General features: G+C 72.8%; 188 protein-coding genes, 8 tRNA genes, 4 pseudogenes and 1 riboswitch (1 of these 201 cut by a window edge). Of the genes and pseudogenes, 109 read left to right on the top strand and 91 right to left on the bottom strand.

Annotated features, from left to right (window positions below; genetic code table 11):
* Positions 1–1,284: 1,284 nt before the first annotated feature.
* From CXR04_RS15950 to CXR04_RS15940, 3 genes are all read right to left on the bottom strand, one after another.
* Positions 1,285–2,223 carry an ABC transporter substrate-binding protein gene (locus CXR04_RS15950; protein ID WP_101426401.1) on the bottom strand — a complete coding sequence of 313 codons (939 nt, stop codon included), beginning with the start codon at positions 2,221–2,223 and terminating at the stop codon, positions 1,285–1,287.
* A 205-nt stretch (positions 2,224–2,428) separates the two neighbouring features.
* Positions 2,429–3,208: an ABC transporter permease gene (locus CXR04_RS15945; RefSeq protein WP_101422965.1), complete on the bottom strand. Its 780-nt coding sequence runs from the start codon at positions 3,206–3,208 to the stop codon at positions 2,429–2,431.
* Positions 3,208–3,942 carry an ABC transporter permease gene (locus CXR04_RS15940; protein WP_101422963.1) on the bottom strand — a complete coding sequence of 245 codons (735 nt, stop codon included), beginning with the start codon at positions 3,940–3,942 and terminating at the stop codon, positions 3,208–3,210. Before CXR04_RS15940 ends, CXR04_RS15945 begins: the two co-directional genes overlap by 1 nt.
* An 84-nt stretch (positions 3,943–4,026) precedes the next feature.
* Here CXR04_RS15940 and CXR04_RS15935 point away from each other — a divergent pair, with 84 nt between their 5' ends.
* Positions 4,027–5,190 (top strand): ABC transporter ATP-binding protein, encoded by a 1,164-nt coding sequence (locus tag CXR04_RS15935; RefSeq protein WP_101422961.1) that lies wholly within the window; start codon positions 4,027–4,029, stop codon positions 5,188–5,190.
* Between the two features lie 116 nt (positions 5,191–5,306).
* On the opposite strand, the gene CXR04_RS15925 is transcribed toward CXR04_RS15935, so the two are convergent.
* Entirely contained in the window at positions 5,307–6,551 is a 1,245-nt protein-coding gene (locus tag CXR04_RS15925) for an SAM-dependent methyltransferase (RefSeq protein WP_442802459.1), read from the bottom strand.
* Positions 6,552–6,645: 94 nt separating this feature from the next.
* Between CXR04_RS15925 and CXR04_RS15920 the strand changes: the two genes are divergently transcribed.
* Together CXR04_RS15920 and CXR04_RS15915 are read left to right on the top strand one after the other, a co-directional pair.
* Complete coding sequence (locus tag CXR04_RS15920) at positions 6,646–7,875, top strand: sensor histidine kinase (RefSeq protein WP_101426400.1); 1,230 nt, start codon at positions 6,646–6,648, stop codon at positions 7,873–7,875.
* A gap of 105 nt (positions 7,876–7,980) precedes the next feature.
* Positions 7,981–8,655 carry a response regulator gene (locus tag CXR04_RS15915; protein WP_101422959.1) on the top strand — a complete coding sequence of 225 codons (675 nt, stop codon included), beginning with the start codon at positions 7,981–7,983 and terminating at the stop codon, positions 8,653–8,655.
* Between the two features lie 216 nt (positions 8,656–8,871).
* Here CXR04_RS15915 and CXR04_RS15910 read toward each other — a convergent pair whose 3' ends face one another.
* On the bottom strand, positions 8,872–9,960 hold the full coding sequence (locus CXR04_RS15910; protein ID WP_101422957.1) for a DUF5937 family protein: 1,089 nt from the start codon (positions 9,958–9,960) through the stop codon (positions 8,872–8,874).
* Between the two features lie 106 nt (positions 9,961–10,066).
* Entirely contained in the window at positions 10,067–11,326 is a 1,260-nt protein-coding gene (locus tag CXR04_RS15905; protein WP_101422955.1) for a threonine aldolase family protein, read from the bottom strand.
* Between the two features lie 238 nt (positions 11,327–11,564).
* Here CXR04_RS15905 and CXR04_RS15900 point away from each other — a divergent pair, with 238 nt between their 5' ends.
* The 10 genes from CXR04_RS15900 to CXR04_RS15860 all read left to right on the top strand — a co-directional run bounded on the left by CXR04_RS15900 (position 11,565) and on the right by CXR04_RS15860 (position 19,823).
* Positions 11,565–12,473, top strand: coding sequence for a Rossmann-like and DUF2520 domain-containing protein (locus CXR04_RS15900; protein ID WP_101422953.1), 909 nt, complete (start codon positions 11,565–11,567; stop codon positions 12,471–12,473).
* Between the two features lie 12 nt (positions 12,474–12,485).
* Positions 12,486–13,436: a pantoate--beta-alanine ligase gene (panC, locus tag CXR04_RS15895; protein ID WP_199850469.1), complete on the top strand. Its 951-nt coding sequence runs from the start codon at positions 12,486–12,488 to the stop codon at positions 13,434–13,436.
* A complete protein-coding gene (locus CXR04_RS15890; protein WP_101422950.1) occupies positions 13,433–15,154 on the top strand; it encodes an L-aspartate oxidase in 1,722 nt (573 codons plus the stop codon). Before panC ends, CXR04_RS15890 begins: the two co-directional genes overlap by 4 nt.
* Positions 15,155–15,186: 32 nt before the next feature.
* On the top strand, positions 15,187–16,209 hold the full coding sequence (nadC, locus tag CXR04_RS15885; RefSeq protein WP_101422947.1) for a carboxylating nicotinate-nucleotide diphosphorylase: 1,023 nt from the start codon (positions 15,187–15,189) through the stop codon (positions 16,207–16,209).
* Positions 16,210–17,007, top strand: a complete 798-nt coding sequence (locus tag CXR04_RS15880) for a type III pantothenate kinase (RefSeq protein WP_101422945.1) — start codon at positions 16,210–16,212, stop codon at positions 17,005–17,007.
* 89 nt (positions 17,008–17,096) lie between these two features.
* Positions 17,097–17,948, top strand: a complete 852-nt coding sequence (locus tag CXR04_RS15875; protein WP_234380256.1) for a hypothetical protein — start codon at positions 17,097–17,099, stop codon at positions 17,946–17,948.
* Positions 17,949–18,144: 196 nt separating this feature from the next.
* A complete protein-coding gene (locus CXR04_RS35250) occupies positions 18,145–18,315 on the top strand; it encodes a hypothetical protein (RefSeq protein WP_164716039.1) in 171 nt (56 codons plus the stop codon).
* A 122-nt stretch (positions 18,316–18,437) separates the two neighbouring features.
* Positions 18,438–18,842 (top strand): BlaI/MecI/CopY family transcriptional regulator, encoded by a 405-nt coding sequence (locus tag CXR04_RS15870; RefSeq protein ID WP_101422940.1) that lies wholly within the window; start codon positions 18,438–18,440, stop codon positions 18,840–18,842.
* Between the two features lie 15 nt (positions 18,843–18,857).
* Complete coding sequence (locus CXR04_RS15865) at positions 18,858–19,376, top strand: amino-acid N-acetyltransferase (protein ID WP_047017129.1); 519 nt, start codon at positions 18,858–18,860, stop codon at positions 19,374–19,376.
* Positions 19,377–19,496: 120 nt separating this feature from the next.
* A complete protein-coding gene (locus CXR04_RS15860) occupies positions 19,497–19,823 on the top strand; it encodes a histone-like nucleoid-structuring protein Lsr2 (protein WP_018839280.1) in 327 nt (108 codons plus the stop codon).
* Here CXR04_RS15860 and CXR04_RS35245 read toward each other — a convergent pair.
* On the bottom strand, positions 19,762–20,499 hold the full coding sequence (locus CXR04_RS35245) for a hypothetical protein (protein WP_199850468.1): 738 nt from the start codon (positions 20,497–20,499) through the stop codon (positions 19,762–19,764). The two genes, CXR04_RS15860 and CXR04_RS35245, sit on opposite strands and share 62 nt — an antisense overlap.
* A gap of 452 nt (positions 20,500–20,951) precedes the next feature.
* Between CXR04_RS35245 and CXR04_RS15845 the strand changes: the two genes are divergently transcribed.
* On the top strand, positions 20,952–23,480 hold the full coding sequence (locus tag CXR04_RS15845; RefSeq protein ID WP_018839279.1) for an ATP-dependent Clp protease ATP-binding subunit: 2,529 nt from the start codon (positions 20,952–20,954) through the stop codon (positions 23,478–23,480).
* Positions 23,481–23,635: 155 nt separating this feature from the next.
* Here CXR04_RS15845 and CXR04_RS15840 read toward each other — a convergent pair whose 3' ends face one another.
* The gene (locus CXR04_RS15840; RefSeq protein ID WP_101422938.1) at positions 23,636–24,196 is read right to left on the bottom strand and encodes a TetR/AcrR family transcriptional regulator; all 561 of its coding nucleotides are present in this window, start codon (positions 24,194–24,196) and stop codon (positions 23,636–23,638) included.
* A 102-nt stretch (positions 24,197–24,298) separates the two neighbouring features.
* On the opposite strand from CXR04_RS15840, the gene CXR04_RS15835 reads away from it, so the two are divergent.
* From CXR04_RS15835 to CXR04_RS15825, 3 genes are all read left to right on the top strand, one after another.
* Positions 24,299–25,891, top strand: a complete 1,593-nt coding sequence (locus CXR04_RS15835; protein ID WP_101422935.1) for an MDR family MFS transporter — start codon at positions 24,299–24,301, stop codon at positions 25,889–25,891.
* A gap of 197 nt (positions 25,892–26,088) precedes the next feature.
* On the top strand, positions 26,089–26,520 hold the full coding sequence (locus CXR04_RS15830) for a helix-turn-helix transcriptional regulator (RefSeq protein ID WP_324841951.1): 432 nt from the start codon (positions 26,089–26,091) through the stop codon (positions 26,518–26,520).
* Between the two features lie 59 nt (positions 26,521–26,579).
* On the top strand, positions 26,580–27,020 hold the full coding sequence (locus CXR04_RS15825) for a VOC family protein (protein ID WP_101426398.1): 441 nt from the start codon (positions 26,580–26,582) through the stop codon (positions 27,018–27,020).
* A gap of 201 nt (positions 27,021–27,221) precedes the next feature.
* Here the strand turns inward: CXR04_RS15825 and CXR04_RS15820 are convergent, their stop codons facing one another.
* The 9 genes from CXR04_RS15820 to CXR04_RS15780 form a co-directional block, all read right to left on the bottom strand.
* Positions 27,222–28,163 (bottom strand): A/G-specific adenine glycosylase, encoded by a 942-nt coding sequence (locus tag CXR04_RS15820; RefSeq protein ID WP_101422929.1) that lies wholly within the window; start codon positions 28,161–28,163, stop codon positions 27,222–27,224.
* A gap of 107 nt (positions 28,164–28,270) precedes the next feature.
* A tRNA-Gly gene (locus tag CXR04_RS15815) sits at positions 28,271–28,343 on the bottom strand.
* 330 nt (positions 28,344–28,673) lie between these two features.
* Complete coding sequence (locus CXR04_RS15810; protein ID WP_101422926.1) at positions 28,674–29,279, bottom strand: response regulator transcription factor; 606 nt, start codon at positions 29,277–29,279, stop codon at positions 28,674–28,676.
* Entirely contained in the window at positions 29,276–30,754 is a 1,479-nt protein-coding gene (locus CXR04_RS15805) for a sensor histidine kinase (protein WP_101422923.1), read from the bottom strand. The genes CXR04_RS15810 and CXR04_RS15805 overlap by 4 nt, the downstream gene beginning before the upstream one ends.
* Positions 30,694–31,515, bottom strand: a complete 822-nt coding sequence (locus tag CXR04_RS15800) for an ABC transporter permease (RefSeq protein WP_101422921.1) — start codon at positions 31,513–31,515, stop codon at positions 30,694–30,696. The genes CXR04_RS15805 and CXR04_RS15800 overlap by 61 nt, the downstream gene beginning before the upstream one ends.
* Positions 31,512–32,516, bottom strand: coding sequence for an ABC transporter ATP-binding protein (locus CXR04_RS15795; RefSeq protein ID WP_101422918.1), 1,005 nt, complete (start codon positions 32,514–32,516; stop codon positions 31,512–31,514). Before CXR04_RS15795 ends, CXR04_RS15800 begins: the two co-directional genes overlap by 4 nt.
* Before the next feature lie 155 nt (positions 32,517–32,671).
* Positions 32,672–32,744 (bottom strand) — tRNA-Gly (locus CXR04_RS15790).
* Positions 32,745–32,817: 73 nt separating this feature from the next.
* Positions 32,818–32,889: transfer RNA gene (locus CXR04_RS15785), tRNA-Gly, on the bottom strand.
* Between the two features lie 209 nt (positions 32,890–33,098).
* The gene (locus tag CXR04_RS15780) at positions 33,099–33,416 is read right to left on the bottom strand and encodes a histone-like nucleoid-structuring protein Lsr2 (protein ID WP_027745315.1); all 318 of its coding nucleotides are present in this window, start codon (positions 33,414–33,416) and stop codon (positions 33,099–33,101) included.
* A gap of 323 nt (positions 33,417–33,739) precedes the next feature.
* Here CXR04_RS15780 and purS point away from each other — a divergent pair, with 323 nt between their 5' ends.
* The 3 genes from purS (at position 33,740) to purL (ending at position 37,054) form a co-directional block, all read left to right on the top strand.
* Entirely contained in the window at positions 33,740–34,009 is a 270-nt protein-coding gene (gene purS / locus CXR04_RS15775; protein ID WP_101422916.1) for a phosphoribosylformylglycinamidine synthase subunit PurS, read from the top strand.
* Positions 34,006–34,686 carry a phosphoribosylformylglycinamidine synthase subunit PurQ gene (purQ, locus tag CXR04_RS15770; RefSeq protein ID WP_101422913.1) on the top strand — a complete coding sequence of 227 codons (681 nt, stop codon included), beginning with the start codon at positions 34,006–34,008 and terminating at the stop codon, positions 34,684–34,686. Before purS ends, purQ begins: the two co-directional genes overlap by 4 nt.
* Positions 34,687–34,780: 94 nt before the next feature.
* Positions 34,781–37,054 carry a phosphoribosylformylglycinamidine synthase subunit PurL gene (gene purL, locus CXR04_RS15765; RefSeq protein ID WP_101422910.1) on the top strand — a complete coding sequence of 758 codons (2,274 nt, stop codon included), beginning with the start codon at positions 34,781–34,783 and terminating at the stop codon, positions 37,052–37,054.
* Positions 37,055–37,081: 27 nt separating this feature from the next.
* Here purL and CXR04_RS15760 read toward each other — a convergent pair whose 3' ends face one another.
* Positions 37,082–37,594 (bottom strand): PH domain-containing protein, encoded by a 513-nt coding sequence (locus CXR04_RS15760; protein ID WP_234380254.1) that lies wholly within the window; start codon positions 37,592–37,594, stop codon positions 37,082–37,084.
* Positions 37,595–37,648: 54 nt separating this feature from the next.
* Here CXR04_RS15760 and CXR04_RS15755 point away from each other — a divergent pair, with 54 nt between their 5' ends.
* Together CXR04_RS15755 and CXR04_RS15750 are read left to right on the top strand one after the other, a co-directional pair.
* Positions 37,649–38,488: a sterol carrier family protein gene (locus CXR04_RS15755; protein ID WP_101422905.1), complete on the top strand. Its 840-nt coding sequence runs from the start codon at positions 37,649–37,651 to the stop codon at positions 38,486–38,488.
* An 82-nt stretch (positions 38,489–38,570) separates the two neighbouring features.
* Positions 38,571–39,122 carry a YciI family protein gene (locus tag CXR04_RS15750; RefSeq protein ID WP_101422903.1) on the top strand — a complete coding sequence of 184 codons (552 nt, stop codon included), beginning with the start codon at positions 38,571–38,573 and terminating at the stop codon, positions 39,120–39,122.
* Positions 39,123–39,153: 31 nt separating this feature from the next.
* On the opposite strand, the gene CXR04_RS15745 is transcribed toward CXR04_RS15750, so the two are convergent.
* Complete coding sequence (locus tag CXR04_RS15745) at positions 39,154–39,579, bottom strand: DMT family transporter (protein WP_199850467.1); 426 nt, start codon at positions 39,577–39,579, stop codon at positions 39,154–39,156.
* On the bottom strand, positions 39,576–39,896 hold the full coding sequence (locus CXR04_RS15740; protein ID WP_101422900.1) for a DMT family transporter: 321 nt from the start codon (positions 39,894–39,896) through the stop codon (positions 39,576–39,578). The genes CXR04_RS15745 and CXR04_RS15740 overlap by 4 nt, the downstream gene beginning before the upstream one ends.
* A gap of 110 nt (positions 39,897–40,006) precedes the next feature.
* Here CXR04_RS15740 and CXR04_RS15735 point away from each other — a divergent pair, with 110 nt between their 5' ends.
* Positions 40,007–40,366 carry a MerR family transcriptional regulator gene (locus tag CXR04_RS15735; protein ID WP_101422897.1) on the top strand — a complete coding sequence of 120 codons (360 nt, stop codon included), beginning with the start codon at positions 40,007–40,009 and terminating at the stop codon, positions 40,364–40,366.
* A gap of 60 nt (positions 40,367–40,426) precedes the next feature.
* On the opposite strand, the gene CXR04_RS15730 is transcribed toward CXR04_RS15735, so the two are convergent.
* Positions 40,427–40,831: a tautomerase family protein gene (locus tag CXR04_RS15730; RefSeq protein WP_101422894.1), complete on the bottom strand. Its 405-nt coding sequence runs from the start codon at positions 40,829–40,831 to the stop codon at positions 40,427–40,429.
* 75 nt (positions 40,832–40,906) lie between these two features.
* On the opposite strand from CXR04_RS15730, the gene CXR04_RS35240 reads away from it, so the two are divergent.
* Complete coding sequence (locus CXR04_RS35240) at positions 40,907–41,530, top strand: winged helix-turn-helix transcriptional regulator (protein ID WP_199850466.1); 624 nt, start codon at positions 40,907–40,909, stop codon at positions 41,528–41,530.
* A gap of 256 nt (positions 41,531–41,786) precedes the next feature.
* On the opposite strand, the gene CXR04_RS15720 is transcribed toward CXR04_RS35240, so the two are convergent.
* Positions 41,787–42,146 carry an ATP-binding protein gene (locus tag CXR04_RS15720; protein ID WP_101426397.1) on the bottom strand — a complete coding sequence of 120 codons (360 nt, stop codon included), beginning with the start codon at positions 42,144–42,146 and terminating at the stop codon, positions 41,787–41,789.
* A gap of 142 nt (positions 42,147–42,288) precedes the next feature.
* Here CXR04_RS15720 and CXR04_RS36435 point away from each other — a divergent pair, with 142 nt between their 5' ends.
* The 3 genes from CXR04_RS36435 (at position 42,289) to purM (ending at position 45,837) form a co-directional block, all read left to right on the top strand.
* Positions 42,289–42,891: a hypothetical protein gene (locus tag CXR04_RS36435; protein WP_267898189.1), complete on the top strand. Its 603-nt coding sequence runs from the start codon at positions 42,289–42,291 to the stop codon at positions 42,889–42,891.
* 267 nt (positions 42,892–43,158) lie between these two features.
* Complete coding sequence (gene purF / locus CXR04_RS15710) at positions 43,159–44,679, top strand: amidophosphoribosyltransferase (RefSeq protein WP_101422891.1); 1,521 nt, start codon at positions 43,159–43,161, stop codon at positions 44,677–44,679.
* Positions 44,680–44,736: 57 nt separating this feature from the next.
* On the top strand, positions 44,737–45,837 hold the full coding sequence (purM, locus tag CXR04_RS15705) for a phosphoribosylformylglycinamidine cyclo-ligase (protein ID WP_101426396.1): 1,101 nt from the start codon (positions 44,737–44,739) through the stop codon (positions 45,835–45,837).
* A gap of 191 nt (positions 45,838–46,028) precedes the next feature.
* On the opposite strand, the gene CXR04_RS15700 is transcribed toward purM, so the two are convergent.
* Together CXR04_RS15700 and CXR04_RS15695 are read right to left on the bottom strand one after the other, a co-directional pair.
* Positions 46,029–46,310 (bottom strand): DUF3073 domain-containing protein, encoded by a 282-nt coding sequence (locus CXR04_RS15700; protein ID WP_101422888.1) that lies wholly within the window; start codon positions 46,308–46,310, stop codon positions 46,029–46,031.
* Between the two features lie 348 nt (positions 46,311–46,658).
* Positions 46,659–47,741, bottom strand: a complete 1,083-nt coding sequence (locus tag CXR04_RS15695; RefSeq protein WP_101422886.1) for a Leu/Phe/Val dehydrogenase — start codon at positions 47,739–47,741, stop codon at positions 46,659–46,661.
* 194 nt (positions 47,742–47,935) lie between these two features.
* Between CXR04_RS15695 and CXR04_RS15690 the strand changes: the two genes are divergently transcribed.
* A complete protein-coding gene (locus CXR04_RS15690; protein ID WP_101422883.1) occupies positions 47,936–48,769 on the top strand; it encodes a hypothetical protein in 834 nt (277 codons plus the stop codon).
* A gap of 624 nt (positions 48,770–49,393) precedes the next feature.
* Complete coding sequence (gene bldC / locus CXR04_RS15685) at positions 49,394–49,600, top strand: developmental transcriptional regulator BldC (protein ID WP_003949541.1); 207 nt, start codon at positions 49,394–49,396, stop codon at positions 49,598–49,600.
* 354 nt (positions 49,601–49,954) lie between these two features.
* On the opposite strand, the gene CXR04_RS15680 is transcribed toward bldC, so the two are convergent.
* The 3 genes from CXR04_RS15680 to hrpA form a co-directional block, all read right to left on the bottom strand.
* Positions 49,955–50,179 (bottom strand): DUF6274 family protein, encoded by a 225-nt coding sequence (locus tag CXR04_RS15680; protein ID WP_101422880.1) that lies wholly within the window; start codon positions 50,177–50,179, stop codon positions 49,955–49,957.
* Between the two features lie 244 nt (positions 50,180–50,423).
* Positions 50,424–50,498, bottom strand: a tRNA-Asp gene (locus tag CXR04_RS15675).
* Positions 50,499–50,567: 69 nt separating this feature from the next.
* Positions 50,568–54,578: an ATP-dependent RNA helicase HrpA gene (gene hrpA / locus CXR04_RS15670; protein WP_101422878.1), complete on the bottom strand. Its 4,011-nt coding sequence runs from the start codon at positions 54,576–54,578 to the stop codon at positions 50,568–50,570.
* A gap of 321 nt (positions 54,579–54,899) precedes the next feature.
* Here hrpA and CXR04_RS15665 point away from each other — a divergent pair, with 321 nt between their 5' ends.
* Entirely contained in the window at positions 54,900–55,892 is a 993-nt protein-coding gene (locus CXR04_RS15665; RefSeq protein ID WP_101426395.1) for a hypothetical protein, read from the top strand.
* Positions 55,893–55,902: 10 nt separating this feature from the next.
* Positions 55,903–56,619, top strand: coding sequence for a GNAT family N-acetyltransferase (locus CXR04_RS15660; protein WP_101422875.1), 717 nt, complete (start codon positions 55,903–55,905; stop codon positions 56,617–56,619).
* Positions 56,620–56,964: 345 nt separating this feature from the next.
* Here CXR04_RS15660 and CXR04_RS15655 read toward each other — a convergent pair.
* The 3 genes from CXR04_RS15655 to CXR04_RS15645 all read right to left on the bottom strand — a co-directional run bounded on the left by CXR04_RS15655 (position 56,965) and on the right by CXR04_RS15645 (position 58,199).
* Positions 56,965–57,038, bottom strand: a tRNA-Phe gene (locus CXR04_RS15655).
* 55 nt (positions 57,039–57,093) lie between these two features.
* A tRNA-Asp gene (locus tag CXR04_RS15650) sits at positions 57,094–57,171 on the bottom strand.
* Positions 57,172–57,290: 119 nt separating this feature from the next.
* The gene (locus CXR04_RS15645) at positions 57,291–58,199 is read right to left on the bottom strand and encodes an amidohydrolase family protein (RefSeq protein ID WP_101422873.1); all 909 of its coding nucleotides are present in this window, start codon (positions 58,197–58,199) and stop codon (positions 57,291–57,293) included.
* Positions 58,200–58,437: 238 nt separating this feature from the next.
* Between CXR04_RS15645 and CXR04_RS15640 the strand changes: the two genes are divergently transcribed.
* Together CXR04_RS15640 and CXR04_RS15635 are read left to right on the top strand one after the other, a co-directional pair.
* Complete coding sequence (locus tag CXR04_RS15640) at positions 58,438–60,519, top strand: ATP-binding SpoIIE family protein phosphatase (RefSeq protein WP_101422870.1); 2,082 nt, start codon at positions 58,438–58,440, stop codon at positions 60,517–60,519.
* A gap of 228 nt (positions 60,520–60,747) precedes the next feature.
* Positions 60,748–64,095, top strand: coding sequence for a S8 family peptidase (locus CXR04_RS15635; RefSeq protein WP_101422867.1), 3,348 nt, complete (start codon positions 60,748–60,750; stop codon positions 64,093–64,095).
* Positions 64,096–64,248: 153 nt separating this feature from the next.
* Here CXR04_RS15635 and CXR04_RS15630 read toward each other — a convergent pair whose 3' ends face one another.
* Both CXR04_RS15630 and CXR04_RS15625 read right to left on the bottom strand, forming a co-directional pair.
* Positions 64,249–65,445 carry a glycosyltransferase family 4 protein gene (locus CXR04_RS15630; protein WP_101422864.1) on the bottom strand — a complete coding sequence of 399 codons (1,197 nt, stop codon included), beginning with the start codon at positions 65,443–65,445 and terminating at the stop codon, positions 64,249–64,251.
* Complete coding sequence (locus tag CXR04_RS15625; RefSeq protein ID WP_234380253.1) at positions 65,442–66,779, bottom strand: sulfotransferase family protein; 1,338 nt, start codon at positions 66,777–66,779, stop codon at positions 65,442–65,444. Before CXR04_RS15625 ends, CXR04_RS15630 begins: the two co-directional genes overlap by 4 nt.
* A 556-nt stretch (positions 66,780–67,335) precedes the next feature.
* On the opposite strand from CXR04_RS15625, the gene CXR04_RS15620 reads away from it, so the two are divergent.
* Positions 67,336–69,375 carry a glycoside hydrolase family 6 protein gene (locus CXR04_RS15620; protein WP_101422860.1) on the top strand — a complete coding sequence of 680 codons (2,040 nt, stop codon included), beginning with the start codon at positions 67,336–67,338 and terminating at the stop codon, positions 69,373–69,375.
* 408 nt (positions 69,376–69,783) lie between these two features.
* Positions 69,784–71,214: a M20/M25/M40 family metallo-hydrolase gene (locus CXR04_RS15615; protein WP_101422858.1), complete on the top strand. Its 1,431-nt coding sequence runs from the start codon at positions 69,784–69,786 to the stop codon at positions 71,212–71,214.
* 42 nt (positions 71,215–71,256) lie between these two features.
* On the opposite strand, the gene sigJ is transcribed toward CXR04_RS15615, so the two are convergent.
* Entirely contained in the window at positions 71,257–72,195 is a 939-nt protein-coding gene (gene sigJ / locus CXR04_RS15610) for an RNA polymerase sigma factor SigJ (protein WP_101422856.1), read from the bottom strand.
* 209 nt (positions 72,196–72,404) lie between these two features.
* Between sigJ and CXR04_RS15605 the strand changes: the two genes are divergently transcribed.
* Complete coding sequence (locus CXR04_RS15605) at positions 72,405–74,525, top strand: MMPL family transporter (protein WP_101422854.1); 2,121 nt, start codon at positions 72,405–72,407, stop codon at positions 74,523–74,525.
* Positions 74,526–74,669: 144 nt separating this feature from the next.
* Here the strand turns inward: CXR04_RS15605 and CXR04_RS15600 are convergent, their stop codons facing one another.
* Positions 74,670–75,446 (bottom strand): FadR/GntR family transcriptional regulator, encoded by a 777-nt coding sequence (locus tag CXR04_RS15600; RefSeq protein WP_199850464.1) that lies wholly within the window; start codon positions 75,444–75,446, stop codon positions 74,670–74,672.
* 172 nt (positions 75,447–75,618) lie between these two features.
* On the opposite strand from CXR04_RS15600, the gene CXR04_RS15595 reads away from it, so the two are divergent.
* The 3 genes from CXR04_RS15595 (at position 75,619) to CXR04_RS15585 (ending at position 77,867) form a co-directional block, all read left to right on the top strand.
* Positions 75,619–76,119: a gluconokinase gene (locus CXR04_RS15595; RefSeq protein WP_199850637.1), complete on the top strand. Its 501-nt coding sequence runs from the start codon at positions 75,619–75,621 to the stop codon at positions 76,117–76,119.
* Positions 76,120–76,237: 118 nt separating this feature from the next.
* The gene (locus CXR04_RS15590; RefSeq protein ID WP_101422850.1) at positions 76,238–77,644 is read left to right on the top strand and encodes a GntP family permease; all 1,407 of its coding nucleotides are present in this window, start codon (positions 76,238–76,240) and stop codon (positions 77,642–77,644) included.
* 150 nt (positions 77,645–77,794) lie between these two features.
* Positions 77,795–77,867, top strand: a tRNA-Glu gene (locus CXR04_RS15585).
* A 112-nt stretch (positions 77,868–77,979) separates the two neighbouring features.
* Here the strand turns inward: CXR04_RS15585 and CXR04_RS15580 are convergent.
* From CXR04_RS15580 to CXR04_RS15565, 3 genes are all read right to left on the bottom strand, one after another.
* Positions 77,980–78,537 (bottom strand): GNAT family N-acetyltransferase, encoded by a 558-nt coding sequence (locus CXR04_RS15580; RefSeq protein ID WP_101422847.1) that lies wholly within the window; start codon positions 78,535–78,537, stop codon positions 77,980–77,982.
* Between the two features lie 10 nt (positions 78,538–78,547).
* Positions 78,548–79,618 carry a hypothetical protein gene (locus CXR04_RS15575; protein WP_234380252.1) on the bottom strand — a complete coding sequence of 357 codons (1,071 nt, stop codon included), beginning with the start codon at positions 79,616–79,618 and terminating at the stop codon, positions 78,548–78,550.
* Between the two features lie 767 nt (positions 79,619–80,385).
* On the bottom strand, positions 80,386–81,738 hold the full coding sequence (locus CXR04_RS15565) for a cytochrome P450 (RefSeq protein WP_101422841.1): 1,353 nt from the start codon (positions 81,736–81,738) through the stop codon (positions 80,386–80,388).
* A 113-nt stretch (positions 81,739–81,851) separates the two neighbouring features.
* Between CXR04_RS15565 and CXR04_RS15560 the strand changes: the two genes are divergently transcribed.
* The 6 genes and pseudogenes from CXR04_RS15560 (at position 81,852) to CXR04_RS15535 (ending at position 85,999) form a co-directional block, all read left to right on the top strand.
* The gene (locus tag CXR04_RS15560) at positions 81,852–82,646 is read left to right on the top strand and encodes an SAM-dependent methyltransferase (protein WP_101422839.1); all 795 of its coding nucleotides are present in this window, start codon (positions 81,852–81,854) and stop codon (positions 82,644–82,646) included.
* A gap of 45 nt (positions 82,647–82,691) precedes the next feature.
* Positions 82,692–83,369: a class I SAM-dependent methyltransferase gene (locus CXR04_RS15555; RefSeq protein WP_101422837.1), complete on the top strand. Its 678-nt coding sequence runs from the start codon at positions 82,692–82,694 to the stop codon at positions 83,367–83,369.
* A 93-nt stretch (positions 83,370–83,462) separates the two neighbouring features.
* Positions 83,463–83,672, top strand: a pseudogene (locus tag CXR04_RS15550) (mycothiol transferase); the annotation flags it as partial.
* Between the two features lie 125 nt (positions 83,673–83,797).
* Positions 83,798–84,523, top strand: coding sequence for a hypothetical protein (locus tag CXR04_RS15545; protein ID WP_101422835.1), 726 nt, complete (start codon positions 83,798–83,800; stop codon positions 84,521–84,523).
* Between the two features lie 69 nt (positions 84,524–84,592).
* Complete coding sequence (locus CXR04_RS15540; RefSeq protein ID WP_234380251.1) at positions 84,593–85,279, top strand: hypothetical protein; 687 nt, start codon at positions 84,593–84,595, stop codon at positions 85,277–85,279.
* 126 nt (positions 85,280–85,405) lie between these two features.
* On the top strand, positions 85,406–85,999 hold the full coding sequence (locus tag CXR04_RS15535) for a hypothetical protein (RefSeq protein WP_101422831.1): 594 nt from the start codon (positions 85,406–85,408) through the stop codon (positions 85,997–85,999).
* Positions 86,000–86,133: 134 nt separating this feature from the next.
* On the opposite strand, the gene CXR04_RS35900 is transcribed toward CXR04_RS15535, so the two are convergent.
* Positions 86,134–88,143, bottom strand: a complete 2,010-nt coding sequence (locus CXR04_RS35900; protein WP_101422829.1) for a 4-hydroxy-3-methylbut-2-enyl diphosphate reductase — start codon at positions 88,141–88,143, stop codon at positions 86,134–86,136.
* 397 nt (positions 88,144–88,540) lie between these two features.
* Here CXR04_RS35900 and CXR04_RS15525 point away from each other — a divergent pair, with 397 nt between their 5' ends.
* Both CXR04_RS15525 and CXR04_RS15520 read left to right on the top strand, forming a co-directional pair.
* Positions 88,541–89,455: an aromatic prenyltransferase gene (locus CXR04_RS15525; RefSeq protein WP_159072327.1), complete on the top strand. Its 915-nt coding sequence runs from the start codon at positions 88,541–88,543 to the stop codon at positions 89,453–89,455.
* Positions 89,456–89,570: 115 nt separating this feature from the next.
* Positions 89,571–89,957, top strand: a complete 387-nt coding sequence (locus CXR04_RS15520) for a peptidase inhibitor family I36 protein (protein WP_101422825.1) — start codon at positions 89,571–89,573, stop codon at positions 89,955–89,957.
* A gap of 87 nt (positions 89,958–90,044) precedes the next feature.
* Here CXR04_RS15520 and CXR04_RS15515 read toward each other — a convergent pair whose 3' ends face one another.
* Positions 90,045–91,079 (bottom strand): LacI family DNA-binding transcriptional regulator, encoded by a 1,035-nt coding sequence (locus tag CXR04_RS15515; RefSeq protein WP_101422823.1) that lies wholly within the window; start codon positions 91,077–91,079, stop codon positions 90,045–90,047.
* A gap of 136 nt (positions 91,080–91,215) precedes the next feature.
* On the opposite strand from CXR04_RS15515, the gene CXR04_RS15510 reads away from it, so the two are divergent.
* Positions 91,216–92,043: an endo alpha-1,4 polygalactosaminidase gene (locus CXR04_RS15510; protein ID WP_101422820.1), complete on the top strand. Its 828-nt coding sequence runs from the start codon at positions 91,216–91,218 to the stop codon at positions 92,041–92,043.
* On the opposite strand, the gene CXR04_RS15505 is transcribed toward CXR04_RS15510, so the two are convergent.
* A complete protein-coding gene (locus CXR04_RS15505) occupies positions 92,022–93,539 on the bottom strand; it encodes an MFS transporter (RefSeq protein WP_442802380.1) in 1,518 nt (505 codons plus the stop codon). The genes CXR04_RS15510 and CXR04_RS15505 overlap by 22 nt on opposite strands.
* A 71-nt stretch (positions 93,540–93,610) precedes the next feature.
* Between CXR04_RS15505 and CXR04_RS15500 the strand changes: the two genes are divergently transcribed.
* Both CXR04_RS15500 and CXR04_RS15495 read left to right on the top strand, forming a co-directional pair.
* Positions 93,611–94,396: a TetR/AcrR family transcriptional regulator C-terminal domain-containing protein gene (locus tag CXR04_RS15500; protein ID WP_101422816.1), complete on the top strand. Its 786-nt coding sequence runs from the start codon at positions 93,611–93,613 to the stop codon at positions 94,394–94,396.
* A gap of 84 nt (positions 94,397–94,480) precedes the next feature.
* The gene (locus CXR04_RS15495; RefSeq protein WP_101422814.1) at positions 94,481–95,494 is read left to right on the top strand and encodes an NAD-dependent epimerase/dehydratase family protein; all 1,014 of its coding nucleotides are present in this window, start codon (positions 94,481–94,483) and stop codon (positions 95,492–95,494) included.
* 331 nt (positions 95,495–95,825) lie between these two features.
* Here the strand turns inward: CXR04_RS15495 and CXR04_RS15490 are convergent, their stop codons facing one another.
* From CXR04_RS15490 to CXR04_RS15470, 5 genes are all read right to left on the bottom strand, one after another.
* Entirely contained in the window at positions 95,826–98,297 is a 2,472-nt protein-coding gene (locus CXR04_RS15490; protein ID WP_442802379.1) for a PQQ-dependent sugar dehydrogenase, read from the bottom strand.
* A gap of 119 nt (positions 98,298–98,416) precedes the next feature.
* Positions 98,417–100,855 (bottom strand): ROK family protein, encoded by a 2,439-nt coding sequence (locus tag CXR04_RS15485; protein ID WP_101422811.1) that lies wholly within the window; start codon positions 100,853–100,855, stop codon positions 98,417–98,419.
* Between the two features lie 227 nt (positions 100,856–101,082).
* Complete coding sequence (locus tag CXR04_RS15480) at positions 101,083–103,431, bottom strand: glycoside hydrolase family 95 protein (RefSeq protein ID WP_101422809.1); 2,349 nt, start codon at positions 103,429–103,431, stop codon at positions 101,083–101,085.
* Positions 103,432–103,631: 200 nt separating this feature from the next.
* The gene (locus tag CXR04_RS15475; protein WP_234380250.1) at positions 103,632–104,915 is read right to left on the bottom strand and encodes a glycoside hydrolase family 71/99-like protein; all 1,284 of its coding nucleotides are present in this window, start codon (positions 104,913–104,915) and stop codon (positions 103,632–103,634) included.
* Positions 104,916–105,107: 192 nt separating this feature from the next.
* On the bottom strand, positions 105,108–105,566 hold the full coding sequence (locus tag CXR04_RS15470) for an Lrp/AsnC family transcriptional regulator (protein WP_101422807.1): 459 nt from the start codon (positions 105,564–105,566) through the stop codon (positions 105,108–105,110).
* 62 nt (positions 105,567–105,628) lie between these two features.
* On the opposite strand from CXR04_RS15470, the gene CXR04_RS15465 reads away from it, so the two are divergent.
* Positions 105,629–106,330: an AzlC family ABC transporter permease gene (locus CXR04_RS15465; RefSeq protein ID WP_101422805.1), complete on the top strand. Its 702-nt coding sequence runs from the start codon at positions 105,629–105,631 to the stop codon at positions 106,328–106,330.
* Complete coding sequence (locus tag CXR04_RS15460) at positions 106,323–106,658, top strand: branched-chain amino acid transporter permease (protein WP_101422804.1); 336 nt, start codon at positions 106,323–106,325, stop codon at positions 106,656–106,658. Before CXR04_RS15465 ends, CXR04_RS15460 begins: the two co-directional genes overlap by 8 nt.
* Positions 106,659–106,816: 158 nt before the next feature.
* On the opposite strand, the gene CXR04_RS15455 is transcribed toward CXR04_RS15460, so the two are convergent.
* Together CXR04_RS15455 and CXR04_RS15450 are read right to left on the bottom strand one after the other, a co-directional pair.
* The gene (locus CXR04_RS15455) at positions 106,817–109,561 is read right to left on the bottom strand and encodes a glycoside hydrolase family 97 catalytic domain-containing protein (protein ID WP_101422802.1); all 2,745 of its coding nucleotides are present in this window, start codon (positions 109,559–109,561) and stop codon (positions 106,817–106,819) included.
* A gap of 103 nt (positions 109,562–109,664) precedes the next feature.
* Positions 109,665–111,305, bottom strand: coding sequence for a metallophosphoesterase family protein (locus CXR04_RS15450; RefSeq protein ID WP_101422800.1), 1,641 nt, complete (start codon positions 111,303–111,305; stop codon positions 109,665–109,667).
* Positions 111,306–111,365: 60 nt separating this feature from the next.
* Here CXR04_RS15450 and CXR04_RS15445 point away from each other — a divergent pair, with 60 nt between their 5' ends.
* A complete protein-coding gene (locus CXR04_RS15445) occupies positions 111,366–111,716 on the top strand; it encodes a metallopeptidase family protein (RefSeq protein ID WP_186462007.1) in 351 nt (116 codons plus the stop codon).
* Positions 111,717–112,092: 376 nt separating this feature from the next.
* Here CXR04_RS15445 and CXR04_RS15440 read toward each other — a convergent pair whose 3' ends face one another.
* Positions 112,093–112,641, bottom strand: coding sequence for a hypothetical protein (locus tag CXR04_RS15440; protein WP_234380249.1), 549 nt, complete (start codon positions 112,639–112,641; stop codon positions 112,093–112,095).
* A 334-nt stretch (positions 112,642–112,975) separates the two neighbouring features.
* Here CXR04_RS15440 and CXR04_RS15435 point away from each other — a divergent pair, with 334 nt between their 5' ends.
* The 4 genes from CXR04_RS15435 (at position 112,976) to CXR04_RS15420 (ending at position 118,278) form a co-directional block, all read left to right on the top strand.
* Positions 112,976–115,153, top strand: coding sequence for a DEAD/DEAH box helicase (locus tag CXR04_RS15435; RefSeq protein WP_234380248.1), 2,178 nt, complete (start codon positions 112,976–112,978; stop codon positions 115,151–115,153).
* Between the two features lie 182 nt (positions 115,154–115,335).
* Entirely contained in the window at positions 115,336–117,402 is a 2,067-nt protein-coding gene (locus CXR04_RS15430) for a LamG domain-containing protein (RefSeq protein ID WP_101422794.1), read from the top strand.
* A gap of 106 nt (positions 117,403–117,508) precedes the next feature.
* A tRNA-Lys gene (locus CXR04_RS15425) sits at positions 117,509–117,581 on the top strand.
* A gap of 448 nt (positions 117,582–118,029) precedes the next feature.
* Positions 118,030–118,278, top strand: a complete 249-nt coding sequence (locus CXR04_RS15420) for a hypothetical protein (protein ID WP_101422793.1) — start codon at positions 118,030–118,032, stop codon at positions 118,276–118,278.
* A 262-nt stretch (positions 118,279–118,540) separates the two neighbouring features.
* Here CXR04_RS15420 and CXR04_RS36430 read toward each other — a convergent pair whose 3' ends face one another.
* Complete coding sequence (locus CXR04_RS36430) at positions 118,541–118,753, bottom strand: hypothetical protein (RefSeq protein WP_101422791.1); 213 nt, start codon at positions 118,751–118,753, stop codon at positions 118,541–118,543.
* A gap of 163 nt (positions 118,754–118,916) precedes the next feature.
* On the opposite strand from CXR04_RS36430, the gene CXR04_RS15405 reads away from it, so the two are divergent.
* Complete coding sequence (locus CXR04_RS15405; RefSeq protein WP_234380247.1) at positions 118,917–121,859, top strand: NACHT domain-containing protein; 2,943 nt, start codon at positions 118,917–118,919, stop codon at positions 121,857–121,859.
* Positions 121,860–122,295: 436 nt separating this feature from the next.
* Positions 122,296–123,099 carry a hypothetical protein gene (locus CXR04_RS15400; protein ID WP_234380246.1) on the top strand — a complete coding sequence of 268 codons (804 nt, stop codon included), beginning with the start codon at positions 122,296–122,298 and terminating at the stop codon, positions 123,097–123,099.
* 578 nt (positions 123,100–123,677) lie between these two features.
* Here the strand turns inward: CXR04_RS15400 and CXR04_RS15395 are convergent.
* The gene (locus CXR04_RS15395) at positions 123,678–126,866 is read right to left on the bottom strand and encodes an AfsR/SARP family transcriptional regulator (RefSeq protein ID WP_234380245.1); all 3,189 of its coding nucleotides are present in this window, start codon (positions 126,864–126,866) and stop codon (positions 123,678–123,680) included.
* A 526-nt stretch (positions 126,867–127,392) separates the two neighbouring features.
* Here CXR04_RS15395 and CXR04_RS15390 point away from each other — a divergent pair.
* Positions 127,393–129,483, top strand: a complete 2,091-nt coding sequence (locus CXR04_RS15390) for a tetratricopeptide repeat protein (protein ID WP_101426389.1) — start codon at positions 127,393–127,395, stop codon at positions 129,481–129,483.
* A gap of 540 nt (positions 129,484–130,023) precedes the next feature.
* Here the strand turns inward: CXR04_RS15390 and CXR04_RS15385 are convergent.
* The 7 genes from CXR04_RS15385 to CXR04_RS15355 all read right to left on the bottom strand — a co-directional run bounded on the left by CXR04_RS15385 (position 130,024) and on the right by CXR04_RS15355 (position 138,418).
* Positions 130,024–131,253, bottom strand: coding sequence for a hypothetical protein (locus CXR04_RS15385; RefSeq protein ID WP_234380243.1), 1,230 nt, complete (start codon positions 131,251–131,253; stop codon positions 130,024–130,026).
* Positions 131,254–131,547: 294 nt separating this feature from the next.
* Entirely contained in the window at positions 131,548–131,811 is a 264-nt protein-coding gene (locus CXR04_RS34850) for a hypothetical protein (protein WP_159072326.1), read from the bottom strand.
* Between the two features lie 83 nt (positions 131,812–131,894).
* Positions 131,895–132,779, bottom strand: a complete 885-nt coding sequence (locus tag CXR04_RS15375; RefSeq protein WP_234380242.1) for a hypothetical protein — start codon at positions 132,777–132,779, stop codon at positions 131,895–131,897.
* Between the two features lie 209 nt (positions 132,780–132,988).
* Complete coding sequence (locus tag CXR04_RS15370; RefSeq protein ID WP_101422787.1) at positions 132,989–135,490, bottom strand: Hsp70 family protein; 2,502 nt, start codon at positions 135,488–135,490, stop codon at positions 132,989–132,991.
* Entirely contained in the window at positions 135,487–136,095 is a 609-nt protein-coding gene (locus CXR04_RS15365; protein ID WP_101422786.1) for a hypothetical protein, read from the bottom strand. The genes CXR04_RS15370 and CXR04_RS15365 overlap by 4 nt, the downstream gene beginning before the upstream one ends.
* Positions 136,096–136,124: 29 nt before the next feature.
* A complete protein-coding gene (locus CXR04_RS15360) occupies positions 136,125–137,318 on the bottom strand; it encodes a hypothetical protein (protein ID WP_101422784.1) in 1,194 nt (397 codons plus the stop codon).
* Positions 137,315–138,418, bottom strand: coding sequence for a serine/threonine-protein kinase (locus tag CXR04_RS15355; RefSeq protein ID WP_159072325.1), 1,104 nt, complete (start codon positions 138,416–138,418; stop codon positions 137,315–137,317). The genes CXR04_RS15360 and CXR04_RS15355 overlap by 4 nt, the downstream gene beginning before the upstream one ends.
* A 448-nt stretch (positions 138,419–138,866) precedes the next feature.
* On the opposite strand from CXR04_RS15355, the gene CXR04_RS15350 reads away from it, so the two are divergent.
* The 10 genes from CXR04_RS15350 to CXR04_RS15305 are packed head-to-tail and all read left to right on the top strand — an operon-like array spanning position 138,867 to position 155,900.
* Entirely contained in the window at positions 138,867–140,924 is a 2,058-nt protein-coding gene (locus CXR04_RS15350; RefSeq protein ID WP_101422780.1) for a BTAD domain-containing putative transcriptional regulator, read from the top strand.
* Between the two features lie 5 nt (positions 140,925–140,929).
* A complete protein-coding gene (locus tag CXR04_RS15345) occupies positions 140,930–143,098 on the top strand; it encodes a TOMM precursor leader peptide-binding protein (protein ID WP_101422778.1) in 2,169 nt (722 codons plus the stop codon).
* The gene (locus CXR04_RS15340; protein WP_234380241.1) at positions 143,085–145,424 is read left to right on the top strand and encodes a TOMM precursor leader peptide-binding protein; all 2,340 of its coding nucleotides are present in this window, start codon (positions 143,085–143,087) and stop codon (positions 145,422–145,424) included. The genes CXR04_RS15345 and CXR04_RS15340 overlap by 14 nt, the downstream gene beginning before the upstream one ends.
* A 56-nt stretch (positions 145,425–145,480) precedes the next feature.
* Positions 145,481–147,112, top strand: a complete 1,632-nt coding sequence (locus tag CXR04_RS15335) for a nitroreductase family protein (RefSeq protein WP_101422776.1) — start codon at positions 145,481–145,483, stop codon at positions 147,110–147,112.
* Between the two features lie 10 nt (positions 147,113–147,122).
* Complete coding sequence (locus tag CXR04_RS15330) at positions 147,123–149,924, top strand: lantibiotic dehydratase (protein WP_101422775.1); 2,802 nt, start codon at positions 147,123–147,125, stop codon at positions 149,922–149,924.
* Entirely contained in the window at positions 149,921–151,033 is a 1,113-nt protein-coding gene (locus CXR04_RS15325) for a lantibiotic dehydratase C-terminal domain-containing protein (protein ID WP_234380240.1), read from the top strand. The genes CXR04_RS15330 and CXR04_RS15325 overlap by 4 nt, the downstream gene beginning before the upstream one ends.
* Positions 151,030–152,139: a metalloprotease gene (locus tag CXR04_RS15320; protein ID WP_101422773.1), complete on the top strand. Its 1,110-nt coding sequence runs from the start codon at positions 151,030–151,032 to the stop codon at positions 152,137–152,139. The genes CXR04_RS15325 and CXR04_RS15320 overlap by 4 nt, the downstream gene beginning before the upstream one ends.
* Positions 152,140–152,185: 46 nt before the next feature.
* Positions 152,186–153,109, top strand: a complete 924-nt coding sequence (locus tag CXR04_RS15315; RefSeq protein WP_101422771.1) for an ABC transporter ATP-binding protein — start codon at positions 152,186–152,188, stop codon at positions 153,107–153,109.
* Between the two features lie 50 nt (positions 153,110–153,159).
* Positions 153,160–153,915 carry an ABC transporter permease gene (locus CXR04_RS15310; RefSeq protein ID WP_101422769.1) on the top strand — a complete coding sequence of 252 codons (756 nt, stop codon included), beginning with the start codon at positions 153,160–153,162 and terminating at the stop codon, positions 153,913–153,915.
* Positions 153,912–155,900, top strand: a complete 1,989-nt coding sequence (locus CXR04_RS15305) for a TOMM precursor leader peptide-binding protein (protein WP_101422767.1) — start codon at positions 153,912–153,914, stop codon at positions 155,898–155,900. Before CXR04_RS15310 ends, CXR04_RS15305 begins: the two co-directional genes overlap by 4 nt.
* 93 nt (positions 155,901–155,993) lie before the next feature.
* Here the strand turns inward: CXR04_RS15305 and CXR04_RS15300 are convergent, their stop codons facing one another.
* Positions 155,994–156,167, bottom strand: a complete 174-nt coding sequence (locus CXR04_RS15300) for a thiazolylpeptide-type bacteriocin (RefSeq protein WP_018840305.1) — start codon at positions 156,165–156,167, stop codon at positions 155,994–155,996.
* A gap of 205 nt (positions 156,168–156,372) precedes the next feature.
* Here CXR04_RS15300 and CXR04_RS15295 point away from each other — a divergent pair, with 205 nt between their 5' ends.
* Together CXR04_RS15295 and CXR04_RS15290 are read left to right on the top strand one after the other, a co-directional pair.
* Entirely contained in the window at positions 156,373–157,737 is a 1,365-nt protein-coding gene (locus CXR04_RS15295) for an amidohydrolase (protein WP_101422765.1), read from the top strand.
* Positions 157,734–157,970, top strand: a complete 237-nt coding sequence (locus CXR04_RS15290) for a hypothetical protein (protein ID WP_101422763.1) — start codon at positions 157,734–157,736, stop codon at positions 157,968–157,970. Before CXR04_RS15295 ends, CXR04_RS15290 begins: the two co-directional genes overlap by 4 nt.
* Before the next feature lie 6 nt (positions 157,971–157,976).
* Here CXR04_RS15290 and CXR04_RS15285 read toward each other — a convergent pair whose 3' ends face one another.
* Positions 157,977–158,999, bottom strand: coding sequence for a helix-turn-helix transcriptional regulator (locus tag CXR04_RS15285; protein ID WP_234380239.1), 1,023 nt, complete (start codon positions 158,997–158,999; stop codon positions 157,977–157,979).
* Positions 159,000–159,314: 315 nt separating this feature from the next.
* Between CXR04_RS15285 and CXR04_RS15280 the strand changes: the two genes are divergently transcribed.
* Complete coding sequence (locus CXR04_RS15280) at positions 159,315–160,094, top strand: class I SAM-dependent methyltransferase (protein WP_101422759.1); 780 nt, start codon at positions 159,315–159,317, stop codon at positions 160,092–160,094.
* 62 nt (positions 160,095–160,156) lie between these two features.
* On the opposite strand, the gene CXR04_RS15275 is transcribed toward CXR04_RS15280, so the two are convergent.
* Positions 160,157–160,699 carry a GNAT family N-acetyltransferase gene (locus CXR04_RS15275; RefSeq protein ID WP_101426386.1) on the bottom strand — a complete coding sequence of 181 codons (543 nt, stop codon included), beginning with the start codon at positions 160,697–160,699 and terminating at the stop codon, positions 160,157–160,159.
* A gap of 170 nt (positions 160,700–160,869) precedes the next feature.
* A pseudogene (locus tag CXR04_RS15270) lies at positions 160,870–161,448 on the bottom strand (hypothetical protein); the annotation flags it as partial.
* 77 nt (positions 161,449–161,525) lie between these two features.
* Here CXR04_RS15270 and CXR04_RS15265 point away from each other — a divergent pair.
* Positions 161,526–162,023: a GNAT family N-acetyltransferase gene (locus CXR04_RS15265; protein WP_101426385.1), complete on the top strand. Its 498-nt coding sequence runs from the start codon at positions 161,526–161,528 to the stop codon at positions 162,021–162,023.
* Positions 162,024–162,330: 307 nt separating this feature from the next.
* Here CXR04_RS15265 and CXR04_RS15260 read toward each other — a convergent pair whose 3' ends face one another.
* Genes CXR04_RS15260 through CXR04_RS15250 form a run of 3 tightly spaced genes read right to left on the bottom strand, consistent with a single transcriptional unit; the run spans position 162,331 to position 164,947 of the window.
* On the bottom strand, positions 162,331–163,089 hold the full coding sequence (locus CXR04_RS15260; RefSeq protein ID WP_101422757.1) for an amidohydrolase family protein: 759 nt from the start codon (positions 163,087–163,089) through the stop codon (positions 162,331–162,333).
* Positions 163,089–163,829: a hypothetical protein gene (locus tag CXR04_RS15255; RefSeq protein WP_101422755.1), complete on the bottom strand. Its 741-nt coding sequence runs from the start codon at positions 163,827–163,829 to the stop codon at positions 163,089–163,091. The genes CXR04_RS15260 and CXR04_RS15255 overlap by 1 nt, the downstream gene beginning before the upstream one ends.
* Complete coding sequence (locus CXR04_RS15250) at positions 163,826–164,947, bottom strand: DegT/DnrJ/EryC1/StrS family aminotransferase (RefSeq protein ID WP_101422753.1); 1,122 nt, start codon at positions 164,945–164,947, stop codon at positions 163,826–163,828. The genes CXR04_RS15255 and CXR04_RS15250 overlap by 4 nt, the downstream gene beginning before the upstream one ends.
* A gap of 136 nt (positions 164,948–165,083) precedes the next feature.
* Between CXR04_RS15250 and CXR04_RS15245 the strand changes: the two genes are divergently transcribed.
* Together CXR04_RS15245 and CXR04_RS15240 are read left to right on the top strand one after the other, a co-directional pair.
* Entirely contained in the window at positions 165,084–166,370 is a 1,287-nt protein-coding gene (locus CXR04_RS15245; protein WP_234380238.1) for a hypothetical protein, read from the top strand.
* 158 nt (positions 166,371–166,528) lie between these two features.
* On the top strand, positions 166,529–167,605 hold the full coding sequence (locus CXR04_RS15240) for a mandelate racemase/muconate lactonizing enzyme family protein (RefSeq protein ID WP_101422749.1): 1,077 nt from the start codon (positions 166,529–166,531) through the stop codon (positions 167,603–167,605).
* A 208-nt stretch (positions 167,606–167,813) separates the two neighbouring features.
* Here CXR04_RS15240 and CXR04_RS15235 read toward each other — a convergent pair whose 3' ends face one another.
* The 4 genes from CXR04_RS15235 to CXR04_RS15220 form a co-directional block, all read right to left on the bottom strand.
* The gene (locus CXR04_RS15235) at positions 167,814–168,512 is read right to left on the bottom strand and encodes a lytic polysaccharide monooxygenase (RefSeq protein ID WP_101422747.1); all 699 of its coding nucleotides are present in this window, start codon (positions 168,510–168,512) and stop codon (positions 167,814–167,816) included.
* Positions 168,513–168,721: 209 nt separating this feature from the next.
* Complete coding sequence (locus tag CXR04_RS15230; RefSeq protein WP_234380237.1) at positions 168,722–170,416, bottom strand: PH domain-containing protein; 1,695 nt, start codon at positions 170,414–170,416, stop codon at positions 168,722–168,724.
* A complete protein-coding gene (locus CXR04_RS15225) occupies positions 170,413–170,946 on the bottom strand; it encodes a PH domain-containing protein (protein ID WP_101422745.1) in 534 nt (177 codons plus the stop codon). The genes CXR04_RS15230 and CXR04_RS15225 overlap by 4 nt, the downstream gene beginning before the upstream one ends.
* Before the next feature lie 22 nt (positions 170,947–170,968).
* Entirely contained in the window at positions 170,969–172,222 is a 1,254-nt protein-coding gene (locus tag CXR04_RS15220; RefSeq protein ID WP_101422743.1) for a helix-turn-helix domain-containing protein, read from the bottom strand.
* A gap of 100 nt (positions 172,223–172,322) precedes the next feature.
* Between CXR04_RS15220 and CXR04_RS15215 the strand changes: the two genes are divergently transcribed.
* On the top strand, positions 172,323–173,951 hold the full coding sequence (locus tag CXR04_RS15215; RefSeq protein WP_234380236.1) for an FAD-binding oxidoreductase: 1,629 nt from the start codon (positions 172,323–172,325) through the stop codon (positions 173,949–173,951).
* Positions 173,952–174,017: 66 nt separating this feature from the next.
* Here CXR04_RS15215 and CXR04_RS15210 read toward each other — a convergent pair whose 3' ends face one another.
* Both CXR04_RS15210 and CXR04_RS15205 read right to left on the bottom strand, forming a co-directional pair.
* The gene (locus CXR04_RS15210) at positions 174,018–175,007 is read right to left on the bottom strand and encodes a zinc-binding dehydrogenase (RefSeq protein ID WP_101422741.1); all 990 of its coding nucleotides are present in this window, start codon (positions 175,005–175,007) and stop codon (positions 174,018–174,020) included.
* Between the two features lie 87 nt (positions 175,008–175,094).
* Positions 175,095–176,246, bottom strand: a complete 1,152-nt coding sequence (locus tag CXR04_RS15205) for an FAD-dependent oxidoreductase (RefSeq protein WP_101422739.1) — start codon at positions 176,244–176,246, stop codon at positions 175,095–175,097.
* A 107-nt stretch (positions 176,247–176,353) separates the two neighbouring features.
* Here CXR04_RS15205 and CXR04_RS15200 point away from each other — a divergent pair, with 107 nt between their 5' ends.
* The gene (locus CXR04_RS15200; protein ID WP_234380235.1) at positions 176,354–177,079 is read left to right on the top strand and encodes a pentapeptide repeat-containing protein; all 726 of its coding nucleotides are present in this window, start codon (positions 176,354–176,356) and stop codon (positions 177,077–177,079) included.
* An 85-nt stretch (positions 177,080–177,164) separates the two neighbouring features.
* Positions 177,165–177,743 (top strand): Uma2 family endonuclease, encoded by a 579-nt coding sequence (locus tag CXR04_RS15195; RefSeq protein WP_101422735.1) that lies wholly within the window; start codon positions 177,165–177,167, stop codon positions 177,741–177,743.
* Between the two features lie 79 nt (positions 177,744–177,822).
* On the opposite strand, the gene CXR04_RS15190 is transcribed toward CXR04_RS15195, so the two are convergent.
* A complete protein-coding gene (locus CXR04_RS15190) occupies positions 177,823–178,398 on the bottom strand; it encodes a TerD family protein (protein WP_101422734.1) in 576 nt (191 codons plus the stop codon).
* A 170-nt stretch (positions 178,399–178,568) separates the two neighbouring features.
* On the opposite strand from CXR04_RS15190, the gene arfB reads away from it, so the two are divergent.
* Complete coding sequence (gene arfB / locus CXR04_RS15185) at positions 178,569–179,000, top strand: alternative ribosome rescue aminoacyl-tRNA hydrolase ArfB (protein WP_101422732.1); 432 nt, start codon at positions 178,569–178,571, stop codon at positions 178,998–179,000.
* A 44-nt stretch (positions 179,001–179,044) separates the two neighbouring features.
* Here the strand turns inward: arfB and CXR04_RS15180 are convergent, their stop codons facing one another.
* Positions 179,045–179,584, bottom strand: coding sequence for a flavin reductase family protein (locus tag CXR04_RS15180; protein ID WP_234380234.1), 540 nt, complete (start codon positions 179,582–179,584; stop codon positions 179,045–179,047).
* Positions 179,585–179,923: 339 nt separating this feature from the next.
* Between CXR04_RS15180 and cdgB the strand changes: the two genes are divergently transcribed.
* Complete coding sequence (cdgB, locus tag CXR04_RS15175; RefSeq protein WP_101422730.1) at positions 179,924–181,615, top strand: diguanylate cyclase CdgB; 1,692 nt, start codon at positions 179,924–179,926, stop codon at positions 181,613–181,615.
* A gap of 184 nt (positions 181,616–181,799) precedes the next feature.
* Positions 181,800–182,777 carry a CBM35 domain-containing protein gene (locus tag CXR04_RS15170; protein WP_101422728.1) on the top strand — a complete coding sequence of 326 codons (978 nt, stop codon included), beginning with the start codon at positions 181,800–181,802 and terminating at the stop codon, positions 182,775–182,777.
* A 75-nt stretch (positions 182,778–182,852) separates the two neighbouring features.
* Here CXR04_RS15170 and CXR04_RS15165 read toward each other — a convergent pair whose 3' ends face one another.
* From CXR04_RS15165 to CXR04_RS15145, 5 genes are all read right to left on the bottom strand, one after another.
* Complete coding sequence (locus CXR04_RS15165; protein ID WP_101422726.1) at positions 182,853–183,704, bottom strand: class II fructose-bisphosphate aldolase; 852 nt, start codon at positions 183,702–183,704, stop codon at positions 182,853–182,855.
* A gap of 2 nt (positions 183,705–183,706) precedes the next feature.
* Entirely contained in the window at positions 183,707–184,702 is a 996-nt protein-coding gene (locus tag CXR04_RS15160) for a 1-phosphofructokinase family hexose kinase (protein WP_101422724.1), read from the bottom strand.
* A gap of 65 nt (positions 184,703–184,767) precedes the next feature.
* Positions 184,768–185,985 carry an N-acetylglucosamine-6-phosphate deacetylase gene (gene nagA / locus CXR04_RS15155; protein WP_101422722.1) on the bottom strand — a complete coding sequence of 406 codons (1,218 nt, stop codon included), beginning with the start codon at positions 185,983–185,985 and terminating at the stop codon, positions 184,768–184,770.
* The gene (locus CXR04_RS15150; protein ID WP_101422720.1) at positions 185,985–186,914 is read right to left on the bottom strand and encodes an ROK family protein; all 930 of its coding nucleotides are present in this window, start codon (positions 186,912–186,914) and stop codon (positions 185,985–185,987) included. The genes nagA and CXR04_RS15150 overlap by 1 nt, the downstream gene beginning before the upstream one ends.
* A 155-nt stretch (positions 186,915–187,069) precedes the next feature.
* Positions 187,070–188,008: an SIS domain-containing protein gene (locus CXR04_RS15145; protein ID WP_101426382.1), complete on the bottom strand. Its 939-nt coding sequence runs from the start codon at positions 188,006–188,008 to the stop codon at positions 187,070–187,072.
* A gap of 254 nt (positions 188,009–188,262) precedes the next feature.
* Between CXR04_RS15145 and CXR04_RS15140 the strand changes: the two genes are divergently transcribed.
* On the top strand, positions 188,263–189,543 hold the full coding sequence (locus tag CXR04_RS15140) for an ABC transporter substrate-binding protein (protein WP_101422718.1): 1,281 nt from the start codon (positions 188,263–188,265) through the stop codon (positions 189,541–189,543).
* 74 nt (positions 189,544–189,617) lie between these two features.
* Here the strand turns inward: CXR04_RS15140 and CXR04_RS15135 are convergent, their stop codons facing one another.
* The gene (locus tag CXR04_RS15135; protein ID WP_101422716.1) at positions 189,618–189,863 is read right to left on the bottom strand and encodes a DUF3263 domain-containing protein; all 246 of its coding nucleotides are present in this window, start codon (positions 189,861–189,863) and stop codon (positions 189,618–189,620) included.
* A gap of 37 nt (positions 189,864–189,900) precedes the next feature.
* Here CXR04_RS15135 and otsB point away from each other — a divergent pair, with 37 nt between their 5' ends.
* A complete protein-coding gene (gene otsB, locus CXR04_RS15130; protein ID WP_101422714.1) occupies positions 189,901–190,761 on the top strand; it encodes a trehalose-phosphatase in 861 nt (286 codons plus the stop codon).
* 172 nt (positions 190,762–190,933) lie between these two features.
* On the opposite strand, the gene CXR04_RS15125 is transcribed toward otsB, so the two are convergent.
* Positions 190,934–191,794 carry an alpha/beta fold hydrolase gene (locus CXR04_RS15125; RefSeq protein ID WP_101422712.1) on the bottom strand — a complete coding sequence of 287 codons (861 nt, stop codon included), beginning with the start codon at positions 191,792–191,794 and terminating at the stop codon, positions 190,934–190,936.
* A 103-nt stretch (positions 191,795–191,897) separates the two neighbouring features.
* On the opposite strand from CXR04_RS15125, the gene CXR04_RS15120 reads away from it, so the two are divergent.
* Positions 191,898–192,419, top strand: a complete 522-nt coding sequence (locus CXR04_RS15120; RefSeq protein WP_101422711.1) for a CGNR zinc finger domain-containing protein — start codon at positions 191,898–191,900, stop codon at positions 192,417–192,419.
* Positions 192,420–192,474: 55 nt separating this feature from the next.
* Here the strand turns inward: CXR04_RS15120 and CXR04_RS15115 are convergent, their stop codons facing one another.
* Both CXR04_RS15115 and CXR04_RS15110 read right to left on the bottom strand, forming a co-directional pair.
* The gene (locus CXR04_RS15115) at positions 192,475–193,902 is read right to left on the bottom strand and encodes an alpha,alpha-trehalose-phosphate synthase (UDP-forming) (protein ID WP_101422710.1); all 1,428 of its coding nucleotides are present in this window, start codon (positions 193,900–193,902) and stop codon (positions 192,475–192,477) included.
* A 462-nt stretch (positions 193,903–194,364) separates the two neighbouring features.
* A complete protein-coding gene (locus tag CXR04_RS15110) occupies positions 194,365–195,327 on the bottom strand; it encodes a glucosyl-3-phosphoglycerate synthase (RefSeq protein WP_101422709.1) in 963 nt (320 codons plus the stop codon).
* Between the two features lie 181 nt (positions 195,328–195,508).
* Positions 195,509–195,648, top strand: a riboswitch (SAM riboswitch).
* Positions 195,649–195,665: 17 nt separating this feature from the next.
* On the opposite strand from CXR04_RS15110, the gene thrC reads away from it, so the two are divergent.
* From thrC to groL, 4 genes are all read left to right on the top strand, one after another.
* Positions 195,666–196,970: a threonine synthase gene (thrC, locus tag CXR04_RS15105; protein ID WP_199850463.1), complete on the top strand. Its 1,305-nt coding sequence runs from the start codon at positions 195,666–195,668 to the stop codon at positions 196,968–196,970.
* Positions 196,967–197,245, top strand: coding sequence for a MoaD/ThiS family protein (locus tag CXR04_RS15100; protein WP_047017340.1), 279 nt, complete (start codon positions 196,967–196,969; stop codon positions 197,243–197,245). The genes thrC and CXR04_RS15100 overlap by 4 nt, the downstream gene beginning before the upstream one ends.
* A gap of 396 nt (positions 197,246–197,641) precedes the next feature.
* Complete coding sequence (locus CXR04_RS15095) at positions 197,642–197,845, top strand: cold-shock protein (RefSeq protein ID WP_018839739.1); 204 nt, start codon at positions 197,642–197,644, stop codon at positions 197,843–197,845.
* A 385-nt stretch (positions 197,846–198,230) separates the two neighbouring features.
* Complete coding sequence (gene groL, locus CXR04_RS15090) at positions 198,231–199,853, top strand: chaperonin GroEL (protein WP_101422708.1); 1,623 nt, start codon at positions 198,231–198,233, stop codon at positions 199,851–199,853.
* 232 nt (positions 199,854–200,085) lie between these two features.
* Here groL and murQ read toward each other — a convergent pair whose 3' ends face one another.
* Together murQ and CXR04_RS15080 are read right to left on the bottom strand one after the other, a co-directional pair.
* Entirely contained in the window at positions 200,086–201,021 is a 936-nt protein-coding gene (gene murQ, locus CXR04_RS15085; RefSeq protein ID WP_101422706.1) for an N-acetylmuramic acid 6-phosphate etherase, read from the bottom strand.
* Between the two features lie 631 nt (positions 201,022–201,652).
* Complete coding sequence (locus tag CXR04_RS15080; protein ID WP_018839736.1) at positions 201,653–202,591, bottom strand: MurR/RpiR family transcriptional regulator; 939 nt, start codon at positions 202,589–202,591, stop codon at positions 201,653–201,655.
* A 139-nt stretch (positions 202,592–202,730) separates the two neighbouring features.
* Between CXR04_RS15080 and CXR04_RS15075 the strand changes: the two genes are divergently transcribed.
* The 5 genes from CXR04_RS15075 to CXR04_RS35885 all read left to right on the top strand — a co-directional run bounded on the left by CXR04_RS15075 (position 202,731) and on the right by CXR04_RS35885 (position 205,872).
* Positions 202,731–203,108: a hypothetical protein gene (locus CXR04_RS15075; RefSeq protein WP_101422703.1), complete on the top strand. Its 378-nt coding sequence runs from the start codon at positions 202,731–202,733 to the stop codon at positions 203,106–203,108.
* Positions 203,105–203,377: a DUF4031 domain-containing protein gene (locus CXR04_RS15070; RefSeq protein ID WP_101422701.1), complete on the top strand. Its 273-nt coding sequence runs from the start codon at positions 203,105–203,107 to the stop codon at positions 203,375–203,377. The genes CXR04_RS15075 and CXR04_RS15070 overlap by 4 nt, the downstream gene beginning before the upstream one ends.
* A gap of 56 nt (positions 203,378–203,433) precedes the next feature.
* Positions 203,434–204,675: a Cmx/CmrA family chloramphenicol efflux MFS transporter gene (locus CXR04_RS15065; RefSeq protein ID WP_101422699.1), complete on the top strand. Its 1,242-nt coding sequence runs from the start codon at positions 203,434–203,436 to the stop codon at positions 204,673–204,675.
* A 67-nt stretch (positions 204,676–204,742) separates the two neighbouring features.
* On the top strand, positions 204,743–205,690 hold the full coding sequence (locus tag CXR04_RS15060) for an NACHT N-terminal Helical domain 1-containing protein (protein WP_234380233.1): 948 nt from the start codon (positions 204,743–204,745) through the stop codon (positions 205,688–205,690).
* Between the two features lie 5 nt (positions 205,691–205,695).
* Positions 205,696–205,872, top strand: a complete 177-nt coding sequence (locus CXR04_RS35885) for a hypothetical protein (protein ID WP_234380232.1) — start codon at positions 205,696–205,698, stop codon at positions 205,870–205,872.
* A gap of 15 nt (positions 205,873–205,887) precedes the next feature.
* Here the strand turns inward: CXR04_RS35885 and CXR04_RS15055 are convergent, their stop codons facing one another.
* Positions 205,888–206,583, bottom strand: coding sequence for an HD domain-containing protein (locus CXR04_RS15055; protein ID WP_101422697.1), 696 nt, complete (start codon positions 206,581–206,583; stop codon positions 205,888–205,890).
* Between the two features lie 27 nt (positions 206,584–206,610).
* On the opposite strand from CXR04_RS15055, the gene CXR04_RS15050 reads away from it, so the two are divergent.
* Positions 206,611–207,309: a copper homeostasis protein CutC gene (locus tag CXR04_RS15050; protein WP_234380231.1), complete on the top strand. Its 699-nt coding sequence runs from the start codon at positions 206,611–206,613 to the stop codon at positions 207,307–207,309.
* 254 nt (positions 207,310–207,563) lie between these two features.
* Here the strand turns inward: CXR04_RS15050 and CXR04_RS15045 are convergent, their stop codons facing one another.
* Entirely contained in the window at positions 207,564–208,586 is a 1,023-nt protein-coding gene (locus CXR04_RS15045; RefSeq protein WP_101422693.1) for a LacI family DNA-binding transcriptional regulator, read from the bottom strand.
* Between the two features lie 385 nt (positions 208,587–208,971).
* On the opposite strand from CXR04_RS15045, the gene CXR04_RS15040 reads away from it, so the two are divergent.
* Positions 208,972–210,075 carry a glycoside hydrolase family 172 protein gene (locus CXR04_RS15040; protein WP_101422691.1) on the top strand — a complete coding sequence of 368 codons (1,104 nt, stop codon included), beginning with the start codon at positions 208,972–208,974 and terminating at the stop codon, positions 210,073–210,075.
* Between the two features lie 59 nt (positions 210,076–210,134).
* Positions 210,135–211,541: an ABC transporter substrate-binding protein gene (locus tag CXR04_RS15035; RefSeq protein ID WP_101422689.1), complete on the top strand. Its 1,407-nt coding sequence runs from the start codon at positions 210,135–210,137 to the stop codon at positions 211,539–211,541.
* A 159-nt stretch (positions 211,542–211,700) separates the two neighbouring features.
* Here CXR04_RS15035 and CXR04_RS15030 read toward each other — a convergent pair.
* A pseudogene (locus CXR04_RS15030) lies at positions 211,701–212,801 on the bottom strand (RNA-guided endonuclease InsQ/TnpB family protein); the annotation flags it as partial.
* A gap of 135 nt (positions 212,802–212,936) precedes the next feature.
* On the opposite strand from CXR04_RS15030, the gene CXR04_RS15025 reads away from it, so the two are divergent.
* On the top strand, positions 212,937–213,899 hold the full coding sequence (locus CXR04_RS15025) for a carbohydrate ABC transporter permease (protein WP_101422687.1): 963 nt from the start codon (positions 212,937–212,939) through the stop codon (positions 213,897–213,899).
* On the opposite strand, the pseudogene CXR04_RS15020 reads toward CXR04_RS15025, so the two are convergent.
* Positions 213,859–214,470 (bottom strand): annotated as a pseudogene (locus tag CXR04_RS15020) (RNA-guided endonuclease InsQ/TnpB family protein); the annotation flags it as partial. The gene CXR04_RS15025 and the pseudogene CXR04_RS15020 overlap by 41 nt on opposite strands.
* A gap of 205 nt (positions 214,471–214,675) precedes the next feature.
* On the opposite strand from CXR04_RS15020, the gene CXR04_RS15015 reads away from it, so the two are divergent.
* The 9 genes from CXR04_RS15015 (at position 214,676) to CXR04_RS14975 (ending at position 224,876) form a co-directional block, all read left to right on the top strand.
* Entirely contained in the window at positions 214,676–215,551 is an 876-nt protein-coding gene (locus tag CXR04_RS15015) for a carbohydrate ABC transporter permease (RefSeq protein WP_101422685.1), read from the top strand.
* Positions 215,552–215,639: 88 nt separating this feature from the next.
* Complete coding sequence (locus CXR04_RS15010; RefSeq protein WP_101422683.1) at positions 215,640–217,058, top strand: L-fucose/L-arabinose isomerase family protein; 1,419 nt, start codon at positions 215,640–215,642, stop codon at positions 217,056–217,058.
* 104 nt (positions 217,059–217,162) lie between these two features.
* The gene (locus CXR04_RS15005; protein ID WP_101422682.1) at positions 217,163–218,740 is read left to right on the top strand and encodes a sugar ABC transporter ATP-binding protein; all 1,578 of its coding nucleotides are present in this window, start codon (positions 217,163–217,165) and stop codon (positions 218,738–218,740) included.
* Positions 218,741–218,747: 7 nt separating this feature from the next.
* Positions 218,748–219,935 carry an ABC transporter permease gene (locus CXR04_RS15000; protein WP_101422680.1) on the top strand — a complete coding sequence of 396 codons (1,188 nt, stop codon included), beginning with the start codon at positions 218,748–218,750 and terminating at the stop codon, positions 219,933–219,935.
* Entirely contained in the window at positions 219,932–220,939 is a 1,008-nt protein-coding gene (locus CXR04_RS14995) for a substrate-binding domain-containing protein (protein ID WP_101422678.1), read from the top strand. The genes CXR04_RS15000 and CXR04_RS14995 overlap by 4 nt, the downstream gene beginning before the upstream one ends.
* A 5-nt stretch (positions 220,940–220,944) precedes the next feature.
* A complete protein-coding gene (locus tag CXR04_RS14990; protein WP_101422677.1) occupies positions 220,945–222,429 on the top strand; it encodes an FGGY-family carbohydrate kinase in 1,485 nt (494 codons plus the stop codon).
* A 148-nt stretch (positions 222,430–222,577) separates the two neighbouring features.
* Positions 222,578–223,228 carry a hypothetical protein gene (locus CXR04_RS14985; protein WP_101422675.1) on the top strand — a complete coding sequence of 217 codons (651 nt, stop codon included), beginning with the start codon at positions 222,578–222,580 and terminating at the stop codon, positions 223,226–223,228.
* Positions 223,210–224,205 carry a hypothetical protein gene (locus tag CXR04_RS14980; RefSeq protein ID WP_101422673.1) on the top strand — a complete coding sequence of 332 codons (996 nt, stop codon included), beginning with the start codon at positions 223,210–223,212 and terminating at the stop codon, positions 224,203–224,205. Before CXR04_RS14985 ends, CXR04_RS14980 begins: the two co-directional genes overlap by 19 nt.
* Positions 224,206–224,288: 83 nt before the next feature.
* Positions 224,289–224,876, top strand: a complete 588-nt coding sequence (locus CXR04_RS14975; protein WP_101422672.1) for a dihydrofolate reductase family protein — start codon at positions 224,289–224,291, stop codon at positions 224,874–224,876.
* Between the two features lie 97 nt (positions 224,877–224,973).
* Here the strand turns inward: CXR04_RS14975 and CXR04_RS14970 are convergent, their stop codons facing one another.
* From CXR04_RS14970 to CXR04_RS14955, 4 genes are all read right to left on the bottom strand, one after another.
* Positions 224,974–225,369 carry a peptidase inhibitor family I36 protein gene (locus CXR04_RS14970; RefSeq protein ID WP_101422670.1) on the bottom strand — a complete coding sequence of 132 codons (396 nt, stop codon included), beginning with the start codon at positions 225,367–225,369 and terminating at the stop codon, positions 224,974–224,976.
* Positions 225,366–225,914 carry a hypothetical protein gene (locus CXR04_RS14965; RefSeq protein ID WP_101422669.1) on the bottom strand — a complete coding sequence of 183 codons (549 nt, stop codon included), beginning with the start codon at positions 225,912–225,914 and terminating at the stop codon, positions 225,366–225,368. The genes CXR04_RS14970 and CXR04_RS14965 overlap by 4 nt, the downstream gene beginning before the upstream one ends.
* 25 nt (positions 225,915–225,939) lie before the next feature.
* Positions 225,940–226,308, bottom strand: a complete 369-nt coding sequence (locus CXR04_RS14960; protein ID WP_101422667.1) for a hypothetical protein — start codon at positions 226,306–226,308, stop codon at positions 225,940–225,942.
* 90 nt (positions 226,309–226,398) lie between these two features.
* Positions 226,399–227,610 carry a PP2C family protein-serine/threonine phosphatase gene (locus CXR04_RS14955; protein ID WP_442802378.1) on the bottom strand — a complete coding sequence of 404 codons (1,212 nt, stop codon included), beginning with the start codon at positions 227,608–227,610 and terminating at the stop codon, positions 226,399–226,401.
* 194 nt (positions 227,611–227,804) lie between these two features.
* On the opposite strand from CXR04_RS14955, the gene CXR04_RS14950 reads away from it, so the two are divergent.
* Together CXR04_RS14950 and CXR04_RS14945 are read left to right on the top strand one after the other, a co-directional pair.
* Complete coding sequence (locus CXR04_RS14950; RefSeq protein WP_101422665.1) at positions 227,805–228,887, top strand: methyltransferase domain-containing protein; 1,083 nt, start codon at positions 227,805–227,807, stop codon at positions 228,885–228,887.
* A 69-nt stretch (positions 228,888–228,956) separates the two neighbouring features.
* Positions 228,957–230,686, top strand: the 5' portion of a protein-coding gene (locus tag CXR04_RS14945; RefSeq protein WP_101422663.1) for a serine/threonine-protein kinase. 106 nt of this gene lie beyond the right edge of the window; only the first 1,730 of its 1,836 coding nucleotides appear in the window; the start codon lies at positions 228,957–228,959; its stop codon lies beyond the right edge, outside the window.

The raw sequence follows: 230,686 nt of genomic DNA, 5'->3' as shown, positions 1-230,686 counted from the left end.
AATCGTTTCCCGCCGGTTACGTCCCAGCCACCGCACCACCCCGCCCCGGCCGGCACCGGGGCGGGTCCCGCCCCGCCGATCAACACGCCCCGCCCGCGAGAGGCGCCAATGGAATTCCATAATCGACGGTGGTGCAGCGAGGACTGCCTCAACGCAGGTTCATCGGCCGGTTCCGCGGGGGTGCGTCCGGAATTTCGAGTCGGCGACGCTGCAAGGTAATGGGGTCGGAAATATGGTGGGTGGGACGGCCGGTATTGCCTCAATAGGCAGTACCCGGCGGGGATTCGGGGTGGTGCGGCCACGACGCCCTTCGCCAGCGTCGCACCGGACGGACCACTTCCGCGGCCGGTTACGCCGCCGGCCCATCGGAAGCGCCGTTCCCCGGTGCGTCGGATGACGAGAAGGCGTCCGACGCGCAGAAGAAGCAGCAGGACAAGCGCGAGCAGGCCGCCGAGGAGGCCGGTGACGCGCATTGTGCGTTCAACGTCGGTGCCGTGGAGAGCCGGGATCCGTCCGCCGAGGCCGCCGCCACCGGGGTGCGGGAAGTGCTCGTACGGGATTCGATGAACGACGTACGGTGGCTCGACCTGCCCTGCGGGCCCGCCGTTTCCTGTGTGACGTTACGGGGAGTTCACCGTGCCCGCGGAGCTTGCGGCCGACGGGCAGGAGACCAAGCTGCGCGCCGGGCAGATCCACGTCGGCCGCGTTGTTTTCACGGTGACCATGAAGTTGCTGCTGCTCCCGTTCATCATCATCCTCGACGTTCCCGGTAATTCCCCGGTGTCCACGGAAAGACGGGGGGAAGCTGGAGGAGCGGGAGAACGAGATCGACGACTTCCCCGTGATGTGGGCGGGCGTCGGCGAGGCAGCCCGTACGCTCCCCTGGCAGCTCGACCCCTCGCGGGCGGCCCGGGGAAACCCGCATCCAGATCGAGCCGGCCGAGTCTGCCGAACTCGTACACATCACGTCGCACGAGGTCGCGTTGCAGGGCCGCGAGATCATCACGGTTCCCGGATCCGAGGCGGTCCTCTGGACGTCGTCCCGTGCGGACATCGCCGGTGCGGCGGTCAAGACGTTCAGCGTGGGCCGGGTCGACTTCACGATCTCTTTCCGGGACGGGTCGTGGGCCCGGCTGGCGGCGGATTCGTCGGTCGGTGCGCGCAGGATCGTGGACATTCTGAACGGCGTGCGGCTCGACGGGAGAGATCAAGCCGACGCCGAACCCCCTGCTCCGCCGAAGCGAGCCGGTGGGGCAGGGGGTGTCGGGAGGTGCCTGACTGAGGTCAGGAGCCGAGGAGGTTCTTGGCTTCCAGGTACTCCTTTGCCGCGTCGGCCGGCTTCACCCGCTCCGCGTCCACCTTGCGGTTCAGCTCGATCAGGTCCTCCGTCGTGAGTACCTTCGTGAGCTTGTCCAGCGTGGCGGCGATCTCCTTCGAGCCCGCCTCCTTGGCGTTGACGACCGGGAGGATGTTGTCCGCGTTCTGCAGGCCCTTGTCGTCCTCCAGAAGCACCAGGTCGAAGTCGTCCAGGGTCGCGTCCGTGGTGGTCGTCAGGACGAGCTGGTTGGTGCCGTCCTGGACCGACTGCTTGGCCGCCGGGGTGCCGACGCCCAGGGGGTCGATCTTGGTGACGTCGATGTCGTACGTCTTCTCCAGGCCCGGCTCGCAGAACGGGCGCTCCGGGCATTCGTCGCCCGCCGCGAGGCGGATGCCGTCGCCGGTCTTGCCGAGGTCGCCGAGGGTCTTGAGGTCGTTCTCCGCGGCGAAGTCCTTGGATACGGCGAAGGCGTTCTGGTCGACGGCGTCGCCGGCGTCGAGCACCTTGAGGCCGCGGGGCTCGGCGAGCGCGCGCAGGGCGGTCACCGTTTCGTCGATGTCGTTCGACGCGACGGGGTTCTTCTCGGGAGCCTCTACGCCGTTCTCCTTCGCGTTCAGGAACTCGGCGAGGGTCGCGGCGTACTCCGGGAAGACGTCGATGCTGCCCTTCTCCAGCTCCGGCTCGTAGAGCTCGCGGTTCTCCAGCTTCTTTATCGTGACGTCGTAGCCGGCGTCCTTCAGCATCGCCGAGTACAGCTCGGCGGTCACCGTCGATACCGTGAACCCGGCCTGGCCCACCACCAGGGATGACTTGTCGTCGTCCGTGGAGTCCGTGCCGCCCTTTTCCTCCAGGCTGTCGCCGCCGCAGGCCGCGAGGCCCGCGGTGAGGGCGGCGGCGGCCAGCACCGAGGCGGCGGCGCGGGCGCGAACGCGGTTGGTGATCAAGGGATTCTCCATCCGTTGGGAGTCGATATTCGTAGCATCGCTATGCGAGAGGGGTGTTGGATTACGTGTGATTCGGTTGATTCTTTCCGGAGGAGAATGCCGGCGTTATCCGCACGCCGGCGTCACGTGACACGGCGCTGCGCTGCGCACGACGTGACGCCGAACCTTACAGCGAGGCCGGCGCGGGCTTCTGTTCCCCCGGCGGTACGTCCGCCCCTTCCGTTCCCGGCGCTGCCAGGTCGTCCCCCGGCGTCCGCCGCCCGCGGCCGCGGCGGCCGTCGTGGCGGCCGCGCATCGGGTCCAGCAGCCGCCCGGCGACGGCGAGCACGACCTCCAGCACCAGGGCCAGCACCGCCACCAGGAAGGCGCCGGCCACCACCATCGGGGTGTTGTACGTCCGGAAGCCCGCGGTGATGATCCGGCCGAGGCCGCCGCCGCCCGCGATGGCCGCCAGCGTGGCGGTCGCGACGACCTGCACCGTCGCCGACCGCAGGCCGGTCATCACCAGCGGATAGCCCAGCGGCAGCTCGACCCGGCCCAGCAACTGCGGTCCGGACATGCCCATGCCCCGCGCCGCCTCCACCACGTCCCGGTCGGCCTCGCGGATGCCCACGTACGCGTTCGTCAGCAGCGGCGGCACCGCGAAGAGCACCAGGGCGATGACCGTCGGCCAGTCGCCGTGCATCCGCAGCGGCGTGAGCATGAGCAGGCCGAGCACCGCGAGCGTGGGCACGGCACGGCCGACGTTCGAGATGTTGATCGCGAGGGTGCCGCCCTTGCCGATGTGGCCCAGCCAGAACGCGATCGGCAGCGCGATGGCGCAGGCGATGGCCAGGGACATGCCCGTCAGGTAGAGATGCTCGCTCAGCCGTACGCCGATGCCGGTCGGACCGGACCAGTTCGACCCCGTGGTCAGCCACGTCCACGCGTCCGCAATGGTGCCCATCAGGCCGTCTCCTTCTGCCGCCCGGCGGTCCTCGCGCGGGACCTGCCGCCGCCGCCACCGCTTCGCCGCTGCGCCCGCGTCCACGGCGTCAGCAGCCGCTGCAGGCCCAGGATCAGCAGGTCCGCCAGCACGGCGAGCAGTACGCACAGCACCGACGCGGTCAGCACCTGCGCCTTGAACAGGGTGCGCATGCCGTCGACGATCAGGTTGCCCAGGCCGCCGTAGCCGATGATGCCGCCGACCGTCGTCATCGCGATCGTCGACACCGTCGCCATCCGCAGCCCGGCCATGACGGCGGGCAGCGCGAGCGGCAGCTCGACGGCGAACAGCAGGCGCGTCTGCCCGTACCCCATCCCGCGGGCCGCCTCCCGCGTCTCCGCCGGCACGGAATCGAGGCCGGCCAGCAGATTGCGGATGAGGATCGTCAGCGAATAGAGCACGAGGCCGGTGACGACCACGGATGCCGAGATGCCCATGATCGGGACCAGCAGGGAGAACATCGCGAGCGACGGAATCGTGTAGAGCACCGTCGTCAAGCCGAGCACGGGGCCCGTGAGCACCCGCCAGCGGCGGGCGATCAGGGCCAGCGGGAAGGAAACCAGCAGGCCGATGCCCACCGACGCCAGCGTGATCCAGACGTGCTGGACCGTGGCGTCGACGAGCTCGTCGCTGCGGCTGCGGACGTATTCACCGCAGATCCACTCGTTCGCTGCCAGGCAGCCGGAGGCTTTCACGCCACCGCTCCTTCCCGTAGGCAGCTCTATTAGACCCCCCGCCACTGACACCGGAAGCGGGAGGGCGGGGCAGAATGAGGAAACATGATCCGATTCGAGCACGTGACCAAGCGGTACCCCGATGGGATTACCGCGGTGGACGACTTGTCGTTCGACGTCGCCGAGGGCGAGCTGGTGACGCTTGTCGGCCCGTCCGGCTGCGGCAAAACCACCACTCTGAAGATGGTCAACCGGCTCATCGAGCCCACCAGCGGCCGTATCGAGGTCGACGGGCAGGACGTCATGGCCACCGACCCCGTCGAACTGCGCCGCCACATCGGCTACTGCATCCAGAACGTCGGCCTTTTCCCGCACAGGAACGTCCTCGACAACACGGCCACCGTGCCGCATTTGCTGGGCACGCCGCGGGACAAGCGGCGGAAGCGGGCGGCCGAACTGCTGGAGCTGGTCGGCCTCGACCCGCACGAGCACGGCCGCCGCTATCCCGACCAGCTCTCCGGCGGCCAGCGCCAGCGCGTCGGCGTGGCGCGGGCGCTGGCGGCGGACCCGCCGGTGCTGCTGATGGACGAGCCGTTCGGGGCGGTGGACCCGGTGGTGCGCGAGCACCTGCAGAACGAGTTCCTCAAGCTGCAGGCCCGGATGCGGAAGACCGTGCTTTTCGTCACACACGACATCGAGGAGGCGGTACGGCTCGGCGACCGCATCGCGGTCTTCGGCGACGGGAAGATCGAGCAGCTCGACTCGCCTGCTGTGGTCCTGGGCGCGCCCGCGACCCCGTACGTGGCCGACTTCGTCGGCGCCGACCGGGGCCTGAAGCGGCTGTCGGTGACCGAGATAGAACTCGGCGACCTGGAGCAGCCGCCTGTGGTCCGGCTCGACGACGACGCCCGCATCGCCGCGGCGGCGCTACGGGACGGGGGCGCGCGCTGGGCGGTCGTGCTGGACGGCGAGGGCGAGCTGCACGGGTGGGTCGCGGCCGACGAGATCGCTAAGGGCGGCGCGGTGTCCGACTACGCGCGGCGGATGGACGCCTGGCTGCCGCTGGGGGCGAGCCTGAAGAAGGCGTTCGCGACGATGCTGCAGTACGACGCCGGGTGGATCGCGGTGGTGGACGACGAGGAGACGGGGCGCTTCGCGGGCGTCCTGACGCCTGCGAGCCTGCACGAGGCGCTGCGGCGGTCGATCGACGCGGACGCGCGCGCGGTCGCGCGGGCGGAGGTGGAGCTGGACTCGCTGCCGCAGCTCTGAGGCGCGACGGCGGGGGAGCGGACGTAAGCGTACGGGCATCGCGGGGCTCGCAGTCCGTACGGTACGGGCATGGGGCCGCGGAGCGGCGTCGGGCGGCCCGTACAGGGCCCGCGGCGTCAGGGGATGACCGGGGCGATGCCGACGTGGTGGGCCAGCCACGTGAAGCCCCCGAGCCCCGCGGGGTCGAGGAGCTCGGCCGCCTGCCCCGCGGTGGCGAGCCGCCGCAGGTAGCCGGCCGGGTCGGTCGACGCCAGGGCCAGCGGCGGCCGGCTCCCGTCGAGCCCGAGTCCCCGCAACGCCTCCCGCTGTGACATCAGCAACGGCGGCCTGCCCCGCTCCGGCGCTGCGCGGGACGGCGGGGCGTGGGGTGAGCCACCATCCGTCTCTGCGGGGTGCCGATCTGCGGGGTGCCGGGTAGGCCGCTCGCCGGGCCCGTCGCCGTCCTCCGGCTGCCCTGTGCCGCCCTTCCGGACCAGGCCGGCGGCCACCGCGTCCAGCGCCACGTGCGCCGTCACGTCGCAGCTTCCGTCCGGGACCGGCCTCACCTCCTGGCCGTCGCGGAACGCCGTCAGCGTGCCGTACGGCGGGCGGGTGGCCCGGGTGTGGGCGTAGTCCGCGGTCAGCGCCAAGCCGGCGGTCAGCGTCGTGACCGCCGCCGACCACACCGCGTCGCGCGGGGCGCCGATCTCCGCACGGCTGCCCGGCGGCGCACCCGCCAGCGGCCACCAGCGGCGCAGCCACTCCGCGTCCGCGCCGCCGACCTCCGCGCCCAGCCGCTCCGTGCCGTCCGCCGCGACCTCCACGTACCGCGGCGCACCCCCCTCGTCCGTCTCCGCGACCTCCACCGGCACGTTGTCCAGCCACTCGTTGGCGAACAGCAGCCCCCGCACCCCCTCCGGCGGCTGCGCCAGCCATGTGATCCGCGCGTCCAGCCCCCCCGGCCGCGGGCCGACCTCCACCGCGTACGGCCGCAGCCGCCCCGGTCCCTCGTACGCCGCCAGCACCCCCGTCAGCAGCTCTCCCCGCCCCGCCCCGACGTCCACCACGTCCAGCTCCGCCGGCCGTCCCAGTGCGATTGCCACCCGCCGCGCCAGCTCCGCCACCGCCGCCGCGAACAGCGGCGACGCGTGCACCGAGGTACGGAAGTGCGCCGCCGCCCCGGTGCCGGGCCCGCCCCGGCGGTAGAAGCCCTCCGGTCCGTACAGCGCCCGCCGCATCGCCTCCCGCCAGCGCAGCCGACCACCCGAGCCCCCGCCCGAGGCCGCCTCCCAGCCTCCGCCGGAGGCCGCCTCCCAGCCCGCCACAGGCCGAGCGCCCGGCTTCGCGCCCGCGGCCCACCCGCCCGTCCCACCGTTCTCCACAAGCGCATCCTCCACCCTGCGGAGTAGATGCATCAGCCAGGGATCGCCCCGCGGACTGACTCCCGCTTACGCGCGCGTGCCTACGCTGGGTGACGTGCAACGTGTCTACGATTTCCTCCGCCGTCATCCGACGCTGGTCGACAGCTTCTGGGCTGTCTGCCTCGTCCTGATGACCGGTGCCTGGCTGATCGCCGTGGACACGACCAATTCCGACGACAACCCGCACGCCCCCCTCAGCGACATCGCGAAGACGATCGCGCTGGTCATCGGCATCGGCTACGCCGCCGTCGTCGCCCTGCGCCGCCGCTATCCCGAGCGCATGCTGCTCGTCGCCGGAGCGCTCGGCGTCGTGCAGGTCGTGGTGGATTCGAGTCCCGGCCCGGCGAACTTCGCCATGCTCGTCGTCATCTTCACCGTCGCCGCAGGCGACGTGCCCTGGGCGTCGCGGCTGGCGCTCATCGGCGCCGCCGTCGCGCCCGTGGTCAACCAACTGCGGTGGCCGGCCGCCAGTGAGAACGTCTTCGAGCAGGCCGTCGGCCTCGCCTTCCTGACCGTCCCGTTCCTGCTCGCCTGGGTGCTCGGCGACTCGCTGCGCACCCGCCGCGCCTACTACGCGCAGCTTGAGGAACGGGCCGCCCGTCTGGAGCGGGAGCGGGAGACGCAGTCGCGGATCGCGGTCGCGGCGGAGCGCGCGCGGATAGCCCGCGAGCTGCACGACGTGGTGGCGCACAACGTCTCCGTCATGGTCGTGCAGGCGGACGGCGCCGCGTACGTGCTGGACAGCGCGCCGCAGCAGGCCAAGGAGGCGCTCACGACGATCTCCGGCACCGGCCGGCAGGCGCTGGCGGAGATGCGCCGGCTGCTCGGCGTGCTGCGCACCGGCGACCCGGGCGCGGGCGGCGAGTACGTGCCGCAGCCCGGTGTGGAGCAACTGGCGGAGCTGGTCGAGCAGGTGCGAGGGGCGGGGCTCACGGTCTCGTTCGAGGTGGCCGGCTCGCCGCGGGAGCTGCCGAGCAGCATCGAGCTCGCGGCGTACCGCATCGTGCAGGAGGCGCTGACCAACACCCGCAAGCACGGCGGCCCCGAGGCGGGCGCCGCGGTGCGGCTGACATACGCCGACGGCGAACTGCAGGTGCTGATCGAGGACGACGGCCGCGGTTCGCTGCCCGAGCTGTACGAGGAGGGCGGCGCCGACGGCCAGGGTCACGGGCTCATCGGCATGCGCGAGCGCGTGGGGATGACCGGCGGCGAGCTGGACGCGGGGCCGCGGCCCGGCGGCGGCTTCCGGGTACGTGCGGTGCTGCCGCTGAAGACGGCCGCCTGACCGGCCGCGCGACGGACTGCCCGGCGGGCGGCTTACCGTCGGACGCGTAAAGAGGCGGGAATCCGGGGCGGCCCACGCCGCCCCGATGAGAGAGAAGGGACTCACGTGACGATCCGGGTCATGCTCGTGGACGACCAGGCGCTGCTGCGCACCGGCTTCCGGATGGTGCTGGCGGCCCAGCCCGACATGGACGTCGTCGCGGAGGCCGGGGACGGTGACGAGGCGGTGCAGCTCCTCGCCGTCACGAAGGTGGACGTCGTGCTCATGGACGTACGCATGCCGCGCCTCGACGGCGTCGGGGCGACGCGGCGCATCTGCGCGGACAAGCCGGCGGAGGCGCCGCCGAAGGTGCTGATCCTGACCACCTTCGACCTCGACGAGTACGCCTTCTCCGCGCTGCAGGCGGGGGCGTCGGGCTTCATGCTCAAGGACGTGCCGCCCGGCGACCTGCTGAGCGCCATCCGGGCCGTGCACAGCGGCGACGCGGTCGTCGCCCCGAGCACGACGCGGCGGCTCATCGACCGGTTCACGGCCGTGATGCCCGCGCCGGCGGGGGAGCGGGCGCACCCGGAGCTGAAGCGGCTGACGGACCGGGAGCGCGAGGTGCTGCTGCTGATCGCGCAGGGGCTGTCGAACGGGGAGATCGCGGCGCAACTGGTGCTGTCGGAGGCGACGGTGAAGACACATGTGGGGCGGATCCTCACGAAGTTGGAGCTGCGGGACAGGGTGCAGGCGGTGGTCCTGGCATACGAGACGGGTCTGGTACGGGCCGGAGGCTGACGGGCGCACCGAAGCCGCCCGGGACGAGCCGGGGCCGGGTTCGGGTCCGAGTCCGGCGGGGTCGGGGCGGCTGACGGGCGTACGGGCACGAGGGCGACGGGCGCGACGGGCGCGGGCGTACGGGCATGCCGCAGGCACCGCCGGTCTCGCCGGCACCGGGACCCGCGTCCCGGAGCCGTCCGGCGCGCGGCGGACCGTGCGCGTCGCGGCGGCGACTCAGCGCAGCAGGCCCTCCAGCAGCGACCCGCCCAGGCGGGCGACCGCCGGCAGCGACAGCTCGTACTGCACGTACCGCCCACGGCGCCGCGTGACGACCAGCCCGGCCTTCTTCAGCACCGCCAGGTGCCGGGAGACCTCCGGCGCCGTCAACTGATGCACGGCGGCCAGCTCGCCCGTCGTCGTCGGCGTCCGCGAGATCGTGCGGCACAGCCGGAGCCGCACCGGGTGCGCGAGCGCTTCGAGCCGCAGTTGCAGCGTCTCCAGCGTCGGCGCCCGGGGCAGGTCCGGCGAGGGTATGGGGTACTGGATCACCGGCTGCCAGCCGGGCGCGTACACCACCAGCACGTGCGGCCAGCCGAACGCCGTCGGCAGGAAGGTCACGCTCTCGCTCGCGACCGCGCCGCCGCTGCTCAGCTTGTCCGCGACGATCCGGACCGAGCCGTCCTCGCCCTCGTCGAGCCGCAGGGCGCTCGACACGTCCGCCAGCGTCACGGCCAGGCCCTTGCGCCGCAGCAGGTCCGTCTTGTGCCGGGCGTCCGCCGCCAGCGAGTGGCGCACCTGCTCCCACGTCTCGTCGAAGAACGCCTGCGCGCAGTCCTCGAACAGCCGCCGCAGCCACACCCGCAGCCCGTCGGGGTCGGCGAGCATCCGCTCGACGAACGCCGCCTGCCGCGGCCCGCGGGCGGCCGCCCGCTCGACGGCGATCCGGCGGGTGGCCGGGTCGGTGAGCGGCGACGGGCTGCCGTACTGGTACGCCGGGTTGCAGACGATCTCGAACGCGGCGGTGACGAACCTTTCGTCCGGTATCCGGTCGAGCGCGTCCAACTCATCGGCGAGGGTCGCTCCCGGCACGGCGGGCAGCAGGATGTCGGCCCGCCCGGCGCTCCACAGGAACTCACCCTCGCTCAGCCGGTCCGCGAGCCCGGGGTCGAGTGCCGCGGCGGTCGCGGTCGTCCACTCGGCCGCCCCGGGGTGGTGCCCGGGCGCGGCGAGCGCGTGCAGCGCGGCGCCCAGCTCGGCGAGCGGGGAGGGCGTGAAGCCGATGCGCTCGACGGCCAGGCCGGTGATGTCGAGGGTGACGCTCATGAATCCATGGTCGGGTACGGGACTGACAGCGCCAGGGTCCTCGGGCCCTCATCCACGGCCGGGCAGTTGGACGGAGCCCGAGCGCCGGGCCCACATTCACTTGCGGTCAGTTGGACACCTCCGGGCCGGCGGGCTCCGGGCCGGAGGCCGCGGCCTCCGCGCCGGCACCTTCCGTCCCCGCAGCCCCTGCAGCCCCCGCAGCCTCTGGAGCCCCCGCGGTCCCAGCAGCCTCCACCCGCCGCGCCCGCTCCACCAGCGCGCCCGCCTCCCGCGCCACATCCTCTGCCGACCACGCCAGCCCCGGCTCCGTCACCGTGACCTCCGTCACCGACAGCCCCGGCGGGTCGCCCGGTTCCGTCCACATCCGGAACAGGCACGTCCCCGTCTCCTCCGCCAGCGCCGTCCCCGCGTCCATCAGCGCCTCCGCCCCGTACGGCAGCCAGACCTGGAACTGGTGCGTGTGCGGCACCCCGGGATGCACGCGGAAGAAGGGCACCCCCGCCGCCGCGAACCCCTCCCGCAGCGCCTCCGCGACGACCCGCGCATGCTCCACGTACGACGGCAGCCGCGGCAGCTCCCGCTGCAGTCCCTCCAGCGCGGTCAGCGCCGCCGGCCACTGCTGGAACACCTGGCCGCCGTACCGGTGCCGCCACGCCCGCGCCTCCTCCACGAACTCCGCGGGACCGGCCAGCGCCGCGCCGGACAGCCCGCCCAGCGACTTGTAGAACGAGACGTACACGCTGTCCGCGAGCCCAGCGATCTCCGCCAGCCCGCGCCCGAAGTGCGTCGTGCACTCCCACAGCCGGGCGCCGTCGAAGTGGACGACCGCCTCCCGCTCCCGCGCCGCCTCGACGACCTCCGCCAGCTCCTCCCACTCCGGCAGCACGAACCCCGGCTCGCGCATCGGCAGCTCCACCATCAGCGTGCCGAAGGGCTCGCCCAGCGCCCGTACCTCCGCCGCCGTCGCGGCCCGGGGGGCGCGCGTGGGGTGGACGGTGCGCAGCCCGGTGACCACCGCGTACGCCGACCGCTCGTGCACCTCCAGGTGGGCCAGCGGGTGCGAGGCGACGACGCGGCTGCCGGTGCGCTCCGCCCAGCAGCGCAGCGCGACCTGCTGCGCCATGGTGCCGGTGGGGAAGAACGCCGCGTCCTCGCAGCCGAGCAGCTCGGCGGTGCGCTCCTCCAGCTCGCCGACGATTCCGCCGGCGTAGACGTCGACCTGCTGGCCGAGGTCGACGCCGCCGGGCCGGGCGGTGGCGAGGCGGGCCAGGCGTGCGGAGATGGTGGGGAGGGAGGCCGAGAGGGTGTGCTCGGCCGCCGCCCACGTCGCGCGCCTACGGGTCATGAGGTCGTCCGCGTCCGTCATGGGCCCAGATCATGCCCGCAGCAGCACCCCCGCCACACCGGGTTTACGCACCGGCCGCCCCATCCGTGCGGGGCGGCACGCGCGCGCAGGGTCACGGGCCGCCCCGCCGAGCGCGTACGCGCGTAGGACGCATTCGTGCCCGTACACCGTGCTCAGACACACACCGGCGGCCGCCCCGGCCGCAAGTACCATGAACCCGTACGTCCGGTACCCGAAGCGGACTGGAACGGAAGGCGACGTGAACCCCAGCCCCACCCCCGAGCCGCAGGAGAAGCCTGCCCGGCTCGCCGTCGGCGTGGTCGGCGCCGGCCGGGTCGGCCCGCCGCTGGCCGCCGCGCTCGCGCTCGCGGGCCACCGCCCCGTCGCCGTGCACGCCGTCTCCGACGGCGCCCGCAGGCGGGCCGACGAGCTGCTGCCCGACGTGCCCGTCACCGGGCCCGCCGAGGTGCTGGCCCGCGCCGACCTCGTGCTGCTCACCGTGCCCGACGACGTGCTGCCCGGTCTCGTCGAGGGCCTGGCGAGCACCGGCGCCGTACGCCCCGGGCAACTGCTCGTGCACACCTCGGGACGGTACGGGGCCGCGGTGCTGGAGCCCGCCACGCGGGCGGGCGGGCTGCCGCTCGCGCTGCACCCCGCGATGACGTTCACCGGCACCGCCGTCGACGTCCAGCGCCTCGCCGGCTGCTCCTTCGGCGTCACCGCGCCGGGGGCGCTGCGGATGGCGGCGGAGGCCCTCGTCGTGGAGATGGGCGGGGAGCCGGAGTGGGTGGAGGAGGCGGCGAGGCCGCTGTACCACGCGGCGCTCGCCATCGGCGCCAACCACCTCGTCACGCTGGTCGCGCAGTCGATGGAGCTGCTGACCAAGGCAGGCGTCGGCGCCCCCGACCGGATGCTGGGCCCGCTGCTCGGCGCCGCCCTCGACAACGCGCTGCGCAGCGGCGACGCCGCGCTCACCGGGCCGGTCGCGCGCGGCGACGCGGGCACCGTGGCGGCGCACATCGCGGAGCTGCGCGTGCACGCCCCGCAGGCCGTGCCGGCGTACGTCGCGATGGCCCGGGCGACGGCGGACCGTGCGCTGGCGGGCGGGCTGCTCAAGCCGGAGCTGGCCGAGGACCTGCTCGGGGTCCTCGCCGACGGAGGACGCTGAGGGACGGCGACGATGACCGCTCTACTCGTACACCAGGCCGCGGATCTGCCGGAGCCGCCGGGGGCGCATGAGCCCCCGGAAGCGCCCGGTGCCGCGCCCGAACGCCCGGCGCGCGCCGTGGTGATGACCATGGGCGCGCTGCATGAGGGCCACTCCGCCCTCGTCCGCGCCGCCCGCGCCGAAGTCGGCCCGCACGGGCAGGTCGTGGTCACCGTCTTCGTCAACCCACTGCAGTTCGGCCCCGGCGAGGACCTGGACCGCTACCCCCGCACCCTCGACGCCGACGTCCTCCTCGCGGGCAAGGAGGGCGCGGACGTCGTCTACGCCCCGTCCGCCGACGAGGTCTATCCGGGCGGCGAGCCGCACGTGCGCGTCAGCGCCGGGCCGATGGGGGAGCGGCTGGAGGGCGCGTTCCGCCCGGGGCACTTCGACGGCGTGCTGACCGTCGTCGCCAAACTGCTGCATCTCACGCGGCCGGACGTGGCGCTGTACGGGCAGAAGGACGCCCAGCAACTCGCCCTGATCACGCGGATGGTGCGCGACCTGAACTTCCCGGTACGGATCCTCGGCGTGCCGACCGTACGCGAGCCGGACGGGCTGGCCCTGTCCAGCCGCAACGTGTACCTCTCCGCGCCGGAGCGCAGCACCGCGCTCGCGCTGTCCCGCGCGCTGTTCGCGGCGCGCGCCGCGGCGGGCGCTGCGGGCACCCCGCGGGAAGCGCTGACCGCGGCACAGACCGTGCTGCACGACGCGGGGGCGCTGACGCCCCCGCTGGAGCTGGACTACGCCGCCCTGGTGGACCCCGCGGACTTCACCCCCGTCACGGACGCCATGGCAGAGGGCGGGACCGCTGCGCCACAGAAAGACGGCACCGCCCACGAGGCCATCCTCGCCGTCGCCGCCAAGGTCGGTGCCACCCGCCTCATCGACAACATCCGCCTCACCTTCGGAGGTGCCAGATGACCGCGATACGGCTCGGCGCCCCGGCCCCCGGCTGGGTGCTGGACACCGACGTCGTCGTGGTCGGCTCCGGCGTCGCCGGCCTCACCGCCGCGCTGCGCTGCGCCGAGGCGGGCCTGCGGGTCGCCGTCGTCACCAAGGCCAACCTCGACGACGGCTCCACCCGCTGGGCCCAGGGCGGCATCGCCGCCGCCCTCGGCGACGGCGACAGCCCCGAGCAGCACCTCGCCGACACCCTCGTCGCCGGCGCCGGGCTGTGCGACGAGGACGCCGTACGCACCCTCGTCACCGAGGGTCCCGCCGCCGTACGCCGCCTCATCGCCACCGGCGCCGCCTTCGACACCGACCCCGTCACCGGCGCCATCGAGCTGACCCGCGAGGGCGGCCACCACCGCCGCCGCATCGCCCATGCAGGCGGCGACGCGACCGGCGCGGAGGTCTCCCGCGCGCTGGTCGAGGCGGTGCGCGAGGCGGGCATCGAGACCGTCGAGCACGCGCTCGTACTCGACCTGATCAAGGACGCGGAAGGACGCGCCGCCGGCGTCACGTTGCACGTCATGGGCGAGGGCGCGCGCGACGGCGTGGGCGCCGTGCACGCCCCCGCCGTGGTGCTCGCCACCGGCGGCATGGGCCAGGTCTTCTCCGCGACCACCAACCCGGCGGTCTCCACCGGCGACGGCGTCGCGCTCGCGCTCCGCGCCGGCGCCGAGGTGTCGGACCTGGAGTTCGTGCAGTTCCACCCGACGGTGATGTTCCTGGGCCCGGACGCCGCGGGCCAGCAGCCGCTGGTCTCCGAGGCGGTACGGGGCGAGGGCGCCCACCTCGTCGACGCCGACGGCGTGCGGTTCATGGTGGGGCAGCACGAGCTGGCGGAGCTGGCCCCGCGCGACATCGTGGCCAAGGGCATCACGCGGCGCATGCGCGAGCAGGGCGCCGACCACATGTACCTCGACGGGCGGCACTTCGGCGCAGAGATGTGGAAGACGCGCTTCCCGACGATCTTCGCGGCCTGCCGCGCCCACGGCTTCGACCCCGTCCACGGCCTGGTCCCCGTCGCCCCCGCGGCCCACTACGCCTCCGGCGGCGTCGTCACGGACCTGCGCGGCCACACGAGCGTCCCGGGCCTGTACGCGTGCGGTGAGGTGGCCTGCACCGGCGTGCACGGCGCGAACCGGCTGGCGTCCAACTCCCTTCTGGAGGGCCTGGTCTTCGCCGAGCGCATCGCGGCGGACGTCGCGGCCGCGCTCGTACGGGCGGAACCGGCCGCGCCGGAGGAGAAGAGCCCACCCCGGGAGATCCCCCTCCTGCCCCAGGACGCGCGGACGGACATCCAGCGCGTCATGACCGCGGGCGCCGGAGTCCTGCGCTCCGCCGCCAGCCTGGACCAGGCCGCATCCGCCCTGCGCGCGATACGCGACACCGCGCGCCCCGCGCCCGCGGCGCCGTGCGTGGAGACCTGGGAGGCGACCAACCTGCTGCTCGTCGCGCAGGTCCTCGTCGAGTGCGCCAGGCGCCGCGCCGAGACCCGCGGCTCGCACTGGCGCGAGGACCACGCGGACCGCGACGACGCCCGCTGGGCCCGTCACTTCCTCGTCACCCTCACCTCCGATCCCGTACGCCCCGGCAGCCCTGCGGACCCCGTACGCCCCGAAGACCCCGCACACCCCGCACTCGCCGTCCGGACCACGGCCGGCACCGCCTTCCACCGGGAGACCCCGTGAGCAGCACCCCTGAGCCCCACCGACCCCAGCCCGTGGAGCTGACGCTCCTGCCCCTCGGCGGCCCGGACACCGGCGCCGGCGCAGGGGGCTGCGGCGACGCCTGCGGCTGCGGGGCAGGCGACGGTGCTGCCGAAGCGGAGTACGGCCACGACCCCCTGGAGTGCGGCCTCGACCCGGGTCTCGCCCAGCTCCTCCTCGACGGGGGCCTCGACCCCGTCTACGTCGAGGACGTCGCCCACCTCGCCGTCGAGGAGGACCTCGACCACGGCGTGGACGTGACGACCGTCGCCACCGTCCCCGAAGACGCCGTGGCCACCGGCGACTTCACCGCCCGCGAGGCCGGCGTCGTCGCCGGCCTGCGCGTCACCGAGGCGGTGCTGTCCGTCGTCTGCACCGACGACATGGAAGTCGAACGGCACGCGGAGGACGGCGACCTCGTCGCGGCCGGACAGCCGCTGCTGACGGTCCGTACCCGCACCCGCGACCTCCTTACCGCCGAACGCAGCGCGCTCAACCTCCTTTGCCGCATGTCCGGAATCGCCACCTCCACCCGCGCCTGGGCCGACGCCCTGGAGGGCACAAAGGCGAAGGTCCGCGACACCCGCAAGACGACGCCGGGACTCCGCGCGCTGGAGAAGTACGCGGTGCGTTGCGGCGGCGGTGTCAACCACCGCATGTCCCTGTCGGACGCGGCGCTGGTCAAGGACAACCACGTCGTGGCGGCGGGCGGCCTGGCCGAGGCGTTCCGGCTGGTCCGGGCCGAGTTCCCCGACCTGGACGTGGAGGTGGAGGCGGACACCCTGCACCAGGTGCGCGAGGCCGTCGACGCGGGCGCCGACCTCATCCTGCTGGACAACTTCACGCCCGTGGAGACCGAGGAGGCCGTCGCGCTGGTCGCCGGCCGCGCCCGGCTGGAGTCCTCCGGGCGGCTCACGCTCGACAACGCGCGCGCGTACGCGGAGACGGGCGTCGACTACCTGGCCGTAGGGGCGCTCACCCACTCCACCCCCATCCTCGACATCGGCCTCGACCTGCGCGAGGAGGGCGACGGCTAGATGCTCCTCACCATCGACGTCGGGAACACCCACACCGTCCTCGGCCTCTTCGACGGCGAGGAGATCGTCGAGCACTGGCGCATCTCCACCGACGCGCGCCGCACCGCCGACGAACTCGCGGTGCTGCTCCAGGGTCTGATGGGGATGCACCCGCTGCTCGGCGAGGAGCTGGGCGACGGCATCCACGGCATCGCCATCTGCTCGACCGTCCCCTCGGTGCTGCACGAACTGCGCGAGGTCACCCGCCGCTACTACGGCGACGTCCCCTCCGTGCTCGTCGAGCCGGGGGTGAAGACGGGCGTCCCCGTCCTGATGGACAACCCCAAGGAAGTCGGCGCCGACCGCATCATCAACGCCCTGGCGGCGGCCGAGCTGTACGGCGGCCCGGCCATCGTCGTCGACTTCGGCACGGCGACGACGTTCGACGCGGTCAGCGAGCGCGGCGAGTACGTCGGCGGGGTCATCGCGCCGGGCATCGAGATCTCGACGGAGGCGCTGGGCGTACGCGGCGCGCAGTTGCGCAAGATCGAACTGGCCCGGCCGCGTTCGGTGATCGGCAAGAACACGGTCGAGGCGATGCAGTCCGGCATCCTCTACGGGTTCGCGGGACAGGTCGACGGCGTGGTCAACCGGATGGCGGCGGAGCTGGCCGACGACCCGGACGAGGTCACCGTCATCGCGACCGGCGGGCTGGCGCCGATGATGCTCGCCGACTCCTCGGTGATCGACGAGCACGAGCCGTGGCTGACGCTGATCGGCCTCCGCCTGGTCTACGAGCGGAACGTCTCGACCACCTGACGGGTGCGCGGCGGCGGCCCGCCCCGTGGCGAGAGCCCGTTCCGCGCGCCTTCGCGGCATGAGCCCCATTCAGGGCCTAAAGTCGGATTATGCCTACGCCATACGGTTCCCGAGGCGGTGTGGCGCTCAGCGCCGACGAGCTCCGCGTCGTGCGTGACGCGCTGGCCATCGCCATCGAGTCGAGTTGGGGCCTGCCCAGGCCCGCCAGGGGTGACGGAACGGAGCCGGCCGCTGCGCGGGCGGTCCCGCGCGGTGCCGTCGTACGGGACTGCACGGAGCTGGCCGCGGCGTTGGACGAGGCGGCGGCCGAGGCGGACCGGATGCGCCTGTTCCGTAACGCCGACCTGGCCCGCTACCGCGCCGCGCTCCCCGGCAGCGCCTCCGGCTACGCGGAGCTGCTGCACGACGCGCTGGCCGCCGGCTACGTACCCGGGCAGGCCGACATCGCCGCGCTGCGCGCCCTGTGCGACGAGCCGGCGGACTCGGGCGTGGCGGAGCGCCGGTGGCGGCTGCTGCGGCGCTGCGCGGCGCTGACGGCCGCCCAGGTGCCGCCCCGCCGCCGCCCGGAGGAGCCGGCCACTCAGGTGCCGACGGCCACGGCCACCACGGCTACGACCGTGACGGCCCCGGCAGCCCCCTCGGTGCCGGAGCCCCCGCCCATGCGCTCCCCGCTCCTCCCGCGCCCCGCGCTGCGCGCCCTGCCCGGCGGCAGGGCACCCCGGGCGGCGCAGGGCTCCGAGGAGTCGGAGCCCGCCCCGGCCCGGCAGCCGCGCAAGCCCGGCGAGCAGCCGCAGCGCCCGCCCCGCGAGAACCCCCCGGACCGGCAGCCCGCGACCCCGAACCGGCCGGTGCCCACCCCCGCCGAGGTCTTCCCGCCCCGCCGCCGCCCCGCCCGCCCCCCGGAGCACCTGCTACGCCCGCACGCGGCCCGTACGGCCTGACCCCCGCCCGTACGGCCTGCGTCCCCGTAGCGCCCGACCTCCGCCCCTGTACGCCCTGACCTCCGTCCCCGCACGCCCCGGCCCCCGGCGCACCTCCACCCCTCCCGCAAGCCCGCCGCCCCCGCCGGGCTACGCTGGAGGCCGCGGCACCTCCGCGGCGCCCGCGCCCAGTAGCCCGCAACGATGGATGGCTCTCATGGATTACCTCTCCGCGCTGCTTCCGTCGACCGTCATGGCCATCGCCTTCACCGTGATGATCGTGACGATCGTCAAGAACCAGGGCGGCCCCAACAAGGCCAAGGAAGACGCCGCCGTCGACGCCGCATTCGCGCAGGCGGAAGCGGCGAAGCAGAAGTCGGCCGAGTAACGCGGCGCAGCCCCCTAACGCCGGCGGCGGGCGCGCCTCCGCCGCCCGAATCGCCACGCCCGCCGCTCCCTTCCGCGTCCCAATCGCCCCATTGTTCACGCTCCTGCGGGTATTGTGCTGGCGTGGTCCGGCCATTGGGAGAGCTCGAAGACGCGGTCATGACCCGGGTGTGGGAGTGGAACCGCCCGGTCACGGTCAGGGAAGTGCTGGAAGACCTCCAGCAGCAACGCTCTCTCGCGTACACCACCGTCATGACCGTAATGGACAACCTCCACCAGAAGGGCTGGCTGCGGCGCGCCCCCGAAGGCCGCGCCTATCGATATGAAGCGGTCTCCACCCGGGCCGCCTACTCCGCCGCACTCATGAACGAGGCGTGGGCCGCCAGCGACAATCCAGCGGCCGCCCTTGTCGCGTTCTTCGGCATGATGTCGCCGGGCCAGGTCGACGCCCTGCGCGATGCGCTACGCGTCGTGTCGCTGGACTCACCCGGTGACACCGAAGCCGCTGACGGCGAAGCAAGCGCGTGACGATAGCGTCATGCCATGCCCAGCGATTCTTACGGGGTCACGATCCGGCGTGCCCGCACCTCGGATGTGCGGGCCATCCGGCGGCTGCTCGACCCCTACGTGCACCGTGACATCCTTCTCGACAAAGCCACCGTGACGCTTTACGAGGACATCCAGGAGTTCTGGGTCGCCGAGCGGGACACGGACGCCGCCGTGGTCGGCTGCGGGGCGCTGCACGTGATGTGGGAGGACCTCGCCGAGGTGCGTACGCTGGCCGTGGATCCGGCCCGCAAGGGCACCGGCATCGGCCACCAACTCCTCGACAAGTTGTTGCACACCGCCCGCTGGCTCGGTGTCAGCCGTATTTTCTGCCTCACGTTCGAAGTCGACTTCTTCGCCAAGCACGGCTTCGTCGAGATCGGTGAGACTCCGGTGGACCAGGACGTCTACAGTGAGCTACTGCGCTCGTATGACGAGGGCGTTGCCGAGTTCCTGGACCTGGAGCGGGTGAAGCCCAACACCCTCGGCAACAGCAGGATGCTGCTGCATCTGTGACGGCGCTATGTCCGAATCGCGCGGATATTGTTGAGCGAGTTCTCCGGCAGGGTTTGAGTTTTTCGCTGAAAAGCGGTTTGCTTTCGCCAGCACACATTGTTCCGATGAAAGGGAAGCCCGGTGGCTCAGAAGGTACAGGTCCTTCTCGTCGATGATCTCGATGGCGGTGAGGCCGACGAGACCGTGACGTTCGCTCTTGACGGCAAGTCCTACGAGATCGACCTCACGACTGCCAACGCGGAAAAGCTGCGCACCGCTCTGGAGCAGTACGTGAAGAGCGGCCGCAGGACCGGGGGCCGCGCCACGAAGCGTTCTCGCGGCGGGGCGTCCGGCAGCCAGGACACGGCGAAGATCCGCGCGTGGGCGAAGGAGCAGGGTTACGAGGTCAGCGAGCGTGGCCGTGTTCCGGCGAACATCCGCGAGGCATACGAAAAGGCGAACGGCTGACGTCCAGGGCGAGGCGGTGGCAGGCCGTCGCCGCCGCGCTCACCAGCCGTACCAGATCCGGCCGGTCCGCAACCCGGTTCCGTGCCGTCACGGCATCGCCGTCCGCGTAACCCCTGTCCCCATCCATTTCGACAGCATCGCGGCCGGCTTCTTCGACGCCATCGGCGTCATCTCCTACGCCATCCCCATCCACGACTCCGCCCCCGCGGCCGGCGCCCGTGCCCACGGGCAGCCGCACCGCGGGGAGCCGCGCCAGCGCCGCCCGGCCGGGCGGGCGCAGCCACAGCGTCGGCGGCCAGTTCCTTACCGCCGCCGGCGCCGCGCTCAGATCCAGTGGGATGCCGCCCCACTCCAGCCAGTCCAGCAGGCCCGGCAGCTCCGCCGCGCCGCCCTCGGCGATCAGGAAGCGCATCCGGCCGCCGGCCAGCCCCACGGGCCCCGTGGCCGGCCGCCGGCGCAGCACGGCCCAGCCGGCCTCCGAGGGCATCTCCAGTACGTCGCAGCGCAGCGCCCCGGCCGGCAGCACACCGGCTGAAGGAGCCTGCCCGGCCGCCTCGCCGACCCCTTCCCCGGCCGTCTCCGCGCCCGGTCCTTTCCGGCCGCGGACGCCGCTTCCGCCCACCGGGGCGGGCCTGCCCTGCGGGCCGGTCTGGCGCGGGATCACGGGGCCGGTCACACCGTGAGCAACGGGGTCGCACCCGCGTTGGTTACGACATGTGTCATCCCGGTCGCATAGCGCGCTTCTTCTTCCCCCGCACCAGCGTCCACAGACGTTCCACCGTGTTCGCCGTCAGCGCAGTGAAGAGGCCGGAAAATCTGATGGCACGGCCCATGGCGCGGGTAAGACTTGGCTAGTGGTGCTGGTGAGAGCGGTGGCTTCGGCAGGGTTCGGCGGCGGCGTTCGCCATGGGCGTAGCGGCATTGAGAGTATTCGCCTGGCCTGCGGGAACATCGTCTCGCACCATCGGGTTGGAGCAGTAGCCGGATGCCCGGTGCAGGAGACTGACGGAGTCAGCGTCCGGGTGTCGGCAGTTGGAATGAGCGGTCCCCGCTTGCGGGACTAAGCTGCGGAAGGACAGGGAGGGGAACGTCCCCGATCTGCCTGACCGCTCTGAGGAGCGATTAACGATGTTCGAGAGGTTCACCGACCGCGCGCGGCGGGTTGTCGTCCTGGCTCAGGAAGAAGCCCGGATGCTCAACCACAACTACATCGGCACCGAGCACATCCTCCTGGGCCTGATCCACGAGGGTGAGGGTGTCGCCGCAAAGGCCCTGGAGAGCCTCGGGATCTCGCTCGAGGCGGTCCGCCAGCAGGTGGAGGAGATCATCGGCCAGGGCCAGCAGGCCCCGTCCGGCCACATCCCCTTCACCCCCCGGGCGAAGAAGGTCCTGGAGCTGTCGCTCCGCGAGGCCCTTCAGCTCGGGCACAACTACATCGGTACGGAGCACATCCTGCTCGGCCTCATCCGCGAGGGCGAGGGCGTCGCCGCCCAGGTCCTCGTGAAGTTGGGCGCCGACCTGAACCGGGTGCGGCAGCAGGTCATCCAGTTGCTCTCCGGCTACCAGGGCGGCAAGGAGACCGCCACGGCCGGCGGCCCCGCCGAGGGCACGCCGTCGACGTCCCTGGTGCTCGACCAGTTCGGCCGGAACCTCACGCAGGCCGCCCGCGAGTCCAAGCTCGACCCGGTCATCGGGCGCGAGAAGGAGATCGAGCGGGTCATGCAGGTGCTGTCCCGCCGGACGAAGAACAACCCCGTCCTCATCGGCGAGCCCGGCGTCGGCAAGACCGCCGTCGTCGAGGGCCTGGCGCAGGCCATCGTCAAGGGCGAGGTGCCCGAGACGCTGAAGGACAAGCACCTCTACACCCTGGACCTCGGCGCCCTGGTCGCGGGCTCCCGCTACCGCGGTGACTTCGAGGAGCGCCTGAAGAAGGTGCTCAAGGAGATCCGCACCCGCGGCGACATCATCCTGTTCATCGACGAGCTGCACACCCTGGTGGGCGCGGGGGCCGCCGAGGGCGCGATCGACGCGGCGAGCATCCTCAAGCCGATGCTGGCCCGCGGCGAGCTGCAGACCATCGGCGCCACCACGCTCGACGAGTACCGCAAGCACCTGGAGAAGGACGCGGCCCTGGAGCGCCGCTTCCAGCCGATCCAGGTCGCGGAGCCGTCGCTGCAGCACACCATCGAGATCCTCAAGGGTCTGCGCGACCGGTACGAGGCGCACCACCGGGTGTCCATCACGGACGCCGCGCTGGTCGCCGCGGCCCAGCTCGCCGACCGGTACATCTCCGACCGCTTCCTGCCGGACAAGGCGATCGACCTGATCGACGAGGCGGGCTCGCGGATGCGCATCCGCCGGATGACCGCGCCGCCGGACCTGCGGGAGTTCGACGAGAAGATCGCCGACGTGCGGCGCGAGAAGGAGTCCGCGATCGACTCGCAGGACTTCGAGCTGGCCGCCGGGCTGCGCGACAAGGAGAAGCAGCTCCTGGCGCAGAAGGCGCAGCGGGAGAAGGAGTGGAAGGCCGGCGACATGGACGTCGTGGCCGAGGTGGACGAGGAGCTCATCGCCGAGGTCCTGGCCACCGCCACCGGCATCCCGGTCTTCAAGCTGACCGAGGAGGAGTCCTCGCGGCTGCTGCGCATGGAGGACGAGCTGCACAAGCGCGTCATCGGGCAGGAGGACGCCATCAAGGCGCTCTCCCAGGCCATCCGGCGTACGCGGGCGGGCCTCAAGGACCCGAAGCGCCCCGGCGGTTCGTTCATCTTCGCCGGCCCGTCCGGCGTCGGTAAGACGGAGCTGTCGAAGACGCTGGCGGAGTTCCTCTTCGGTGACGAGGACGCGCTCATCCAGCTCGACATGTCGGAGTTCAGCGAGAAGCACACCGTCTCGCGGCTGTTCGGCTCCCCGCCCGGCTACGTCGGGTACGAGGAGGGCGGTCAGCTCACCGAGAAGGTGCGCCGGAAGCCGTTCTCCGTCGTCCTCTTCGACGAGGTCGAGAAGGCCCACCCGGACATCTTCAACTCGCTGCTGCAGATCCTGGAGGACGGTCGCCTGACCGACTCCCAGGGCCGGGTCGTGGACTTCAAGAACACGATCATCATCATGACGACCAACCTCGGCACCAAGGACATCTCCAAGGGCTTCGGCCTGGGGTTCGCCGCCGGGGGCGACGTCAAGACCGGCTACGAGCGGATGAAGTCCAAGGTCAGCGAGGAGCTCAAGCAGCACTTCCGGCCCGAGTTCCTCAACCGTGTGGACGACATCGTGGTCTTCCACCAGCTCACCAGGGACGACATCATCGAGATCGTCGACCTGCGGCTGGCCGAGCTGGACAACCGGCTCAAGGACCGCGACATGGCCATCGAGCTCTCCACCGAGGCCAAGGATCTGCTGTCCAAGCGGGGCTTCGACCCGGTGCTGGGCGCCCGGCCGCTGCGCCGCGCGATCCAGCGGGAGATCGAGGACGTGCTCTCGGAGAAGATCCTCTTCGGCGAGCTGCGCCCGGGCCACATCGTGGTGGTCGACACCGAGGGCGAGGGTGACGACGCGACGTTCACCTTCCGCGGCGAGGAGAAGTCGGCGCTGCCCGACGCCCCGCCGGTCGACGCCGCCGCAGGCGGCGCGGGCCCGAACCTGAGCAAGGAGGCGTGAGCCCGTAGCGGCTCGGCTTCCGACGCACGACACGGAGCCGCCCCGGACCGAGTGGTCCGGGGCGGCTCTGCGTGTACGTGCGGGGTGCGCCCGGGTGCGTACGGGAAGGAGGCGGCGAGACGGCGCGTACAAGCGCGTTAGAGACGTCCCCGCGGTCAGCCCTTGTACGCGGACGTCACCAGCTCCTGCGCGACCTCCAGGCAGGCGAGCCGCTTCTCCTCCGGGTCGCCCTTCGCGTCGTCCAGGGCGAACATCCCGGCGTGCATGGTGAAGATCGCGGCGATGCTGCGGGCCTGGTCCCTCAGGTCGGCGTCCTTGTCGCGCAGCATCCCGATGATGTCGCCCATCCGCGCCTTGAAGGTCTCGCCGAGGCTCAGCTCGCGGATGCTCGCCTGGTTCTCCTGCATGAACCGGAAGAGCGTGTCCCCGCCCGCGAGCAGCGCGCTGTAGCGCGCCAGCAGCTCCAGCCGGGTCTCCAGCGTGGCCGGCTGGGACTGCCCCCAGGCGATCAGCTCGTCGACCCGCCCGAAGTGGTCCTCGACCAGGCTGACGAGGATGTCTTCCTTCGTCCTGAAGTGGTAGTACAGCGCGGCCTTGGTGACGTCGAGCCGTTCGGCGATCTCGCGCAGGGAGGTCTTGTCGTAGCCCTTGTCGGCGAAGAGCTCCAGCGCCACGTCCTGAATGCGCTGGCGGGTGTCGCTCCTGGTCGTGCCCATGATCCCTGCTTCCGTCAGATACTTACTTGACGCCCGGCAAGTAGCGGCGTACGTTCACATGGTACCCACTAGCCGGGCGGCAAGTAAGTAGGGAGAGGGGTCATGGCGGACAAGGATCAGGAGGCGGTCCCAGCACCGCCGCGGAACATCAGGGTGATCATGCTCGGCCTGATGATCACCATGATGCTCGCGATGCTCGACAACCTGATCGTGGGCACCGCGATGCCCACGATCGTCGGCGAGCTCGGCGGCCTGAACCACCTCGCCTGGGTGGTCACCGCGTACACCCTGGCCATCGCCGTCTCCACGCCACTGTGGGGCAAGTTCGGCGACCTCTATGGCCGCAAGGGCATCTTCATGTCCTCGATCGTCCTCTTCCTGATCGGCTCCGCCCTCTCCGGCATGGCCCAGGACATGGGCCAGCTCATCGCCTTCCGCGCGGTCCAGGGCCTGGGCGGCGGCGGTCTCATCGTCGGCGTGATGGCGATCATCGGCGACCTCGTACCGCCCCGCGAACGCGGCAGGTACCAGGGCATGATGGCCGCCGTCATGGGCATCGCCACCATCGGCGGCCCGCTGGTCGGCGGGACGATCACCGACCACCTCGGCTGGCGCTGGGCCTTCTACATCAACCTGCCGCTCGGCGCCGTCTCCCTCTTCGTCATCTCCGCCGTGCTGCACCTGCCGAAGAAGCGCATCAAGGCGCGCGTGGACTACACCGGTGCCGCCCTGCTCTCCATCGGGCTGACGGCACTGGTGCTGGTGACCTCCTGGGGCGGTACGGAGTACGACTGGGGCTCGGCGCAGATCATCGGCCTGGCCGTGCTCGGCACCGGCGCGCTGGCCGCCTTCGGCTGGGCCGAGACCCGCGCCGCCGAGCCGATCATCCCGCTGCGCATCTTCCGCAACGCCAACTTCACGCTGATGAACGTCATCGGCTTCATCGTCGGCTTCGTGATGTTCGGCGGCGTGACCTTCCTGCCGCTGTTCCAGCAGAGCGTCCAAGGCGCCTCGGCCACCAACTCCGGCCTGCTGCTCCTGCCGATGATGCTGCCCGTCATGATCGTCTCGCTCTTCGTCGGCCGGGCCACGACCAAGACCGGCCGCTACAAGATCTACCCGATCATCGGCGGCGCCGCCCTGATCGCGGGGATGTACCTGCTGTCCACGATGGATACCGGCACCTCCCGGCTGACCTCCGGGCTCTACATGGCGGTGATGGGCGCCGGCCTGGGCTTCATGATCCAGATGTCGATGCTCGTCGGGCAGAACAGCCTGGAGATGCGCGACATGGGCGCCGGCAGCTCCACCATCACCCTGACCCGCACGATCGGCGGCTCCTTCGGCGTCGCGCTGATGGGCGCCATCTTCAGCAGCCGGGTCGCCGACACGATGGCCGAGGAGGCGGGTCCCGCGGGCGAGAAGGCGGCGGGCAGTGGCGGGCAGTTGACCCCGGAGCGGATCGAGCAACTGCCGGCGCAGATCAAGGAGGCGTACCTCAGCGCCGTCTCGAACGGCACCCACCAGGTCTTCCTCTGGGGCGCGGCGATCGCGGCACTCGCGTTCCTCGCCTCGTGGTTCGTCAAGGAGGTCCCGCTGCGCGGGGCAGGCCCGGCGAAGGATGACGCCGGATCGGCCGGGGACGCCGGTCCGGACTCCGCGCAAGCGGAGGCGGAGGCCCCGGCGAAGGTCTGAGCGGACCCGGGGCCCCGATGACGGGCCGCGCGCCTCCCGCAGTAGCGGGCCGGGGGCGCGCGGCCCTTCTTTGTGCGTACGGGCCGGAAGGCCGGCGTCGTACGGGGCCGGGGGCGGCGGGCCGTCGGGGGCACGAGCCGGCAAGCAGCGGCTCGTGCGGCGGGCCGGCTGTCAGTGGGGCGTGCCATGCTCGAAGAGTGCTTCGCCCCGATCTGCGCGCTCTTCGCAGCGCCAAGGACGCCATGGACCGCGACTGGGCCGACCCGGCCCTCGACCTGGACGCGGTGGCGAGGCACGCCGGTTACTCCCGGTTCCACTTCATCCGCGCCTTCAAGGCCGCCTACGGCGAGACCCCCGGGCAGTATCTGACGCGCCGCCGCCTGGAGCGCGCCGAGCACCTGCTGCGTACGTGCAACCTCTCCGTCACCGAGGTCTGCCACCTGGTCGGCTTCTCCGCCCTCGGCACGTTCTCCGCCAGCTTCAAGCGGCGTACGGGGCTCTCCCCGACCGCGTACCGCGACGCCCACGTGGGCCGCGGGACCGCGCTCATACCCGGCTGCTTCGCGCTGCTCTGGGCCGGCGGGTTCGACCCGCGGATCAGGGAGCGCAACTCTGAGGAAGCGGGCTGAGGCCGCCCCTGCCTACGGTGGCCGCAGTACGGAAGCACCACCCCACCAGGGAGAACGCCATGATCACGAACCTGGCCATCACCACCGTCTGGACCACCGACCAGGAGCGCAGCCGCGACTTCTTCGCCGACAGGCTCGGCTTCGAGATCCGCGACGACATCGAGATGGGCGAGGGCATGCGCTGGATCACGGTCGGGGTCCCCGGCCAGCCGGACGTCATGCTGGCCCTCATGCGGACCACGGGACCCGGCCTCGACCCGGAGTCGGCGGAGGCGCTGACGACCCTCGTCAGCAAGGGCGTGCTGGGCGCGGGCGCGTTCCACACGGACGACTGCCGGGCGACGTACGAGAAGCTGCGCGCCCGGGGCGTGGACTTCGTCCAGGAGCCGCAGGAGCGGCCGTACGGGATCGAGGCGATCTTCCGTGACGACAGCGGCAACTGGTACTCGCTGACGCAGCGCCAGGAGGGCGGCCTCGACCACAGCAAGCCCTGGGCCTGACGCCACGGGGCCGCCTCCGGCTCGGGAACGCGGCGGGTGGTACGTGCTGGTAGGACGGGGGTCGGCGCACCACGGGCCGGCCGGGAGGCAGGTCGTGCCGATGGCGGTACCGGTCGGGGCGTCCCCGGCCGGGCCGGTGCCAGGGCGCCGGGCGGTGGGGCCGCTGCCCGGGTGGGCGGCGGCCGCCCGGCGGCCCGGGCGTCAGCCCTGCGGCAGCCGGTACAGCCCGTCCGCCAGCGGCTCCACCAGTCCGTCCGACACCAGGCTGTCCAGCGCCCGCGCCCGCTGCACCGGCTCGTGCCACACGGCGTCCAGCCGCTGCTGCGGCACCGGCCCGTCCGCGTCCCGCAGCACGGCCAGCAGCCGGCCGCGCACCTGGCGGTCCGTGCCGGCGTACGTCTGCGTACGGCGCGGCGGGCCCGCGTGCGCCGGGTGCCCGGCGAGCCGCCAGGCGCAGAGCGTCGCCACCGGGCAGTTGCCGCACTCGGGCTTGCGGGCCGTACAGACGAGCGCGCCCAGCTCCATCGTCGCGGCGCCCCAGCGGGCCGCCTCGGCGTCCTCGTCCGGCAGCAGCTCGCGCGCGACGCGGCGCTCCACGGCGGTCGTCGCGCCGGGCGGGAACTCGGTGCCGCCGACCAGCCGGGCGTAGACCCGGCGGACGTTGGTGTCGAGCACGGCGTGCCGCTGCCCGTACGCGAAGGAGGCCACGGCGGCGGCCGTGTACTCGCCGATGCCGGGCAGCGCGAGGAGCTGCGCGTGCCGCTTGGGTACGTCGCCGTTGTGCCGTTCCTTTATCGCGGTGGCGGCGGCGTGCAGCCGCAGCGCGCGGCGCGGGTAGCCGAGCCGGCCCCAGGCGCGGACGGCCTCACCGGGCGCCTCGGCGGCCAGGTCGGCGGGGCGGGGCCAGCGCTTCAGCCACTGCGTGTAGACGGGGAGCACGCGGCTCACCGGCGTCTGCTGCAGCATGAACTCGCTGACCATGACGCCCCAGGGGCCGGCTTCCGGCCGGCGCCACGGCAGGTCGCGAGCGTGCTCGTGGAACCACTGGAGGACTGGCCCGTGCAGCGCCGCGGGCTCGGGCGCAGACGCGGGCGCGGCGCCGGAGGCGGGCGCGGATGCGGTACTTGCTGTGGTCGCAGTCATGGCACCCCTGATCCTGGCACAGAAAGGGGCGGGGCCCCGGGCAGCGCCGGGGGCCTTGCGTGTTGTGCCGCCGGAAGGCGCGGAGAGGCCGGTGCGGTGGTGCGCGGAGCGGACGACGAGACTCGAACTCGCGACCCCCACCTTGGCAAGGTGGTGCTCTACCAACTGAGCTACGTCCGCGCGCCCATGGGGCGGCAGCCCACTATACCCGCGCACGCGCGCCGCGGACCGGCCGCGGAGTGGAGGGGATCCGGCGGGCCGTGGGCAGGCCGCGGGGCGGGCGTACGGGGCGCGGGGCGGCGGGAGCGGCGGGATGCGTACGGGCGGCCGGTGGCGGCGGCCGGGTCGGCCCGCGCGGTGGTCCGCCGGTGCGCGGGCTTGAGCGCCCGGCGTTCGCGCGTGCGGGGGAGCGGTGCCCCCCGCGGAGCTGAGGAGCCGCCCGTACGCGAGTCGCGGCGCATCACCCGGACCGCCGCGCGCTACCCGGACCGCCCGGATCCGGCCGCCCCCTCACAGCCAGCCGCGCTCCCGCGCCACGCGCGCCGCCGCGTGGCGGTTCTCCGCGTTGAGCTTCGTCATCGCCGACGACAGGTAGTTCCGTACCGTCCCCGGTGTCAGCGACGCGCGGCGGGCGATGTCAGAGACCGGGGCGCCGTCCGCCGCCAGCTCCAGGACCTCCGCCTCCCGCGGCGTCAGCGGGGAGTCGCCCGCCGCGATGGCGTCCGCCGCCAGCTCCGGGTCGACGTACCGGCCGCCCGCGTGCACCGTGCGGATCACCTCAGCCAGCCGCTGCGCCGAGACCGTCTTGGGCACGAAGCCCCGCACCCCTGCGGACAGCGCCTGCTTCAGCGCGCCCGGGCGGCCGTGGCTGGTGACGATCATCGCCGCGGTGCCGGGTGCCGCCGTACGCAGCGAGGCCGCCACGGCGACGCCGTCGAGCCCCGGCATCTGCAGGTCCAGTACCGCGACGTCCGGCCGGTGGGCGCGGGCCATGGCCAGCGCCTCGTCGCCGCCCGCGGCCTCGGCGACGACCGTCAGGTCGTCCTCCAGCGCCAGCAGCGCGGCCAGCGCGCCGCGGATCAGGTGCTCGTCGTCGGCGAGCAGGACTCGGATCACGACGCCTCCAGGTCGATACGCGCGGCCAGCCGGAACCGCCCGCCGGTCCTGCGCTGTGCGCTCAGCGTGCCGCCGACGGCCGCCAGCCGCTCGCGCAGCCCGGTGAGCCCGGCGCCGTCGGCGGGGGTGCCGGGTTCGGTGCCGGCGGCGCCGTCGTTGTCCATGACGAGTTCCGCGACGCCGTCCGCGACCCGCAGCGACACCGTGCACATACGGGCGTCCGCGTGCCGCAGCACGTTCGTCGTCCCCTCGCGGACCACCCACGCCAGCGCCGACTGCACCCGCTCCGGCACCTCTCCGCGCCGGCCCGGAGCCGTCAGGTCCGCGTCGTCCACCTCGCAGTCGACCCCGGCCGCGCGCAGCACGGCGCGGGCGCCGGCCAGCTCGGCGTGCAGGTCGGCGGCGCGGTAGCCGCGTACGACCGCGCGGATCTCGCGCTGCGACTCCTGCGCCACGCGCTGCACCTCCGCCATCTGGTCGGCGGCCTCGGGCCGGCCGCGCTGCGCCAGTTGGACGGCCAGCTCGCTCTTGAGCGCCATGACGGCGAGGTTGCGCCCCAGTACGTCGTGCAGGTCGCGGCCGAAGCGCAGCCGCTCCTCGGCGACGGCCAGCCGGGCCTGCACGGCGCGGGCGGCGTCGAGTTCGTCGACGAGCTTCACGCCCCACGCCGAGGCGCGGTACGTGACCCCGATGAACGGCGCGCCCAGCGCCGTGGTGATCGCGGTGGTCAGCAGCCAGTCCTCGCGCGGGCCGACCACCGTCGCGGCCAGCAGCGTCACGGCGCACAGCGCCCCGACGACCACCCCGCCGCGGCGCAGCGGCAGCGCCAGCACCAGGGGTCCGGCGGCGAACATCAGCACCCACACCAGGAACGGCCCCAGCTCCGCCGGATCCAGCCGGTCCGCCGCGCGCAGCGCGAGGGCGGCGGCCAGCAGCGCCGAGACGACGGCGAGGTGCAGGGCGACCAGCCGTGCGGTGGGTCCCGCAGCGCCGAGGAACTGCGCGCTCAGGGAGAGCTTGATCTGCATCGTGAGGTGCCCGAGAAGCAGCACGACGACGATGGCGAACGGCAGGGTGCCCATGTCGTCGCGGGTGTTGTCGAGCCATACACCGATCAGCACGGCCTCGAAGAGCGCGAGGAAGTACATGGTGGAGACGGTGTAGCGGCGCCAGCGCTCGGGCCCGCTCATGCGCCGGGCGCGGTGCAGCCAGCGGAGCACGCCGCTTCCCGCGCCCTGCCCACGGTCCGGGTCCGCGTCCGGGACCGGATCAGGGCCGGGGATCCCGTCCGTGTCCGGCTCGGTCATCTCGTACGTCCCCTCCGCACCTGCTGCCCCGCTCGGCGTGATGGCCGCGTACGGCCGTACCGTACGCCCACCACCCCCCGGTGGCCGTACGGCCGCCCGCACCCCCCTCACCCGCGCGGCTCCCACCGGAACCACCGCCGCACCGCCCACGACCCCGCCGCGATCCACGCCACCGCCACCGCGAGCGCCCCGGCGACCGCGCCGCCGCCCAGCTCCCCGGTCCAGCCGCCGCGCACCAGCTCCACCACCGGCGACAGCGGCAGCCGCTGCGCCACCTCCGCGACCGAGTCCGGCAGCACCTCGAACGGCACGAACAGCCCCGAGCCGAACATCGACACCAGCAGCAGCGGCATGCTCGTCAACTGCGCGCTCTCCGCCGACTTCGTCACCGCCGCGGTCGCCGCGGCCAGCACCGTCAGCATCGCCATCCCCAGGAGCACCCCCAGCACCGCCAGATGCGGCGCCTCGGGCGCCGGCGAGTCCATCGCCAGGCTGACGGCGACGGCCAGCACCAGGCACTGAGCCATCGCCACGCACAGGGCGGGCAGCGCGGCGCCGGCGAGCAGCTCGCGGTCGGTGAGCAGGCCGGTGCGCAGCCGCTTGAGCACGAGTTCCTCGCGGCGGGCGACGTAGACGATGACGAGGTTCGCGTACACGACGAAGATCAGCGCGAAGACGACGGCGCTCGGCAGCACGACGGTGGCCGCGGTCAGGCCGGTGTCGGAGAGGTCCATCTCCTCGACCGCGGACCGGGTGGCGAACGCGAAGCCCGCCGGGGTGACCAGGGCGCCGAAGAGGACGAGCTTGCTGCGCCACATCAGCGTCAGCTCGGCGCGGCCGATCGCGGCCAGCCGGGCGAGCGGTCCCGGGACGTCGGCGGCGCGGTCGTCGAGGTGCGCCGGCGGGGTGGCGGCGGTGGTGGCGGTCATCGGGCGTTCCCCTCGTCGATACGGACCACGTCGGCGGTGCGCTTCGCGGACGGGGCGCTCTTGCCCTGCCGCCGGTCGTCCACCGCGGCGCTCGCGATCTTCAGGAACGCCTCCTCCAGCGACGCCGACCTGGCGTCAAGACCCGCCAGCTCCACGCCGTTGTCCTGGGCCCACATCAGCAGCCCCGTCAGCGTCCGCTGCAGCGCACCCGTACGCAGCCGCACGCTCGCCCCCGCCAGCTCGTGCCCCGTCACGCCCAGCGCAGGCAGCGGCGGCAGGTCGCCCGGCAGCCAGCCGGTGGGCAGCCGGAACGAGACGGTCGCCGGGTGCGCGCCGACGATCTCCTCGACGGTGCCGGACGCGGCGATCCGGCCGCCCGCCATGATCGCCAGCCGGTCCGCCAGTTCCTCGGCCTCCTCCAGGTAGTGGGTGGTGAGCAGCACCGTCGTCCCCCCGGCCCGCAGTTCGCGCACCAGCTCCCACGTCGCGTGCCGCCCCTCGGCGTCGAGCCCGGTGGTCGGTTCGTCGAGGAACAGCACGTCGGGCCGGCCGAGCAGCGCGAGTGCCAGGTCGAGCCGGCGCTTCTCGCCGCCGGAGAGCTGCGCCACCCGGACGTCCCTGCGGCCGGCGAGCCCGACCAGCTCCAGCGCCTCCGCGGTGGGCCGCGGCCGCGCCGTGCAGCCGGCCCACATCCGTACCGTCTCCGCGACCGTGAGCTGCGAGGGCATCCCGCCCTCCTGGAGCATCACGCCGGTGTACGGGCGCACCCGCCCGCGCTCGCGGTACGGGTCACGCCCCAGCACCCGCACCTTGCCCCCGCTGGGCTCCGCCAGCCCTTCCAGCAGCTCCACGGTGGAGGTCTTGCCGGCGCCGTTGGTACCCAGCAGGGCGAACAACTCGCCCCGGCGGACGGCGAAGTCGACGCCGCGCACCGCCTCGAAGTCTCCGTACGTGCGCCGCAGCCCCGTGGCGCTGATCACGTTCTCCTGTGCACTGGCCATGTCTTCAGACTTCCGCCGCCGCGGGCGCCGGTGCAGTGCACGCTGTCATCGGACGCGATGACAGATGTCATGGCCGCCCGCATCCTGGCTGCCGGCTTCCCGGAAGACTTCCGCGCACACGAAAAGAGCCCCGGCCGAAGCCGGGGCTCTCACTGAGCGGACGACGAGATTCGAACTCGCGACCCTCACCTTGGCAAGGTGATGCTCTACCAACTGAGCCACGTCCGCGTGCATCCGAACAGCTCTCACCGTCCGGCGCGTGCTCCACTCTACCCCACGACTAACAGGGCTTCTGTGGCGGAGCGGGTGACAGGAATCGCACACTGCGCCTCCCTCTTGGAAAGAGGGCGCTCTACTACTGAGCTACACCCGCGTGGCCTCGGGGGGTCTCCCCTTGGCGCGTGTCCAGACTCTATCCGATCCCCGGGGGCAGATGGCAAGCCGGGCCGGTGAAGGGGCGTCAAGACGGCCCGGCGGACGGCCGGATGAGGGATCTGCCGGACGGCGCAGGCGGAAGCCGGCAGGCCGATCGGAAGAGCCGGAAGGGAGGACCGGAAGAGGGCCGCGGTGTCGGCGGGCGGCTCAGTGGGCGGCTTCGAACGCCTCGTAGACCTTCTTCGGGATACGGCCTCTGGCCGGCACCTCCATGCCCTGCGACCCGGCCCAGGCGCGTACGGTGGCGGGGTTGGGCGCGATGTCGGTGCGGGTGAACGCCCGTCCCGACGCGGCCTGCTTCCGCCCGGCCCGCAGGAAGGGCGCCAGCGTGCTGCGCAGTTTCTTGGCGTTCGAGGCATTGAGATCGATCTCGTACGACTTCCCGTCGAGTCCGAAGTTGACCGTCTCGGTCGCTTCTCCGCCGTCGATGTCGTCGAAGAGGCTGACCACTACGCGCTGCGCCACGAAACCGGTCCTTCCGTCGGTCGCGCCTGCCGCTTTCCTCGCCCGCCGCGCGACCTGCGCGGAAGACCGGGGCTGCGGGAGCGCCGGCTCATTTGATCAGTGCTTTCCCTTTGTATCGCGACGGATTCTGTTGCGGAAGTCGAGCAATTGGGCCCGCGTGTCACGTCGCAATGCGGACCCTACTTTTATTGGGCCCTTTCCCCAAGTGGATATCACGGGCGATGCGGAACCGTAACCGGCCCGACCCATATCTACCCGGGTAGATTTGTCCGCAAGGTACGCTGTCGTCACCGCTTCTTCACAACCCTTCCCGGGAGTAGCCAGTGGCCCGCGTCGTAGTCGACGTCATGCTCAAGCCGGAGATCCTCGACCCGCAGGGGCAGGCGGTGCAGCGCGCGCTGCCGCGTCTCGGCTTCGCCGGGATCGCCGATGTCCGCCAGGGCAAGCGCTTCGAGCTCGAAGTGGAGGGACCGGTCGACGACGCCACCCTCGCGCAGATCAACACGATGGCCGAGACGTTCCTTGCGAACACCGTGATCGAGGACTTCACCGTACGTGTCGAGGAAGTCGCGCACCGGGGAGAGGCGAAGTGACCGCTCGTATCGGCGTCGTCACCTTTCCGGGATCTCTCGACGACCGCGACGCGCTGCGGGCCGTTCGGCTGGCGGGCGCCGAGCCGGTCTCGCTCTGGCACCGGGACAAGGATCTGCGGCAGGTCGACGCGGTCGTGCTCCCCGGCGGTTTCAGTTACGGCGACTATCTGCGGGCCGGCGCCATTTCGCGCTTTGCGCCCGTGATGGATACGGTCGTCGAGCAGGCCAGGTCCGGTATGCCGGTCCTCGGCATCTGCAACGGCTTCCAGGTGCTGACAGAAACTCATCTCCTGCCCGGCGCGATGTTGCGCAACAACCACCTGCACTTCATCTGCCGGGACCAGAAGCTACGGGTGGAGAACGCCGGCACCGTCTGGACCGCCGACTACGCCGCGGGCCAGGACATCCACATTCCGTTGAAGAACATCGACGGCCGTTACACCGCGGACGACCGTACGCTCGACGAGCTGGAGGCCACCGGCCGCGTCGTCTTCCGCTATCTGGACGGCAACCCCAACGGCTCGCTGCGCGACATCGCCGGCATCGCCAACGAGGCGGGCAACGTCGTCGGCCTCATGCCCCACCCCGAGCACGCCGTCGAGCCCCTCGTCGGTACCGGCCGCACCGACGGCCTCGGTTTCTTCACCTCGATCCTCAAGAGGCTGGTCCACGCATGACGCGCACCCCGCTGGACACCGGAACGGCGAGGGAGCGAGTTCGCGCCCTGGGCCACGACCGTCTGGACCTCCGCGTGCGAAGGAGCGAGCGAGCGTGACCCTCGACACCGTCAAGCACGCCTCCGGCAGCCCCGGCACCGAGCAGCCCTGGGCCGAACTCGGCCTGAAGCGGAACGAGTACGAGCAGATCCGCGAGATCCTCGGCCGCCGCCCGACGGGTGCGGAACTGGCCATGTACTCCGTCATGTGGTCGGAACACTGCTCGTACAAATCGAGCAAGGTGCACCTCAAGCAGTTCGGCGACAAGGCCCCGCCCTCCGACGCCCTTCTCGTCGGCATCGGCGAGCAGGCGGGCGTCGTGGATGTCGGCCAGGGCTACGCCGTCACGTTCAAGGTCGAGTCGCACAACCACCCCTCGTACGTGGAGCCTTACCAGGGCGCCGCCACCGGCATCGGCGGCATCGTCCGCGACATCATCGCCATGGGCGCCCGCCCGGTCGCCGTGATGGACCCGCTGCGCTTCGGCGCCGCCGACCACCCCGACACCAAGCGCGTGCTCCCCGGCGTCGTCGCCGGCATCGGCGGCTACGGCAACTGCCTCGGCCTGCCCAACATCGGCGGCGAGGTCGTCTTCGACCCCTGCTACCAGGGCAATCCGCTCGTCAACGCCCTCTGCGTCGGCGTCATGCGGCACGAGGACATCCACCTCGCCAAGGCCGCGGGCGTCGGCAACAAGGTGATCCTCTACGGCGCCCGTACCGGCGGCGACGGCATCGGCGGCGCCTCGATCCTGGCCTCCGAGACCTTCGACACCGCGTCTGACAGTGCCTCCGGCACGGGCAAGCCCAGCAAGCGCCCCAGCGTGCAGGTCGGCGACCCCTTCCAGGAGAAGCTGCTCATCGAGTGCACCCTGGAGGCGTTCCACGAGGACCTCGTCGTCGGCATCCAGGACCTCGGCGCGGCCGGGCTCTCCTGCGCCACCTCCGAGCTGGCCTCCAACGGCACCGGCGGCATGCGCGTCGAACTCGACGTCGTACCGCTGCGCGACGCGACGCTCTCGCCCGAGGAGATCCTCATGAGCGAGTCGCAGGAGCGGATGTGCGCGGTGGTCGAGCCCGCGAAGGTCGACCGCTTCCTCGCCATCTGCGAGAAGTGGGACGTCACCGCGACCGTCATCGGCGAGGTCACCGACGGCGACCGGCTGGAGATCTACTGGCACGGCGAGCAGATCGTCGACGTACCGCCGCGCACCGTCGCCCACGACGGCCCGGTCTACGAGCGGCCGATGGCCCGCCCCGGCTGGCTCGACGCCCTCCAGGCCGACGACGCGGCGAAGCTCCCGCGGCCGGCGGACGCCGCGGAGCTGCGCGCGCAGGTGCTGCGGCTCGTCGGCTCGCCGAACCAGGCCGACAAGTCGTGGATCACCTCGCAGTACGACCGCTTCGTCCTCGGCAATACGATCCTGGCGCAGCCCGAGGACTCCGGCATGATCCGGATCGACGAGGAGACCGGCCTCGGCGTCGCGCTGGCCACCGACGGCAACGGCCGGTACGCCAAGCTCGACCCGTACGCGGGCGCGCAACTGGCGCTGGCGGAGTCGTACCGCAACGTCGCCGCCACCGGCGCCCGCCCGCTCGCCGTCACCGACTGCCTCAACTTCCCCTCGCCGGAGGACCCGGCGGGCATGTGGCAGTTCGCCGAGGCGTGCCGCGGCCTGGCCGACGCCTGCCGCACCCTGGGCACCCCGGTCACCGGCGGCAACGTCTCCCTCTACAACCAGACCGGCGACCAGCCGATCCACCCGACGCCGGTCGTCGGCGTGCTCGGCGTGATCGACGACGTGGCGCGGCGCACCCCGATGGCGTTCGCCCAGGAGGGCCAACTGCTGTACCTCCTCGGCGAGACGAAGGAGGAGCTGGGCGGCTCGGCCTGGTCGCAGGTGGTCCACGACCACCTCGGCGGGCTGCCGCCGGCGGTCGATCTGGAGCGGGAGCGGCTGCTCGCCGAGATCCTGATCTCCGCGTCGCGCGACGGGATGATCGACGCGGCGCACGACCTGTCGGACGGCGGGCTGGTCCAGGCGGTGGTCGAGTCCTGCCTGAAGGGCGGCCACGGCGCGCGGCTGGTGGTCCCGGAGGGGCTGGATCCCGCGGTGTTCCTGTTCTCCGAGTCGCAGGGCCGCGCGGTGGTGGCGGTGCCGCGGAGCGAGGAGATGCGGTTCACCGACATGTGCGGCGCGCGCGGGCTGCCCGCGACCCGGATCGGCGTGGTCGACGGGGACGCGGTGGAGCTGCAGGGCCAGTTCACGCTGCCGCTGGCGGAGCTGCGGGAGACGTACGAGCGGACGATCCCGGAGCTGTTCGCCTGAGACCGGGTTTCCGCTACGGGGGCGGGGTCAGCGCACCGGCTCCGACCCGCCCCCGAGCGCGTCCACGGCACGGTAGATCTCGGCCTTCAGCCCCTCCGGGTCCGGTACGTGGCGGAGCGTCATCACACCCTGCTCGGACGCGGACTGCACGTTGAGGGTCCCGTAGCGCATGATCCGTTCCCACAGGTTGGCCCGGAACGACACGTCGTTCACGCGCGACAGGGGGATGCTGCGGCCGGACTTGGACAGGAAGCCGCTGCGCTTGTGCAGGCGCTTGGTGGTGAGGATGTACATCGTGCTGCGCCACTGCAGCAGCGGGACGAGCCAGAAGTAGCAGGCGAAGATCGCCGCCACCGCCAGCACCCCGAAGCTCGTGTACTTCCCCCAGTCCTCGTCCGTCGGCAGCCACCAGACGAGCGCCCCGGCGGCCACCGCGATGACGCAGAGCGCGAGGAACTCGTTGACCAGCGTGGTCCAGTGCTGGCGGGTCACGTACACCAGCGACTCGTCTTCTGCGAGGTAGCGGTCGGCGATAGGCATGCGCGCATGGTGGCACACGACCGGGTTGTCACACATCGGTCGTACGCTCCTGTCATGCCGACCGCCAAACGCAGCGGCGCCCGCAGGGCGCGTACCTACGACCCGGACAAGACCTGGACGGCGCTCACCGCGCAGGTGCGCGCGCTGAGCGCCGCGGCGCACGCGCTGGACGAGCGCCGGCTCGCGCTGCCGTCGGGCCTGCCGGGCTGGGACGTACGGCTGCTGCTGGCGCATGTCGTCGGCGAGATCGAGACCGTGCCGCGGCTGCTCACCGAGCCCCCGCCGCGGGCGGTGCGGGCGGCGGTCGACCTGCCGGGGTGGGCGGTGTCGACGGCGGGCGCCGCGGACGACCTGGCGGCGGGCGTCGTACGGGACGCGGAGCGCATCTCCGCCGCGTACGGGGAGGGGCCGGCGGCGCTCGCCTCGGCGCTGGATGCGGCGGCGGAGCTGCTGGCGGCGGCAGCGCCGGAGGCGGTACGGACCGACAGGCTGCTGCCGCTCCGCTTCGGCCCGATGGCCGCACTCGACGTGACGGTCACCCGCCTCGTCGAACTCGTTGTGCACAGCGACGACCTGACCCGCGCCACCGGCGCCGACGTCCCGCTGGACCGGGGCGCGGTCGCCGCCACGGTCCGCGTCCTGGCGGACGCCCTGGCGGCGAAGTCCCCGGGCGCCGCGGTGGAGGTCCGCATCCCGCCGTACGCGGCGATCCAGTGCATCGAGGGCCCCCGCCACACCCGGGGCACGCCGCCGAACGTGGTGGAGACGGACCCGCTGACGTGGATCCGGCTGGCGACGGGGCGCACGGAGTGGGCGACGGCGCTGGCGGAGGGTTCGGTGGCGGCGAGCGGCGAGCGCGCGGACCTGACGGAGGTGCTCCCGGTCCTCGCCTGAGCCTCCGGCCTGGGGCTCCGGCCCGGTCGGGATCCCCGGCCCCGCCGCACTGACGGCCCTCGGCGGTGGTCAGACTGGGGGGATGGAGTTCTTCTGCTACCACCGGGACCGGCCCGGCTCCTTGGAGCTGCGCTATGAACTGCTCGAAGAGCACTGGTCCTACATGGACCGGTACCAGGCGGAGATGATCGCGCGCGGTCCGACCATGACCGACGACGGCGAGGTGCCGACCGGCAGCGTGCACATCCTCGATCTGCCGGACGTGCCCACCGCCCGCGCGTTCGCCTTCGACGAGCCCGGCTGGCAGGCGGGTGCGTACCGCGACGTGCTGCTGAGGCGCTGGCGCAACACGCTGGGCCGCACGATGTGGGACTTCCCCGGCGGCCCCACGGCCGGAAACCGCTACCTCGTGCTGGGTCTCGGCGCCGGTGAGGCCGCCGACCTGGATCTGCCGCGGGAGCGGGACGAGTTGATCGCGTACGGGCCGCTGCTGTCGGACGAGGGGGACAGGTGGCTGGGCACCGCCGCGCTGCTGCGGGCCCCGGACGCGGCCGCGGCGCGGGCGGTCCTCACGGCGGACGCGTACGCCGCGGTCGAGGTGCACGACTGGTATGCCGGCGGCCGGCCGGAGTGAGGCCGGCCGGCCGCCGATCGCACCGAGGCCGTCACGCGGGGGCGGGCCGCTCGGGCAGCGCGGTCGTCTCGGGCTGCTGGTTCGTCGCCGGTTGCCGGGACTCCTCGGGGCGTTCGGTCTTCCCGGGTCCGTCCGCGAGCTTGAGCCAGACGACCCCCGCGATGATCACCGTGAGCCACAGGGCCTTGGCGGGGGTGAGCGACTCGTCGAAGAAGACCGGGCTGAGCAGAGCGGCCCCGACGGCGCCGATCCCCGCCCACACCGCGTAGCCGATGCCGACGTCGACTGTGCGCAGGGCGACGCTCAGGGCGTAGAGCGTCAGCAGGAAGAAGACGACGGCGACGAGCGACCACGACAGCACGGTGAAGCCTTCGCTGCCGCCCACGGACAGGGCGTAGCCGACCTCGAAGACGCCGGCGAGCAGGAGTACGAGCCACGCTCGCGCGCGGGCGCTCATGCCGCACCGCTGAGCTGGAGGCCGACGACTCCGGCGATGACGGCGGCGATGCCGAGGAGCTTGCGCCAGCCGAGGCGCTGGCCGAAGAGGAGGACGCCGAGGACGACGATCCCGACGCCGGCGACGGAGGTCCAGATCGCGTAGCCGGCGCCGACGTCGAAGGTCAGCAGCGCCCGGCTGAGGAGGTAGGTGGCGACGCCGCCGCTGATCAGCGTGGCGGCGGTCCAGGCGGGCCGGGTGAAGCCCTGCGCCTTGCCCGCGGACAGGGCGACGGCGATTTCGAAGACGACGGCGAGGCCGAGATGGAGCCAGTGCATGGCGGGTGTCCTTCGTGGCGATGAGTGACGAGGTCGGCATCCGATCGTCGGACTTCACACCGGTGTCAAGTGCAAGAATGGACACCCGGCGGACGGCCTCGGGAGGACTCATGCGCATCGGCGAACTGGGTGCCGCGAGCGGCGTCAGCACCCGTTCCCTGCGGTATTACGAGGAGCAGGGCCTCATCCGCTCCCGGCGTACCACCGGCGGGTGGCGGGACTTCGACGGCTCCATGGTCGAGCGGGTGGTCCTGATCCAGCACCTGTTCGCCGCGGGCCTGTCCAGCGCCACGATCCACGAAGTGCTGCCGTGCCTGGAGGCCCCGCCCGAGGAGCGTACGGGCGTGATGGAACAGTTGCTCGCCCAGGAAGTCGAGCGGCTTGAGGCCAAGCGGCGGGACATCGACCGCGAACTCGACACCCTGCGGGCGCTCCGCGCCGAGACCGCCCTGGCCGCAGAGGCCCCCTGACCGCACATCCCCTTCTCCGCCGGGCCCTGGCGAAGAAGGGGCAGTCGGCCGGGCGCGGTCTCAGCCGGCGAGCTGCCGGGCGAGTTCGACCATCTCCGGTACGTCCGACTGCATGCGGCCGGCGAATCCGACCTGCGTCAGCGGATACCCGTTGAGGAACACCATGTTGCTGCCGGTGTCTGCGTGGCCGTCGTAGGCCGCGGTCAGGGCGGCGTCGATGCGCGCGACCAGTCTGCGTTTGGTCTCGATGCTCGACAGCTCGGGGGCCTCCAGGGTCGCGATCGGCCGGACCTGGGCGCCCAGGACGCCGTCCTGGGCGTAGTCGGCGGCCGGCGTTTCGCGTAGCCAGATCCGTACGTCGGGAACGTGGTACGCCTCGTCGGCCGCCCGCGTCACCTCCTGGACCAGCTCTTTCTTGGCGCTCTGCGACAAGCCCGGCGGGCCGTCGATGTAGATGATCGGCATGTTGTGCCTCTTTCTCTCGACTGCCGAAACCGTAGCTCTGAAGCTTGAGAAAATAAAGCAAGTAAGCTTGAGGATATGAAATCGTACGGGCAGTACTGCGCACTGGCACGCGGGCTCGACGCCATCGGCGACCGCTGGCTGCTGCTGATCGTCCGCGAACTCCTGGGCGGCCCCCGCCGCTACGGCGAACTACTCAACGGCCTGCCGGGCGTGGCCACGAACCTGCTCTCGGACCGGCTGCGGACCATGGAGGCCAACGGGCTCGTGGCCAAGGCCGACGACCGCTACCGGCTGACCCCGCGGGGCGAGGAGCTGCGCGAAGTGGTCTCCGTCATCGGCCGGTGGGCGGGCCCGCTGATGGAGCGGATGACGGAGGACGACGCGTTCCGCGGCCACTGGCTGGTGCATCCCGTCGCCGATCTCTTCCCGGGCCTGGACACCGGCCGCCCGGAGCTGACCGTCGAGGTGCGGTGCGACGACGAGCCCATGACGCTCCGCTCGGCCGCGGGCCGGGTCACGATGGCCCCCGGCCGGGCCGCCGCCCCCGACCTCGTCCTCACCGGCCCGCCCGACACGGCCCTGGCCCTCCTCGCGGGCCGCATCACCCCCGCGGACGCCAAGACCCACGGCCTGGCCATCACAGGCGACCCGTCCCCCCTGCCCACCCTCCGCCCGCACGGCGGCGGGGCCGGGACGTGATCCGGGCCACGCTCCGGCCGCGCGGGGCCGCGGTGCTCAGGTACGGATGAGGTCGATACCGAATGAGGACTTGGACAGTTCGGCGCCGGTGTCTGTCACGACCTGTGGGCAGAAGAGGCGGGCAGGAAGCCCCTGCGGGGCGAGGCCGACAGCCTGTAGGGCGCTTCTTGTGGTACCGGCAGGCGGCCCCAGCCGTGCCCTACAGGCGACGGGGTGGGGCGGCCCGCTCCGGGCTGCCCTCCGCCCCGCGCCGAGGTCAACACGGTGTCTTCGCGGCGGCCCGCGCCTTGAACTCGGCCCAGACCATTTTTCCGACGCCGTCGCGCCCGGACACGCCCCAGTCGTCGGCGAGGGCCGCGACCACCAACAGCCCGCGCCCGCGGGTGTCGTCGCAGGTGGGTGCGCATACGCGGGGAGCGCCGTCACCTGCGTCGTGCACCTCGACCCGTACGGTGCCGTCACGGGTGGTGACCCGCACGAGGAAGTCGCGCCCGCGGGGCCCGTACCGAACGGCGTTGGTGGCCAGTTCGGAGACGCACACCCGGATGTCGTCGGCGACCCCGGCGTCGACCGCTGGGGTGAGTAGATCTTCGATGAAGTCCCGAGCGCGGGACACCGCCCTGGCCCCGCGGGCGAACTGCCGCTTACCCGAGAGCCTGTCGATGCTGTCTGCGCCGGGTGGATCCGCGGCCCGACCCGGGTAGGTGATCAAGGCGCGGTGATCCAGGCTTGCGCCCCGGGTTTCGCGGGGTAAGGGCGTGACGGACGCCTGGCGCGTGCTCACCGCGGGGGACTACGGCCGGGCTCTCGAACTGTCCCGCGCGGCGCAGGCCCTGGCCCCGGCAGGTACCTCGGCGCTGATCCAGGCGACGGCGCAGGAGGGGCGGGCGCTGGCGCGGCTGGGGGAAGTGCGGGAGACGTATGCGGCGGTCGAGCGCGTGCAGCAGATGTCCGCGGCAGTGGCGTTGCCGGAACGCCCGAAGGAGCACCACTACCAGTACGACCCGGCGAAGGCGCTCGCCTACACGGCGACGACGCTCGCGTGGCTCGGCGACAGCGGTGCGGAACCGTACGCGCGCGAGGTGATCGCCCGGCTGAGCCCGTCCGACGACGTGCAGAAGTGGCCGCGCCGGGTGGCCTCCGCCAACATCGACCTTGCGTTGGTGCTGCTCGCCGACGGTCGGCTCGACGAAGCGTGCGAGGCCGCCCGGCTGGCCATGCTCAGCGGGCGGGTCGTGCCCTCGAACCACTGGCGCGCGCTGGAGATCGTGAACGCGGCGGAATCGCGGACGCTGCCGGAAGCGGCCGACCTGCGTGAGGCGTACGAGGGGATGAAGACGCTGTCGAACCCGGCGGGGTGAGCGGGGCCAGCAGAACCGCGCCCCACCCGTCCGCTGCGGAATCGGACAGCCACATCCTGAAGCGCAGCCCGGGAACGTCCACGAAGGCGGAGACGGATTCCCCGCACGGATAGTCGCGCACAGCGCGTACCACGGCGGACGTCGAGGCGTTACGGAACGTGTACGAACCGTTGCGGGCATCCGCCGCCCCGGCCGGAGGCCGGGACGTGATCCGGGCCACGCTCCGGCCGTGCGGGTGTCGGGGCAACCTGCCTTAGACTCGAATACGTGCCACGTGGTGACGGACGACTCAGCCACGACCTGCTTCCCGGCGAGAAGGGCCCTCAGGACGCCTGCGGCGTCTTCGGCGTCTGGGCCCCGGGCGAGGAGGTCGCCAAGCTCACCTACTTCGGACTGTATGCACTGCAGCACCGGGGACAGGAGTCCGCGGGTATCGCGGTGAGCAACGGTTCGCAGATCCTCGTCTTCAAGGACATGGGCCTGGTCTCGCAGGTCTTCGACGAGACATCCCTCGGCTCCCTCCAGGGCCACATCGCCGTGGGTCACGCGCGCTACTCGACCACCGGTGCCTCCGTGTGGGAGAACGCGCAGCCCACCTTCCGGGCCACCCCCCACGGGTCGCTCGCGCTCGGCCACAACGGCAACCTCGTCAACACCGCCGAGCTGTCCGAGATGGTCGCCGCGCTGCCCCCGGAGGGCGGCTCGCGCAGCGGCAGGGCGGCGGCGACCAACGACACCGACCTCGTGACCGCGCTCCTCGCCGGCCAGGTCGACGACGACGGCAAGCCGCTGACCGTGGAGGAGGCCGCGCCGCTGGTGCTGCGGCGGGCCAAGGGCGCTTTCAGCCTCGTCTTCATGGACGAGCAGACGCTCTACGCCGCCCGCGACCCCCAGGGCATCCGGCCACTCGTGCTCGGGCGCCTCGACCGCGGCTGGGTGGTGGCGTCGGAGAGCGCCGGGCTCGACATCGTCGGGGCCAGCTTCATCCGCGAGGTGGAGCCGGGCGAGCTGATCGCGATCGACGAGAACGGGCTGCGCGCCAGCCGCTTTGCCGAGGCAAAGCCCAAGGGGTGTGTCTTCGAGTACGTGTACCTCGCCCGGCCCGACACCGAGATCGCCGGCCGGAACGTCTACCTCTCCCGCGTCGAGATGGGCCGCCAGCTCGCCGCGGAGGCCCCCGCCGACGCCGATCTGGTGATACCGACGCCCGAGTCCGGCACCCCCGCCGCCATCGGGTACGCGGAGGCCAGCGGCATTCCGTACGGGGCCGGGCTGGTCAAGAACAGCTACGTGGGCCGGACCTTCATCCAGCCTTCCCAGACCATCCGGCAGCTCGGCATCCGGCTGAAGCTGAACCCGCTCAAGGAGGTCATCGGCGGCAAGCGCCTCGTCGTCGTCGACGACTCCATCGTCCGCGGCAACACGCAGCGCGCGCTGGTACGGATGCTCCGCGAGGCCGGCGCCGCCGAGGTGCACGTGCGCATCTCGTCGCCCCCGATCAAGTGGCCGTGCTTCTTCGGCATCGACTTCGCCACCCGCGCCGAGCTGATCGCCAACGGCATGTCGGTCGAGGAGATCTGCCAGTCGCTGGGCGCGGACTCGCTCGCGTACATCTCCACCGACCGGATGATCGAGGCCACCGGCATCCCCAAGAACGACCTCTGCCGCGCCTGCTTCGACGGCGAGTACCCGATGGACCTGCCCGACCCGGAGCTGCTGGGCAAGCACCTGCTGGAGAACGAGGTCGCCGGCGGGCGCGACGCCGCCGACGCCCTGCGCCGCCCGTAGCGCCGGCGCCCAGGCCCCATCCGATCCCAGGTGAACGACCCGGAGGACTCCAACGCCATGTCTGGTGCCAGCCAGCCCCCCGCCCCCGCCGCTGCCCCCGCCGCCGGCTCCTACGCGGCGGCGGGCGTCGACATCGAGGCCGGTGACCGCGCCGTCGAGCTGATGAAGGAGTGGGTGAAGAAGACCCGGCGGCCGGAGTCGGTCGGCGCGCTCGGCGGCTTCGCCGGCCTCTTCGACGCCTCCGCGCTCAAGCGCTACGAGCGCCCGCTGCTCGCCTCCGCGACCGACGGCGTGGGCACGAAGGTCGCGATCGCGCAGCGCATGGACGTGCACGACACGATCGGGCACGACCTGGTCGCCATGGTCGTCGACGACCTGGTGGTCACGGGCGCAGAGCCGCTGTTCATGACGGACTACATCTGCGTCGGCAAGGTCGTGCCGGAACGGGTCGCGGCGATCGTCAAGGGCATCGCCGAGGGCTGCGTGCTGGCCGGCTGCGCGCTGGTCGGCGGCGAGACGGCGGAGCACCCGGGGCTGCTGGGCCCCGACGAGTACGACGTGGCGGGCGCCGGCACCGGCGTCGTCGAGGCGGACGCGGTGCTGGGCGCCGATCGTATCCGTACGGGTGACGCGGTCGTCGCGATGGCCTCCTCGGGCCTTCACTCCAACGGGTACTCGCTGGTACGCCACGTCCTGCTGGACCGCGCGGGCTGGGCGCTGGACCGGGCGGTGCCGGAGTTCGGCCGCACGCTCGGCGAGGAGCTGCTGGCGCCCACGAAGATCTACTCGCTGGACTGCCTCGCGCTGCTGCGCGCCACCGAGGTGCACGCCTTCTCGCACGTCACGGGCGGCGGCCTCGCCAGCAACCTGGCCCGGGTGGTGCCCGAAGGACTGCGGGTCGTCATCGACCGCGGGACGTGGGCGCCGGGCGCCGTCTTCGACGTGGTCGGGGAGGTGGGCCGGGTCGAGCGGGCGGAGCTGGAGCGGACGCTGAACATGGGCGTCGGCATGGTCGCCGTCGTGCCGCAGGCGTCGGTGGACGTCACGCTGACGCTGCTCGCGGACCGCGGGGTCGACGCCTGGGTCGCCGGCGAGGTGCGCGGCCAGGAGGAGACGGGGGCGGGTGGTGTCGAGCTTACGGGGGGCTATGCCCGCTGAGGCCGCCGCAGGCGACGCGTACGACGCGTACCGGGCGTACGGCGCGTACGGCGTCCCCGGAGCGTGCGGGGAGCGTGCCTACGGGCCCGTACTCCACGCGTGTGCATCCGGCAGCGGCAGCAGATTCACGGCAGCAAAAAGGGCCCGTCCGGGGGTGTCCCCGAGCCGAGCTCCGATTTGCTGCCTGCGGTTCAAGCCCCGCGACGCCGCTCCGACGAGCCGGCCGAGTCCTCGCCGTCGTCGTCGTCCTCGTCCTCGTACAGCTCCGCATAGCGTGCGTACAGGTCGTCGTCGGGAGACTCTTCCTCGACTTGCTGCTGTTGCTGTTGCTGTTGCTGTTGACCGTTCGACGGCGGCTTCGTCGTCGATGCGCCCAGCTCTTCGGCAAGGCGTGAGAGGTCAGTCCCACCGCTGCTGTACTTCAGCTGGCGGGCGACCTTCGTCTGCTTGGCCTTGGCCCGGCCGCGCCCCATGGGTCGACCCCCTCAAACGACGGGGCTCGATGGCCCCAGAGTCTGACACGCGTTCATGATCGGAAGCGGACTCTCGTTAAGAGAGACCGTCCATCGGGGTTCAACGGTACCTGTTTCTGCATCCTGACGGTACGTCGCTGGCAGCACGGGCCCCGCCGCCGATCCCGGTGGAGCCCGCGTCCCCGCTGGTCAAGACCCGATTCTATCGTCTGACGAGGAGCGACCCGCCGCGCGGTGGTGAGATGCGTTACGTGACGTCGCTACTTTGCCTTAGCGAATGTGCACATCCGCCTCGCCCGCCCCGCCGGGCGCGGGGCGGGCCGACGGGCGGCCGGGGGCGTACGGCGCTCAGCCGCGTCGCCTGGCCTCCGCCATGCGCTGCTCCGCGATCCGGTCCGCCGCCACCGCCGGGGGTACGCCGTCGGACGCCGCCCGGTGGAATATCTCCACCGTCGTGTCGAAGATCCGCGCGGCCTTCGCCCGCGCCCGGTCCATGTCGAAGCCGTGCAGCTCGTCGGCGACCTGGATGACGCCGCCCGCGTTGACCACGTAGTCCGGGGCGTAGAGGATCCCGCGATCGGCGAGGTCCTTCTCCACGCCCGGGTGGGCGAGCTGGTTGTTCGCCGCGCCGCAGACGGCCTTCGCGGCGAGGACGGGCACCGTCGCGTCGCTGAGCGCCCCGCCCAGCGCGCACGGGGCGTACACGTCCAGCGGCTCGCGGATCAGCGCATCCGTGTCCGCCACGACCGCCACACCGGGGTGCGCGGCCCGTACCCGCGCCACCGACTCCTCCCGTACGTCGGTGACCACGACCTCCGCGCCGTCCGCCACCAGGTGGTCCACCAGGATGTGCCCCACCTTGCCGACCCCTGCGATGCCGACCCGCCGGCCGCGCAGCGACGGCGTGCCCCACAGGTGCTCGGCCACCGCGCGCATGCCCTGGAAGACGCCGAAGGACGTCAGCACGGAGGAGTCGCCGCAGCCGCCGTTCTCGGGCGAGCGGCCGGTGGTCCACCTGTTCGTACGGGCGACCACGTCCATGTCCTCGACGTACGTGCCGACGTCGCACGCCGTGACGTAGCGCCCGCCGAGCGAGGCGACGAAGCGGCCGTAGGCCAGCAGGAGCTCCTCGGTCTTCGCCCGGTCGGGGTCGCCGATGATCACGGCCTTGCCGCCGCCGTGGTCGAGGCCGGCCATCGCGTTCTTGTAGGACATGCCGCGGGAGAGGTTCAGCGCGTCCAGGACCGCGGCCTGCTCGGGATCGTCCGACGAGGCGTAGGAGTGGAAGCGGGTGCCGCCGAGGGCCGGGCCCAGGGCGGTGGAGTGCAGGGCGATGACCGCCTTGAGGCCGGTCTCGCGGTCCTGGCAGAGGACAACCTGTTCATGTCCGCCCTGGTCGGTGCGGAAGAGTGTGGAGAGAACGTCGGTCACGGTGGTGACTCCGGTTTGGTCGCGGGCTGCTGCCCTCCAGGGGTGGGGAGGGCAGGTAGTGGCTCAAGCGTAGAGCGGCGCCGCCCTCCGGGACCCCCGGCGGGATCTCGGGTCCCCAGGAGGCGTCCCCCCGGAGGACTCAGCACCATAGTCTGCGGGAGACTCGGATACGTACGTGGGCGAGGGGAGAGGGTGTGGCCGTGATGTCGTCACTGGTGATCCCGTACGCGACGTATCTGCGCGTGTACGAGCCGCTGGCCGCCTTCCCCGAACCCGAACGCACCCACTGGTACCGCTACGCCGCCCGCGAAGCCGCCCCGACCAGCCAGGACGAGCTGCTGCGGGCGCTCGCCGGGCTGGCCGGCACCCCGCCGACGGCGGCCCCGGCGCACGAGAGCGGCGACGCCTTCGTCGCCGACGTGGACGGCGTGACGTGCGTCTGTCCCTGGCGCACCCGGCTGCGGAGCTGGCTGGCGCTGGACGAGCTGGTCGAGGAGCTGCCCAAGCCGGTGCTGGAGGCGGCGCTGCCCGAGGTCGTACGGGAACAGGCGCTCGCCGATCACGCGCGCTGGCGGGTGGACAACCCGGACGCCCGGCCGTGGATCAGGTCCGCGGTGTGGACGGTGCCGATGCGCTGGTTCGTGCTCTTCTCCGACGAGGAGCGGGAGTACGAGACGGGCGAGCGCACCCTGCTGCGCTACCGCACGCCCATGGTGCAGGCCAGGCGCCGGGTGGCGCGCGGGCTGAAGGCGCTGCGCGACGCGGTGGGGCAGGCGCCGCTGGTCGAGGGTCTGGTGGACGTCGGAAAGTGGCTGGAAGAGTTCCATCCGCGGTCGCTGGTGGAGCTGGACTACGGCGGCCTCGTGCACGTACTGCCGAAGGAGCACCTGGCGGAGGACCGGTCCGCGGCGGAGGTCGCGGAGGGCATCGCGGCGCTGGCGGCGGGGGACGAGGAGCGGGCCGGGCGGGCGTACCAGCGGCTGACGGACCGCTGGGGCGTGGTGCGCGAGCGGCAGTTCGCCAGCTAGGGCACGCCCGGGCCGCACGGGCGGGGCGCCGGGTGCCGTTGGACGGGGTGCCGGCGCGGGTTCTGGCAAGGGGTCGGACAAGTGCTCACTAGTGCGACGAACAAATCCGGACTAGTGTCCCGCCATGCCTCGGTACGGAAGGGGCCGTTCGGTCCCTGCCCATGGGGACCTTGGTCCCGGACGAAGGTCCCGAACCAGGCTATTTGGTCAAGCGTGATGGAAAGCACGTACCTGGGTCTTGCCGTCACCGCGTAGCCTGGGTGACGATATAGGGCAAGGAGTCCAGATGGGGTATGTTCCGTCCAACTTAGGGTGGAATGCCGAGCATTGATCCTCTCGTGGGAGACCTTGTGGCCCCTGGGGGTGCTGTGACTGATCGTCACGAAGGTGTGACTGTCCGCTATGGCACGGTCCAGCGGGATCCGTCGAGGTTGAACACCTCAGAGGGCAATTCCATCGGTTTGGCCGACGCCGCTGGACAGATGGTGTAGTTGTAGTGCCGAGGACAAGACGTTCGTCCTATTACCGACTCGACCCCCGTTGGCCATATCGGTCAACGAGGGTCAAGGTGCAGAATTTAGAGGAAAGAACCGAGAAGGTTCGGTTCTCCCGAGGAGGCCGCTCATGACCGCTCGCACCCCTGACGCCGAGCCGCTGCTGACCCCCGCCGAGGTAGCCACGATGTTCCGCGTTGACCCGAAGACGGTCACGCGCTGGGCGAAGGCCGGCAAGCTCACGTCTATCCGCACGCTCGGCGGGCATCGCCGCTACCGCGAGGCGGAGGTCCGCGCACTGCTGGCGGGCATTCCGCAGCAGCGCAGCGAGGCCTGACTTACCCGCGTCGCCGGGGCCGGCCGGGACCCCCTAGCCCGGCTCACGCCCCTCGCACCACACGCGACGCAGCGTCATCGATCGCGCTGGACTCCGCCGGGTCCAGCGCGATTTGCCGATCGGCCCCCAGTGGCCGCCCTCCCCGGGCGGCTGCCGGGGGCCGTTCGCGTACGCGACGTCCGGACGTGTCGGTGCCCGTCCGGGCATGGGTGCAATGGCATATACAAAATTGACCTGACCTAAGGGGGACGTAAATCCGCCTGTTTCGAAACCGGATGAGTGATCCCCGTCACAGTCGTGTCGGCTTGCGGCCTCGGTGACCGCTGCGATATTGACCCCCCGTCAACTCCTGCCCTACGCCGGGAGCGTTGCCCCGCCCGGCTCGGCCGGGTCCGCCGCGTCGTTCGCCATTGCCGCGGCGTTCGCGTCCGCGATCTCCGGCGGCGGGCCCGACTCCATCGCCAGCCGCAGCAGCCGGCTGCAGACGGCGCAGTGGGGGGTGAGATGCCCGTAGGACGAGGCGGCGGAGAGATGGGCGCGCAGAAGGGCCTTGGTCTCGTGCCGCACCGTCGTCGTCATAGCCGTTGAGTACCCGGTGGCCGTACGCCCGTCAAGGAAACGGGCAGCCGGTCTAGACCGCGTACGACGCGGATGTGGCGGGAGGTGATACGTGGGACGGGAGAGCGTACGTACGCGAACGGCCCCGGCCGAAAACGGGCCGGGGCCGGATGAGAGTCACACCGTGCGGTCCTGACGGGATTTGCTGCGTCTGTCTGCGGCTTCGCCGCGGGCGCGGCCTCGGACAGAGCCTACGGGGGCTGTGCGGTCCTGACGGGATTTGAACCCGCGGCCTCCACCTTGACAGGGTGGCGAGCACTCCAAACTGCTCCACAGGACCTTGCTTGCGCGAACGCGCGTGCCCGACTCTACAGCAGCTCAGGCCGCCGGTCGAACCGGTTCCCGCGGCTCACCTCGTCGGCGGCACCAGCGCGTCGACGGCCTTCACGATCCGCTTGTCGGAGATCGGATACGCCGTCCCCAGCGCGTGCGCGAAGTAGCTGACCCGCAGCTCCTCGATCATCCACCGCACGTCCAGCACCGCCTTCGGCACCGGCCGCCCCCGCGGCTGCTGCTCCAGCAGCCACGCGTACTCGTCCTGCATCTCCTTGACCTTCGCCATCCGCGCCCGGTCGCGCTCCGCGTGCGCCGGGAGCTGCTGCAGCCGGCGGTCCGCCGCGACGAGGTAGCGCAGCAGGTCCGGCAGCCGGCCGGCGCCGTGCCCGGTCACGAAGCCCGGCTTGACCAGCCACGCCAACTGCTCGCGCACGTCCGCCGCGGACTCGGCCAGCACGGGGCTCTTGACGGCCCGCAGCCGCCCCTCGCAGGCGTGCCAGGCGGCCAGTACCTCCTGCACCTGCCGGATGGTCTGCATCGTCGCGTCGACGATGTCGGCCCGTACGGAGTCGAAGAGCTTGCGGAAGCCCTCCTCGTCCCACGCGGGCCCGCCGCGGGCCGCGATGAGCCGGTCCGCGGAGGCCGTCACGCAGTCCTCGAAGAGGGCCTGTACGCCGCCGTGGGGGGTGCGGGAGAGGGCGAGCTTCGCCTGGTTGGACAGCGTGCTGTTGGCGAACTTCGCGGGGTTGGAGGGGAGTTGGAGCAGGAGCAGCCGGCGGGTGCCGGTCCACATGGCGGCGGCCTGCTCCGCCTCCGTGTCGTAGAGCCGCACGGCGACCGTCTCGCCCTCGTCCACCAGCGCCGGGTACGCCTTGACGGTGTGGCCGCCGCGGCGGGTCTCGAAGGTGCGGGGGAGGGTGCCGACGGTCCAGGAGGTGAGGCCGGTGCGCCGGTCCAGCGCGGGCCCGCCGGCGCCGCTCTCCGCCTCGGCGCCACGAGCGCCGCGCGCGCCCTTCCCGCCGCCCGCCGCCTCGTCGAACGCCCGGGTGATCGCCGCCTGCGTCTTGGGCTTCAGCTTCAGCCGCAGCTCCTCCAGGTCCTTCGACTCCGCAAGCTGCCGCCGCCGTTCGTCGGTCACGCGGAACGTGACCCTCAGATGGTCGGGCACCTTGGCCCAGTCGAAGTCCTCCGCCGCGACCGGCACCCCCACCATCCGCTGCAACTCCCGCGCCAGCGCCGACGTCAGCGGCTCCTGTACGGGCACGGCGCGCTCCAGGAACGCCTTGGCGTAGTTCGGCGCCGGCACGTAGTTGCGCCGGATCGGCTTCGGCAGCGAGCGGATCAGCTCGGTGACCACGTCCTCGCGCAGCCCCGGGATCTGCCAGTCGAAGCCCTCCGGGACCACCTGGTTGAGGATCTGCAGCGGTACGTGCACGGTGACGCCGTCCGCGTCCGTGCCCGGCTCGAACTGGTACGTCACCCGCAGCTTCAGCTTGCCCTGCCACCAGGAGTCGGGGTAGTCGTCCTTGGTGACGCCCTCCGCCTGCTCGTTGATGAGCATCGACTTCTCGAAGTTGAGCAGTTCCGGCTCTTCGCGCTGCTTCTTCTTCCACCAGGAGTCGAAGTGCGCTCCCGACACGACGTCCGCGGGGACGCGCTGGTCGTAGAAGTCGAAGAGGGTCTCGTCGTCCACGAGGATGTCGCGGCGGCGGGCCCGGTGCTCCAGCTCCTCGACCTCGGTGAGGAGGCGGCGGTTGGCGGCGAAGAACTTGTGGTGCGTCCGCCAGTCGCCCTCGACCAGCGCGTGCCGGATGAACAGGTCGCGGCAGGTCTCGGGGTCGAAACGGCCGTAGTTGACCGAGCGGCGGGCCACCAGCGGCACGCCGTACAGGGTGACGCGCTCGTACGCCATGACCGCGGCCTGGTCCTTCTCCCAGTGCGGCTCGCTGTACGTGCGCTTGACCAGGTGCTGCGCCAGCGGCTCGACCCAGTCGGGCTCGACCTTCGCGTTGACCCGCGCCCACAGCCGGGAGGTCTCGACCAGCTCGGCTGACATGACCCAGCGCGGCGGCTTCTTGAAGAGCGCGGAGCCGGGGAAGACGGCGAACTTCGCGCTGCGCGCGCCCAGATACTCGTTCTTCGCGTCGGTGTCCTTCAGCCCGATGTGGCTGAGGAGCCCGGCCAGCAGCGACTGGTGGACCAGGTCGGGCGCGGCGTCCTGGTCGGACGGGTGGATGTCCATGCCGCGGGCGATCGTGCGCAGTTGGGAGTAGATGTCCTGCCACTCGCGTATACGCAGGTAGTTGAGGAACTCGCGCTTGCACATGCGCCGGAACGCGGACGAGGACAGCGCCTTCTGCTGCTCGCGCACGTACGTCCACAGGTTGAGGAACGTCACGAAGTCGCTGGACTCGTCGCGGAAGCGGGCGTGGTGCTGGTCGGCCTGCTGCTGCTTGTCGACGGGGCGCTCGCGCGGGTCCTGGATGGACAGCGCGGAGGCGATGACCATGACCTCGCGTACGCAGCCGTTGCGCTCGGCCTCCAGCACCATGCGGGCCAGCCGCGGGTCGACGGGCAACTGGGCGAGCTTGCGGCCGGTCTGGGTGAGCCTCTGCCCCTTGCTCCCTCCGGGGGCTTTCTGCGCGGTGTCGAGCGCGTGCAGCTCTTCCAGGAGTTGGACGCCCGCCTTGATGTTGCGGCTGTCCGGCGGGTCGATGAAGGGGAACTTCTCGATGTCGCCGAGGCCGGCGGCGGTCATCTGGAGGATGACGGACGCCAGGTTCGTACGGAGGATCTCGGCGTCGGTGAACTCGGGGCGGGCGAGGAAGTCCTCCTCCGCGTACAGCCGGATGCAGATGCCGTCGGCGAGCCGGCCGCAGCGGCCCTTGCGCTGGTTGGCGCTGGCCTGCGAGATGGGCTCGATGGGCAGGCGCTGGACCTTGGTGCGGTGGCTGTAGCGGGAGATGCGGGCGAAGCCGGTGTCGATCACGTACCGGATGCCGGGGACGGTCAGCGAGGTCTCGGCGACGTTCGTGGCGAGCACGACCCGTCTGTTGCCGTGGCGCTGGAAGACGCGGTGCTGCTCGGCGTGCGAGAGGCGCGCGTAGAGGGGGAGGACCTCGGTGTTGCGGAGCTTCTGCTTCGCGAGCGCGTCCGCGGTGTCGCGGATCTCGCGCTCGCCGGAGAGGAAGACGAGGATGTCGCCGGAGCCGTCGCCCTCGGCCTGGAGTTCGTCGACGGCGTCGCAGATGGCGGTGATCTGGTCCCGGTCGCTGTCTTCCGCGCCCTCTTCGAGGAGCGGGCGGTAGCGCACCTCGACCGGGTACGTGCGGCCGCTGACCTCGACGATCGGGGCGTCGCCGAAGTGCCGGGAGAAGCGCTCCGGGTCGATGGTCGCGGAGGTGATGACGACCTTGAGGTCGGGGCGGCGGGGGAGGAGCCGGGCGAGGTAGCCGAGCAGGAAGTCGATGTTCAGGCTGCGCTCGTGCGCCTCGTCGATGATGATCGTGTCGTACTGGCGCAGCTCGCGGTCCGTCTGGATCTCGGCGAGCAGGATGCCGTCGGTCATGAGCTTGACGAGGGTGTCGCCACCGACCTGGTCGGTGAAGCGGACCTTCCATCCGACGGCCTCGCCGAGCGGGGTGCGCAGCTCCTCGGCGACGCGCTCGGCCACCGTGCGGGCGGCGATGCGCCGGGGCTGCGTATGGCCGATGAGCCCGCGGACGCCGCGGCCCAGCTCCAGGCAGATCTTGGGGATCTGGGTCGTCTTGCCGGACCCGGTCTCGCCCGCGACGATCACGACCTGGTGGTCGCGTATGGCCGCGAGGATGTCGTCCTTCTTCTGGCTGACCGGCAGCTCCTGCGGATACGACACGGAGGGCACCGCGGCGCGGCGGCGCTCGGCGGTCAGCTCCGCGGCGTCGACCGCGGCGGCGATCTCGGCGAGCACGGCGGCCCGCGCCTCGGGCTTGCGGACGCGGCGGGCGCCGTCGAGGCGGCGGCCGAGCCGCTGCTCGTCGCGGAGCGTGAGGGCGGACAGGCGGGCGCCGAGGTCGGCGAGGCTGGAGGTGGCGGAAGTGGACATACGGAGTCAAGGATCTCACCCGGGCGGGGGCGACGGCGAGCTATTTCGGCGGGGGTTCGGATGGGGCGAAAGCCGTAAATCACACTAAGCTGGTCGTCTGTGACGGAGGACGAGGGGCGCCGAGGGGGCGGTACGGGGAGGTCACTCCCGGTCCGGCGGCGGCACCCGGTCCGGCGGTCGCGCTCCCGGCGGCGGGTGCTGCCGGCGCACGTACGCCCGCGGCCCCGGCTGCGCCGCTCCCGGGGCGCGCGCGGGCGAGCGGCCCGGTGGCCCTTCCCGCGCGCCTTCCCGCGGGCCCGCCCGCGGCCCGTACCCGAGCAGATCCGGGCGTTCCGCGCCGGGCCGTTCCTGACGCCGGTGGTGCTGGTGCTGCTCCTGGCCGCCGTCGCGGGGCTCTTCGCCGGTTCGTACACCGCCGCGATGGCGAACCCGACGCCGCACAACCTGCCGGTCGCGGTCGTCGGCGACGTGGCCGCCGAGCCGGGCGCGCGGGCGTTCGTCAGGGGACTGGAGGAGGCGCTGGAGGCATCGGTGGAGCTGCGCCCGTACGGGACGTACGCGCAGGCCAGGGACGCGGTGGAGGAGCAGCGGGTGTTCGCCGTGCTGCGCGTGGGGCAGGACCGGATGCGGGTGGACCTGTCGGGCGCGGCGGGCGCGTCGGTGGCGCGGCTGCTGATGGAGGACGCGCCGCGGGTGGCGAAGCGGGTGGGGGTGCCGGTGACGGTACGGGACATCAAGCCGATGCAGTCCGGCGACCCGCAGGGGCTCGCGCTCTTCTACATCTCGCTCGCGGCGGTGATCGTCGGCTTCATGGGCGCGATCCAGTTGAGCGTGCACGCGCACGCGCTGAACCCGGCGGAGCGGATCGCGTTCACGGCCGCGTACGCGCTGCTCGGCGGGTTCACCATCTACGCGGTCGTGGACCTGCTGCTGGGGGTGGTGCGGCTGCCGTTCCCGCAGTCGTGGCTGACGCTGGCGCTGACGATGTTCACGTCGGGGATGGTCTTCACGATGTTCAACACCCTGATGGGGCGGTGGGCGATCCTGCCGACGTGGGTGGTGATGGTCCTCGTCGGCAACCCGTCGTCGGGCGGGGCGGTCTCGTGGCCGCTGCTGCCGTCGCCGCTGGGGGAGATCGGCCGCTGGCTGCCGCCGGGCGCGTCGGTCAACGCCCAGCACACGGCGGTGTACTTCGCGGGGCACCAGCACCCGTTCCCGTACCTGGTGCTGGCGGGGTGGGCGATCGCCGGGACGGCGGTCTTCTGGACCTGGCGCCACCGGCACCCGGGCGGGCGGGAGCGGGTCGCGCCGTAGGGTTGCGGGGATGGAGCGGGACGAGGGGCGGTTGCTGGCGCTGCAGGTGTCGGGCGTGCACGGGCTGGCGCGGGGGAGTGCCGGGGGGCTGCCGACGGTCAGCGCGCCGGCCGGCGTACGGGCGGTGTGGGCGTGGTCGCCGGTTGCACGGCTGGTGGCGGTGGCGGAGGACCTGGCGGGTACGGAGCACGAGCGCGCCCTGTCGTCGGATTCGCCTCCGTACGCGGCGGAACGGGCCCCGCGCGCGATGGAGGCCCTGGCCCGCACCCTCGACGGCACCCTGGAGGGCGGCCCCAGCTACGTCTTCCCCCCGGCCCTCCCACCGCTGCCCCCGGCCCCGCTCCCGCTCCTGGTGTCGGACGCCGCGGGCCTGCGCCGCGCGCGGAGCCTGCGGCGGCCGGCCAACTGGGAACCGGGGGAGTGGGCCGAGCTGACGACGGGCACGCTGGGCCCGTGGGCGATGGCCGTCCACGACGACACCCCGGTCTCGATCTGCCACACCCCGGCGTCGACCCCGACCTCGGCAGAAGCCGGTGCCTGGACCCACCCGGCGCACCGCGGCCGGGGCCTGGCCCCGCACACGGTCGCGGCGTGGGCGGACCTCCAACGCGCCCGCGTGGAAGCCCTCTTCTACAGCACGACGACCGAGAACCACGCCTCCCGAGCGGTGGCCCGCACCCTGAACCTTACGCCGCTGGGCTGGCTGTGGACGGTGACTCATTCGTAAATGGTCGCGGCCCCAAGGGTGTTGGCGAAGAAGGTCCGGTCCCCGCCCCCCGGGATCTCCTGCCCGGTGTTCGCCATGGGCATCATCGGGGCTCCATGACCCGGCAAACTATCCCGTGAGAGCCGAATAGGCGGCCTCTGCCTGGCGCGCCGGAGCCACGTCACTCGGAGCGTGCGCCAGGAAGGCACTCGTCGGACCCTCGAAGAGGAAGCTCCCGGACCTGTCCGCCGCTCAGCCGGTTCATCTTCGTATTCTCTTGCTCTGCATGAAGAGAAGCGGAACACTCCCCCCGCCCCGTGCCGTAGGCGGGCATGAAAATGCCCCCTCCGAAGAGGGGGCCTCTTGTGGCTGGGGCCGGGGTCGAACCGGCGACCTTCCGCTTTTCAGGCGGACGCTCGTACCAACTGAGCTACCCAGCCCGATGGCTGGGGACCGGGGTCCCCAGTCGGGTGGCCCTCAGGCGGTGCCTGAGGGTGGCGGTCCTGACGGGATTTGAACCCGCGGCCTCCACCTTGACAGGGTGGCGAGCACTCCAAACTGCTCCACAGGACCAGGCTTGCGCGAGCCCTAGTCTCGCACAGTGTGATGCGTGATCCCTACCGGGATTCTCCGTCGTCGGCTACGGGCCGTGACGTCGCTGGATCAGCGTAGCAGAAGCCCCGCCTGGTCCCCTAAACGAAGCCGCGGGGCTCCTCCAGCCCGAAGAGGCGGGCCGCGTTGTCGTGGCAGACGGCGCGGAGCCAGTCGTCGTCCTGGTCCTGGGTGGTCAGCGCTTCCAGCGCCGCCGCGTAGGGGTACGGGGTGTTGGGGAAGTCCGTGCCCAGGAGGATGCGGTCCCGCAGGGCGGCCAGGCGGGGGCGGGCGTGGGGCGGGAAGGGGGCGGCGGACTCGGAGAAGGCGGTGAACGCCATCGTCGTGTCGAGCATGACGTCCTCGTGGCGCTCCGCGAGCGTCAGGAAGTCCTCGTACTCCGGCATCCCCAGGTGCGCCACGATCAGCCGCAGCCGCGGGTGCCGCTTCAGCAGCGCCGCGATCGGCCCCGGGCCGGTGTACGGGCCCGGGACCGGGCCGGAGCCGCAGTGGGTGACGACCGGGAGGCCCATGTCGGCGAGGAGTGACCAGACCTCGTCGAGCACGGGGTCGTTCGGGTCGTACGCGCCGACCTGGAGGTGGCACTTGAACACCCGCGCCCCCTGCCCCACCGCCCGCCGTACGTCGTCCGCCGCGCCCGGCTCGGCGAAGAACGTCGCCGTGTGCAGGCAGTCCCGCGTACGGGCGGCGAAGTCGGCGGACCAGTCGTTGAGCCACCGCGCCATGCCGGGCTTGTGCGGGTACAGCATCGACGTGAACGCGCGCACCCCGAAGCCGCGCAGCAGCGCCACCCGCCCGGCCTCCTCCTGCCGGTACATGATCGGCCAGGGCCGGCCGACCAGCGGGCCGGCGGCGTCGAAGTACGCCCACACCTTCGCCAGCACCCGCTGCGGCATGAAGTGGGTGTGTACGTCGATCAGATGCTCCAGGCCGAGCGCGCGGCGGAACGCCGCCACCCGGTCACGTTCGGCATCGTCAGCGCAGGTCACAGGGCTCTTCTCCCGTTCGGCTCGGGTAGGCGTCGAAAGCGTGCCTTCGTCGATCGTCCCCCGGTCGGGATGCGGTCCGTAAGCCGTCCCGGTGAGGAGAGACGGATGACTCAATCGGCGTACGTCCCCCCGCCGGTGCCCGGCATGTCGCACGGCCGCCGCCCGCCCGCGCCTCGCCCGAATGGGAAGAATGCCGTAAAGCGGCCCACTTTGCTTGCTGAAGCATAAAATGTGGACAATGCGCACCGAAGAGGTCCTATCCGGCCTGGGTACGGGCGTCTGGCGCTGGGCGGCGCACACCGACCGGGTCGTGCTGGATCCGCAGGCCGCCCGGCTGCTCGGGCTGCCGCCCGCGCTGGTCACCGTGCACGCCTCCGCGGTACGCGCCCGGCTGCACGGCGTCGACTTCATCGAGCTCAACGGCATCCTCGACCTCGCCCTCGCCGAGGGCACCCTCGCCGAGGGCCGGCTGCGGGTCGTCGACACCGACGGGGACGTCGTACGGGTGGTGCGCTGCCGGATGCGGGCGCTGGAGTCGGCGCCGGGGGAGCAGACCGACATCGTCGGCACCATCCAGGAAGTCATCGACGCGCCCGCAGGACCCGGCGACGGGCCGCCGGGGACCAGCGACTGGCGGCTGTCCCGCGAGGCGTTCCTGCTCTCCGCCGGCCGTGCGCTCGCCGAGGCGCGCTCGACCGACCAGGTGCTGCGGGTGGCGGCGTCGCTGTCGATGCCGGGGTTCTCGCCGGACGGCATGGGGGTCTTCGCGGTGGAGGGCGACGACCTGGTCCTCATCGGCCAGCACGGCTACAGGCCCGAGGAGACCGAGCCCTTCCGCACCATCCCCATGGACTCCTCCTTCCCCTCCGCGGAGGCGGCCCGCACTTCCCGCGCCGTGTACATCGCGGGACGCGAGGAGTACCAGCGCCGCTTCCCCGAGGCGTGGGAGTACGCCCGGGCCGTACCGCGCGGGTCGTGGGCGTTCCTGCCGCTGATCGCGGAGGGACGGACGGTCGGGGCGTGGATGGCGGCGTTCGAGGACGTGGTGCCGTTCACGCCGGACGAGCGGTCGGTGCTGACGACGGTGGCGCGGATGCTGGGGCAGGCGCTGTCGGACGCGCACGTGCACGAGTCGGAGCGGGAGCTGGCGGACGGGCTGCAGCGCAGCATGATGCCTGCGGTCGCCCGCGTTCCCGGCTTCGACGTGGCGGCGCGGTACGTTCCCTCCGGCGGCGGGCTGCAGATCGGCGGCGACTGGTACGACGTCTTCGGCCTGCCCTCCGGGCAGACGGCCCTGGTCATCGGGGACGTCCAGGGGCACGACGTACGGGCCGCGGGCCTGATGAGCCAGCTCCGTATCGCCATCCGCGCGTACGCCTCCGAGGGCCACCGCCCGGACGCGGTGCTGACCCGGGCCTCCGCCTTCCTCGCCCGGCTCAACGAGCGGCAGATCGACGACCCCGCCGACGCCCGCTTCGCCACCTGCCTGTACCTCCAGGCCGACCCGGTGACCGGCACGCTGACGGTGGCCCGCGCCGGCCACCTCGACCCGGCGGTGGCGCTGCCCGACGGCACGATGATCATCCACCCCAGCGACGGCGGCCTGCCGCTCGGCATCGAGGCCGACCCGGTGTACCCGCTCTCCGAGCACAAGATCGACCCGGACGAGACCATGCTCCTGTGCACCGACGGCTTGGTGGAGACCGGCGGCCACGACCTGTACAGCGGGCAGGCCCGGCTCGGCGCCGCGTTCGGGGCGACGCTCGGCGCGGATCTGGAGACGGTGGCGGACGCCATCGTGGACACGGTCACGGGGCCCGGTTCGTACGCCACCCGCGGGCCGCACTCCGGGCGCAGCCAGGACGACATCGCGTTCGTCCTGCTCCGCACCGCGGGCGCGACCCGGCTGGCGCACCCGGAGTCGGAGCGGCACATGTACCTGGCGGTGCCGCAGTCCGAGCAGCAGCGCATCTCCGACGCCCGGCACCAACTGCGCGGCCTGCTCTACGACTGGGCGACGGCGGACCAGATCGACGCGGCGGAGCTGGCGCTCTCCGAGATGATCGCGAACGTCATGATGCACACCGACAGCACCGCCAACGTCCTCGCGGACCTCACCGGACCGCCGGGACGGCGCGTGCTGCGGATGACGATCGCCGACGCGGACGGGAACCTTCCGCACCGCCGGCACCCGGGGGAGATGGCGTCGTCGGGCCGCGGGGTGCTGCTGTTGCAGCAGCTCTGCGACAACTGGGGCGTCGAGCCGCAGGGGGACGGCAAGGCGATCTGGGCGGAGTTCCGCGAGCAGGACCAGCAGTGAGCTGTACGGCGGGTAACGCCCGTGCGAACAGCAGCACTTGTTGCCGCTGAACAAAACGGCCCGCTGAACAACTCCCCACAGCACCCCTCTGAGCTGCACTCCCCTCCCTCTGCCCGGCGAAACCGTTAAACGGAGGGGGGCACTCCGTGCGGTTTGTCGGATCATTGTGCGAATGAGGGGCGGGGGCGCCAGTGACTCCTGACCTCTTGAGGCAATGGGAGGGGTTCAGTGCGCAGACATATCAAGAGGGCGGGGGCCGCCGCCTTAGCGGCCGCCGCGGCGACGGCGCTCACGGCGGGCCTCACGGCCGCGCCCGGGGCGTCCGCCTCGCCGGCTGCCGGCTCCGCCGGGGGGAACGGCTCGGCGCAGTACGCGAAGCAGGGTGGCACCTGGGTCACGCTGATCACCGGTGACCGGGTACGGGTCGACGCCGGGGGCAAGGCCGTCGCGATCGACCGCGGGCCGGGCCGCAAGGGGATACCTGTACGCACCTTCGAGCGCGACGACCACACCTACGTCGTCCCGCTCGACGCCACCGCGCTCGTCGCCGACGGCACGCTGGACCGCCGCCTGTTCGACGTCACGCTCCAGGCCCGCCCCGAGTACGTACGCCAGCAGCGCGCCGGCCTGAAGCTCATCGTCGACTACCGCGGCGAGAGCCCCGCGGCGCAGAACCGGCTGCACGCCGCCGACGGCACCGACGTCGAGCACCGCTTCCCGCGGCTCAACGCCGAGGCGGTCACCACCGCCAAGGGCGAGGCCGCCGCCGCCTGGAAGGCGCTGACCCGCGACCAGCGCGGCGCCGCCGCCGCGCCGCTGGCCGCCGAGTCCGGCGTCAAGCGGGTCTGGCTGGACGGCGTACGCCGCGCCAGCCTGGACGTCAGCGTGCCGCAGATCGGCGCCCCGGCCGCCTGGACCGCCGGCTACAAGGGCGACGGCGTGAAGATCGCCGTGCTCGACACCGGCGTCGACGAGACCCACCCGGACCTCGCGGGACAGGTCCTCGCCAGCGAGAACTTCACCCCCGCCCCCGACGACGAGGACCGCTACGGCCACGGCACCCACGTCGCCTCCATCGCGGCGGGCACCGGCGCCAAGTCGGACGGCAAGTTCACCGGCGTCGCGCCGAAGGCGAAGCTGCTCGCGGGCAAGGTGCTCGACGACGACGGCTTCGGCGACGACTCCGGCATCCTCGCCGGCTTCGAGTGGGCCGTCGCCCAGGACGCCGACATCGTCAACCTCAGCCTCGGCGGCGGCGACACCCCCGGGGTCGACCCGCTGGAGGAGGCCGTCAACCGGATCTCCGCCGACGAAGGCGTGCTCTTCGCCATCGCCGCGGGCAACGAGGGCTCCGGCAGCCACACGATCTCCTCGCCCGGCTCCGCCGACGCCGCGCTCACCGTGGGCGCGGTCGGTGCGAACGGCGGGCTGGCGGGCTTCTCGTCCCGCGGCCCGCGGATCGGCGACAGCGCGGTCAAGCCCGACGTCACCGCCCCCGGCGTGGCGATCACGGCGGCCGCCGCGCCCGGCAGCGTCATCGACCAGGAGGTCGGGCAGAACCCGCCCGGGTATCTGACGATCGACGGTACGTCCATGGCGACCCCGCACGTCGCGGGCGCCGCCGCGCTGCTCGCGCAGCAGCACCCGGACTGGACGGGACAGCAGCTCAAGGCCGCGCTGTCGGCGTCCGCCAAGCCCGCCGCCAAGCGCGGCGCGTTCGGCCAGGGCGCCGGGCTCATCGCGTCGGACCAGGCGGTGGGGCAGTCGGTGGTGAGTGAGCCGGCGTCGCTGAGCTTCGGCAAGCAGGAGTGGCCGCACCAGGACGACGAGCCGGTGACGAAGAACATCACGTACCGGAACCTGGGCACCGAGGACGTCACGCTGTCGCTGACCGCGTCCACCGTGCAGCCGGGCGGCGCCGCCGCGCCCTCGGGGATGTTCAGCATGGGCACCGACGTGATCACCGTCCCGGGCGGCGGCACCGCCGAGCTGCCGGTGACCGTCGACACCCGCCGCGGCGGGGACGTCAACGGCGCGTACTCGGTGTACGTCACGGCGACAGGCGACGGCCAGCGCGTCGTCACCCCGGGCGGCGTGGAGCGCGAGGGCGAGGCGTACGACGTCACCCTCAAGTTCCTCGGCCGCGACGGGCAGCCGACCGCGGAGTCCTCCGCGGTGCTGGCGGGCATGGAGGAGGCCAACTGGGACGTCTGGACGGACATCGCGGGCGAGAGCACCGCCACCGTGCGCGTGCCCAAGGGCCGTTACGTGGTCAACGGTGACGTCTGGGCGTACGAGGGCGAGGACATCACCGAGTACGACTGGATCAACCAGCCGCGCCTGGACGTCACCGGGGACACCACCGTCACCGTGGACGCCAGGACCGCCAAGCCGGTGAACGTGACCGTCCCCGACGCGGACGCCGAGCGCGCCGTCGTCGACCTCGCGGTGAGTGTCTCCGCGCCCGACGCGGGCATGGAGATCACCAGCGGCGTGCCCGGCGACGCCGATGTGCGCACCGCGCACCTCGGCCCTCAGACCGCGCCCGGTGAGCTGTCCCAGCAGGTGTACGTGCACTTCGCGAACGCCGCGGCGCGCACCGAGTACGCCACCGTCTACAGCCAGCCCGACCGCACCACCATGTGGAACGGCCTCAACCGGGCCACACCGCAGAGTGAGCTCGCGGCGATCGACCTCACGCTCGGCACCTCGGCGGAAGACCGGCGTGCCGAACTGTGGCTGCTGCCGTTGATCAGCGGGATCGTGTCCACCACGCCCACCGAGCGGGACATCCCGTACGCGGGCAAGATGTACGTGCGCGGTGGCGACAGCATCGACTGGTCCATGGAGTACTACCAGCTCGCCGGGGACGACGCCGAGATCGGCTACTTCACACCCGAGCGCACCTACGCCCCGGGCAGCACGACCAAGGAGTCGTTCAACGCCACCGTCGTCGGCCCGATCCTCGCCAGCGACGTCGGCGTCTACCGCGACGGCAACACGATCGACGCCCTGATCCCGATCTACCTCGACAACCCCGCCCACTACGGCTACTCGGCCTACGAGAACGCCGACACCACCCTCTACCGCAACGGCACGAAGCTGGGGTCGGTGGCCGACCTCCCGATCGGCACGCAGTTCACGGTGCCGTCGGGCAGCGCCGACTACCAGCTCACCACCAGCTCCACCCGCCCGGCCACGGTGGCGCAGACGTCCACGAAGGTGACCGCCACCTGGACGTTCTCCTCCGCCAGGACCGACAGCCCGAAGAGGCTGCCGTTCTCCGTGGTGCGCTACTCGCCGACGCTGTCGGCGGCGAGCAGCTCCAACGCGGGCGCGACGAAGTCGGTGCCGGTCAAGGTGCTGGGCTCGGCGGCGGGCAGCAACCTCAAGTCGCTGACCGTGTGGGCCTCCACCGACCGGGGCGCGACCTGGAAGGAGCTGCCGGTGCGGGACGGCAAGGTGACCGTGGTCAACCCGGCCGCGGGCAAGACCGTGTCGTTCAAGGCGAAGGCCGTGGACAAGCAGGGCAACAGCGTCCAGCAGCGGATCTTCGACGCCTACCGGGCGCGCTGACCGCGGGCGCTCCATGCCGGACCTGCCGTACGTGAAGGGTCGCTGACCGGCCCGTACGGGAGCAACGGCAGGACGGCAGGACAGCAGCACGGCAGCACGGCAGCACGGCCCTTGGTCCGGAGACGGATCAAGGGCCGTGCGCCGTACGGGCCCTCAGGCCGCCGTCCGTACCAGCTTCCGCCGCGGCGCCGCCCGCTCCGCCGCCAGCGACGCGAACAGCTCCTCCCACCGCGGATGCACCGCCTCCGGCGCGTACATCCGCGACTTGGCGAGCGCCGCCGTGCCCATGTCCGCGCGCATGCCCTCGTCGTCCATCATCTGCCCCATGGCCGCCGCGAGCGCGTCGACGTTCTTCGGCGGCACGAGCAGCCCCTCGCGGCCGTCGGTGAGGACGTCCGCCGGTCCCGTCGGGCAGTCGTAGCTGACCACCGGAAGGCCGTGCGTCATCGACTCGATCATCACCATCGGCAGGCCCTCGAAGCGCGAACTCAGCACGAACATCGACGCCTTCGCCAGCTCGTCGTCGAGCCGCGCCGTGAAGCCCATGAGGAAGGCGTGGTTGTACACGTGGTGCTGCTCGATGAGCCGGCGGAGCTGCGGTTCCTTGTCGCCGGTGCCGAAGATGCGCAACTGCCAGTCCGGGCGGGTGGCGACGGCCTGCGCGAACGCCGGGATGAGGAAGTCGAAGCCCTTCTGGTTCTTCAGCCGGCCGGCCGCGATCGCGATGCGGTTCGCGTACGTCGACTGCCGCTTCGCGCCCGTGTGGACGGCGTTGGGGATGCACACGACGCGGGTGCCGGGCAGCAGCCGCGCGTACTCCTCGCGGTCCCGCTCGGTGAGCACGGCGACCGCGTCGAAGCGCGAGTAGAGCCGGGTGATGGCGGCGCGCACGTCGGGGTGGTGGGTGGCCAGGTTCATGTGCTCCTGGCCGACCCGGACCACGTCGGTGCTGGCGTGCTGCGCGGCGAGGATGTTGAGCGACGGGCGGGTGGTGACGAGTGCCCCGCCGCGCAGCCGCGCCATCCAGCGGATCACCCGGGTCTCCACGTCCCGGGTGAAGTGCTCGCGCGAGACCTCGCCGTTCGGTACGAACCTGGAGGGCCGGCCGTGGTTGCTGAACCGGGCGGTCCACGCCCGCGGTTCGGGGACGGCGGGGGCGCCGTAGGAGTCGACGATCGCGGTCACCCGCACCCGCCGGTCCAGCGGGAACCACGGCGACTCGCGGCGGCGCAGGACGCTGATCACCTCGACGTCGTGGCCCGCGGCGGCCATGGAGCCGGCCTGGTTGAAGACCGTGCGGATGGTGCCGCCCTTGCCGTACGCGTTCAGGAGCAGATAGCGGATCTTCACGAGAGCGTCCGGGAGAGGTCGTCGCGGAGCTGGCACGCGATGGAGAGGTTGTCGCGGACGGTGTAGTAGGGCTTCACCTGGATCGTGTCGGCGTCGGACGACACGGACTGGGCGGGGAACACCATGATGTTCTTCTTCTGCTCGATGTCGTCCAGGATCCGGGTGGCCCGCAGCCGGACCTCCCGGGCGCCCGCGCCCGCGGTGAGGTGGAGGTCCCACTTCGCGGGCAGCGCGATCCCTGAGGGCGCGAGGTCGGCGACGGGCACGCTGACCTCGAACGTCTCGCCGTGCAGCGTCGCGGGGTAGTCGAGGCGGCGCTCGGGCGACCCGGTCAGCGTGACGGCCAGCCGCCAGCGCGGCGCGGGCTCCCCGGCCGCAGGGACGCCGTCGAGGCGGCCGACGATGCGGATGAGGCCGTCGCGCGGCCAGACCTCGGTGACCTCGGCGCAGGGGTCGTCGGCCGCCGCGTCCGCGGCCGCTCCCGCGGGGTCCCTGAGGTAGCCCCACGCGGTGCTGATCTCGCGCAGCGGCTCGGGCACCTCGGCGGGCTCGGGCAGCGCGCGGCCCTGCTGGACGCGGCCGCTGCGGATCTTCTCCTTCCAGTCGCCGAGCCCCTTCGGCAGCTCGCCCTCCTCGCGGGTGCCGTAGTCGAGCATCTCCGGCTCGTACGGGATGCCGAGGAAGCCGCAGATGCTGCGCAGCACGCTCTCGGGGTCGGTGGTGAGGTCCTCGTAGCGCACGAGGTGTCCCGGCAGCTCCTGGCGGGCGCGCTCGGTGGCGCGGGTGTAGTGCAGGGCCTGGAGCGCGGCCTGTTCTGGGGTGCGCTTGGAGGGGTCGGCCTCGTACCAGGACTGCGCGATGGAGGCCGGGTGGCGCAGCAGGAAGACGAAGCGGGCGTCGGGCCAGCAGGCGGCGATGCGCTGGTACGCGAAGGCGTTGTTCGGCGTCTTCTCGACCAGGACGTCCTTGCCGGAGCGGACCAGCTCGCGGTGGAGCACGCGGTCCCAGAGCAGGTGCTCCAGGTCGGTGCGCTGGAGGTCCAGCTCGTTCATCGCCTCGACGGCCAGCTCGGTGCCGGCGGTGACCTCCAGCCGGCGCACGTGCAGCTCGTGCGGCGCGTGCAGGCGGGAGTGGCCGCCGAGGAGCATGCGCAGCAGGGTGGCGCCGGAACGTACCGGGGTGATGATGAAGACGGGCTGCTTGATCAGCCGGTCGACCTGTGGGTTCCGGGGCGGGCGGTAGTCGGGCCGGCGGCCGGGGCGCACGGCGGGGGCGGCGGCCTTCGTCTTCTTCCGGTGCGGCCTGGGCGCGCGCCGGATCTGGAGGCCGGTCAACCGGCTCAGTGCTCTGTTCAGTTGCCGCAGCATTGTCCACCCGTCCGTGCGAGAGGTGTTTCCGGCCCGGAAAACGACGCGGCGGCCGAAGGGTTGCGCTTCGGCGGATTCTTCAGACTTCCGTACGGGGGAACGCGCCGGTGAGACGGGGGGCGCGGGAACGGGTTCGTGCGCGGGGGGTTGACAGCCCCGCGGGCTTGCCCGACGGTGGGAGCGCTCCCATAGCTTCAAGCCTTGCACGCAGTACGCACGTTGCACGTACGTCGCAGGCCATGCGCCGCGCATGTGCTCTGCACGTCGATCCGAGGGCACTCCCCCACGTGCCGCGCACGCACGCAAAGCCCCGGTGGCGGGAGAGCCTTCCCGCTGCGTCCCGCCACCGGTCCCGCTATCCGAGAGGAGCACGAGAGCCGCGATGACAGCGCGAAGAAGCAGCAGTGGCAGCAGCCCCGGACGAAGTGGCGGCGGACCACGCCCCAGCACCCGTGCCCGTACGCGACGCAGACCCTGGCGCCCCGCGGCGATCCTCGCCGCACTCGCCGTCGGTGCCGCATGGGTGCTCACCGGCACCGCGGCGCCCGCCGCAGGCGCGGCCGCCCGCGTGGACAACCCGTACGCCGGCGCCACCCCGTATGTGAACCCCCAGTGGTCCGCGAGGGCCACGGCCGACGGCGGCGCCGCCGTCGCCGACCAGCCCACCTTCGTCTGGATGGACCGCAGGGCCGCCATCGGCGGCGTCGGCGACGCCTGGGGTCTCGAACGGCACCTGGACGAGGCGCTGGACCAGGGCGCCGACCTGTTCCAGGTCGTCATCTACAACCTGCCGGGCCGCGACTGCGCCGCGCTCGCCTCCAACGGCGAGCTGAAGCCCGAGGAACTCGACGTCTACAAGTCCCAGTACATCGATCCGATCGCGGACATCCTGGCCGATCCCGAGTACGCGAGCCTGCGTATCGTCACGCTCATCGAGCCCGACTCGCTGCCCAACATGGTCACCAACGCCGGCGGCACCGACGGCTCCACGGACGCCTGCGTGCGGATGAAGCAGCTCGGCAACTACGAGAAGGGCGTCGGCTACGCGCTGAGCACGCTGGCCGACATCCCCAACGTCTACAACTACGTCGACGCCGCCCACCACGGCTGGCTCGGCTGGGACTCCAACCTGGCGCCCGCCGTGGACGAATTCAAGAAGGCCGCCACCTCCGAGGGCGCCACCGTCGGGGACGTGCACGGCTTCATCGTCAACACGGCCAACTACTCCGCCCTGCACGAGCCGTACTTCGAGGTGGGCGGCAACGTGGGCGGCACCCCGGTGCGGCAGGCGAAGTGGGTCGACTGGAACCAGTACGTCGACGAGCTGTCCTTCGCCCAGGCGCTGCGCGGCCTGCTCGTCTCCCGCGGCGGCTTCGACCCGGGCATCGGCATGCTGATCGACACCTCCCGCAACGGCTGGGGCGGCGCCGCCCGGCCCACCGGGCCGGGGCCGACCACCTCCGTGGACGAGTTCGTCAACGGCGGCCGCGTCGACCGGCGCATCCACGCCGGCAACTGGTGCAACCAGTCCGGCGCGGGCCTGGGCGAACGGCCCGCCGCCGCACCCGAGTCGGGGATCGACGCGTACGTCTGGGCCAAGCCCCCGGGCGAGTCGGACGGCTCCAGCCGGGCGATCGACAACGACGAGGGCAAGGGCTTCGACCGGATGTGCGACCCCACCTACGAGGGCAACCCGCGCAACGGCAACAGCCCGACCGGCGCCCTGGCCGACTCGCCGCTGTCGGGCCACTGGTTCTCCGCGCAGTTCCGCCAGCTCGTCGCGAACGCCTACCCGCCGGTCGACGGCGGCCCGGGCCCCGGCGACGACACCCAGGCGCCGACCGTGCCCACCGGGCTCCGGGTGACCGGGACGACGGGCGCCAGCGCCTCCCTGTCGTGGACGGCGTCGAGCGACAACGTCGGCGTCACCGCGTACGACGTCTTCCGCGACGGCACGCAGGTCGGCTCGACGGCCGGCACCTCGTTCACGGACAGTGGGCTGCGGGCGAGCACCTCGTACGCCTACGCCGTCCGCGCCCGCGACGCGGCGGGCAACGCCTCGGCGCGTACGCCCACGGTGACCGCCACCACCGGCAGCGACGGCGGCGGGGGCGGCGCGGTGAAGGCGCAGTACAAGAACACCGACACGGCCGCGGCCGACAACCAGATCCGGATGGGCCTCCAGCTCGTCAACACCGGCAGCACGCCGGTGAACCTGGCCACGGTCAAGGTCCGCTACTGGTTCAGCGGCGACTCCGGCGCGACGTCGTTCGCCACCTGGTGCGACTGGGCCGTCGTGGGCTGCGGGAGCGTCACGCACGGCGTGAGCGCGTCCGGATCCTCCGCACCCGGCGCGGACCGGTACCTGGAGGTGGGCTTCGGCTCCGGCACGCTGGCGCCGGGCGCGTCGACGGGTGAGATCCAGGTGCGGCTGGCGAAGAGCGACTGGTCGAACTTCGACGAGTCGGACGACTACAGCCGCGCGACGAACACCGGCTACGCGGACAACCCGCGGGTCGGCGTCTACACCTCCGGCACGCTCACCTGGGGCACCGCCCCCTGACCGGCCGGGCGGACCCTCCCCCGCCCGCCGCCCCGGACCACCCCGTCCGGGCCCGACGCCCCCACCCGGCCCACCACCGGCGTGGGGGCGTCTCGCACGGGATCGGCTCCCGCCTGCGGGCTGCGGGTGGTACGGGAACAGGAGCTCGGGCACCGTCCGGAGGCGGCGGCGCCGGCGTCCGCGTCGGGGGTGTGGCCGGCCGCGGGGTGCTGTCTCCCGCCAGGTGCCGCCCCGTCTCCGCCCCTCTCCGCTCCGGCCTCCGCCCGGCCCCGCACGCGCCTCCCCGGTCGCGACGCGGGGTCGTGGCGCGGTGGCGTGGCGCGGGGTTGTCAGGTGCCTTGGCGTCAACGAGCATGGCAGCGCCCGTAATTGACATGGCCACTGCCAGTTTTACGGAGGGGAGACCCCGTGTCGCCGCAACCGCGAGGTACGAACCGGAGGACCGTCCTGGCGGCCGGTGCCGCCGCCACCGCCGCCGCCGGGGTCACGGCCGGGCCGGCCGCCGCGAGCGGCCCCGCCGCGCCCGCGGACCAGGGCTCCGGCCGCCCGCCCGCCACCGTCCAGCGGCCAGGACGGGAGCTGCGGGCCCTGCTCGCCGAGGTGGACGCGGGACGGATCGAGGCCGACGTACGCCGCCTCGCCGCCTTCGGCACCCGGCACACCCTCTCCACCCAGGACGACCCCGACCGCGGCATCGGCGCCGCCCGCGACTGGATCCACCGCCGGATGCGTCAGCACGCCGCCGCCTCCGGCGGCCGGATGACCGTCGAGCTGCAGTCGTACGTCCAGCAGCCCGCCAACCGCATCCCCGTCCCCACCCGCATCACCAACGTCCTCGCCACCCTGCGCGGAGACACCGACCCCGACCGCGTCTACGTCGTCTCCGGCCACTACGACTCCCGCGCCAGCGACGTCATGGACGCCACCTCCGACGCCCCCGGCGCCGACGACGACGCCTCCGGCGTCGCCGTCGCCATGGAGCTGGCCCGGGTGCTGGCCACCCGCCGCACCGCCGCGACGATCGTGCTGGCCGCGGTGGCGGGGGAGGAGCAGGGGCTGTACGGGGCCGCGCACATGGCGGAGCAGTTCCGGATCAGGGGCACCCGGGTCCAGGGCATGTTCACCAACGACATCGTGGGCAGCTCCACCGCCGACGACGGCACCCGCGACCCGCGTACCGTACGGCTCTTCGCCGAGGGCGTCCCCACCGCCGAGACCCCCGCCGAGGCCAACACCCGCCGCTCCGTCGGCGGCGAGAACGACTCCCCGGCGCGGCAGCTCGCCCGGTTCGTACGCGACGTGGCGGACAACGACGCCACCGGGACGGGCGTCCGCGTGATCTACCGCCGCGACCGCTACCTCCGCGGCGGCGACCACATCCCGTTCCTCGAACGCCGCTTCCCCGCCGCCCGCTTCACCGAGCCCGCAGAGGACTACGCGCACCAGCACCAGGACGTCCGCGTGGAGGACGGCAAGCAGTACGGCGACCTGCCCGAGTTCTGCGACTTCGGCTACATCGCGCGCGTCGCGCGGGTCAACCTCGCCGCCGTCTGGACCCTCGCCCAGGCCCCGGGCACGCCGACGGGCGTGGGCATCGTCACCTCCGCGCTGACCAACGACACGGAGCTGATCTGGGACCGCGGTACGGAGCCGGACCTCGCCGGGTACGAGGTGGTGCGGCGGGAGACGACGGCGCCGGAGTGGACGCAGGTCGAGCCGGTCGGCGACGTGACCCGGCACACCGTGCGGGCGTCGAAGGACAATGTCTTCTTCGGCCTACGGGCCGTGAACCGCGCCGGGCAGCGCAGCCCGGTGGCCTTCCCGGTGCCGCGGAGCTGAGCGCAAGGTGCCACGGGGGCCGCCGCGGCGGGTGGCCCCCGGTCAGTCCAGGTCGGGGACCCTCGCCAGCTTGTCGGGGTTGCGCATGATGTCGATCGCCGTGATCCGCCCCGCGTCCACCGTGAACGACAGCACCGACAGGTGCCCGTCGTTGCCCCGCATCGCCAGCCCTGCCGTGCCGTTGACCTCGATCGGGCGGATGTGCAACGGGCCCACGTAGCCCGCGTACGCGACGATCATCTGTGCCACCCGGCCCGACTTGCGCTCGGTGCGCTGGAGCGTGACGGCCTTGCCGCCGCCGTCGCCCCGCAGCACCACGTCCGGGTCGAGCAGCGCGATGAGGCCCGGCAGGTCGCCGTCCTGGCACGCCGCGGTGAACGCCGCCACCAGCTCCCGCTGCTGCGTCTCCGTCGCCGGCGTCCGCGGCCTGCCGTCCTCCACCTGCCGCCGCGCCCGCGACGCCAACTGCCGCACGGCCGCCGGCGAGCGGCCGACGACCTCGGCGATCTCGGGGAACGGCACGCTGAAGACGTCGTGCAGCACGAACGCGGTGCGCTCGGCAGGCGACAGCCGCTCCAGCACCACCAGCAGCGCCATGCTCACCGACTCGTCCAGCGTCACCCGGTCGGCCGGGTCGTCGTCGGAGCGGCCCGCGACCAGCGGCTCGGGCAGCCACGTGCCCACGTACTGCTCGCGCCGCGCCCGCGCGCTGCTCAGCGCGTCCAGCGCCAGCCGGCTGACCGTCGTCGTCAGCCAGGCGCCCAGGTCGCGGACATAGCCGGGGTCGTCCAGCCGCCGCAGCCGCAGCCACGCCTCCTGCACGCAGTCCTCGGCCTCCACCAGGGAGCCGGTCATCGTGTACGCCACACGCAGCAGCCGCGGCCTGCTGGCCTCGAAAGACCGTGCGAGCATTTCCTCCGTGTCCCGCGGGGCGCCCTGTCTGGTGTCCGGTGCGGCGTCCTGCGCGTCCCGATTCGTCATTCCCCTGTCCCGTTCAGCCGAAGGGCCGGTCACATGGTGACACGGCCCGGTTCCGACGAGTGTCCATGTCACACCTCGAAGGGCTACGTCGTCAACAGGCTACGGAAGCCCGGGGCCACCCCGGGGACGCTTGACGACCCTCCGGGGAAGAGACCATGACGATTACCGATAATCGAGAAGAAACCGCGGAACCGCCCCTGCAAAAGGGGGTGTTCGTCCGGGTCGGGGGTTTCGCCTACCGACGCAAATGGCTCGCCGTGATCCTGTGGGTGGTGGTCCTGTTCGGCGTGTACGGCGTTGCCACCGCCGTGGGCGACACCTACAAGGACGACATGTCCCTCCCCGGCACCGAGGCGCAGGCCGCCTCCGACCTGCTGAAGGATCACGGCGCGGAGCGCGCCGGGGACACCGTCGACATCGTCCTGCACGACGAGGGCGGGCTCGCCCAGGTGCAGCAGCGCGTCGATCCGATGCTCGCGGAGGTCGCGAAGCTGCCCAACGTCGGGGGCGTCCAGAGCGTCTACGAGAACCCGAACGCCATCTCCGAGGACGGCACGATCGGCTACGCCACCGTGCAGCTTGAGGTGGCATCGGTGGACATGCCGGTGGAGGACACCGAGCGCATCCTCGACGCCGCGCAGGAGATCGAGGGCGAGGGACTCCAGGTCGAGCTGGGCGGTGAAGCCGTCCGGGCGCTGGCGGAGGGCGAGACCGGCGTCGGTGAGATGGTGGGCCTCGTCGCCGCGCTGGTCATCCTGGTGCTGATGTTCGGCACCTTCATCGCGGCCGGCCTGCCCATCGTGATCGCACTCTTCGCGGTCGGCTCGACGGTCGGCGTCATCATCCTGGCGTCGCACCTCTTCACCATCGCGTCCTGGACGCCACCGGTCATGTTCCTCGTCGGCCTCGGCGTCGGCATCGACTACGCGCTGCTGATCTTCGCGCGCTACCGGACCGAACTCGTGAAGGGCGTGGAGCCGGAACGGGCCACCATCACGGCCATGGACTCCGCGGGCCGGTCGGTGTTCTTCGCCGGCTGCACGGTCCTCCTGGCGCTGCTCGGCCTCACCGCTCTCGGGCTCGGCTCGATCCAGGGCATGGCGCTGTCCGTGGCGCTGACCGTGCTGATGACGATGATCGCCTCGCTGACGCTGCTGCCCGCGCTCCTCAGCATCTTCGGCAAGCGCTTCGCCCGCCAGTTCCTCGCGCGGGCCGAGAAGCGCAAGGCCAAGGGCAAGTCCCAGGACGGCGAGCGCTGGCGGAAGCTCGCGACGGCGGTGCAGAAGCGCCCGCTCGCCGCCCTGCTGACGGCGGCGGTGCTCCTCGGCGCCCTCGCCTTCCCGGCACTGAGCATCCGCCTCGGCTTCAACGACGCGGGCAACGACCCGAGCGACACCACCAGCCGCCAGGCATACGACCTGCTCTCCGACGGGTTCGGCCCCGGCTTCAACGGCCCGCTGCTGGTCGTGACCGACGGCGGCGACGGCGGCGCCACGGAGGCCGCCACGGCGGCGGCGCAGACGCTCCGCGAGACCGAGGGCGTCGCGGCCGCCGCAGACCCGATGCCCACGCCGGACGGCGAGGCCGCGACGGTCCTCGTCTTCCCCGTCACCTCGCCGCAGGACGAGGAGACCACGGAGCTGGTCGGCACCCTGCGCGACGACGTGCTGCCGGGGCTGACGGCGGACAACGGCGCGGAGTATCTCGTCGGCGGAGGCACGGCGGCGTCCGAGGACTACGCCGGCAAGCTCGCCGACCGGATGCCACTGTTCATGATCATCGTCGTGGGGCTCGCGATCGTCCTGCTGATGGCGGTCTTCCGGTCGATTCTCATCCCCCTGAAGGCCGCGTTCCTGAACCTCCTCAGCATCGGCGCCGCGCTGGGCGTGATGAAGCTGGTCTTCCAGGACGGGCGGTTCGGCTTCGAGGGCGGACCGATCGAGGCGTACGTGCCGGTGATGATCTTCGCGATCGTCTTCGGCCTCTCGATGGACTACGAGATCTTCCTGATCTCCCGGATGCACGAGGAATGGGTCAACTCCAAGGACGGCGACCCCTCGCGCGCCGTACGGGAGGGCCTGGCCCACACCGGCTCGGTGATCACGGCGGCGGGCTCGATCATGATCGTGATCTTCGCGGCCTTCATCCTCAGCCCGACACGGATGTTGCAACAGTCGGGCCTGGCCTTCGCGGTGGCGATCTTCGTCGACGCGGTCATCATCCGATGCATGATCGTGCCTGCGGCGATGGAGCTGATGGGCAAGCGCGCCTGGTGGCTGCCGGCGCCGCTCGCGAAGATCCTGCCGAAGGTGGAGCTGGAGAAGCACTGACGGCTGCCGGCTCGGAGGAGCCGGACAGCCGAGGGGCCCCGCCGGTCGTCGAAGGACGACGGGCGGGGCCCGTTGCCGTACGGGGACGGGCGTACGGGACGCAGGCGCGCGTCCCCGGTGAGCGTGACGGGCCCGTACGCGCGCTCACCCCCTGCGCGTACGCGGCTCCCACAGCGGCAGCATCGCGTGCCGCACCTCCGCCAGCAGCTCCCGCATCCCGGTCTCCGCGTCCCGCGGCCGGCCGCCCGCGACCGCGTCGGCGACGGCCTCGTGCAGGTCGAGGGCCGCGGGCTCGGGGTGGTGGGGCATGAGGCCGAGCTGGGTACGGCCCTGGAGGACGACGGCGACGACGTCGGCGAGCGCGCCGAACATCTCGTTGCCGCTGGCCTGGAGCAGCAGGGTGTGGAAGGCGATGTCCGCCTCCAGGAAGCGGTCGAGGTCGCCGGCCTCGCCGAGGGTGCGGAGGGTCGCGGCGATCTCGGTGGCCCGTTCGCGCTCCGCGGCGGAGGCACTGCGGGCGGCGGCACCGGCGGCGAGCGGCTCGACGGCGATGCGGAGTTCGGTCAGCGAGCGGAGCTGCGCGTTGCGGCCGGGCCCGGAGAGGCGCCACCAGATGACGCGGGGGTCGTAGACGTTCCACGAGGCGCGGGGCTGGACGGTGATGCCGACCCGGCGGCGGGAGCGGACCAGGCCCATCGACTCCAGGATCCGCATGGTCTCGCGGGCGACGGTGCGGGAGACGCCGAAGCGCTCGCGGATCTGCTCCAGCGTGAGCACGTGGCCCTCGGGGAGGGCGTCGCCGGTGATCTCCTCGCCGATGGTGTCGAGGACGGAGCTGTGCAGGACGGCGGCGTCGGCGGCGGGGGGCGGCGGGGACGTCTCGTTCTCCCGCTTCCCATGGCCAACGCCCCGTAGCTCCACCGCTGAAGAGTATCCCGGGCAGGGCCCTTCCCCGTTCTCGCACGTTGGTGCTACCTTTCCCGGCGATTGGTAACACCATTCCAGGGAGGTCTTGATGTCCCTGCCTTCCGCGCACGGGCCGACCGACCCGACCACTCCGGGCACCCCGGGCACCCACACCGGGCTCGTGGTCATGGGCGTCTCCGGCGCCGGCAAGAGCACCGTCGCCCGGCTCCTCGCCGACCGGCTCGGCTGGGCGCTCGCGGAGGCCGACGACTTCCACCCCCGTACGAACATCGAGAAGATGCGCGCCGGCACCCCCCTCACCGACGCCGACCGCGAGCCGTGGCTGCGGGCGATCGCCGCGTGGCTGGCGGGGTGGGCGGACGCCGGCGAGAACGCGATCGTCACCTGCTCCGCCCTCAAGCGCGCCTACCGCGACATCCTCCGCGAGGCCGGCCCCCGCGTCCGCTTCGTCCACCTGCACGGCGACCACGACACGCTTGCCCGCCGACTGGGCGGCAGGTCTGGCCACTTCATGCCGCCGGCGCTGCTGGATTCGCAGTTGGCGGACCTGGAGCCGCTGACGGCGGACGAGGACGGGGTGGCGGTGGAGATCGGGGGGACGCCGGAGGAGGTGGCGGAGGAGGCGCTACGCCGCCTGGCCCTGCCGCAGCCCCCACCGCACAGGTAACGCCCCCGTTCCTCCTGACCCACAGCCCGCTCGACTCGCTCAACCCACCCGACCCGCTCGACCGACCCGTCCCTCCTCACCCCCGTCCCCGTACCCGAGAAGCGATGGAGCTTTTCCGATGACGACGGTGCATCTGGCCCAAGAGGTCGAAGACTGGACCCAGACGATGTCCGCGGGCCCGCTGCTCGCGATAGCCGGCGCGGCCGTGGCCGTGCTCCTGTTCATGGTGATCTACCTGCGCGTGCACGCCTTCCTCGCGCTGGTCACCGTCAGCATCCTCACCGCCTTCGCCGCCGGCATCCCGGCCGCCCAGGTGGTCCCCGTGGCGACCGACGGCTTCGGCACGACGCTGGGCAGCGTCGCGCTGCTCGTCGGCCTCGGCGCGATGCTGGGCCGGCTGGTGGAGGTCAGCGGCGGCGCGCAGAGCCTCGCGGACGCCATGATCCGGAAGTTCGGCGAGGACCGCGCCCCGTTCGCACTCGGCGTCGCGTCGCTGATCTTCGGCTTCCCGATCTTCTTCGACGCCGGCCTCGTCGTGATGCTGCCCATCGTCTTCACCGTCGCCCGCCGCCTCGGCGGCGGCGTCCTGCGCTACGGGCTGCCCGCCGCCGGCGCGTTCTCCGTCATGCACGTCTTCGTGCCGCCGCACCCGGGCCCGGTCGCCGCCACCGAACTGCTTGGCGCGGACGTGGGTCTGGTCGTGGCGATCGGCGTGGTCATGGCCATCCCGATCTGGTACGTCACCAGCTACCTCTACGGCCTGTGGATCGGCGAGAAGATCGTCCTCCAGGTGCCGGACATCCTCACCGGCGGCCCGCAGGAGGAGAAGGACACCGACCCGCCGAGCGCGGCCACCGTCATCGGCCTGCTCATGCTCCCGCTGGTGCTGATCTTCGCCAACACCGGCCTGGACACCGCCCGCGCGGCGGGCTGGGTGGAGGACACGGAGTCCTGGTACAACGTCGCCCGCGCCCTCGGCTCGACGCCGGTGGCGCTGCTGCTGACGGTCTTCGTCGCGTCGTACGTCCTGGGCACGCGGCGCGGTAAGGGCCTGGAGATGATCGAGAAGCTCGTCGACTCCGCGCTCGGCCCGGTCTGCGCGATCATCCTCATCACCGGCGCCGGCGGCATGTTCGGCGGCGTCCTGCGCGCCAGCGGCATCGGCGACGCCCTCGCCGACGCGATGAGCGACCTGGGCCTGCCGGTCATCGTCGTCGCCTACGTCGTCGCCACCGCACTCCGCATCGCGCAGGGCTCCGCGACGGTCGCCCTGACGACGGCCGCGGGACTGATCCAGCCGGTCGTGCTGGACGCGGACTACAACGCGGTGCAGCTCGCGGCGATCGTGCTGGCCACGGCGGCGGGGTCGGTCACGGCCAGCCATGTGAACGACTCGGGGTTCTGGCTGGTGGGGAGGTTCTTCAACATGGACGTGAAGACGACGCTGAAGACCTGGACGGTGATGGAGACGACGATCGGCCTCTCGGCCTTCGGCCTCGCCTCCCTCCTCTTCGTCATCGCCTGACCCCTCCCGGGTTCCCCGGGCCCCTCAGTCCCACGGCCCGCCGGATGCGCGCGAGGGCCGGGCAGGAATCGTTTTGGCGATCTCCCCCGCCATCCCATATCCTGCTGGAGCCCCCGAGCGCGGCTCAGCCAGCGCCCCGGCGGGCCGTCGGCCCTCATCGTCTAGTGGCCCAGGACGCCGCCCTTTCAAGGCGGTAGCACGGGTTCGAATCCCGTTGGGGGCACCCACACACCAAGGCCCTGACCAGCAGGCATGCGGTCGGGGCCTGGTCGTGTCCAGATTTTGGGGGCCCCACGGGAACAGGACTGCGCAGTGGTGCGCAGTTCGTGCCCACCTCAAGAGGGGCGCAGTTGCAGAACCATCGCTTCGTACACCGGGGCGGTGGTTGCTGGCTGTGACTTGCCGAGCTTCCGGTACCCCCACGACCCGTACGCGGCTTGCGCCGGCGCCGCCTCGGGCTCCGGCCGCACCGTGAGCGTCACCCTCTCCACCGCCAGGCCGTCGAGGAGCGCGGCGTGCAGCCGGCGTGCAACTCCCTGCCGCCGCCAGGGCTTGCGCACGGCCAGCTCGATCACGGCGAAGGTGCGCTGCCCGTCCTCGGCGGTGAATTCGGCCGGCGGGGGCCGGAGGAGGTTGCGCCACCAACCGGTGTCCGGCGGCAGGCGGAAGCCGTAGGCGAAGCCGACGACCTCCTCGCGGCCGTCGACGGCCAGCGCCACACGGAAGCCGGGCCGCCCGGACTGGATGGCGAACAACTCGGCGAAGCCGGCGACGTCCTCCGGGCCCTCGCAGTACGGCGGCTCGGCGTAGACCTCCCGGTACGCGGGCAGGAACGTCTCAAGCTTCTCCGCGGCCGCGGCCCCGTCGTAGCACTGCACCGTCACCTCAGCCATACGGCCCTCCTCACCGGACATATGCGGCCAGCGCCTCGGATGTCTCGCGGGCGACGGTGGTATAAGCCGCATCGAGGAGGTTCCGCACTTCCACGACGCGGCGGTTCACCCGCTGAGATTCGACCTCTGCCAGTTGCTCAAGCGCACCCATCGCCTCCGCGGCACCTTCGTCGACCTCGCGGGCTTTGATGAGGCCGCGGGCGAGCGTGAGTCGGTACAGGGCCCGGTTGCGGCCGTACGCGCGGTCCTGGTGGGCCAGGGCGGCGCGCAGGAACGGCACCGCGGCCGTGTGCCGGTCCTCGTCGGCGTACATGAGGCCGTGTGCGTACTCCAGCTCGGCCGGGCCATGGAAGGCTGCCCACTCCGGCGGAGGCCGGCCCCGGTCGGCGCGTTCGACCATGCGCATTGCCTGCGAGAGCCCTTGCCGGGCGGCCCGGCCCTCGCGCATCACCGCCAGCGCGCGGGCTTCTCTCGCAGCGATGAGGGACAACAGCACCGGCGATGCCATGCCCTCGGCGCGCTGCCGCGCCGCGCGGGCGAGGTTGTAGCCGTCCCGCGGACGTTCCTCGTAAGTGGCCTGCATGGACAGGGACGCCAGCACCAGCACCTCCAGCGACGCGTCCCGGAGCATGGTGGCGGTGGTCAGCGCCTCGCCCCAGTAGCGACGGGCCGACGTCTGATCGTCGGCGTCGTAGTAGAGCCACGCGCATTGCTCGGCGGTTTCACCGGCGAGCAGTTCGAGTTGGCGGCCGATGCTCACTGGATAGCTGCCGGTGTTGATCACGCGGCGGATGCGGCGAAGGTGCCGGGCCGCTAGCGAACGTACGTCCTCGCCGCCGTAGGCGTCATCGAGGGCGTACAGCGACCGCAGACCTTCGCGTAGCTCTTCCACGTGAGCGGTGCCTACGGCGTCCGGAGTGGACGTGACGAGCGCAAGGCCGGCCGCAGCGCCGAGGGTGTCGGCGACGAAGCCGCGGCGGGCGACACCCGCCGCACGGCTGTGCTCCCCGGCTGTGGTGTCCGCCGCGTCGGTCGGCGCCGGACCGGGGAAGCCCAGCGCGAGAGGGCTGATGCCGAACATCGCGTGGAGCACTCGCCAGGCACGGGATCGTGGGCGCGGAGGGTGGGGCTCCCGCCACCGGCGCAGTTGCCGGTCTGTGATCGTCACCGGCTCCCCGATCAGAGCCGCGGTCTCCGCGAACACCCGTAAGAAGCGGCCGGGCGTCGCCCAGCCCCGTTCCGCACACGCCTGTTGAAAGTCCGTCTGCTCAGTCATATAGCGCCCCTGGCCGTGCTGCTGGCACCACACCGTAGTAGCGGACGTTCCCGGTGAACGTCCGGTACGAACGCGAAAGTCCGGCCCGGGGTCCGCCCCTGTGTCCACCGCGCAGCCGCATGCGGCGATTACCTGGGCCCATGACCGTCAAGCACAAGGCGCCGTCGGCGCCTGAACGCCCTCTGATGACGCTGCGTGTGTCCCACGACAGCGGAAGGACATGGGAGCCTGAAAAGCGCTTCTACGCACGCGACTGCGAGCCTCCCCTGCTCAGCATCACCATGCCGCCGTGCCGCTGCCGCCGCTGCCGTGGGGGGCGGTGACCATGTCCGCTCCCGGGGACCGCATCTCTATGAGCGACCCGGTCTACCTGCCGGGTATATGGCCCATCCCAGACGCCACCCCGGTCCCCGGCTGCGTCCGGTGCGCCGAGTTGGCCGCCGCGCGCGCAGCGGCCCGCGCGGTGGGGGACCTGTCGGCCGTCAGCGACGGCAACGTTCTCATTCGCAGGCACCCCCACTGAACGCCGATGAACCCCAGGGCCCTCGGAGAACATGCACCGTGCGCTGCGGTCAGCGGGGGGTGAGGTTCATGTGGATGTCTTCCGCTGCCCAGAGGACGAAGCGTTCCACCGGCGTCACCGTCTGGTCCGGTGTCAGCGTGAGGTGGAACCGCTTCAGCAGGACCGCCAGGACCAGTTTCGCCTCGACCAGTGCCAGTGCCGCGCCCTCGCAGCTTCGTGGGCCGATGCCGAACGGGATGTACGCGAGCCGGTGGCGGGCCGCGGAGGCTTCCGGGGTGAAGCGGTCCGGGTCGAAGCGGTGGGGGGCCGGCCAGTGTGCCGGGTTCATGTGGACGGCCCAGAACGGGTAGAAGATCGTCGTGCCCGCGGGCAGGGTGTAGTCGCCGATGCGGAGTTCGGCGGTGGTTTCGCGGGCGCCGTACGGGCCGGGTGGGTACAGGCGCATCGACTCGCGGAGGACCGTGTCCAGGTAGGTGAGGCGCTTGAGGTCGGCGTAGGCGGGCGTGGGGCGGGCGCCCAGGACCCGGTCCAGTTCGGCGGCGGTGCGGGCTGCCGCCTCGGGGTGGCGGGAGAGCAGGTAGAGCGCCCAGGAGATGGCGACGCCGGTGGTGTGCTGGGCGGCCATCATCGTCATCAGCACCGTGTCGCGTATCCGTGCCGGCGACTCGCCCGCCGCGATCAGGGCCGCGATCATGTCGCTGTGATCGGTCTCCGCGGCGGGGCCGCGCTCGCCGTGGGCCGCGAGCACCTGGTCGACGGTCGTACGCAGATAGGCCAGGGCCCGGTCCGAGCGGGCGCGGCGCTCCTCCGCGGGGCCTGCCACGTCCGCCTGGTAGAGCCGCGCCAGGTAGTCGGTGAGCAGGTCCTCGAACGCCGAGACGACCCGCCCCGCGGACTCCTCCGACGCCAGGCCGCTGCCCAGCGCGAACTCGCAGACCATCTGCAGCGACAGCCTGCTGAGGTCCTTCTGCAGCTCTACGGGACCGTGCCCCGCCCGCTCCGCCCACCGGTCGGCCATCGCCGTCGTCAGCGCCGCGAACTGCGCGAAGTGCGCCTCGTGCGCGGGCCGTCCGGCCAGTACCTCCAGCATCACGCGCCGCCAGGGCCCGTGTTCGGCGGCCGGGAGCGTCTGCAGGTTGCCCGATTCCTGGAGGGGCTCCAGGAACGCGAAGAGCTTCTCCGGCCGCTTGTCGATCTCCGCCGTGGCCTCCAGCAGTACCGGGTCGGCCACCGATACCGCCATGTCGGCGCCCGGTAAGGGGAACCGCACGAGCGGGCCGTACTCGGCGTGCAGCTTCAGTTGGTACGTGTGCAGCCCGCCCGCCGCCGCGATCGCCTTGACGCCCTCGCTCTCGCTCGCGGCGGCCGGGCCGGGGATCCGGTCGATGCCGTAGTCCGGCATGGCACTCCCTCTCGTCGGTGGGCACATGGTTCCACGTACGCGATGACGGGGCAGGAGGCCGAACCGGGGCCGTATTGCCGTACTAATGTGGCGGACGTCGAGAGGAGCGCAGTGTGACAACGGAGGGCTTCCGTTTCGAGGAGATCGACGTCAGCAGGCCGCATCCCGCGCGGATCTACGACTACCTGCTGGGCGGCAAGGACAACTACGAGGTCGACCGCCAGGCCGGCGAACAACTCGTCGCCGCCGCCCCCGAGGCGCGGATCGGGCTGCGCGCCAACCGGGCGTTCCTCCAGCGCGCCGTCCGCCACGTCGTCGCCGACGGCATCCGCCAGATCCTCGACATCGGCACGGGCCTGCCCACCGCCCCGAACGTGCACGAGACCGCCCAGGAGACCGCGCCGGACACGCGCGTGGTGTACGTCGACAACGACCCCATCGTCCGCGCCCACGCCGACGCGCTGCTCAGCAAGGCCGGCGCGACGAGCATCGTGCAGGCCGACGTCCGCGACGTGCGGTCCCTCCTGGACCACCCCGATGTCCGCCGGGTCATCGACTTCGACGAGCCGGTCGCGGTGTTCCTGGTGGCCGTGCTCCACTTCCTCACCGACGAGGACCGGCCCCGGGAGGTCGTCGCCACCCTGCGCGACGCGCTGCCGTCCGGCAGCTTCCTGGTGCTCTCGCACGCCACCGGCGACTTCGCCGACCGCACCGACGCGCAGGCCGTCTACAACAAGGCCACCGCGGGCCTCAATCTGCGCCCTCACGCGGAGATCGAGCCGTTCTTCGACGGCTTCGCCCTGGTCGAACCCGGCCTGGTGCAGGTCCCGTTCTGGCGCCCGGACATGCCGCCGCCCGAGCGGTTCCGGGAGGTCGGCATCTACGCGGGCGTGGGCCGCAAGGACTGACGGGCGCCCCGCGCCGCTGTCAGACCCCTGCTCTACGTTGGCGGGATGCGCGCTGACACCCCCCGTATCGACCGTCCGGCAGACCTCGACGCCGTCCGCACGTCCTATGACCAAGTGGCCGACGACTACGTCCACTTGATGCAGACGACCGGCATGGCCGACATCCGCAGGTACCCCTGGCTCAAGGCCGCGGTCGACGTGTTCGCCGACACCGTGGGCGACTCCGGCCCCGTGCTCGACGTCGGCTGCGGACCGGGCCAGGTGACCGCGTACCTTGCCGAACGCGGCCTGGACGCCTCCGGCGTGGATCTCTCGCCCGGAATGATCGAGAACGCCCGCCGGCTGCACCCGCAGTGCCGCTTCAGCGTCTCCTCGGCGACCGACCTCGAACTCGCCGACGGGTCGCTGGGCGGAGTGCTCGGGTGGTGGTCGCTGTTCAACCTCCCGCGGGAGGTCCTGCCGCAGGTGCTCGGTCTGTTCGCGCGGGCGCTGAAGCCTGGCGGGCACTTCCTCACCGGGACGCATGTGGGGGAGGGGGATCTGGTCCGGACGGAGGCGTACGGCAGGGAGGGCGTGCGCTGGACGACGCACAGGTGGCGGCCGGAGGAGTTCGTGGCCGTGATCGAGGGGGCGGGGCTGCGGCCGGTCGCGGAGCTGCGGCTGCCGGGTGACGGGCAGACCGGGCCGGGTGTGGTGGTCATGGCGAAGAAGCCGGAGGCGTAGGACGGAGGGGCGCGGGCGCCGGTCCCGGCCGTCCCCGCGGAGCCGGCCCGCCCGCGCCCCGCGGAAAACCCGGCGACACCCCGTGACTCGCCGGTCCTCGCGGACTACGAGGCCCAGTGCACCCGCAGCGACGAGATCATCGCCGCCGCCTCCCTGGACGACGTCGCCCGCCACCCCGACTTCCCCCGGAACCACGCCAACCTCCGCTGGATCCTCATCCATCTCATCGAGGAGACCGGACGGCACGCGGGCCACGCGGACATCGTCCGCGAACTCATCGACGGCACCAAGGGCTACTACTGACGCGGTGCGCACCGGCGCGGCCCACCGGGACGACGAACCGGGGCAAGCCGCATTCGCGGAGCCGCGTCCCGCCGGCCGGTGGTCAAATGTGACCACCGTTTTCCGTCTGAAGGGGCGCCCCCCACGTGACCACGATCTTCACCGTGTCCGTCGACGCCGTCGAAGGCCGCACGCTCCGCGGGAGGGTGCACATCGTCAACCCCGACGTGCCCCATGTCCCGAAGGAGAGCGTCTTCCCGCTGTCACTCCTGGCCGACGCCTGGTGGATGCTGGACCACGGGTATCTGCGGGACGAAGACGACGAGGACGGCGAGCGGTCCCCCTACACCGCGGAGCAGGGCAAGGACATCACCGCGGGCATGCGGCTGAAGGACGAGTTCCCGGATCTCTTCGAACTCATCCTCGGCAAGGAGATACGGGTCACCGAGGACGGGTACCTGCTCGCGGACGACGGCAGGACCGTCCTCGAACCCAGGCGCAAAGCGGAAGAGGTGTACAAGCTGAGCGGGGGCAGCCGCCCCGGCTATTCGGTGTTCACCTACGGTGACGCCGAGGAGTTCGACCAGCGCGCCGCCGCCATCGTGACCTCGTACGACATCAGCCCGTACCGGAACGTTCCGCTGCTGAGCGAGGTGGCGGCGGTACGGGACCCGGACGAGCCCTGGGACCCCGCGAAGCCGGACGGCCCCGCCGACCTGGACGACTACGACGTGTGGGATCTGTTCGGGGACCACACCCTTGCCGAACTCCCGTACGCGGAGATCGTGGTGACGGTCAGCGACGCGGGCTATCTGGAGCACATGGCGGCCGGGATGCGCTGGGACACGACCATGACCGGCGATGTGTGCTGACCGGGGCGACAGGCGGGAGGGGGCGACATGGTGGCGTCACGGGCTCCTCTGACCCGGGATGGTCTGAGGGTGAAGATCGTCGTGCAGAAGGTGCGGCTGGCGGGTACGGAATACCGCGTGATCCGGCCGGCCAGACCGCTGAAGAACGGGGCGCTGTACAAGACTCACGGCAATTTTTACGAGATGTACGTGGACCGGACGGACGGCAGGCGCATCGGCACCCTGTGGCTGCTTGCGGCGCGGTCGCCGCGTTCGCTGGTCTATCTGCCGATGCGGACCACCCGGGCCGTACCCGGTATCGGCGAGGACGGCGCGCGGCCGCTCGACCTGGTGCTGGCCCCCCGCACGGCGCCGCTCCGCCCCTCGCGCTGGAAGCGCGTACGGGAGCAGCTCCGCACGGCCCGCGCCGCCCGGGAGGTGCACACCGCGCGCCTGCCGGAGCGGGACGTTCCCGACCTCGACGGCGACTACGTCCTTCCGGACGACCCGAAGGAGGCGGACAAGTTCCGCCTCCGCAAGGATCTCTACGCCGAGACGCTGTTGCTGACCGGCGGGGCCGCGGCCTTCCGGGAGGGGGCCAAGGACATCTTCGCCGTCACGAAGTACGGACCGCCCGAGGCGGCGACCCGTCTCTACATTCCCGGCGCCTGCAACTACCACGTCTGCCGGCCCGTCTACGACTGGGACCTGGATCCGCGGAACATCCGTGAGTGGGAGCAACTGCACGTGGAGTTCTGCCCGCGATGGGCACGGTGACGGCCGCCGGGCAGCGGCGCCCCGCGGTCGCTCCGGCCGGTGCGGGTGGCTCTCGCCCGGCCCGCTGACCTGCCTCTTCCGGTGTATCTGAGCCGATGTCAGTCCCCGTCACTAGGCTCCTGCCGCATGACCATGATCTTCGACGTCTTCACCGAGGCGACCCGGGGGACGACCCTCTCCGGCACCGTGCAGTACCGCGATCCCGACAACTACGGGTTCAACCAGGGGCCCGCGTTCGGGCTGCAGCTCATCATGGACGCCTGGAGCGAGGGCGGCGACTTCGGTGCCGGGCCCGTATCGGCTGAGACCGAGGCCGAGTTCAAGGAACTCTTCGAGCTGTACTTCGGCCCGAAGGCGTGGATGGACGAGGACGGCTATCTGCTGGAGGACGGCTCCACCGACGTGCGGATACCGCGCGTGAAAGCGGAGGAGTTCCACAAGGGCCGCATCGACCCCTACGGCGGGCGGGGTACCTCGGGGGGCGTCCACTACATCTGTCTCACGCCGGAGCCGGGCGCGTTCGCCCGCCGTACCGAAGAGATCATCGTCTCCTGGAAGATCGAGGAGAACGACGAGGATCCGGCCGATGCCGACGATGACGAACCCGAGGGGACGTCCGCCTCCTTCACGCTCGAAGTGAGCGACCCCCGCTATCTGGAGCACTTCGCCAAGAACGCGTTCTTCCAGACCACCTTCACCGGGCACCTCCCGGGCGAGTAGCCCCGCCGGACGCACGGGCCCGCGCCTTCGCCCCCGACCGACCCGGGGGCGGGGGCGCGGTGTCCGTAGCGGACGGCGGACGGCGCCCCCGGACGGCAGTCAGCCGTCAGCGGCGGGCCGTCCGCCGGCAGCGATCAGGTCTCGCGGTAGGCGACCTTGACGGCCATCTCCTTCAGCCGCTCCCGCCAGCCCGGTGCCAGCGGGGCGTTCTCCAGCGCCTTGTGGGCCGTCGCCACCAGGTCCTCGATGCGCTGTTCCACTTCCTCCCGCATCCCCGACGCCCGCAGCGCCTCGTGCAGGCGGTCCGCGTCCCAGTCGCCCCCGTCCGCGACCAGGCGCGCCACCTCCGCGTCCTTCGTCGCGGCCAGCGCGAGCAGCAGGTTCATCTTGTGCTGGCGGATGTCCAGGCCCGCCGGCTTGCCCGTGACCTCCGGGTCGCCGAAGGCGTCGAGGAGGTCGTCGCGGAGCTGGAACGCCTCGCCCGCCGCCACGCCGTACGCCTCGAAGGCGTCGTCCAGGTCGTCGCGGCCGGCGATGGTCGCGCCCAGGGCCAGCGGCCGGTGGATCGTGTACTGGCCCGACTTGCAGACGGCGACGTAGCGCGCCAGGGCCGGGTCCGGGGCGAGTTCCGCGGCCAGGGACATGTCGAGCTGCTGACCGAAGATCATCTCGGTGCCGAGGTGGTTCCACACCCGGCGCGCCGGGCCCGACAGCGCCTCCACGGCCGTGTGGGCGTAGCCGTACGCCAGGTCGCCCGCGATGATCGCCGCGCCGTCGCCGTAGCGGCGGGGCTCGCCGGCCCAGCCCTGGTCGGCGTGCACGGCGGCGTGCTTCATGTGGACGGTGGGCCGGCCGCGGCGGGTCGGGGCGTTGTCCATCACGTCGTCGTGGATCAGGGCGAAGGCGTGCAGCAGTTCCAGTGCGGCACCCGCGGAGACGACCGCGTCCTCCGCCTGCGAGCCGTCGAGCGCGCCGCCGGCGGCGAGGTAGCCGCTGATGCAGAACGTCGGCCGCAGCCGCTTGCCGCCCGCCGCGACCAGGTGGGCGATCGCGTCGATCGGCCGCGTCATCCGGGCGTCGACGTCGTCCCAGGTCTTGCGCTCCGCCGCCAGCAGGTCCTCGATCCGGGCGGAGACCCGGGTGAGGAGCCGTTTCGTGGCCACGCCCGGGTCCGCGGCGGGCTCCGCCGCGTCCTTCTCGGCTGTCGTGCGCGCCAGGCCCGCCGGCGGCCGGAACACCACGTTCTCCTGCGCGGTCACGACCGCATCGACCTCCCCGTAGCCCATTTCCGCGAGCCGTGCCATCACCTGCTCGACCAGCACCTCCGGCGCGCTGGCGCCCGAGCTGACGCCGACCGTCTCGGCGCCCTCCAGCCAGGCCGGGTCGAGCGAGTCGACGGACGGGAGCAGCCTCGCGGGGGTGCCCGCGGTCTCGGCCACCTCGACCATCCGTACGCTGTTGCTGGAGTTCTCCGAGCCGACGACCAGCACGAAGTCGCTCTCCGCCGCGATGGCCTTGACGGCGTTCTGCCGGTTCTGGCTGGCGTAGCAGATGTCCTCGCTGCCCGCGCCCACGATCCCGGGGAAGCGCTCCCGCAGGATGTCGACGATCTCCGACGTGTCGTCCACCGACAGCGTCGTCTGGGTGAGGAATGCCGAGCGCGTGCCCTCGGGCAGCTCGATCTTCCGCGCCTCTTCCGCATCCTCCACGATCAGCGTACGGTCCGGCGCCTCGCCGTACGTGCCCTCGATCTCCTCATGGTCCGCGTGGCCGATCAGGAGCAGCGTCCGCTCGTCCCGCGCGAACCGCCGCGCCTCCTGGTGCACCTTCGACACCAGCGGGCAGGTCGCGTCGATCACGTTCAACTGCCGGTCCGCAGCGTTGCTGCGCACCTGCGGGGAGACGCCGTGCGCGGAGAAGATGCAGACCGCGCCCTCCGGCACCTCGTTCTCGGAGTCGACGAAGATCGCGCCGCGCTCCTCGAGTTCACGTACCACATGCTCGTTGTGCACGATCTGTTTGCGCACGTACACCGGTGCGCCGTGAATGTCCAGCGCACGCTCCACGATCTCGATTGCCCTGTCGACACCGGCGCAGAAGCCTCGGGGCTCGGCCAGGAGGACCCTGCCTCGGGGAGTTGGCATGTTCGCCTCTCGGTATTCTTCCGTACATCTTCGAGGTCGACGCGGATGGGTCCCGTCCGTCGCCGGGAAATCCCCGTTCCGGCCATGGTGCCGTCAGCATCTGGTAGCTGCCTTGTGCGGCACTGGGGGCTGAGTTGGTGCCGACTTGGGCCTGCCGGACACGGCGGGTCCTGTGCATGGCGCCGGCTACCGCCGCCGACCGGGCCCGACGCCAAGTGGGCGCCAAGCGGATTCACAGTCCGGGCCCGTAGGCTCGGCGAAAATCGGGGGAGTGGGGCAGCAGGCGGCGCCATGGTCTGGGGACACCCTCCGGTGAATGCCGATGTGCCGACGTGGCTCCACCCAGTCCGACCAGGCCCCCCACGAAGTCACTTGTGATCGACAAGCGGAGGATTCCATGTCCGGGGCTAACGACGTCGAACGTGTCTATTCCGCCATGGAGGAAGCGGCCGGGCTCCTGGGCGTGCCCGTCGCACGGGAAAAGGTCCGGCCGGTCCTGACCGCGTACCAGGAGGCGCTGGCGGACGCCGTCGTCGTCTTCTCGATGGCGGGCGGCCGCCGGGCGACGGAACTCGACTTCAGCATCTCGGTGCCCACGGACCACGGCGACCCGTTCACCACCGCGCTGCAGCGCGGCCTTACCGAGAAGACCGGCCACCCCGTCGACAATCTCCTCGCGGAACTGCGCGAGGGATTCCCGCTCGGTATGTACGCCATCGACGGAATGGTCAGTACCGGATTCAAGAAGACGTACGCCTCCTTCCCGACCAACGAGCCGCAGCCGCTGGCCGATCTGCTCGACGTGCCGTCGATGCCGGCGAGTGCGCGGGCGAACGCCAAGCTCTTCGCCGATTACGGTCTCGACAAGGTCCAGATGGTTTCCGTGGATTACCCGAAGCGGCAGGTGAACCTCTACTTCAGCGAGTTGAACACGGATTATCTCCAGCCGGCGCAGGTGAAGGCGCTGGCCGCCGAGATGGGCCTGGTCGAGCCGACCGGGATGGGGCTGGAGTTCGCCAAGGGATCCTTCGCGGTGTATCCGACGCTGAGCTACGACACCGACGCGAGCGACCGGCTCTGCTATGCCGTCATCAGCTCCGACCCGACCCTGGCCCCGACGACGTCGGAGCCCGAGGTCACGCAGTTCTCGATGTACGCGAACAACGCCCCGTACGCGTACGCGGGCGAGAACCGCACCCTCGTCTACGGGCTCACGTTGACGCCCAAGGAGGAGTACTACAAGCTCGGGTCGTACTACCAGATCACGGACTACCAGCGGAAGCTGGTCAAGGCGTTCGAGGCTCTGGACTGAGACACTCCGGGAACCGGGCGGCGGCACGTGCCGCCCCGCCCGCATGCTCCCCCGCCGCCCCGGGTCGCCCGTGGGCGGCGGGGTGTTCGGGTTCTGCCCCCCACCGAGGAGAGAGATGACCAAGAAGCTCCACGCCGCCCTCGTCACCACCGCCGCGGCCGCCGCCGCCCTGCTGGCCGCCCCGGGCGCGTCCGCCCAGGCGATGGCCGACGGCTACGACCGCTGTCCGGCCGAGCACTACTGCCTCTTCTCCGGCCCGGACGGCACCGGCGACATGGTCGCCCTCCAGGACGACACCCCGAACCTGGCGGCGGTCGGCATGGACGACCGCGCCAAGTCAGACTGGAACAGGACGGGTTACTGGATCAACCTGTGGTCCGACGCCGACTACACCGGCTGCATGGCGGTCACCAGCCCGGGCGGCAAGGGCAACTTCTTCTCCTCGTTCCAGGACTTCTTCAGCTCGGTCGGGATCGACGAGCCCAACGGCATGTCCTGCTGACGACGCCCAAACACGCGCCCAACGCGCGCCGTACGCGCCGCATGCCCCGCGCCGGGAAGCCACCCGGCGCGGCGGGCGCGCGCCGGCTCACTCCGGCCCGTAGCGGATGACGTGCGTGGGCAGGACGGTGCGCCGCGGCGGCCAGGAGGCGGCGGGGCCGCCGTTGATGCGGTCGATGAGGAGCCGCGCGGCCTGCCGGCCCATCTCGTCCGCGTCGTACGACACGATGGTCAGCGGCATCCCCAGGACGTCGGCGAGGTCGAAGTCGTCGAACCCGGCGAGCGCGACCGGCAGTTCGAGGGCGCGGACCGCGCGGATGGCGCCCTGGGTGAGGCGGTTGTTGGTGCAGAAGAGCGCCGTGGGCGCGGTGCCTGAACCCGGTGCGCTGCCAGGGGCCAGCAGCCCCCGAGCCGCCCGCTCCGCCGTCGCCACGTCCGTCAGCCCGCGCCTGACCAGCCCGTCGTCCGGCTCCAGACCGGCCGCCTCGTGGGCGGCGCGGTAGCCGCGGTAGCGCTCGGCGCCGGTGTGGATGGCCGGCGGGTTGCCGAGGAAGCCGATCAGGCGGTGACCCGCGGCGAGCAGCCGGGCGGTGGCGTCCCGGGCGCCCCCGAAGTCGTCGACGAGGACGCAGTCCGCCTCCATCCCGGACGGCGGCCGGGAGGCCAGCACCACCGGCATGTCCCGCAGCGCCGCGGGCGTGAGATGGCTGTGGCTGCCACCCGCCGGCACCACGATCATGCCGGCGACCTGCCGCGACGCCAGATCCTCCACCAGCCCGCGCTCGCGGTCCAGTTGCTCGCCCGTGTTGCTGAGCAGCATGCTCAGGCCGTGCTGCGAGGCGACTTCCTGGACGCCGAGCGCGAGCCGCGAGTAGAAGGGGTTGGCGAGGTTGGTGACGATCAGCCCGATCATGCCGCTGCCGCCCAGACGCAGGCTGCGCGCGGTCGCGTTGAGCCGGTAGCCGAGGGCGTCGACGGCGGCCAGGACGCGGCGCCGGGTCTCCTCGCTGACCCGGGCGTCTTCCTTGAGCACCCGCGAGACCGTCATGGTGCTGACCCCGGCGCGGTTGGCGACGTCACGCATCGTCGGCGCCCCGGCGTCGCCCGGTCGCTGCTGGGACATGCCCGTTCCCTCCGCCCGCTCCGCCCCGGTGTCCGCGGGCAGTCGGGGCCGCGAACCCGCCAATTCTAGGGAGGTGCCCCGGAGGCGGCGGCAGGGCGCCCGTCCGGGCCGCCGGCGTGCGCGCGATAGTGGCGGGGTGACACGTGTACGCACCCGCCGCGCCGGCGCCGCCCTCGCCGGGGCCGCCGTCGTGGCCGCCGCCCTGCTGGCAGCCCTGGTCGTCGCCCCCCGGGACGACGGCGACGGGGCGCGGGAGCCCGCGCTGCCCCCGCCGGGCGCCGGGGTCGACTACCAGCTCGGCGGCGCGTACGACCCGCCCCCCGGCGTGGAGGTCGTCATCCGCGACCGCGGCGACGCCCCCGCCCCCGGCGCGTACAACGTCTGCTATGTCAACGCCTTCCAGGCCCAGCCCGGCGCCGAGGACCGGTGGGACCCCGACCTGCTGCTGCGCGACGCGGCCGGCGAGGTCGTCTACGACGAGGACTGGGGCGAGGCCGTGCTCGACCTGCGCACCGCCGGGAAGCGCGAGCGCATCGCGGCGAAGGTCGGCCGCTGGATCGACGGCTGCGCCGAGCGGGGCTACCAGGCCGTCGAGCCCGACAACCTCGACACGTACACCCGCTTCCCGCGCCTGCTGACCGCCGGCCACGCCCGCGCGTACGCCGCGCTCCTCGCCGACCGCGCGCACGACCGCGGGCTGGCCGTCGCGCAGAAGAACACCGCGGAGCTTGCCCCCGACCGGGCGCGTACCGGGCTGGACTTCGCGGTCGCGGAGGAGTGCGGCGAGTACGACGAGTGCGCCGCCTACGCCACGGCGTTCGACGACCGGGTGCTGGTCGTCGAGTACACGCCGGGCGGGCTCGCGGCGGCCTGCGGACAGTGGGCCGACCGCCTGAGCATCGTCCGCCGCGACCGCGCGGTCTCCCCGGAGGGCGCCGCGGACTACGTCCGCGAGACCTGCTGAGCGACGGCCGCCTGGGGCTCCGCGGCGTACGCGGCCTCCGGCTCCGGCTCCGGCTCGGGCTCTGGGCGCGGCGTCGCGAGCAGCGACGTCAGGCACGCCGCGCCCAGCAGCACCGCCGCCCCCACCGTCAGCGCCGTCGTGTAGCCGTGCACCGTGGCCGCCGTCGCCGTGGTGCCGGCCGAGGACGTGAGGTGCGCGGCGGCGGCGCTCGCGGCGAGGGTGTTGAGCAGCGCCGTGCCCAGTGCGGCGCCCAACTGCTGGGACGCGTTGTACGCCGCCGAGGCCGCGCCGATCTCGTGCGGGCGCATGTGCGCGGTGGCCAGCGCCGCCGTCGGCGGCATGACGCAGCCGAGGCCGAGGCCGGTGAGCACCAGCGCCGGTACGAGGTACGCCCCCAGCACCGCCGAGGTGTCCGCCGTCAGCCGGGTCAGGATCAGCATGCCCAGTGCCGCGGCGACCAGCCCCGGCACGATCAGTGCCGCGGGTGCGACCCGCCCGTGCAGCCGCCCGGCGATGAACACGGAGCCGGCGAGCGCGGCGGCGGCGTTCACGATGAGCGTGAGCCCCGACTCCACCGGCGAGTAGCCGAGGACCGTCTGCGTGTAGTAGCTCATGAACAGGTAGAAGCCGAACATCGCGACGAACATCAGCGTGATCGCGGCGAACGCCCCGCCCCGCGCCCGGTGCAGCAGGACGCGCATCGGCAGCAGCGGATGCGGCGCCCGCAGTTCGGCGGCGACGAACGCCGCCAGCAGCAGCACCCCGGCGCCGAGCAGCGCGAGCACCTTCGGGTCGCCCCAGCCGTGCGGCTCGGCCTCGCTGAAGGCGTAGACGACGGCGGCGAAGCCGGCGGTGCTGAGCAGCGCGCCCGGCACGTCGAGCCGGCCCGCGGCGCGCAGCGGCGGGGCGTGCGGCACGAACGCGGTGCCGAGGGCGGCGAGGAGCGCCACGGGCACGTTGACGTACAGGCACCAGCGCCAGCCCGCGTACTGCGTCAGCAGCCCGCCGGCGATCAGCCCGACCGCCGCGCCCGCCGCGCCGACCGCGGCGAACACCCCGAAGGCGCGCCCGCGTTCGCGCGTCTCCTGGTACGTCGTGGTCAGCAGCGACAGCCCGGCGGGCGCGAGGAGCGCGGCGAAGACGCCCTGGAGCGCGCGGGCGCCGAACAGCATCCCGGGCCCTGTCGCGGCGCCGCCGAGGGCGGAGGCGGCGGCGAAGCCGACGAGTCCGGCGGCGAACGCGCGGCGGTGGCCGAGGAGTCCGCTGACCCGGCCGCCGATCAGCAGCAGGCCGCCGAAGGCGAGCGCGTACGCGGTGACGGCCCACTGGCGGTTCGCGTCGGTCATGCCGAGCGACTGCTGGGCGGAGGGCAGGGCGATGTTCACGATCGTGCTGTCCAGCACCACGAGCAACTGGGCCGTGCTGACGGCCAGCAGGGTCCACCAGCGGCGCCGGCCCCCGGCGCGCGCGTGCGTCTCATCCGGCACGGGATCCATCCTTCTCTAACGTCGTATGGCATTCCCTAACGGCGTTAGGGAATGTCGCACACTGTACTACACTGGGCCGGGTGGGCAGCGAGAGAAAGCCGCGTGACCAGCGGAAACGTGGCGCAGGAGGCGAAACGCAGAGCATCTGGCTGCGCCCCGGGCGGACGTCGGCCAGGGGCGAGCCGCCGCTGACCCGGGCGCGGATCGGGACCGCGGCCGTCGCGCTTCTGGACGAGGACGGCATCGACCGGCTCACCATGCGCCGCCTCGCCGACCGGCTCGCGGTCGTCGCGCCCTCCCTGTACTGGCACGTCGACACCAAGGACGACGTGATCGACCTCGCGGTGGACACGATCTTCGGCGAGGTGGAGCCGCCGGCGGCCGGGGCCGGCACCGCCGAGGAGAACCCGGACGCCGACTGGCGCGAGGGCGTCGCCGCCGTGCTCGGCACCTGGCGCGCCGTGCTGCTGCGCCACCCGTGGGCCGCCGCCCTCCCGGCCCGCCGCAAGCCCGGCATCGGCCCCCACTTCCTCGCCTGGATGGAGGTGTTGCAGGCCACGCTCGTACGGGCCGGCTTCACCGGGCGCGACCTCCTCGCCGCCACCTGGGCGCTGCACAACCACGTCCTCGGCTCCGCCTCCACGCAGGTGGCGCTGGACGTCACGGCCGCGGAGCGGGACGTCGCCCAGGAGCGGGTGCGCGCCGCCGCCGACCGGTACCCGACGCTCGCCGCCGGCGACTACCTCCGCGACGACGACTGGAACGGCACCTTCGCCGCGGGGCTGGACTTCATCCTCGACGGCCTGGAGGCACGGCTGGCGCGGACGGCGGCGCGGGGTGCGGGGCGGTCGGGGCGCCGGGCGTAGAGACGTCACGCCTTCGCGGTGACCGGGCTCTGCTGTCGGCGTAGCGATGCTGTGCCGGGGCGGGATCGGTGCTTGGGTGCGGGGATGGACATTCTCGTGCTGGGCGGTACGGCCTGGGTGGGCCGGGAAGTGGCGCGGCTGGCGCTCGATCGGGGGCACCGGGTGACGTGCCTCGCGCGCGGCGAGAGCGGCGGGGTGGCGGACGGCGCGGAGCTGGTGGCCGCCGACCGGCGGGAGCCCGGCGCGTACGACGCGCTGCCGGCCCGTACCGCGGACCGCCCCTGGGACGCCGTGGTCGAGGTGTCGTGGCAGCCCGGCTTCGTCCGCGGCGCCCTCGCCGCGCTCGCGGACGTCGCGCGGCACTGGACCTACGTCTCCTCCGGCAACGTCTACGCCACCCACCACCGGCCGGGCGCCGACGAGTCCGCGCCGCTCATGGAGCCCACCGACCGCGACGAGGCCGACCGCGAGCTGTACGGCGAGGCCAAGTCGGCCTGCGAGCAGGCCACCCGGGTGGCGGTCGACGGCGACCGGCTCGTCATCGCCCGCGCCGGCCTCATCGGCGGCCCCGGCGACCACACGGGCCGTACGGGCTACTGGGTCGCCCGCGCCGCCCGCGACCCGCAGGCCCCGATGCTGGTCCCCTCGGGGCCGCATCTGTCGACGCAGGTCGTGGACGTGCGCGACCTCGTCGACTGGCTGCTCCGCAACGCGGAAGCCGGCGTCGCCGGCACGTACGACACGGTCGGCCCGGTCGTCTCGCTGGAGGACTGGATCCGGCTCTCACGGGAGGTCGGCGGGCACACCGGCCCTGTGGCGGCGGCCGGTTCCACGTGGCTGCGGGGGCAGGGTGTGGAGCAGTTCATGGGGGCCGAGTCGCTGGCGATGTGGCTGGACGAGCCGGGCTGGGAGGGCTTCACGGCGCGCAGCGGCGCCGCGGCGGTGGCGGCGGGGCTGACGCACAGGCCGCGCGCGGAGCTGCTGGCGGACACCCTGGCGTGGGAGCGGGAGCAGGGTCTCCACCGGCCGCGGCGGGCGGGGCTGAGCCCGGCCCGGGAGCGCGAGCTGCTGGCGGCGCTGGCGGCGGCGGAGGCGTAGAGCCGCGGCCCTGCGGGGGCGCGGGGGGCGCTCAACTGCCGTAGGGAAGCCGGTTGTCGGTGGGGCGACATACCCTAAGGGCGGGTGTGCGGGGGACATAGGGGGACATTGCCGATACGGGCTGTGCGGGCTGTGCGGGAGGCACCTGCTGCGCGTGCCGGGCGGATCGCGTCGGCTGAGCGGATCGCGTCGCCCAGCGGACCGCGCCCGCTGAACGGGCGGCCTGCTCCTGCCGGTCCGCCCCCGGGGCGTCCCCGCCGGGAGACCGGCACGGTGCGCTCCGCCCAGCCGGGCGCACCGTGCCGGCCGGTCATCGGCCCGTACTCTCCGCCTACCCCGTCGTGAAGGTGAAGGCGTCGATGTCGAGCAGGTTCCCCTGCCCCGTCGGTCCCGCGAACCGCAGGTACAGCGTCGTCGCCCCCGGCGGCGCCGCGGTCAGCGAGGCGCTGACCTCCTGGTAGTTCTCCCAGCCGCCGGTCGGCGGGACCGTCAGGGTGCCGAGCAGGCCGCCGGTCGGCGAGCCCGTGCGGACCTCGATCGTGCCGCCGGGACCGCCGGAGGCGACCCGCGCGCTGATGCCGGTCACGTTGTTCAGCGCGTACGGCTCGAACGACACCCAGTCGCCGTTGTCCGTGAACCCGACCGTCGCGCCGCCCTCCGCGCCCCCGTGCCCGGCGATCTGGATGCCGGACATCGCGCCGAAGTGCTCGGCCTGCCGGTGCCGCGGCTGGAGGGTGCGGGTGCTGGTACCCGTCAGCCCGCCGTCGTCGGTGTACTCGGCCTTGAAGACCCCGTACAGGTTCGCCGCGGTGTCGTGCTCGCCGTCCTCCGGGACGCTGACGGTGCCGCTGCAGCCGTTCGCCGAGGTGATCTCGTGGGTGTGGCTGTCGTGCCCGAGCGAGTACGACACCCGCACCTTCGCGCAGTCGACGGAACCGTCCTCCGGGTCGCTCGCCGCCACGGTGAACGGCACGTCGTCGCCGAAGGAGAAGAGCCGCCCGTCACCCGGCGTCTGCAGCGTCACCGTCGGCGCCGTGTTGCCCGCCGTCACCACCAGGCTCGCCGTGCCCGTCAGGCCCTCGGGGTCGGTGACGGTGAGGGTCGGGGTGAAGGTGCCCGCGGAGGTGTACGTGTGCGAGGGGTTCGCCTGGTCCGAGGTGGCGCCGTCGCCGAAGTCCCAGCGGTACCTGAGCGCCCCGCCCTCCGGGTCCGCGCTGCCCGCGGAGCTGAACTTCACGGTCAGCGGCGTGCCGCCCGAGGTGCGGTCGGCGGCGGCCTGGGCGACCGGGTTGCGGTTGGAGCCCGCGAGGTACTCGATGCGGTACAGCGCCTGGTTGCCGCCGCCGGAGCCGTAGTCGAGGACGTACAGCGCGCCGTCGGGGCCGAAGTCGGTGTCCATGACCTGGGTGCCGTCCCACGGGAAGTCCTCGATCAGCCCGGGGGAGCCGTCCTGGCCGACCTCGATGGCCTTGATCCACTGCCGGCCCAGCTCGCCCGCGAAGTACCGGCCGTCCAGGGACTCGGGGAACTTCACGTCCGAGTCCAGGTCCGGGTCGTAGCGGTAGACCTCGCCGCCCATCGGGGACTCCGAGCCGCCGCCGAACTCCGGCGGGCTGCCCGCGTCGCCGCCGTAGCGGATCCAGGCGGGCTTGGCCGGGGGGAGCCTGTCCTGCCCGGTGTTGTGCGGGGAGTTGTTCACCGGGCCGCCCGCGCAGTCGTACTTCGCGCCCGAGGGGCCGTTGGGGAAGGTGAACTCGTTGTACGTCTCCGCCGCCGTGTTCGTGCCCGTGCAGTACGGCCAGCCGTAGTTGCCCGGCCCGGTGATGCGGTTGAACTCGACCTGGCCGCTCGGCCCGCGGTTCGGGTCGCTGCCGCCGGCGTCCGGGCCGTAGTCGCCGAGGTAGACGGCGCCGGTCTCGCGGTCGACGGACATCCGGAACGGGTTGCGGAAGCCCATCGCGTAGATCTCGGGACGGGTCTCCGGCGTGCCGGGCGCGAAGAGGTTCCCGGACGGGACGGTGTAGCCGTCGGCCGTGGGCTTGATCCGCAGCACCTTGCCGCGCAGGTCGTTGGTGCTGCCGGAGGAGCGCTGGGCGTCGAACTGCGGGTTGGTGCCGGCCCGCTCGTCGATCGGGGAGTAGCCGCTGGAGGCGAAGGGGTTGGTGTCGTCGCCCGTGGTCAGGTACAGGTTGCCCTGGGCGTCGAAGTCGATGTCGCCGCCGACGTGGCAGCACTGGCCGCGGTCGTTGGGCACTTCGAGGATGACCTTCTCGCTGCCCATGTCCAGGGTGTTGTCCGCCTTGAGCGTGAACCGGGAGAGGTTCAGGTGGCCCTTCCAGCGCTCGAAGTCGGCGGGGCTGCCGGTGACGGGTGCGTCGCCGGGCGGGGTGTCGAGCGTGGGCGAGTAGTACAGGTAGAGCTGCCGGTTGGAGGCGAACCCCGGATCGGCGGCGACGCCCTGAAGGCCCTCTTCGTCGTGGCTGTAGACGTTGAGCTTCCCGGCGACCTTGGTGTTGCCGGCCGCGTCGGTGACCCGGACCGTGCCGTCGCGCGCGGTGTGCACGACCGCGCGGTCCGGCAGCACGGTCAGCGACATCGGCTCGCCCATCTCGGCCGGACCTGAGGCCAGTTGGACGTGCTGGTAGTCGCCGGGGGGTATGTCGGCAGCGGCGCCCGCGGCCGGGCCGCCGGCGGCGACCGCGCCGCCGCCGAGCACGAGCGCGAGGACGGCCAGCAGCCGCGGGGCACGGCCGGGTCTGTCCACCCGTCCCGGCCGGGACCGGCGGTGGGGGGTGCGTCTCATCGGGTTCCTTCCTGGTGCGTGAGTGGTGGCGGTTTCGTACGAGGGCACGGGGCCCCCGGGTCGTTGCGGGCCACGGGCCCCGGGCCGGGACGAGGGCGCAGGGCCCCCGGTCGTACGGTTCACAGGGCCCGCAGGGCCGTCCCGCCGCGCAGCCTCGGGGTGAACGCGGCGTGGAAGATCGTGGAGGCGGCGCCCACCGCGGCGGCCTCGGGGCCGAGCACCGACCGCTCGACGTCGACGTGCCGCAGCCGGCGCGCGGTGGGGAAGTCGTTGACCATCTCGCCGATGTGGGACAGGTACAGCGGGGCGGCCGGGTCGGTGAAGAACGGCCCGCCGAGGACGACGAGGTCGATGTCGAGCAGGTCCACCAGGCTCGTGGTGCCCTGCCCGACGGCCCGCGCCAGGTCCCGTACGGCGGCGGTGGCGGCCGGGTCGCCGGCCGCGGCGGCTTCGGTGACGGCCCGGTAGCCGGCGGTGGTGCCGGCCAGCGCGGCGTCGAGCGGGAAGCCGTGCCGGGCGGCGAGCCGGGAGAGCCCCAGCGGCGGGTTGCACTCGGGCAGCACCTCGGGCCGGCCGCCGGGCCCGGTGCGGCCGAGCGCGACGGCGCATAACTGGCCGAACTCACCGGCGTTGGCGCTGGTGCCGCGGTGCAGGTCGCCGTTGAGGTAGAGGCCGGAGCCCACGCCCGTACCGAGGTAGACGTACGCGAAGTCGCGGGCGCGCCGGTCGCGGCCGATCCACCGCTCGCCCGCCGCCGCGGCGGCCGCGTCCTTCTCCATGATCAGCGGGCACTGGAAGTGGTCCTTGAGGAGGTAGAGCAGTGGCAGGTCGGTCCACACCGACATCAGCGGCGGGTCGAGCACCGTGCCGGAGTCGGTGTCGACGGGACCGGGGACGGCCACCCCGATGCCGAGGAACCCCCCGGGCCGTACCGCGCCGCGGGCGTCGGCCAGTACGCCGCGGCCGAGGTGGGCCACCTGCCTGACCAGCACGTCGGGGTCGGCCGTCGGGTGTACGGGCCGGGTGCGCTCGGCGACGATGGCGCCGTCCAGGTCGATGACGACGGCGGTGAAGACCTCCGGGTCGATGTGGATGCCCACGGCGTGCGCCGCCTCGCCGCGCAGCCGCACGGGCGTGCGCGGCTTGCCGGAGGTGGCCTGGCGGCGGTTCTCCTCGACGAGGATGCCGCGGGCCAGCAGCGAGCGGGCGATCCGGGACACGGACTGCTGGGTCAGCCCCGTGCGGTGGGCGATCTCGCCGCGGGTGACGGTGCCGGCGAGGCGGACGGCCTCGATGACGACGCACTCGTTGAACGAGCCGAGGTCGATGTGGTTCGCCCCGCCCACGGCCTCCCGCCGCCCCGCCCCCGCCCCGCCCCCGGAGCGGCCGCGGGGGCGGGGCGGGGCGGCGTGGCTGGCGATGGACTCGCGCAGCCACTGGAGGGGCTCGCCGGCGGGGCGCCGGGCGTACGCCTCGACGGCGCCGGCGAGGTCGAGGTAGACGCGGCGGGAGGACTCGGGGTGGCGGGAGCTGTCGAGGGCGACGAGGGCGCGGAGGTAGCTGCGCCAGGTGCAGGTGGCGGGGATGCCGTGGAGGGTGGCGGGCGTCGAGGCTTCGGGGCGGATGGCGGGCGGCGGCTGCGGGGGGACGGGGGCGGCCGCGGGGGCGGTTGCCGAGGCGGGTGCCGGGCCGGGTGGGCGAAGGGCCGTGAGTGGGACGGCCGTTCGTGCGGTCGACGGGCCGGACGTACGGGAGGCGGCGGCGGTTGCCTTCCCGGGTGCGGCCGGTGGGGAGGCGTGCGGGTGGGCCGCCGCGGGGTCCGCGGTCCAGAGCGTGAGCGCGTACAACTCGATACGCGGATGGCGCCTGCGCGCCTTCGTGAGGAATGCGGCGAGCGCGCGGTGCGGCGCCGGCGGGCGGCTGCCGGCGACGGCGCCGGGCAGCGCGTCGCAGGCGCGGTCGAGCCCGGCGAGCACGTCGGCGCCCACGGCGCTGCCGGCCGGCCGCGGCTGCGCGGCGGCGCCGGTCCTGGCGCCGGCGAGGAGCACGGCGCCGTGGGCGTCCGCGTACAGGCCGACGACCCAGATGTCGGAGCCGGGCAGCGGCGGGTCGGCCGGCGGGTGGTCCGACCAGCGGCGCCGGATGGCGGCCACGGTGGCGTGGGACAGGCCCAGTTCGCGGCCCACGGCCCGGGAGGCGGCGGCGCCGTCGCTGGCGAGGAGCGTACGGGCGATGACCTCCGCCTCGTCGACGGTGGCCGGCCGGCCGGGGCGGGCGCGGTGCCGCAGCCCGGCGATGCCCTCGTCCGCCCACTTGTGCCGCCAGGTGCCGACGGTCTGCCGGGAGACGCCGAGCCGCCGGGCGATGTCGGTGTCCCGCATGCCCTGCCCGGCCAGCAGCACGATCCTGGCCCGCAGTTCGAGCGCCCCGCCCTCGGCCGCCCACTGCCGCAGCAGACCGGTGTCCTCGGCGGAGGGGCGGGCGGCGGGTATGGCTGCGGACATGGCGGCGGAGGGCGGTGCGGCAGCGGTGACGGTCGCCTGCTTGTGGGGGTGCATGGCGTGGCCTTCCTGTCCAGCTCGTGCCGCACATGTAAAACCAGGTGTGTTATTAAGTCAACGGCCCGTCCTCTCCTTTTAGTTGCGGGCCTGTAAAAGCCGCTGGTGAATTGTCAGGGGAATTAAAAGACGCCCGGCGCAATGCCGGAAAGAAACAGCCTGACAACCGGACCCCGGGGCCCGGACCCGCGGCGCACATCGCGGGCCCGGGCGGCATTCCGGCGGGGTCAGCCGAAGGTGTACGTCTGGCCCGCCACCGCGTCGACGACCTGTTCGCCGCCGGGGAGCAGGTCGCTGCGGAGGGTGAGCCGGCGCGTGCGGCTCGCGTGCAGCACGATGCGGGTCGCCCGGCCTTCGGCCCAGGTGATGTCGAGGGTGGCGCCGCCGCGGGCGCGCAGGCCGCGTACGGAGCCCGAGGGCCAGGCGCCCGGGAGGGCGGGCAGCACCTCGATGGGGCCGTGCTGGCTCTGCAGCAGCATCTCCGCGATGCCGGAGGTGGCGCCGAAGTTGCCGTCGATCTGGAACGGCGGGTGGGTGTCCCAGAGATTCGGCAGGGTGGAGGACTTGAGTTGTTCGCTCAGCATCTTGTGCGCGTGGTCGCCGTCCGTGAGCCGGGCCCAGAAGTTGATCTTCCAGGCTTTGCTCCAGCCCGTACCGCCGTCACCGCGTGCGGTCAGCGACACCTTGGCCGCCTCCGCCCACTGACTGCCGACCTCGATCTGCCGCCCGGGGTGCAGGGCGAAGAGGTGGGAGACGTGCCGGTGGTCGTTGTTCTGGTCGTCCAAGTCGGCCTTCCACTCCTGCAACTGCCCCCAGCGGCCGATCCGCAGCCCCGGGTCGAGGGCGGCGAGGGTCTGCTCCAGGCGGGTGCGGAAGTCGGGGCTGTCGCCGAGGGTCTGCGCGGCCTCCAGGGTGTTGGTCAGCAGGTCGTACACGATCTGCTGCGACATGGAGCAGCCCGCGGTGAAGTTGCCCTGCTCGGGCGAGTAGCTGGGGGTGACCACCAGCTTGCCGTCGCGCGGGTCGGTGCGCAGGTTCGCGAGCCAGAACTCGGCGGCCTCCTTCATCACCGGGTACGCGGTGTTGCGGAGGTAGTCCGTCGAGCCGTCGAAGCGGTAGTGCTCGTACATCTGCTGCGTCAGCCAGGCCGCGGCCTCCGGGAACCAGAAGGACGACGCCCAGTCGTGCACGCCCGTGAAGCCGAAGGGGTTGGTCTCGTTGTGGACGACCCAGCCGCCGCTGGTGTGGATCTCCCGCGCCGAGACGCGGCCGGGGGCGCGCAGGGCCTCGACGAAGTCGTCGTACGGGATCGTGGTTTCGGCGAGGTTGGTGATCTCGGCGGGCCAGTAGTTCATCTGCAGGTTGATGTTGACGTGGTAGTCGGCGCTCCACGGCGGGTTGGTGACGTTGTTCCAGACGCCCTGGAGGTTCGCGGGGGTCGACCCCGCGCGCGAGGAGGCGATCAGCAGGTAGCGCCCGTACTGGAAGAACAGCGCCTCCAGCGCCCGGTCGGCCGCCGACCCGCTGCCGTAGCCGGCGAGGAGCCGGTCCGTGGGCTGGGCCGGCTGCTGCTGGCCGATGTCGAGCGCGACCCGGTCGAACAGCCCGCGGTGGTCGGCGACATGCCGCTGGCGCAGCGCGCCGTGGCCCGCCTGGACTGCCCGGTCGACGGCGCCGGTGACGCGGTCGTGCGGGTCGGCGCCGCGGTAATTCGGGTAGGCGTCGGCGTAGTCGGTGCCCGCGGCCAGCACGAACCAGGCGCTGTTCGCGCCGCTCACCGTCAGCGTGCCGTTCCCGCTCGACACGTTGCCGCCCTCGGTCAGCAGCCGTATCTGCGCCTCGAAGACCATCCCGTTGTCCTGGAGCTTGCCGCGGATCGTCAGCCGGTCGCCACTCGCGGTGGCCTGGAAGTCGTTGCGCGGCGAGGTGTAGCGCAGGGTGAAGGCCACCCGCCCCGGCTGGCTCGCCGTCAGCCGGCCCACCGCGACCCCGTCCGGCTGGGAGACGAAGTACTCGCGGCGGTGGTCCGCCCCCTGGTGCGCGTACGCGACGGCCGCCACGCCCTCGGCGAGGTCCAGGTCGCGCCAGTACGAGCCGTCGGGCCCTCCGGGCGCCGACGGGTGGTCGAGCAGCAGCTCGCCGAGGATCTGGTACGCGCCGAAGCCGTGCTTGGACTGGCCGAGCTGCTGCGCGACGGTCTCGGGGCTGAGCTGCCCTTCGGCGTCGAGCCGGTCCTGCACCGCCTTCAGGGCGCCGGGCCGCGGATCGCGCCAGTTGCCGAAGTCGTAGCCGCCGCCGGAGCCGGGGCCGCCGGTCCACAGCGTCTTCTCGTTGAGCGTCAGCCGCTCGGAGGCGAGCGTGCCGAACACCCCGACGCCCAAGGCCCCGTTGCCCAGCGGCAGCGACTCGCGCTCCCAGTCGGCGGCGGGCTTGTCGTACCAGAGGCGCCAGGCGTCGCCCGGGTCGGCCGCCGCGCGGCGGGCGGCGTACGCCAGGGCGGGGGTGCCCAGCGTGAGGGCGCCCGCGGCGGCGAGGGCGGATTTCACGGTGGTTCTGCGGGTGATGTCTCCGGACATGTCCACTCACCTCGAAGGTCGTTCGTGCGACGGAAGGACTCGGGTGGTGCGGGCGCCGGGCCGCGGCGTCGGGGCGCGGCGCCTGGGCGCCCTGGGCGCGCGGGGCACGGCGCCGGGACGGACGGCCCGCGGGCGTGCGGGCAGGGGCGCCCGCCGGACCCGCCCGCGGGGGCGGTACGGGCGAGTCCGGCGGGGCGCGATCAGGGCCGCGGCGGCGTGGGCCGGTTCGGGGTCAGGGCGAGCTGACCCTTCAGCATCCGGCCGCCGTCCGCGGTCAGCCGCAGGTAGTAGTCCGAGGAGCAGGACGTGCCGTCCTCGTCCAGCGCGCGGATACCGGAGCCGGACGGCACCTGGGACGCGTTCTCCGCGGTCTTGGCGATCTGGTTGGCCTCGTTGTACTCGTCGAACATGGAGATGTAGACGCCCGCGACGTCCAGCCGGACCATGTGGTAGAACTGCCGCCACATCAGGTCGCCGTGCGCGCGGTGGCCGCTCTGCAGGTCGCCGGGGATGATGCACGGCTGGTAGTCGATGCCGTGCGCGTCGCAGTCCGCCTTGTCGGGGCCGTTGACGTTGTTGGAGAAGTGGTCGGCCCCGCCGACGTCGGAGATCCGGCCGACCATCCACGGCGAGATCATGTTGAACGCGTGGTACACGTCGAGGAAGCCGGGACGCGAGTCCGACTGGCCGGTGCGCCAGTGCGTGGGGACGCCGCCGATGACGTAGCAGCCCTGGTTCTTGAACCAGTTGACGACGTCCAGGCAGGGGCCCGGTGTGAAGGGGCGGCCGTCGTCGTTGAAGCCGAAGCCCCAGATGCACACCACCGGCTTGCCGTTCTGCATCGCGTACGCGCCGGAGGACGTGTACGCCTTCATCTTCGTCGTCCAGTCCTCCTTGATCTGGGACTGCATCTGCGTCCAGGAGGTGACGTCGTACATGATGTAGAACTTCCGCCCGTGCCTCTCCGCCGCCGCGCGCACCTTCGCGGCCATGCCGTCGCGCGTGGCGCCCTCGCCGCCGAAGGGGTTGAAGCGCTGCAGGGCGGCGGTGTCGCAGTCGTGCTCGGCCATCCAGCGGAAGTGCGTGTCGACGGTCTGGTCGTCCCAGGAGGAGAACAGGGTGGCGGGGCCGCCGCCGTTGAGGTTCGCGTAGGCGGTGGGGTACGTGTGCTCGTACTCCCGCATGTCCGGCCAGGACGCGATGGTCGTGTTGTCCGGGGACGGCGGCCGGCTCATGTCGCGGCTCCAGTGCCACCACCCGTTGATCGGCGCGCCGTCGCCGGGGCAGGCGAACCAGCCCTGGTAGCCGACGGTCACCTTGCCGACCACGTCGCCCACGGGGCTCGCGGCGGGCCGCGCGGCGGCCTGCGCCGCCGCCGCGGGCTCCTCGGCGGCGCCGGCGAGCCGGGTGGAGAACACGCCGCCCGCGGCCGCGGCGGAGGCGGCGGTGCCGGAGAGGATGAGCTTGCGTCTGGAAATCGTCACGAGGGCTTACCTCACGTTCGGGTCTGCGGTGGGGGAATTCCCGGCGGCGGCGAAAGGTGCCGCGCCAAGGGACGCGAGCCGTAACGTAGTCGGGCGCAAGTCGCCTAGCAAGAGATCCGACGAATTGAATTCGATTTCCCAACCCGGTTCTTTGTCAGGCTATTTATTTGACGAAATCGGGCGCGCCGGAAATCAGTCCACGACCTTGATCTTCTTCATCGTGGGCTGCGAGATCACCCGGGCGACGCCCGGGATCCCGATGATCTTCCCGGTCTGGAACTGCTCGTACGCCGCGTAGTCCGCGACCAGCACCCGCAGGAAGTAGTCCGGCGTGCCGAACACCCGCCGGAACTCCACCACCTCGTCGTACGCGCCGATCGTCGCCTCCAGCCCGGCGAGGGTGTCGAGGTCGCTCACCGACACCTCGATCGACACGATCACTTCGAGCCCGCGCCCCGCCGCCTCCTCGTCCACCCGTGCCCGGTAGCCCGTGATGATCCCGGCCTCCTCCAGCCGCTTCACCCGGCGCAGGCAGGGCGGCGGCGTCAGCCCGACGCGGCGGGCCAACTCGACGTTCGTCAGCCGGCCGTCCCGCCGGAGCTGGCGCAAAATTTCGCGATCAAGCTCGTCGAGTTTTCGTTCATTGCTCACAGCGCCACCTTAGCGCCACAATCCGCAACCATATGAGCCGCGGATATTTCTAGGATCGGCACATGCCACACCAGCTACGCGCCGACCTCTCCCGGGCGCTCGCCGACTCCGGGTCCGTCGGGCTCGGCGCCTTCCCCATGGGCGTCGCGTTCGGCGTCCTCGTCGTCCACTCGGGCCTGGACTGGTGGTGGGCGAGCGTCTTCTCGGGCCTGATCTACGCCGGTTCGCTGGAGTTCCTCTTCCTCGGCCTGGTGCTGGCCGCCGCGCCGCTTGGGCAGATCGCGGTGACGGCGTTCACGGTCAACTTCCGGCACGTCTTCTACGCCCTGTCCTTCCCCCTGCACCGCGTCCGCGGCCGCGCGGCCAGGGCGTACAGCACCTTCGCGCTCTCCGACGAGGCGTACGCCGTCACCGCGCACCCCGCCGCGCAGTCCTACCCGGGGCGCCGCGTGCTGTGGCTCCAGGTCTTCATCCACCTCTACTGGGCCGGCGGCGCCACGGCCGGCGCCCTGCTCGGCGCCGCCGTCCCCGCGGGTGTCGAGGGCCTGGACTTCGCCGTCACCGCGCTCTTCACCGTCCTGGCCCTCGACGCGCTCCGCGACCGGCCCGGGCTCGCCGTGCCCGCGCTGGCGCTGGGCTGCGCGCTGGCGGCGCGGTTCGCGGTGCCGGGCGGTCAGCTCTTCGCCGCCTTCGTGCTGTTCGCCGCCGCGCTCCTCGCCCGCTACGCCGTCGTACGGCGCCGGGAGGCGGGCGCGCGTGCCTGACACCCCCGCCGCCGGCTACCTGCTCGCGGCCGTCGCGGTCGCCGTCGCCGTCACCTGGGCGCTGCGCGCGCTGCCGTTCGCCGCGCTGGCGCCGCTGCGGTCCAGCCCGCTCGTGGCGTACCTCGACGCGGCGATGCCCGTGGGCGTCATGGTGATCCTCGCCGCCTACACCCTGCGCCACCTCACGCCCCGCGACCCCGGGACGGCGTGGCCTACGGTGCTCGCGCTGGCCGCCACCGTGGCCGTCCACCTGTGGCGGCGGAACGTGCTGCTGTCGATACTCGGCGGCACGGCGGTCCATGTGGCGCTCGCCAGCGCGGTGTTCTGAAGCCCTCCGACGTCTGCACCCGTGTCGTCCCGGTAACCGGGGAATCGCCGGGGAGAAGTGGATTGCTCTCGACTCCCGTGCGGGGAATGGGCTTTTGCCGCCCGCACGTGCCGCGGCCCGGCGGACGAATCCGCCGGGCCGCGGGGGTGCGGTACCGCTCAGCCGCAGGTGACCTTCGGGTCCGCCCAGTCCGCGTGGTCGTAGCTGATGCCGTCGCCGCCGTCCGCCACCTCAAGGGTGAGGAGGCCGACGCCGGTCACGTCGGCCGACACCGGCTGCGCGGCGTCCGTGCCGCGCAGGGTGCCGGTCGTCGTCAGCTCCGTGCCGTCGCCGAGGACCCGGAAGCCCACCGAGCCGCGGTCGCCGACCTCGTCGTCCACACCGACCTGTGCGGTGAAGGAGGTGCACGCGCCGCCGAGGTAGACCGTCACACGGGACGGCGCGTGGGCGCCGAGGCCCTTGGCGTACGTCGTGCCGCCGATCGTCAGCGGCGCGCCGTCGCCGGCGCCGTTGTCGCCGACGCTGGTGTCGATCTCGACCGGGCCCCAGCCGTTCGACGCGGTGAGCAGGTGCAGGTCGCCGACGTGCGCGTCGCCCTGGGGCACCGGCGGGGCGACCAGCACCCGCACGGCCTGCTCGACGTGCACCCGGGGCTCCGCGGGGCCGGCCCCCGGCGCGCGGTACTCCGCGACGACGGGCACGTCCACGTACCCCGGCTCCGCCGACTCCGGCACCCGTACCTTCCAGCTTCCCGACAGCGCCTGCCCCGGCTGCAGCGCCGGGCGCGTCACGTCCTCGCCCGCCGCCGTCCAGCCGGCCCGCGGCCGGGCGCCGAGGGTGACGTTCCGCAGCGTCGCGGACTCCCCGTCGGCGGCGGCGAAGCGGCCGGTGACCTCGATCTCGTCGCCGGGCGCCGCGGTTGACGCGTCCGGGGTGATCGCGAGCCCGGTCGCCGGCGTCGTCCGTACCGGCTCGTCGCACGTCGTCCGGCCGCGCTCGGCGGCGCAGACCTGCGCCACGAACCCGCCGTTCTCCGCCACCGGCACCGTCAGCCGGGCGTCACCGTCGACCCTGCGGGTCTCGCGGGCCAGCCCGTCCGCGCCGTCCGTCACCAGCTCGACGAGCAGCCGCTCGCCGTCGTCCGCGCCGAGCCGGCCGAGGTCCACCTCGGCGGTGCCGGCCGCGCCCGCGTGGATGCCGCCGACGAACCACCGGTCGCCGGCGCGCCGCGCCAGCACGGCGTCGTCGCCGGGCCGCCCGCCGAGGTAGCGGGTCTCGTCCCACACCGTGGGCAGTTGGTCGAGCACGCGCTCGGCCTCGGGCAGCGTGGCGTACGTCTCCGGGCTGTCCGCGGGGTGCTGGAGCCCGGACTCGTACACGACGGGCAACGCCAGCTCGTGCGCGTCGCTGTGCGTCCTGTTGGTCATGGAGAAGGTGCCGGGCGTGACGTCGGCGGAGCCGACGACGTTCCGGGTGAACGGCAGCATCGTGTTGTACGTGGGCGTGAGGGGCTGGTTGAAGGAGTAGTACTCGTGCCCGCGCACCGCCTCGTACGTCATCAGGTGCGGCCAGGTGCGCTGGAGGCCCTTCGGCAGCGTCGCGCCGTGGAAGTTGACGAGCAGCTTGTGCTCGGCGGTGGCGGCGAGCACGTCCTCGTACCAGGCGTGCCTGCCGACGCCCTCGGGCTCGCCCCCGCCGGAGTTCATGAAGTCGACCTTGACGCCCTTGACGCCCCAGTCGTTCAGCTCGCCGAAGACGGTGTCCATCTCCTCGGGAGCGTCCACCTCCCACCAGCGGAACCACAGCAGGATGTCGACGCCCTTGGTGCGCGCGTACCGCACCAGCTCCGGCACCCACTCGCGGCTCCAGCCCTCGTCGACGAGCGTGTACTCCCAGCCGTGCGCGGCCGCGTAGTCGACGTAGTCCTTCTGCCGCTCGAAGTCCCGCGGGCTGTCGTGCTCGACGAGCCAGGACCAGGAGACGGTGCCGGGGCGGATCCAGGAGGTGTCGGAGAACCCGGCGTCCGGCGCGAGGTCGCTGACGAGCGTCGACTCGGTGACGGTCGCCAGGTCCCCGACGATCGCCGTACGCCACGGGGTCGCCAGGTCGCCGGGGGAGACGACCTCGGCCTCGGCGAGCGCCACGTCGTACGCGCCGCTGCCGGCCGCGTGCGCGAGCTTGCTGCCGGGGTACGTGGAGTCCATGCCGGACTCGGTGAGCAGCACGTAGTCATCGGCGGCGACCTCGAAGAGCGCGGGGTAGCCGTAGTCGTCCGCGGCGGCGCCGCCCGCGGTGGTCTCGCCGCGTACCTCCTCGTACCAGGAGGTGTGCGGCAGCAGCCAGGCGGGCGCGTCGGCGGGCAGCCGGTAGCCGCTGGCCTCGCCGGTGACGACGGTGCCCTCGGAGTCGGGCAGTTCGTAGCGGAACGCGACGCCGTCGCGGGCGACGCGGACGACGAGGTCCATGCGCACGCCGCCGTCGCCGCGCAGCGCGAAGCGGGACTCCGTCATGGGGGAGTTCACGCGGCGCTGCTTGCCGGTGGTCATCTCGTACTGCTCGCGCACGCTGCGGTCGTCGCGGCCGAGGACGTCGAGCCCGCGGGTCAGGTCGGCGCCCTTGGTGCGCAGGCCCAGCGGGGAGCCGGGGAGCACTTCGTCCGCGCCCCGGCGGACGGTGAGCGTGAGGGCACCGGTCGCGTCGTCGCGTACGACGTCGGCGGTGAGTTGATCTTTGTTGCCTTGTGGTGCGGCCACGCTCCAGACATCGGAGGTCGTGGCCGTACGGGTCGGAGAGTCGGAGACGGGCGTCGCCGCGGCGGGCGACAGCCAGGCGGTGGCCAGGACAGTCAACGCGGTCAGCATGGTGCCGGCCGGCCGCCGTCCCAGCGGGCCGAGGATGGGCACGGGTGCTCCTTACACATCGGATGAGCAGGAGGAACCGATGAACTGACGTGTTGCACTCTGTTGGTTCGCGTCTGGTTGAGTTAATTCTTGTGAGGGAGGGCTGTCAAGAGTCCTCGCCGGGGGCACCCGACGGGTCCGTCCCATCGGCGCCACCGGGCCGGTTCTCCTCCATGAGATGGCGGCTGACCTCCGCCGACGTCATCCCCAGCCCGCCCAGCGTGATCTCGTCCCACGCCTGCAGCCTGCGCGTACTCCGGTCGAGATAGAGCACGGACGCGCTCACCTTCTCCGGTGCGTCCTCCTCCACCGCGCGCAGCCCGCCGCCGCCCGCCGAGCCCTCGACCATCAGCCGCGTACCCTCCGGCAGATCGTGCTGCTTGCGGTGGTGGCGGTGGCCGGCAAGCGCCAGCGGCACCAGGCCGTCGACCTGCTCCAGCGCGACCGGGTTGTGCGCGACGGCCAGGTCCGCGGGCCGGCCCCGGTCCCGTAGCCCGGTGAGCGCCGCGGCCAGCCGCTCGCCCGCCGCCGTCTCCGCGGGGTCGCCGGCCGCGGCGACGGAGCGGTCGGGGGTGAACTGCGGATCGCCGATCCCCGCGATCCGCACCCCGGCCACCACCACCGACTCGCCGTCGTCCACGACCCGCGCGTTCTTCTGCCGCTCGACGGCGGCCTGAGTGGCGAGCGAGTCGTGGTTGCCGCGGACCCACACGTACGGGACGCCGAGCGTGGCGATCGGGTCGAGATAGACGTTCTCGGCCTCCGAGCCGTGGTCCATCGTGTCGCCGGTGTCGATGACCGCGTCCAGCTCGTACTGGTCGACGAGGGAGCGGATGATGCCCCAGGCGGCGGGGTTGAGGTGCATGTCGGAGACGTGCAGGAAGCGGACGGTGGAGGGGTCGGGGCGGTACGCGGGGAGGGTGGAGGCGGCGTCGTACAGCTTGCTGACGTTGGTCACCAGGCGGGCCAGCTCCTGCTGGTACACGTCGAACTCGGTGACGATGCTGCGCGCGTCGCCGATGACGCTGGGCGCGCTGGTCAGCAGCCCGGAGTACTTCGGCTCCAGCACGGACTTGGGGTTCCACGTCGCGAAGGCGGCGGCGCCGGAGGCGGCGAGCAGCGCGAGCGCCAGCCCGCCGGCGGCCAGCGCCCGGCGCGGCGTGCGGTAGACGGCGAGCCCGAGCGCGGTCGCGCCGACGAGGGCGGCGCCCCCGGAGCGTACGCCCAGATCGAACATGCTCCGGAGGATGTCCGCGGCCACCTCGTCCTCCAGCCCGGAGAACTCCTCGGGGTGCGCGACGAGCGCCCGGGAGCGGTCCGGGTCGAGCCGCTCGACCTCGACGTCGAGACGGAGGGGGGCGTCGTGGCTGTCCATGTCGATGGCGCCGAGCGGCGAGACGCTGATCCGGGTGTCGCCGGTGACGCTCGGGGTGAGCGCCATCCGGGTGTCCATCGGCCCCACCGACGTCTCGACCCCGCCGACGACGAGCAGCCCGAGCCCGGCCCCGACGACCGTGACGGCGGCGAGGCCGAGGGCGCGCGCGTACGGGTGGGGGCGCTGGACGAGAGACGACTCGACCCGGCGCCGCCGGGGCGCGCGCGGCGGGCGCGCCCGCCGCGCTCCGCGCGCCCGGTCGGCCAGGCGGCGGACGGCGGCGGGGAATCGGCGGACACGGGCGGGGGCGCGGCGGAGCCGCTCGAACAGTGCGCGGACGGGCGAGACCGCAAAAGGCACTTCGCGGGCCATTCGCAACGTATGCCCGGTGTGACCCGTCAGTATTCAGCGGCCTGAAGCAGAATGGGCCATGTGCTGGACATGTCGAACGAGGAGTTCGAGGAACTGGTCGCGCAGGCGCTCGACCGGATCCCGGCGGAGCTGACCCGCCTGATGGACAACGTCGCGGTCTTCGTCGAACCCGAGCCGCCGCCGGACGACCCCGGCCTGCTCGGCCTCTACGAGGGCACGCCGCTGACGGAGCGCGGCGAGTGGTACGCGGGGGTGCTGCCGGACCGGATCACGATCTACCGCGGACCGACGCTGCGGATGTGCGAGTCGCGGGAGGACGTGGTGGCGGAGACGGAGATCACGGTGGTCCACGAGATCGCCCACCACTTCGGCATCGACGACGACAGACTGCACGCCCTGGGGTACGGCTGAGGAAGCCGCCCGGGGGCGGCGCGCGTGCGGCGATGATGCAACTCACCGTGCGGGACGGGGTGGTGACGCGTTTCGCCAGGAGCGTGGGGGCGTGCGCGGGTACGCATCGGAGACGAGGGACGGCCCGGGGAACCGGGCCCCGGCGGCGAGGACCTGACCGCCCGCTTCGCCTGCCGGCTGGCCGGGGACCGGACCGTGGGCCGGCACGTCACCATCGCCGGGCAACGCGCGGACACGGGCACCGGCGGGATGCCGGAGCCCCGCTGGAGTGGATCGCCCTCACCCTGAGCACCGGGTTCTCCGCGGCGAGCCTCGTCTCCACCCGCCTGGACTTCCGCGCGTGAGCCTGCCGCCCGTCATCCGGGAGTGGTGGCGGTCAGGCTGAGGGGAGTCGGGGGGAGGAGCCGCCGGCGCCGGCGGCTGTGCCGCCGGTGGTCGTGTCGTCGTCGGTGGGCGTCGGGGTCGGGGTCGGTGTGGGGGTCGGCGTCGGGTCCGGGACCGTGGGGGTCGGGGACGGGGTCGTCGGCTGGGGGCGGGGGCGCGGGGTGGTGGGCTGCGGGGGGTCCGGGGTGCCGCCGGTGCCGCCCGCGTCGGCGGGTTCGCCGGCGCGGGGGGACGGCGACGCCGGGTCGGCCGCGCCGCCGCTCTTCCGGCCCGTAGCGGAGGGGTCCTTCTCGTCACCGTCGCGCTCCCCGGCGGCGCCCCCGGCGCCGCCCGCCTCGCCGGTGCCGGTGGCGCCGGCCGCGGCGGACGGTCCGTCGTTGACCCGTACGCCGCCGTCGGGCTCGGTGCCGCTGCGGCCCGGGCCGGGGTCGGGGGCGCCGGGCCTGCCGGAGCCGGAGACGGTCATGCACCCGCCGAGCGCCAGCACCGCCAGCGTGGCGGCTGAGATCCGCAGGGCGGCACGGGCTGTCGGCTCAGGCATGGGGAGCCCCTTTCAGGACGTGTCGTACGCTCAACTCCCCAGCGCCCGCGGAGGACACGGGGCGCGTCGTGGGGCGCGCCGACCGGCGCGTACCCGATCCACGCGCCCTGGGACGCCACCCCGCGAGCCGTGCCCGCGGAACGGATTTGCCAGCCGGCCCACCGGGTGCGTACTCTGGTAGATCGTTTGATCCCATTTGCCCGGCGCCCCACCGAAGCGCGCCGTGTGTGGCGCGTTCCCTTCCCTGCCGTGGCAGACCGCAAGAGGCGGTCCGTGTAAATCCGCCGCGGAGTCGTGGCGCGTGCCGACGACTGCGGAAGGCTTTCACTCGCTCATGTCTGAAATCCCTGTGCTCGCCCCTGCCCTCGACGAGGCGGAGACGCCCGAGGTGACCGAGATCACCGAGGCGACCGAGACCACCGAGGCGACCGACACCACCGAGGCGACCGACACCACCGACACCACCGACACCACCACCGCTACCGACGACGCTCCGGAGGCCGCCGCGCCGACCTTCGGCGACCTCGGCCTGCCCCGCGGCGTCGTGGCCAAGCTCGCGGACTACGGCGTCACCACCCCGTTCCCGATCCAGGCCGCCACCATCCCCGACGCCCTCGCCGGGCGCGACGTCCTCGGCCGCGGCCGTACCGGCTCCGGCAAGACCCTCTCCTTCGGCCTGCCGCTGCTCGCGACCCTCGCCGGCGGCCACACCGACCCCAAGCGCCCCCGCGGCCTCATCCTCACCCCGACGCGCGAGCTGGCCATGCAGGTCGCCGACGCGCTCCAGCCGTACGGTGACGTGCTGCGGCTGTCGATGAAGGTCGTCTGCGGCGGTACGTCCATGGGCCGCCAGATCGGCGCGCTGGAGCGCGGCGTCGACGTGCTCGTCGCCACCCCCGGCCGGCTGCGCGACATCATCGACCGCGGCGCCTGCTCCCTGGACCGGGTGCAGATCACCGTCCTCGACGAGGCCGACCAGATGGCCGACCTGGGCTTCCTGCCCGAGGTCACCGAGCTGCTCGACCAGGTGCCGCCGGGCGGCCAGCGGATGCTGTTCTCCGCGACGCTGGACAAGGGCGTCGGCACACTCGTCGAGCGCTACCTCGTCGACCCGGTCAGCCACGAGGTGGACCCGTCGGCGGGCGCGGTGACGACGATGACGCACCACGTGCTCGTCGTGAAGCCGCGCGACAAGGCGCCGGTCACGGCCGCCATCGCGGCGCGCAAGGGCCGCACCATCGTCTTCGTACGCACCCAGCTCGGCGCCGACCGCGTCGCCGACCAGCTCCGCGAGACCGGCGTGCGCGCCGCCGCGCTGCACGGCGGCATGACGCAGGGCGCGCGGACGCACACGCTGGCCGACTTCAAGGACGGCCGGGTGCACGCGCTGGTGGCGACGGACGTCGCCGCGCGGGGCATCCACGTCGACGGCATCGACCTGGTGCTGAACGTCGACCCGGCCGGCGACCACAAGGACTACCTGCACCGCGCCGGCCGCACGGCCCGCGCGGGCGAGTCCGGCACGGTCGTCTCCCTCGCGCTGCCGCACCAGCGCCGCACGGTCTTCCGCCTGCTGGAGGACGCGGCGGTGGACGCCTCGCGGCACATCATCAGCGGGCGCGGGGCGTTCGACCCCGACGTGGCGCGGATCACCGGCGCACGGTCGATCGACGAGGTGCAGGCGGACTCGGCCGCCCAGGCGGCGACGGCTGCGGAGCGGGATGTGACGCAGTTGGAGGCCCAGTTGGAGCGGGCCCGCAAGCACGCGGTGGACCTGCGCGCGGAGGCGACCCGCCTGGCGACGCGCGCGGGCGTGACGCCGGAGCAGCCGGCGGAGCCGGTGGCGCAGGACGAGGCGCCGGCGGAGCTGCGGGCGGAGGAGGCTCCGTACGAGGCCCGTACGGACCGCACCGACCGGGGCGACCGCACCGACCGCCCGTACAACCGCACCGGCACCCGGCCCGACCGCAGGGAGCAGCGCTTCCGCGACTTCGACAGGTCGGGGGACAACCGGCGCAACGACCGCGACGGCAGGGACTACCGCGAGCCGCGGGAGACCCGCGGCTACCGCGGCGACCGCCGCGACGAGCGCTCCTACGACCGCCGCGACGAGCGCTCCTACGACCGCCGCGACGAGCGCCCGTCGTACGACCGCCGGGACGACCGCCGCGACGACCGCCGCGACGACCGCTCGTACGGCAGCCGTGAGCCCCGCTCGTACGACCGCCGCGACACCCGCCGCGACGACCGCGGCACCCGCCCGTACGACCGCGGCACCCGCTCCTACCCCCGCCGCGACGACCGCGGCGCCGCCCGCCCCTACGACCGCGACAACCGCCGCCCCTACGAGCGCCGCGAGTCCGCGGACCGCTCCCGTTTCGGCGGCGACCGCCCGGCCGGCCGGGACCACCGCGACGGCCGCCCGTACAGCCACGACCGCCGCACCACGGACGACCGCCGTACGGACAAGCCCCGCTGGAAGCGCCAGGACCGCAACAACCGCAAGGGCTGACCGCACCACCGACGGGCCCCCTCCCCCGGGAGGGGGCCCGCACGCGTCCGCGCCCTCTTGCCGGAACTGCGCGTAGATGCATTGTCACAGCGGGTTGTTAGGCTGCGCGAGCGCAATGCCTTGAGGGGCCCCACACCCTCCGCCAGGAGAAATCCCGTCGGTTCTCACCCAGGAGGGAAACCTTGGCCCGTCACGCTCTCTTACGTTCCGCCTTCGCCGCCGCGGCACTGTCCGCCGCGCTGGCGGCGACGCCCCTCACGGCGGCGGCCGCCGCGAACGCCGCGCCCGACCGGCCGGCCACAGCCGACCTCACCACGTGGTCCCGACCCTGCGCCGCGGGGGCCGACCGGCCGTACGTCAAGGGCGCGCCCGTGCTCGGCGCGGTCCTGCACGACCCGGACGGCGACAGGCTCGTGGCGCAGTTCGAGCTGGGCTGGCAGGACCCGACCGGGCAGGCGCAGAAGCGCGAGCTGACCACGACGTCGGAGCCCAGCGGCGCCGAGTTCTTCTGGCATCTGCGGCGGGAGGGCATCCCCGAGGACACACCGGTCCAGTGGCGGGTGCGGGCCTGGGACGGCACGGCGTGGGGGCCGTGGAGCTCGGAAGAAGGCGCAGGCCCCTGCGAGTTCGTCTACGACACCACCGTGCCCGCGCCGCCCGTGATCTCCTCCCCCGACTACCCGGCGGACCCCGAGGGCTGGACCGACGGCGTCGGCGTCCCCGGCCGGTTCACCTTCGACGCGCCGACCGAGGAGACGGTCAAGTACCTCTACACCATCAACGGCTCACACACCGGCCTGGTCGACGCCCCCGCCCCCGGCGAGCCGGTGACCATCACGTGGACCCCCGAGCGGTCCGGTGTGTTCTTCTTCGAGGTCCAGTCCGTGAGCAGGGCGGGCGTCACGTCAGCGCCCGCGAGTTACACCATCCGCGTCAGCTCGGGCCGGGCGCAGGTGGCGAGTTGGGCGCTCGGCGACGCCGCGGGCGCGAGTGAGGCGGTGCCCACCACCGGCAGCGCGGCGGCCACGGCGGGCACGGGCGTCACCTTCGGCGCCGCAGGTCCGGAGGGCACCGCGTACGGGACGGCCGCCGCCCTGGACGGCACCCCCGGCGCCTACCTGACCCCGCGGACCGCGATCGCGGACACCTCCGAATCCTTCGCCGTCGCCGCGTGGGCGCGGCCGGAGACGACGGCCGGGGACGGGATGACCGTGCTCAGCCAGGACGGCGGTGCGATACCCGCGTCGTTCGCGCTGGGCATCCACGACGGCCGCTGGTCCCTCGCGGTCGCGGACGGGACCGCCGACCCGGTCCGGGCGACGGGCGGCGCGGCGGCGACCGGCAAGTGGGCGCACCTCACGGCGGTGTACGACGCCCCGGCCAGGACCGCCCGCCTCTACGTCGACGGCCGCCTCGCGGCGACGGCGGAAGGCGCCACCGCCGCCGCGGCGGCCGGTGACCTGCAACTGGGCCGGGTACGTACCGCCGCGGGCCATGCGGGCAACTGGCGCGGCCGCCTGGCGGACGTCCGTGTCTGGGACCGCGTCGTGGTCGCGGACGAGGCCACGACGCTGGCGACCCGTAAGGCCAAGCGCACGGGCTACTGGATGCTCGACGAAGCCTCCGGCGGCACCAGCCCCGAATACACCGGCGGCCGGCCCCTCACCCTGTCCGACGGCGCGGCCGTCACCGATGCCGACCCGATCGCCGGGACCGGCCACCTCGAACTCACCGGCAACGGCGGCTACGCCGCCACGGCCACCCCGCCCGTCGACACCACCGCCGGCTACTCGCTCGCCGCGTACGTCCGCTTCGGCTACGACCTGCCCACCCGGGACATGACCCTGTTCTCCCTCCCAGGCGACCACACCAACGCCGTCGAGGTCCGCTACGAGGTGGACACCGGGGCATGGGAACTCGTCGTCGCCGATGCCGACACCCCGACCGCGACGCACACCGTGACGGAGGCGTACGCGAACCCGTGGGGCCAGCACGTCGCCGTCGTCCACGACGACGCCGCCGACCGCATCCGCCTCTACACCGACGGCATGCTCGCCGCCGACCTCCCCCTCCCCGACGCCGCCACCTGGCCCGCCACCACGGGCCTCCAACTCGGCCGCGCCCGCACCGCCACCGGCTGGACAGACCCGATGACCGCCGCGATCGACGAAGTCCGCACCTACACCGGAGCGCTCTCCGGGGAGCAGGTGGCCATGATCAGGGGCCCCTGGACGGACCCGGACGTCTGACCGCCGCCCACCCGCGGCCCCTCCCGCCCCAGGGAGGGGCCGCGCCCCGCCCGCCAGGGGATATCCGCTCGGGGGCACGCCGGGGTCCGGGCTATGCTGGCCGGGCGGGCCGCTAGCTCAATTGGCAGAGCACCGGACTTTTAATCCGTTGGTTGTGGGTTCGAGTCCCACGCGGCCTACCGCTGGAGCCCAGGTCAGAGCGTATATGACCTGGGCTCTTCTGCGTTTTAGGCTAGTTGGAGATCGATTGCTGGCCCGCTGCTGGCCCGAACGTCAGTGATCATGAGTTCGGCATCCTGCGAGTTGGGGACTTCTTGCTGGTGAGGTACCACGCGATGCGCCGCAGCGAAGCCGTCGGCGCAGCGTGGGAAGACCTCGACAGCCAGGCGCGGGTCCTGATGGTGTCCACGGCGGTCACGGTCGACGGCTGGACGCCGGTCGAGTCGGAGCCGAAGACGGACGGCAGCGCGGCCCCGGTCTCCCCCGACGCCGGGACCGTCGCGGTGTGCGGGGAGCACCGGAAGCGGCAGCTTGCCGAGCGGGATGCCCGTCTGGCCGCAGGGCTGCCCTTTGGACGGACTCCGGGAAGATCCTCACGAACGAGGACGGGACCGCGATCAACCCCACGTGCTCAGCGACGAGTTCGAGCGGATCCGCGACGGGGCCGACCTGCCCCCGATCACGCTGCGGGATCTCAGGCACGTCGGGGCGGGGCTCGTGAAGGCGGCCGGCGGCGACATCGACGACGCCAAGGTGAAGCTGCGCCACCAGAGCGTACGGCTTGCGACTGATACGTACGTGGTCATGTTCCAGGAGATGGAGCAGACCCTGGCCGAGGGAGTCGTCGCGGTGGTACCCCGGGCGAAGGCAAAGTGATCCGGGTGCTGCCGGAGAGCGTCGGCCAGCATGCGGCGAAGTCCGTGACCACGCCGCGGCCCGCCGATGGGCCGCCTGGAGTTGGCCGGCGACGGCTGCGTACTGACCGGCAGCACCAGCGCGCGTGTGATGTACGCGCGGGACTGGCAGGTGCGGATGCCGCTTTCCGCGTGGAGGGGGCCCGGAGCTGCGCGCGGCGCTCGCGGCGCGCCTGACGGCTGCGGCGGAGCCGGGGCCGTAGCAGGGGTGTAGGAGAAGGACGTCACGTCAGGGCGTCTACGAGGAGGGCGAGCAGCGCGGCCGCCACGGTTAGCGTCGCGCCGAAGGCGGCCCCGGCGCGCAGCAGGGCGGCGGGGATGGAGGCACCGTCGGTGCGGGCCAGCAGCCCAGTGGCGATGGCGGCCAGGACGGCGAGGAGGGCGGCATCGAGCAGGGCGAGCGCGAGGATGGTGAGCGTGGTCGGCGATGCAGGCATGTATTTGTTCCCTTCCGGCGAAACCGTGCAGTCGGGAACGAAAATGGCCTGAGAGGCGTACGCGGGCGTACGGAGCGTACGGGAATGAACGTTGGCGTACGGACTGTGGGAGGGACTGCGCGTGGGGGCGGACGGCAGGATGGGAGATCGGGACGAAGCGCGCGTGGAACTGGCGAGGCACTTACGGCTCTTGCGGGCCGAGCGGCGGCTGACGATGGGCGGGCTTGAGCGGCGGGCCGGGCTCGGGCACACGACGGTCAGCCGGGCGCTTAACGGTTCGGCGGTGCCGAGCGAGACCACGGTGGTGGAGCTGGCGCGGGCGCTCGGGGCGGACGCAGAAGAGTTGCTGGAGCTACGCGGCAGAGCGCTACCGCACGGCCCGCAGACAACTTCCGTGAAACCCTCGGGCGGCGAAGCGGCAGGATTCGAGGAGCGCTATCGCCAGTACGTCGCCGAACGCCATGGCATGCTCTCGGTGATCGGTCTGGACCTGTCGCGCCCCGACCGGGCCCGGTGGCCTCTGGACGCCGCGTACCTCAGCCTCGAACTGGCCACCCCCTTGCACGCCGCGGTCACCGAAGGCGGCGCCACGGCATCTGGCCCCGGCCACCGCAACGAGGTCAGGGTGGAGCGTGCCGAGCAGGCGCTGTCCGGGCTGCGCCGGGTGCTGGTCCGTGGGCTGGCCGGGTGCGGCAAGACGGCGCTGCTGCAGTGGCTGGCCGTGTCGACCGCTGGCGGCACATTGCCGGGCAGGCTGGACCAGTTGAGTGGAGGTGTGCCGTTCTGGCTACCTCTGCGCACTCTGGTACGCCGGGGTGAGCTGCCCGCCCCAGAGGAGTACTTAGCCGCTGTCCGTTGCCCGCTCGCGGCCTCGCAGCCGCCCGGCTGGGCGGACGCACTGCTCACAGCGGGGCGAGCGGTGCTGCTGATCGACGGGCTGGACGAGGTTCCTCAGGCCCAGCGTCAGGGGGCTCGCCAATGGCTGTACGACCTGCTCGCCGCCTACTCCCGGGCGACCTATGTGGTCACTACACGGCCGTCCGCGGTACCCGAAGGCTGGCTGGTCGACAGCGACTTCACTGACCTGACGATCCGGCCGATGAGCAGCCGGGACGTGGCGGTCTTCGTCGACCGCTGGCACCGCGCGGTAGCCGCCACGGCAAGCAGCGAAGCGGAACGCGCCGACATCGACGGCCTGGGCGAGAGCCTGAAGGACACGGTTCGCGCTCAGCGAGACTTGGCACGCCTGGTCACCACTCCGCTGTTGTGCGCCTTGGTGTGCGCCCTGCATCGCGACCGCCGCGGCCACCTGCCGTACGGACGGATGGAGCTGTACCAGGCGGCCTTGTCGATGCTGCTGCACCGACGCGACGACGAACGCGACATCACGGCGCCGGAGGCCGTGGTCCTGAGTGAGCAGCAGAGCATCCAGTTGCTCCAGCGCCTGGCGTACTGGCTGATCCGCAACGGCCAGACCGAACTCGACCGCGACCTGGCGACGGGTCTCATCGCGGACGCGCTCCCCGCGATGCCCGCCGTTGCCGAACAGGTAAACGCTGAGAAGGTCCTCGCCCACTTGCTGGCCCGCTGCGGCCTGCTGCGCACCCCGGCCGCCGATACCGTCGACTTCGTGCACCGCACGTTCCAGGACTACCTGGGCGCCAAGGCGTCCATCGAGGCACGTGATATCCCGCTCCTGGTCCGCCACGCCCACGACGATCAGTGGGAGGACGTGCTGCGCATGGCCACCGCCCACGCTCGCCCGGATGAACGCGCACGCCTACTGAAACGCCTTGTCAAGCGCGGGGATCAGACACTCAGACACCGCACGAGGCTGCACCTGCTGGCGACGGCATGCCTAGAGAACGCGACGGAACTCGCCCCAGAGGTACGCGAGGAAGTCCAGTCCCGCACACGAGCTCTGCTGCCGCCGCGGGATTGGGAAGAAGCAGAGATCCTTGCCGCCGCCGGCCCTGTCGTACTGGACCTCCTGGATGGGCCCGACGGCCTCGAAGACGACGAGGCTGGGGCCGTCGTGCATACGGCGACCAGGATCGGCGGCGACGCTGCCCTGGCCGTCCTAAAGCGGTTCCGAACTTGCACGCGTGGAGAAGTCGCCAGGGCACTGGAGAGCGCTTGGGACCGTTTCGACGCGGCGGAATACGCTCGCGATATCCTCGCGTACTCTCCTGGTCTCACCTACCTCAACGTGATATCGGCCGACCAGTTTTCTGCTTTACCCGCCCTGGGTAAATTCGAAACTATGAATATTCAGGGAGACTTCCCCGTCGGCACTATTGACGCCGTTCTCGACCCGGGTAAATTGCAGCGACTGAGCATAGGCCGCAACCCGGCCCTGCGCGACCTGGCATTCCTCCAGCCCTATACGGCGCTGATCAAAGTTGCTCTCAACGATTGCGACAACCTCACAGACATTACGGCCCTGACGGACACGCAGGTCACCGAACTTGATCTTTCGCAGTGCCAGCCCGAACTCTTCTCGGGCCTTGCCCGATTGCAGAGACTCACCAAACTCGTACTGCGAGATGAGGTGCCCTACCAGGATCTCGGTGCTCTGCCCGTCGAGGCCGACCTCACCTCCCTCATGCTCGGCCCGACAGCACACCATCACCTTCGACTCGACGGCATTGGGCGCTGGCCTCAACTCGACACCCTCAATTTGTGCTGCCCCATCAAGGGCTTCGCGCTCGCAGCCGAACTACCCCAGCTTGAGAGCCTATGGTTACAGCTTGACGCCGGACTCTCGATGCTCGAACTCCTGCCACCCGCTCCGCAGGTCCGTCGTCTGCATGTCTACTCGCAGCGAGCGGCCGTCGACCTCTCCCTCGTGCCTACCAAGCTGCCCGGACTCGCAGCCCTCACCATCTACTGCGCCGCAGAGCATCGGGAGATCGACCTCACACCCCTGCGAGGCATGGGTGACCTCACCGCAATCTCGATCGAGAGGGCCACCATCGTCAGGGGCATCGAACCTTTCCCGAAGGAACCATCAGTCGCACCCCCCGCCCTCGGAGCGCCACTTCGCATCTCCGAGCGCGAATGCCCGGAGGAAGAGGTACGCCGACTGGACCATTCAGCTACGTAACGTGACCCCCGTGGTCAGTGACACCACGCAACCTTCCGTTCCGAGCTCAGACCCACGATCGACGAGCAGTCGCGGGTCGCGCTGCTATACGGAGGTGCAGCGTCGCTCCGCAAGGGTTCGTACATTCCACGCCAGTCCCGATGTCTCCTCGTCCTGCGCGGGCAGTTCACAATCAGGACGACCTACGGCAGCGGGAGCCGCCCCGGGGACGTCGGAGTCCTCCCGGTCGGAAGCGGATCAGGATGCGGGCGCTGGAGCGGACCGCGCCGACGCCGGGGAAGGCTGGGATGGGCTCGCCTGGCTGCTCCTGCGGCCACGGTTGACCGACCTGGGCGGAAAGGTTCAGCTCCCCGGCTCCCGGTCACCGCGTACACGTTGTTCGCTAACATCCCTCCGCATGGGGAGAAGGGGGTGGCGGCTGTGTGCCGTGGCGGGAGTGGCGGCGTTGGCGGCGATCTGTGCTTCCGGCTCCGAAACCCCGGACCTCATACCCACGGCAACGGACCTCGGTCCGTTGCCGGCCAACCGCTACGACTACACGCCTGAGGACTACCGGAGTAGCCAGCGGGCGTCGGCGCTGCTGGTTCGGCAGTGCATGGCAGACCGTGGCCACCCGGACTTCCCGCTCGATCCCCGCTACCCCAGCGACCCGATTGCCGCCACTGCGGTGGGTACCGACTACGGTGTCGTCGACATCGAGGACGCCCAACGCTGGGGTTACGGCTGGAGTCCGGCGGAATCCCCGGGTCCTCGGCCGAAGGGCCGCCGTATGACCTCTGCTGAGTACGCGGACTTCCCCGCCTGCAGCGCCGGGGCCAACCGCCGGCTGATGCGCGGGATCGACGTCGAGCGGGATTGGCTCTACGTGAGCAAGCGGACGATCGTCGTCGACAAGGCGGTCAAGCGTGACATGCGGATGCGCACAGCCTGGGATGCGTGGTCACGCTGTATGGCAGACCAGGGCTTCGCGGGCTACCCCTCCCCTGTCGCCGCTTACGTGGACGAGGCCTGGCGGCGAGGCAGCGACGGCAACACCCGGCACACGCGACGAGAGCGGGCTACCGCCGTCGCCGACGTCACCTGCAAGCGCCGCCACCATACCGTCGAGATCTGGCACACTATCCAGGCCGAGAAACAGGCCGCAGACATCGCACGACACCGTGACCGCTATGCCGCCGGGTTGCGGGCGCTGCGAACGTATCGGGACAACATCGCCGAGGCGCAGCGGAACTTTGCGTAGCAGCCCCCGATGGCTCGCGGTGGGTACGGTCATGTGCGCTTCTGGGCGCCCTGCCGCGTGGTGTTTCGGGCACTGGGCGGCACCACCTGCGCCGTAGAGTCCCGGTCCGCCTCCGGCGACTGGGACTCTACGACCGGTCCGTGGGCGGTCACACGGCGAGGTGTGCTCCCTCGACGGGGAGTCGGAGCACGTGGCGCCACTCATGAGGGAGTCCCGATGCGGTATTACCCTTTTCCGGATGTGCAATATGCCGGCCGGCGTCCATGGGTAGACCGGATATCTCCGCTGGCCCCTGTGCTCCTGTCGGAATGCAAATGGCATTGATGTGCTTCGACTGTGCGGCGGCCTGTGCCGACTGCGCAGTCGCTACCAGGCTGCCGACAGCGATGACTGGGACGGCGGCAACGAGGACAGATGCCTGACGTGCCCCGAACAAAGGGGATGCCTTCTGTGTTTCGCTCACACGATTGGACGCTACCTCACACGAGGAGGTCGTCTCAAATCCAGCTAGAAATCGAAACTTACCTCTATGGGTGCTATGCTGAACTTGCTGCGAGCCTTTTTAGGCTACGATTCTGTCAGCGCCGCCTGAGTTCCCTCAATCTCTGACTCATCCTGTCCGCTTCCCGCGGATCGAGGTGCCGCATGAGTTCGACGGCCCGTTCGAGGGCCGTGCGGGCCTCGTCGGCCGCTCCCTCCGCGGCGCGGACATCGGCAAGCACGGCGAGAGCCCGGGCCTCTTCCGCACGGTCATCGGTGCGCCGGGCGGTGCCGACGGCCTCCTTGACGTGGTCGCCGGCATCGCTCAGGCGGCGCGCGGCGAGTTCCGACATCCCTAGGCCCCGCAGGGCGTGTGCCTCCTCGTGGGCGCTCCCGATGGAGCGGGCGATATCTAGCGAGCTCCGATAATGGTGCGCCGCTTCCTCGCTGAATCCGGCCCTTCGATGTGCGTCCCCGAGGCCGTTGAGAGCATTTGCCAGCGATTTTCGGTCACCGAGCGATCGAAAATCTTGCACCGCTTGCGCGTACATGGTCAGAGATTGATCAATCTCACCTGATTCGGCGAGAATGTCAGCTAGGTTGGTGCGGACCGTCGCGCGTACATAGGCATTCCCGCCGGATTCTGCCAGGGAAAGCGATGTCTCCAGGGTTTCCCTGGCCAATTCTGCCTCGCCGCTATGCTTATGCAAATCACCAATATTGTTGAGGGTTCGCACGATTCCCCAGGTATCGCCTGCGGCCTTGAACCCGGACAGGGCAAGCTGGAAGTGATCGCGAGCGCTGTCGATCTCCCCAAGTGCGAGTTGCGCGATGGCGATGTTGTTCTGGCATCGCGCCCTGTCCCATATGGTTCCTGACTTCTCTAATATTCGTAATGCGGCGATGTTGAGCGCGAGCGCCATATGGTTCTCGCCGAGGTGCCACTGGAGAATCCCCAGACCACGCAGGGCCTCCGCCTCCCTCATCGCGTCACCCTCGGCGCGGGCGACCCGCAGGGCCTCTTCGCCGGCTTCCGCTGCCTCCGGGTACTTGCTCGTGCTCGCGTGGGTCCCGCTGAGGGACAGCAGGGCCTGGCACAGAGCGCGTTGGTCTCCGGTAGCTCTGAAGTGATCGACCGCGTTGTGGTGCACCATCTCGGCGTCGGCCCAGTGGCAGCCTTCAGCCAGGAAACCGGAGAGAGAGTCGGCGAGTTGGGCGGCCTGGTCAGGGGCTCCGTGCGCGCGTGCGTAAGCCTCCACGGCCAGCAAGCTGGTTCGCTCGGCAGCGAACCATGCCGTGGCGTCGTCGATGGGCGGGGCGGCCCAGGGTTCCGCTGAATGATCACTGCCGGGTGCGGGCAATCGTAGCCGCCGGGGGTGGGCGAGTTCGTCCGCTTGGCGGGCGTTGGCCACAGAGAAGGAGATCAGTCGGTGCAGTGCCTGGTCGCGTGTCCGGCGATCGTCCTCGGAGTGAGCCAGAGCGTCAGCGTACTCGCGGAGAAGGTCGTGGTACGTGAAGCGCCCGGGAGTCGGCTCTCGGAGCAGATGGCAGCTCATCAGGGAATCGAGCACGTGCTCTGTTTCGTCTACCGGCAGTCCCAGAAGTGCTGCGCCCGCGTCCGCCGTGAATTCCGGTCCCGGGTGCAGGCCCAGGTGCCGGAAGGCGCGTTGCTGCGCCGCCGTGAGCGTCTGATACGAAAGTTCGAACGCTCGTGCGATCTCTTGGTATCCGTCTCGTATCTCGCGGAGCCGGCTGGTGCCCTGGGTGAGCCGCTTGCTCAGCGTGGTCGGTGTCCAGGAAGGGCGGGTTGCGAGGCGGTTGGCGACGAGCTCGATGGCGAGTGGCAGATAGCCGCAATATCGAACAATTCGGGCGACAATTTCGACGTCTCGAGTACGCTCCGGGCCCGCGAACTCACGGAAGAGCTCGACCGCGTCGTCCGGTGGCAGGACGTCGAGTAGTACATGCCGGGCGTGCGGCAGGCCGGCCAGATGGCGGCGGCTGGTGATGATGACCAGGGACGGGGATACCCCTGGCAGTAGCGGCCGGACTTGGTGGGGGCCCGAGGCGTCGTCCAGCACGATGAGGGCCCTGAGTTTCGTGAGCATCGTCCGCCACAGGGCGACTCGCTCTTCGAGGCCGACCGGTATGGTCTCGGCAGGTATGCCGAGGAGCCGCAGAAGTGTGGCGAGTGCCGATTCCGGGCTCAGCGGGTCCGGCGGTCCGGAGTGTGCCCGCAGATCGAGGTAGAGCTGCCCGTCAGGGAAATGGTCTGCCAATTGGTGGCCCGCGTGCAGCGCAAGGGCTGTCTTGCCCACTCCCGCCATTCCGGAGATCGCTTCGAGAGCTACGACTGATCCGTCCTGTGCGGCAACGGCGATCGCCGCGTTCAGGGCCCGCATCTCCTCTGAACGGCCGACGAGCGGGGTCTGCGGGGGGAGGTTCCTTGGTGCCGCCGGGCCCGATATCCCAGTAGGTTCCTGCTCGTGACCGGTTCTCGGCAGCTCCCGTACGGCAGTGGCGCCGTGGAGTATCTCGGCGATCGGCAGCCGGTCGAGGATGTTCTGGTGGAGGTGGTCGAGCTCGGCCCCGGGAGTCGAACCGAACTCACCCCTCAGTAGCCCGCGTATCCGCTGGTAGGCGCGGAGCGCATCCGGGTATCTGCCGCTGCCGTAGCAGGCGAGCATGAGCAGCCCGGCCACCGTTTCGTCAGCGGGATGCTGATCGACCAACTCGTGCAGTTCACCGACCAGATCCGCGTAGCGGCCGAGGCGTAGCTCGGCTGTGACGCGGGAGACGGTGGCGGCCAGCCCCTTCTCGATCAGAGCACTCCGCACTCGTGCGGCCCACATTCCAGGGAGCCCCGCTAGAGGTTCGCCTTTCCATAACGCTGCCGCGCGGTTGAGAAGCAAGGCTGAACGCGTGTCGTCTCCGCGGTCGAAGGCGGCGCTGGCCTCCGCCGTCAGGACCTTGAACCGATGCCAGTCGACGAGTTCGGGGTCGACCTCAAGAGCATAGGTGTGCGCCCTGCGGGTGATCTGCGGCGGAGGGTCGGTATCGGCCAGACGAAGATGGCGGCGAATGCGCGAGATGTACGTATGCGTGTTCTTCCGGGCCTGTACCGGAGGATCGCCGTCCCATATGCGGCCGGCGAGGGTGTCGATGGAGAGTGGCCGACCCACGTCCAGTGCCAAAGCTGCGAGCAGGCAGCGTTCTTTGTCAGATCCGAGCTCGACACGCCGTTCGCCGACCAGGAGTTCTACTGGGCCTAGAATCTGGAACTCCACCAGTATCCTCCCCCGCTGGGGGCCACATGTTTGAGTCAGCGTGGCACGGAGCCGATGGGGTGACCAGGGGCGGCAGAGTCCTGGCTTGAAATAGCCACTATGGCTGTGACCAGGCGTTCTTTACGGCAGCCTCGGGTAGGGAGCCAGCAGCACGCGAACAGTGACTGGCCTCGACACGGGGAGGGTTATGCAGGCGGTCATGGTCGCTGAACTGCTGGCTGCGTTGCTGCGCGCGAGTACGCATCAGCACTCCGCCGACGACGCCTGGCGGTCATGGATCACGCTCACGGCGGCAGAAGCCGCCGATGGAAGTGCGGCTGTGCAGTCGTGGCAGAGTGGCCGAGAACGGCAGGACGACCCCGCTGCACTCCTGTCACTCGCCGAGGCACTGGTTGAAGAGACGCGCGCCCGTCCGGACATGGGGGTGCGGTTGTGGCGCTGGGTGGAAAAACACCGGGCCGCAACTTACCCAAAGGGCCAGGTGAACTCCATTGGTGGCGGTGATACGCGGATATACGGTCCCACGGTGCAGGCGCACGCGATCCATGGTGGTCTCCATGTGCACTACCCCGCTACCCGCCCCCAGCCACCGCCACGGCAGTTGTTGCCCGTGCCGGCTCATTTCACCGGCCGACAGGAGGACTTGGCCGCATTGGGACGCCTGATGACCACGGAATCGGGTACCCGGCAGTCGCTGCTCGTCGTGAGCGGGCCGGGCGGAATCGGTAAGTCGGCTTTGGTCACCAAGTGGTTGCAGGAGCTTGGGACGGACTTCCCCGACGGCCATTTCTACGCGGACCTGCGCGGGCACTCCGTGGGCGGCCCGGCATCGCCGGGGGAAGTGCTGGGGCAGTTCCTGCGCGCTCTCGGCACCAGGTCCGTGCCTGCCGAACTGGCCGAGCAGACTGCCCTCTGGCGGTCCGTCACCGCAGACCGAAACGTCATGGTCATGCTGGACAACGCATTCACCGCGGCTCAGGTACGCCCGCTGCTGCCGGGAGGAACAGGTGGCCTCGTAGTCGTGACCAGCCGTCACATGCTCACCGGCCTCGGCGTCGACGGCGCCAGGTTCTACAGGCTCGGGGGCCTCGACCCAGACGCAGGTCTCGAACTGCTTGCCCGCGGGATCGGCAGCGAGCGTGTCGCACGTGAACCTCAGGCGGCGCGGGAACTAGCTGAGTTGTGTGCGGGGCTCCCACTGGCGGTGTGCCTGGCGTCGGCACGACTGGCGTCGCGGCCTCGGCAGCCCGTACAGGTCATGGCTGAAGCGCTCGTGCGAAAGCCGGGTGACCTCATCACCCTGGAAGTCGAGGGTGAAGCTGCGGTGCAGACAGCCCTCAACGCTTCGTACGCGGGGCTGACCGAGGACGGCGCCGCCGTGTACCGGCGGCTCGGCCTGCTGCCGGTTCGTACCTTCGACACCCAGATCATCGCCGCCTGTTGCGGGAAGTCCTTGGACTGGGCTGACCACCTGATGGGTGAACTGATCGAAGTCAGTCTCCTCGAAGAAGTAGGTCCAGGCACTTGCCGGTTTCATGATCTCGTCCGGCTTCATGCGCGGGACCGGGCGCTCCGAGACGAGCCCGAGCCCGAACGAGAAGAGGTGCTGCGCCGGGTGTGTGACTGGTACCTGGCAACCGTTACGGCAGCGGAGGAACGGCTCACTCCTGCACAGTTCACACTGCCCAGAAACTACGCGTTCCCCTCAGAGCTTCCCCTTCCTTTCGACGAGAAGGCCGACGCCCTCGGCTGGCTGGACAGTCGGCGAATGGACCTGATGGGCGTGCTGAGCGCAGCGGTGGACCACGGATGGGACGAGACGGCATGGCAACTCGTCGACGCGTCGTGGCCGCTGTATCTGCATCTGCGTCACTACGATCTCTGGATCGAATCGCACGAGATCGGGCTCGCTGCCGCACGGCGTAGCGGAAACGATGTCGCCGAGCGCCAAATGCTCAACTCCGGGGCCATCGGCCTTGCCGCTGCGGAACGCACCGATGACGCGATCCGCTGGTATTCCGCCTCCGCGGAGGCGGCGCGGACGGCAGGTGATGTGCGGGACGAAGGGCAGGCGTTCCACGGCCTCGGTGGCTGTCATCATCATGCCGGCAGACGGGACGAGGCCGTGCGGCACCTGAACCAGGCGATCGTGCTCTGGGAGGACTGCGGCTATCCGCGCGGAACTGCTCTGGCGCGGATCGTACTCGGCGAGATCGCACTTGCCGAGGGAAGTCCGGGAACCGCGGTCGAGTGCTTCCGCGAGGCCCACCGGGTGATGGTGGCCGTCGAGGACACGCACGACGCGGCGCGCGCCTTGACCTTTCTGGGACACGCTCATATCCGCACGGGCAAGTTCGACCAGGGTGTGGAAGAACTCACGGAGGCCCTCGCCGTCTTCGCCACGTCCGGCTCGTCGCATTGGCAGGCCAGGACACTGGAGATGCTCGGCGAGGGCTCACGTGAGCGCGGAGACGTCACCGCCGCGGGAGAGTTCTACGCGAGGGCGTACGCACTGCACAAAGTGCGCAGCCCTCTGGACGCGGAACGCGTCAGGGCCTGTCTGGACGAGCTCCACCCGTCCGATGAACCTCCGGAGCGGGGCTCTGCAAGTGAGTGACGCTGACGGGGGGTAGTTCGCGCAGTGCGTGTCCGGTCGCCAGCCAGCCGTGGAGGTACGAGGGCAGGAGGGGCCAATCTGCGCAAGCCGGGTTCGGGGGGCCTGCAGGGAACCTCAGCACGATCCGGAAGAGGTCCGGCCCGCTCGCTACCGCCCAGCCGCAGCCTTCCACCGGCACCGCGGCGAGCCGGCAGCCTGGGTAGTGGGTCGTCATGAAGCGGAGTCTCTCCACTGCTGTGTTGAGCGGCAGCGGCTTGATACCGTACAAAACGTCCGCGCACTCAAGCCAGCGATGTTTCTTGCACGAATCGGCGTCAACCGCGAAGTGTTCGTCCGATGCGCCGTGCCTCGGTGCTGATCGCCACTCACCGGCGCTGCCGGCGCGAGCCCACACGATTTGCCGGCCCAGGACCACCCCCAGCAGCGGCGTCGTCGTCTCTTCTGAAACCGGTCGCCACTTTTCCGGCTGCTCATCGATGTCGCACTGGCTCGACTCTGACCGCTCGTCGAGATCGACGACTAGAACCTCTACGAGGTGCCTCATGCGGAGTTCTCCTGTCCACCCGTTGTCCACGAATCCAGCGGGGGCGGTGAGGGCAGAACGGGTGTGATCGGCGCGTGAGCGGGTTGGCCCAGGTTGAGCAGTCCGTACATCACCTTGCGCATGTTCCGGTTGAACCGGCCGGGCTCCGAGGTGATGCGCGCAGCGATGGCGGCGTACTCCTCGGGGAGATATTCGGCGGACGCGTAGGCGAGTTGATCCGTGAGGGAATGGGCGGGCGAGAGAGCGGGGGCGGTCCTTGCGAGTCGCGCCGCGGGCGACGCCGGGTTGATCTCCTGCTCGGGTGAGCTCGCCAGGAGGATGGGTGCCCCGGTGAGGGTCCCGTACAGGGTCACGGACCCATGGTCGCCGATGATCCAGTCTGCGCAGATCAGGACAGACCGCCAGTCGGTGAAGGGCGGCACGAGCCCGATACCTTCCTGCGAGCACCGTGCCAGCCAGGCTTGCACCTGCCACGCGCCGTGTCCCGACCACACGTTGGGGTGCACCAGCATCGCGGACCGGCAGCGGGTGGCCGGTAGTTCCCCGATCAGCCGCGGTACCAGCGTCTCCAGCCGTCCGAAAGATGATTGAGGGCCCCAGGTCGAGGTGACGACGACCAGTTTCTGCGACTCCGAGAGGCCGAGCGCTTGGCGGTACTCGTCCCGCCGCGGCAAGCTCGCCAGGATCCGATCGTGCGCGGGATCCCCGACGACGCGTGCCACGTCCAATGCCTCGGGGCAGGAGCCGGCCAGATCGTCGAGATCCTCGTGGTGCGGTACGACGACGGCGGCCGGGAGGGGCGCCCCACCGGGCATGAGATCCGCCCTGCGCAGGCCGGCCACGTTGGGCCCGGCCACGCCTAGGACGCGCTTGAGGTAGTTGGCCCCGTGCGGGATGGTGATGAGCGGAGCCTGTACATCGCCCACGCGCTGCGGCCCGGCTGCTAATGCGAGATCGAATGTCATCTTGGTCACCTCCTCCCACGGAAGCGCCACGACTCCCATCCGTTCCAGAAAGCGCGGCACCTCATCGCCGAAAGCGTGCGGCGGGGCCGCGAAGATGACCTGGACTCGAAAGTCGGCTTCGAACAGCGACAGTACGTCGAGTAGCCGTTTCCCGTAGGCGACAGTGTGGACTATTACCAGTATCCTCTTCCGTCCCACCAGCGTGAGCCACTGGCGGGCTCTTGTTTCCGGTAGCTCCGTTTGCTTGTTGAACGCCGACATGCCCGAACCCCCGTACCTAGCTGGTCGATTGCTTCTCCAGCAGGTGGTTCCCGGGAAACTCGACGGAAGTCTGGCGCACCGGACGCAGGAAGCTTGCATTTTTCATGCCTCTCCCGGGAGCTGTGTCGTGCGTACGGAGGCCGCCGCGGCCCCGAGCCTGTGATATCTCGTCGACCGCGTCCCAGGCTGACCAGGGAGCGGAGTCGGCTACGGGACCGTGCACCGACCGCTGGTGGCCTTCGCGCAGGCCAACCGGCTCGAAGCGGTAGGACCATGGAGAAGCGCCTGCCGGGACTACGTGAACATGACGCTGCAGATGCCCGACGTGATCCGGAGGGTCACCTGATGGGGATGTACAACCACCTGGACGCGGACATCACGCGCCCGCGGTGCGGCGAGCAGGGTGCGGCGGAGATCGAGTTCAGGTTCGGTCTGCTCGATCTCCGCCGGTACGCGGTCGGCGATGCCGTCGACTGGGGCGTGAAGGGGCTGCGCCACCCCCGGGCCCGGCCGCCGGGCGGCACGTACGCCGGCGAGGGGTACGCCGAGCGCCGGCAAGGACTACTCCGTGCTCACCCGGGTCGAGGCGGACCGGATCGTCTCGGTCGAGGTGGGCCCGGCCAAGCCCGGGCACATCCCGCCTACGCCGGGGTGATCACCACCGTTACGGTGCGGTTCTTGGCGTCCTCGGGGTACGGGGCCTCTCGCTGGTCCGCGCTTGAGGTCGCGAACGCCGTCAGGGGTTCGCCGCTTGCCGCGCTCAGTTCGCGGGCCGCGATCAGGGCGCGCCACAGGGCCAGCACCGAGCCGCCGCTGCGGGGGGCGCCGGGGACCGTGGCCGCGTGGCCCCGGATGGCGATGCGGGCGTCCAGCCGGGTCAGGTGTTCGCCCAGGGTCGCGAGGCGGGCGGCGCCTTCCGGGGTCAGTTCCGCGCCTTCGGAGAAGACGCCCTCGGTGAAGGCCACCTCCACAGAGCCGCCCCGTACCTGCGGGCGGATGCCGGGGGAGCGGAGGGTTACCGCAAGGGCCTCGGCCGCTTCCTCGCGGCGGGTCTCCTCGTCCGTACGGTCCGCCTCCTGTGCTGCCTCCAGTTCCTTCCGTACGCGCTCCTCGATCTGCTGCTCCGTCGCCGCCGCCCGCTCCGTACCGCCCGGGCGCCCCGGCTCCTCGTCCCCCGTCAGCGCCACCGCGCCCGTCGCCACCACCGCCAGCGCGCAGACCGCCGCGACCACCGCCGTACGGGTGCGGTGGCGGGCCAGGGAGGCCCGGGGGCCGTCGGCGGTGAGGCGGGTGATGCGGGTGAGGCCGGCCTGGGCCGCGGGGTGGGCGGGGTCGTGGGTCTGGAGGCGGCGCCAGTAGGTGGCTGCGGCGTCCAGTTCGCCGCGCTGGGCGTGGACGCGGGCGAACAGGTCCAGGACCTCCGGGCGTTCGCCCACCGTGCGGGCATCCCTCGCCTCCGCCGCGCGCAGGAGGCGCAGCGCCTCGTCCAGGTCGCCCGCGCGCGCCGCCGTACGGACGCGTGCCACCAGCAGGGCCGCCCGCAGTGTGCTCGACGCCGGTGGCGCTGCGTCCCCGGACGATGCAGGGCCGCCGCCCCCCGCGGGCGTACCGCCTGGTGACGTACCGCCAGGCGCACCGCCCGCCGAGCCACCGCCCGCCGAGCCACCGCCCGCCGAGCCACCGCCCGCCGAGCCACCGCCCGATCCCCTGCCCGCCGCCGTGCTCGTGTCCGTGCTCACCTGACCCCGCCCTCCTTCCTCCCCGGCTCGTTCCCCGCCGCCTCCGGCGGGAGCAGCCGCCGCAGCCGCTCGTTCACGCCCGCGATCGCCCCCCGGTCGCCCATCGCCATCGCCCTCCTGCCGTCGCGGATCGCCGCGTCCGCCTGGTGGCGCGGGCGCATCAGGTCGCGCATCTCCACCAGCGCATTGAACACCACGAAGTCCCACTCGTCCGTCCGCCGCAGCAGCTCCACCTGGAACTCCTCCGCCCGCTTCACCAGCTTCCGCAGCTCCGCCGGCGTCGCGTCCGCGCCCAGCGCGCTCGCGCGCCCGCGCAGGTTCTCCAGCTCCCGGCGGTCGGCCGGGGTCCCGCCGACCTGCGTGATGATGTCCTCGCACGCGCCGAGCACGTCCCACAGCCGGCGTTCGAGTCCGGGGATCTCGATGGCCTCTTCGATGTCGTCGAGTTCGGCCTCCAGATCGCGCATCCGGCGGTCGCTCGTCACCGCCGCGCCCGTGTCCACGTCCGCGGCGTCGACCTCCCTGCCGAGCTGTGTGAGCGGGCGGTGCTCCTCCAGCTTCCGCAGCCGGGTCCCGGCCTGCTCCGCGTGCTCGGACTCGGCGTCGTCCTTCAGGCCGCGCAGGCGCTGCTCCAGGTGCCGGAGCCGGCCGGCCAGCTCGTGCTGCTCCGGCGCGAGGAGTTCGGTGCGGTTGATCGTCGCCTCGAACTGCTGCTGTACCAGCGGGATATGGGCGGTGGCCAGGGCCTCCCTGCTGCTCGCCTCGATCTCGAACGTCACCTCGACCTCGCTCTCCGCCGGCAGGTCGATCCGGACGTCCCGCGGCCGGATCTCCAACTGCCCCACCCGCGTGTTGCGTTCGGCGCGCGGCCGTTCGCCCTCCAGCAGCGGGATACGGATCACCGCGTCCGGCTCCGAGCGGTGCAGGGGGATCGTGGTGCGGTAGATCTTCGTCACCATGGCCGGCAGCGTCGTGCCCTTGCGGAGCAGCGGGTCGAACGAGCCGTCGGCCCGGCCGATGCCGAGGGTGCCCGTCAGCACCGCCTCGCCGGGTACGACCTTCGCGTGCGTGATCGCCAGGGTGCCGCCGGCGAGCTTCTGCCGCGTACCTGAGGTGTCGGTCAGCTCGACGGCGAAGTGGGACGTGGCGCCGGCCGTGACCACGACCTCGGTGTAGAAGGTGCCGTCCTGGGAGAGCACGGTGCGGGGACCGCGGAACGGCGGCTGTCCGTCCGGGTTGGCGAGCACGACGGCGTACCGGGTGAAGTCCACCGCGCCGCCGCTGGTCACCTTGCCCGAGACCGGGATGCCGGTGGTGTCGACGGTCTGCGCGGGGTAGTTCAGCTCCACCGCGAACTCACCCGGCGCCGCCGCCCGCACCTTCCGCGGCCGCCGTACGGTACGGGCGAACGCCGCCGCGCCGCGGGCCACCACCGTCGTCGGGTCCTGGCTGTGGTCCACCTCGATGCCGAGCCCCGTGTGCCGGTCGGTGAGCAGCGCGCGCAGCCCCGGGCTGAGCGTCGAGCCGCCGGCCAGCAGCAGCCGGTCGATGTGGTCGGGGCGCAGCGCGCTCTCGGCCAGCGCCTCCCGGCAGAGCTTGATCGCACGGGTGTAGAAGGGGAGCGCGAGGTCGTCGAGGGTGCCCCGGGTGAGGGTGAACTCGAAGTTCACGGTGTCGCCGCTGCCGTCGTCCAGGTCGCAGGCGATGTCGATCTTGTCCATCCGGGACAGCGCGATCTTCGCGTTCTCCGCCTCGGCCTTGAGCTTGGCGTAGTTGCCCAGCCAGCGGCGGTTGCTCCGGTTGAAGTCCGGCAGCCCCAGGTCGCGCCGGACGGCGGGGGCCAGCAGGTCGTCGACGACCGCCCAGTCGATGAGCTTCCCGCCGAGGTACGGGTCGCCCGCGTGCTGGATGAGCTGGAGTTCGCCGTCGCGCTTGCTCATCACGGCGGCGTCGAAGGTGCCGCCGCCGAGGTCGAAGACCATCCAGTGGGCGGAGTCGGAGGTGTCCTGCACGCCGTACGCGATGGCGGCGGCGGTCGGCTCCTGCACCAGCGGGCAGTGCTCGCTGAGCCCGGCCAGGGCGGCGGCCTCGGAGGTGGCGGTGTTCTGGTTGAGGGCGAAGGCCGCGGGCACGGTGATCACCGCGACCTCCGGCGCGTATCCCGTCTCGGCCGCGGCGTCCTGCCGCAGCGACTTCAGCACCTCGGCGGACAGCTCCTCGGGGGTGAGGGACAGCCCGGCGCGCTCGAACCGGCGCGTCGCCCCCGCCACCCCCATCTCCAGCTTGAACTCGGAGTGGGCGTTGGCCGGGTCGGACTGCGTACGCTCCTTGGCCCGCCGGCCCACGTGGACGATGTCCTTCTTGGGGATGTAGACGGCGGAGGGGGAGTAGTCCCACTGCTCGTTGTTCTTGACGATGCGTACGCCGCCGTCCTCCGCCACCGCGATCGCGCTGTTCGTGGTGCCGAGGTCGATGCCGTAGTCGATGGTCTCGCTCACTCCGGGGTCTCCTTGGTCGTCTCGTCACCGGGGTCCTGCGGGGGCCGGCCGACGATGACCTGGCCCATCTGGATGCGCCGGCCGCGGAAGTAGACGGACGGCCGTACGGTCTCCAGCACGACCTCGCGGGTCAGCTCCGGGTTCTCCTGGAAGACCAGCGCCTCCAGGGAGAGACCGGTGTCGAACGGCTCGCCGTCGTGCTCCTGGATCTCCAGGCCGTCGTCGGCGAGCGCCTGGCGGCTGGCGCGGACCTGGAGCCGGACCTGCCGCAGGTCGGCGGCGGAGAGCTTGCCGGCGTCCTGGTCGAGCTTGCGCAGCGCGCGCCAGATGCCGGTCGCCGCGCCGACCAGGGCGCCGGTACCGGCACCGTCAGGGGCCGTTGAGCCGGCGGTCACGGCGGTGTCCGTCCCGGCGTCCGCGGGCGAAGCCGCGGCGGCCGCCGCCAGCGCCTCCGCCGCCTCCACCTCCGCCAGCACCTCCGCGACCCACGCCGTCTGGGCCGGGTCGAGCTGTGGCGGCGGGAGGCGGAACTCGGGCGGCTGGCGCCACTGTCCGAGCGCGGCGCCGAGGCGCCCCCTCGCCCGGTGGCGGGCGTGCTGTGTCATCGGAGCCCTTCCTTCGGTGGCGTACGGGTTCATGAGGCGAACATCCCGGCGAGCACGAAGCCGCCGACGATGATGCCGACCGCCCATGGGGCTCCCCCTGTGATCCCTCCGACGATTCCGCCGATGATCGCCAGCAGCAGGACGACGCACCCCGCGCACTCGCTTGGCTTCAACTGCTGGGCGGCCCCCGCGCCCGCGCGGCCCTGCCGTACGGCAGCCAGGTTCTGGGCGATCTGCGCCTTGTCCCGCCGCGGCGCGATCCGGCTCGCGTGCTCCATCACCTCGATCAGCGTGCTCCGGAACGGTTTCTGCAGGCCCGCCTCGCAGACGCCGAGCGCGACGTTGTTCAGCGCCACGGTGACCGTGTGCGCCATCTCCTCGGACCGCGACTCCGAGACGAACCCCTTCAGCGACTCGAACTCCGCGTACGCGGGCAGCACCCGCTCCTCCAGGGCCGCGAGCGCGTCCGCGTGCTGTCCCGCCTGGTGCCGCTCGCCCGCGGTCTGCAGCGCGTCCTTGAGCCGGTCGACCGAGTGCTCGACGGTGTTCTCGAAGACGTCCGGGAGCGGCGTCGCGAAGACCGGGTACGTCGACCATCCGGCGCTGACCTCCGCCAGCCGCGACCGCGCGGACCGGTCGCCGGCGAGTTCGCCGAACGGGGAGAGCAGCAGCCCGGGGACGCCGGCCAGGAAGTCGTCGGGGGAGTAGCCGTCGAGCCGCGGGTCGGCCAGGGCCGTGATGCGGTGGGCGACGTGGCCGCGCAGATCGGGGTTCTCCAGCACCGCGGCCCAGGCCGTCGCGGCGGCGCGCCAGGACCGGTCGGGCCCGGCACCCCGCGGGCCGGTGCCGCCGGTCTCCGCCTCGATCGCCTGGCTGTGCACGCGTACGGCCTCGTCGTGCTGTTCGTGCGTCGAGGGGGCGCAGCCGCAGCCGAGGTCGGCGTCCCGCCAGAACCACAGCAGCTCGTCCACGAGCCGGCGCCGCGGGTCCTGGAACTCCTCGAAGGCGTGCCGGACTTCCTCCCTGCGGTACCCGCCGGGCGCGGGCGCGCCGGCGTCTCCCGCCCAGGTCTCCTCGACCGCCAGCCGGGCGTCCAGCCGCTGTCTGTGCCGCCGCACCGCGGGTCCCTGGGCGGCCACGGGCAGTCCGGTGACCGCGAAGATGTTCCTGCGGTACAGCCGCAGACCCGCCAGGTCCGCGAAGCGGGCCGGGGACTCCTTCACTGAACGACTCCTCTACGCCAGGTCGTGAGCCGGGTCAGATGCCGCTCCCGCAGGCGGGGCCGGCGGCTGAGGGCGGCTTCGAGTTGGTCGGCCGCGTCCGCCAGGCGGCCGGGGATGCGGGAGAGCGCGATGGCGGCGCGGACGAACTCGTCGGCGGGCGGGTCCGCCGCGCGCGGTGGCTCGGGCGGCTGCTCCGCCGGCAGCGCCGCCATCTGGCCCGGGGACAGGGCGCGTTCCGCCACCTCGCGCATCGCCGGCCGCGCCGCCGGGTCGACCCGCAGCATGTCCGCCACCAGCCACTCCAGCGCGGCGTCCGCGTCGTCGTTGAAGTCGCCCGGCGGCCGCAGCGGTTGCTCGAACCGACCCGGCGAGAACGCCCGCGCCGGGTCGTCCGCGTCGTACGGGAAGCGGTTCGTGAGCAGGTGGTAGACGATCGTGCCCAGCGCCCACACGTCCCCGGCGGCCGAGTAGCCGCGCCCGCGGATGAGGACTTCGGGCGGCATGTACGCGACCGTGCCCTGCGCGCTCGCCGCCCGCGTGACCGGGTCGGTCTCCCGCGCCAGCCCGAAGTCGCCCACCTTGACCCGCAGTCCGGACTCGTCGTACGCGACGAGCACGTTGGCCAGCGACAGGTCCCGGTGCACGACCGGCTGCCGCCGCCCGTGAGCGACGGACAGGCCGTCGGCCACCTGCCGCAGCACGGTGGTGACCTGGGGGACGGGGACGATGCCGCCGTGGCTCCTGACCAGTTGGTGCAGGCTGCCCCCGGCGACGTACTCCATGGTGAAGTAGCCGCGCGGGCCGTCCGCCGTGTCCACCGTGCCGGCGTCGAACACCCTGATGATGCTCGGGTGGCCGAGGGTGGAGAGGATGCGCGCCTCGTCGAGCCTGCTGAGGTCGGCGGCGAGGGAGGCGCGGTGCTTGAAGAGCTTGAGCGCCTGCCGGCCGAGCACGTGGTGGCGTACGCGGTACACCTCGGCGAACGCGCCCTCGCCCAGCCTGCGGTCGACCACCAGCCCGTCGTGGATGCGCTGCCCGGGGGTGAGCAGGGGGGCGCGCGCGCCGGCCGCGCCGCCGCCCGTCGTCCGGTATGCCGTCATCGGCACGCTTCCCCCTCTCCCCCTGCCCGCCTGTCCGCGGTCGCGGAGCCTCCGGCGGCCGTACGGCCGGAGCCCGGTGGCCCATCGGAACCGTTGTATCGCGGGGGTCCCGGGACCCCTCCCGTGCGCAGGACCGGGAAGCGGGGACATGGCGCGCGGGGGACCGGCACCGGACGCGCGGTAGACGCGCGGCTGGACGCCGGTTGGCGGGCGGTTGGCGGGGGTCCCGCTTCGGGGGGATCTGGCCGCTTGCTGCGCGCGCCGGTGCAGGTTCATGACAGCTTCCGGCCTGCCAGGAGGGGGGTTCACGTGGGTAGCGTCGCGGGCGTCCTTCCCACCCCCCAGACAGGACACAGGTGGCCCGCATGACGACCCGGATCACGCTCCCGCCCCCGCCCGTATCCCCGCTGCACGGCTCGGTCGGCCACCGGGGGCGCCGGTGAGCGCGGTGCGGTTCCAACTGCTCGGGCCGCTGAGCATCACCGACGGCGGCGAGACCGTCGTCCTGCACCCCTCCAAACCGGCCAACCTGCTCGCCGCCCTGCTGCTCAACGCGGGCTCCATCGTCTCCGTCGACTACCTCCAGCGCATGGTCTGGGGCGACGAACAGCCCGCCACCGCGCGGGCCGCGCTGCAGACCTGCGTGCTGCGGCTGCGGCGGCTCTTCGCCAAGCACGAGGTGGTCGACACCCCCATCGAGGCGGTGCCCGGCGGCTACCGGATCACCGCGGGCGGGCGCTCCCTCGACCTCGTCGAGTTCCGCGAGCGGGTACGGCGCACGCAGGAGCCCGGCCTGTCCGCGGAGTCGGCGATGGGCGCGCTGCAGGGGGCGCTGGCGCTGTGGCAGACCGGGGTGCTGGCCAACGTACGGTCCGAGGCCATCCACCGCGACGAGGTGCCGCGGCTGCTGGAGGAGCGGCTGCGGGTCGTGGAGCGGCTGTGCGACCTGCGGCTGGAGCTGGGGCAGTGCGGGCAGGCACTCGTGGACCTGTGGAGCGTCACCCGCGCCCACCCCGACCACGGCCGGTTCCGGGAGCAGTTGATCGAGGCGCTGTACCGGACCGGGCGGCAGACGGAGGCGCTTGCGGAGTACCGCGGCTTCAAGGCGTACCTCGCGGACGGGCTCGGCGTCGGTCCCTCGGCCGCGCTCCAGCGGCTGGAGCTGTCGATCCTGCGCGGCGAGGACCTGGGCCCGGCGAGCGAACCGCCCGCGCTGGCGGGGCTCCCGGCCGCGGCGCCGGCCGCGCCCGCGCCGGTCCCCGACCCGCCGGGGCTGCCGCCGGTGCCGTGGTTCACCGGGCGGGCGGAGGCGGTCGCGACGCTGCGGCGGCGGCTGGCCGCGGCGCCGGACGACCCGGGTACGCCGGTGGCGGAACTGGTCTGCGGCGGGCCCGGGATCGGCAAGACCGCCCTCGCCCAGCAGGTGGCGCACCTCGTACGCGACGACTTCCCCGGCGGCCGGACGCTGGTGCCCATGGCGGCGCCGGACGGCTCGCCGCGCGCCGCCGCGGAGGTCGTCGACGAACTCGCCGCCCGGCTCGGCACGCCGGACGCGGGGTCCGGCCCGCGGGCGCTGCTGATCCTGGACGACGTGGTCGACGCGGCGCAGGCCCGCGACGTGCTCGCGGCGGTGCCCGGGCACGGGGTGCTGCTCACCAGCCGGCTGGGGCTCGCCGGGCTGGTCGCCACCCACGGCGTACGGGTCCACCGGCTCGGCCCGCTGGCCGAGGCGGAGGCACGGGAGTTGCTGACGGCGGTGCTGGGCGCGGAGCGGGTCGCGGACGAGCCGAGCGGCGCGGAGGAACTGGCCGCGGTGTGCGGCCACCACCCGCTGGCGCTGGTCATCGCCGCCGCCCGGCTCGGTACCCGGCCGGCGCTGCGGCTCGGCGACTGCGCCCGCTGGCTGGCCGAAGAACCGCTGGGCCGGCTGTCGCTCACCGGCCACCCGCGGATGTCGGTGGTGGAGTTGTTCGACGCGGCCCTGGACCGGCTCGACCCCGGCCTCGCGGCGGCGTACGTCGCGCTCGGCGCGCTCGACGCACCCGGCTGGCACGCGGCGGACGGCGCGGCGGTGCTGGGGCTGCCGGTGGCGGAGTGCGAGGCGGTCCTCGAACGGCTCGCGGACGCGGGGCTGGTGGAGGACGGGCCGCCGGGTCCGTACCACCCGCATCCGCTGCTGCGGCTGCACGCGCGGCTGGTGGCGGGGCTGACCGGCGAGGACGAGGCGTCGGGCGGGGCCGGTACGTCCGGCGGGGCCGCAGCGCTCAGCCAGGTCGGGACGGCGAGTCAGCCCGTTCAGCCGGGCCGGACCGGTCCGTCGAGTCAGTCCGGCCAGCCGGGCCAGTCCGGCCAGCAGGGCCAGGGCAGTCGGCCGGGCCACGCCTCCCAGCCCGGTCCCCACGGCCGGTCCGGGCAGTCCGGCCCGACCGGTTTCGCCAACTCGCCCAGCCAGCCCAGTCGGTCGACCCAGTCGAACCGGACCAGTCAGCCGAGACAGAAGGTGTGAGAGGGATGCCACGAGCGTTCGACGACCTCGCCGGGATGCGGCCCAGGCTGCGCCGGGACGTGCTGTTCACCCAGACCCCCGGAGGCGTGCTGTTCCACAACGCCGACGGCGGCTTCCACCTGGCAGGACGCACGGCGTACCGCTTCGCCTCCCTGATCGTGCCGCACCTCGACGGCAGCCGCCCCCTCAGCGACGTCTGCGCCGGACTCGGCGCGCCCCAGCGGGCGATGGTCGCGGAGCTGGTCGGCTCGCTGGTGGAGCGGGACTTCGCCCGCGACGCCGCGCCGGCCGTCGAGCCGGGTCCGCCCGCCGCGGTCGCGGAGCGGTTCGCCGCGCAGATCGCGTACGTCGACCACTACGTGGACGAGGCCGCGGCCCGCTTCGCCCGCTTCCGCGACACCCGGGTGGCGGTCCTCGGCACGGGCGAGGCGGCGCGCTGGTGCGTGCTGGGGCTGATACGCAACGGGCTCGCCGCGGTCGCCGCCGAGGAGCGGCCGGAGGCGGCGCTCGCCGAGGCCGACGAGCTGACCGCCGCCGGCACCCCGGCCGCGCTCGACGCGGTCGACGCCGGCGCGCTCGGCTCGTACCAGGTGCTCGTCGTGACCGGCGCCGACGCGCCCGCCCGCACCCACGCCCTGCTGCGGGCCGGCCTCGCCGAGGGCCAGCTCCTCATCCCCGCCTGGACGTTCGGCGACCGCGTCGTCGTCGGCCCCCGCTCCGGCGGGCTGACCGCCGGCTGCCTCGGCTGTGCCCTGCTGCGCCTCGGCGACACCACTGACCCGGCCGCCGCGGCGGCGCTGCTCGCCGAGCTGGCGGGGGTCGCCGGGCCAGCCGCGGTGCCGGCTGGCGGTGCGCTGGCCGGGCCGGTCGCGGCGATGGTCGGCAACCTGCTCGCGTACGAGATCTTCCGTACCGTCACAGGGGCGCTGCCCGCGGAGACCGAGGGCCAGGTGCTCATCCAGGATCTCGACTCCCTCGACGTCGTCGCCGAGCCGCTGCGCCCGCACCCGCGCTGCCCGCGGTGCGCGGGACCGGCCGCGGGTCCCGGCGCGGACGGCTCCGAACTGCGCCCCGAGGAACTGACCGTCGCGGAGCCGGTGACGGTGGAGACGGCCCGCGACGCGGAGGAGCTGGTCGCCGGGCTCAACCGGCTCGGTGACGCGCTCATCCGCCCGCACGTCGGCGTCTTCACCCGCTACCGCGACGAGGAGCTGACGCAGACCCCGCTGAAGGTCAGCCGCATCGAGGTGCCGCTGGGCGGCGGTACGCGGCTGGTGTCGGCGTTCGACGTGCACCACCTGGCGGGCGCCCGCGGGCGGGGGCTGCGCGCGGCGGCGGCGCTGTACGCGGAGCACGCCGCGCCCGTACGGCCGCTGCCCGAACTCCCCGCGAGGCTGCGGCGGCTGGGGCCCGACGCGCTGGTCGCCTCCGGCGGCACGGGGGTCACGGCGGACGGGGTGACGGCGTGGGCGCGGGTCACGTCGCTGCTGACGAAGGACGAAGTCGCCGTGCCCGCGGCGGCGTTGTGCCCCTCGGGGGCGGCGAACCGGGACGGCCTGGTGCTGCGCGGTTCGTGGGGAACGGGTGCGGGGGAGTGCGCGGGCGAGGCGGCGGGGCATGCCCTGCTGTCGGCGCTGGCGCACGAGGCGTTGCTGCGCGCGGCTCGGGGTGGTCACGGGGCTACCCCGGTCCGCGCGCAGCCAACGTCGGACGACGCGGAGTGGGTGTTCCTCGCCCGCTCGGCGGAGACGCTGGGCGTGCCGGTGGAGCTGCTGGACCTGGGGGAGCCGGAGCGCAGCGGGGTGTCGGTGGCGCTGGCCCGGGAGCCGGGAGTGGGCGCGCGCTGGGCGGTGGGGGCGTCGCTGACCCCGGCGGGGGCGGCGGTCGCGGCGCTGCGGGACCTGCTGGGGCAGGTGCAGTTGGCGGCGGAGACCGGTGAAGCACCGGACACGGGCGACGAGTTGCTGCCGGATCTGGCGCCGGGGGCGATACAGCCGTCCGGCGGGGACGGCGGGGACGGCGGCCCGGCGACGTTCCCGGCGGTCCTCGACCGCCTCCGCGCGGCGGGCCGCGACGTGCTGTGGCGGGACACCACCCCGGCCGACCTGCGGTCGGCCGGCATGTACACCGCCCGGGTGCTGCTGACGACGGAGCCCGCCGGTGCCGACGACTGACGCGTGGACCGCGGGGTGCGAGGCGCTGGCCGCGGACCTGGCGGTCCACCTGGCAACGCTGCTTGCCAGCCCCCCGAGGGTGGACGTAGCCCCGTTGGGCCTGACCAACGCCTTCGCGGAGCCGGTGGACGGTAGGGGTGGTGCCGCAGTCGGTGAGCGGTCGGACCGCGAGACGCCGCCGCACTCCACGGCCCGCGGGGTGGCCGTCGGCTTCGCCGGCGAGCAGGCGGGAGAGGATGCGGCCGCCGTCCCGGCGGAGCCGGACGGCCTGCCGGTCGCAGGCTCCGTGGCGCGCCGTTCCGACGGCGGCGTTGACCGGTTGAGCCAGAAGGACGACGCTTCCCTCTTGCGTACGGCCGCCGTCCCGGCGGAGCCGCAGGCGGTTGCGGCCGGCGGCAGCCACCGGTCGGGCCGTACCACCGCCGCCTCGGCGGAGCCGGGCGCCGGCTTCGCGGAGCCGCGGGCGGGCGGTGCCGGTAGCGGTTCGCGTACCCCTGCCTCCGCGGACGCGGTTCCCGTACGGATCTACGGGCGGCACGCCATCGTCGGGCCGCTTGCCGAACCCGGGCAACGCGGGTGCGTGCGGTGTCTGGAGCGGCGGTGGCAGGCCGCGCGGTCGCGGCAACTGCGGGAGGCCGTCGAACTCGGGCGCGACACCGGGGCCGCCGGAGTGCCCCCGCACTGGGGGCCGTTCGCGGCCGAGGCGCTCGCCGGAGTCGTGGCCGGGGCCGTCTCCGCGGCCCGCCGTGGGACCTCCGCCGGCCGGGACACCGCCGGTAGCCGCAGCACCAACATCCCCCGCGGCACCGCCGATCCCGGCCCCGCCGCCTTCCCCCACGTCCACCAGCTCGACCTCGGCGACCTCACCGTCCGCCGCTACCCCCTCGTCCCCGACCCCGAGTGCCCCGGCTGCGGCCCCGGCGAGCGCGACTCCGCCGACGCCGCCGTCCTCGACCTCGCCCCGTCCCCCAAGTACCGCCCCGGCGCCTTCCGTACCCGCGCGCTCGCGGACTACGACCTGCCGACCGCCGCCTTCGCCAATCCCGTCTGCGGCGCCCTCGGGCCCACCGTCGTGCTCGACGTGTCGTCCACCTCCACCTCCGCGACCATCGGCTGCTTCTCCCTCCGCTCCGGCGACTACCTCCGCGAGACCTTCTGGGGCGGCCACTCCGACACCTTCCGCGACAGCCTGCGCATCGGCGTCCTGGAGGGCCTGGAGCGCTACGCCGGCATGCGCCCCCGCGCCCGCGCGACCACCGTCCGGGCCAGCCTCGACCAGCTCACCGCCGCCGGTCGGCCCGCCCTCGACCCCCGCCGATGCGGGCTCTACGCCCCCGAGTTCCACTCCGCGACCGCCATCGCCCCGTTCACGCCCGAGCGCGAGGTCTCCTGGGTCTGGGGGCACTCCCTCACCGAGGACCGCCCCCTGCTCGTGCCCGAGGTGCTGACGTACTACCACACCCCCGGCCTCGCCGACCGCTTCGTACAGGAGAGCTCCAACGGCTGCGCCTCCGGCGGCTCCGCCGCCGAGGCCGTCTACTACGGGCTCATGGAGGTCGTCGAGCGCGACGCGTTCCTCCTCGCCTGGTACGGACAGCAGCCCCTGACCGAGCTGGACGCCGCCTCCGCCGTCCGACCCGCCACCCGGCAGATGGTCGCGCGGCTGGAGATGTACGGCTACCGCGCCCGGTTCTTCGACGCCGCGCTGACCTTCCCCATCCCCGTCGTCACCGGCGTCGCCGAGCGCTACGACGGCGGTCCCGGACGGATGTGCTTCGGCGCCGGCGCGGGGCTCGACCCCGAGTCGGCGCTCGCCTCCGCGCTGGACGAGATCGCCACCGACGCCGTCAACCTCGCGGGCCGTACGGAGCGCGAGGAGGTCCGGCTGAAGGCGATGGCCGCCGACTTCGCCCAGGTCGCCGCCCTCCACGACCACCCGCTCGTCTACGGGCTGCCGGAGATGGCCCGGCACGCCGACTTCCTCCTGAAGACCGACCGGCCCCCCGTGCCGCTGCACGAGCGCTACGGCACCCGCACCCTGCCCGTCTCCGACGACCTCGCCGACGACGCCGCCGCGTGCGTGGCGGCGGTCGCCGAGGCCGGGTTCGAGGTGATCGTCGTCGACCAGACCCTGCCCGAGCAGCGGGAGCGGGGGCTGTGGACGGTCAGCGTGCTCGTACCCGGGCTGCTGCCCATCGACTTCGGCTGGTCCCGGCAGCGGGCGCTGCGCATGCCCCGGCTGCGCACGGGGCTGCGCGAGGCCGGCCTGCGCGACCACGACCTCACCGACGGCGAGCTGAACCCCGCACCGCACCCGTTCCCCTGACCGGTCAGAAGAGCCTGACGAACCGCGAAAGCCACCACCCGGAGAAGGAGCAGACGATGGGATACGCCCACGGATACGCGACCGCGATCATGCATCGCGGCCGGGTGCCGATGGAGCCGGTGGACTTCGTGCCCGACTGGGCGGACGGTCCCCGCAAGACCAAGCACTACCCCGGGACCGACCGGCTGCCGCTGCCGGCCGGGCCCGCGTACCCCGCGTACGCCACCGTCGAGCGCGGGCTGCTGACCCCCGCGGGCGGCGGCGGGCCCGCGTTCGACCTCGGGCTGCTCGCCGGGCTGCTGCGGGACTCGTACGGGCTGGTGGGCCGGCGCCTGGGCGTGCAGGCCAACACGGACCTCAACGCCCTGCCGTTCTACCCGCTCGCCAACTGGTCCCGCGGCACCGCCTCCGGCGGCGGCCTCTACCCCGTCTCCGTCTACTGGGTCAGCGGCCCCTCCGGGCCCGTGCCGCCCGGCGTGCACCACTACTCGCCCCGCCACCACGCGCTGCGCCGGCTGCTGACCGGCGACGTCAGCGGCGTGGTGCGGGAGGCGCTGGGGGAGGGGGCGCCGGGCCCGGACACGGACCAGTACCTGGTGCTGGGCGTGAAGTACTGGCAGAACTCCTTCAAGTACAACAGCTTCTCCTTCCACGCCGTGAGCATGGACGTGGGCGCGCTCCTGGGCACCTGGCGGACGTGGGCGGGCGCGCGCGGGACGGCGCTGGAGCCCGCGCTGTGGTTCGACGAGGAGCGGCTGGCGCGGCTGCTCGGGGTGGACGGCGACGAGGAGGGGATCTTCGCCGTCGTACCGCTGCCCTGGGCGGGGTACGGGGTCGCCGCGCGACCCGGGGACGGCGCCCCCGCCGCGCCGCTGCCCGCCCCGCCGCCCGAGGTCTCCGTCCGCCACCGCGACCGCGAACGCTCCCGTACCGTCCTCGACTTCGAGGCCCTCACCGCCATGCAGCGCGCCACCGCCGCCGGCGCCACCGCCCGCCCCGCCCCCGGCGCGCTCGCCGCCGCCGCGGCCGCCGCGCCCGGCCAGGAGCGGCCCGCGACGGCGCTGCCGCGGCGGGCGCCGCTGGCCCGGGACGTACGCGGGGCGCTGCGCGCGCGGCGCAGCAGCTTCGGCCGGTTCGCGGCCGAACGGCCGCTGGACGGCGCCCATCTGACGTCCTGCCTGGCCGCCGCCGCGAGCGGCTCCCGGCTCGGCGGGGACGCGGCGGCGGCGGGTGCGGACGGTCTCGTCACGATGTACGCGCTGGTCAACCACGTGGCCGGGGTGGAGCCCGGCACGTACGAGTACGTGCAGGACGGGGACCCCGGCGCGCTGCGGTGCGTCTCGGCGGAGCCGCCTGGCCCGTTCCTCCAGGAGAACTACTTCCTCTCCAACTACAACCTGGAGCAGGCCGCCGCGGTCCTCGTGCCCACGGTCCGCACGCACAGCGTGCTGGACGCGGTGGGCGACCGCGGCTACCGCCTGGTCAACGCGCTGATCGGCGGTGTCGCGCAGGCCACGTACACCGCGGCGGCGGCGCTGGACGTCGGCTGCGGGGTGGCGCTGGGCTTCGACAACATCGCGTACCGCGAGCGGTTCGGGCTGCTGGAGACCGATGAGATGCCGCTGCTGATCATGATGCTGGGCCACGAGCGGCGCGGCGCGTCCGACTTCCGCTTCGAGATCGCCTGAGGGGGCGGGAATGACAACGACGACGGCCCCCGCCGACACCGCCGCGCGCACCGCGCCCTCCCTCGGCCCGCGGTTCCTCGCCCGCATCGCCGGGCTGCCCGCCGATGCCGTACGGGCCCTGCGGTCGCCCGCCGTACGGGACTGGGCGGACGGCGTGCTCGCCGCCGAGGCCCGGCTCGCGAAGAGCGCCGGGCCGCTGGGCGACAGGCTGCACGACCTCGTCGCCGGACGCGACGACGAACAGGTGCGGCGCGACCTGCTGCGGCTGCGCCGGGAGGTGTTCAACGGGCGGCGCCCCGCCGACCCCGCGGCGGCGCTCGCGCTCGTCGGCGGGCTGGCGCCGCAGATCGCCGAGCCGCTGCGGGGCTGGCTTGAGCTGCGGGCCCGGCTGGACGACGACCTGGCGGCGGGCGAGGAGCTGCTGAGCGGCGAACTGCTGCGTACGCGAAGCGCGTTGCGCGCCGTCCTCGGCGAGGACCGGCTGCGCGGCGGCGTGCTGCTGGCCTCGCCCGTACTCGACGCGCAGCTCGACGCCTTCGCCGCCTCCGACCCGGGGCGCGCGGACAAGCGGACACGGAAGGTGGAGCGTTCGCTGCTCGCCTACCTCTACCGCACGGCGTGCAAGACGAGCCCGTTCGCCGCCTTCACCTCCGTCGCCCTGGGCCGCCTCACGGACAGCGCGCCGGCCGAGGGCGCGCCGCTGCGCATCACCGGCCCCTACGCCCCGCGCAGCCACCCGCGCCTCAACGTCCTCGCCGTCGGCCGCCTCGCCGACGCCGTGCTCGCCGACCCCCGCCGCCGCGCCGACCTCCCCGTCGCGCCCGCGCCCGGCTGGGGCCGCGACGAGGACCGGGTGCGCTACGTGCGCCGGTGGGTGACCGCAGGGGACGACGACACGGCCGTCACCTTCGACACCGTGAAGGACCAGCTCTTCTTCCTGCGCCGCAGCGGTGTGCTGGAGCGCATGCTCGGGCTGCTGGAGAAGCGGGAGACGGTCCGCTACGGGGAGCTGGCCGACTGGCTCGGCGCCGACCTGGAGGCCGACCGCGAGGCCGTCGACACGTATCTGGCCGCGCTGCTCGACGTCGGTATGGTCCGCGTGCCCTGCCTCGACCTGCGCGCCCACGACACCGACCCCCTCGGCGCCTTCCAGCGCGCGCTGCGCGGGCTCGACCGGCCCTGGGCCGACGACGTCGCGGCGGCGCTGGAGGGGCCGGCGGAGCTGCTGGCCAGGTATCCCGCCGCGGGTCCCGCCGAACGGCGCGAGCTGCTGGGCGAGTTGCGGCGGGGGCTGGCGGACGTGCAGCGCGAGTTGGGCGTGGCGCAGCCCCGGGTGCCGCGCACGGTGCTGTACGAGGACACGACGGCGCCGGAGGTGACGGCCCCCGGCACCGGGCGGGCGGCCGGCGAGGGGCAGTCCGGTACCGCGCGGGCCGGTACCGCGCGGGCCGATGCCGGGCTCGTGGACGCCCTCGCCGGGCCGCTCGCCGCCGTGGAGCGGGTGCTGCCCGCGTTCGACCTGACGCTGCCGCAGCGGCTGACGCTGCGCGGGTTCTTCCTCGCCCGCTACGGCACCGGCGGGCGCTGCACCGACCTGCTGAAGCTGATCCACGACTTCCACGAGGACTTCTTCGACCAGTACCTGTCGTTCACCTCGCGCCGCACCCCGTTCGACGCGAAGGGGGAGTACGTACCGGAGGAGAACTGGCTCGGGCTGCCGCAGCTCCGCGCGGTCGACGCCGCACGGCGCGCGTTCCACGCCGGGGTGCGGGCCCGCTGGGCAGACCACCCCCACCGCGACGCCGAACTCGTCCTCGGCGACGGCCTCTTCGACTCCGTCGCCGCCGAACTGGCCGCGCTCCCCGCGGAGCCGGCGCTGCACAGCCACCACGTCCAGCTCGCCGGGTCCGAGCCGCTGGTGGTGCTGAACCGCTCGTACGGCGGGCTGCACTTCCCGTTCAGCCGCTTCACCCACTGCTTCGACGGCGCCGACGCCACCCTCTCCGCCGAACTCCGCACCCGGGCCCGCGCGCTCCAGCCCCCGGGCGCCGTCTTCGCCGAGGTCACCGGCGGCCCCGTGACCAGCAACCTCAACCTGCACGGCCGGCTCACCGACTACGAGATCGTCTGCCCCGGCGAGACCAGCACCGTGCCCGAGCGGTGCCGCATCGCCCTGGACGACCTCAGCCTGGAGCACGACCCCGCGACCGACCGGCTGGTGCTGCGCTCGGCGCGGCTGGGCCGCGAGGTGGTGCCGGTCTACCTCGGCTACCTCGTACCGCTGGCGCTCCCCGAGATCCCCCGCACGCTGCTGCTGCTCTCGCCGACGTCCATGTCCCCGGTCGACGTCTGGGCCGGCGTCCCCGAGGGCGAGCCGGACGACGGCGTCACCCACCGCCCGCGCGTACGCCACGGCCGCCTCGTCCTCGCCCGCCGCTCCTGGCGCGCCCCCGCGACCGCGCTCCCGCCGCGCGCCGCCGGTACGGGGGACGCCGGGTGGCTGCTGGCGTGGCACCGCTGGCGGCGCCGGCACGGGCTGCCCGCCCGGGTCTACGCCATGGTCAAGGACGACGCGGCGCGCGGCGCGACCGGCGCCAAGCCGCAGTACGTCGACTTCGACAGCCCGCTGTCGCTGCTGGCCTTCGAGGGCCTGCTGCGCAGCGACGCCGCGCGCGTGACGTTCCGCGAGGCGCTGCCCGACGAGGACGGCCCGTACCTGACGACAGAACACGGCGGCCACGTCGTGGAGCTGGCCGTGGAGACGGCCCCCGCGCCGCCCGGCACCGGCACCGCAGAAGGGGAGACCCCGTGACCGACCAGCCCGTGCCCGAAGCGCCGCAAGCGCCCGCCGCGGAAGCGACCGGAGCGCCCGCCGCCGGGACGACACCCCCCGGCGACTGGCAGGCACTCCACGTCTACTACGCCGCCAACCCCGTCCCCCTGCTCCTCCAATGCGTCCGTCCGCTCGTCCGCGAGCTGTACGACGACGGCCTTCTCGACGGCTGGTTCTTCCTGAACTACTGGCTGGAAGGCCCCCACGTCCGCCTCCGCCTCCGCCCCTCCTCCCCGGGGCGGGAGGCGGAGGTACGGGCGCGTGCGGAACGTGCCGTCGACGCCTTCCTCGCCGAGCGTCCCGCGCTCTACCAGGTCGACTCCGGCTTCCTCAACGAATTCTACAACCAGCTCTTCGACATCGAGTTCCGCCCCGAGGACCGCGTCGCCTACACCGACGCCGACGGCCGCATGAACCTGCGGCCCAACAACTCCCGCGCCTGGCTGCCGTACGAGCCCGAGTACGGCAAGTACGGCGGCCCGGCCGGCGTCGCGCTGGCCGAGTGGCACTTCGCCCGCTCCAGCGAGCTGGTGTGCGACGCGCTGCGTGGCAAGAACCTGCATCTGCGCACCGTGCTGCTCGGCACCTCCGCGCAGCTCATGCTGATCATGTCGACCGCGTTCCTGCCCGAGGACGACCGCCTCGCGGACTTCCTCGACCGCTACTACACCTTCTGGCACCGCGCGTTCCCCGACACCGGTTTCATCGGCAGCGCCGAGTACGAGCGCAAGGCCGACGAGGTCGCCCCCGGGCTGCTCACCTGGCACGGCCGCATCCGCGCCGCCGCCGCGGGCGAGGGCACGCTGCCCGGGCTGCTGGACCGCTGGGCCGAGCACTGCCGCGAGCTGCGCGAGCGGGTGGTGGAGCTGGCGGCGCGGGGCGAGCTGGTCTTCCGGTCCTGGGACGGCACCCAGGACGAGCCTGTCGACGACCCCGACGAGGCGCTGGAGCGGCTGCTGTCCCCGTATATGCACATGACCAACAACCGGCTGCACGTGACGATCCAGGACGAGGCGTACCTCTCCCATGTCCTGGCCCGGGCGCTGCACGCGCGCGCCGCCGCGCCGGCCACCGGGAGCGCGCGGTGAGCAGCACCCGGGAGTCGCTCGCCGCCCACCAGCCGAGGCTGCGCCCCGAGGTGCTGGTCAGCGACGCGCTGCTGCACGGGCCGCGTACGGTGCACCTGGTCAAGGACACCGCCACCGGGCAGTCCTTCGAGGTCGGGCCGCGCGAGCGGTTCCTGATGGTACGGATGGACGGCTCCCGTACGGTCGCGGAGCTGGGCGGCGAGTACGCGGCCGCCTTCGGCAAGCGGCTCGCCGACGCCCACTGGAGCCGGCTCTTCCAGCTCCTCGGCGGCCGCGGCCTCCTCGACGGCGCCCCCCGCCCCGAGCGCCGGGACGAGCCGGCACCGGAGAAGACCAGGAGCCTGCTCGCCGGCAGCGTACGGCTCGTCGCCGACGCGCACGCCACCGCGGGCCGGCTCCACCGCGCCACCGGCTTCCTCCTCGGCCGCGTCTGGGGCACCCTCCTGCTCGCGGCGCTGGGCGCGATGCTGCTGGTGCTCGCCCTGCACCCCGGCGAACTGGTCGACGGCGCCGCCGCCGTGTTCACCGAGCCCGTGCTGCTGATGGCGGTCGCCACCGCGCTCTGGCTCTCCACCGCGGTGCACGAACTCGCGCACGGCGTCGCCGCCCGGCACTACGGCGGCCGGGTCGGGGAGATCGGGCTGCGCTGGCGGCTGCCCGTGGTGATCATGTACTGCACCGTCGACGACTACATGTACCTCGCGGGCCGCCGCGCCCGCATCGTCGTCGCGGGCGCCGGTGCCGTGGCCAACCTGCTGTTCCTGCTGCCGTTCTGGTGCTGGTGGCTGCTCGCCCCCGAGGGCTCCACCCGCGAAGGACTCGCGGGCCTGCTCTTCCTCGGCGTGCTCCAGGCCGCGGCGATGCTGGTGCCGCTGCCGCCGCTCGACGGCTACACCATCGCGGGCCAGCTCCTGCGCGGGCTGCGGCTCGCCGAGTCCAGCCGTACGTACCTCTCCCTGGCCCTGCGCCGCTCCCCGGACGCCGCCGCCTACCCGCGCCGCGCCCGCGCCGCCTACGCCGGCTACGCCGCCGGGACGGTGCTGACGGTCGCGGCGCTGGCCGCGGTGCTGGTGCTGCTCGTCCGCGCCGTGGTGCTGGCTGCGTAGCCCGATGACCCCCGAACCCCGCGCAGAACCTCCGAAGGAGAACCCCGTGACGACCGACACCGACGCCCCCGGGGGACGGCCCCCGGCCGTCCGCCTGGAGGCGGTGCGCAAGAGCTACGGCGACGTGCGGGCGGTGGACGAGGTGTCGTTCACGGTCGGCAGCGGCGAGTTCTTCGGCCTCCTCGGCCCCAACGGCGCAGGCAAGACCACCCTCATCGAGATCATGGAGGGCCTGCGGGAGGCCGACGGCGGCGTGGTCGAGGTGCTGGGCCGGGCCCCCTGGCCGCGGGACACCGCGCTGCTGCCGCGGCTGGGCGTGCAGACGCAGACGTCGGCGTTCTTCGTCCGGCTCACCGCCTACGAGCACCTGAAGACCATGGCCGCGCTCTACGGGACGGAACGCGCCGCCGCCGACCGCACGCTGGCCCTCGTCGGGCTCACCGAGCAGGCGGACGTGCGGGTGGAGAACCTGTCCGGCGGGCAGCGGCAGCGCCTCGCCATCGCCTCCGCGCTGGTGCACGCACCCGAGCTGATCTTCCTGGACGAGCCGACCGCCGCGCTCGACCCGCAGGCCCGCCGCGCCCTGTGGGAGCTGCTGCGCGACCTCAAGCGGGCCGGCCGCACCATCGTCTACACCACCCACCACCTCGACGAGGCCGAGGCGCTGTGCGACCGCGTCGCGATCGTCAACCGCGGCCGGATCACCGCCCTGGACACCCCGGGCAAGCTGGTCGCGCGCGGCGGTACGTCGGTGTGGCTGCTGGTGCCCGCGGAGCGGCTGAGCGAGGAGGACGCCCGGCTGCTGCCCGGCGTCACCGAGGTCACCCGCGAGTCCGACGCCCTGGTGCTGCGCACCGAGGACGCCGGGCCGGTACTGGCGGCCGTGGAGAAGGCCGCCGGGCTGCACGGGGTACGTACCCGCACCGCCAGCCTGGAGGACGTCTACCTCCAGCTCACCGGCCAGGACTGACAGTTGACCGCCGCCACCCTCCGCCTTCGGAGCCATCGGAGAGAGATGCCATGAGTGCCTATTCCGCGCTGGCGGAGGCCGGCTACCGGGCGTACACCCGGGACAAGACCACGCTCTTCTTCACCTTCGCCTTCCCGCTGCTCTTCCTCGTCGTCTTCGGGCTGATCTTCCACGGCCAGGACGTGGAGGAGAGCGGCCGGCCGTACATCGCGTACATCGCGCCCGGGGTGCTGTCCTGGGGCGTGGGCAACGCGGCCGTCTTCGGCGTCGGGTTCGTGCTGATGCAGTGGCGCCGGGACGACATCCTGCGGGTGATCCGGATGACGCCGACGCCGCTGTCCGCCGTGCTCGGCTCGCGGTACGTGCTGGCCGTGGGCATCGGGCTGGTGCAGGCGGTGCTGTTCGTGGCGGTGGCGCTGCTGCCCGTGATGGGGCTGGAACTGGCCGCGGCCTGGCCGCTGGCGATCCCGGTGCTGGTGCTGGGGATCACGGCGTTCCTGGCGCTGGGCGCGATCGTCGGCTCCTACGCCCGTACGCCGGAGGCGGTGGCCGCGGTCGCCAACTTCATGATGGTGCCGATGGCGTTCCTGTCCGGCTCCTTCTACCCGCTGGACGCCATGCCGTCGTGGATGCAGGCGATGAGCTGGGTGCTCCCGCTGCGGCACCTCAACGACGGGGTGTCGGCGGCGCTCACCGACGCGGGCGGCGGCGCGGACATCGCGGTGGCGTGCGGCGGCCTGGTGGCGTTCGCGGCGGTGTTCGGCGCCGTGGCGTTCCGGGTCTTCCGCTGGAGCGACCGCACATGACGGCGACGGCGGCGGAGCAGACGGAGACCGTACGGGCCGGGGCGCGGGGCCCGTTCGAGGCGGCGCGATCCTGGCTCGCGGAGGCGCTGCGGAGCCGTTGGGCGGCCGCCGGTGGCGGCCTCCCCACCAGCCGCGAACCCGGCCCCCCGCTCCCCCTCGTCGTCCCCCTCGGCGCCGCCGACACCCTGCACCCCGGCCGCGACCCGTGGCCGGACGAGCGCCCCGGCGCCACCGTGCACCTCACCTCGCGCGCGGTGCTCGTCGGCCCCTGGGGCGCAGGACCGGACCCGGTCGCAGGCGGACCGCCCGCACCGCGGCCCGCCTGCGGCCGGTGCCTCGCGATGCGGTGGCAGCGGCTGCGTACCCGCTCCGAACGGGAGGCGCTGGAGGGCGGGTCCGTCCCGGAGGGCGGTGCCACGTGGCCGGTGCTGACCGACCACGCCGCCGACGCCGTGTGGGCGGTGTGCCGGGCGGTCGCCGGCCGGCGCTCGCCCGACGGGCTGGCCCAGGTCACCCGCGTCGACCTCGGCACCCTGGCGCTCGCCACCTTCCCGCTGCTCCCCGAGCCGCTCTGCCCCGCCTGCGTGACGCCCGCGGACGACGCGCCCGAGCACGGCCGGATGTACCTCGCCCCCACCCCGAAGCCGGCCCCCGACGTCTACCGCGTCACCCCGCTCCCCGCCCTCGACCTCCCCGAGGCGGCCCTCGCCAACCCCGTCTGCGGCGCCCTCGGCTCCACCACCCACCTCAACCCCGCGTCCACCACCACCGCGCCGATCTCCGGCAGCGCCTTCGTCCGCGGCTACGCCGGGCTCAACGACGTCACGTTCTCGGGCCAGGCCGACGCGTACGCCACCAGCCGCACCCTCGCCTACCTGGAGGGCCTGGAGCGCTACGCCGGCACCCACGCCCGCCGCGGCCTGCGCCCCGTGACCGCCTCGCTCGACGAACTCGCCGCCGAGTGGGGCGAGGACGCCGTCGTCGACCCCCGGCGCACCGGGCTGTACTCCCCGGAGACGTACCGCGACGACCCCATGGTGGCCCCCTTCGACCCGGCCCGTCCCATCCCCTGGATCTGGGGCCACTGCCTGCGCGACGACCATCCCGTGCTCGTTCCGGCGCGGCTGGTGCACTACAGCGCAGGGCTGCCGTCCGACAACTTCGTCTTCGAGTGCTCCAACGGCTGCGCCACCGGCGGCTCGCTGGCCGAGGCCGCGCTGTACGGGCTGCTGGAGCTGATCGAGCGCGACGCCTTCCTCCTCGCCTGGTACGGGCGCGCCCCCCTCACCCGCGTCGACCCCCGCTCGACCGGCGACCCGCGGGTGCGCGGCATGCTGGACCGGGCGGCGCTCCTCGGCTACGAGGTACGGGCCTTCGACACCCGCAGCGACCTCGGCATCCCGGTGATCACGGCGGTGGCGGTACGGGAGGACGGCGGCCCCGGGCTGCTGTCGTTCGGCGCCGCCGCGGCCCTGGACCCGGCGGCCGCGCTGACCGGCGCGCTCAGCGAGGTGCTGACGTACATCCCGCACCTGCCGTACCAGGTGGCCGAGCGCCAAGCCGAACTGGAGGAGATGGCACAGGACTTCGGGCGCGTACGGCAACTGAAGGACCACGCCCAGCTCTACGGGCTGCCGCGGATGGCCGCACACGCCCGGGACTTCCTCACCGACGACGCCGCGCTGCCGCTGGCCGGCGTCTACGCCGACTGGGCGCAGGTGCGCCCCGCGACGCTGGATCTCCGCGACGACCTGCGGCTGCTCGTCGACGCCCTGGCGGTGCACGGGCACGACGCCGTGGCCGTCGACCAGACGACGCCCGAGCAGCGGGCGGTGGGCCTGCGGACGGTCGCGACGCTGGCGCCGGGGCTGCTGCCGCTCGACTTCGGCTGGCACCGGCAGCGGGCGCTGCGGATGCCGCGGCTGCTGGCGGCCGCGGCGGCGGCCGGGGGCGGGCCGCGTACCGTGCCGCACCCGTTCCCGTAGCGGATGCCCGGGTCACCGCGCACCGCAGCCCTCACGGGAGGACGGACTCCGTCCCGTGAGGGCTGCCTTGGGCGCGGCGTTACTGACGCATCGTCAGGCGCTGCACGAGGTGGTGCTGGTGGTGCTGGAGCAGGTCGAGGTGGAGGAGCAGGAGGTCGAACCGGCGAGGACGACCTCGGCCTGGTCCGAGTAGTCCGAGATCTCGAAGGTCTCCGACTCCAGCTCCAGGATCTCGTCGGCAAGGGTGGAGAGCGCCTTGTCAGCCATGGGAACTCCTTCTTCCGTGAGCGGCGGGCCCGCAGTCGTGAGACCGGTGGGTCCGATGGTTGTCCTGGCCATTCAAGCGACGGCCGCTGCCACCCCCGCCCGCGTTTCACTGTCACTTCGCTGTCACCCGGCGACAGGGGGCTGAGTCCGTACTGATCACGTCGTCGGGCAGGCTGGGGCTGCCCGGAAGAGGAGCGTGGCGCGCATGGCCGTAACCGCGGACGTTCTGCGGTCCGCCGTCGAGTGCTGTCTCGACGTCCATCTCCACCCCGAGCCGTCCGGCGCCGAGGAACGCACCGCGGGCGTCCTCGCCGACCGGCTCGCCGCCGCCGGCTACGCCGTCACCCGCGGCATCGGCGGCCACGGCGTCGTCGGGCTGCTGCGCAGAGGCGAGGGCCCGACCGTGCTGCTGCGCGCCGAACTCGACGCGCTGCCCGTGACGGAGGCCAGCGGACTCCGCTACGCCAGCACCGTCCCCGGCGTCGCCCACGCCTGCGGCCACGACGTGCACCTCGCCGCACTCGCCGGCACCGCCGAACTGCTCGCGCGCGACACCGGCGGCTGGCGCGGCACGGTGGCCGTCGTCGGCCAGCCGGCCGAGGAGACGCTCGACGGCGCGCTGGCGATGCTGCGCGCCGGGCTCTACGACCTCACCGGACCGCCCGACACGGTCCTCGCCCAGCACACCGCGCCGCTGCCCGCCGGCGCCGTCGCCCACACGGACGGCGCCCCGCTGCTGGCCGGCACCGTCGCGGTCGACGCGGTGCTGCACGGCGCCGGCGGCCACGCCGGGGCACCGCACCTGACGGTGGACCCGGTGGTGTCGGCGGCGGCGGCCGTGCTGCGGCTCCAGGCGCTGGTCGCCCGCGAACGGGCCCCCGCGGAGCAGGCCGTGCTGACGGTGGGCCGGCTGCATGCGGGTACGGAGGCGAACGTCATTCCGGACCGCGCGGAACTGGGCATCAGCCTGCGGGCGTTCGACGAGGGCACCCTGGACCGGCTGCTGGCGGGCGTCCGCCGGGTGCTGGCCGGCGAGGCGGAGGCGGCGGGGGCGCCGAAGCCGCCGGAGGTGACGGTACGGGGCCGCTCGCGGACCCTGCTGCCGGACGCGGGGCTGACCGCGGAGCTGCGGGACGCCCACGTCGCGGCGCTGGGCGGCGCCCGGGTGCTGCGCTGGCAACCGGCCACCGCGGCGGAGGACTTCGCCTGGTACGGCCCCGCGGGCGCCGAGGTGCACGGGGCCCCCGGCGTCCGGCTCGGCTACTGGATGCTGGGCACCGTCTCCGCGTCGGCCCGCCGCGAAGCGGCACGCACGGGGGTCCCGGTGCCGGGCAACCACTCGCCCCGGTTCGCGCCGGACCTGCGCCCGGCGCTGGAGACGGGCATCGAGGCGCTGACGGCGGCGGCGCGGCGGGCGCTGCGGGCACGTACCCCGGATGCCGCGGCCGGGGCGGGCGGGGGCGACGACGGCCCTGGCCCTGACCCCGGTTCCGGTTCCGGTGAGCCGGGCGGGGGCGATCCGGTCGGCGCGGCCGGCGGGGGCTCCGGCGCCGGCGGGGCGGGTCGATGAGCGGCGGCCGGTCGGTCGAAGTGGCGTTCGTACGCCAGGACTTCGACGCCCCGCCCGCGGAGACGACCGCGGTCCGGCTGCTGTGGCTGCTACGGGCCCATCTCCCGCACGGCCTGCGGGTGGACTCGGAGCGGATCAGGCTGCGGCTGACGGTGCCGGAGGTGGGGGCGACGACGGTGGCGGGCGACGCGCTGACGCACCGGGCGTGCGCCGGCTGGTCGGTGGAGAACTGACCCCGGTCACACCCACCCGCGCTCGCGCGCGAGCAGCGCGGCCTGCGCCCGCGTGGAGGCGCCGAGGATCCGCAGCACGTCGGCGATGTGCCTCCGGTACGTACGCACGGAGACACCCAGATCCCTGGCCCCCGTCTCGTCCTTGCCCACCTCGCACATCATCCGCAGCACCCGCAGCTCCGCCTCCGACAGCTCCGGCTCCGGCTCCGCGGGCTCGCGCAGCTCGACGGAGACGTCCTCGGCCTGCTCCCACACCTTCTCGAAGAGCCCCGACAGCGTGCTGACCAGCCCCCGCCCCCGTACCAGCAGCGCGCCCTCGTCGAGGTTCTTCGGGTCCTTGGGCATGAGGGCCACCCGCCCGTCGTACACGGCGAGCTGGTCCGAGATCTCCTCGACCACCCGCACCTCGCCGCCCCGGGCCAGCAGCTCCCGCACGTGCCCCGCGACCCGCGGATGCCGCAGCGTGTCCGCGGGCAGCACCAGCCGCCGCCGCACCCCGCGCTTCAGCGCCCGCCACTCCACCGCGCGCCGCTTCAGCACCGCTTCGCTCATCAGGTGGAAGCCCGGCTCGACGGAGGCGATCTCCTCCCGGGCGAAGAAGACCAGCTCCTCCATCCGGTTGCTCAGGGCGTCCCGGTCGTCGATCTCCTCCACTCCGTGCTCCCCGCCGTACGCGCCCGCCTGGCCGCCGCCCTCCGCCGTGGCCGCGGTCTCCGCGCGGAGCGTCGTCAGCACGTACCGGCTCTGGGTGAGCCGCTGGATCTCCTGGTACATCTCGCGCAGCCGCATCTCGGTGAGCCGCGCCACGACCTGCTCCGGATCGACAGGGATGAACCACCCCGGCCGATCCCCGGGTCTGAGCAGCCGCAGCCGGATCAGGCGGGCCATGGCTTCTTCCGTTTCATGCCGGTCGACGCCGAGCTTCACGTGGACGCCTTCGGAGGGTGAATCGGGGTTCCGGAGGAAGTGCCGGTAGAGCTGCTCCTCCGCGGGGGAGACCCCGAAGACTCCCATTTCGTTGGTGTGCACGGCGAGCCTCCTGCTTCGAGCGGTGTGCCACGAGGGGCCGGCGGTAACCGGCCCCATGGTTCCGCGCCGTCGCCACGGCAGGGTGAACTTCGGCGTAACGACAATTTGTCACGCCGGAGTGCGCTGCGGCATGCATACCCGAGGCTGACCGTGGAAAGCGAGGGCCGCACACAGACTTCCGAACGGCCGCCCGTGCGGGGGAAGTCGGAGGTGGGAGGTGCGGGGCGTACGCAGTGTTCTCGGGCGGGGGCAGGAGGGGACGGCGGCGCACTAATCCGGTCGCTTGCCACACCTTGACTTTGCGACGATCACCGCATGACCTCCGAAGCCGCCACCGACCCCGAGTTCGACCGCCTCCTCGACGAAGCGGCCGCGACCCCCACCGAGGGCTGGGACTTCTCCTGGTTCGAGGGCCGCGCCACCGAGGCGCGGCCCTCCTGGGGCTACCAGCGGACCATGGGCGCGCGCATGGCCGCCGCGAGCGCGTCGCTGGACATCCAGACCGGCGGCGGCGAAGTGCTCGCCGGGGTGCCGGCGCGGCCGGCGCTGTCCGTGGCCACCGAGGCGTGGCCGCCGAACGTCGCCAAGGCCACGGCCCTGCTGCACCCCCTCGGCACGGTGGTGGTCGCCGCGCCGGAGGAGCCGCCGCTGCCGTTCGCGGACGGCGCGTTCGACCTGGTGGTCAGCCGGCACCCGGTGAAGCCGTACTTCGAGGAGATCGCCCGCGTCCTGCGCCCCGGCGGGACGTACTTCGCCCAGCACGTGGGCCCGGCGAGCGTCTTCGAGCTGGTCGAGTACTTCCTCGGGCCGCAGCCGGAGGAGACGCGGCGGGGCCGCGACCCGGGGCGGGAGCGGGCGGCGGCGGAGGCGGCCGGGCTGGAGATCGTGGACGTGCGGACCGAGCGGCTGCGGATGGAGTTCCACGACGTGGGCGCGGTCGCGTACTTCCTGCGGAAGGTGATCTGGATGGTGCCGGGCTTCACGGTCGAGGCGTACCGGCCGAGGCTGCGCGAGATGCACGAACTGATCGCGGCGGAGGGCCCGTTCGTCGCGCACAGCGCGCGGACGCTCTTCAAGGCGCGCAAGCCGGCCTGAGCAGGGGCCGGTGGCGGTACGGGGCCGGGCGCGGACCGCGCCCGGCCCCGTACCGGTGGTGATCAGATACCGAACGCCGCCGGCCAGCGGATCATGCCGCCGGGCAGCGGGTGGGCCTCGTCGAGCGCGAGGGCCATCAGCGCGTCGTCCGGAACCTCGACGCTGATCCGGATGCCGTACGCGGACGCCCGCGTGAACCCGAACCGCGGGTAGTACTCCGGGTGTCCGACGAGGACGACGTACCGCTCGCCCCGCGCCGCGGCCGCCGCGAGCGCGGCCCGTACGGCCACGGAACCCACCCCGTCACGCTGCCGCTCGGGCCGCACGGAGACGGGCCCGAGGCAGAGCGCGGGGGTGTCGCCGATGTGGCCGCGGGTGAGCAGGATGTGCCCGAGGAGCGGGGCGCCGGCGGTGTCGTCCGCCGCTTCGGGGTCCGTGACGACGAGGGACAGGCCCTCGATCCACGCGGACTCGTCGGCACGCAGCTTGTCGACGATGTCGGCCTCGTGCTCGCGGTCGAAGGCGGCGACGGTGATCTCGCGGATGACGGGGATGTCGGCGCGGGTCTCGGCGCGCGTGATCCAGGTGTTGCCGGTGTTGCGCATGGTGTTGCCCATGATGGATGTGGATCCGTTTCGATGGTCGCGTTCGTGTGGACGCCCCGCGGGCTCACGCTCCCGGCGTGGGCGGGGGTGGGAGAGAGGTCAGGCCACGGCCCGGGACGTGAGGGAGACCCGGACGCTGCGCACGGTGGCCTTGAGCGCGGTCATCAACCTCACCTCCCTCTCTCATCTCTCTCCGCAGACGAACACGGCGGGGCCACTTTACACGGGGATCCGTCTGGCGTGCCGGGGGCTTGGACTTCGTGCGGAGGGAGGACGACGGGGGAGAGGACCGCGGCGATGACCTTCCGTACCTCGCCGGGCGCGGGCGGGGCGGCGTCACGGTCGGCGAAGAGGAGGTGGGCGGCGCCGACGAGGGTGGGGGCGAGCACGGGGATGTCGGCATCGGGGGCGAGCCGGCCGCGGTCGCGTTCGGCGGTGAGGTACGCGGCGAGCATGTCGGCGGCGTCGGTGAGCAGCGGCACCCCGGTCGGCCGGGTCCCGCGGAGCCGGGCGCGCAGCCCGTCGCGGGAGACGAGGAGCCCGACGACGGCGACGGCGACGGACTCGAAGAGGTCGGTCAGCGCGTCGGCGAGGTTGCCGACGACGGTGCCGCGACCGGTGTCGGCGGCGGCGCGCAGGGAGGCGGCCTGGCCTTCGAGGCGGGCGACGCGGTCGAGGACGAGGGCGGCGAGGAAGTCGTCGAAGTCGGCGAAGTGCCGGTGCAGCACGCCCTTGGCGCAGCCGGGCTGGGGGCAGGTTCACGATGGGGTACACGGCGCTGGCGGTGACCGCTGTGGTGGGGCGGCGGCCCGATTAGCCTGGTGTGATGATCGAGACGGAACGGCTCGTGCTGCGCCCGCTGACGACGGAGGATGTCGACGCGTTTGTGGCGCTGCACGCCGATGAGCGGGTGAACAGGTTCGTGGGCGCGTACACGCCCGAGCAGGCGCGTGCGCGGCTTGCCACGATCGAACGGCAGTGGGCGGAACGGGGACACGGGCTGTGCGCGGTCGAGCTGAAGTCCAGCGGGGAGTTCATCGGCCGGGTGGGCCTGAACTACTGGGAAGAACTGGACGAGGTGGAACTCGGCTGGACCCTGGCGGCGGAGTCCTGGGGCCACGGCTACGCGACGGAGGCGGCGGGCGCGTGCCTGGAGTGGGGGTTCGCGACGCTGGAGGAGGAGTACTTCATCTCGTTGATCCGCCCGGCGAATACGGCTTCGGCGCGGGTGGCGGAGCGGCTGGGGTTTGAGCCGCGGCGGGAGGAGACGTTCATGGGGCATGGGGTGACGGTGTGGGTGAGGGAGAGGCCGGTTGCTGGGTGAGGGTTCCCGGGGGCCCGGAGTCCTGTGCCTTGGGAGGAGGGTTCGCCGGAGGGCATCGGTCGATCCGCGGGAGTCGATCCGGGGGAGGTCGCCGTGGCGAAGGATTGGCGCGGGGGTTGCGTGGTCGTGGGGTGTGCCGGGTCGGCGGTGAGCCCGCACGGGTCCCCACCGCCCGTGGCACGGGGCCTGTCGCCCTCGGCCCGAATCACCCGGGCCCCCTGGCCTACTCCGGGCCCCAGCTCACCCTGCCCTCGGCACCGACTCACCCGGGCCCCGGGCCCCCGGCCCCAGCTACCCCCGCCCTCCGTCAGCGCCCCGCCCCGCCCCCCAACTCCCCCAGCCCGAACAGCTCCGCCGCGTTCCCCCACAGCACCCGCTCCAGTTCCGCCCCCCGCAACCCCGCGTCCCGCACCACCCCCAGCGACACGCTCGGGTCCACCAGCGTCGCGTCCGTGCCGAACAGCAGCCTCTCCACGCCCACCCCCGCCTCCCGCGCGTACGTGATGCGCTCCGCGTCCGCCGCCGTGCGGCAGTGCTCCAGGTACAACCTGTCGCACTCCGCCGCCGCGTGCGCCGCCTCCCGCCAGGCGTCGCCTCCCGCGTGGCCGACTATCACCCGCAGCCGCGGGAAGTCCGCCAGCAGGGCCGGGAGCCGGGCCACGTCCGGGTCCCAGGTGTGCAGCAGCAGCGGCACCTCCAGGTCGTTCAGGAGCGCGAACGCCTCCCTCATCTCCCGGGAGCCGATCGCCCGGCCCGGGTAGTGGGTGTGGATCTTCGCGCCGACGAAGCGGCCCCCCGCCAGGTGGTGGCGCAGGTCCGCCGCGCTCGCCTCGATGCGGTTCGGGTTCACCACCGCGTAGCCGTACAGCCGCGGCTGCGCCGCCAGCACCCGCGCCAGCGCCGCGTTTCCCGCCACCGCGTCGTACGTCACCGCCTCCGCCCCCGAGACGATCTGCACGTCTATCCCGTACCTGTCCATCAGGTCGATGTTCGTCTCCCCGAGCAGCCCCGAGGACCTGAAGTACGGCCACGGGCCCCAGTGTCCGTGCACGTCGATGATCGGCATCAGCCCTGCAACTCCTCGACGTTCCCGCCCGCGATCGAGTCCCGGTCCGCCGCGTCGATCCGCGCGTAGCGCAGGCGCAGCGTCTGCGGCGAGATGTCCGTGAACGGCGTGCGCGAGCCGAACACCAGCCGGCTCGCCCCCACCGCCTCCACCACCCGCTCCACCGAGTCCGGCGCCGACAGCAGCCGCGTCGTCGCCATGAAACCCGGTTCGCGGCGGGCCAGCAGCAGGAAGTCGCCCAGCAGGTACGTGTGCAGGTCGAGGAAGACCACGCGGGCGCCCCGGTCCGCCAGTGCCGGGCCGTAGCGGCGCGGGTCGCCGTCCTGGAGCAGCACCATCCCCCGCGCCAGCGCCAGGTCCACGACGTGGCCGTAGCCCGGGAAGCCCGGCTCCGCCCCCTGCTCGACGGTGAACAGCCGCAGGAACCGTACGCCCGCCGCCGCCAGCGTCTCGATCCGTTCCTCCGCGCCCCACGGGTCCCGCAGGTCCACCGTCCCCACCGGCCGCAGTTCCGGGCAGTCCGCCAGGTCGCGCAGCGTCTCCGCGTTGCCGGACTCCGCGTCGAAGAGGGCTCCGCGGGTGGAGAGGGCGAGGGCTGCCTCGACGGGGGAGCGGGCCAGCCGGGCGCGGACCTCGGCGAGGTCCACGTCGCGGTGGTGCCGGGGCCAGGGGCCGTACAGCACGTCCACGTCCCAGCGCACGCGCTCCTCGGGGGACGGGACCAGCCAGTCGTACGTCATGCGCACGCCGCCAGGACCGCCCGCGCGATGTCGTCGACGTCGGCCGGCGTGTAGCCCTCGTTCCAGTCGAGGACGAGCAGGGTGCGGCCGATCAGCAGCTCGGCCTGCGGGCACAGCCCTTCGGGGTGGCCGGTGAACACCGGGTTCGCGTAGAGGGGGCGTTCCAGGTAGCCGGCGGCGGCCGGGATGCCCGCGGCCGTCAGGGCCTTCGCCCGGCGGGCGTTGTCGTCCACCAGCAGCGGGTACACCCACCAGGCGTGCCCGTCGGGCCGCGGCGCGGTCCGTACGGACGCGGCCGCGCCCAGCGCCGCCGTCAGCCGGGCGGCCAGGGCGCGGCGTATCCGTACGACCTCCGCCACCTTCCCCAACTGCGCCCGCGCGACCGCCGCCGTCAGCTCCGGCATCCGGTAGTTGAGCCCCGGTACGCGGTGGATCCGCCCCTCCGCCCGGTCCCAGCCCTTGTCGGCGAAGAGCCGCATCCGGCGGGCGAGTTCCGGGTCGTCGGTGAGCGCGAGGCCGCCGTCGCCCGCGGTGATGTGCTTGTACTGCTGGAGGCTGAAGCAGGCGATGTCGCCGTACGTGCCCAGCAGCCGCCCCGCGCCGTCCTCGCCCAGCCACGCCTGCGCGCAGTCCTCGATGAGCACGAGCCCGTGCCGGTCGCACAGCTCCCGCAGCTCCGCGATCCGGGCGGCGGCGCCGAAGAGGTGGACGGCCAGAACGGCCTTCGTGCGCGGGGTGACGGCCGCGGCGACGGCCGCCGGGTCGAGGTTGCCGTCGTCGGGGAGTACGTCGGCGAAGACCGGCCGGCCGCCCTCTGCCAGGATGGGGGCCACGGTGCCGAAGTCGGAGATGGGCGTGGTGATGACCTCGTCGCCGGGGCCGATGCCGGCCGCCGCGACCGCGAGGTGCAGCGAGGCGGTGCCGGAGCTGCACGCGACGGCGTGGGCGCGCCCGTACAGCTCGGCCATCTCCCGCTGCAGCGCCGGCACTTCGGTGCCGAACGTGCCGCACAGCACGGCGGAGTCGAGCACCCGCAGCACCGCGGCGCGCTCCTCCTCGCCGAGGGTGCGGCCGCGTGGTTCGAGCACGGTGGGCAGCGGTGTGTCCCGTACGGACATGGCGGCGTGATCCTCTCGACGCAACGGGTGATGCACGCGTTTATGGCCTGGACCGAAAGGTAAATCGCTCTTTGCGGCACGTCAACCCCGGTACCCGGGGAACCGTTGCGGTCCGTAATGCCTACACTTACCCGCGATGTTTGGGACCCGGCCAGAACAGGTCGTATGGATGAAGGAGACGGGGCGGATGGCGTTCACCGTCGGGGTGATCGGCCCCGAGGACCTGGTGCAGAAGGTGCAGGCGGTCGGTGCCCCCGGCACCACCCGGCTGCTCGGCCTGCGCTACCGGCACGAGGACGAGACCCTCGACGTCGTCCGCGAGGCCGCGGCCTCCGGCGCCGACGCGCTGCTGTTCACCGGCGTGGTGCCGCACGCCCTCGCGGCGGACGCCGGGCTGCTGGACCGGCCGGCGATGTACGTGCCGTACAGCGGCGCGACGCTGCTGCGCGCGCTCGTCGAACTGCTGCGCCTCGGCCATGACGTGTCCCGGATCTCCATCGACACGCTCCAGCGCGCGGAGGTCGTCGAGACCATGACCGAGGCCAAACTGCCCACCGAGCACGTGCACGTGCTCCCGTACCGCCCCGGGCTGACCGGCGACGACCTCGTCGCCTTCCACCTCGGCGCGCGGGACAAGAAGCGCACCCGGGTGGCGCTCACCTGCCTCGGCTCCACGTTCCACACGCTCGACAACGAGATGCACGCCGTACGCCTCGCGCCCTCCCGGCACTCCATCCGCGCCACCGTGCAGTCGCTGGTGCTCGCCGCGTCCGCCGCGCAGAGCGGCGACACGCAGGTGGCGATGGGCATCGTCGACATCCCGCCGGGCTCCGACGACTCCGAGCTGGCCGCCGACCTCGCCGCGCTCGGCGGCAGCCTGGCCTATCTGCCGGACGGGCGGCGGCTGGTGGTGACCACGCGCGGCGCGCTGGAGAAGGCCAGCGAGCGCTACACCCGGCTCCCGCTGCTCGACGCGCTCGCCTCCCGGCACACCTCCGTGCACGTGGGTTTCGGTCTGGGCCGGACCGCGGCGGAGGCCGAGTCGCTGGCCCGGCGGGCGGTCAACAGGGCCGGCGCGGTGGGGTCCGTGGCCGGGGTCGTGTCCATGCGCGACGACGTGGACATGGTGATCGACGCGGACTCCGGCGGGCCTGCCGCGCCGGCCGGGCCCGAGAACAGCGCGCTGCTCGCGCGGCGCGTGGGGCTCAACCCGCAGACGCTCGACAAGCTGCGCGAGCTGGTCGCCGCGGGTGCGGGGGAGGGGCTGACCGCGCACGCGGTGGCGGAGCACCTGGACGTCCAACAGCGCACGGCACGGCGGGTGCTGAAGCGGCTGGAGCGGGCCGGGGTGGCGGTGCCGATCGGCAGCCGGCAGCACGGGCAGACGGGCCGGCCGCCGATCGTGTACCGGGTGAAGCTCTGACGCCGGGGGCCCGTCCGCGTACCGCCGTACGGGCCTGATGGCGGCGCGCCGGCGCGCCGCCCCCGGCGGCCGGGAGCCGAGTCCGGCGCTCTGGACTTCTTGCCACGGACGCTTCCGCGAATTACGGTCTAGGCCGGAACCTGGATAAGGAGCCGCGCTTGAGAATCGCCTCGGTCCGCACTCGTGTGGTCAGCGCACCGTACGTGCGCCCCTTCGTCATCAGCAGCGGCACCAGCTCCGACCTGGTCAGCCTCGTCGTCGAGGTGGGCACCGACGAGGGCCTCACCGGCTACGGCGAGGCCGCCCCCATGACCGCGTACACCGGCGACACCCTCGCCGGCGTCCGCGCCGCCGTCACCGAACACGTCGGCCCCGCGCTCCTCGGCCGCGACCCGCGCGACGTGGCCGGCGCGCACACCGCCATGGACACCGCCATCCGCGGCCAGCCCCTCGCCAAGGCCGCCCTCGACCTCGCCCTGCACGACCTCGCCGGGCTGGCCGCCGACTGGCCCGTGCACCTCCTGCTCGGCGGCCGGGTCCGCGAACACGTGTCCACCGCCTGGGTCGTCGGCCTCGGCACCCTGGACGAGATGACCGCCGAGGCCGCGGCGTACGCGGCCAAGGGCTTCCCGCACATCAAGGTGAAGGGCGGCGTGGACCCGGCGGCCGACATCGAACTGGTACGCGCCGTACGCGCCGTGCTCCCGGCCGGCACCGAACTCTCCCTGGACGCCAACGAGGGCTACGGCCCCACCGTCGCCGCCCGCGCCCTGGCCCGGATGGCGGAGGCGGGTCTCGACCTCGTCGAACAGCCGCTGCCGCGCTGGGACCTGGACGGGCTCGCCGCGCTGCGCAGCAAGGTGGGGGTGCGGGTGATGGTGGACGAGAGCGTGCACTCGCTGCACGACGCGCTGGAAGTCGTCCGCCGCGGCGCCGCCGACGTGCTGAACATCAAGATACTCAAGGTCGGGGGGCTGCACCGGGCGCGGCAGATAGCGGCGGTGGCGGAGGCGGCGGGGCTCGCGGTGAAGATCGGTTCGATGCCGGAGCTGGGGGTGGCGACGCTCGCGGCGGTCCACCTGGCGGCGGCGCTGCCGCACGCGACGGTGGCGGCGGACCTGGTGGGGCCGCTGATGGTGCGCGAGGAGCCGCTGGCGCCGACGTTCTTCGCGGCGGCGGACAGGGGCCGGGTACGGGTGCCGACGGCGCCGGGACTGGGGCACGACCTGGGGTGAAGGGGGCCGGTCTGCCGCGGGGCTGCTCCCCGCGGCGAGGGGCCGTTCGCGTACGGCCGTGCGCGTTCCTCACAGCCGCCCCCGGGGCCGGCAGCCACGCCTCGGTCCGCCCCGGGGGTACGCGTCACGCGCCGCGCGGCGGTGCGCCCCGCCACCGGGGGGCCGTTCGCGGTGGCGGGGCGCGGTCCGCAGGGGTGCGTCGGCGCGGTTACGTGCAGGGGCCGAGGTCCTCCCACACGCCGCTGCCGCCGCCGGGCGTCTCGCCCTGGGTCCACCACTTGGCGCGCCAGGTACGGCCGTTGTGGGTGACCGTGTTGCCGCCGTTGTACACGGAACTCGCGTTCCAGGGCGTCGCGGCGCACTGGCCGGGGCCGGGGCCCGGGTCGCTGCCGCCGCCGATGTTGACGTCGATGCAGGAGTAGAAGGCCATGGGCGTGTCGTAGACGTTCCAGACGGCGAGGACCTTCTGCTTGCCGCTGAAGGTGCCGAAGTTCACGTTGTGGTACACGTCGGCGGCGGGCTGGGCACCGCCGTCGTTGAACTCGGCGATCTTCGTGCCGCCGATGAAGTACTGCCACGTGCTGGTGCGGTGGCGGGCGGTGATGTGCCAACTGAACGTGGTCGAGCTGCCGACCCCGTTGACGCGCCAGCCCTTGCCGTTGTCGTCCAGCTCGGCGAACTGCCCGTTGCCGCCGCTGCAGCTCGTCAGGCCCTTCGGTCCCTCGACGCTCTGCGGCTCGTACTTGATCTGCCCGCAGCTCACGACCCCCTGCGCGCACTGGTCCTGCCGGCTCGACGGGGACGTGACCCAGCCGTGTGCGCTGGCGGACGGGGCGGGGAGGCTCACGGCCAGGACGGGGGCGACTGCCGCACCGACCACTGCCGCCAGTCTTCGTTTCGTGTGCATGTCAACTCCTGAGGTCGCGTGACATGGGAGGACGCGCATGTGGCCACGGATGGTCCAGCGGTTCGCCGTCCGCTGCGCTGCCTGTGCGCGCCGTCGACTGCGGTGCGGCGACCGGGTGTTGGTCTAGACCTTAGCGGCTGTCGGGTTACGGTCAAGAGGGTATGGCCCCTCAAGTACCCACGCGACTCCACTGGTCTGGACAAGACCGCTCACCGCGCATCTCCCTCCGCGGGTACGGGAGCGGGCGCCCGGCCGTCCGCCTCGACCTCCGTGACCAGGAACGGCGTCAGCAGCTCCGGCACCGCCTCCGCCGCGAACCGCAGCCCCTGCGCCTCCCCCACGTCGTACGCCGCGTACGCCTGGGCCCCCGCCGCCGTCGTCGCCCGCAGCGTCACCAGCCCCGCCCGCCGCTGGAACAGCGACTGCCGCACCGTCCAGCCGACCACCCCGTCCCGCCGCAGCGCCACCGTCGAGCGCCGCAGGGTGCCGCTGCGCACGACCAGGTACGGCCCCGTGAGCCCGTGCCCCAGGCTCCGGTACGCGTCCCGCGCCAGCAGTGCCGCCGCCGGCAGCAGCACCGCCGCCGCCACCGCCCCCGCGTACACCAGCCCCCGTACCGACAGCGCCGCCCCCAGGGCCACCAGCACCGCCACCGGCAGCAGCGCCGCGCCCAGCGACCACCGCAGCCGCCGCGCCAGCGCGGCCCGCGGGTGCGGCGCCAGCTCCTGCCGGGTCAGCGCGACGGGCGCGCGGAGCACCCGGGCCGTCACGTCGTCGACGACGGCGCGCGGGGCGGCGGGCAGCAGGGCGCTCAGGTCGTCGTCCTCACCGTCCTTGCGGGACAGCCCCGTTGCGATCGCCTCCACCCGGGCCGCGCCGGACAGCCGCACCCCCAGCGGCTCGACCACGTCGACGCCGCGCAGCCGCGCCTCCTCCAGCGATATCGACCGGGTGGTCAGCAGCCCGCGGCGGACGCGCAGGGTGCCGTCAGGCTCGCGCTCCAGCCGGTAGCTCCACCACATCTCGGTCCACAGCCCGAGCGACCCCACGAACCCGGTCACCAGCGCGATCGACCCCAGCGCCAGCACCGTCCACAGCGCGGGCAGCGGGCTGAAGGTGTCCCGTACCCAGTCGACCACCGTCTCCTCCGCGCCGAACCACTGGCTGACCTGCATCACCGCGCCCCAGCCGGTGAGCGCGAGGAGGGGGGTGAGGAAGGAGAGGGGCGCGTAGCGGATCCAGCCGGGGGAGAGGGCGGCGAGCCGGGGGTTGTCGCCGTCCGCCGCGGCCGTCGTGTCCCGGCGCAGGAGCGCGCGGCGCAACGACTCGCCCTCCGCGCGCCGCACCGGCGTCAGTTGCAGCGCGGACTCGCCCGCGGCGCTCTGGTCGCCGGTGCCGATACGGACCTTGACCAGCCCGAGGAGGCGGAGGAGGGGGTGCGCGGTGAGGTCGACGGTGCGGATCCGGTCGCGGGGCAGGGAGCGCCGGTTCTTGAACAGCACGCCGGTACGCAGCTCGACGCGCTCGGCGCCGACGCGGTAGCGGGTGTGGCGCAGCCGCAGCACGTCCACGGCGAGCCCGCCGCCGAGGAGCAGCACGGACCCGGCCAGCACCCAGGCTACGGCGGCGCGGAAGCCGAGGTGCGCGGCGAGCCCGGCACCGACGGGGACACCGGCGCCGAAGGCGGCGCCGAGGAGGAGCTGGGCGGTGACCAGGAGGGAACGGGGGTCGAGACGGCGCCAGTCGGGGGCGGGGTCCGGTTGGGCAGAGGCAGAGGCAGAGGCGGTCGAAGAGGCGGGGGCGGGGGTACGCGGGGCTGCGGGCGCCGGGTCGGGGCTGCCGGCGGGCGGCGCGGTCCGCTCCGCGGGCCCGCCCGACCCCGTACCCGTCACCGCGTCCGTCACGTCGCGTCCCCCGGGGTCTTCTGCGTCGCCAGCGCCAACTGCTCCGCCAGCTCCGCCGCCTCCTCGTGGTCCAGCGCCTCGATCCGCAGCGCGCCCTGCGCCGACGCGGTCGTCACCGTCACCGCCGCAAGACCGAACACCCGCTGCAGCGGCCCCCGTTCGGTGTCCACCGTCTGGATCCGCGACATCGGCGCGATCCGGGAGTCGACCCAGAAGTAGCCGGTACGGACGTACACCGCGTCGTCCGTGACCTCCCACCGGTGCACGCGGTAGTACCACCGCGGCAGTCCCAACCCCACCGCCAGCCCCGCCGCCGCGGTTCCCGCGGCCACCGCCAGCAGCCAGAACCTGGCCGGACCGATCAGCACGCCCAGCACCCCCGGCACCGCGACCGGCACGGCCGCCGCCAGCAGCAGTCGCGTACGCCACCAGGCGACGGCCCGGCGGTCCACCCGGTGGTGCGGCGGCCGCAGCCGCGGCCCCGCCGGGCCCGGCACCCGGCCCTCTCGGTCTACGTCCACGATCTGCACCGTACGTCCTGCTCCGCGGAGGTCACGGCCGGGTGCGCAGCGTTCCGGCCGCGGCGACCGGCTCGTAGTGCTCCAGGAAGAGCTTGCCGACGAGCGCGCCGCGGGTGGAGACGCCGGTCTTGTCGAAGACGGCCTTGATGTGGTCGCGCACGGTGTGCGGGGAGAGGAACAGCTCGGCGGCGATGCCCTCGGTGGCCAGGCCGCGGGCGAGGAGCTGGGTGATCTCCAGCTCGCGGGCGGTCAGTTCGTACGCGTCGGCGAGGAGCGGGGCGATCTCGGCGGCGGCCGCGGGCTCGATGACGACGGCGGTGGACTGGGGGGTGCCGTCGGCGCCGTGGAGGCAGGAGGCGTGGCAGGTCAGCCACCGTCCGGCAGCGGTACGGAGACGGACGCGGGGGGCGGCGGCCGTCGCCGCCGGGGGCCGGTCGGCGGTGTCCGCCGGCGCGGGAGTCCCGGCCGCCGAGTCTGCCGTCGCCGACTCCGCCGCCGTCGCCGCGCGGGCCTGGAGGACCACCCCGTGCAGCCACGCCGGCACCGCGAGCCCCAGCGCCGTCTCCCGCGTCGGCCCGGGCGGGAGCGCGGCCAGGTGGCGGCGGGCGGCGGTGTTGGCCGAGACGAGCCGGGCGCCGGCGTCGAAGAGCAGCAGGCCGGGTTCGTCTCGGCCGACACGGCCGCCGCGGAACTCCCCGTTCCGTACGGACTCCTCCGCCCCTTGATCCGCCCGGCCGGCCGCCGGCTCCGCGTACGAGCGCAGCCGCCGCGCCAGCGGCGTCGTCAGCCCCGCGACCACCCGCTCCTCCGCCGCGCTGAACGGCGCCCGCCCGCGCGACCGGAACAGGCTGAGGTGCCCCTGCGGCCTGCCGCCCACCCGCAGTACCGCCCGCAGCTCGTCGTGCAGCCCGCGCGGCCGCAGGAACTGCCGGTAGATCGCCGCCCGCTCCGGCTCCCCGCCCGTCGACGCGCGCAGCGCCGCGACCGGCACCCGGGCCCGCGCGAGGTCCGCGAAGCGGTTGACGCGCTCGTCGAACAGCTCGCACTCCCAGTAGTCCCAGCAGCCGCGCTTGTCGGTGTTCTCGGTGCGTACGGGCGCGGTCATCAGCCCGGTCGCCGGGTCGGTGGTGCGCCAGACGGCGGCGTCGTACGGCAGCAGCCGCCGCAACTGCGCCGACACCTCGGCGAAGAGCGCGAGCGCGTCGGGCGCGCGGTCGGCGCGCGCGAGCAGCTCGCCGCGCACCGCGCCGCGCGCGGCCGGGGTGAGGACAGCGGGTGTCGGCACGGTCGGCCACCTCCGCCACGGACAACGGCCGGGGGCGCGTCCGGGATTCCCCTCAATCGGGGGATGGGTTGGCACGGATGCCGGACGGAGGCTCGCGGGCATGGAGTTCATGCAGTTCAGGCCGGGTGAATCCGGCTACGAGACGGAGTTGTCCGGCTTCAACCGGATCGTGTCCCACCGGCCCGCGGCGGTCGCCGCGGTGCGGTCGGTGGCGGAGGTGCGGGCCGCCGTGCGGTACGCCGCGGAGCGCGGGATGCCGGTGGCCGTGCAGTCGACAGGACACGGCCCCGCGGGGGCGGTCGGCGCGGACACCCTGCTGCTGTCGGTACGGCGGCTGCGGGGCGTGCGGGTCGACCCCGCGGCCCGTACCGCGCGGGTCGCCGCCGGCACCCGCTGGCAGGAGGTCGTCGACGCCGCCGCGCCGCACGGCCTCGCCCCGCTGTGCGGCTCGTCGCCGCTGGTCGGCGTCGTCGGCTACACGCTGGGCGGCGGCCTCGGCCCGCTGGCCCGCACGTACGGCTACGCGGCGGACCAGGTGACCGCCGTGGAGCTGGTCACGGCGGACGGGCGGCTGCGGGAGGTCACCGCGGAGCGGGAGCCGGAGCTGTTCTGGGCGCTGCGCGGGGGCGGGAAGGGCGGGTTCGGGGTGGTGACGGCGCTGACGTTCCGGCTGCCGCGGGTGGCGCGGCTGTACGGGGGCGGGCTGCGGTTCGCGGGCGCGGATGCGGCGGCGGTGCTGGGGGCGTGGCGGCGGGTGACGGCGGCGGCGCCGGAGGAGCTGACGACGTCGGTGGCGCTGCTGCGGGTACCGGGGGCGGGGCTGACGGTGCACGTGCGGGTGGCGGTGGCCGGGGCTTCGCCGTCGGAGTCGGAGTCGGAGTCGGGGCCGGAGTCGCTGAAGTCGCTCGGGGAGGGTCTGGTACGTCCGCTGCGGGCGGCGGCGCTGCCGGTCGCGGACACGGTACGGATGCGCCCGTACCGCACGGTCGCGGAGATCCACGAGGACCCGGTGGACCCGATGCCGTACCACGAACGCGGCATCCTGCTGCGGGAGTTCGACGCCGCCGCGGAGGCCGCGCTGCTGGCCGCGGCGGGCCCGGAGGCCGAGTGCGCGGACTGGGCGGTGGAGCTGCGCCACCTCGGCGGCGCGGCGGGCCGGCCCCCGGCGGTACCGAGCGCGGTGGGCAGCCGCGCGGGGGCGTTCACGCTGACGACCCTCACGGCCCCGGGCACGGACAGCGCGGTACGGGCGGCGCTGGGGGAGTGGTCGACGGGCGGCCGGTACGTCAACTTCCTCGCGGGCCCGGGTACGGAGGAGCTGGCGGCGGAGGCGTACGACGCGGAGACGTACGCGCGGCTGCGGGCGGTGAAGAGGACGTACGACCCGGAGAACGTCTTCCGCCACGGCCACGCGCTGCCTCCGGCAGGGAGCGGGGCCGCGGCGGCCGGACGCCGGGACGCGAACACGACCGCGGGGCCGGCCGACCACGCCGGGCCGGGTGACACCGGGCCGGAGCCCGGCACTCGGCCCGTGGCCGGTGGCCCGGGCGGGGGTGCGACGACCGGGGCGGCCAGTTCCGGCGGGCCTCGCCTGCCCGCCTCGGACGGCCCTCCCGGCTCCGCCGGAGCCGCGCCACCCGGCTCCGGCGGTTCAGCCGGCTCCGACGCCACCGGCCTGGCCGGGAGCGCCGGTTCGCGTACCCCCGCCACCCGCCGGAGGGTCTCGTGACCGCCCCCGCGGCCCCCGCCGCCTCCCCCTCCGGTACCAGACCGATCTGCCGCCCGACTGCCCGGCCTACGGCTCCAGTACGACCTTCCCCACCGTCCCCCGCGTCTCCAGCGCCCGGTGGGCCTCGGCAGCCCGGGCCAGCGGGTAGCGCTGCACCAGCGGTGTCCAGCGGCCCGTCGCCGCCTCCGTCAGCGCGGCCTCCTCCATCCGCCGCAGGGGGTCGTCGCCGCCGATGCGGCTGAGCCAGTCGGGGCCGAGGACGTTGACCGACGTGATGCCCCGCTCCGCCAGCTCCGCCTCCGTGAACTCCAGCGGCGTCCCCGACGACCAGCCCAGCACCAGGTGCCGCCCGCCGGGCGCGAGGAGGTCCGCCGCCGTGCGCGCGGCGGTGCCGCCGACGGTGTCGAGGAGCACCGTGGGCCGGCGGTCGCCGAGGGCCGCGCGTACGGCGTCGGGCCAGGCCGGGTCGGTGTAGTCGGCGGCGGTGTCCGCGCCGAGGTCCCGTACGCGCGCGACCTTCTCCGGGCCGCCGACCAGGCCCACGGCGTACGCGCCGATGTTCCGCGCGTACTGCACCAGCAGCGAGCCGACGCCGCCCGCCGCCGCCGTGATGATCACGACGTCGTCCGCCGTCACCTCGGCGAAGTGCAGGAAGCCCATCGTCGTCCGCCCCGTGCCGATCATCGCGACGGCCTCCGCGGCGTCGAGGGAGTCGGGCAGCGCGTGCAGCCGCTCGGCCTCGGTGACGGTCAGCTCCGCGTAGCCGCCCGGGCGGAGCCCGATGTGGGCGACGACGCGGCGGCCCAGCCACTCCGGGTCGACGCCGTCGCCCACGGACTCGACGGTGCCGGCGACCTCGCGGCCGGGGATCGTGGGCAGGTCGGGGGGCGGCATGGGGCCGCCGGTCTCGCCGGCGCGCAGGAAGGTGTCGAGGAGGTGCACCCCGGCGGCGGCGACGGCGATACGGACCTGGCCGGGGCCGGTTACGGGGTCGTCGGTCTTCTCGTGGACGAGGTTCTCTGCGGGCCCGAAGGTGTGAAGTCGTATGGCGTGCATGAGGCCAGCAGACAACTTGAACAGAACTTCAGGTCAAGCGGTCACGCCGCGCCCCCGCGCCCCGTCGCCCCTACGCGTCCCGCCCCGCTACGCCGCCGCGGCCGGCCGCCCCTCCGGCAGCGCCAGCCGTACCGCCTCGATCGCGCTCGCGAACGCCACCTCGCTCAGCACCCCGGGCGCCGCCACCTGGTCCCCCGCCAGGTACACCCCGTCGCCCCGGTCCACCCCCGGCCGGTCGCGCCAGGTGCTGCCCGGCGGGTCCACCGCGCCCGTGCGGCCCGCGGCCAGCGCCTCGCGGCGCCATACCGTACGGTCCCGCCAGCCCGGGTAGCCCAGGTCCAGCAGCTCTTCCGCCCGTGCGATGCCCACCGCCTTGTTCTCCCCGGGGGCCACCGGCACCTGGCTCTGGATGAGCTGTTCGCCGGCCGGGGCCAGCGACGCGTCCCCGGCGGAGAAGCGCTCCACCCAGCCGGGGGCGTCGAGGTCGGAGACGACGAAGGCGTCGCCGCGGCGCTGGCGCACGGCGAGGTCGAGGAGGGCCGTACGGCCCGAGTGCCAGGTCAGCGACGGGTCGCCGAGGAGCGCGCGGGCGGCGGGCAGCGAGGTGGCGACGACGACGGGACCGCCCCGCGGCAGCTCGGCGACGCGGCTGCCGATCTCGATCCGTACGCCGAGGTTCCACGCCATGCTCGTCATCCGGTCGACGACGGAACCCCAGCCGCCCGCCGGGTAGTGCGCCTCGGGCGGCAGCGCGGTGGTGCGGCGCAGCCGCTCCTGGACGAAGGCGGCGGACAGGGAGCCCGGGTCGTGGTGGAAGATCGCGACGGCGCTGTAGTGGGCGGCGGCCCGGGCGCCGGCCTCGCCGGCGATCTCCTCGGCCCAGCCGTGGAAGTCGCGGTCCACGGGCGCCTCGCGGCGGCGGACGAGACGCAGCATCGCGCCCGGCGGCACCTTCCGCAGCCGGCCCTCGCGGCGGAAGCGGAACCGGGACCCCTCCAGGGGCGGGATCGGGGCGAGCGGGCCGAGGAGGTGGCGCCGCTTGAGCCAGGTCCAGTGCGGGCCGCGGTAGTAGAGGGCGTGCGGGCCTTCGTTGGTGCGGTAGGGCGCGTCGGCGGTACGTGCACGCCCCCCGACGGTGTGGTGCGCCTCGTACAGGGTGACGCGGGCGCCGGCCTCGGCGGCGGTGATGGCGGCGGTGAGCCCGGCCAGCCCGCCGCCGATGACGGAGATCCGTCGCATGTCGTGCTCCTCACCTGCGATATTGCCATTCTGATCACAGGACGAAGGCGGGGGGCGGGAATGTGACATCGGGTGCGGTGTCAGTGCCGTAGGTCACGATGGGGCGCATGACGAGGCGGAAGACGATCAAGGCGCCGCGGCGGCCTGCGGTGCGGCTCCCGGCGTCCCTGGAGCGGTACGGGGCGGGGGAGGAGGGCGCCGCGGGCACGTACCGGCCGGCGGACCTGGAGCCCGACGGGGACTACGACGCGCTGGAGTTCGCCGGGCTCGACCTGACGGGGGCGGACGGCGCGGGGGCGCGCTTCATGGACTGCGCGCTGCGCCGCTGCGTGCTGGACGCGGCGCGGCTGCCGAGCGCGCGGCTGATCGACTCGGTGCTGGAGGAGGTGCGCGGCGCGGGGACGGACCTGGCGGGGGCGACGCTGCGGGACGTGGAGCTGACGGACACCCGGCTGGGCGGCGTGCAGTTGCACGGGGCGACGCTGGAGCGGGTGGTGGTGCGCGGCGGCAAGGCGGACTTCCTGAACCTGCGCGGGGCGCGGCTGACGGACGTCGTGTTCGAGGACTGCGTGCTGGCGGAGCCGGACTTCGGCGACGCCCGGCTGGAGCGGGTGGCGTTCGAGGGCTGCGCGATCCAGCGCGCGGACCTCTCCGGCGCCCGCCTGACGGACGTCGACCTGCGCCGCGCCTCGGAGCTGACCCTCGAACGCGGCGTGGACCGCCTGGCCGGCGCGGTCATCAGCCCCGAACAACTCCTCGCCCTGGCCCCGGTCTTCGCCGCCCAGGTGGGCGTGGAGGTCCGGGCGGTGGATGACGTGCAGAAACGTCACTGAATGCCCGTTCGGGTGAAGGGGCGGCCGATGCGGTCACCACATCTGGCTTACGCTGAGAGCGTCCCTTCGACGAAGGAGGGCACCTATGGCATCGACGACCCCTGAGCGCGAGGTGCTCGTGCCTGGAGACAGCGCAGTCGAGGAAGTCTTCTTCGCAGCAAGCGCGGCTGCCCCCCAGGGGCGACGCGTGGAACTGATCGAAGGGCAGATCCACGTGACGCCTCCGGCGAACGGTGAGCACGAAGAGATCGTCTCCGAGGTGGCCGACCAGGTCCGTGACCATCGCAGGGATCTCAGGACGTATACCGGTATCGGCCTGGTACTCCCGGGTGCCGACACCAAGGACAGGGTCATCCCTGACGTGGTCGTCGCCGCCAAGGGGAGCTTCCGGAACGATCTTGAGTGGCATGACCCCGGCCCCGTCATGCTCGTCGCCGAGGTCACCTCGAAGTCCACTGCCGACAACGACCGCATGAGGAAGTTGCGGGGCTATGCCCGTGCCGGAATCCCCTTCTACCTGCTCATCGATCGCGAGGCGGGTGCCGCCTGGATTCACAGCGAGCCGGATGAGGGCACGTACGCCCGGGCCGACAAGGCCAGGCTGGGCTTGACTCTCGTGCTCCCGGAGCCGTTCGGCTTCGAGTTGGACACCGCCGAGTTCTGACCCGAAGCCACGAGTGGCCCGCCGCGCTGCCGCGCGACGGGCCACTCCGCGTCCACGGGGTCCCGCGGACCCCGGTGCGTCAGACGCTGACGCCGAAGTCCTGGGCGATGCCCGACAGGCCCGAGGCGTAGCCCTGGCCCACCGCGCGGAACTTCCACTCCGCGCCGTTGCGGTACAGCTCGCCGAAGACCATCGCGGTCTCCGTCGCCGCGTCCTCGGTGAGGTCGTAGCGCGCGATCTCCGCCTCCCCGGCCTGGTTCACGACGCGGATGAACGCGTTGCGCACCTGGCCGAAGTTCTGGCTGCGGGTCTCGGCGTCGTAGATCGAGACCGGGAAGACGATCTTGTCGATCTCGGCCGGCAGGCCGGCCAGGTCGACCTTGATCTGCTCGTCGTCGCCCGCGCCCTCGCCGGTGACGTTGTCACCGGTGTGCACGATCGTCTGGTCCGGCGACTGCCGGTTGTTGAAGAAGATGAAGTGCTGGTCGGAGAAGACCCGGCCCTCGGCGTTCACCGCGATGGCGCTCGCGTCGAGGTCGAAGTCCACTCCCGTCGTGGTACGGACGTCCCAGCCGAGACCGACCGTGACGGCGGTCAGCCCGGGGGCTTCCTTGGTGAGCGAAACGTTGCCGCCCTTGGACAGGCTTACGGGCATGGGGAGTCCCCTCCTGGTTCTGGCTCCACGTGCCGGAGCCACGTCTACGGAGTCACAACGCCGGTGTGCCCCACCCGGTTCCACGCACCGTACCCCCGCCACTTCCGGGCGACTTCCGGGTGGCGCAAACGACGTGACAGGTCGAACACCCACGCGGGATCATGGGAGACATGTCCGGTCCCTACCGCATCCGCGGCTCGGTCGCCCTGCCGGAGGCCGAGCTGCTGTGGCGTTTCTCGCGTTCCTCCGGGCCGGGCGGTCAGCACGTGAACACCAGCGACACCCAGGCCGAGGTCCGCTTCGACCTCGCGGGTACGCAGTCGCTGCCGCCGGTGTGGAAGGAGCGGGCCCTGGAGCGGCTCGCGGACAGGCTCGTCGACGGGCACGTCGTGGTCCGGGCGAGTGAGCACCGGTCGCAGTGGCGCAACCGCGAGACCGCCGCCGTACGGCTCGCCGCGCTGCTCGCGGAGGCCACGGCGCCGCCGCCCGCGCCGCGGCGGAAGCGGAAGGTCCCGCGGGGGGTCAACGAGCGCCGGCTGCGGGAGAAGAAGCAGCGGTCCGACGTCAAGCGCGGCCGCAGGGGCCGCGGCTGGGGCCAGTAACTCCCGCCGACTCCCTCTCGTCGCCAACGCGAAGGTGCGAAGGCTCAGCCCAGCGTCCGGTACCGCCCCCGGAAGTACGTCAGCGGGCTGCCGTCCGAACTCGGCTGCGTCGCGCTCAGCACCCGCCCGATCACCAGCGTGTGGTCCCCCGCCACCACGCGCTGCTCCGTCCTGCACTCCACCGTCGCCAGCGCCCCGCCCACCAGCGCGCACCCGGTCACCTCGCCGCGCGTGTACGGGATGTCGTCGAACAGCAGCCGGTCGCTGATCCGCCCCTTCATCGCGAACCGCCCGGCGATGTGCCGCTGGCTCTCGGAGAGCACCGACGCCGCCCACTCCTCGCGGTCCGTCAGCAGTTCGTCCATGCGGGAGCCGTTGCGGACGCTCACCATCACCAGCGGGGGGTCCAGGGACACCGACAGGAACGCGGTCGCCGTCATCCCGACGTCCTCGCCGTTCAGGCCGGGGTCCGGGTCGTACGCCGTGACCAGCACCACGCCCGCCGCCAGCCGGCTCATGGCCGCCCGGAACTGCTCGTCGCTCACCCCAACAGGATGGTCCACCGCTTGCGTCTCATGCAGCACGCCTCGAACCGTAACGGGGCGACAGGGCCCCGGGCATCGGGCCGAGGGCGGAGCGGAGTCCTAGGTCTCCGTCCCGCCCCACCTGCCGCGGGACCCCCACGGACCCCGCCGGGCGGCCCCTTCCGCCCCACCCGGCGCGAAGCTCCCAGAGACCGGCGTGCGACTCTTGGCCGCACGCCGGTTAACACCTCCCCACCCTGTGACTTGAGTCACAGAGGGCATCCAATGTTGACCCTGTGTACCCGCCGAAGAGCTGGCTGTGATTCAGTGGCCGTGTCGTTGGATGAAATTCCACGCGGGGGTCTTCCGCCGAGGTCGGGGCGAGACGGGAGGGCAGGTATGGAGACGGAGGCCGAACCTTACGTAAGGCTGGCGAGCCTGCGCCGGCTGCATTCGGTCCTCGCGGACCTGAATCAGACGCGCAGCCTCGCCGACACTCTCCAGAGCGTCGCGGACGGGCTCGTCGCCCTCGGGTACGAGGTGTCCGCGGTGAACCTCGTACGGCCCGACGGCGACCTCGTCGTCGCCGCCGTCGGCGGCGATCCGACCGCCGAGGCGATCATGGCCGGCCGGGTCGGCCCGCGTGAGGCGTGGGAGCGCCGGCTCCACATGGGCGTCGAGTGGGGCGAGCTGCGCTACATACCCCACAGCGAAGGCTGGGTGCTCGATGACGACGAGGTGCCGCAGACCCACCCCGTCGTCCCGCCGCCCTCCGCCCCCGGTGACTGGGTCACCGGCGACCGCCTCTTCGCACCGATCCACGACGCCGGCCGCGAGCTGCTCGGCGTCCTGTCCGTCGACAAGCCGGCCAACGGCCGGGTGCCGACCCCCTGGGGGCGCGAGGCCCTGCAGATGTACGCCTCGCAGGCCGCCATAGCGATCACCAACGCCCGGCTGCGGGCCAACATGCAGCGCGCGCTGGTGCGGCTGGAGCGCGAGCAGCAGGCGCTCCGCGCCAGCGAGGAGAGCTTCCGCCAGGCATTCGAGTACGCGCCCAGCGGCATGGCCGTCGCCGAGATGGGCGGCGACGACCACGGGCGGCTGATCCGTACGAACGACGCGCTGTGCCGGCTCCTGGGCCGCCAGCCCTCCAGCCTGCGCCGGCTGTCGTTCTCCGACCTGGTCCACCCCGAGGACGTCGGCACCCTGCTGCGCACCTTCGCCGAGGGCGGCAAGGCCGAGCTGCGCCTCGCCCGCCGCGACGCCACGTACGTGTGGGTGAACCTGCGCAACTCGGTGGTCGCCGACGCCGCCGACGGCCCGCGCTACCTCCTCACCCACGTCGAGGACATCGAGGAGCGCAAGCGCCACGAGGCGCAGCTCGCGCACCGCGCCAGCCACGACTCGCTCACCGGCCTGCCCAACGCCGCCGAGCTGCGCGCCCGGCTCACCGCCCGGCTCTGCGACCGGCCGCCGGAGCTCTACACGGGCGCCGTCAGCCACTCCGCCGCCGGGCTGCCGGGGCCGCGCGGCCGGGCCATCGTCGGCGCCGGTCCTGTGCCGGGCGAGGTCGACAGCAACGGGCACGGCTTCGGGACGGACGGGGCCGAGGAGCACTGGGCCGGCCCGGGTCCTTACGAGCACCATGTGCACGCGATGGTCCCCGAGGGCGGCGGGGAATCCGGGGGCAAGGGGCTCGCGGTGCTCTTCTGCGACCTCGACGGCTTCAAGTCCATCAACGACCGCTTCGGCCACAACACCGGCGACGCCGTGCTCATCGCCGTCGCGCAGCGGCTGACCCACGCGGTCCGCGACGGCGACACCGTCGCGCGGCTCGGCGGCGACGAGTTCGTGGTGCTCGCCGACGGCCTGACGCCCGGCGGCGCCGAGGACCTGGCGGTCCGGCTGCGGAACGCGATCATCCCGCCGATCCGCGTCGACGGCCGGGGGGTGCGCGTGGGCGCGAGCATCGGCACCGGCTGGGCGATGTGCGGGATGTCGACGGAGGAGATCCTCAGCTCGGCGGACCAGCTCATGTACCGCGAGAAGCGGGCCCGCTCGCAGGGCCGCTCGCACCGCCGGGCAGGCTAGTGACGGACGTACGGGCCCGGGGCGCCGCCGCCCCGCGGCCCCTGGTCGTCCACAGGCGGCCGTCGTGGCTTCGTCCACAGTCGACCGAAGGAACGCTCGGGTACTGCTCCGGACGGGGTAGGCTCGCCCCCTGGCCGGCGGTTCGCCGGCGGGGACGCAACGCCCACCAGGGAGTGAGAGGGAGATGACGGCCGGCAACCACGGTGCGGGCACGCCGCCCGAGGACGACGACCCCTTCGCCCATCTGTACCGCCCCGAGGGCGGTGCCGCGCCGGTGCCAGGACCGGGGGAGGGCACGGCCCCCGCCCCGGGTGTGCCGCGCACGTCGTACACCCAGGTCAGGGCCGTCGGCGAGCGGACGTACGGCGGCCAGCAGGCCGCGTACCAGGTGCCGCCCCAGCAGGCGTACCCGTACGGGCAGTCGAGCCCCAGCCCGCACTATGCCGCGCCCGAGACCTACGGCGGCCCTCCGCCGCAGCCCCCGTCCTTCCCGCCGGGTGACCCCGGCGAGGGCCCGCGCCGGGGCCGCGGCGGCGGGCGGAACGGGCTGATGCTCGGCGCGGTCGCCGTGGTCGCCACGGTCGTCATCGCCATCGTCGCCGCGGTGCTCTTCAGCGGCGACGGGGAGAACTCGGACGTCGGCGGCGGCGACTCGGAGTCCGTCGCCCCCAGCCCCGAGGGCAAGGGCGACGACGAGGGCAAGAACGGCGACGACAAGCCCAAGAAGGACCCGGCCGCCCCGCCCACCGAGGACGGCGCGAAGCTGGCGCTGGCCGGCGGCGCGGTCGTCGGCAGCGACACGAACGTCTCCGAGGACGGCCCGTACGTCCACGGCCTGGAGAACCAGGGCGCGTCCGCTACCTGGAAGCCCGAGGTCGACGAGGCCGGGGAGTACACGCTCTTCGTCGACTACAGCGTGCCGGGCAAGGACGCAGAACTCACCCTCACGATCAACGGTCAGTCGGACGGCCGGACGGTGAACCTGGAGAACTTCGCGAAGGCGAAGAAGGGTGACTGGCTGGCCGGCTGGACCCGGTCCTACTCGTGGATCTCCCTGGACGCGGGCGCCAACGAGATCAAGCTGTCCTGCGAGTCGGGCAACAAGGAATGCCAGAGCGCCATCAGCAAGGTGGAGCTGAAGAAGGGCCAGGTCTCGTCGTAGGTCTTCCGGTGCCGTGGCACCGGGTACGTCCGGGCCCGTAGCGGTGCTACGGGCCCGTCGTCGTCCCCGGGGCCGTCAGCCGCCGACGACCTCCAGGAACCGGCGTACGGTCGCGGCCATCGCGTCCCGCCCCGGCGCCAGGTACTTGCGGGGGTCCACCACCTCGGGGTGCGCGTCCAGATGGGCGCGGGCGGCGCCGGTGAACGCGGTGTTCAGGGCCGTACCGACATTGATCTTGACCATCCCCGACGCCACCGCCTGCCGCAGCTCCTCGTCCGGCACCCCGGACGAGCCGTGCAGCACCAGCGGCACCGCGACCGCGGTCCGCAGCCGGCCGATCAGCTCGTGGTCGAGGGCCGCCGTGCGCTCGGTCATCGCGTGCGAGCTGCCCACCGCGACGGCCAGCGCGTCGACGCCGGTGTCCGTGACGTACGCGACGGCCTCGTCCGGGTCCGTACGCACTCCGGGCGCGTGCGCGTCGAGCGGCGCCTCGCCCTCCTTGCCGCCGACCTTCCCCAGCTCCGCCTCGATCCAGATGCCGTGCTCGTGCGCCCAGCGCACCGCCTCCGCGGTGGCCTTGACGTTGTCGGCGTACGACAGCTTGGAGGCGTCGAACATCACCGAGCTGAAGCCAAGACCGTGCGCGGAGCGCATCAGTTCCGGGGAGACGACGTGGTCCAGATGCAGCGACAACTGCGCGGACGAGGCGCGCGCCACGGCCGCCGTCGCGGCGGCGACCGGTGTGAGCCGGCCGCCGTGGAACCGTACGGCGTTCTCCGAGATCTGCAGCACCGCGGGCGCGCCCGCGGCCTCCGCGCCGGCGGCGATGGCCTCGGCGTGCTCCAGCGTGATGACGTTGAAGGCGGGCACGCCGTGGCCCGCGGCGCGGGCGGCGGCGACGAGTTCGCCGGTGGTCGTGAGTGGCATCTTCAGGCCCCATCCCGGGCCGCACCGCGGCCCGACGTGATCTCGGTGCGCGGCAGCGTCTCCGCGTAGACGTCGGTGTCGAACTCGCCCGCCACGGGCGCGGCGACGGTCGCCGCGGACAGCGCCACCGCGCGGGCCAGCCGGGCGGGCCAGTCCAGGCCCTCGGTGAGCCCGGACAGCAGCCCGGCGACGGCGGAGTCGCCGGCGCCGGTGGGGTTGCCCGGCACGTACCGCGGCGGTGCGGCACGCCAGGTGCCGTCGGCGGTGACGGCGAGCAGCCCGTCGGCGCCGAGCGAGGCGACGACGGCGTGGGCGCCGCGGCGGCGGGCGTCGCCGGCGGCGCGCAGCGGCTCGGTGTCGCCGGTGAGCTGGGCCAGCTCCTCGGCGTTGGGCTTGACGAGGTCGGGTCCCGCGGCGACGCCGTGGCGCAGCGGTTCGCCGCTGGTGTCGAGGAGTACGGGCACGCCGGCGGTGTGCGTGGCGCGTACCAGCTCGGCGTACGCATCCACGGGCACGCCGGGCGGCAGGCTGCCGCACAGCGCCACGGCCCGCACGGGCGCGGCGCCTTCGCCGGTTCTGGTGCCGGTGCCGGTGCTCGTGCCGGAGCCCTTGAGGAGCGCGGCGTACGTGTCGAGGAACGCCGCCCACTCGTCGGCGGTGACCTCGGGCCCCGCCTCGTTGAGCTGGGTGGTGTCGCCCGTACTGCCGTCCACGACGGCGACCGTGCGCCGGGTGTTGCCCGCGACGGAGACGAGCGCGTCGGTCACCCCACCGGACTCCGCGGCCAGCAGTGCGCGGACGTGCGCGCCCGTGGGGCCGCCGGCCAGGCCGGTGACGGTGACGGGGTGGCCGAGCGCGGCGAGCACGCGGGCCACGTTCAGGCCCTTGCCGCCGGGCCGCTCCGTGACGTCGGTGACGCGGTGCGACGCGTGGGCACGCAGCCGCGGCACCCGGTACGTGACGTCGAGTGCGAGATTGAGTGTGACGGTGAGGAACATATGCGCGAAAGATCCTGCCATGGTGCCCGGGTGCCGTCGACAGCGCGCGCCGCCGACGGCGCGCCTCAGCTTCCGGGTTCGACGATCCACGCACCCTTGCGCATGATCCCGACGAGAGCGAACCGGTCGTCGAGCACGACGAGGTCCGCGTCCTTTCCGGGCTCCAGCGAGCCGATCCGGTCGTACGCGCCCAGCACCTTCGCCGGCGTCGCCGACAGCGCGGCCACGACGTCCCCGACCGGCAGGCGGTCGACGGTGACCGCCCGGCGGAACGCGGTGTCCAGCGTCAGCGTGGAGCCCGCGATCGACCCGCCGTCGACCAGCCGGGCCACACCGTCCCGCACGTCGACCTCCATCGGGCCGAGCGGGTAGCGGCCGTCGCCCATGCCGGCGGCGCCCATCGCGTCGGTGATGAACGCGACCCGGCCCGCCCCCGCGGTCCTGAACGCCAACTGCAGCACCGCCGGGTGCAGATGCACGCCGTCGTTGATCAGCTCGACGGTGACCCGCTCGTCCTCCAGCAGCGCGGCGACCGGCCCCGGCGAGCGGTGGCCGAGCGCGGGCATGGCGTTGAAGAGGTGGGTGGCGACGGTGGCGCCGGCCGCGACGGCCTCCTGCACGGCGTCGTACGAGGAGTCGGTGTGGCCCACGGCGGCGATGACGCCGCTGTCGGCGAGGAGGCGTACGGAGTCGAGCCCGCCCGGCAGCTCCGGCGCGAGCGTGAGCATCCGGGTCTGCCCGCGGCCGGCCTCGACGAGCTTGCGCACGTCGGCGGGCGCCGGGTCGCGCAGCAGCGAGGGCTGGTGGGCGCCGCAGCGGTGCGGGGAGATGAACGGGCCCTCGAAGTGGATGCCGGCCAGCTCGCCGTCCTCGGCCAGCTCGGCGAGGACGCCGGCCTGCCGGGCGAGGTCGTCCAGGTCGCCGGTGACGGTGGAGGCGAGCATGGTGGTGGTGCCGTGGCCGCGGTGGGTGTCGATGACGGTGCGGGCCTGCTCGTGGGTGCCGCCGGAGAAGGAGGCGCCGCCGGCGCCGTGCACGTGGATGTCGACGAAGCCGGGGACGATCCAGTGCCCGGAGAGGTCGAGGGCCGCGGGCCCGCCGTCGTCCCGCGGTTCGCCGGGGGCCTGCGGTGCCGTGCCGTCCTGCGCCGTGCCGGCCCGCGGTGCCACCGAGGCGATCCGGCCGTCCGCGACGGTGAGCCGGGCGTCCTCCACGGTGCCGGCCGGCTGGACCACACGGGCGCCGGTGAGCAGCGTGCCGCCCTCCCGCATCGAATCCCGCATCAGGCGGTTACCTCCGTGGCGAGTAGGTCCCAGGCGAGCTGCCCGGCGCCCAGGCAGGCGGCGGCGTCTCCGAGCTCCGCGGGGACGATCTGGGGGAATGTCTGGAACGTGATGCGCGCCCGGACGGCGCGCGTGAGCGGTACGAACAAGGTGTCGCCGGCCTCGGCGAGCCCGCCGCCGACGACGATCCGGCGGGGGTCGAGCAGGGTGATGCCGGTGATCAGGCCGCCGGCGAGGGCGTCGACGGCGTCCTGCCAGACGGCTTCCGCCAGCGGGTCGCCGGCCTCGACGGCCTTGGCGCAGTCCGCGGCGGTCGCGCCGGGGTCGCCGCAGGCGGTGGCCCACGCCTCGCCGACCGCGGAGGCGGACGCCAGCCGCTCCAGGCAGCCGCGCTGCCCGCAGCCGCAGGGCGGCCCGTCGGGGCGTACGACGACGTGGCCGATCTCGCCGGAGCCGCCGTGGGCGCCGGGCTCGATGCGGCCTTCGATGCCGATGGCGGCGGCGATGCCGGTGCCGAGGGCGATGAACAGGAACCGGTCCACGTCGCGCGCGGCCCCGAGGCGGCCCTCGGCGAGGCCGCCGGTGCGCAGGTCGTGGCCGACGGCGACGGGGCAGGCCAGCCGCTCGCCCAGGAGGCGGCGAAACGGTACGTCACGCCAGCCGAGGTTCGCCGAGAACACCGCGACGCCCTCGGCGTCGTCCACGATCCCGGGCACCGCGACGCCGGCCGCGACGGCCGGCTCGCCGTACTTCTCCACGCCGGTGTCCCGCAGCTCGGCCGCGAAGTCGAGCACGGCGGCGACGACGGCCTCGGCACCCGCCTCGCGGGGGGTCGGCCGGCGCGTCTCGTGGAGCAGCGCGCCGTCCGCCCCGACGAGGGCGGCTTTCATGCCGGTGCCGCCCACATCGAGGGCGATGACGTGTCTCACGGGGGACAGTCTCGCCCGTAAAGAGGCGAGAGGTCTAGTCCAGTCGCGATGACGGGTCCGGTTTCCACCGGTATCCGGTTAAGCGCCCCCGTCGGGCGGGGGAGTGAGGGCGGCCGGACGGCGTACGCGAAGGTCCTGCGCGACCGGGCGGCCGCCTACCGTAGGACGACGCTGCGCGTCAGGTTGCGGGGGCGGTCCGGGTCGTACCCCTTCGCCTCCGCGACGGCCACCGCCAGCCGCTGGGCCCGTACCAGGTCCGCCATCGGGTCGAGCCCGCGCGCCGTCGACCCCGCGCTCAGATGGCCGCCGACCCGGCCCACGTCCGCCGCCAGCCCCTCGGGCAGCTCGCCGAAGTGCCACACCGCCCGCCCGGGGCCGGTGATCGCCATCGGCCCGTGCCGGTACTCCATCGCCGGGTAGCTCTCCGTCCACGCCCCGGCCGCCTCGCGCATCTTCAGCGCCGCCTCCGCCGCAAGACCGCAGGTCCAGCCCCGGCCCAGGAACGTCCACTGCACCGCCGCCGCCAGCTCCGGCGGCAGCGGCTGCGTCACCGCCAACTCGGCGTCGACCGCGGCGTCCGTGACGGACTTCACACCCGCCGCGGGCGGCCCGTGCAGTTCGAGACCGGCGCGCAGCAGCGCCAGCGCCGTCGTCGCGAACCGGGTCTGGACCACCGACTCCTCGTCCGCGTACGCCAGCGTGACCAGCGCGTCCGCGGCCGTGGCGACGGGCGTCTCCGCGTCCGCCGTGAGGGCGGTGGTCGCGGTTCCGGCGGTCCCGTTCCGTACCGCCGCCAGCAGGTCCAGCACCTCGGTCGTCGTTCCGGACCTGGTGATCGCCACCATCCGGTCGTACCGCCGGCCGGCCGGGAACTCCGAGGCGGCGTAGGCGTCCGTGTGCCCCTGGCCCGCCGCCTCCCGCAGCCCGGCGTACGCCTGCGCCATGAACCACGAGGTGCCGCAGCCGACCACCGCGACCTTCTCCCCGGGCTGCGGCAGCCCGGGGACGGCCGCCGCCTCCTGCGCGGCTCGGCGCCAGCAACTCGGCTGGGTGGCTATCTCGGCGGCGGTGCGGGACGGTTCTGCGGCTGCCATGAGGTGCGGCTCCCTGTCGTGCTCGTGGACGGACGTCGCCACGCGCACTGTTGCGATCGTGCGCGCTTTCGTGCCGTTCCGCGACCGTTGGTGTGCGGTTCAGCTCGCCGTCTCCCTATCAGCCCGGTACCCCCCGCGGCAATGGCAGAAATCGGGAGGTGGTTACGGAAGTGATATCCGGCTGGTGTAGACCTGGGAGGGGCGCTCCGGACAGACTCAGCCCCCTCAGATAATTCTGAAGGTGGGCTAAAGCTGTGCAGCGGCGTGGATTTCTGAAGGCGGCGGCCGGTGCCGCGGGAGCGGCGGCCCTGCCGCTGAGCGCGTGCGGGGACGGCAGCGGCGGCGGCGACGTCACGCTGAAGCTGGTGGCCGCCGAGTACGGCACCGACGAGTCCGACACCGCCCGGCGCTACTGGGAGCAGTTGGCGGCGAAGTTCTCCAACGACACCCCGGGGATCTCGGTCGACATCGAGATCATCCCGTGGGAGGACATCGACGCCAAGGTCGACAAGATGGTGAAGGACGGCAACCCGCCGGACGTCGCGCAGATGGGCCCGTACGCCGAGTACAGCTCCCGCGACATGCTCTACAGCACCGACGAACTGCTCTCCATCCCCACCCAGGCCAACTTCGTGCCCAGCCTCGCCGCCGCCGGCGAGGTCAACCGCGTCCAGTACGGCATGCCCTTCGTCTCCAGCTCGCGGCTGTTGTTCTACAACAAGTCCCTCTTCGAGGACGCGGGCCTGAGCACCGACCCCGAGGACGCGCCCAAGGACTGGGACGAACTCCTGGACGTCGCGCAGGCGCTCAAGGACACCGGGGTGAAGGTCCCGTACGCGCTCCCGCTCGGCCCCGAGGAGGCCCAGGGCGAGACGCTGATGTGGATGATCAGCGGCGGCGGCGCATACATGGACGACGTCGGCAGCTACACGATCGACTCCGAGCAGAACATCCACACCTTCAACTGGATACGCGACAACCTCGTCGGCGCCGGCCTCACCTACGCCGCGCCCTCCGAGACCAACAGACGCACGGCCTTCGCCGACTTCGTCAAGGGCGACGTCGGCATGATCTTCGGCCACCCGACGCTGATGCAGAACCTGCGCCGGGAGAAGGTCGACTTCGGCATCGCCCTGAAGCTGCCCGGACGCGACGGGCCCTCGGAGTCGACGATGGGCGTCGCCGACTGGATCATGGCGTTCAAGGCCAACGGCCACCGCTCCCAGATCGGCAAGTTCCTCGACGTCCTCTTCGACGACACCAACGTGCTGAAGTTCGCCCAGCGCTACGACCTGCTGCCGACGACGGTCTCCGGGGTGGACAAGCTCAGCCAGGGCCGCAAGGATCTGCAGCCGTTCCTGGACCAGCTCCAGAGCGCGGTCTTCTACCCGGACAACAAGACGTCGTGGGCGCGGGTGAACGCGGAGCTGAAGAAGCAGATAGGCAAGGCGGCCGAGGCGGGCGGCGAGCCGCCGGAGCGGGTGCTGACGAACCTGCAGAGCATCGCGGAGTCGGCCTCCACGACGGAGGAGTGATCCGCCCCTTGGCGCCCCTTGCCGCCCGTACAGACCCCTGCAGCCCTCCCGGGCCAGGCGGCGCGGACGGGGCGTCAGCCCTCCCGGGCGTCGCGGCGGGCCTGCCGGACGCGGCGCAGCCGATTGACCGTCACCGGGTCGTACTCCTGCGCGCGCGGGTCGTCCAGGAGCGCGTTGAGCACCTGGTAGTACCGCGTGGGGGAGAGCCCCAGGCGCTCCCGGATCGCCCGTTCCTTCGCGCCCGGACCCGGCCACGCGCGCTTCTCCAGCGCGAGGACCGCCAAGTCCCGCTCGGTCAGCGTCGGGTCACTCTCAGACATGCCCTGCACGTTACCGCGGGCCGGTAGGGTCCTGGACATGGGCAGCACCTCCGCATCACAGCTCCCCGTTCCGCGTACCGAGGCGGGCCGCGCCGGCCTCGCGGCGCTCCTCGCCGACCCGGAACAGGCCCTCGTCGCCTTCGACTTCGACGGCACCCTCGCGCCGATCGTCCCCGACCCCGACTCCGCGCGGGCCCACCCCGGCGCCGTACCCGCGCTGGCCCGGGTCGCGCCGCGCGTCGGGACCGTCGCCGTGATCACCGGCCGGCCCGCCGCCGTGGCCGTACGGTACGGCGGCTTCGCAGGCGTCGACGGGCTGGCGCACCTGCGCGTCCTCGGCCACTACGGCGACGAGCAGTGGGACGCCGCCACCGGCACCCTGCGCGCCCCGGACCCGCACCCCGGCGTCGCGGCGGTGCAGGCCGAGCTGCCGGGCGTGCTGGAGGCGGCGGGCGCCTGGCGGGGGACGTGGGTCGAGGACAAGGGCCGCGCCGTCGCCGTCCACACCCGCCGCGCCGACCACCCCGCCGAGGCCGCCGACGCGCTGCGCAAGCCGCTGGACGACCTGGCGGCGGCCCACGGCCTCGTGGTCGAGCCCGGCCGCTTCGTCCTCGAACTCCGCCCCCCCGGCATGGACAAGGGCCGCGCCCTCACCGCCCTGACCCGCGAGACCGGCGCCCGCACCGTCCTCTACGCCGGCGACGACCTCGGCGACCTCGCGGCCTACGACGCCGTGGACGCGCTGCGCCCGGAGGGCGTCGCCGGCCTGCTGGTGTGCAGCGCGGCGACGACGGGCGAAGGCGCGGACGCGCTGGCGGACCGCGCCGACCTGACGGTCGACGGACCCCAGGGCGTGGTGGACCTCCTGACGACCCTGGCAACGGCCCTCGGCGAGTAGCCCCCGGCCGTCAGACTCGGAGCCCCGCGCCTTCCGTCTCGGAGCCCCGGGCCCCGCGGACTCCGTAGCCCCGGGGCACCTCGGGCTCCGCAGCGCCGCGCAGCCGGCCGCCGCCAGGCCGCCTGCCGCGTGCCCCCCGCCCCCGCGACGACGCGGCGGGCACGCCGTCCCCTCAGTCCGAGAGCCGGCGCAGGAAGTCCCGTATCAGCCCGGCGCTCTGCGCGAACCGTGTCGTCAGCGGGAAGTGACCGGCGTCCAGCAACTGCACCTGCGCGTCCTTCGCGTCCCGGGCGAAGGCACGCGCACCGTCGGCCCCGAAGATCTCGTCGTGCCGCCCCCAGGCCGCGAGGACCGGCGGCTGGTGCACACGCAGATACTCCTGCCAGTCCGCGTACCGGCCGGGGTTCGTGCCGTAGTCGAGGAAGAGGTCGAGCTGGATCTCCTGGTTGCCCGGCCGGTCCAGCAGGGCCTGGTCGTGCACCTCCAGCGCCGGGTCGACCAGCGAGGTGTCCGGGACGCCGTGGCTGTACTGCCAGTGCGTGGCGTCCGGGGTGAGGAGTGAGCGGAGCGCCTCGCGGTTGGCCGGCGTGGGGTCGGCCCAGTAGGCGCGGAGGGGGGTCCAGAAGGGGGTGAACCCCTCGTCGTAGGCATTGCCGTTCTGGCTGACGATGCCGGTGATGCGCTCGGGGTGGCGCAGGGCGAGGCGGAAGCCGACCGGGGCGCCGTAGTCGTGGACGTAGATCGCGTAGCGCCGGCCGCCTAGCTGGTCGAGCAGCTTGTCGACGACGTCGGCGAGATGGTCGAAGGTGTACGCCCACTCCTCGGCCGGCGGCGCGGAGCTGAGCCCGAAGCCGGGGTAGTCGGGGGCGATCAGGCGGAACTCGTCGGCCAGCTCGGCCATCAGCGGCGCGAAGCCGACGGACGAGGTCGGGAAGCCGTGCAGCAGCACGAGCGTCGGCGCGCCCGGGTCGCCTGCCTCCCGGTAGAAAACGTCGAGGCCGTCGATGCGGGCGGTGCGGTGGCGTACGGTCACGGCGAACTCCAACCATCAAAATGGACTTGAACGGTTACGACGGGAAAAACCTAACCCGCTCCCGTCAACCTGTCAACTCGACTTCAACGGTTACACTGCTCGTATGGCACGACCGCTGACCGGCGAACCGCTGGCCCTGGACCTGGTGAACACCTGGTGGATCGACGAGGGAAGCCCCGTCGACTTCTTCTACGAGCCCGACGGCGTCAGCCGCTGGCTGGGTGAACACGGCCTGTCCGATCCCGCGGCCGACGCCCCCGGCCCCGCCGCCGTGCGCGAGCCGCTGACCACCGCCCGCGCCGCCCTGCGCGCCGCCCTCGACGGCGACGAGCAGCCGCTCGACGAGATACTGGCCCACGGCGCCCGCCGCCCCCTGCTCCGCGCCGGCCGGGCCACCTCGGAGATCGTCGTGGACGACCCCGCGTGGCTGCCGGCCTGGGTCGCCGCGGCCGATCTGGTCCGGCTGTACGAGGAGCACCCGGAGCGGGTCCGCGGCTGTGCGAACCCCGAGTGCGTGCTGTGGTTCTACGACATCAGCAAGAACGGCCGCCGCCGCTGGTGCTCGATGGAGGGGTGCGGCAACCGCGCCAAGGCGGCCCGCTTCCAGGAGCGCCACCGCCGCTGAGGGCGCCGCCGCCCGTACCGCGGGCCGCTGAGGGTGGCGCGGCCCGTACCGTCGGCTACGCCCGCAGCGCGTCCAACTGCGCGAGGAACCACGCCTGCGGCGGCAGCGCCGTGGCCGCCGCCGCCAGCCGCTTCGTCCGCCGGGCGCGCTCGTCGCGCGGCATCGTCAGCGCCGCGTGCAGCGCGTCCGCGGTGGCCTCCACGTCGTACGGGTGCACCACGAGCGCGTCCTCGGCGAGGTCCGCGTACGCGCCCGCCTCCCGGGACAGCACCAGCGCGCAGCCGTCGTCCGAGACCACCGGGATCTCCTTCGCGACCAGGTTCATCCCGTCCCGCAGCGGATTGACGAGCGCCACGTCCGCCAGCCGGTACGCGGCGAGCGAGCGGGCGAAGTCGTCCTCGACGTGCAGCACGACGGGCTGCCAGCCGTCCGTCCCGTACGCCTCGTTGATCTCGGCGGCGAGGCGGCGCACCTCGGCGGTGTAGTCCCGGTACACGGCCAGGTCCTGCCGCGACGGATACGCGAACGCCAGCTTCACCACCCGCCCGCGCCACTCCGGCCGCGCTTCCAGCAGCCGCCGGTACGCGAGCAGTCCGCGGACGATGTTCTTCGACAATTCAGTCCGGTCCACCCGCGCGACGACCTCGCGGTCCGCGCCGCCGATCTGCTCGCGCAGGGCCGCCATCCGCTCGGCGACGTCCGGCCGCCGCGACCGCTCGCGCAGGAATTCGGCGTCGGCGCCGAGGGCGTGCACGTCGACCCAGGTCGTCCGCTCCCCCCGCGCCTCCTCCCCGGCCCACGTGACATCCGCTTCGCCGCCCAGCACGTCGCGGCAGCAGCCGGCGAACGCCTCGGCCCACCGGCGGGTGTGGAAGCCGACGCGGTCGGCGCCGAGCAGCCCGCGGAGGAGGGCGGCGGCGATGTCGTCGGGGAGGAGCCGGAAGTACTCGGGCGGTGCCCAGGGGGTGTGGGTGAAGTGCGAGATGCGCAGGTCGGGGCGGCGCTCGCGGAGCATGCCGGGGACGAGGCACAGGTGGTAGTCCTGTACGAGCACCGCCGCGCCCTCGGCGGCACCGTCGGCGAGGGCGTCGGCGAAGGCGCGGTTGTACGTCTCGTACGCGGCCCATTGGCGGCGGAACCCGGCGTCGAAGACGGGGGCGACGGGGATGTCGTAGAGCATGTGGTGGACGAACCACAGGACGGAGTTCGCGACGCCGTTGTACGCGTCGTGGAAGACGTCCGGGTCGATGCCGAGCATCCGCACCCCAGGCTCGGCCACCCCCCGCCGCACGGCCTCCCGGTCCCCGTCACCCAGCGCGGCACACACCCACAGCGCCCCGGCCTCGGGCCCCACGGCACTGAGCCCGGAGACGAGCCCGCCGCCGCCGCGCTTGGCGACGAGTTCCCCGTCGTCGCCGACGGCGTACGAGACGGGCCCGCGGTTGGACGCGACGAGCAGGGGAGCACCGGGCGACACGACCATGCGCCGAGCCTAGCCACGGCAGACCCCGCCGAAACGCAACCGGGGCGGTGTGGCCGATACCGGTGGGGGCACGTGGGCCGGTGAGGCGAGGGGGCTGAGGACGATCGAGGGCCCCGGGCAGGGGCCCGGGGCTGGGGAATGCAGTCGGCCGGGGGGAGAGAGGGGCTCGCGGAGGTCTCGGGGGATGCGGCCCCAAGGAGGCTCGGACGGAGCCCGGCCGGGTCTCGGGAGAAGCCCCGTGACCGTCCGGGGCGCAGCCCCGCCGGGGGGTCTGGAGGCAGAGCTCCGTCCGGTCCGGGGCGCAGCCCGCTGGGGTCCGGGGGCAGAGCCCCGCTGGGGTCCGGGGCGGAGCCCCGTGGGGGTTCGGGGGCGGAGCCTCCGGCGGGGTCTCGGGGCGCAGCCCCGAGTTTCGGGAAGGGGCGGGTACGGGGATCACCCCACCCCGCCACCGCCCGGCCAGGGCTACGCCGCTCGGCGTTCCACATACTCGGGGACCTCCCCCATCGGCGGCCGCTCCTCCGTGTCCACCCCGTACGTCCGCGGCTCGAACGCCCCGTCCGCCCCCCGGTCGAACTGCGTCAGCCGCGGCCGCACCAGGTGCCCCCGCGCCAGCCGCAACTGCGCCGTGCGGTAGATCGCCGCCGCCATGCGCCCCAGCGCGCGGTCGTCCTGGTGCCGGTGCCGCCGGACGCCGACGTCGACCTGCGCCAGCGCGCCCAGCCCCACCGTGTGCAGCGCGTCGACGAGCAGGCCCAGCTCCACCCCGTACCCGACCGGGAACGGCAGCCGCTCCAGCAGCGACCGCCGCGCCGCGTACTCCCCGCCCAGCGGCTGGACGAAGCCGGCCAGCAGCGGCCAGTGCAGGTTCAGCAGCGGCCGGGCCACCAGCTCGGTCACCCGCCCGCCCTGTCCGTTCGCCCCCGTGCCCAGCGGCCTGTCGTACACCGCCTTCACGAATTCCACGTCAGGATCCGTGAGCAGCGGCCCCACGATCCCGCTCACGAACGCCGTGTCGAAGTCCCGCAGGTCCGCGTCCACGAAGCACACGATCTCGCCGCGCGTCACCAGCAGCGACCGCCACAGCACCTCGCCCTTGCCCGGCACCGCAGGCAGCCGCGGCAGCACCTCGTCGCGGTGCACGACCCGCGCGCCGGCCGCCGCGGCGACCTCCGCCGTACGGTCCGTGGAGCCGGAGTCCATCACGACCAGCTCGTCCACCAGCCCGCCGTCGCCGGGAGCCATCAGCTCCGCGCGGATCGCCGCGACGATCGCCCCGACCGTGGCCTCCTCGTCGAGCGCGGGCAGCACCACGCTCACCGTCCCGCGTGCCCCGAGCGCCCGCTTGGCCGCCAGCAGCCGCGCGGGCGGCCGGTCCGCCGCGGACCAGGACCGCGTCTTCAGCCACTGCTCCACGTCATCGAGCACCTGCGGGCCTCCCCTTGCCGGGTGTCCTGTCCGGTGTGAGAGCCGTCTCGCGTATCGGACGGCCCTCACAACTGTCCTGGTCGTCGGTTACAGTCTTGAACAACGTGCGTGACGTCCCTATGTCGGGGTCCGCGCGCCGGACAAAAGCGCCGGACGGCCCCGCCGGACCTGCGCCATGCAGAGCTCATCCAGAGGGGCAGAGGGAACGGCCCGTTGAAGCCCCGGCAACCCTCCGTCCGGTACTCGCGACGCTGCGAGGCCCCGGACGGTGATGGTGCCAATTCCGTCCTGCGGCGAGATGCGTCGCGGGGAAGATGAGGAGAGAGGGCCTCGCCAGTATGGCTGTAGACACAGCTCCCACCCCCACCGCCGTCGACGGCGCCCCGGATCTGGGCCCCGCCGTCGCGCTGTCGTGCCGGGAGTGCGGGGAGCGGGTGCCGCTGGGTCCGGTGTTCGCGTGCCAGTCGTGTTTCGGGCCGCTGGAGGCGGCGTACGAACTCCCCCCCGGTGACGCCGAGTCCGCCGCCCGGCTGCGGGCCCGTATCGAGGCGGGGCCGCGGAGCATCTGGCGGTACGCGCCGCTGCTGCCGGTCCCCGCGGACGTGGCGGACAAGCCGAACCTGAACCCGGGGTTCACCCGGCTGCACCGCGCCGACCGGCTCGCCGCCGAGCTGGGCGTGACGGGCGCGCTGCACGTCAAGGACGACTCGGGCAACCCGACGCACTCCTTCAAGGACCGCGTCGTCGCCATCGCCGTCGAGGCGGCGCGCGCCTTCGGCTTCACCACGCTGTCGTGTTCGTCCACGGGCAATCTGGCGGGCGCGGTCGGCGCGGCCGCGGCGCGGGCGGGGCTGCGTTCGTGCGTGTTCATCCCGTACGACCTGGAGCACGCGAAGGTCGTCATGGCCGCGGTCTACGGCGGTGACGTCGTCGGCATCGAGGGCACGTACGACGACGTGAACCGCTTCTGCTCGGAGCTGATCGGCGATCCGATCGGCGAGGGCTGGGGGTTCACGAACGTCAATCTGCGCCCGTACTACGCGGAGGGCTCCAAGACCCTCGCGTACGAGATCTGCGAGCAGCTCGGCTGGCGGCTCCCGGACAACATCGTCATCCCCGTCGCCTCCGGCTCCCAGCTCACGAAGATCGACAAGGGGCTGAAGGAGCTGATCGCGACGGGGCTGGTCGAGGAGCGCCCGTACAAGATCTTCGGCGCCCAGGCGACGGGCTGCTCCCCGGTCTCGCGGGCCTACAAGGACGGTCACGACGTGGTACGTCCCGTGCGGCCCGACACGATCGCCAAGTCCCTCGCCATCGGCAACCCGGCCGACGGTCCGTACGTGCTGGACATCGCCCGCCGCACCGGCGGCGCGGTGGAGGACGTGACGGACGCCGAGGTCGTGGACGCGGTGAAGCTGCTGGCCCGTACCGAGGGCGTGTTCGCGGAGACCGCGGGCGGCGTGACCTTCGGCGTGCTGGCGAAGCTCGTCGCGGACGGCCGGATCGACCCGGCAGAGACCACCGTCGCGATCAACACCGGCGACGGTCTGAAGACCCTCGACGCGGTCGCTCCCACCACGGGGCCGAGCGCGATCATTCGTCCCACACTCGACTCCTTCCGAGAGGCCGGCCTCGCATCATGAGCGTGAACGTCCGAATTCCGACCATCCTCCGTACGTATACCGACGGGCGGGCAGAGGTGAGCGCCGAGGGCGCGACGCTGGCCGAGGTGATCGAAGACCTGGAGAAGAACCACCGGGGCATCGCCGGCCGGGTGCTGGACGATCAAGGCAAGCTGCGCCGCTTCGTGAACGTCTACGTGAACGATGACGACGTCCGCTTCGCCGATGGCCTGCAGACTCCCACTCCGGAGGGGGCCGGGATCTCGATCATTCCGGCGGTCGCCGGAGGCTGCTGAACCCCTCTTGCGTGTGTGCGGCCCCACCGATCCGGAGTGGGGCCGTTCGCATGTCCGGACACGCGATAGGGTTGGGACGTTCCCCCCTCGTGGCCCATGTTCCACGCATATGAGAACGCGACAAGTTCCCCGCAAATGCGGAGAGTTAATTGTCGTGATGGTGAGTTATGCCCTGCCCGAGTTGTCGGGGAATGGCGGAAATTGATCGGAAAAATACCGATCGGGTGTCCGCAGAATTCTCGTCCGATTGACCTGTTGCACTGGGCATCTGTGCGGATACATTCAGCCGCGGTCGACGCGTTCCGGCGCACGCCCCGGCGTGTATCCGGGGGTGAGGTCTGACCCGGGTCCGCGGAGTGCGGTCCTGTGTAAGGGCCGGCAATAGGGGAGTTTGGAATGGCTCAGGGCACCGTCAAGTGGTTCAACGCGGAGAAGGGGTACGGCTTCATCGCGGTCGACGGTGGTGCGGATGTCTTCGTCCACTACAGCGCGATTCAGATGGACGGATACCGCACCCTCGAGGAAGGCCAGCGGGTCGAGTTCGAGATCTCGCAGGGCCAGAAGGGGCCGCAGGCAGACATGGTCCGCGTCAGCGGCTGAGCGCCGGGCATCGACCACGGACGACTCGCGACGGCCCGCATCCTCCGGGGTGCGGGCCCTCTGCTGTCCGCGCCCCGTGTCCGTACCCCTCTGTCCGCGCCCCCTGCCCGCGCCTCTCTGTCCATGCCTCCTTCCGCCGCCTGTTGTGCGGTGCCGCGGTCCGGTTCCGCTCTGCGCATGAGAAGCCCCTACCCGCTTGCACTCGCAGGGGGCGAGTGCTAATCATTGGCGTTAGCACTCTCCCCGTGAGAGTGACAGCACGGGACCGGTTCGGTGAGGTCCGTACGCCGGGTGGGAGGGAACCACGCGGGTCGCGGACCGTCCGTCGCGGGCGCCAGCGCGGTCCGGACACAGACGACCCCCCTGTCCGGGAGGACTCAACACAATGGCCAAGACCATCGCGTTCGACGAGGAGGCGCGGCGCGGCCTCGAGCGCGGCATGAACCAGCTCGCCGACGCCGTCCGCGTCACCCTCGGCCCCAAGGGCCGGAACGTCGTCCTCGAGAAGAAGTGGGGCGCCCCCACGATCACGAACGACGGTGTCTCCATCGCCAAGGAGATCGAGCTCGAGGACCCGTACGAGAAGATCGGCGCCGAGCTGGTCAAGGAGGTCGCGAAGAAGACGGACGACGTCGCCGGTGACGGCACGACGACCGCGACCGTCCTGGCCCAGGCCCTGGTCAAGGAGGGCCTGCGCAACGTGGCCGCCGGCGCCAACCCGATGGCGCTGAAGCGCGGCATCGAGAAGGCCACCGAGGCCGTCTCCGCCGCCCTGCTGGAGCAGGCCAAGGACGTGGAGACCAAGGAGCAGATCGCCTCCACCGCCTCCATCTCCGCCGGCGACACCCAGATCGGCGAGCTGATCGCCGAGGCCATGGACAAGGTCGGCAAGGAAGGCGTCATCACCGTCGAGGAGTCGCAGACCTTCGGGCTTGAGCTGGAGCTCACCGAGGGCATGCGCTTCGACAAGGGCTACATCTCCGCCTACTTCGCCACCGACATGGAGCGCATGGAGGCGGAGCTCGAGGACCCGTACATCCTCATCGCCAACTCCAAGATCAGCGCGGTCAAGGACCTGCTGCCGCTCCTGGAGAAGGTCATGCAGTCCGGCAAGCCGCTGCTGATCATCGCCGAGGACGTCGAGGGCGAGGCCCTGTCCACCCTCGTGGTGAACAAGATCCGCGGCACCTTCAAGTCCGTCGCCGTCAAGGCCCCGGGCTTCGGCGACCGCCGCAAGGCCATGCTCGGCGACATCGCCATCCTCACCGGCGGCCAGGTCATCTCCGAGGAGGTCGGCCTCAAGCTGGAGAGCGCCACGCTCGACCTGCTGGGCCGCGCCCGCAAGGTCGTCATCACCAAGGACGAGACCACCATCGTCGACGGCTCCGGCGACAGCGAGCAGGTCCAGGGCCGGGTCAACCAGATCCGGGCCGAGATCGACGCCAGCGACTCCGACTACGACCGCGAGAAGCTGCAGGAGCGGCTCGCCAAGCTGGCCGGCGGCGTGGCCGTCATCAAGGCCGGCGCCGCGACCGAGGTCGAGCTGAAGGAGCGCAAGCACCGCATCGAGGACGCCGTGCGCAACGCGAAGGCGGCCGTCGAGGAGGGCATCGTCGCCGGCGGCGGCGTCGCCCTGCTGCAGGCCGGCCACGTCTTCGAGAAGCTGGAGCTCCAGGGCGACGAGGCCACCGGCGCGTCCGCCGTGAAGCTGGCCCTGGAGGCCCCGCTGAAGCAGATCGCGGTCAACGCCGGCCTTGAGGGCGGCGTCGTGGTGGAGAAGGTGCGCAACCTGACCGCCGGTCACGGGCTCAACGCCGCCAGCGGCGAGTACGTCGACATGATCGCCGAGGGCATCCTCGACCCGGCCAAGGTGACCCGCTCCGCGCTGCAGAACGCGGCGTCGATCGCGGGTCTGTTCCTCACCACCGAGGCCGTCGTCGCCGACAAGCCGGAGAAGGAGAAGGCCGCGGCCGGGGGCGGTATGCCCGGCGGCGACATGGACTTCTGATCCGGGATCGCGAAGTCCGTACGTCCGCCGCGGCTGCGGCCGGCCGGCGGACGGACTGACGAACCGAGGGCGGTACCCCGCAGGGGGTGCCGCCCTCGGGCGCGTTGGCACGCAGCGGGAGCAGCGGCGGCGGCCGCGTCTGCGGCGTCGGGGAAGGGGCGGCCTGGCACCCCCAGGCGGCGCCGGCTGGGGGTGCCCTCCGGTCAACGACCCCCTGCCGGCACCGCCGGGTTCAGCTCACGTCGGTCGCGGACTTCAGGGCGACGCGCAGGTGACCGTGTGAGGCGTCGAGCAATCGCTCCGCCGTGCTGCCGTCCACGCCGCCGAGGATGGCGAGGATCGCGTTCTTCACCTCGCCGTGGGTCTCGGCGAGGGCGGCCTCCACCTCCTCGTCGCCCGCGCCCGTCGCCAGCGCGACGATGCGCCGCGAACGGGCCCGCAGCTTCTCGTTGGAGGCCCGCACGTCGACCATCAGGTTCCCGTACGTCTTGCCGAGACGGATCATCGTGATCGTCGACAGCATGTTGAGCACGAGCTTCTGCGCCGTGCCCGCCTTCAGCCGCGTCGACCCCGCGATCAGCTCGGGGCCCACGACGACCTCGATGCCGTGCTGCGCGGCCGCGCCGAGCGGCGAACCGGCGTTGCAGGACAGCCCGATGGTCAGCGCCCCCCGGCCGCGCGCGTACGTCACGCCGCCGACGGCGTACGGCGTGCGGCCGGAGGCGGAGATGCCGACGACCGCGTCGTCGGGCCCCAGGTCCGCCGCCGCCAGGTCGGCCGCGGCCAGCTCCTCGCTGTCCTCCGCGCCCTCCGTGGAAGTGCGCAGCGCCACGTCCCCGCCGGCGATCATGCCGACGACCTGCGACGGGTCGGTGTTGAAGGTCGGCGGGCACTCGCTGGCGTCCAGCACCCCGAGCCGGCCCGCGGTGCCGGCGCCCAGGTAGAACAGCCGGCCGCCGCGGGCCATGCGCTCGGCGATGTCGTCGATGGCGGCGGCGATCTGGGGCAGTTGCGTGGCGACAGCGCCCGGGACCCCGCTGTCCTCCTCGTTCATGATTCCGGCGATCTCCAGGCTGGAGAGACGGTCGATCTCTGCCAGCTCGGGACGGAACGCCTCGGTGGTCAGGTTTTCCAGCTCCCGGCGGATGTCTGCTGAGGGAGAGGGCATGTCGGAGCGGCTCTTTCCATACGGTGCGTGGCGCGCGGTGGGCGGTGCGCGCACGCGGAGGTGGGTCGGTCACGGCGGCTTGCGTGGTGCGGTCGCCGGCGGTCGGACTGCCGCCACGGGCGTCCGGCGCGCGGAGCACGCCAGGCCACCGGGCGGCGCCGGTGCCGGCGTCGTACGGCGGTGCGGTCGGGCACCGGCCCCCGGACGCCCGCGGGGACGTCCTGGGGCAGGCCGGTGCGGAGCCCGGCGCCCGGGGTGGTGCGGGGTGGAACGTGACCGCGGGCGGGTGAGGCCCGCGAGTGGTGCGTGAGCGGTATGAGGCGCATGAGCGGTAGCCGTGGTGTGAGGGGTGCGTGCTGTACGTACGGCGCATACGGCACGTGCTGCACGAGCGGTGCTTGGCGCGGGAGCGGTATTCGGTGTGGGGCGTGCGTGGCGCGTGGGCGGTGCGTGGTGCGGATGGCGCGGTGGACGCTTCCGGCGTGCGGGGCGGGGCCCGTACACCCGACGTATCCGACAGATCCGACTCGTCCGCGACCTCCGGGGCGGCCGGTGCCGTGGGCGGGGTCCGCGCCTGCACGGAGGGCGGGTCGCCGGTGCATCGGCCGTCGTCGGGTGTCGCCGGGCGGCGTCAGGACCGCGGGCGGAGCGGGCTGTGCCGGTGGGCCAGCGCCTCGTACGAGGCGGCGAGCGCCGGAGCGGCCCGCTCGTACGTCCGCTGGGCCACGCCTATGAACAGGCAGTCCACGACCAGCAGTTGGCCCGTCCGGCTGGACATGGCCGCCGGCCGCAGCTCGCTCTCGCGACCCGTGGACGTGGTGAGTATGTGATCGGCGTACGACGCGACGGGGCCGTCCGGGCGGCCGGTGATCGCCACCGTCGTCGCCCCGTGGTCGAACGCGACCCGCAGCGGCTCTATGACGTCGACCGTGCGGCCCGAGTGCGTGATCGCGATGGCCACGTCGCCCGCGCGCAGTTGGACGGCGTTGGTCACGGCCAGATGCGGGTCGGGCGAGGCGTGCGCGACGACGCCGATCCGCAGCAGTTTCTGGACCAGGTCCTGGCCCACGAGGTTGGAGGCACCGATGCCGTACACATCGATGCGCCGGGCCGTGGCCATGGCGGCGATCGCCGCTTCCAACTGCACGGGGTCGAGCCCGGCCGCGGTGTCCGCGAGGGCCTGCTGCTCGTCCCGCGCGAGCTTGGCGATGACGTCGGCCATCGAATCGTCCACCGCTATGTCCGCGGTGACCGACGGCGCCCGCCCGGCTTCCTGCTGCGCGGCGGCGGCGGCGAGGGCCAGCCGGAGATCGCGATACCCGGGATAGCCGAGCAGCCGCGCCGTCCGCACGACGGTGGCCTCCGACGTGCCGGTGCGCTCCGCGAGGCCGGTGACGGTGAGCGCGGCGCAGCCGGCCGGGTCCCCGGCGACGGCCTCGGCGACGCGCTGCATGGAGCGCGTCATGGACGGCGCGACCGTGCGCACCTTGGCCGCGAGGGCGGCGGGCGCGGGCGGTGCGGGTCCGGTCGGGGTATCAGGAGTGAAAGTTTCCTTCACGCTGTAGCTCACACACGAAAGATATTTTCGCGACGGAGGGCGAGTCAACCCCCCGCGTCGGCCCTGTGGAAAACCCCGGCCGGGCCGCGGTCCGGGCCGCGGACCGGCGGCGGACCGGCCGCGCGGGTGCCGGTTGCGGGAGAATGGATGTATGGAGCACCAAGGGCTGGAGCAGGCGCTACACCGCGCCCGGGCGCTGATCCTCGCCGACCTCAGCGCCGCCGACGTGGCCGGACCGGACGTGGTCACCTTCGTCGAGGACGCGGTGGTCCACCGCCGCTGGTGGGTGGAGCAGTGGCCCGAGGGTGTGGCGTACCTCGACGGCCTCGTGGCCCAGGACGTCCAGGACGCGCTGCTGGAGAAGTACGGCAGATGGCCCCTGTGCCCCGTCTGCGAGGACGTCGACTCCGCGGGCCCGCACGCGCTGGACATCGAGCCGGAGTTGGGCCCGGACCCGCGGTGGGTGTGCGGCAGGACCGGCGCGGAGGTGGCCCGGGTGGGCAGCCTGGGGGGAGGCGGCGCCGGATGACGATCTACGTGGACCCGCCGACGTGGCCGGGTCACGGGCGGATGTGGTCGCACCTGGTGAGCGACGAGTCGTACGAGGAACTGCACGCGTTCGCGGAGTCGATGGGCGTACCGCGGAAGGCGTTCGACGGGGACCACTACGACATCCCGTCGACGCGGTATGTGGACGCGGTGAGCCGGGGGGCGGTGGAGGTGGGCTCGAAGGAACTGCTGCGGAGACTGGTGGAGGGGGGCTTGCGGAGGCGGGGGAGGAGAACGGGGACGGGGTGAGGGCATCCCCCGCGATCGCAGGAATGTTCCCCGGTCGCCCCGGCGTTTCACCCTTCATGTCCCCGACCGCTCCCCAGGCCGGAGCCCGCCTCCCCGTCGCCGTGTATGTCCTCGGCGTCGCCGTCTTCGCCCTCGGGACGTCGGAGTTCATGCTCTCCGGGCTGCTCCCCGAGATAGCCGACGACCTCGACGTCTCCATACCCCGTGCCGGGCTCCTCATCTCCGCCTTCGCCGTCGGCATGGTCGTAGGAGCCCCCACCCTCGCCGCCGCCACCCTCCGTCTTCCCCGCCGTACCACCCTCGTCGGGCTGCTCATCGTCTTCGGGGCCGGACACATCGTGGGGGCCGTCTCCACCTCCTACGGTGTCCTCTTCGCCACCCGCATCGTCAGTGCCCTCGCCTGTGCCGGGTTCTGGGCCGTCGGTGCCGCCGTCGCCATCGCAACCGTTCCCACCGGCGCCCGTGCGCGGGCGATGGCGATCATGGTCGGCGGGCTCAGCATCGCGAACGTCGCAGGCGTGCCCGGTGGGGCGCTGCTCGGGCAGCACTTCGGCTGGCGGTCCGCGTTCTGGGCGGTGACACTGATGACCGCCGTCGCCCTCGTCGGCGTGGTGGCGCTCGTACCAGGCGGCCGGCCAGACGATGCCGAGCCGCGGAGCCTCCGCCAGGAGTTGCGCATCTACCGCGACGGCCAGGTGTGGCTCGCCATGGCCACGATCGCGCTCTTCGCAGGCGCAACGTTCTCCTTCTTCTCCTACCTCGCTCCCCTCCTCACCGACGTCGCCGGCCTCGGCGACGGCTGGGTGCCGACCGTGCTCGCGCTCTTCGGCGCCGGGGCGTTCCTCGGCACGCTCGTCGGCGGGCGGATGGCGGACAGGTACCGCTTCGGCACCATGTACGTCGGACTGTCCGCGACCGCCGCGGTGCTGGTGGCGTGCGCGCTTCTGGCCGAGTACCCGGTCGCGATCGTGACCCTGTCGATCCTCCTCGGCGCCACGGCCTTCACCACCGCGCCCGCTCTCAACGCCCGCATCTTCGACGTCGCCGGAGACGCGCAGGGCCTCGCCGGCGCGACGGCTACCTCCTCGTTCAACATCGGCAACACCGTCGGCCCGTGGCTCGGCGGCCTCGTCATCAGCGCCGGCCTCGGGTACGCCGCCACCGCCTGGACCGGCGCCGTACTGGCGGTGGGCGCGGTGGCGATGACGGTGGTGGCCGGGCGCTCGGCGGCGCGGCGTACGAAGCTGGTGGCGTGCGGTGATCTGGCGGCGGAAGGCGCGGTGAAGGCGACCGGGTAGCCGGGACGCGCCGCGGCTGTCACTCCCGTGTGGTTCTCTCTGTAGAGGGACCGGGGGAGGGGTGCACATGATCGCGGAGACGGCGGCGTTACGGCTCGGGACGATGGTCGCGAACGCCGCGGGGAAGCTGTGGCTCGGCGGCAGGCAGCGCGAGCAGGAGCGGCAGTTGCCGATGGAGGAGCTGGTACGCGTACGGGTGCCGGGCGTACGCCTCCAGCGCGAGGTCACCCAGCAGTTCGAGCAGATCACCAACGCGGTGTACGACCGCCTCGACCCGTACCTGACCCACGCCTTCGACCGCCTGGACCCCGGCGGCCGCCAGGCCGTCATCGACGCCGTCGCCGACACCTTCGCCCGCGCGGATCTTTCCGACGACGCCCTTCTCGCCGCCGACGCCCAGCCCGCCGAGCTGGTCCGCCGCATCACCGCCTCCGTGCGCCCGCCCACCGGCCTCGGCGAGACGGAGACGCGGCTGTACGAGACGCTGTTCGCCGAGTGCATCGCCTACTACGTACGCATCGTGCGCAGCCTCCCCGTCTTCGAGGAGCGCGCCGCCGCCGAACTGCTGGCACGTACGTCCACGCTGGGCGCCGAGGTCGCGCGGATCCTGGAACGCCTGCCGGACCGCTCGCTGTTCGCACCGGACGGCTCGGACCTGGACACCGGCTTCCGGCGCACGTACCTGGAGCTGGTCAGCCGGGAGCTCGACGAGGTGGAGCTGTTCCGCGGCACGTCCGACCAGGCGGCCCCGCAGCGCGTCCGGCCATGCTCTGCGCGATGCACCTCAACAGAGGACGTCATCTGCCGCGCGACAGGATGGAGCTGTACCGCAACGCGCTGCACACCCTTGTCCACGACCGGGATGCCGATCGGCAGGTACCGAGTGCGGCGGACAGCAAGTTCAGCCTCGGGGACAAGCTCGTCATCCTGCGGGACCTGGCGTGGCGGCTGTCGGACAACAACAGAAGCGAGATCGACGCGGACCGGGCCGCCGGATAGGTCACCGCGAAGCTGAACGGGATGCGGCACCTGGATGTGCTGGACGGCGCCCAGGTGCTGGGTCAGCTCCGGCAGCGTTCCGGCATCCTCCGGTCGCCCGCGGAGGACCGCGTCGACTTCGTCCACCGATGCCGTACCCCGGACGGCACCCCCGTCACCGCCCTGGACATCCCGGGATTGCACGTTCAGGTCGTCTGACGCTCTCCGCGCCCCCTACCCGCCCAGCAGCTCCAGCTCCGTCCCGACGTTGTGCCGTGCCGCCGCCTCCCAGCGGGCGTACCCCGTCTCCGTACGGAACAGCCGGGGCAACCCCAGCAGTTGGCGTAGCACCGCCGCCCGGCCCTCCCGGAACGCGTCGGCCGGGACGAAGCCGTACTCCTCCCGGACCGCCGCCGCATACGCCGCGTACGCCGTCGGCGTGCCCGCCAGCACGGCGAGGTCCGCGTCGCACAGCACCTCGCCGTTGCGGTCCCCGGCCTGCGGGTCGTGGGTCACCGTGAGCCGTACGAGCCGCGCCACCTCCGCCACGCGCTCGGCCTCAACTCCCGCCTCGGACAGGGCGACTTGCGCGAGTCGCGCACTGCGCTCCTCGTTCTCGCTGCGCTCCGGCCGGTAGACCGCGTCGTGGAACCAGGCCGCCAGGCGTACGGCGTCGGGGTCGTCGGCGTGGGCGGCCAGCTCGTCGATGCGGTCCAGGACCGCCGCCAGATGCGCCGCGGTGTGGTAGCGCCGCTGGGGCTCACCCCACCGTTCCAGCAGGTTCATCCCGTACGGTACGGGGTCGGGGGCTGCGGCGCCGGAGCGGCAGCGGGTGAGCAGGGCCGTCCAGCGGTCGAGGAGGGCCGGGTCTGCGGGCTCGGGCGCCGATGTTGCGGGCTGGTTATCTCTGGGGGCGGGCATGGTCACCATTCTGCGTGATATGGCAGGCTGTGCTTCATGTCTAGACCAATGCTGCTTGAGGTCATCGCCCTGAACGCCGCCGACGCCGCCGCCGCCGAGGCGGGCGGCGCCGACCGTCTGGAGTTGGTCACGGACATGGCCGCCGACGGGCTCACCCCGTCGCGCGAGACCGTCGCCGCCGTGCGGGCCGCGGTGGAGATCCCCGTACGCGTCATGCTCCGCGCCGAGGACGGGTTCGCGGCGGGGGACGTGGAGGCGCTGGCGGTACGGGCGCGGGCGCTGCGGGCGGAGGGGGCGGAGGAGTTCGTCCTCGGGTTCCTGGACGAGGCGGGCGGGCCGGATCTGGCGACGGTCGGGCGGCTGCTGGAGGCGGTGGGGGACGGGTGCCGGTGGACGTTCCACCGGGCGATCGACCGGGCGGCGGACCGGGACACGCTGCGCAAGCAGCTCGCGGGGCTGCCGGGGCTGGACACGTACCTGACGGCGGGCTCGGCGAAGGGCGTCGCGGACGGCCTGGCGGTGCTGGTCGCCGAGGCCGCCCGGGCGACCGCCTGCCAGCCCGGCTACGAGGCCCGCATCATGGCCGGCGGCGGCCTCACCACATCCCACGTCCCCCGCCTCCGCGCGGCGGGCCTGGACGCGTTCCACGTCGGCGGCGCGGTCCGTCCGGAGGGCTGGTCGGGCCCGGTGTCGCCGCAGTCGGTGGCGGAGTGGCGGACGCTGCTGGACACGTAGGCGCTCCGCGGGGGCGGCGGGTCCGAGGGCGCGGGCCGGTGGCGGAGGCGGCCTGCGTGGCGGGGCCGGGGCCGAGGGCGGGGGGACAGTTGCGGGGCGAGCCGGGCGCTGTGGGCGGTGCGCCTGTACGTACGCCGCAGGGCGTGCTCCGGTGGCGGGCTGCTTGTCACAGGGGCGGCCTACCCTAGGGCGGGGGTTGCGGGGAGAGGGTTCTGCGTCCCCCGCCGCCGCAGGCAATGCCCCGCCGCCGCGGCCTACGCCCCCTCCGCCCCCGGTCCCGACGTCGATTCCCTCACCTGTAGCGCCGTCCGCAGCACCACCGTCTGCAGCGGCCGCTCCGTCCCCGCGATCCGCTCCTGCAGCAGCCCCGCCGCCGTCCACCCCAGGTCGTACGACGGCAACTGCACCGTCGACAGCGGCGGGCGGACCAGTGACGCCCACGGGACGTCGCCGAACGACAGTACCCCCGTCCGCGGCGGCTCCGTGCCCGCCTCCCTGAGTGCCTGCAGCGCGCCCACCGTCATCAGGTTGTTCGCCACGAACACCGCGTCCGGCGGCGACGGCAGCGCCAGCAGGTCCCGCATCGCCGCCCGGCCGCCCTCGACCCGGAAGTCGGCGTGGCGCACGTACTCCGGCAGCAGCGTGCCCCCGTCCGTCTCCCGCAGGTGGTCGCGCATCACCGCGCGGTAGCCCGCCAGCCGGTCGTCGGACGTGGACGCGCCCTCCGGGCCCGCGATGCACGCGATCCGGCGATAGCCGCTGCGCAGCAGGTGCGCGGTGGCCTCCTCGCCGCCGTGCTGGTTGTCGACCATCACCGCGTCCACGGACGCGCCCCGCGGCCGCCGGTCCACCGCGACCACCGGCATCCCGCGGCCCTCCAGCACGGACAGGTCCGTCCGGTTCCGCGACGCCGCGGCCACGATCACGCCCGCCATCTGCTCGGCCGCCGCGATCTCCAGATAGCGCCGCTCCTTGTCCACGTCCTCGTCGGTGTTGCACAGCACCACCGACAGGTTCGTCTGCTGCGCCGCGTCCTCCACGCCGCGTGCGAGCGACGTGAAGAAGGGGTTCTCGATGTCCGGGATGATCAGCCCGATGACGCTCGCCCGCTGCATCCGCAGCGACCGCGCCACGCGGTTCGGCGAGAAGCCCAGCTCCGCCGCGGTCTTGCGGACGCGCTCCGCGCGTTCGGCGGTGACCCGGCCTCCGTTGAAGACCCGGGAGACAGTGGCCGGCGAGACCCCCGCGGCGCGCGCCACATCGTTGATGGTCGTCACTTCTCCGCTACCTGAACCTCTCACGCAGGCGCGGGAGTCGGCCGCGCGTCCGGTGCCCTGCCGCCCATTCTCCGCCAGTCCGGGGCCCGGCCGGGCCGCGTCGGGGCATCGGATGCGCGCATCCGGCGGTCCCGCGATGCGGCCCGCGGCGCGGCCCCGGCATCCGGTCGGGTACGTGGACGGGTCGGCGCGGACGGTGTTTTCCGCGGTCTCGTACGGACCTCTTGACACCGTCTTGCGTGAACTCTACGTTCGCGTGAAATGGATTTCAAGGGATTTCCGGTGGGGTCGCCTCACGTCACCGGGGCCCGCTCAGTTGCTGCGCGCGCACTTGGGATGACCCTTCGCCACCCCCGTACGAAAACGATTTCACAACGGAGCGTCCATGAGCACCACGTTCGGCCTGGATGACCTCGCCCGTACGACCCCCGCCGTCACCCGCTCGATCAGCGCCGAGAACCCCACCGGCGCCAAGGGCGCCGGCGGCGCCGCCACCGAGGGCACCGGCGCCCGGGCCGCGAGTCGGCTCGGCCAGGGGTGGAAGGTCTCCCCGAGCATCGACATCGCCCCCGGCGAGACCGCCGTGCTCGCCGAGATCGACGGGCCGGGCACCATACGCCACCTCTGGTGCACCACCGCCCCGCACGCCGCCTGGCGGCAGACCCTGCTGCGCGTCTACTGGGACGACGAGGAGACCCCCGCTGTCGAAGTGCCCCTCGGCGACTTCTTCTGCAACGGCTGGAGCGTCTTCAGCCAGGTCTCCTCGGTGCCCGTCACCGTCGCCCCCAACGGCGGCTTCAACGCGTACTGGCCCATGCCCTTCCGCCGCCGCGCCCGCGTCACGCTGGAGAACCTCGCCCCCGAGCAGATGACGCTCTACTACCAGATCGACTACGAGCTGGCCGGCGTCCCCGCCGACGCCTCCTACCTCCACGCCCAGTGGCGCCGCAGCAACCCCGTCGACGAGTCCGGCATCCACACCCTCCTCGACGGCGTCACCGGCGCCGGCCAGTACGTCGGCACGTACCTCGCCTGGGGCACCAACAGCCCCGGCTGGTGGGGCGAGGGCGAGCTGAAGTTCTACCTCGACGGCGACGAGGACTGGCCCACCATCTGCGGCACCGGCACCGAGGACTACTTCGGCGGCGCCTGGAACTTCGACGTCAAGCCCCACGGCTACACCGCGTACACCACGCCCTATCTGGGCCTGAACCAGATCCTCCGGCCGGACGGCCTCTACGCCAGCCAGCAGCGGTTCGGGATGTACCGCTGGCACGTCCTGGACCCCGTCCGCTTCCAGGAGGACCTCCGCGTGACCGTGCAGTGCCTCGGTATCGGCGCGGGACAGGGCAACGGCCTCAGGCACCGCTACCGCAAGAACCGCGACGACATCGCCTCGACCTCCCTGTTCTACCTCGACGCGCCGTCGAGCGCAGCCCTCCCGGCCACCCCCGGACTGCTCGACCTGGAAGTCGACGCCCCCGACTGAGCCCGTACGAGCCCCCGCGCTCGCGACTCCAGCACCCACCCGACAGACAGGGGCACGACATGCTCCACCACGGCAACGGCGCCGTACCCGCCCGGGGCGCCCCCGCGCCCCGCCGCGCCCCCGGCGCCCCCTCCCGCCGCCGCTTCCTCGGCGGCACCGCGGGCGCGGCCGCCACCGCCGCGACGGCCGCCGCGACCCCGCTGCTCAGCGGTTGCGGCGGGTCCGCGAGCGCCGGCGGCGGCACGCTGAAGTTCTGGCACTTCTACGACCCGAAGGCGTCCGACCCCGCGGCGGTCGCCCAGTCGAAGTGGTTCGACCGGCTCATCAAGGACTGGAACGACACCCACGACGTCAAGATCGAGCCGTACTTCGTCCCCGGCGTCAGCTACCAGGGTTCGAAGATGGTCACCGCCTTCGCCTCCGGCGCGGGACCCGACATCTTCCTGCTCAGCCCCGGCGACTTCACCCGCTACTACAACGGCGGCATCCTCGCCGACCTCACCCCGCACCTCGACGACGGCGTGGTCGAGGACTACGGCACGAGCCTCACCAGCCGCACCGTCGACGGCAAGGTCTACGCCCTGCCCATGGAGGTCGAGCCGCTGGCGATCTTCTACAACGTCCCCGTCTGGGAGAAGGCCGGCCTCTCCGAGGCCGACATCCCGACCACCTGGGACCAACTCCTCGACACCGGCGACAAGATCCGCGGCAAGACCGGCGCCGCCGGCCTCGTCTTCCACACCGACCCCGGCTACTACCAGAACTTCACCTGGTACTGCTGGATGTGGCAGGGCGGCGGCGAGGTCGTCGACAAGGCGGGCAACATCGCCTTCGACTCCAAGGGCGCCCGCCAGGCCCTCGCGCTCTGGCAGGACGCCGTCGAAGCCGGCATCGCGCCCCGTACGCTCCCCGCCGCCGACGACCGCATCACCGCCTTCACCTCCGACCTCGCCGGCATGTGGCAGATCGGCATCTGGGAGGTCCAGGCGTTCAAGGCGGGCGCCCCCGACCACGAGTACGGGGTCTTCAAGCTGCCCGTACCGCCCGGTGGCGAGTACACCACCACCCTCGGCGGCTGGTCGTTCTGCGCCAGCACCCAGGGCGCCAACCCCGACGCCGCCGCCGAGTTCTGCGGCTGGGCCCTCGGCCGGATGTCGGACGAGTCCATCGACCGCACCGTCGAGTGGTGTACGGGCGTGAAGTCCGACATCTCCCCGCGCACCTCCGCCCTGGAGCGCGGCGCGGAGCGCGGCGGCTACGACTCCTGGGCGATGAAGAAGTTCAAGGAGGACGTCTTCCCCGGCGGCCGGGCCGAGCCCCGCTACCCGCCGATCGTCTACAAGGCGATCTCCGACGCCATCCAGGCCACCATGCTCGCCGGCAAGGGCGTGGACGGCGAGGCCGACCGGGCGGCCCAGACCATCGACGCCTTCATGAAGAGCTACCAGGGGGCGAGCCTCATTTGACGTCCTCCCCCTCGCGAACGAGGAGGATTCCAACCCGAAACCCCAGCTCCACGCGGAGAGGAGGAGATCGGCTTGAGGTTCACGGTGCACCGGCCCGCTGATGCAGGGCCCTTCCCGTGCAGCAACCGCGCACCCGGCGGCCGTCTTGACGTTCCGTGCGGCGTTGACGTCGGCGTTGTCCGTGTGCCCGCAGGCGCGGCACCGGAAGACGGCTTGGCTCTCGCGCGGCCCCCGGTCCACAACCCCGCACGCCGAGCAGGACTGAGACGTATACGCCGCGTCGACCCGGACCACCCGGCCGCGGACCTTGTCCTCCAGCCGGGCTGCGAAGGCCCCTCGCGCGGACCGCAGGATGCCGCGGTTCAAGCCTGCTTTCTGCCGCACCCGCGAGCCTGGAGCCGCGACCGTGCCCTTGGCCGGGGCCGTCATAGCCCGTACATCAAGGTTCTCGATGCCGATCACATCGAAGCCGGCGGCAAGGCGGGTGGTGGTCTTCTCCACCCGGTCCCGGTCCCGGTCCCGGTCCCGGCGCCGGTCCGCATCGCGCGCCTTCAGCCGGGCGATGGCGGATCTCACTTTCCGGCGCCGGTTCGAGCCCCGCTGGCACCGGGCCAGCCGCCGTTGCCACCACAAAAGGCGGCGTGCCTCGCTCTCCCGCAGCCGTGGCGCATGCAGCAACTCCCCGGTGGACAGGGCCGCGGAGACGGCCACGCCGCGATCGACACCCACCACCGCGCCGTTCCCAGGCACCGGAACCGCGTCAGGGACGGCGGCGAAGGCCACATGCCACCGAACCGCCCGATCACATGTGACGCGACACGACTTGACGCCCGCAGGCACGGCACGGGACCAGCGGAACCGCACACAGCCGACCTTCGGCACACGCACCTCGCCGCGGCGGCGCGACTGCCGTCGCACATCGCCCGGCTTCACCGCGACGATGCGCAATCCCCCATGGCACCCGGCCTTGCGCCAGGTCGGCCGCCGGTGCGTGCCGGCGAAGAAGTTCGCTACGGCCTGGGCGAAGTCCCGCAAGGCTTGCTGCTGCACGGTCTGCGACCCTGCGGCCAGCCACGGGTTCACCGCGCGGGCCTCGGTCAACTGCCGGGCCTGGGCCACGCAGCCAGGCGCGGGACCACGCCGGGGAGTCCACCACGAGTGCTGCTCCACCGCCGGATTCCACACGAAACGCGCATGCCCACAGTGCCGACGCAGGACTTCCACCTGGTCAGACGTAGGGCACAGACGGTAACGGGCCATGTACTCAACCTACCGACCCCCACTGACAACGCCGCTTCTCCGGCCCTGCGGCGGAACGCCATACCCCCGCCACGCTCGGCAGGAATCTCGTCTCCTCCCCTGACAGAAGCCGGAAGTACCCACGAAGGAACGCAGATGACGAGCATCGCCACACAGCAAGAGCGCGCCCCCGGCGCCGTGAAGCGGGCTGCCGCGCCCGCGGGTCGGCGCAAGCTGGGGCGCAAGGGGCGTGAGCGGCTGGCCGCCGCGTTGTTCCTGCTGCCCGACGCCCTCGGCCTGGGGCTCTTCGTCGTCCTGCCGATGCTGCTGTCGTTCGTGCTGAGCTTCTTCCAGGTCTCGGGCTTCGGCTCGTACGAATGGATCGGCGTCGGCAACTACGAGCGCATGTTCAACGACCCGTACTTCTGGTCCTCGATGTGGGTCACCGCGAAGTACGTCGTCGTCCTCGTGCCGACGCTCTTCGTCGTCAGCCTCAGCCTGGGCGTGCTGATGAAGCAGATGCTGCCCGGCATGGCGGTCTACCGCACCGCGCTCTTCCTGCCCCACATGCTGAGCCTGGTCGTCGTCGGCCTGCTGTGGAAGTTCATGCTCGACGACCAGACCGGCGTGGTGAACAAGGCCGCCGGCGAGGTGGGCGTGGGCGCCCGCTCCTGGCTCGGCGACCCCGGCCTGGCCCTGTACGCGGTGATCGCGGTCACCGTCTGGTACTTCATGGGCTACTACATGATCATTTTCCTGGCGGGTCTCAACGAGATCCCCCGGGAGCTGTACGAGGCCGCGAAGATCGACGGCGCCGGACCCTGGACCTCGTTCCGGCAGATCACCTGGCCGCTGCTGAAGCCCACCAGCTTCTTCGTCCTCATCGTCAGCACGGTCGCCGCGATCACCGGCACCTTCGACCTCATCTTCGTGCTGACCGACGGCGGTCCCGCCAACGGCACCGCCGTGGCGATGTTCTACATCTACCAACAGGCGTTCGTCTTCGGCGAGTACGGCTACGCCGCGGCCCTGGGCTCCTTCCTCGTCGTGGTGATGGTCGCCCTGTCCTGGCTGATCTTCAAGGCGACCAAGGGCGGGAGGTTCGACGATGAGCATTGACTCCTCCCCTCGCCGGCAGGCGGGGGATTCCTGGCTCACGTTGCCTGCGGCCCGGCGGGTCGCAAGGTCCTACACGATCAGCACCAGCCGGGTTGAGACCAGCCCGGACCAGCATCACGCGCGCCGCGTTCTTGTCCCTGGGGGATACGGCTCCGCACGAGGTGCAGGCGTAGGTGCGTTCCGAAAGGGGAAGTGCGTGCTTGGCTCTCGCTCCGCACTGTGCGCAGTCCATGGTGGTGTGCGCGGGGTGGACCAGGTGGACGATGCGCCCGTGTTTGCGGGCCATCTCCACCAGGGCCTGTTTCGTGGCCCGGATGCCCGCGTCCGCTGCCCTTCGGGCCATGGTCGACTTCGCCAGGAAGCGGGGGCGGAAGTCCTCCACGGCCAGAACGTCATGGTCACGGACGACGGACTTGGCCCATCTGCGGGCCGTGTCCTGCCGCTGCCGCACCACCTTGGCGTGCAGCTTCGCCGTCTGCCGCTTCGCCTCGCGGTAGCCCTTGGAAGCGGCCTGTCCTCTCGCCGGCCGGCGCCGGGCCATCATCCGCTGGTACCTCGCCAGGCGTACCGCGCGTGCGTCGTGGTGTCCGTCGTCATGACCACGAACCTATCCGGGGGGACTGACAGTTGAGGATTCTTGATCTTTATGGGCCGCCTCACGCCGCCATGGAGTGGACGGTCCTTCGCCCTCATGGCGTAACCACTGCTCCTGCCCCGATCCGCAGGAGTCCGATTCCTCCTCTACCCGAAGACAGGCGCATCTCTGGAGGTCCAAGGTGAGCCTCTCGCCGGCGGCCCTCTCGCAACCCGCCTCGTCCCGCCCCACCCCGCTGCGCGGCCCCGGCCGCCGCCGCGCCCGCGCCGGGCTCACGGTGCTGGCCATCGTGCTGTCGGTGCTGAGCGTCTTCCCGATCCTGTGGCTGATCACCTCGGCGATCAAGCCGCGCGAGGCGGTCACCGACGGCAAGCTGCTCCCCGAGGACGTCACCTGGGAGAACTTCCGCTACGTCCTCACCGAAGTGGCCTTCGACCGCTGGCTGTGGAACAGCTTCCTCACCGCCGCGATCATCACGATCGTCGCGCTGTTCTTCCACTCGATGGCCGCCTACGCCCTGGCGCGCCTGCGCTTCCCCGGCCGCGACGGCATCTTCGTCGTCATCTTCTCCACGCTGCTGATCACCCCGCCGGTGATCCTCATCCCGCTGTTCATCGTCGTCCGCGAGATGGGCATGCTCGACAGCTACGCGGCCCTCATCATCCCGCCGCTCTTCAACGCCTTCGGCATCTTCCTGCTGCGGCAGTTCTACCTCGGCATCCCGCGGGAGCTGGAGGAGGCGGCGATCGCCGACGGCGCGGGCTACTGGCGGATCTACTGGAGCATCATCCTGCCGCTGTCCCGGCCCATCCTAGCCGCGCTGTCGGTGTTCTTCTTCCTCGCCAACTGGAACGCCTTCGCCTGGCCGCTGGTCGCCACCAGCAGCGAGAACCTGACCGTCACCCAGGTCGGCATCGCGTCCTTCACCACCCAGTACGGCTCGAACTGGAACTACATCCTCGCCGCCGCCGTGGTCGCGGTGATCCCGATGCTGATGCTCTTCCTCTTCTTCCAGCGCCAGATGGTCGAGTCCATCAAGACCTCCGGCCTCAAGTAACGCGCCGCCGCGCGCCCGTACGCGCAAGCGCCCACCCCGCCGCACCGTCACCACGCATCACAACCGCACGCAATTGGAGGCCAGCCACATGGCACGCATCGGTCTGCTGTCCATCTCCGACGGCCGGGACTACGTCCAGCGGGACGTACGCGACCACGTCTCCCGCGCCGCGCGCGAGCTGGCCGCCATGCTCACCGACGCCGGGCACGAGGTGATCACCGCGCCCGAGCACGTGGAGTCCAACGTCCTCGCCACCTCCCAGGCCCGCTGGCTCGCCGAGCGGCACGTGGACGTGACGATCTTCCACCACTCCGTGTGGACGTTCCCGCACTTCACCATGCTGGCCGCCGCGTCCACGCCGGGACCGATCCTGATGGTCGCCAACCTCGACCCGCAGTACCCCGGCATGGTCGGCCTCCTCGCCGGTGCCGGCGGCCTGGACCAGATCGGCCGCGTCCACGCCCGCGCCTGGGGCGACCTGGCGGATCCCGCGGTACGCGACCGGATCCTCACCCACGTCCGCGCCGGCGCCGCCGTGCAGCAGTTGCGCGGCTCCACCTTCGGCCGGATCGGCGGCCGGCCCATGGGCATGTACACCGCCACCGCCAACACCGACCAGTGGATGAAGGTCTTCGGCGTCGACGTCGAGGAGATCGACCAGTGGGAGGTCGTGCGGCGCAGCGAGAACGCCGACGCGGCGCGGGTGAAGAACGCCCGCACCTGGATCGAGCGGCACGCGGCCGGGGTGGCGTACGACGGCGACCGGCTCACCCCCGAGCTGCTGGAGCGGCAGATCCGCGCGTACTACGCGATGCGCGAGCTGATCGAGGAGTGGAACCTCGACTTCTCCGGCATCAAGGGCCAGCCGGAGCTGACCGCGAACTTCTGCACGATGGACGTCGCCGAGGCGTTCCTCAACGACCCGTACGACTGGGAGGGCCCGAAGGCGACCCACGTCACCTCCACCGAGGCGGACATGGACGCGGCGCTGACGATGCAGGTGCTCAAGCTGCTCTCCGGCGACCCCGTGCTCTTCGCCGACGTACGCCACTACCACACCGACAAGCAGGTCTGGGACCTGTGCAACTCCGGCCAGCACGCCACCTGGTACGCCGCCCGCTCCGACGACCCCGCGGAGAACCTGCGGCACGTCAGCTTCCTGCCGGAGGTCTTCTACTTCCCGGCCGGCGGCGCGTCCGTCCAGCACCTCGCCGCGCCGGGATCGATGACCTTCGCCCGGCTCACGCGGCTGCGCGGCGAGTACCGGATGCACGTGATGCGCGGCGACCTGGAGCAGTACGACGCGGAGACCAACGAGCGCATGATGCGCGCCTCCACCTGGGAGTGGCCGCACGCCTTCGCCCGCCTGAACGCCACGGCGGAGGAGTTCCTGACCCGCTTCGGCAGCAACCACATCCACGCGGTCCCCGGCGACTACGTCGCCGACCTCCGCGCGGTCTGCGACCAACTGGGCATCGCCTACGACGGCTTCGGCGACGCGGCGTAGCCGCGGGCTCCGGCGGCGGGGTTCCGCGTCCCCGTCCGGCCGCCACCGGTGCCACCGCAGAACCGACCATCCGACCAGCAACGGAAGGTGAGGCATCCAACCGCATGTCCAGCGACGCGAAACCGTTACTCGCGATGCGCGGGATCGCCAAGTCCTTCCCCGGTGTGCGGGCCCTCAAGGGGGTCGAGCTGACCGTGCACGCCGGGGAGGTGGTCGCGCTCCTCGGCGAGAACGGCGCGGGCAAGTCGACGCTCATGAACGTCCTCGCCGGGGTCCACCCCGACTACGAGGGCGTCATCGAGCGCGACGGCACCCCGGCCGCCATCCACTCGCCGCGGGACGCGCAGCGGCACGGCATCGGGATGATCCACCAGGAGCTGAACCTCGTCCCCGAGCTGTCCGTCGCCGAGAACGTCTTCCTCGGCCGCGAGCTGCGCACCGCCCGCGGCACCGTCGACAAGAAGGCCCAGGAGGCGCGCGCCCGCGAGCTGCTCGCGGGCCTCGGCCTGGCCGTGCCGCCGCGGCGGCCGGTCAAGCACTGCCGGCTCGCGGAGCAGCAGCTCATCGAGGTGGCGAAGGCCCTCAACCTCGACGTCCGGCTGCTCGTCATGGACGAGCCGACGTCGGCGCTCGCCGACGCCGAGGTCCGCCGCCTCTTCGCCGTCATCCGCGACCTGACCGCCCGCGGCGTCGGCGTCGTCTACATCTCCCACCGGCTGGAGGAGCTGGCGGAGATCGCCGACACCGTCACCGTGCTGCGCGACGGCGCGTACGTCGGCAGCCGCCGGACGGCCGAGACGACCCGGGCCGAGCTGGTCCGGCTCATGGTCGGCCGCCCCCTCGGCGAGCTGTTCCCGCGCCGCGCGGAGCAGCACCGCGGCGGCGAGGTGCGGCTGGCCGCCGAGGGGCTGACGTACGCCGCGCAGGACGGCGGCCCGTCGCTGTACGGCGTGGACCTCTCCGTACGGGCCGGGGAGATCGTCGGGCTCGCCGGGCTGATGGGCGCCGGGCGCAGCGAGGTGCTCCAGGCGCTCTTCGGCCACTACGGCACCCGGGCGCACGGCCGGATCACCGTGGACGGCCGCCCGTACCGCCCGCGCAGCCCCGGCCACGCGATCCGCCGCGGCCTCGCGCTCGTCGCCGAGGACCGCAAGGGGCAGAGCCTCGTCACGGCCAACACGGTGCGCTTCAACGGCTCGCTCGCGGCCCTCGCCCGCTACCGCACCCCGTGGCGCACGGTGCACAAGCGCCGCGAACGGGCCGCGGTCGCCGGGCAGATCGAGGCGCTGAAGGTGAAGACGCCCGGCATGGAGACCGCCGTACAGCACCTGTCGGGCGGCAACCAGCAGAAGGTCGTCCTCGCCAAGTGCCTGCTGACCAGGCCCAGCGTGCTGCTCATGGACGAGCCGACGCGCGGCATCGACGTCGGCGCCAAGGCCGAGATCCACCGGCTCATGGACGAACTGGCCGCGCAGGGCACCGCGATCCTCGCGGTCTCCTCCGAGCTGCCCGAGCTGATCGGCATGTGCGACCGGGTGCTGGTGCTCTGCGAGGGCCGGCTGACCGGCGAGTTCCACCGCGATCCGGCGCGCGGGCCGCAGGCCGGCCAGGAGGCCATCCTCACCGCGGCGATGGCGCGCGAGACCGTCACCACCCACCACCTTCGAGGAACGCGGAGCTGAGGCGGAGATGACCAAGACCCAGCCGGACGCGGCGACCGCCGGCGACGGCGGGCCGGACGGCGCCGCGTCGCGGGCCCGGCGGATCCTGCCGGTGCTCGGCTCGCTGCAGGCGTACATCGGCCTGATCCTCATCGTCGCCCTCGGCGTGATCACCAAGGGCGACGTCTTCCTCAACCAGACCAACCTGACCAACGCGGTGGGCGCGTTCGCCACCCGCGGCATCCTCGCGGTCGGCGTCACGCTGGTCATCCTGGCGGCGGGCATCGACCTGTCGGTCGGCTCGCTGATGGGCTTCGCCTCGATGTCCGCGGCCATCATGGTGGCGCACCACGACATGCCCGTCTGGCTGATCGTGCCCGCGTGCATGCTCATCGGCGCCGGCTTCGGCCTCGCCAACGGCATCGGCACCTCGTGGCTGAAGATTCAATCGTTTGTCATGACTCTGGCGATGATGTCGATCGCCAGAGGGCTCGACCGCAAGATGAGCGACAACGAGTCCGTCGGCACCCTCGTCGCCGGACCCGACGGCGAACTCACCGAGAACTCCGAGTCGTTCCAGAAGCTCGGCACCCCCGACAACAACGTCCTCGAAGGCATCCTCGGCCCGGACGGCATCTACTTCCCCGTCCTCGCCTTCCTCATGGTCTGCGTCGTCTTCCACCTGCTGCTGTCCCGCACCACCTTCGGCCGGCACGTCTACGCCGTCGGCGGCAACCCCACCGCCGCCCGGCTCTCCGGCATCAACGTCACCTTCGTCATCATCGCCGTCTTCACCCTCTCCGGGATGCTCGCCGGCTTCGCCGGCCCCATCGACGCGGCGTACAGCGTCTCCGCCGACCCGCAGGCCGGTTACACGTACGAACTCGACGCCATCGCCGCCGCCGTCATCGGCGGCGCCTCGCTCGCCGGCGGGAAGGGCACGATCATCGGCACCTTCGTCGGCGCGCTGATCCTCACCCTGCTCGACAACGTCCTCGGCCTGAACGCCGTGGACGACAACTGGCAGTTGGTCATCAAGGGCTCGATCGTCGTCCTTGCGGTCGTGCTGCAACGCCCCGACCTGCTGCAGAGCATCAAGAACGGCATCGACAGGCTACGCGGCGGCCGATCCCGTACGGGACCGGGCCGCACCCCCGCCACGGCCCAGGTCCCCGGCCAGTCCCCGGCCCCCGCCTCAGAGGAGACCCCAGGATGAGCACCAGCACCCGCACCCTCCGCCGCGCGCTCACCGCCGCCACCGCCGTGCTCGCCGCCACCGCCCTGGCCGCCGGCTGCGCCTCCAAGACCGAGGAGGGCGGCGGCGGCGAGAAGGGCGCAGGCGACGAGTTCGTCATCGGCTACTCGCAGGCCAACAACGCCGAGCCGTACCGCGCCCAGCTCAACAAGCAACTGGAGCACTACGTCAAGGACTACCCGGACCTCAAGCTGCTGCCCATCGCCGACGCCCAGCAGGACAACGCGCAGCAGGTCAGCCAGATCCAGCAGTTCGTCCAGCAGAAGGTCGACATCCTCATCGTCTCGCCGAACGAGCCCGCCCCCGTCACCCCCGCCGTCGAGCAGGCGTGCGCCGCCGGCATCCCCGTGATCATCCTGGACCGCACCGTCGACACCGAGTGCTACACCTCCTTCATCGGCGGCGACAACCGCGAGATCGGCAAGAAGGCCGGCGAAGCCGTCGTCCGCGAGCTGCCGGACGGCGGCAACGTCGCCGAGCTGCGCGGCCTGCTCTCCACCGAGCCGCAGAAGCAGCGCCACGACGGCTTCATGGAGGCCATCGGGGCGAACCCCGGCATCAAGGTCGTCGAGGAGCGCGAGGGCAAGTGGCTCCAGCCCGAGGGCACGAAGATCATGCAGCAGTGGCTCGCCCGCGGCACCGACATCGACCTCGTCTACGCCCACAACGACCCCATGGCCATCGGCGCCCAGCAGGCGGCGAAGGCCGCGGGCAAGGACGAGATCAAGTTCATCGGCATCGACGGCCTCGCCATCCCGGACGGCGGCATCCGCGCGGTCCAGCAGGAGCGGATGGCGTACACCTACCTGTACCCGACGGGGGCGGAGGAGGCCGCGCAGACCGCGGCCGACATCGCCGCGGGCAAGAAGGTGGAGAAGAAGCAGACCCTCGGCACGGTGGAGATCACCAAGGCCAACGCCGAGGACGTCTACGCCAAGTACGACATGAACGGGAAGGTCGACTGACAACCATGGGGCTCCTCCTCGGCATCGACATCGGCACCTCGTCGTCCAAGGGCGTGCTCGTCCGCGGTGACGGCACGCTCGTCGCCCAGGCCGTACGCGAACACGCGACCTCCACCCCGCGGCCCGGGTGGGTCGAGCACGATGCCGAGGAGGTGTGGTGGGCGGACTTCACCGCGCTGGCCGCGGAACTGGCCGCCGTGGCCGGGGAGGGGATCGACGCCGTGGGCGTCAGCGGGATCGGGCCCTGCCTGCTGCCCGTCGACGCCGCCGGCACCCCGCTGCGGCCCGCGATCCTCTACGGGGTCGACACCCGGGCCGGCGCCGAGATCGAGGCGCAGACCGCCAGGTACGGCGCGGAGGCGGTCATCGCGCAGTGCGGCTCGCCGCTGACCAGCCAGGCCGTGGGGCCGAAGCTGGAGTGGCTGCGCCGGCACGAGCCGGAGGTGTACGCCCGTACCCGCCGCTGGTACATGGCCAGTTCGCTGCTGGCGCACCGGCTCACCGGCGCGTACGTCCTGGACCACCACTCCGCGAGCCAGTGCACGCCGCTGTACGACCTGCGCGAGCGGCGCTGGATCGCGGAGCGGTGCGAGGAGATCGCGCCGGGTCTCGAATGGCCCGAACTGGTGTGGCCCGCCGACGTCGTCGGCGAGGTCACCCCGGCCGCCGCCGCCGCCACCGGCCTGCCCGCCGGCATCCCCGTCGTCGCCGGTACGGTCGACGCCTGGGCGGAGTCCACGGCGGTCGGCGCCACCGGCGCGGGCGACCTGATGCTCATGTACGGCACGACCATGTTCCTGGTCAACGTCGTCGAGCAGCCGGTGTCCAGCCCGAAGCTGTGGGGTACGGCGGGCGCTTTCGCGGGTACGTACTGCCTCGCCGCCGGCATGGCCACCTCCGGCGCCGTCACCGGCTGGCTGCGCGACCTCACCGGCTCCGACTACGCGACCCTCGTCGCCGAGGCCGCCGCCGTCCCGCCGGGCGCGGAAGGGCTGCTGATGCTCCCGTACTTCGCGGGCGAACGCACCCCGCTCTTCGACCCGGACGCCCGCGGCCTCGTCCACGGCCTCACCCTGCGCCACACCCGCGGCCACCTCTACCGCGCCGCGCTGGAGGCCACCGCGTACGGCGTCCGCCACAACCTCGCCGCGATGACCGAGGCCGGCGGCGCACCGGCCCGCCTCGTCGCGGTCGGCGGCGGCGCGCGGGAGCTGTGGACGCAGATCGTCTCCGACGTCACCGGCAAGGAGCAGCAGATCCCCCGCCACCTGATCGGCGCGGCGTACGGCGACGCGTTCCTCGCGGCCGTCGGCGCCGGTACGGCCGCACCGGCGGACATCGCCGCCTGGAACCCCGTCGAGTCGACCGTCACCCCGGACCCCGCCGCGGGCGCGGTCTACGAGGACCTCTACGGCCACTACCTCGACCTCTACCCGGCGACGAAGGACGTCGCCCACGCGCTGGCCGCCCGCCAGCACGCGGATGCCTGACTCGTACGGGATGGCCCCTTCTATCACGCGTCTGTGACCGCATGGTTGCTTTCCTGCCATCGAAGACGCCACCCGGCTTCGCTAATCTCGTTGAGGCACGACGGGGGCAGGTGGCTCCCCTCCCACAGACGACGGAGGGAACCGCACCATGAAAGCGCGCAGTGCAGGTACGGCGGCGGTGGCCGCGGCGCTCGGAGCCGTGCTGCTGCTGGCCGGCTGTGGCGGTGACGACGGGGGTCCGTCGTCCGGCGACAAGATCGAGGGCGCGAAGACGGACAACAAGGAGCCGTCCGGCGAACCGTCCGAAAAGGAGCCCGGTGCTCCGGAGTTCGACCTCCCGGACGACGTGCGGGTCGAGATCGCCGAGGACGCGACGGGGGACGAGCAGAAGGACGCGATCCTGCGGGACCACGGCTATGCGCTGATGGCCCAGCAGGAGGCGTACGCCGCGACCGGGGCGACACCGAACTTCACGCAGTACTGGGCCGGGGAGGCCGCCGCGACGTTCGCGGCCGACTTCGCCGAGTACCGCAAGGACGGCGTCACCATCACCGGGCTCGACACCTTCTACTTCCGTGAGGTCACCTCGCTGAAGGACGGTCGCGCCGTCGTCGCGTACTGCGAGGACCAGAGCAAGGCATATCTGAAGAACGCCGGGACCGGGAAGGTCGACAAGACCCCGACCACGCTGGACTCCTACATCGACGCGCGCGCCACGATGGAGAAGAGCGGGGACAACTGGCAGGTCGTGGACTACCAGGCAACCAGGGGGAGCAAGGAATGTCGCGACGAAGCCTGACACCACACGGGACGCGCGCCACCGCCACGGTCGCCGCGCTGGCCTGCGGGCTGCTGCTCGCCTCGGCCGGCGGGGCGGCGGCCGACCGCGGCACGGGGACGACGGACACGGGCGGCGGCGGCGAGAGCGGGGGCGACGGGATCTCCGCCGTGGTGTACGCGCGCCACAGTCCGGACGGCGGTCAGCCGATGACCAGCTCGACGGGCAACTGGTCGCCGCCGGTGTGCTGGTTCGAGCCCCGGTACACCAACGACGCGCTGGCCAAGCACAACGAGGAGATGGAGGACAAGGGCCCCCTGGAGGGCATCGACCACGACACCGCGGAGAACCGGAAAGAGGAGACCGACGCCCACAAGGACAAGGACGGCATGTGGTGGGAGCGCACCCCCGAGATGTCGCCGCGCTCCTGTGAGATCGGCGAGCTGTGGATCTGGGTGGACCGCGGCGACCCCGACCCGCCGGCGGACACCATTGACCCGGAGATCCTCGCGGGGCTCGCGTACAAGGAGACGAACCTCCCGGCGCCGCCCGTCGACCTGAAGCCGAACCCGGACCGCAACGTGGTGAACCTGCCCACGAAGATCGAGTTCAGCCAGCCGCTGGACCGCGTGTGGACGACGGCGAGCCTCGTCAACGAGCAGGCGGGCATCAACATCGCGGCCACGACCGTCGCCGAGCCGGTCTCGCTGCGCATCGACGCGGGCACGGAGTACGCGGAGCCGACCTCCTGCACGTACGACCTGGTGGAGGCGGACGGCGGCTACCAGGTCAACAGCGACGGCTCCGGCTGCAACATCACGTACCGCAAGTCCTCGGGCGAGGGCGCGTACTCCATGGAGGCGCAGATCGTCTGGGACGTCACCTGGAACCCGACGGCGAGCCCGGACGGGACGCCGCAGAACGACGACCTGCCGGACGGGCTGTCGGTGTCCGAGCAGGAAGTGACCGTGAAGGAGATCCAGACGGTCGTCCGCTGACCTCGCTGTTTATGCTCGTCACGGCGCCCCCGGCCGGAGAGGCCGGGGGCGCCGTGATCTTCTGCTGAACAAAGGACACTGCGTTGCGCAAGCTCGTCTACTACATCGCCGCCACCCTCGACGGCTTCATCGCGGGCCCGGACGGCGCCGACCCGACGGGACCCGGCGGCTTCTGGCCGCTGCCCGCCGACTACGTGCAGTACCTCGCCGCCAACTACCCGGAGACGCTGCCCTTCATGGCCCGCGAGGCGCTGGGCGTCACGGCGGAGGGCAGCAGCTTCGACACGGTGCTGGAGGGGCGCAAGTCGTACGAGATCGGGCTGGCGGCCGGCGTGCCCGACGCGTACCCGCACCTGCGCCACCTGGTCTTCTCCACGACGCTGGGGGAGAGCCCGGCCGCGGCGGTCGAGGTGGTCGCCGGGGATCCGGTCGCGCGGGTGGCGGAGCTGAAGCAGGAGGACGGCAAGGACATCTGGCTGATCGGCGGCGGCGCGCTGGCGGGGTCGCTGTACGGGGAGATCGACCGGCTGATCGTCAAGCTGGCGCCGGTGACGACGGGCGCGGGGATCCCGCTTTTCGGCCGCGAGGCGGCGTTCGACCCGCGGGTGTGGACGCTGACGGGGCACGAGGCGCTGGAGAGCGGCGCGTTGTTCCTGACGTACGACCGATGAGAAACGGGCACCAGGGGGAGGTTCGCGGGCACGGCGGGGGCGGCAGCGGCGTGCGTCGTGGGGGAACGCGCGCCGCTGCCCCTTCTGCCGCCCGGACTCAGCAGCTCATGGCCCAGGTGTGGGAGTCGCCGCGGTCGTTGGCGACGCCGTTGTAGCCGACCTCCTGGCCCGGGGTGAGGCAGATGGTGGCGGCGCCGCCCTGCCAGGCGTCCTCGTAGACGATCACGTGGTCCTTGACGCCGGGTCCGGAGATGCCGTGGTTGGCCCAGGACGAGTCGGTGTCGGCGATCCACGACTCCCACCAGCCGTCGTCACCGGACCAGTTGGCGCGCTGGCCGTCGAAGTTCGCGTGCTCCCAGGTGCAGAACTCGCCGCTCGGGCAGTCCGCGGCCGTGGCCACGGCCGCCGAGGCGAACGCGCCGCCGACGGCCAGGAGCGCGGCGGCCAGCAGCGCGAGCGGCCTGCGCTTCGTCTTCGTCTTCTTCTGCGTCATGAGGGTGACTTCTCCTTGTCGAGCAGGGTGGTGGCACGCTCCACGGCGTGGGCGCGCAGGCGGTCGTGCGCGGTGACGTCCGCGCGGTGGTCGGCACGGACCGCGGCCAGGCTGCGGTCCTCGTAGGCGGCGATGGACTTGAGGTTGTTCACGACGGTGGAGGCCCGGAACCAGCGCTCCTGATCCCCGTACAGCGCGCGCTGCGCCCCGGCGAGACACCCGTCGGTGTGCGCCCGCACGACGTACCCGGTGGGCAGCTCCGCCGCCAACTCGGCCTCACCCGCCCCGAAGAGCGCGTCGGCCACCTCCCGCTGCTCCTTCTCCCCGCCGGGCGGCTGCCCGGGCCTGGGCGGGGTGAGCCCCTGCCGGACGAGACACCGGTCGGTGAGCAACTGCTGCGCGGCGCGTACGGAGTCGTCGTCGCTGAGCGGCGGCCGGGCGGGCGCGGGCGTGGAGGCACAGCCGGCCACGGCGAGGACGACGCCGAGAACCGCACCGAGAAGGACGAGAGGGCCGGGAAGACCCGGACGGGGACGGGAGGGCATGACCTGGTGCGTGCCGCCGTGAGACTCAGCCGGGCTGGCAGTCGGCGGGCCGGGAGCTGTCCACCCCGTCGATCTTGTTGCCCCAGTCCCAGTTGTCGTCCAGCTCGTACGCCCGGATCTCCCGGAACACGCACCCGTGCCGCGTCCAGTCGATGGCCCACACGCTGCCGTTGTAGTCGGACCGGAACGAGTACGCGTTGTCGTGCAGGTTCCGGGGCAGATCGGCGTATCCTCCGGGCCGGTAACACCACCCCTCGCCCATCTGCCCCGGCCGGGTCCAGAAGCAGACCTCGCCCGGCCCGGCGGCACCCGGCGCGGCCCCGCTGGGGACGGCGGCGACGGCAAGGGTGGCGACGGCGGTGAGGACGGCGAAGAGAAAAGCGCGCAGGCGCATGATGAAGACCCCCGAGAGTTACAGATTGTGGAGAGATCGTAACTCTAAGTGTCCTGGGATGGGAAGGGCGCCGTCACCCGAACGGCCCGCCTACAGGCGGACGACCACCAGGGCGGTGTCGTCGGTAAGGCCGGCAGGGGGGATGAGGTCGGTCAGCAGCGCGTCGGCGAGCCGCTCGGGATCCGCGGCGCCGTGACGGGCGATCGAATCGGCCAGCCGGGCCAGGCCGGTGTCGATGTCCTCGTACCGGCGCTCGACGAGACCGTCGGTGTACAGGACGAGGACACAGCCCTCGGTGAACCCGGCCCGCGCCTCGGGGCGGGCGCTGTGCTCGGGGCGCACGCCGAGAGGCGGATCGGTGGCCTGGTCGAGGTAGGTGACGGTGCCGTCCGGATGCCAGAGCACGGGAGGCAGGTGGCCGGCGCTGCTGTACGTGAGGGAGCAGCCGGCCCAGTCGATGAACACGGCGGCAGCGGTGGCGGTGGCCGCGGCGTCGACGGACCGGGCGTACCGGCCGAGGACTTCCAGGGCCTGGGCGGGGCCGTCCGCGACGAGCGAGGCGGCGGAGAGCGCGCTGCGGAGCTGGCCCATGACACCTGCCGCCCGCAGTCCGTGGCCGACCACGTCGCCGACGGCGACGACGGTGCGGTCGCCGCCGGGTCTGTCGACGATGTCGTACCAGTCGCCGCAGACGTTCAGGGACGCGACCGCGGGCCGGTAGCGGACCGCGGCCCGGTGGTGACCGAGGGGGCTGGGCGCGGGCAGCATCGCCTCCTGAAGCTGGAGCGCGACCTCGCGTTCGCGGGCGTGGGCCAGGCGCAGGGCCTCGTTGACCTCCTGAAGCTCCCGGGCCCGGGTGTAGAGGTCGGCCTCCAGCACCTGGGTGCGATCCGCGCCACCGCGGGCGCGGATGACTTCGGTGACCTCCTCGACCCGGTGCAGCAGCAGGGCCACGGTCCCGTCCGGCGCGAAGACGGGGACGTTCACCGGGCTCCAGTACCGCTCCTCCCACACCCCGGGCCGGTCGGAGGACTCCACGTCGTAGCGCTGGAGGGCCATGGCGTCGCGCTGCCCGGTGGCCGCGACCCGGCGCAGGGAGGCGGCCAGGTTGCGCGTGCCGCTCGCCTCGGGGTCGTCGGGGTTGTCGGGAAAGACGTCGAACACATAGCGGCCGATCACCTGGCTGCGGGTCCGCCCCGACGTCGACCAGTACGCATCGTTGGCGTCCAGGTAGACCAGGTCCGTGGTGAACAGCGCCACCGCCGTCGGCATGGCGTGGAAGACCGCCTCGTAGTCGATCACGGGTCCGCTCTCCCTCCGTTGCCCGCGCCACGTACGTACCGGTCGCGTATCCCTTCACGGTAAGGACGGACGGCGGGACCCGCACGACGTGTTCGGCCGGCCGGGGGGTCGTCGGCCCCGGTGCGGTGTGCTTCGCGTGCGGTCTGGCCGGCGGGTGGGCAGGGTCGGGAAGCCGACTACCGACGAGGAACGACATGGCCCCGGATCCGACGGAAGCGCTGCGCGCGGAGTTCGCCGCCACCCTCGGCGACGGGAGCCCGAGCCCCTGGCGCGCTGCCTTCGCCGCCGTGCCGCGGCACGTCTTCGTCCCGGAGTTCTACGGGCAGAACGCGCGCGGCGAGTGGTACCGCGTCACGGAGTCGGACGACGAATACCTGCCAACCGTCTACTCGGACAGCGCCCTGATGACCCAGCTCGACGCCAGTGGCGTCCCCACGTCGTCCTCCAGCGAACCGGGCCTCATGCTGACCATGCTCGACGCCCTCGACGCACAACCGGGCGCCACCGTCTTCGAACTGGGCACCGGCACGGGCTACAACGCGGCGCTCCTGGCCCACCGACTCGGCGCGGAGAACGTGACCAGCGTCGACGTGGACCCCGACCTGGTGGCGCTGGCCGCCCGCCGGCTCCGCGAGGCCGGCACCACCCCCTTCGTCACCACCGGAGACGGAGCCCTCGGCTACCCGCCCCGCGCTCCCTACACCCGCTTCATCGCCACCGCCGCACTCCGCTCCGTACCCCGGGCACTGATCGAACAGGCCGCGGACGGCGCCGTGATCGTCGCCCCGATCGGCTTCGGACTGATCCGGGCGACGGTCACCGCCCCCGGCCACGCGGAAGGCCGGTTCCTCCCGACCCCCGCCCTCTTCATGCCCGTCCGCGTCCCCCCGGGCAGCGGCCCGGACCTGACCGGCGTACACAACCGGCCCCCGGAGGCCACGTCGCTGCGGGTGGGGGACGTGCTGGCCGGCCGCTGGACGTTCCCGCTGTCCCTCGCCCTGCCCGGCTACAACGCCGTCGCGTGGCGCGCGGACGACGGCGCGGTGTCCGGCATGTGCCTGTGGACGGAGGACGGTTCGACGGTCCTGGCGCAGGCGGACGGCCAGGTCCGGCAGTCCGGCCCGCGGCGGCTGTGGGACACCGTGGCAGAAGTCGCGTCCCTGTTCCCGGGCGGCCGGGCGGCCCGGGAGGACTTCGGCATCACCGTCACGCCGGGCGGCCAGCGGTTCTGGTACGGGACACCGGAGGGCGCGTCCTGGCCGCTGCCGGCCGAGTGAATTCGCTTCCCTTCCACACCGTTCTCCGTCCACCCGCGGGAGGGCGGCTGTTGTCGTACTGTTCGACCTATGGTGGTGGGGGCCGAAGGGAATCTCATAGACGGCCGGTTCGAGCTGCTGGAGCGGCTCGGCGGCGGGGGAATGGGGCTCGTCTGGCGGGCGCGTGACGTCCTCCTGGAGCGGGACGTCGCGCTGAAGGAAGTCCGGCCGCCCGATCCGGAGTTGCTGCGGCTGCGGCCCGACGCCGCCGACATGCTGCGTGCCCGCGTCCTGCGCGAGGCCGTGTCGCTCGCCCAGCTCAGCCACCCCAACGTCGTCACCATCCACCACATCGTCAGCAGTGAAGAAGTGGCCCACCCCTGGCTCGTGATGGAGCTGGTCCCCGGCGGGTCCCTGCAAGACCGCCTCGACCGCGGCACCTGCACCCCCACCGAGACCGCGGAACTCGGCCGCGGTGTGCTGCGCGCCCTCCGGGCCGCGCACGAAGCGGGCATCCTGCACCGGGACGTCAAGCCCGGCAACGTACTCCTGCGTGCCGACGGGACCCCCGTCCTCACCGACTTCGGCATCGCCGCCGTCCGCGAGGCCACCAACCTCACCAACACGGGCGAACTCGTCGGCTCTCCCGACTACATGGCCCCCGAACGCCTCCGCGGCCGCGACGACGACCCCTCCTCGGACCTCTGGTCGCTGGCGATGATGCTCTACGTCGCCGTCGAGGGCCACCACCCCATGCACCGCGGCTCCACCCTCGCGACGCTGGCCGCGATCCTGGAGGAGGACGTTCCGGAGCCCCGCAGGGCGGGCGCCCTCACGCCCGTACTGCGGTCGGTCCTCGTCAAGGACGTGACCGCCCGGCCCGACGCCGAGATGCTGGACCTGCTGCTGGCGGAGGCCACGGGCGAGCGCGTACGGACCGTCCCGGGCGGTCCGGTGGTGCGGCCGGCGGGGGCGGGGGCGGTGGAGGCCCCGGCGGGGGAGCCGGGCACGGGGACGGTGGGACTGGGCACGTCCCGGCGCCGGGACGCCGAGGCGCCGGCGGCGGGCGGTGGCACCGAACCGGGCGCGGGCGGTGCCGGGTCCGGCGGTGAGTCCGGCGGTGCCGAATCAGGCGTCGGGCCGGGCGGCGGCGAGACGAGGGGCGGTGCGTCGACCGGCAAGACGACCGGCGGTGCGGCGAGCGGCGGTGCGGACGGCGGCGGCACGGACGGCGACGGCGACGACCGCGGCGGCGCCGCGGTGGCCGCTTCCACGGTCCTGCCCCGTCCCGCCGGCCCCCGCTCCCGCCGCTGGCGCGTCGTACCGTCCACGCTCGCCGTCCTCGTCATCGCCGTGGCCGGCTGGACCGTCCTCCCCGACCTCCTCGACGACGACAAGTCGCCCGGCGCCACCGGCAACGGCCCCGGGGCGTCCACCCCGAGCACCACTCCCAGCCCCTCCACCTCTTCCTCACCCTCCGAGGAGCCGAAGAAGGAGAACCTGCAAACCCCCGCCGGCGCCCGCAGAGTCGTGCGCGCCATGGACGAGGCCATGGGCACGACGAAGGCCATCACCTGCACCCTGTACCGGGATTACGCCGACATCTACGCGGTGTCGGCGGACGGGGAGGTGTACGACGCCTTCGACTACCGGGAGGGCAAGGGGGTCAAGGGGCAGAGCGTGGGGCTGATGAACGGTCGCGCGTCGTTCGACGTCGCCGACGTCAACTGGGATGCGCTGCCCCGGCTGATCAAGGTGGCGGAGACCGAGCTGGAGCTGCGGCCACCGGCGAAGGTCAGCCACATCAGCGTGGACGTGGA

The sequence above is a fragment of the Streptomyces sp. CMB-StM0423 genome, from assembly GCF_002847285.1.
Lineage (GTDB): Bacteria > Actinomycetota > Actinomycetes > Streptomycetales > Streptomycetaceae > Streptomyces.
The sequence above is the reverse complement of the archived record's forward strand: the minus strand, read 5'-3'. Positions and strand labels throughout refer to the sequence as shown.

Excerpts from the sequence above, each read along its gene's own strand:
- CXR04_RS15945 (WP_101422965.1), bottom strand. The coding sequence starts at position 3,208 with ATGGGCACCATTGCGGACGCGTGGACGTGGCTGACCACGGGGTCGAAC.
- CXR04_RS15935 (WP_101422961.1), top strand. The coding sequence starts at position 4,027 with ATGATCCGATTCGAGCACGTGACCAAGCGGTACCCCGATGGGATTACC.
- CXR04_RS15910 (WP_101422957.1), bottom strand. The coding sequence starts at position 9,960 with ATGAGCGTCACCCTCGACATCACCGGCCTGGCCGTCGAGCGCATCGGC.
- CXR04_RS15905 (WP_101422955.1), bottom strand. The coding sequence starts at position 11,326 with ATGACGGACGCGGACGACCTCATGACCCGTAGGCGCGCGACGTGGGCG.
- panC (WP_199850469.1), top strand. The coding sequence starts at position 12,486 with ATGACCGCTCTACTCGTACACCAGGCCGCGGATCTGCCGGAGCCGCCG.
- CXR04_RS15890 (WP_101422950.1), top strand. The coding sequence starts at position 13,433 with ATGACCGCGATACGGCTCGGCGCCCCGGCCCCCGGCTGGGTGCTGGAC.
- CXR04_RS15880 (WP_101422945.1), top strand. The coding sequence starts at position 16,210 with ATGCTCCTCACCATCGACGTCGGGAACACCCACACCGTCCTCGGCCTC.
- CXR04_RS15875 (WP_234380256.1), top strand. The coding sequence starts at position 17,097 with ATGCCTACGCCATACGGTTCCCGAGGCGGTGTGGCGCTCAGCGCCGAC.
- CXR04_RS35250 (WP_164716039.1), top strand. The coding sequence starts at position 18,145 with ATGGATTACCTCTCCGCGCTGCTTCCGTCGACCGTCATGGCCATCGCC.
- CXR04_RS15865 (WP_047017129.1), top strand. The coding sequence starts at position 18,858 with ATGCCCAGCGATTCTTACGGGGTCACGATCCGGCGTGCCCGCACCTCG.
- CXR04_RS15845 (WP_018839279.1), top strand. The coding sequence starts at position 20,952 with ATGTTCGAGAGGTTCACCGACCGCGCGCGGCGGGTTGTCGTCCTGGCT.
- CXR04_RS15840 (WP_101422938.1), bottom strand. The coding sequence starts at position 24,196 with ATGGGCACGACCAGGAGCGACACCCGCCAGCGCATTCAGGACGTGGCG.
- CXR04_RS15835 (WP_101422935.1), top strand. The coding sequence starts at position 24,299 with ATGGCGGACAAGGATCAGGAGGCGGTCCCAGCACCGCCGCGGAACATC.
- CXR04_RS15825 (WP_101426398.1), top strand. The coding sequence starts at position 26,580 with ATGATCACGAACCTGGCCATCACCACCGTCTGGACCACCGACCAGGAG.
- CXR04_RS15820 (WP_101422929.1), bottom strand. The coding sequence starts at position 28,163 with ATGACTGCGACCACAGCAAGTACCGCATCCGCGCCCGCCTCCGGCGCC.
- CXR04_RS15800 (WP_101422921.1), bottom strand. The coding sequence starts at position 31,515 with ATGACCGCCACCACCGCCGCCACCCCGCCGGCGCACCTCGACGACCGC.
- CXR04_RS15795 (WP_101422918.1), bottom strand. The coding sequence starts at position 32,516 with ATGGCCAGTGCACAGGAGAACGTGATCAGCGCCACGGGGCTGCGGCGC.
- CXR04_RS15760 (WP_234380254.1), bottom strand. The coding sequence starts at position 37,594 with ATGCCTATCGCCGACCGCTACCTCGCAGAAGACGAGTCGCTGGTGTAC.
- CXR04_RS15755 (WP_101422905.1), top strand. The coding sequence starts at position 37,649 with ATGCCGACCGCCAAACGCAGCGGCGCCCGCAGGGCGCGTACCTACGAC.
- CXR04_RS15750 (WP_101422903.1), top strand. The coding sequence starts at position 38,571 with ATGGAGTTCTTCTGCTACCACCGGGACCGGCCCGGCTCCTTGGAGCTG.
- CXR04_RS15745 (WP_199850467.1), bottom strand. The coding sequence starts at position 39,579 with ATGAGCGCCCGCGCGCGAGCGTGGCTCGTACTCCTGCTCGCCGGCGTC.
- CXR04_RS15740 (WP_101422900.1), bottom strand. The coding sequence starts at position 39,896 with ATGCACTGGCTCCATCTCGGCCTCGCCGTCGTCTTCGAAATCGCCGTC.
- CXR04_RS15735 (WP_101422897.1), top strand. The coding sequence starts at position 40,007 with ATGCGCATCGGCGAACTGGGTGCCGCGAGCGGCGTCAGCACCCGTTCC.
- CXR04_RS15730 (WP_101422894.1), bottom strand. The coding sequence starts at position 40,831 with ATGCCGATCATCTACATCGACGGCCCGCCGGGCTTGTCGCAGAGCGCC.
- CXR04_RS35240 (WP_199850466.1), top strand. The coding sequence starts at position 40,907 with ATGAAATCGTACGGGCAGTACTGCGCACTGGCACGCGGGCTCGACGCC.
- purM (WP_101426396.1), top strand. The coding sequence starts at position 44,737 with ATGTCTGGTGCCAGCCAGCCCCCCGCCCCCGCCGCTGCCCCCGCCGCC.
- CXR04_RS15700 (WP_101422888.1), bottom strand. The coding sequence starts at position 46,310 with ATGGGGCGCGGCCGGGCCAAGGCCAAGCAGACGAAGGTCGCCCGCCAG.
- bldC (WP_003949541.1), top strand. The coding sequence starts at position 49,394 with ATGACCGCTCGCACCCCTGACGCCGAGCCGCTGCTGACCCCCGCCGAG.
- CXR04_RS15680 (WP_101422880.1), bottom strand. The coding sequence starts at position 50,179 with ATGACGACGACGGTGCGGCACGAGACCAAGGCCCTTCTGCGCGCCCAT.
- hrpA (WP_101422878.1), bottom strand. The coding sequence starts at position 54,578 with ATGTCCACTTCCGCCACCTCCAGCCTCGCCGACCTCGGCGCCCGCCTG.
- CXR04_RS15660 (WP_101422875.1), top strand. The coding sequence starts at position 55,903 with ATGGAGCGGGACGAGGGGCGGTTGCTGGCGCTGCAGGTGTCGGGCGTG.
- CXR04_RS15640 (WP_101422870.1), top strand. The coding sequence starts at position 58,438 with ATGCGCACCGAAGAGGTCCTATCCGGCCTGGGTACGGGCGTCTGGCGC.
- sigJ (WP_101422856.1), bottom strand. The coding sequence starts at position 72,195 with ATGACGAATCGGGACGCGCAGGACGCCGCACCGGACACCAGACAGGGC.
- CXR04_RS15595 (WP_199850637.1), top strand. The coding sequence starts at position 75,619 with ATGGGCGTCTCCGGCGCCGGCAAGAGCACCGTCGCCCGGCTCCTCGCC.
- CXR04_RS15590 (WP_101422850.1), top strand. The coding sequence starts at position 76,238 with ATGACGACGGTGCATCTGGCCCAAGAGGTCGAAGACTGGACCCAGACG.
- CXR04_RS15580 (WP_101422847.1), bottom strand. The coding sequence starts at position 78,537 with ATGGCTGAGGTGACGGTGCAGTGCTACGACGGGGCCGCGGCCGCGGAG.
- CXR04_RS15575 (WP_234380252.1), bottom strand. The coding sequence starts at position 79,618 with ATGTTCGGCATCAGCCCTCTCGCGCTGGGCTTCCCCGGTCCGGCGCCG.
- CXR04_RS15565 (WP_101422841.1), bottom strand. The coding sequence starts at position 81,738 with ATGCCGGACTACGGCATCGACCGGATCCCCGGCCCGGCCGCCGCGAGC.
- CXR04_RS15555 (WP_101422837.1), top strand. The coding sequence starts at position 82,692 with ATGCGCGCTGACACCCCCCGTATCGACCGTCCGGCAGACCTCGACGCC.
- CXR04_RS15535 (WP_101422831.1), top strand. The coding sequence starts at position 85,406 with ATGACCATGATCTTCGACGTCTTCACCGAGGCGACCCGGGGGACGACC.
- CXR04_RS35900 (WP_101422829.1), bottom strand. The coding sequence starts at position 88,143 with ATGCCAACTCCCCGAGGCAGGGTCCTCCTGGCCGAGCCCCGAGGCTTC.
- CXR04_RS15525 (WP_159072327.1), top strand. The coding sequence starts at position 88,541 with ATGTCCGGGGCTAACGACGTCGAACGTGTCTATTCCGCCATGGAGGAA.
- CXR04_RS15520 (WP_101422825.1), top strand. The coding sequence starts at position 89,571 with ATGACCAAGAAGCTCCACGCCGCCCTCGTCACCACCGCCGCGGCCGCC.
- CXR04_RS15515 (WP_101422823.1), bottom strand. The coding sequence starts at position 91,079 with ATGTCCCAGCAGCGACCGGGCGACGCCGGGGCGCCGACGATGCGTGAC.
- CXR04_RS15505 (WP_442802380.1), bottom strand. The coding sequence starts at position 93,539 with ATGGATCCCGTGCCGGATGAGACGCACGCGCGCGCCGGGGGCCGGCGC.
- CXR04_RS15495 (WP_101422814.1), top strand. The coding sequence starts at position 94,481 with ATGGACATTCTCGTGCTGGGCGGTACGGCCTGGGTGGGCCGGGAAGTG.
- CXR04_RS15490 (WP_442802379.1), bottom strand. The coding sequence starts at position 98,297 with ATGAGACGCACCCCCCACCGCCGGTCCCGGCCGGGACGGGTGGACAGA.
- CXR04_RS15485 (WP_101422811.1), bottom strand. The coding sequence starts at position 100,855 with ATGCACCCCCACAAGCAGGCGACCGTCACCGCTGCCGCACCGCCCTCC.
- CXR04_RS15480 (WP_101422809.1), bottom strand. The coding sequence starts at position 103,431 with ATGTCCGGAGACATCACCCGCAGAACCACCGTGAAATCCGCCCTCGCC.
- CXR04_RS15465 (WP_101422805.1), top strand. The coding sequence starts at position 105,629 with ATGCCACACCAGCTACGCGCCGACCTCTCCCGGGCGCTCGCCGACTCC.
- CXR04_RS15450 (WP_101422800.1), bottom strand. The coding sequence starts at position 111,305 with ATGGCCCGCGAAGTGCCTTTTGCGGTCTCGCCCGTCCGCGCACTGTTC.
- CXR04_RS15440 (WP_234380249.1), bottom strand. The coding sequence starts at position 112,641 with ATGCCTGAGCCGACAGCCCGTGCCGCCCTGCGGATCTCAGCCGCCACG.
- CXR04_RS15435 (WP_234380248.1), top strand. The coding sequence starts at position 112,976 with ATGTCTGAAATCCCTGTGCTCGCCCCTGCCCTCGACGAGGCGGAGACG.
- CXR04_RS36430 (WP_101422791.1), bottom strand. The coding sequence starts at position 118,753 with ATGCCTGCATCGCCGACCACGCTCACCATCCTCGCGCTCGCCCTGCTC.
- CXR04_RS15385 (WP_234380243.1), bottom strand. The coding sequence starts at position 131,253 with ATGTCGGCGTTCAACAAGCAAACGGAGCTACCGGAAACAAGAGCCCGC.
- CXR04_RS15365 (WP_101422786.1), bottom strand. The coding sequence starts at position 136,095 with ATGACACAGCACGCCCGCCACCGGGCGAGGGGGCGCCTCGGCGCCGCG.
- CXR04_RS15355 (WP_159072325.1), bottom strand. The coding sequence starts at position 138,418 with ATGACGGCATACCGGACGACGGGCGGCGGCGCGGCCGGCGCGCGCGCC.
- CXR04_RS15345 (WP_101422778.1), top strand. The coding sequence starts at position 140,930 with ATGCCACGAGCGTTCGACGACCTCGCCGGGATGCGGCCCAGGCTGCGC.
- CXR04_RS15335 (WP_101422776.1), top strand. The coding sequence starts at position 145,481 with ATGGGATACGCCCACGGATACGCGACCGCGATCATGCATCGCGGCCGG.
- CXR04_RS15330 (WP_101422775.1), top strand. The coding sequence starts at position 147,123 with ATGACAACGACGACGGCCCCCGCCGACACCGCCGCGCGCACCGCGCCC.
- CXR04_RS15310 (WP_101422769.1), top strand. The coding sequence starts at position 153,160 with ATGAGTGCCTATTCCGCGCTGGCGGAGGCCGGCTACCGGGCGTACACC.
- CXR04_RS15305 (WP_101422767.1), top strand. The coding sequence starts at position 153,912 with ATGACGGCGACGGCGGCGGAGCAGACGGAGACCGTACGGGCCGGGGCG.
- CXR04_RS15300 (WP_018840305.1), bottom strand. The coding sequence starts at position 156,167 with ATGGCTGACAAGGCGCTCTCCACCCTTGCCGACGAGATCCTGGAGCTG.
- CXR04_RS15295 (WP_101422765.1), top strand. The coding sequence starts at position 156,373 with ATGGCCGTAACCGCGGACGTTCTGCGGTCCGCCGTCGAGTGCTGTCTC.
- CXR04_RS15290 (WP_101422763.1), top strand. The coding sequence starts at position 157,734 with ATGAGCGGCGGCCGGTCGGTCGAAGTGGCGTTCGTACGCCAGGACTTC.
- CXR04_RS15280 (WP_101422759.1), top strand. The coding sequence starts at position 159,315 with ATGACCTCCGAAGCCGCCACCGACCCCGAGTTCGACCGCCTCCTCGAC.
- CXR04_RS15275 (WP_101426386.1), bottom strand. The coding sequence starts at position 160,699 with ATGCGCAACACCGGCAACACCTGGATCACGCGCGCCGAGACCCGCGCC.
- CXR04_RS15265 (WP_101426385.1), top strand. The coding sequence starts at position 161,526 with ATGATCGAGACGGAACGGCTCGTGCTGCGCCCGCTGACGACGGAGGAT.
- CXR04_RS15260 (WP_101422757.1), bottom strand. The coding sequence starts at position 163,089 with ATGCCGATCATCGACGTGCACGGACACTGGGGCCCGTGGCCGTACTTC.
- CXR04_RS15255 (WP_101422755.1), bottom strand. The coding sequence starts at position 163,829 with ATGACGTACGACTGGCTGGTCCCGTCCCCCGAGGAGCGCGTGCGCTGG.
- CXR04_RS15250 (WP_101422753.1), bottom strand. The coding sequence starts at position 164,947 with ATGTCCGTACGGGACACACCGCTGCCCACCGTGCTCGAACCACGCGGC.
- CXR04_RS15245 (WP_234380238.1), top strand. The coding sequence starts at position 165,084 with ATGTTTGGGACCCGGCCAGAACAGGTCGTATGGATGAAGGAGACGGGG.
- CXR04_RS15235 (WP_101422747.1), bottom strand. The coding sequence starts at position 168,512 with ATGCACACGAAACGAAGACTGGCGGCAGTGGTCGGTGCGGCAGTCGCC.
- CXR04_RS15215 (WP_234380236.1), top strand. The coding sequence starts at position 172,323 with ATGGAGTTCATGCAGTTCAGGCCGGGTGAATCCGGCTACGAGACGGAG.
- CXR04_RS15210 (WP_101422741.1), bottom strand. The coding sequence starts at position 175,007 with ATGCACGCCATACGACTTCACACCTTCGGGCCCGCAGAGAACCTCGTC.
- CXR04_RS15205 (WP_101422739.1), bottom strand. The coding sequence starts at position 176,246 with ATGCGACGGATCTCCGTCATCGGCGGCGGGCTGGCCGGGCTCACCGCC.
- CXR04_RS15200 (WP_234380235.1), top strand. The coding sequence starts at position 176,354 with ATGACGAGGCGGAAGACGATCAAGGCGCCGCGGCGGCCTGCGGTGCGG.
- CXR04_RS15195 (WP_101422735.1), top strand. The coding sequence starts at position 177,165 with ATGGCATCGACGACCCCTGAGCGCGAGGTGCTCGTGCCTGGAGACAGC.
- CXR04_RS15190 (WP_101422734.1), bottom strand. The coding sequence starts at position 178,398 with ATGCCCGTAAGCCTGTCCAAGGGCGGCAACGTTTCGCTCACCAAGGAA.
- arfB (WP_101422732.1), top strand. The coding sequence starts at position 178,569 with ATGTCCGGTCCCTACCGCATCCGCGGCTCGGTCGCCCTGCCGGAGGCC.
- cdgB (WP_101422730.1), top strand. The coding sequence starts at position 179,924 with ATGGAGACGGAGGCCGAACCTTACGTAAGGCTGGCGAGCCTGCGCCGG.
- CXR04_RS15170 (WP_101422728.1), top strand. The coding sequence starts at position 181,800 with ATGACGGCCGGCAACCACGGTGCGGGCACGCCGCCCGAGGACGACGAC.
- CXR04_RS15165 (WP_101422726.1), bottom strand. The coding sequence starts at position 183,704 with ATGCCACTCACGACCACCGGCGAACTCGTCGCCGCCGCCCGCGCCGCG.
- CXR04_RS15160 (WP_101422724.1), bottom strand. The coding sequence starts at position 184,702 with ATGTTCCTCACCGTCACACTCAATCTCGCACTCGACGTCACGTACCGG.
- nagA (WP_101422722.1), bottom strand. The coding sequence starts at position 185,985 with ATGCGGGATTCGATGCGGGAGGGCGGCACGCTGCTCACCGGCGCCCGT.
- CXR04_RS15145 (WP_101426382.1), bottom strand. The coding sequence starts at position 188,008 with ATGGCAGCCGCAGAACCGTCCCGCACCGCCGCCGAGATAGCCACCCAG.
- CXR04_RS15135 (WP_101422716.1), bottom strand. The coding sequence starts at position 189,863 with ATGTCTGAGAGTGACCCGACGCTGACCGAGCGGGACTTGGCGGTCCTC.
- otsB (WP_101422714.1), top strand. The coding sequence starts at position 189,901 with ATGGGCAGCACCTCCGCATCACAGCTCCCCGTTCCGCGTACCGAGGCG.
- CXR04_RS15120 (WP_101422711.1), top strand. The coding sequence starts at position 191,898 with ATGGCACGACCGCTGACCGGCGAACCGCTGGCCCTGGACCTGGTGAAC.
- CXR04_RS15115 (WP_101422710.1), bottom strand. The coding sequence starts at position 193,902 with ATGGTCGTGTCGCCCGGTGCTCCCCTGCTCGTCGCGTCCAACCGCGGG.
- thrC (WP_199850463.1), top strand. The coding sequence starts at position 195,666 with ATGGCTGTAGACACAGCTCCCACCCCCACCGCCGTCGACGGCGCCCCG.
- CXR04_RS15100 (WP_047017340.1), top strand. The coding sequence starts at position 196,967 with ATGAGCGTGAACGTCCGAATTCCGACCATCCTCCGTACGTATACCGAC.
- CXR04_RS15095 (WP_018839739.1), top strand. The coding sequence starts at position 197,642 with ATGGCTCAGGGCACCGTCAAGTGGTTCAACGCGGAGAAGGGGTACGGC.
- groL (WP_101422708.1), top strand. The coding sequence starts at position 198,231 with ATGGCCAAGACCATCGCGTTCGACGAGGAGGCGCGGCGCGGCCTCGAG.
- murQ (WP_101422706.1), bottom strand. The coding sequence starts at position 201,021 with ATGCCCTCTCCCTCAGCAGACATCCGCCGGGAGCTGGAAAACCTGACC.
- CXR04_RS15075 (WP_101422703.1), top strand. The coding sequence starts at position 202,731 with ATGGAGCACCAAGGGCTGGAGCAGGCGCTACACCGCGCCCGGGCGCTG.
- CXR04_RS15070 (WP_101422701.1), top strand. The coding sequence starts at position 203,105 with ATGACGATCTACGTGGACCCGCCGACGTGGCCGGGTCACGGGCGGATG.
- CXR04_RS15065 (WP_101422699.1), top strand. The coding sequence starts at position 203,434 with ATGTCCCCGACCGCTCCCCAGGCCGGAGCCCGCCTCCCCGTCGCCGTG.
- CXR04_RS15060 (WP_234380233.1), top strand. The coding sequence starts at position 204,743 with ATGATCGCGGAGACGGCGGCGTTACGGCTCGGGACGATGGTCGCGAAC.
- CXR04_RS35885 (WP_234380232.1), top strand. The coding sequence starts at position 205,696 with ATGCGGCACCTGGATGTGCTGGACGGCGCCCAGGTGCTGGGTCAGCTC.
- CXR04_RS15055 (WP_101422697.1), bottom strand. The coding sequence starts at position 206,583 with ATGGTGACCATGCCCGCCCCCAGAGATAACCAGCCCGCAACATCGGCG.
- CXR04_RS15050 (WP_234380231.1), top strand. The coding sequence starts at position 206,611 with ATGTCTAGACCAATGCTGCTTGAGGTCATCGCCCTGAACGCCGCCGAC.
- CXR04_RS15040 (WP_101422691.1), top strand. The coding sequence starts at position 208,972 with ATGAGCACCACGTTCGGCCTGGATGACCTCGCCCGTACGACCCCCGCC.
- CXR04_RS15035 (WP_101422689.1), top strand. The coding sequence starts at position 210,135 with ATGCTCCACCACGGCAACGGCGCCGTACCCGCCCGGGGCGCCCCCGCG.
- CXR04_RS15025 (WP_101422687.1), top strand. The coding sequence starts at position 212,937 with ATGACGAGCATCGCCACACAGCAAGAGCGCGCCCCCGGCGCCGTGAAG.
- CXR04_RS15010 (WP_101422683.1), top strand. The coding sequence starts at position 215,640 with ATGGCACGCATCGGTCTGCTGTCCATCTCCGACGGCCGGGACTACGTC.
- CXR04_RS15005 (WP_101422682.1), top strand. The coding sequence starts at position 217,163 with ATGTCCAGCGACGCGAAACCGTTACTCGCGATGCGCGGGATCGCCAAG.
- CXR04_RS15000 (WP_101422680.1), top strand. The coding sequence starts at position 218,748 with ATGACCAAGACCCAGCCGGACGCGGCGACCGCCGGCGACGGCGGGCCG.
- CXR04_RS14995 (WP_101422678.1), top strand. The coding sequence starts at position 219,932 with ATGAGCACCAGCACCCGCACCCTCCGCCGCGCGCTCACCGCCGCCACC.
- CXR04_RS14990 (WP_101422677.1), top strand. The coding sequence starts at position 220,945 with ATGGGGCTCCTCCTCGGCATCGACATCGGCACCTCGTCGTCCAAGGGC.
- CXR04_RS14985 (WP_101422675.1), top strand. The coding sequence starts at position 222,578 with ATGAAAGCGCGCAGTGCAGGTACGGCGGCGGTGGCCGCGGCGCTCGGA.
- CXR04_RS14980 (WP_101422673.1), top strand. The coding sequence starts at position 223,210 with ATGTCGCGACGAAGCCTGACACCACACGGGACGCGCGCCACCGCCACG.
- CXR04_RS14970 (WP_101422670.1), bottom strand. The coding sequence starts at position 225,369 with ATGACGCAGAAGAAGACGAAGACGAAGCGCAGGCCGCTCGCGCTGCTG.
- CXR04_RS14965 (WP_101422669.1), bottom strand. The coding sequence starts at position 225,914 with ATGCCCTCCCGTCCCCGTCCGGGTCTTCCCGGCCCTCTCGTCCTTCTC.
- CXR04_RS14960 (WP_101422667.1), bottom strand. The coding sequence starts at position 226,308 with ATGCGCCTGCGCGCTTTTCTCTTCGCCGTCCTCACCGCCGTCGCCACC.
- CXR04_RS14950 (WP_101422665.1), top strand. The coding sequence starts at position 227,805 with ATGGCCCCGGATCCGACGGAAGCGCTGCGCGCGGAGTTCGCCGCCACC.